Here is a 230,686-nt window from a genome sequence, read left to right as displayed (position 1 = left end):
TGCTGTCTATTGATGTCACGTATGAATGGTATCTGTAACATTCATCACCTAGATCTTTGATCTCGGTTTTAGATTTTATGGTGGGACCTTCTTCTGTTGCACCTAAAAGGGATTCTGTGCATTCGTCGAAGTCTGTTGCACAATTTAATGCATTTATTGTAAATCTCCCTTTATAGCATTGTTTTTTGCAAATGTTTTCAAAATAATCGAAGTTTTCTTGTTTGCAATTTACACATTTTGTAGGATCTATGCCGCCCCAATGGATGTCTTTGTTGTTGGCGTAATAGCTGGAGTCGTTGCATATGTAATCATAGTCAAAAGCGTCTAATCCACTCCAATAAAATTTCTTATCATAATCTTTTTGGCAAATGTAAAAGTTTGGATGATAATCAGAATCGGCGTATCCAAAAAAGTTTACAGTTTTTTCGTTACACAATCCAAGAGATGCTTCAGGGAGTGTTGCAACTCGCCATTTCTTGTTGTCAAAAATATAGATGATGTCCGTTATGTCGCCTTTGCGGGTGGCTCCTTCAGTTGTGTCCTTCCAGTTTAAAGTGTCTAATTCGCATTTGATATTCGTTTTTGAAAAATCTATTGAATCAAGATTGTAATTTTGTTGCCAAAAGTTTTCCACGTATTTTTCAAATGCCGAAAAGTTAACTGTTTGGTTCCATTTTTCAATATAACCCTTGACTTTATCAAATGCGGAGTACTGACTCAAAATACTTGCCCAATTGGCAATTTCTGTTTTGATTTGTTTGTTGTCCCAGGTCCCGTCTTTTTCAATATCCGACACAAAGTCTGTCAAGCGGTCGTTTAGGTTTGCATCGAGGATGTTGCCTTGCATGAGTACGGATATGGCAAGTAATGCCGCACTTTGTTTGTCTTTTCCAAAGAAGTCCAGATCTTCGGCGTCATTGAAATCGTCTTCTTCAATGCCGAATGCTTTTAAAACTTCAGATTCAGCTTGTTTTTTGGCTTTTTTTATGGGTACGTTTTTTTCTGAGACAAGATACTGCGTGCGGTTGTTGGCTAAGTGTGTGAGTAGGTTTATGTTTACTTTGTCCCGTTCGCTCAAGTCTGTAAGTGCGTATAAAGTTAATTTATCCTTTATTTTTTTGTTGGTGAAAATGTTGAAGTAATAACCCTCTACTTTAAACAATATATATTGTGATTCAAAGTCTCTTAACTTAACCGAAAAATCACCCTTGTCGCTTTTGATGCTTGTTTCGATATTGTACCCTGTCTGCTGGAAGTTCGTATCAAGTTCATAAACAGAAACCGTCGCCCCTTTTTCAAAGGGGCCTTGCGCCATTCCTGAAATAGTTGTGTTGATGATTTTTTCGGAATTTTCGGCGGAATTTCCTGAATCGTTGCCGCAGGAAATCAAGAAAAGCAAAAAAAGTAGGTTAAGTAAGACCGTTTTTTTCATAGTTTACTCGCTTCTGTTGCTTTTTATGTTTCTAGATTGCGTTTCTTGCCATTCATGGGGAAAGTCGGAAACGACTGTGCTTCTACAGACATATTGTGTTTCGCTTTTTTCATATACTGTTAGGTCTTGGAAACAAAAAACATCGATTTGGCAACCATAGTATTTCGTTGCACTTAGTCCAGTTTTTTTCATTCCGTCACGACTTTTGGTACATCCTCCCAAGCCTAAAGCGCATTCTGTTAAATCACCTACACGCCATTTCCCATGAGTTGAATTGTTGGAATCATTCTCGAATACATAACATCTGGACGGGCATGTGGTTCCCCAATGGCTGTCGCCATCTTTGCCTGGTTTACCTTCATTTAATTTTATTAGTTCAATAGTGCAGTCATCTACTCTATGCCATTGTTCGTCATTGCAACGATAGTAGCCGTTTTCAAATAATGATGTAGAACAATCTATGTAGGAACAATCATAGTAGCTATTGGGGCTGTTGGTTGGTTTTGGACATTTTAAACCATCCGGATATTTGATGGATTTTTCTTGTTTGCAACTGATGGCAACGGGGTCGATAAATTCTTGCCCTTTTCGTATTTCCACATAACCGAGGGAATCTTCGATTTCCTTGGTACATCCGCCAAGTGTTGCTTCGGGTATCGTTGCGAGTCTCCATGCGTTTTTGTCAAAAATGTAAATGATATCGGTCTTACTGCCTTTGCGGGTTGTTCCTTGTTCTGCTTTCTTCCAGCCTAAAGTGTCTTTTTCGTTTTTGATGGATGTTTTCCATTTGGAGTCTTTGGGGTCTATTTCGAAACTGTTCCAATGCAACCACTGTTCTCCATCGCAAACATACCAGTTCCCATTAGATGTGGTATCAATATCCCTTACTCGCTGTTTTGTGCATGTTTGTAAACCAAGAGTACAATTGCTTATGTCGCTTTTATGCCACGATTTGTCTTCATGGATGTAACAGACTGTTGAGTCTATTTTGCTCCAATAGGCATCTCCTTCTTTCGCCTTGATGTTGTCTAAAGAGTCAGGCCAATAATATGAATCTTTTTCTTTTTTTGTGGCCTCTCTCCATTTTTTGGATTTGCAAATGAAATATAGGTCTGAGAAATTGCTTTCTGAATTTGTGTTTTTTCTGATTTCGTTTTTTTGTTTGTCTGTGCAGCTTCCAAGTCCGTAATTGGCTTGCCAGAAACCGTCCACGTATTTTTCGAATGCAGGAATATCGGTGTATTTTTTTTGTTTTTCAATGTTGCTTCGAATTTTCGTAAGGCCAGAATCTAGATTTTGCTGGTATGCCCAATCGGCAATTTGAGTCGCTGTTTTACTATCATTACAAATGCCGTCTTTCTCGATATCGTTTTTATAGTTCGTTAAGCGGTCGTTTATATTTTCTTCGGGAAAGGTTCCCTGCAGCAATATGGATAAGGCAAGCAGTGCTGTACTTTCGTCATCATTTATTTCCTTGATTCCGAACGGTTTTAAAAGTTCTTTTTCTGCTTGCTTTTTTGCATCTTTCAAAGATTTGTTTTTTGCTGAGATAAGGTATAATGTGCGCTTATGAGCTAGATGTGTAAGCAGATTGATATTTAATTTGTCGCTTTCGCTTAAGTCTGCAAGGGCATATAGTGTTAATTTATCTTTTGCCTGTTCTCCGGTAACGAGGTTGCTGTAATAACCGTACGCTTTAAGTAAAGCGTATTGTGATTGGATTTTTTTTATGTTCTCTGAGTATTCGCCTGAATCGTTTTTAATTTTGGTTTCGTAATTGATGCCTGTCTTTTCGAAATTTTCGTCAAGTTCATAAATAGAAACTATAGTTCCTTCTTCAAAGGGCCACTGCGCCATTCCTGAAATGGTTGTATTGATTTTTTTTTCGGAATCATCTGCGGAACTGCCGGAATCATCCCCGCAGGAAACAAGCAAAAACGAAAGGATAAAAACAAGATGGGCTGTGTTTTTCATGGTTTATTCCTTTCCCAAATTCCACCTTCTTTTAAATTTACTAAAATATTTATGATGAAGAAAGAAAATTTTCCATTTTCAGCATTTGCTGTTGCGATTACCGCGCTTTCTGCGATGGCTTTCGCTTACCTGCCGGGTGAATCGCGTTTTGTTTCGCTCGATGGGGCGCACGGTGTTTTCGGGAATCCGGCTGGGCTCTCGGCTTTGGATTCCAAGGGGGCTCTAGCTTCGTACCAGTTTGACGATGGCATTACGGAATTTCGCGTGGGCGGTAACTTGGACCGCGTTGGAGCGGGTTTCGAGTATCGCTTTAACGATAAGGGAATGGATGAATCCCGTTGGAACTTGACGCATAGCTTTCCGCTTTTTGACCGCAGCGCGTTTTTGGGTGGACGCGTTACGGCGTTTCGCAGTGCTGATTTTAAGGGAACGGAATGGACGTATTCTCCGGGCATTTTGATTCGCCCGTTCAGCATGCTTTCGTTAGGCTATTCTTGCGATAACTTGCTATATCTGGGCCCCACATCAATGGAGCGTGTGCACAACGCTGGTGCAACACTTCGTCTGGGCGATTTCTTTAATGCAAGTTACGATGTCGAAGACTGGAAGGAACATCGTCTGCTTCTGGAACTTTCGCTATACGGGTATCGCTTTGGATTCAAGATGCCGATTTCTGGCGATGATAATGAATACACGTTTACGCTTTCGGTATCGCTTGGCGGGCATGCTGATGCTTCATTGGAAATTTTTGATGACTTTTTGCCTAAAGGCGGTAGCATCGGTTTCCATACATCACGTAATCCTCGTGCATCGCGTTCGGCGCAGATTGTGCGTGTGCCGCTTAACATGGAAGTTTCCGAAGTCGAAAAGAAGTTCTTGTTCTTTGCTCCATCTTCTATCGGCCTCATGAAGGTTCGCAATTTATTCGAACATCTGTTGCGCGATCCGGCGGCAGGGCTTGTGGTTCTTGATTTTTCTGGCTATAGTGGCAACTTGGCTATATCCGAAGAAATCAACCGTTACGTGAAAAAGCTCAAGGCTCGTGGCGGCTTCGTGATCGCTTACATGGATGACGTGCGCCCGGCAGTGCTTATGGCGGCTGCGAATGTGGACCGCATTGTGGTGGAGCCTTCGGCGTATTTTACTTGGCTTGGTCTTGGTGGCGGAATTACGTTTTACAAGGGGCTTTTGGATAAATTAGGCATCAAGGTGGAATTCCTGCGCCATGGTGCGTACAAGTCGGCAGTGGAACCTTACACCGCTGACTCCATGTCGGTGAATGCCCGCGAAAATATCGAAACGCTTTACAAGGATATTTGGGAACTTGTCCGTATGCGTGTTGCTGGTCGCATGAAATTTGGAACTGCGTCGGTAAATACAGAAAAATTGGACGAGCTCGCGCAAAAGCCTGTAATTACTGCCCTTGGCGCCAAGAAGGTGGGGCTTGCTGATACATTGCTTTATATTGATCAGGTGCCTGCGTATGCGCTAAAGACGTTCTTCGATATCGATGCTCCGTATGCGGGCTTTAGGACTTGGGCTCCGTCGAATACCAAGATCTTTGACGAACGTTGGAATCACCGCACAAAAGTGGCTTTGTTGAACATCAATGGTATGATTGATTCCCGCATGGAAGAATCTGTGCTTGATAACTTGCATCGACTTCCTGGCATGGGCGTGAAGGCTTTGCTGGTGCGGATTAGTTCTCCGGGCGGAAGCGCCATTGCGTCCGATAAGATCTGGGGTGCGCTCAAGAACTTGAAGCGTTTTGACATCCCGATTGTGGCAAGTATCGGAAGTTCTGGAACGTCGGGCGCCTATTACATTGCTTGTGGTGCAGATAAGATAATTGCAGAACCCTTCGCCATTGTGGGAAGCATTGGGATTTATGGTGGTAAGATTGACGCTTCGGGCTTGATGCAAAAAGTCGGACTGCGCAATGAACCGGTCAAGACGAATGATTATTCAGATGCACGCTCTTTTGCACGCCCGTGGACGGATACCGAAAAGGCGGCGCTCCAGGAATACATGGATGACTTCTACAATCGCTTTACGGGCGTAGTTTCGCAGGCGACCGGGATAGACCAAGCTGTGGTGGATTCTGTGTACGGCGGCGGTCGTGTGATGGTCGGCTGGAAGGCGAAAGAGGCTGGGCTTGTGCATGGCTTGGGTGGGTTTGACGACGCTCTTGACGAAGTTCGCAAGCTTGCCGATATCCCGAACTCTACGGAAATTGAACTGATGCAATTGAATACCGAGGATTCTTTTGTGGTGCCGTTTATGAACACGAAATCGTTTGGAAACTTTATTCGTGACATGGAGCGCACCCAGTTCTGGGCGATAGAACCGGGGTTGATGAAATAAATTATGTTCGAAATTGTAATTACTGTTCTTGCTTGTCTTGGTGCTTCGGCGTTCTGCTCTGTGACCGAAGCCTCGTTCTACAGTGTCCCGCCTTCGACGGTAGAAGTCTTGGAACGCCAAAAGAAATTTACTGCACGTTACCTGAAGCACGTGAAGGATAATATCGACCGTTACATAGCCTCGGTGCTTGTGGTGAATACGGTTGCAAATACTGTGGGCGCGTCACTAGCGACGGCCTTGGCGGTAAAGCGCTTGTCGCCTTCGGCGGCGATGCTCTTGCCGGTGATACTCACGATTCTCATTTTGCTCTTTGGCGAAATCACTCCCAAGACGCTCGGCGTCAAACAGGCGAAAGTCTGCGCGCCGCTCGTGGCTGTACCGTTTTACTACATCACGAAAATCCTCAGCTGGACGGGAATCATCTGGCTTTGCCTCACGCTTACCAAGCACTGGACGCACGAAGACAAAGAAAAGAAGGACGTGAGCATCGAGGACATCAACAGCCTTGTGAGTCTCGGGTTGCGTGAAGATGTGATTGACCGCCAGCAGGCACTTGTCATCAAGAACATCCTTTCGCTCAAGTCGCTCCCGGTGCGCCGTGTGATGACTCCGCGGCAGGTTGTGTTTACGCTCCCCGCCGACAGTACGATAGGCGAGACTCTTGACGAGCGCGGAAACTGGCCGTTTTCGCGTGTGCCGCTTTACGACAAGAAAAAAGACAATTGGATAGGCATTGTGCTCCGCCGCGATGCGTACAATCTTTTAGCCGAAGGCAAACGCGATGTGAAACTGCGCCAGCTCATGCGCCCGATGCAGCTTGTGCCCGACAGCCTCATGACGGACAAACTTTTACTCCGATTCCTCAAACAGCGCGGCCACATGGTGGGTGTTGTGGATGAATTCGGTGCCATTGCCGGCATCGCGAGCCTCGAAGACGTTCTCGAAGAAATCCTCGGCCGTGAAATCGTCGATGAGTTTGATGTGGCTGTGAACCTCCAGGAAACCGCCCGCCGCAAGTCCAAGGCGCTCGCCTCCATGCGCAAGGAGAAAAGTAAGCAGTAGGATGAGGCTTTGTGATGCCCAATTGTCACCCCGGATTTATCCGGGGTCGCCATTAATACATTCGTTCTAAGGTAGGGACGTGTCATCCTGAGCGGAGTCGAAGGATCTCTAAACTCTACTAACTAATGACCAAAGACCATTGACTAACAACCAAAATACTATACCAATTGATGTAATTATGTCAATTGATAGAATGCTTAACCCACGAAAATACTACTTTTTTCAAAAATTACACCTTTTTACCCTTGAACCCTTGCAGAAAATCATCTAAATTTACTCTGCTTTTCTCGGGGCGCCTTTGCCCCGGAATTTCACTCACTAGAGGATTTACATGAAGACCATTACGGTAAACCCGAAGACTGTCTCCCGCAAGTGGAAGCTTGTGGATGCAGCTGACAAGCCGATGGGACGCGTTGCAAGCGAAGTTGCTCGTCTCCTCATGGGCAAGCACAAGGCCATCTATTCCCCGAACGTCGACACTGGCGACTTCGTGGTTGTTATCAACGCTGAAAAGGTTGCCGTTTCTGGCAACAAGGCTCTCCAGAAGCAGTATTTCCACCACACTGGCCACATCGCCGGTGAACGTTGGATCAACTTTGCTGACCTCTTGGCAAAGAACCCGACTGCTCCGCTCGAAGCTGCCATTTGGGGCATGCTCCCGCACAGCGCTCTTGGCCACAAGATGATCAAGAAGCTCAAGATTTTTGCAGGTGCCGAACATCCGTTCGCTGCCCAGAAACCCGAAGTCGTAGAACTTTAATTTAGAACGGAGAAAACTATGGCTACAGCAAAGAATAAGAAGATCTACCGCGGCACTGGCCGTCGCAAGAACGCCATCGCCGCTGTGATTCTGAAGCCGGGTTCCGGCAAGCGCACAATCAATGGTCGTGATTTCAAGGAATACTTCCATTCTGAAGTGCAGGACATGATTGCAAATCTTCCGTTCGCCATCCTTGGCAACGCTGAAGAATGGGACGTCGAAGTTACCGCTCGTGGCGGTGGCATCGCTGGCCAGATGGGCGCTGTCCGTCTCGGCATCTCCCGCGCACTCGTTGCTAACGACGCTGAAGTGAAGCCGGCTCTCAAGAAGGAAGGCCTCATGACTCGTGACGCACGTGCCGTTGAACGTAAGAAGTTCGGCCGCAAGAAGGCTCGTAAGCACTTCCAGTTCAGCAAGCGCTAATCTGCGATTTTGCTTTTACGGAAAACCCTGGCATCTGCCAGGGTTTTTCTGTATTTTCTGTTTTACGAAAAAGGAAATGCCCTCCCCATACGCGGATCATGACTACTAAGCAGCATAGCTGCAAGTAGTCAAAGACGTCGGAGCGGGGCATGACACATGCGGCAAAGTCGCGTCTTTTAACAAATTTCTAGTAACTAATAACTATTAACTAGTAACTCGCCGAAGGCGCTAGAAATTATCGTCTCTATCGAACATATGCGTCACGAATTCAGTCACGAGCGTCACGTAAGCGTCTTCGCTGAAAATCGGCTTCTGCATCATGTCGATTGCTTCTTGAGAGAGCTTTCCCGTCGTAGCTAGTTCGGCACCGCCCTTGCGGTACTTTTCTCGGAGCATATTCAAACGACGCGGACCGCCACGGTGGTCGAGCGCACGCATCTGCGGACAGGCAATAAGCGTGTAGCCCTCATGCCCAAGTATGATGTCGAACTGCTTGCGGATAGGTTCATAAACTACGTCGATGTCCATCCAGGCGCAGCTCGAAAGCAAAATAATCTTCTGCCCTTCTTTCTGGAACTGCAGCCCGTGCAAGTGCGAATTCATCGCATTGGCGCCTTCCTTGAGCTTTTGGCCCATGTAGGGGTGGACCATGCCCACGATGCGGTCCATCAGGACCTTCATCTGCCCAGGAATGCTGAACAGGAACAGCGGAAAACTCCAGATGACAATATCCGAATTGATGAGCTTTTCGCGGATCATCGGCACGTCGTCGTCCTTCATAAAGCACGAACCGTCCTCGCGCCCCCAGCAACTGAGGCAACCGCGACACGGCTTGATGTTCATTCTGTCAATGAAAATGTACTCGGTCTCGTAGTCGCCGTTCTGCTCCAGCCCTTCGACAAAAGCCTTCGTCGGGATGAGAGTGCCACTGCGTTCATTCTTTGGGCTTGCGACCATTACGAGGATTTTCTTTTTTTCTGCCATGTGTGGAAATTTAGAAAAAAACTGGAATCTTTTCATTAGGCCAAACGGCGTGATTATGCCTTGTATGAATCCTTTAATTTTTTACGAAAAATGCTTTTTTTATAGTTGAATTTAGATTTGCCTTGTTATGTTTCTTTTGAATGCTGTTTTGAAATGGATGTGCTACTTTTTTTTACGATAGATTCAAAATCAGCCAAGTTTTTTACAAAATAAGTTGATTGTTTAAATGTTTTTTTAAATGAATCAATTTCGTTTAGGTAAAATTTGCTTATGTTTGACTGATTTAATAATTCTGAAATGTTAAATGTCGGAATGTTAAAAAGTATTTTGGCAGTAACCAAAATTGTACTAGAAAAACTAATTATTCCTTGAAATCTATATTTTTCACAAATAACTTCCATTGCTGTTGAATCAGCATTTAATAACGAACAATATAAATCATCTTTGTGCTGTATGAAAAATGAGTCTCTCGGATGGGGCTTTAATAATAAGTTGAATCCGTGATTGTGTAGAATTGAACAAACCATTTTTAATTGTTTTAAGTCTTCATTATTTAGAATTTGTTCACGATTCCAAGCTGTGGTGCATATTACAAAAGTTTTTTGGGGAAATATGCTTTGTATTTTTACATTTTTACTTAGTTTTTTTAATGTCTGACGATAGTAGGGAAGGATTTCATCGTTCTTTATCCATTCGTCTTGATATTTTTTTAGAAAACAAAATGAATCAACGTCTAAATGGTTTGTAATAAATACATTCCCCATATAGGCGAAATGAAAATATTTAAGATGATTTATGATACCTTTTGAGGGCTTTTCTGGATGTAATGTACCCATATATTTGGCTGCACCGTCATCAATGAGTAAAAATTTTATGTGCCTATTGGGTAAATACTTGAATGCCAAAATAGCGAGAAGAGGATCTGGCGTTGATCCTATTATAAAAACATCTTTTTTTTTACGCTTCAAGAAGTTGCTTAATAAAAAAATGTAGAATAAAAAAAACAGTTTAATTTTATTCAATCCGTGATTATATGGATTTATTCGAAATTTGTAATTGCTATTATTGGTGAAAATAGTTTCATCACAACAGAACCCGGTCTTACTGTGTGGCGTTATCAGAGATATTCCTTGAATGGAATTATGCTTTTCTTGTAAATTGCTTATGGCTGAATCTACTCCAATCGCATGCCATGGTGTAATTGCTCTTGCTATATAGCCAATATTTGGATTATTTTGTAGAATTTGTATTAAATACTTGAATGATTTTACGCCTAAGTCATCTTTTCTCATTACTTTAAAATCCTTTCAGCCCATTCTCGTACACAACCTTCTCCACCCTTTTTTTGCATTACATGGATGTTTGGGACTTTTTTGACTAAATCCTGAGCGTCTGCAGGGCAAGCCGCAAGACCAACTGATTTCAACAATTCTATGCAGTTTACATCATCGCCGATATAGGCAACTTCATTCAAGGAAATGCCTTCTTTTTGGCATATTTCTTGAGCGATGGCTAACTTGCCTCCGTCTATTTTTCCCTGAAATAAATAATCGGCGTTCAGTTTTTTTGCTCTATTTTCTACAATTTTTGTATTTTCAGATGTGATGATTCCTACTTTTATTCCGGCTTCTCGTAAAAGACGGATGCCCAGACCGTCACGGGTGTTGAATTTTTTTAATTCGTCACCATTTTCGGAATAATACATGCTTCCATCTGTAAGTGTGCCATCAACATCTGTTAGAAACAGTTTTATCTTCTTAATGTCCGATATTTTGGAGGACAGAACATGTTTGTACATGAGCTTTTCAAGGATAATCCAATCGTCGGGTTCATCGATTTCTGTAGCCGTATATTCAGGCATTTCATAGATTCCAATTTTTCCAGAAAGTCGATTGCCGCTAGCAAGGATGTTCTTCACGGTATTTATGTAGAAAGCTCCATTTTCCATCAACATTCCATCAAAGTTCTGACGGCGCGGACGATTTTTGTAATCGTAGTTCATACTGGTTCCATCAGCATTCCAAAAGAACCTGTAATTACGAACGCAGGTTAAAATGGAATCGTATTTCCCAGATTTGTACAATTTCATTGCGTCCGAAAAATGCTGTGTTTGCGTCAAAGGCGATGTTGCCTGAACCAGCATAAAAACTTGGGATTCTGGCAATTTGGCATAAGCGATATATTCCAACATCACACTTTCCGTACTTGCAGTGTCACAGGCATTCTCTGCTGAACGTCGATAGATTTTTGTTTTCTTGTAATTGCGTGAAACAACAGTTTCTTCAATTTTATCGGAATCTGTTGCCACGATAATTTCGTCTATTTCGTTACAATTTTCAAGAGCCTCGATGTTCCAGCAAACAAGCGGCTTTCCACAAAATAATTTAATGTTTTTTAATGGAATGGACTTGCTGCCACCGCGGACGGGAATAAATGCTGTTACCATAAAAGCCTTCTTAGAAACCTTTTACTTGGTTTTTTTTGAGCTTGTTGCGTTGAATCATTTCGATGTCTAAAACATCTTTTTGCTTGTATGTGAGTGCCTTTGCTACGGCTCGGCAATCTCGGGCTAGTTTTCGGACACCATCTGGTTCAAGGGAGGCCGCGTGGTCCGTTCCTTTCCATGTTCTGTCAAGAGTGTAATGACGTTCAATCCATTCAGCTCCAAGTGCTACTGCGGCAGAATCGACTGCAATGCCAAGATGATGGCCTGAAAAACCGATTGCCTTTACTCGATCTGCATATTGCTTGCGCATGCGAGTTAATTCAAGCAAGCAGATGTCTTCAAATGGAACCGGATACCCCGAAGTGCAGTTATAAAGAACGACGTCTTTTGCACGCTTGTTCTGTTCGAAGAAGCTGACGATTTCTTCTTCTTCTTCCTTGGTTGTCATGCCGAAGGAAAGATGAATTTCACCGCCGAAATTATCACAAAGATATTGAAGCATGGGCTTATTTAGATTGCATGCGGACGGAATCTTAATAAGTTTCGGCTGCAAAGTTGTAATTTCCTTAGCGGAAGTTACGTCCCAAACAGAAGTAGAGTACTCCACTCCATATTCGTTACACCAAGCTTGTAATTGTTTGTGTTGATCTAAGGTAAATTCCAAAAATTCACGATGAGCTCCATATGTTGGACCATAGGAATTTTCTGGATGCGGATGAGGGGCGTTGTATTCTTCAGGAGTCAATAATTCTTTGTTGCAACGTTTTTGAAACTTCACGACATCAACTTTGCAGTATGTTGCTGCTGTCATGATGAGCTCCCTGGCTATGTTCATATCGCCTTTATGATTGCAACCGACTTCGGCAATTATTTTAGGTGCTTTCATGTGTAATCCTTTTTTTTATAAAATCTCTTATTGTATTTCGTTCTAATTTACTTAATCCAATAAACCAAATGAACGGTAAAAAGATAACAAAAGTCAAGATGACTGATCCTATTGCACGTCCAATGGATTCTTCAAAAAGGGATGCATATCTGTGGATTATGAACCATACTACTATAAAAAGACCGACTTCTTTTAAAATGATTTTTTTTAAATAGTTTTTTACATCCATTGAAAGTTCTGTTTTCGCTATAATTAGAACAGAAATGGAAAAAATGAAAGATGCGATTGCTGTAAAAAAATAAGGTGTTAAAGGCGATAGGGAATAATATTTTAATATAAAATAACTAAATGGTACGATTAAAAGTAAAATTGTGCTAGAAAATAATTGATATTTTTTGATTTTGTTTTGAGCTTGAAATACGCCTATGATTGGATTGGCTAGAGCTTCTAATAAAAGGGAAAAAATAAGTAATTTTAAAATTATATATGTATATGCAGGAATGTCATGCAACCATAATTTCAGAAAAATTTCCCCATCAACTAAAATTGGGATAGCTATTATGCTTAATAAAAAAAAGGTTATTTTGCTACTAAAATCCATTATTGTCCACATTTCTGTTTTGTTGCCTTTTGCATAGCTTTTAGTTAATTGAGGCCGAGATGCTATATAGATATTATTTATGAATTGATTGAGAAATGTTTGAATTTGGTTTGCAATGGAATGAGCGGCATTTAGTATAGGTCCAAAAAATAAATTCATTACAATGTTTAATCCTTGTTGTTTTAGTATATTGGCTAGAGAACCTATTATATTCCAACTCAAATAACTTATTAATTGTTTTCTTACATCTTGTGCTAGGCAGAAATGGATATTGGCGCATTCTGGAAAATTTCTATTGCAGTAAATACGATAAATTATTCGTATAGAAATACTTATTGCAAAAATCATAATTGCATAAATGATTAATACGTTGTTTTGAATATAGCTTAGAAAAATTGCCGCAATTAATTTCCCCAAACCCTCTAAAATACTTACATAAGCGTATATAGACATTTTTTCATGCGCGATGATTGCTGCATTATAGGGAATAGAAATCAAATTAACAAAAAAGGACAGAAACGACAACTGCAATACGATATTTGCTGCAAATATATATGAGGAAGAAATGACCATTTTGTTATTTAAAAACCATACACAAATAGGGTCTAAAATGATTAAAGCACCTAGCGCTAATAGGTGATAAATTGTTACGGTTGTGTTGAACACATGCTTTTGTAATGCAAAGTCATTTTTCCCTATGGCATAGGCGATAAATCTTTGAGATCCTGAAGCTAGCGAATTGCCTAAAAACGTAAATAATGTAACAATTCCCCCAACAACATTATAGATTCCATAGCATTCAATTCCTAAACCCTTTAAAACGAATGGAACGGTATATAACTGTATTCCCATTAAAAAAATCATTCGGAAATACAAAAATACTGTATTTTGGGCAATACTCTTTTTTGATGAATTCTCGTTTGTCATTGGTTCTTATTTGTTTTTAAGGACATCCTTGTAAATGCGAATGCTTTTCAGAATATTTTCATATAAAAAAGTGGTTTTTTCTATATTCTCCTTGAAAACAGAATCTGTCGCTCCGTCCTCTTTGTGCCAAATTTCAATTTCCGGTGCGTAGACCGTTTTTAGTCCCGATTTTATGACATGGGCGTAAAGAATTTCTTCTTCAAAGTAGAGGAATGTCCTGGAATCAAATCCGCTAAACTTTTCAAAGAATTTTTTTGAAAGGACTAAACAGCAACCATGTAAAACGCAGTTTTCTGTATACTTGAATTTTGCGCGGAACATGGAACGGAGACGACGTTTTAGTCCCATTTGCTTTTGTAGAACTTTAAGCTTGAAAAAATTTCTTTCCTTCAAGAACGATAAACCTTTGCTGTAGAAATTTTCCCAGGAGTCTAGTTCACTGCCTTGCAGAATGTGCTTGCGACCGGGATTGATGGAGGTCTTTCCTAGAGGTGTGTATATCGTTGGGCCAAGAACTGCGAAATTTGATTTTTCAAATTGAGTCTGAAGTCCTTCGCAAAAGTTGTCCTGGATGATTTTTGTATCGTTGTTTAGGACCGTTACAAAATCTGCGTAGCCGTCTTTTAATGCTTGCGAAATCCCTAAGTTGTTGCCTTTTGCAAAACCGACGTTTTCATCGCTTAAAATGATGCGGATTCTTTCTTTCCCTTCGTATTTTTCCAAAAGCAGTTTTCCCGAATGATTGGGAGATGCGTTATCTACGATATAAATCCGGTAATCGATGTTTTGGCAATGGTTTTCGATGGATTCTACACATTGGTAGGTATCGTCAATGGAATTGTAATGGAGTATGACGAAGGAAAACTTTTCGGGACTCATGAAGCTAGTTCCTTTCCAATAGAATTTTGGCTCTGAAAACTCTGATATAGTATATCGCTTTTTCTAAAAAATTAAAGAGTTTTCTTTTCTTGTATAACGAACGGAGAATTCCGCATAGCGATGATCTGTATATTTCAAAATCGGAGCCTGTGATAATGGCGTTGGGCGAAGGAAATGCATTACGAGCATTTTGAATGAGCTCCCAGTCTGAATGGTCTAATGCGATTCCGTCCCTGATTTTTTGCGGTAAATTTATAGAGAATCGGTTGTAACCGCCGGTCACGTCCGTAATGCTTGCCAAGTAGTGGATAATCTTTGCCTTGGGAAGATAGTTGGCGGCAAACCAAACCTGACTATTCCAGATTCCGCTCAATTCTTTGATTATGAACTTGTTCTTGTAATTAGCAAAAGCGAGTGATGGCTGATCTGTTTTTATTTTTTGCTTTCTAGATTCAAGCCATGTGTTGTGCCAGTCCTCAAATAATTTTAAGTTCTCGGCAGTTTCTCGGACCCATAAAACGCCACTGTTGAAGTAGTTTTCATATTGCGCGACTTCTTTAGTCTTTGCAATTCTCGTTACATGCTGTTCTGCAATGGCGAAGTGCGTGTTTTTCGAAAAAGGCATGTGCTGGTCAAGAACCGCACCAAAATCAAACGGCGTATTGACAATGTCGTCCAGGGAATCGCAGATAATTGTGTCGCAGTCTATAAAAAGAAAATCTCCCTTGACGTGGTTTCGCATGGAGGTCTTCAAAAACCGGCTTGTTTCCATGCCTGAAAAACCTTGTGGGCGCGGAACTATAACTAATTCGTCAATGAGGTTGAATATTTGTTTTTTTGTTTCGCTTTGCTCTATGCACGATTTAGTCACATCATCAATCAACAATGAGATCTTTGCATTAGGCGAATTCTTTTTTGCACTCATCATGGATAGAATGCACTGCTCACAATATAAATCTTTATCCGAACACACGAGAACGTATAGTAGTTTACTCATCGATTGAATCCTTGCATGTAAAAATGTATGCAGAAAACAGTGCGAAACCAAATGCCATGCAGTATGTGGCAAATATCGGTAAGGTCCAGCTATATAAAACCATAGCTAAGGTAATAGAAACGATAAGGGATACTAATTCTTTGTTGTGGTAAATTTTGTAAGTGTTAAGAGCGTATTTAATATAACCAAAGAGAAACGATAAATATGATAATAATCCGATTATTCCAAATTTTGCGAGAATGTCAAAGTAGGTGTTTTCTATAGGAATTTTTGCGTAATTTACATTTTTTATCCACTCGTAATAATCTGGGCTAATGCCCCATATAAAAGAATCTTTATCGTATAGAGTAGATAGAATTTTTGCTCTATAAGCGGATCTCATTCCTAGTGATTTATCCTCAAAGTTACCATATCCCAAAATTTTGAGAAAACGAGCTCTTAAAAATTCAATGTCAAGAATATTGGAAAATTCCGAAAAATAGGAAATGAGTACATTTAGACTGCAAAATGCAATCAGTAAAACGATGGCAAAAAAATGAATGTTGTTTTTGAATTGTTTTTTGTCTTTTCGAAATATGAAAAAATTGAAGATGATTACTGCCAAAATAATAATATATGCGGTCATAGCTGTAGAGGCTGCAATGTAGAAAAGTAACAAACAAAGAAAAATGAAGTCGATTTTTCCTTTGTTTGTTTTTGTCCAAAGCCAAATGAACGATAATAAAATGGGAAATGATGCCATAGCGGGTTGTCCAAGAGACAGTCGGCCGATAAACATTGTTGAATCAAAACCACGTCCAATGTATTTGTAGCAAATGGGATTTGGAACCATGGTGCCAATCAAATTTACAATAACAAGTATTAGAGATAATTTGATATAGATGTCTATTAGATGTGTAACTGTGTAGCTGGGAACCAGCTTTTTAAGATTGAAGAATATTAAAAATAGGAGAAAAAATTCAATGTTTTTTATTTGATATATTAAAAGTTCATTAGAAAAATAACTTGAAAAAAAAACTCGATTTATACAAAGTAATGATATGGAAAAGAACAATACAAAAGTTAAACCCCAATAACTACGTAAGTTAAACGATATTCTTTTTAAGCAAAGTTGGAGGAAAAGAAAAAAAATAGAAACTTCTTTTAGATAACCTAAAAATGAAGGGAGCGGGGTAAATAGCCTTGCTGTATCAAAAACACCAAAAAATAAAATTATCCAAAGAGCAATTTTATTTATTGATATTGACGAACCTACGTGGGTTGATGTATTTCTTAATTCAAGCATTCAAGAAGTCCTTTAGCTGATTTTCCCCAGCTGAATCGGTTAAGTACTTCATTTGAATCTGCAAGTTTGCTGCTCAGCAAATCGTCTAAATTAATATACGCGTTTTGCGAATCCACATAATGAGCCGAATTTTCAAAGATTCCTTTCAGAACTTCTATGTTCGATACAATAACAGGGGCTCCAACAGCCATGGCTTCTAGAGGTGGCAAGCCGAAACCTTCATAAATAGAAGGGAAAATAAATGCTTCGCTGTTCTTTGCCAGAGTGACGAATTCGTTGTCACTTATATAGCCGATAAACTTGACGTTACTGAGTTCGTCTAAGTTCAAGTCGAGGCCGAAACGCGTTGGGTTCAAGGAACCTGCAATGGCGAACGTCTTATCGGGATTGTTTTGGGCCGCTTGTAAAACCCATTTCAAATTTTTATTGGGGGCAATGGTCGAAAGACTAAGAAAGTATTTCTGCTTTTCGAGATTGTATTTCGCAAAAACGCTGTCGTTGGCTGGTTCCACTTTTAGCATGTGTTGCCAACCGTTATTTATGACGGTCGTTTTTTGCGAATCTGTTTTATAGACTTTTTCTATTTCTTTTTTGGAGAATTCCGAAACTGTAAAAATGTGTCTTGCAAAATGGGTGATGACCCAATAATTTAGGCAATGCCACGTTCTTGATAGCAAGCCATACCAATGTGAAAAGTATTGAGGATTGACTTTGTAACTTATGTCGTGAATGACCGAATATCCATTTGGTACTAGCAATGGTGTAACGTTACACAAATTAATAGGAATTCTTCTATGCGTTAATGCATAGAAAGCGAAAAATGTTTGTTCCCATGGAATTCCCTTCAAGAAACCATATTCAAGAATGCGTATATTCTTGAGAGAAAATGGAATAGATGTGTGCTTGGGGACTACTAAAACTATATCAAGATTTTCGCCGACTAAAGAATCTAGGGCCTTGATTATTTCTTCTGCAAATCGAAAAATCCCTGTTCTTTTTTCGCTAAGAAATGTGCCGTTAATACAGTAACGTGTCATCCTATTTCATTTCCATTATATTAACGAAATCGCTTTGGAATTCTTTGTATAGAAAATGCTCTACAACGCGGTTAAATGCTTTTTCCCCAAACTGTTTTCTTTTGTCCTTGTCCGCAGAAAGTTCCTTGATTGCGTTTGCATAAGCTTCGACATCCCTATTAGGAACTTCCAAGCCTGTTTCGCCATTCAGGGACACGTAGTTTACGCCACTTCCTGGAATGGTGTATGTAATGGAGGGCAGACCGAAGTACATGGCTTCGGCAAGGGCGATTCCAAACGCTTCGTTTTTGGTAATTGATGGGAAGCAGAAAATGTCTGCTGCCAAATAGTAGGCTTTAAGTTCGTCGTCCGCTAGTTTCCCAAGGAACTTGACTGTAGGGCAGTTCTTGCTCTGACTTACTAGCGACTTTCTCTTTTCTCCATCGCCAATGATATAGAAAACAAAATTTTCGTTTAGCTTTTGAGCTGACTTGATGAGATAGCTGTAGCCTTTATATGGTACAAGGCGTCCGACAGACAAACAGATGGTCTTGCCTTTGTTTTCTTGCTTGATCTTTTCTGCCAGCTCGACTGCTTTGGGGGTCTTTGCAAGACGGTTTTCGTCAATGCAGTTCGGGATGACTTTGCATTTGGATCTGAATCTTGACAAATACTTACTGCCCTCAATGTAATTGGGGCTTGTGGCGATAATCCTGTCTGCTCTTTTCAGTAGGGCCAAGTTTTGCGGATGGAATATCTTGCCTAAGATCTTCTGGCGGGTAATGTCCAGATGCCAGTAGAGAATAAGCTTGGTTTCCTTGGGAATGTTCCTTAAAAGAATGCTTGCGACGAATGGATTCGGATAGTGAAATACGATATAATCCGGTTTAAACGTCTTAAGCAGTTCCTTGAACTTACAAGCCAATTCTAGCGAAATGGACTGCGAAAAAATTTTGCACTGGCATTTACAGCGAATGACTTCGATATCGTCAACGACGTTCTGGTTCTCGCTGTTGTCGTGTTCAAAACAAAGAACTTTTTGCTCGAATTTTCCCTGTAGAGCTCGAACGGCGTCTCTGGCGACCTGTTCTATGCCTCCGGTAAAGGGATAGTAGTACTTCGATATATGCAATACTTTTTTCACGTGCAAAATTCCAATAGGTCAACTCTCAATTGAGATCGTAAAAGTAGAAAATTTCACTGTTTACGTTTTACATTTTTTTTATTTCCTTATAATATACTCTCGCTTTGTCTTATGATTTCTTTGATAAATCTTTTTTTTTTGAGGTTTTTCTAATGTTTAATAGAAAAAAGCCGCCAATTTCAGATTGAAAGTGACGGCTTGATTGTTCTGTAAAAAGAACTTTAATTATTATTCTACTTTTCCGTAATACCCTGCGTACCATTCTGCAAACTTTCTTAAACCTTCGCGGAGAGGTGTTGCGGGTTTGAAACCGAAATCATTCTCCAGGGCGGTCGTGTCGGCATAGGTCACGGGCACGTCGCCGGGCTGCATGGGCACGAGTTCCTTGTGCGCCTCGAAGTCGTAATCGGCGGGGAGAACTTTCGCACGGACGAGTTCTTCTTGGAGTATCGTCACGAAGTCGAGCAGGTTTTCCGGGTGGTTATTGCCGATGTTGTAGACCTTGTACGGCGGGAGTGGGAGACCGTCTTCGCCGCTTCGCTTTTCGGGAGCGTGCTGCATCACGCGCACAACGCCTTCGACAATGTCATCGACGAACGTGAAGTCGCGCTTGCACTTGCCGTAGTTGAAAATCTGGATGGTCTTGCCAGCCTTGAGCTTGTTGGTGAAGCCGAAGTAGGCCATGTCGGGGCGGCCAGCGGGTCCGTAGACGGTGAAGAAGCGGAGTCCCGTGCTGGGGATGTTGTAGAGCTTGCTGTAGGCGTGCGCCATGAGTTCGTTGCTCTTCTTGGTGGCGGCGTACAGCGAGACCGGGTTATCGACCTTGTCGTCGGTGGAATACGGAATCTTCTTGTTGCTGCCGTACACGCTGGAGGAGCTCGCGTACACGAGGTGTTCGACCTCATTGTGGCGACATGCTTCCAGGATGTTGTAGAAACCGATGAGGTTGCTCTGGATGTAGGCATCCGGGTTCGTGATGGAATAGCGGACACCGGCCTGGGCGGCGAGGTTCACGACGACGGCAAAGTGGTATTTCTCGAACAGGCTGTCGATTGCAGCCTTGTCGGCGAGGTTCGCTTTTACGAATGTCCACTTCTTGCCGGTTGATGTCGCGAGATCCTCGATTTCCTTGAGGCGCTCGTGCTTGATGTTCACGTCATAGTAGTCGGTGATGGAATCGAGTCCGACGAGTTCGGAACAGTTGTAGTCGTTAAGCAACTTCTTGCAGAGGTTGCAGCCGATAAATCCTGCCGCACCCGTAACAAGGACGGCCTTTCCATTGAGGATAACGTTTTTATCAAGCATGGCTATTCCTTAGCAACCGATGGCGCTGTATTCGAATCCGGCGTCGGCAAGTTCCTTCGCGTCGTAGATGTTGCGGCCGTCGATGATGAGGGCGTTCTTCATGGACTTCTTCATCACGCCGAAACTCGGCATGCGGAACTGCTTCCATTCGGTCACGAGGAGGAGTGCGTCGGCATCGAGCAATGCTTCGTACATGTCGTTGCAGTAAGTGACGATGTCACCCACGCGGCGCTTGCATTCGTTCATGGCAACCGGGTCATAGACTCGAACTATAGCGCCAGCCTTGGAGAGCTTGTCGATAAGCACGAGTGCGGTCGCTTCGCGCATGTCGTCCGTTTCCGGCTTGAAGGCGAGCCCCCACATGGCAATCGTCTTGCCCTTGAGGTTGGCTTCGCCGCCGAAACGCTTTGCGAGTTTGTTGAAAAGGACTGTCTTCTGGTATTCATTGACTTCTTCGACAGCCTTGAGAACGCCCATCTTGTAGCCGTTCTTTTCGGCGGTCTTGATGAGTGCCTTCACGTCCTTCGGGAAGCAGCTTCCACCGTAGCCGCAGCCCGGGTAGAGGAACTTTGAGCCGATACGGGTGTCACTGCCGATGCCCTTACGGACCATGTTTACGTCGGCGCCTACGAGTTCGCAGAGGTTTGCGATGTCGTTCATGAAGCTGATGCGGGTCGCAAGCATGGAGTTTGCGGCGTACTTGATCATTTCGGCACTCGGGATGTCCGTGAAAATCACGCGGAAGTTGTTGAGCATCATCGGGCGGTAGAGGCGGGTCATGAGTTCCTTGGCCTGTTCGCTTTCGACACCCACGACAACGCGGTCGGGCTTCATGAAGTCCGTGATGGCGGAGCCTTCCTTCAAGAATTCCGGGTTGCTGGCCACGTCGAACGGGACGTTCACGCCACGCTTGTCGAGCTCTTCCTGGATGGCGGCCTTGACCTTCTTGGCGGTGCCGACAGGGACTGTAGACTTGGTCACGAGAACGGTGTACTTCTTGATGTTCTGGCCGAACGTGCGGGCCACTGCGAGCACATACTGTAAGTCGGCGGAACCGTCTTCGTCCGGAGGCGTACCCACGGCGCTAAAGACCATTTCGACATTGTCGAGAACGCTGGCGAGGTCGGTTGTGAAGTTGAGACGGCCTTCGCGCTGGTTCCTGAGCACCATTTCATCGAGACCCGGTTCGTATATAGGAATTTCACCCTTCTGGAGAGATTCAATCTTGGCCTGGTTCACATCAACGCAAGTCACATTGACGCCCATTTCGGCAAAACATGTACCGCTAACAAGTCCAACGTAACCGGTACCGACGATAGCAATATTCATAAGAATTCCTTGATGAAATATCTGTGTTTGTTTAATCGACGGGAAATGTAATAAAATTATAAAGAATTGTTAACTGTTTTGACTTTGTACAAGGCTATGAAAGGGCTATAAAAAACGCTGCCCCGCAGGGCAGCGCTGATGCGTGAGCTCAGTTCTCTCCATTTCGTATTTCTGTTTGCTCACGATCCATAGTGTATGTCAGGTATTCTTTGAAATCGCGGTCAATCTGTGCGATGTCAAAATCTTCAATGTCGTCGATCAAAATACCGGTACCCATTGGATTGTCGTGCCAATCTAATAACGGGATTTCGTCAAAAATAATGACCTTGTCCTGCGCCTTGGCGACATATTCAACTTTTGATTTATCGACCCAGCCCATTCCGCATCGCCCTTTGACGAGGACTTTAGTTTCGGCTTCTTTGACAATTGTCAGTTCGTCATTGAATTCTGCTGTGCAGACAACTTCGCCACCGTCCTTTGCGTTGGTGACTTCGATGTTGCCCAGTTTCGATTTGACTATTCGTGCTGCGAACGATGTTGTGACCATAAACGCAAGCATTACAGCTGTTATGAATTTTAAGGTTTTCATGATTTCCTCCTAGTTTATTCTGAGACGTTTGTCTGCCTCAATTGTAAACTACAAAGTAACGTATATGAGGAGTAGTTGTGGGGTAGTCTAAATTGGAATATGAAAAAAAATCCCCGTTAGTAGCGGGGACTATTGGTGAATAATTTTATTTGTAGTTAGGTTAATGTTTGTTCTTGCGCGGAGAAATTGCAATGAATATGAGTACGCTGACAAGCAGTAAGAACGGATAGAACATGTAGGGAATGAGGTCAAACGCGCTGATGTTTGCGTTTGGGATAGCTGTCGAAATGGCGGCGAGCGCTACGAGTATCTGTGCGCCGTAAGGCAAAATTCCTTGCACCACGCAGCTGAAAATATCTAGGAGCGAAGCTGTCTTTTTCGGCGAGATTCTGTATTCATCGCCCATCTGCTTTGCGATAGGGCCCGCCATCACGATGGCGACTGTGTTGTTTGCTGTAGCAATGTCGAGTGCGCTCACCAAGAGGCCAACGCCCACTTGACCGCTGCGGTGTCCCTTGAAAACTTTATGGATAAAGTCTAACAGAGCTGCGAAACCGCCGTGAATGCGAATGAGCCCGCACAAAGCGCTCACCAAAACCGCCACGAGAATTGTCTCGTACATTCCCGAAATGCCGTTTCCGATGTTCTGCAAAAGGCCAATCATATTAAGCGTGCCGGAACCCACCATAATGATGGATGCCGCAACAATGCCAATGAGCAAAACCGCAAAAACATTGATGCCCGTGAGCGCAAGTACCAATACGAGAACATACGGAATAAGTTGTACGAGATTGTAGGAGTTTTCGGCAACCGTATTTGCCGTGGTCACAAACGAAATTGCCGTGATAATGATAATTGCGAGAAGTGCTGCCGGGGCTGCCACCAGAAAGTTCACGCGGAACTTATCCTTCATCTTGCAGCCCTGCGTAGATGTTGCCGCAATCGTCGTATCCGAAATAAAGCTCAAGTTGTCGCCAAACATCGCGCCGCCAATCACCGTTGCTATGCAGAACGGAACGCCAAAGCCCGCCATCTGTGCGACCTCAACCGCAATCGGGGAGACCACTGCAATTGTGCCAACAGACGTACCCATCGCCGTAGAGACAAACGCCGCGACAACGAACAGCACTACCACCGCGAATTGCGCCGGAATGAAATCCAAGAGTAAGTATGCTGCCGCTGAGGCGCTTGAACGCCCGAGAATCCCTGCGAAAATGCCCGCGCAAAGGAAAATCAGGATCATCAAGAAAATATTGCGGTCGCCAAGTGCGCCTGCCATCACATTCATCTTGTGGTCAAAATTCAGCTTGCGATTCTGCACGCATGCCACGAAAATCGCCACTAAGAATGCCGCGACAATCGGGATGTTGTAAAATCCCATCGGGATCTTGAGAACATATTCAAACGTGATGCCGAGACCCAGATAAAGTACCAGGAACACGGCGATAGGCAAAAGGGCAATCGGGTTGCCCTTGATTTTTTCTTGAGAGTTTTCGTTTTGCATGACGTGAAAGATAGAAAAGTTACTTTCCGCACACCTCCCAATAACCACCACGATCTCCACCGATGCGGGCGATGCGTCCGGTTTTTGTGAGATTTCTCAATTGCCATTTTACACCATCAACAGTTATTCCGCAAATTTCCGACAATTCGGATATAGTCACATTGGGGTTATCCTCCATCGCAGCAAGAATTTTCTGTGTAGTCTTCTGTGTAGTTTTCTGTGTAGTCTTCTGACCACCTATTCCGTTTGCAATCTCTGCATCGAACGAATAGTTTTCGTTCAGCGGTTGGATAATGCGGAATACATCATCTTCGATAAACTCGGGATCAACACCGGAATAAAGACGCCCGTACTTGAACATCTTGCGCGCACCAGACCCGAGCTTTTCCGAATAACCAATATTGCGAAAAAATTTTGCGATTAGTGGATTCTTTGGAAACGGTTCAAGGTTCCTGAGTGTAATCGGCCCGTTGAACCGAGCCCTGTTCGCATTTTCCACATACATCCTGTCCTGTTCTATCACAAATTTTGCTTGGTATGCGCTCGAATATTCACGATGCATCAGCGTATTCACCAACATTTCTCTAGCCACAATGTTTCGCAGCGACTTGCGTTCAGCGCCTTCCACATAGAATTTATCGGGCAAATGCAGCGTTGCGAACTTAAACAGTTGCTCAAAACTTTCAACAAGATTTGTCACCACAGTCAAACGGTCATCATACCTATCGACGTTCACCTTGCGGACAAGCGCATCCGTTTGGTAAGCCGGGCTGACATCGCGAATGACTTCATCACGACCAAGAAGCATCACCGCGGCGAGATTAAATCCATTTTTGCCGGTCGCATGGTCCTCGGCGTAAAGGCCCGCGCTTTTCAGCAAATCCATATTCGAAAGTTTTTCCCACAAGTGGCTACCGCCGCCATTGTTCTTCGCCAGAATCCGCACCATCGGCAGCAAGTCCAAGCGCAAGTCCTTCAACTTCACATACGGATACATCCTGCGTTCCGTGTAGATTTCTTGCTTGCGAATATACATCTGCGCGATTTTTGCCGTCGCACTTACCTTTACGTCCGCCTCGTCCATGCGGTCGTAAATCCGTTTCTTGAACGAATGTACTTCACCGCTCGACGGTACGTGTATATGAATCAAGGTTTTCTTGCGGTACTTGAAAATTTCCGGTTCAAGGTAAAGCGTGGGGCTGAACAAGTCTGGATTGCCAATGGCGCTAATAAAATTCTTCACCATGGATGGCGCGGCATTTTCAGGAATGCCGACAACAGTCCCGTTGTCAAGTACTCCTAGGTAAATATCACCGCCGAATCGGTTTGAAAATGAACAAACCGTCTCGAAGGTATCCATTTCAATAGTACCGCCAGCCCGTTTGAATTCTATGGCCGCAGTTTCCCCTATCTTCAAAGCGTTCTCGAATTTTACAAGATCCATTACGTGACCTCCTTATCTGCAGACTCATCATCATCTTCGGCGATTCTGAGCTCTTCTTCGTACATTTCCTTATGCGGAGCATATTCGTCCGGAATAACATACGACAGGTATTGCAAAAAATTCCTGTAATCCTCTTTCGCGAACTCGCTACCCATGCCAGAAACGCCTTCAAGTACGATATCTGAATAGCGGTCTAGTACATGGAGATTCCGTTCATGGCGGAACATCAATCTGTACATCATTGCTGCTTGATCCTGTTGCTGGCTCATAAGTTCATTAAGCCCCGCTATTGATTCCAAGAGTTCCTTTGGCAACTCAAATTCTTCTTTGTTTTCTGCCATAATAGCCTCCATGTGGTCACGACTTGTGACCGGTTGATGTTAGAGGCGTCCCCTTATTCCAAAATCACGGAATAAAAAAAACGCACTAAGCCGAGAGCAGCGAAAATAAGCTTGCTTATTTTCATTGCCGAGGCGAATGCGTTAGCGTTATAAAACGAAAACGCGATTCTCCAATTGACAGAGAATCACGTGCTGCATTAATGTACCTAATGTTGAAAATGTTGGCTAGGGGTGTAAGAAAATTTTACAAGATAAATCGCGTTTACTGATTTTTGCCCGCCCCTTATTTCACAGACTCGATACTTCCGTCTATATACGGGTGTCAAAAATGGGTAGCTGACAGGTCGAGTTTGTTATAAACGGCAAACGCATTGATCTTTCCAAAGTTGCAGGCAACGAACGCAGGGTGGAATACGGCATAGTGAGCTACACCGATGCCGAGGGCAATTCTTTGTCTGAGATACTTGGCCTGTACAAGGGTGAGGTCTCATTCGACCAGGTTGACTATACCAAGAATGAATTTGCACTGAAAGGTGTCGAGCTCGGAATACGCAAGAACCCCCTCGTAGGGAAAAAGGGTGAAGTGGACAAATACCGCGCTGCACTGAAAAAGAAACTGTCCGCCGCCATGGACTACTGTCCCGGTTCTGTGCTGGACAAGTTGCACGAATACCCCATTACCGATATGCCCCGTTGGCGACGAAAGCGACTTTTGAACCTTCTTGCCAACATGGGTGAAGACGGAATTGCCGTTTTTGTAAGCTTTGACTTGAACGATGCCGCCCACAGCCAGCTGGAACAGTTCAACGAGGAACAGGATCTCGCCATGATGGTAGAGAACAAGTACGACCCCGAACTAGATGACAGCAAGTAAAATTAGCGGGGCCTACTAAGATGCAGATGCGCAGCTTTATTAGACCGTGGAACGCCAAGGCAAATCGTTCCACTTCATTCGTTGATTGACAAGATTAACTTTGTTTTCCCAGATTTCGTTACAATCAAATACACGCTGAACATATGAGTTCTGTTCCAGAACATGCAAACAAACGAATGTGCCACTAGAATCTGCAACGGAAAGCACAATAAACAAATGAATGTCGGCAGCATCATCACCGAGTGCAAGAAGATATTTGGGAACAGATGTTTGTTGATTTGGAAAAACTTGTTGCTTAGGTAATTCAACAATACCCCCACGTTCAATTCTATTAAGCAATTCTGATGTTGATTCTATTGTAAAAATGTCGGGGTTTAGTTCTCGATCAGCTGCGGCGTCAAGCACCGATTGCGCAGACAATGGCAGACAAATAAATTCATCATTGTCTATTACACGTCTCTTTTCATTTGACGTTGTTTCATTCAATAATTCTTCTGATTCTTTTTCTTCTGCATAAATAATAAATGTCTTTTGGTCATCGTGAACGTCCTCTGGACAGTACATTTTTCCAATCCATCGTCTAAAACGATGGGTCACAAATGCGTTTAGATCAAGACCTTGTGGAATGATTTTATAGAAATTGAATTTCTTGTCCAGTAATAATATAAAGTTCTTTCGGAACTTATCGCGAGCATCGCGCTTGAATTCTTCGCGGAGGGTCGAGCGTTTGGATGTGTATGCATTCAGTACATACAAGAAATTAACGTCATAAATCTGTAGTAGCAAAGTATCACGATCAAAAAGCCGATTTTTGAAATGACGATTGCGAATACTCCACAAATGGTTCATCATGGCTTCTTCTGTTTCCTGCCCATTCTTATCTTTGTATTTCGCCAATTTGACTAATTCATTTTTTTCGTTTCGGGGCTGAAAATAATCAGAAACATATTGCGATTCATTGCTAAATTTCGGAACATCCCCACGAATGAAAAAATTAGGAGTAATATTATAGCCTTCGGTTAAGTCATCACGGTACCGCACACTTCGATGAGCATCTGCATCACGGCTCATTTCTTCAATATATTTGGAACTGAAGAAATTCTGCATCACATTTTTTGCATAGGTAAACTGTTTATATATGGATTTCCCTTTAATGTCTTCAGGATGCTTGTAATATTTGCTATCGCCAATGTGCCAAATTTTATTGGATTCACCACTAGCATACATCAGCGACTTTTCTTTATAGAGGTGGTCAATAATCTTGCCATCATCATTATTTTTCAAATCAGCAAACTCAGGATCACCAATCAGTTCGTCAATCATCGCTTCAAATACGTTATTGAACGAATTGGCAATCAGGTATTCTTGAACATTGTTGTTCTTGTTTTTGTAACAAGCTCCCCATCGGAAGAACGCTTCCATAATGTTGTATAGTTTAAGGAGCCTATCCTCAAAATACTTGTACTTGATTTTCTTGAGTTCGCGCAACCCTCGTTCGTTTTCTAGAAGGCGTTCCACCTCGTTCAGCTTGAGCGGTTGGTAGAACTCGCTTTGCGGCATTGTATAGCCGAATTTATCCTGAATAAATCTCATTGCAGAGAAATACAAGACCAAAAGGCGATCGTCTAAATCAAACACCTTGGCCTTTTTTACAAGGTCCATGTATATCGGCACGCCGTCTTGAATAAACGGAGTTTTTTTATTTACCGTGCGTTGCCAATTTATCTTGTGGTTCCCGCTGTGCTTGTTTTTTGCGACAAAAACGAAAAGGGATTGATTCTTTTTATAGAATAGCTCCATGCTGCTCATAATATCGAGCAGCGTGGCGTAACGGTCATTTTTCTTGAAATTTCGGGATTCCGATTGCGGCGGGGTCGCCACCCCATTATCTTTAGTGCCCTCGCTATTTTTATTGTACTTGTCTATAGCAGAGTATAACCAAAGCGAAATGGACGAGAAAAATTTTCGCTGCTCAACGCTGATACTTTGATCTTCTTCTTTTTGGTTACCGAAGCAATCCTTTCCTTCGGCATCAATATCAATGCCAAATGCTTTTTGCCCATTTTCATCCAAAAACACCTTGGGCAGCACAAAGACGGGTTGACCATTGAAAAAGCAATAGCCGACGCCGTTAATCTTTACGCCATCTTTTGTTGTTTCTGTATTGAAGCCACTCTTGCTACGGTATTTTAAATCACCTTCGCCATGTCCAATGACTTTTTTCAGAAATTTGAAATCGTAGGGATGTTCTTCGAAAAGAAAAATCATGCAACAAGCCTATCGTAATGCTTATTGTGCTGGGTTCGGTTCTTCCGCAGGAGCGGGCTCGGCAGCGGCAGCATTAGCACCCTGTTCACCTTGCTGAGGAGGAGGTGGTGCATTCTGGTCTACAACGTCCAAATTAGACATGATTTTTGCTATACGGTCTTTTTGGTCAACTTCACTTCCTTCAAAAAGCGTTTGGAAGGTCAACGTTTTATCTTGATTCCCTTCAAGTTTGAAATGGAACACCTTTTCTGCGTCTTTATTACCTTCTTCATCTTTGTATACGGAATCCCAAAGGTAGAACAGAACCTTGGAGCGGAATTCCTTATAATCCACAGAATGCTTAATGAAGAATTCGCCCATCTGCTTGTCTTCGCTCTTGGTCACCTTGAAAACATTTTTATTCACTTTTTCCAAAAAATCTAGCCACTTGTACTTTTTGTCGCCTACTTCTATATCAAAATCAGCATTCGGATGGTCATAGTCTATCGGCACGTATTCCCAGTCAAAACGGCGTTTGAACGCACTGTCCATGGGGAACAGCGATTGGTCGCTGGTGTTCATCGTGGCGAGAATATTCAGATTCGGCGGGAGAGCAATTTTGCAGAAATCATCATCTGCACGTTCTTCGCCTTGTTCTGAACTATCCCATTCTTGAATTTTATTTTTATAATCATTCCAATAATTAGCTATTGCATCTTCCGATTGCTTTACATTAGATAATTGTTCTTTGATGTAGCTTGCAAAGTCAGAATCAACATCAATAGGATAATCAGAGTGTCCTTCTTTACGATCAAGCAGCTGGAAAATGTCTCCAAAAATTTGAGCACAGTTTCCACGGTTGATTTCTTCAATAACTAAATAAACTTTTTCTGCATTAGGAGCGGCATGTACCTTTAAGTACTCTGTCCAAGCCTTCACATACGCCTTTGCGAAAAGCTGCGGCACAAATTCATAGGTAATTTCAGTTTTATTTTGATTGGCAACATTTTGAACGCCCTCAGCAGTTTCTTCTTCATGCTGGGAACCTACTTGAAAAGCTCTTGGTTTATACGTACCTACAAACTGAGCGTAATCATAATCAGGATGGAATGTTGTGCGGAATTTACGTCTTTTGTCAATAGAGCTTAGCCCATATCGACCACCATCTGCATCTTTAAATAAATCGTTTTCTATTTTATTTGATTTACCTGTACCTGGTGCACCGTAATATATAATTTGAAATAAATCAATATTTTCGACCAACTCAGGCGCTTCTTGATCATGGTTTTCCTCAGAAGCTGCGTTCACTTCTACTTCTATGTCATCCGGCGGGAAAGTATTTTCTAATGAGATTACGGCATGTCTATCCGCGGCTTGTTCATATAAAGTTCCGCAAAAAACATATCCATCATTTCCTTGACGAACAACAGATAATTTATAATCGGTCCGACGTTTGACGATAACAATGAAATCATTCCTATGGATTTCTCCGCACAAACGTCTAAAGTCACCGCCAAAGCGCAAATCTGTCGCATTGTTTACCGTGACAGCGCCTTCATCACCATTGGCATTAACAAAATTCATGGTTTGTTGGCTCTCAAAGAATCTCGCGAAGATATCTGCAGTTAAGCTGACTTCGTGATCTTCATCATGAGGAAAAACTTTTCTTATGTAGGCGTTCATTGCTTTTTTCCTTTCGTTAGTGATGATAGATTAAATTATAGTTGCCTTCAGCCATTTCACTTAATATTGCATGCCTTTCCATTCCATGAAAGCAAGCCGCATATTGAGCGTATCTTTGTGAATTTGGCTTAATTAAACTCATTTGGTAAAGACCATTACCCAATGACTTTATCACTAGTAAATCGTCGACTTGATAATGTAATCGACGGCATATTTCTTTAAATTGGCCGCCAAGTCTTTTGTCTGTTGGGTACCGAACATTTACTTCATATCGACAGACATCATCTCCGTGAACAGTAAATGAGAGAATTTCACGTTCATGAAAGAAATGTTCATAGACATATTGATCAATGCTTACTTGATGAGTCACATCGTGTTCAAAAACTTTTCTCACATAAATCATAAGCCGGCCCTTTATTTAGTCAAAAAATCGCTCCATTGCTTCGCCATGGCCTTCGCAAACCCAGGAAAAGTTTTGCTTCTTAAAGTTCGCCGTTCAGCATCCGTTTTCGCCTTGGTTAGTGCATCGGAATACCATTTTGGCAAAGTTTTACCACTAGACAAAACAACTCTTTCACCAGGATCAACAACTTTCGTTTTTTTCAAGACGGGCAAATTTTTCAACCAAAGACATGTAGCCTTAGACGCGGAATCTCCAAACCAATATGGCTGCACAGTTTGGTCCGGTTTTCTAAACCGTTTACTCATAATGCCAACAGGATTTTCCACAGCAATATGTTCAACATCAGCATTTGCCAACGCCAAGAAGAACGCCGCACCATCTTCACGATCTTTCGCTCTATTCGGAAATCTTGGATGCGGTCGTCTCTGCTCTACAGGCAAATTTTTATCTTCGGGATGATAATACCATCTCGCCCCACTTACCGCAAGAAACGTGCAAGGCGGATGTGCAATCATCAAATCCCATTTTTGTCCTTTAGGCAACTTATACGTTTTGCCGTTCTGCAATGTTCCTTTTCCATCTCGAATCAAAGCAAGAACATCTTGATTAAAATGCCATTCAGGGTGTCCACCACTACAATCCAACAAATCGCAACTAAATGCATTATGGCCAAGCTTACGAAATTCCTTACATACAGCCTGGCTCTCTTCACATGCAATCAAGACATTCAAAATTTTTTTAGCCATCATTCACCTCAGAATTTACGGCTTCGCACATAGCCTCAGCAATCCCTTTCGCAAATAAAACCGGCACAGCATTGCCAATCATCTTGTAGCAATACGGATTCGATCCAAGGAAACAATAATCCTTGGGAAAAGACTGAAGCAAAGCCGCTTCACGAATAGTTATTGTACGCAGTTGATCTATATCGGGATGAATAAACATATACCCATCTTTTTGCAAATGCGCGACAACTGTTGGAGAGGGTTTGTCCCATTCAAGATTTCGATACTTGATATGATTAGACGAATGTCCTGTTATTTTGGTATAAAACGCTTTCTTTTCCTCTTGTGAGAAAAAATTCATGCCTTTTGATAGCCACTCATAAAAAAGCTTCTGATCCCTCTTACCATTATATCTAGGATTATGAAGGTCTACCTTTTTTCCCGAAATCTGACGATGCGAGACCTTTGATCGGCCACAACAATCAACAACATCTAACGGGAGCAACTTGGGTAAATTACCTATGGCATCTCGAACAGTCTTATGTTTGCTAATTCTATGGTCATCAAGAGCCTTATAAAAAGAATCTAATTGAACCTTTGATTTTTTGGGAATCCCGACAATAATAACTCTGTTTCTTTTTTGCGGAACACCAAAATCCTCTGCACAATAAACGGACTTTTTCAGTTCCTCAGGAGACCTTATTTCATAACCAATTTTATCGAATGCCTCGTAAATTCTTTCCTTTACAGGCTTTCCTCCAGGACACGCACTTAGCAGCCCAGGAACATTCTCAAAGACAAAAAATTTCGGTTTATAATGATCGACTATTTTAACAAAGCTTTCAAACAAATAGTTTCTATAGTCATCTTTCATTCCTGTCGGAGATTGGGCTCTACCAGCAATGGAATAGGCTTGGCAGGGCGGCCCGCCAATAATGCAATCAACCTTTTTCTTCCCAATTAATCCGTCAAGTCCAAACTCAATAATAGACGGGTCGTTTTCTTTCTCATAAAGGCGCCTCGTTTCGTCAGACCAACAACCATGAAAAAGCTCTTCCGTCCGTTGGACATCAAATTTCACGACACGTTTTTTCGCATCAGTTTCAGAATGATTCCACTTTTGAACTAGCCTAGATCGCAAGGTATTTACCATCGGGCTTTCCCACTCCACATGGGCAAGACCTTCATATTTCCCTGTTGCAAGAAAACCTTCACTCAATCCACCACATCCTGCAAACAGGTCTATGAACGTGAGTTTCCTTTTCATCAATCGTCCCATCAAGTAATCCTTTTCTTGACTCAAAAATAATAAAAAACCGAACAATTAGACCATATCACAACGATGACCATTCTGACTTTGGTCCTCAGTTCGAATTTTACATCTGTTCACCAACAAATAACGGCTCTTCACCGCACAAATATAAATCGAGCAAGCGTCATTTTATGACATCTTGAAAAAGAACGACTATTTTCATCAATTTTTAAAAGATTCTATTAGCATTTGCTCTCTATCCGCATTTTTGTTTTCGTCATAAAAAACATACAATAACGCTTCCGCACGAGAAATGCCTACATAATTTAACAACCTAGCTTGAGGACTTTTAAAATCATCAACATCCATTAATATAATCACTTTAGCATCAAGCCCTTTGAATGAATGAATTGTCGAAAATCTGATTTCATCCTTTCTAGCCTTCCATAATGGCGACGTTATCTTCAAAGACCAAGGAACTAGATCGAGGTTTTTACCATTTAGGCAATTTTGGGGATTATCCAAAGAATACTTCGACAACAAGACTATATCACATGCAGGGACAGACTTTTCTCGCAATTCATGAAGGACTCCTATAACCTGGTCATATTCACTCTGTAATGACGAATATTTCAAACTCACTGAATCGAGCCCCCCATCAACTAAAGGAGTTCCCTGAGTGGTCACATTCGACACACTTATGTTTGTATCAATAATTTCTCTAGTATTCCGACAATTTTTTGTTAATCTGAACTTTGCTGCATTACAGGATAGTTTCGAAAAACACGATTCAAAAGATTCATTCGCATTAAAGATATTTTGGTTAACATCATAAAAGATCGCCCAATTTCCATTTTGCATTCCAGATTTGATCATCTTATCCATGCACTTCAAATTAGCCGGAATTAACAAATCTTGTCCTTCATCTATAATTAACAGATCGTATGCAAAAGAATTCTTTTGATCCAAAAATTTTTCAGGAAGAATCTGCTTGAAGTATCTATCGGAATTCTCGTTTGCTTCTTTACCGCAGCAGTCTTCCAAATAGGCGTGAAACGTTTTCACGTTAACATCAACATTTTTTTCTGCAAAGCAGTCTTTCACATATTGAGCAATCGATCTATTATAACATAAGTATAGGACATCTTTTCCCTCATAAAAGGATCGTTCCGCCAATTCCATCGCCAAAACAGTCTTTCCAGAACCTGCAGGACCTGAAATCAGCACCCTAGCATTGTCCGACATTTGGTCTAGCACATCAAACTGCTCTTCTGTAAGCGTCGCGATTTTTTTCTCTATTCGGTCTAAATCATTTTTTAAAATTGTAGTGCAACAAAAATCGCCCCTAAGTATACCTGCAGCTTTTTTTATGTCTTCATCGCTCAGATCGTCACGAACGAATCCATACTTATTCCTTGAATTCCAATATTTTATACTCGTGTCTACTATATTTTTTAAACTTATCTCTGACCTTTGATCAAAACAAATGTCCGGAATCACTTCAGGACTTCTATCCTCAAAAATACAACCCGGCATCACAACACAACAAGCATAAGTGCAATTTACAATCGGACTATCTCTGTCAAATACTTTTTTGAGGCTGTTCTGCAAAGAACACATGTTCCCTTGTGCTTGCTGAAACGGGCCTTCATTTTTTTCATTCGTATGTCCGTACCTATTTGTAAAAGACCATCTTCCATTTTTTCGACTAACAATTCCTCCTTTTACTTCAACACAAACAATTCCTTTTCGTGAAATTATAACGAAATCAACCTCACCAAATTTTTTACTTTGATGCTCCGGCAAAGCAAAAGAATGTAATACAACAAAATTCTCATCAGTTTTTTCATCCCGAAATTGGTAAAACAGATCCTTTTCTGCTTCGCTTTTCACTTCATCAGAAATCAAATTATTTGGAATCATTTCAACCATATTGCGCCTCTTTTTCTTATATTCGTTCCATCATGTTTTCAAAGAATCCCACATCCCGCTGATCGATTTTGCCCACAACAGCGGCACGATCTAATAAACAATTTCGCATCTCGCAGCATGTTTCAGGAAGCAACGTGCACGCATGGCACGCAGCATAATTAAGTCCATTTGTCCCCTGACTTAGAGAATCAACACAAATTGGATCTGACGAACACCATGAGGCTCCCTGCAGCATACTTCTAAAAGTCTGTTCAAAAGATTCTTCAGTACCCTTCCTGACAAGTCCTCCCAAACTTCCATCGGAGTCAGAAGACGACGTATATAGCAACACCCCCGCCATATTAAGTCCATCTTTATAGGAACTATATATTCGTTCCCTAATCGAAGATCCTGAATATCCACTTTCTATAGACAATTGTCTTATTAGCAAGTGCGATAGTGTATGAAGTAAGACATATCTTGCTGAAAAATTATCACAACGTATGCCACTATGTTTCAAACGCTTATCCATTTCTTCATAACGAGATGAATTAGCCTTTTCCCATTCCGCCACTTTTTGTTCATCAAGTCGAATAAAAATACCCTCACCCAACATTTCAATTGCTGGGAGCCAATCTAGCTTATTTCGACTTAACGGCATATATTCTCCGTTAGCACTTCCTTCCGGTTTTACTCTATAAAAACCTCGCAAAGCAAGAACTTCACGAAGTCGAGTCACCAACACCATCTGCGAAATGTACGATTGTAAGAATGACGAAACATTCTCTTTACTTGAGCAAAACCACTCACCCTCATTATTTCCATTACATAAAGCGCTATACTCATCTTCATACATTTTTTGCTTCGTGAATGGCTTAGTGGTGTCAGGTCCCTTAATTGTACACATCATTTCGTCATATACTTTTTCAACACCATATTGTCTAACCAAATCTGGTACAGACATGTTTATAGCCATTTTTTTTGCGTCATCCGAATAGGATTCATCCTTAAGAGCGTTTTGCAGCCTCGAATTGCGCATAACTGCCACCCTTATTTTTTCACTCCATGGAGGGATAGTTAATGCGCTAGACGTTACCGTAAAATACACATTTGCCGCACCACGCTGCAAGACCCTTAATTTTTCTTCACAACTATTTGGATCATTGTCTTCTATTTCATTACCTAACCAAGGGCGTTTTCCTCTACATCTGTAATTAGACAAAGAGTCCTTACCCATGCTACCCGCCATGGATCGTTTTTGTCCGCATTTGGTGCATTCTATTACTATACTTTCCAATCCACCAGATTTATTCTGGAAATTAATTTTGAGATTATCATATTTCTTTTCAGGATCACATCTATCAACCGCAACAAAATCTCCTTTATGAACCCACCAACTATAAGGAAAATCTTCCAAATGACCTGAAGGGCACGCACATACAAATCTCGATGGAACTAATAGTTCTTTTTTCCCATTCTTATGATTACATTGCTCCGTCGCAATCATTTTCCAATATGGTGCTAAAGCATGACATTTTTGACAAAAAACCCAATAAGGGAATCTGTATGCGGGAATATCTCGAGAATTTTCCCTTTCGGAATATGGTGGCAAACAAAAATTTGATACTTTTAACAAATGTTCCAAATTTGGCTCACGAATAGGCTTTGCATCAGACCAATATTCTGGAGAAGCAATGATTACGGACATGTCCACCATATCAGCGATGGCTCCAGGACCAAATGTTGTAATGATTTGGGAACGTCGAATAGAGCCCACATTTTTCACCTCATTTGTTCTAGTCGCGCCACGTCCAAATGTCGGCCTGGGGAAACGATTTATTCTCAGTTTCATACCAATCTCCTACTTTATCTTTTTAGATACACTTTAGATTCATGGTCAACACTTCTCATGCTGCCCATTGTCCTAAACCGATCGTCAATATTTATGTCATCTTTCAATAAAGATTGTTCATCATTCTGATAGTTTTTATACTCAAGATCATTACACTCACTAATACGGTAAACCCATTCTTCTATTATATTTGACAATTCTTCTTCTACATAATCGACTTCTTTAGCGTCAACATTCAATACAATATCATGGATTATTCTTTTTACTTTTTCCACAATAGGCATACTCGGACTAAATCTACAGGCTTTTTTATTTTCACTAATAGAAGGCTCTAAATATCTACATAAAGCAACAAATAACGCATGGAGCCCTCTATCCCTAGCACGATCCGAGAACGGCGTCAAACTCGTTGCTTCAACATACCGATAAAATGCAGAATGATATTGCATAAATTGCTCGTAATGAGACCGGTCTCGCGAACGCATCATATTGTACAAAGCAATAACCAAGCCAGGCGTCTCACGGCCGACTCTGCTCGTTGCTTGAATGTATTCCGCATTTGTCTTAGGTTGACTTAAAACCACCATAGTTCCCAAGCGCCCAACATCAACACCAACAGAAATCATGTTAGTAGCCAGAAGAAAATCATAAACATCTTTATTGTCTTTCTTCGCACTAAAGGATTTTTTTAAATTGATTTGAATATCAGTTGTAAGCTCTTTACTACTCTTTCGACTAGTCAGTTCTGTATAATTCGGAGCATCTATTTCCAAATCTGCCGAATATTTTGAGAATTTATTTTTTTGTAAATACCACAAGCGACTATACACGTCATCTATAATTTGCGTAGCTGCAGCACCCAATTCTCTTAGCGAATTGAAGTAATCCGTAATCGTCCAGAACGAATCTATTACCGAATCCTCAAATTTTTCTTTCTGTAAATAACGCGTAGCCAACCATAACACAGCATTGATACGAATCAACGCTGTTGCCACAGTCGTTCCAACGCCCATAACGCCCAAATAAAGTCTAGCCGGAGACTGTTCTTCAGAAGATTCTACAGCAAAGAAAGAATCCCTTGCAGAAACTCCCTGTGGAGGGAACTGCGAATGGTCGCGTCCATATAGAGCTTTTATCTGATTTGCAGCATTTCTAATTGTCGCTGTTGAGGCTATAACCTTAGCAGGAATATCATTCTTCGTACACAATTGCTGAATTGCGGCCTCATACAAACCACACATCGTCCCCAAAGGCCCTGATATTAAATGCAATTCATCTTGAATAATCAATTCGGGTGTCAAACGATTATTGCCCAAGCCAAACAAGGCCTTCGGGGCGTCGTTTAGAGGAATTTGCGCAAATTTATCTACCGTCGCAACAAGAAATGTCGGCGTATAGTTGTAAATAGATTCATCAATCAAATGAATTGGCAATCCATTTTTATATTCACATCGTTCATTAGGGCAGTTAATATTCATGCGTTGTTCATTTATAGAATAATCTGCGCTATCTAATTCGGTGCCACACCAAGGGCAAACATGAATTTGAACCGGATTCGACTTCAACCGATCAGGATCCTCCCCCGACTGCATTTTAATTAAAGCGCTTCTAGCATCATCTATTTTATTAGGCGTCAACCCTTGTCCAGCCCATAAGCCTATTGAAATTTCATTAGGTCCAAGTTCATCTCTATGCCGTTGGCGAATCAATTCCATAGCGCAAATCAAAGTACTCGCTCGCTCAAATTGTTGGATCGTTAGCAAGCGCAATGTATAACGCATAATCACAAGCGTTCCATCACTTTGAGGATTACGCAATTTTTTTAGGAATATCGTAAACGCCGCAACACCTAAATACGCCTCTGTTTTTCCACCACCCGTTGGGAACCACAACAAATCCGCAAGTTTACGGTCATCGGAGTTAGGGTCTATAAAAGAAGTCAACTCCTGTAAAATAAAAGCTAGCTGGAACGGGCGCCAAGTAATCTTTTGTTCATCAACCGTTTTATTTTGGTTTTGTAAAGAACGTTTCCTTTGCGCAAACATGGCTTCATTTGCTAGAACGAAAGCCTTAAATGCTTTTTCATCATCTTCCAAATTCCTTATAGAATTGCAAATTCTATTATATGATTCATAGCATTTTTCTTTGTTTTCGCGTCCTTCCACTTTCAATTTTTCATCAACTTCAAGATGTTCAACATCTAAAGCATCAATCCATTTGTGATACTTTTCGGCAAAAGCATTCATGTATTTAATAATATTTTGCTTGTTACTAGAATCTGCAAGAAATTTCATTGAAAAAACTTCGGCAAAATCTTCGTCATCCAATGACTGCGCCCGCATTTGTTTCAAATTGAAGTCAGGAATGAATTCACAACAAATCCAAGCGGGTTCTGCTGCCGACAAGTCCCACTTCACAGCGCAACCATGCCCCTGTGCATAATATTTCACATCAGAATAGACAAGGTCTAGATTTAAAATTTCATGATCTGTTGAAAGATAAGCTCTTTGTTCAACTGTAGTAAAGATATTCTTTTGTGATTCCGACTCCAAAGCCTCAATTTTAATAGAAGGTTGAAACGCTATTTTTTCAGCATCAACAACAGCATTATCACAAGCTTTATTCATATTGAGCAAAGCTACAGTAACAATCATTTCTTTTTTTTCAGACAATCGCTTTAGGAAAACCCGTAATTCAAGACTCCCGTCTAATTCGATGGATTGACATCTAGTTTTTAAATCCAAACAAACGTTCTTCGAAAAAGAACATGATTCTCGACGCCACAAATCTTTAGGCTTTGATTCTTCGGCAGACCATTTAGACAAATCAAATCCGGATTTTTCAGCTTCTTGATAATCATAATGTTTATAAAAAGCAAAGCTTCCTTTTACACAAAAAGACTTTACACCCGTCTTTAACGTAAATGTCATTCCCACAGATGACGGTTTTATTTGATTACTCAACGAAATCGACGAATCATATTCATCGAACTTATTTTCTACAACAGAATCGACAGACGAAAGTTCTTCGTCCGTTTCAACCGAATTACTGCTATCCAACGGATATAATTTCCCAGTAATATAATACTGCGTCGGCATTTCTGTGAGAATTTCGTTATCCTCTACAGGCCCAAGCAAGTCTTTTCTCAAGAAATCAACTACAATTTCTCTTGCTTTGTAATACTCTTGAAAATTTGACATCTTTTTTCCCTTATTGTAAAGAAGTTCGTGCAAAGCCACTCATAGAAAAACCTTGCCATATCTGCGAGTTGCCAATTTTTTTTGCACTAGGAAGTATAACACTATTTGACGCAACATATGTTACAATATTTTCCACCTGGACATCTCGCAAATAAATTGGCAGCTGTTCTTTTTTTATTGTAACATGATATGGCAATCGCCACATTTGCCTAAGGGCTGCAATAATAATGTCGTTAAATTTTCTACTTGTATAACCTAGCGTTATGCTTTCATTAGTAGTGGGAGATATTCTATAGCAATACTCATAGCCATTTTGATCAGAGCCTAAGACACGTTTCTCATTCAAACTCAATGAGCCGATATCACAACGTTTAAGGACCAAGCCATCTCCCGCTTTTAAAGTATTACAAATATAATCTTGGGATTCACGATTCAATGCTAAAGAGAGTTCATTTATGTCAGCACTTTCTCCAACTTCTATCCGACTTAAAAATTTATGCTTCTGATCTTTAGTATTGGCAACCTTAAAACAGCGCCTACTTTCGTTTTTCACAACATGTATATATTGGCGAGCGATATGCGTACATATCAATTTTGATTTGGGTCTCGTTAAGGCAACGTAATGGACCTTATGCTCACACCCATCATACGCCAATTCCTTTTCTTCATCTGAAAAAATATTGTCAAGAACAACTACAGTATCGTATTCCAATCCTTTTGATTGATGAATACAACTTACCGAAACAGGCTTGTCAGCCGATTCAATGCAATCCATCAAGCACAAATCTTTGGATTTGCCTATAATTCCACTCAATATAGACGAAAGTTTATATTGTTCGTTAGTAGACTCTGTTTCTCCAATTAGGGATTTCCAATATTTTTCAGAGCCAACACCATGTAACTCAGGATATATTTTATTGAACAAATTTTGGAACTGCTCTTGAGATATCATATCATCATTGCAAGAAAGAATAATTCTCCCTACCCAATCACCAAGTGCAAATTTTTTTGTTGTATGGCAATAAAGTCGATGAGGCGTTTTACCTCTTTTAAGCCACTCTGAAATAACGATAGCCTCAGCATTCGTTCTTGTCAATATACCAACGGTTCCCGAACTCGAAATACTAAAATTCGAAAAATCTATTCTTTGTGAGGGAAAAATACTTAAAATTTTTTTCTGTGCTGTTTCACATTTGATATAATCATTCTTCAATAAGCAATCTCTAAACGGTTTCAAACTATTTTGCAATTCCGCTGATTGCCTGTGATTTTCATTTAGTTCATAAAAAAGATATGTTGTACTGAAGTCAAAATTTTGTAAAGCGAACAACCTATTATATAAGTCTACAGATGCTTTATTCTGTTCAGCAGAATAATCGTAGATTGCTTGACATAAATCTCCAAACAAGGTAAATCCACATGCATCGTTTAAAGATATGACATTTTTTAAGAGTGCGATAACGAAATCAACGCGGTCATTAACCAAATCCTGAATTTCATCTATAAAAACATGCTGATAGGGAGCCATAATTTCCCGTTCAACACCATATTTATTAAGCAGCAAAACTGCTTGATGAATTCGCTCATCATAATCCCATCTAGAAATATCTCCAACTACAATATTTTCACTTCTACCCCAAAGAAGCAAATACGTTGCAAAGGAATCTAAAGATCGCAGGTCTATCTCAAGCCATTTTCTTGATATCTCTCCATGTTCAGACGCATACTCTAGTCGTTCTCTAACAACACGAACCGCCGCCCTAGAAAAACATAAAATGGATATACTTGACGCATCTATATTATCATCTTTCAATAAGCGCTTGACCCTTTCAATCAAGGTATAGGTTTTCCCAGTACCCGGCCCCGCATTTACAACTATTCGTGCCGAGCAATCGGCATCTATAATTTCTTTCTGTGTAACGGATTTAAACTGCATAAAACGTCTCTGTACAAGTCTTCATTCGGATGTAAAGATAACTTATCAATCCAAAAAAAAGACAATCTATTTTTTCATATTTCTTGTTTTTTTTGCATCCCCAAGGTTTTAGGGGTGGTACCCCTAGGAGAGGGGGTGTCCGGAAAATCCGGTCCTTCGGCAGGCTCAGGGACCTTAGCCGGGGCTGCAGGCAGGGGGATATTTCCCCCACCAAGTGAAAACGCGGCGTCATTTTTCCATCAGTACCGCGATGTCATCCTTGTCGAAGTCCGTGCCGAAGGCTTGCCGGTAGCTCGATTCCAGCGCCTCTCCGGGGGTGCAGTTTTCCCTGAACAGGACCATGCCGCTGTCCAGGCATTCCATGTCCAACTCGCTGTCGGTGTCGATGCTTTCCGGCCGGAACGTGGACCACAGGCAATAGTCGGTGAACCCTTCCCGGATGTCTTCTTCGAGCAGGTTGTCGCCCGTGCCCGCCTGGACTTTCAGGAACGCCTTTGCGTTCTTGACCCATGCGAGTATCGCGCCGCCGAACGTATCGTTTTCCATAAGGCCTCCGCCCCGAAAGATAGATAATGTTTGTGACTGAAAATGACTTTTTGAGGGCTGCGAATTTTTTGCGATTTTGCCTGGGGAAGGGGTTGACAAATTTCAGTTGACCGAACCAGCAAATAAATGTAGATTATGGGGGTATTATGGCTCTTGAAATAAGAAATATCCTGGTTCTTACAGGCTCTACGGCAGAGTCGTTCGTTCGTGCTGCCGAAGAACACGAAAGGAATCCGCGTTGTCTCGGGCTCAAAGTTTCCTTCGCCCAAATCGACGAGATGGCCGCCTGCGCACGTTCTTACAGAGAGGCCCATAATGGAAAGAATCCGTTTAGCATCTGATTGCGCTCTTTACCCCATCGACAAGAATACCGACCTGTCCTCGTTCTGCTGCGGCGATGAGGATCTAGACGATTTCTTTCGGAACGATGCATGACAGCATCAAATCGACAATGATTCCCAAGTCTTCGCGGAACCGCCTGGAACGCAAGGTGCCCAATGCAAAGCATACGCGTACGTATCCTGCGCTCCTGATTGGACGATTGGGAGTTAACGGCTAGTTCCAACGCAGCGGCTTGCACTTGGGGAGTCAGGTCATTGATTACCTGATTTCCTGGTTTATCCACCCGGATAACAAAACTGGTTGTTGTTTTATGGTTGTCGATGCCTACAACAGGCCCGAAACGATAAATTTTTACCAAAAGAACGGTTTCCGTTTTTTTGTATTCGGACGAAAATCTCGAGAAAGAAGCCTTCCGTGTTGATTCGAGCCAGTCGTTGAACACCAGGATGATGTATCTGGACTTGATCGACTTCGTGTCGTAGAAATTTTGACACCACTGGTGACACTATGTACGAACACGTTCTTCTTCAGTCTCGGTTTTAATGTTACGGAATTCAGTTATATTTAAACATGCGCACTATCTATACTTAAGCGGTCTGCAAACTCGCGCACTCTCTAAAAGAGGTGAAAAATGGTCTTTACGGGGTGGAACTTTTCCGTCGCGAATCTCTCATTTCTATCCGCCAAAATGACAGAAACATAACGATTCCGTCCGAGGAGCGTTCCATCGATATGCACCCAATGGACTTCGAGGAATTTTGCCTTGCGCTCGGAGAGGTGCAGATGGTCAACGAATATTACCGAAAACGAACTTTACAAACAGATTCTAAATGGCAATCTGACCTTGAACGAGGGAATGCTTTACGAAATGACTATTCTTTCCCCAAAAGCCATCGAGAAATATCCAATACCTTTATGCCTTCGTATTGGTATGCTTCGTGATTCGTCCTCGCAAGTAACATCTTGGGATAAGCATCGTTAATACGCAGCAACGGGTCCGTTTCTCGCCTAAAAGTGCTGTCGCCAGAAATATCGTCGGACACCTGGATATACAATTTCTCGTCGTGCTTCATCGCCACAAAATCTATTTCTTTTTTGAATAGCACTCCAACATAGAGCTGATACCCTCGCCGTAGCAATTCCATGGCAACCATATTTTCGTACATGTGCCCATAATCCATGTTTCGCGTACCAAGTCTTGCGTAGCGGAACGAATGGTCACACAAGTAAAACTTGTCTTCCGTCGCCAAATACTTTTTCCCGCGAATGTCGTATCTTCTAATCTTATAGAATGCGAACGCCTTGCATAAGTAGTCTATATAGGAGCCGATGGTCTTATGGTTCGTTGTATCCCCAGTCGCAGTTATGGCTTTGGCTATGTTTCGGGTGGATGTTATATTGCCGACATTGTTCATCAAGAAATCTATCAGTTTTTCAAGAAAAACCTTGTTTCGAATCTTGTATTTTTTTACGATATCGCGAATGACGAGAGTGCTAAAGACGTCTTCGTTCACATAACGGAATTTTTCATTTTCCGTTTTGTACAAGAACGCGCCCGCCATACCGCCTTCTTTTAGATACGCATCAAAAGACGCTTCCGGGTTCTTGGGCTTATAGTATTTCACGTACTCGGCAAAAGAAAACGGGAACACCTGGATTTCAAAAGTTCTTCCGGTAAAAAGCGTGGCTAAATCGCTGCTGAGCAAAAATGCATTCGACCCTGTCACATATATGTCGTATTTTTCCGTAGCGTGCAGGCTATTCAAGGCCTTCTCGAACGAATTGCAAAGTTGTACTTCATCGATGAACAGATAATTGTTCTTCCTAGTGTTGTTTTTCACACATTTTTTCCTCAACTTGGGCGCCTCGACGCATCCCCCGCCCAGGGTGGTCTCAGGTCCTCGCAGTTCATGTCAAGCTTACGACCAACGCCCACATGGACTGCAAGTTTCGTATATCGACTTCAGCGCTTCGCCCAAATTGACGATATGGTCGCCCGCGCCTGTTCTTACAGAGAAACCCATAATGGAAAAATCCGTTGAACATCAGGATGATGTATTTGGATTGGATTGACTTCGCGTCGTAGAGATTTTGTACCCCTCCGGTGATACTGAATACGAACGTAATATTCTTTTATCTGTTGTTTTTTGTTCGTATTTTTTATAGTTTATCCCTACCAATTATTTTAAGGAGTACACATTATGAGAAAACTGATTCTTCCTATTGCTGCCTTTGCTATGGCTTCGTTTGTTGCCTGTAGTGACGACAGTTCCCCCAACGCTCCGGCCGCAAGTCCGAAACAGGATACGCTCCCGGCGAGTGTTGAAAAGTTCTTTGATCTGGACAACAACTATACTTGCTCCCAGACTGTGAACAAGTGCGCAACGGTCGTTGTCACGGGTTATTCTGAATTGGCCCAGTGCAACGGCGCCCAGTGGGATATGCAGACTTTGGGCAATCCTGTGGCGGGTTGCGAAAATGCAGCTCCGGCCACGAATCCTCCTGCAACTGATACGCCTGCTACAGGCACGCCCACTACTGATACTCCGGCAACGGGCGCGATGGTTTCTTGCGATGTCCCGGGTGTCTTTGGCGAATGCCTTGAATATCCGGCAGGCAGTGCAGAAGCGGCGGCGATAGAAGCCCAGTGTGTGAGTGTGATGATGGGGACTCTCGGCACGGGTTGCGCAAAGTAATCTAAATCTTTAGAATGGATGGAAAAGTCGGCCGCAGGGTCGGCTTTTTTGTATCTTGTCATCAAACCTAAGGAAACGAAAATGAACGGTTTTAGAAAAAATTTGGCGATGAAGGTCGCTATCTTTGTTGTGTCTGCGGTTCTTGCGGCGGGGGCGTCCGAAGATATTAAAATCGTTAAAATCAACGATGACAATTTCGAAAAGGAAATTCTGCAATCCAAGAAGCCTGTGATTCTTGAAGTTTCGTCGACGAGCTGCCCGCCGTGCCTTGTCATGATTCCGACGCTTATCGGTATTGCGAAAAATTACAGCGATATCAAGATTGCGTCTATCGGGATTGACGAGCCTAATATCGAGAAAATCAAGAATACGCTCCCGATTCAGGCGTTTCCGACGTTCTTTTTCATCAAGGATGGTCGCATTATCAACCAGCGTGTGGGCGTCATCAAGGAACCGGAGCTTCTGAGCGCTTTGGATTACACGCCGAAGCCGAATGCAACGCAAAAGGCGAAGAGCAAACCGAAAAAGAAAAATGCGCACAAGAATCTTGTCTGCAAGGTGGATGGCCAGTTCAATGGACTCAAGAATCTTGTGACGATTTCGTTTGTGTTCGGCGATTCAGAAATTGAAAATGTTGATATCGTGACGGATGTGTTTGTGCCGCTGGAGCAGTTCGACAAGCGCGACCAGATGATGGAACATATCCGCGCGAGTGGCAAGGGCGAGGTGGCCCCGACGATGACGGGGTTCCAGATGCATATTGACAACGATTGCCGGTTTATGAAGGCGATGGACATGAAGCGCACTTCGACTTATGGCGAAATGCGTGCTGGGCTTGAATTGCAAGGTTTTACTTGCAAGTAGTTTTGTCATTCCGACAATAAAAACGCTCAAATTGCTGTGAAATACCCCCTTTATGGGGGTATTTTTTATTGTGGTAAAAAGGATGTGGTATGAAAAACAAATTTCTCTTTTTATTTTTGGCGGTTTCTGCTTCTCAGGCCGCGGTGAATCTGGGTGTAAGTCTTGGCGATAGCATCAAGCCGGTGACGCATGTGGCGACGGGCTCGCTTTATGGCCTTACTGAGAGTCTTCCGAGCAATATCGAGCGTGATGTCGCCCCGCTCAAGCCGAACGTGTTCCTTTCTCCGGCGCGCAGCGGTAACGGTCGCCAACAGCCGATTGGTGGGGCTTTCCTTGTGGCTCCCCGTGTCGAAAGCATTGGTGCGAAAATTCAGATTCGCCTTGCTGACGTTTTGCCGGGATGGCCGTACAAGTTCCAGAATATGGACCACTGGAAAAATGAAGTAAAATCGGTCATCAACGACAAGCTTAAATCAAACAACAAGAATTTTGACGGTTACGAAATCTGGAACGAGCCGAATGACACTTGGAAATCGAATATCGACTTCAATTCCGGTCTCTGGAAACAGACTTACGATTTGATTCGGCAGATGGACCCTGGTGCAAAGATTATCGGCCCTTCGTACTCTTTCTACCACGCTTCACAAATGGAAGCATTTATCAAGTATTGTGCACAGAATAACTGCTTGCCCGATGTCGTGAGCTGGCACCAGTGGGGGAGTGGTGGCTTTGTTGGAGCTGTCGAAACCTACCGCGCGCTTGAAAAAAAGTATAACGTGACTCCGCGTCCGCTGAGCATCAACGAATATTCTTCGACGGAGCATTCCGAAGAAGGTTGCCCGGGTTTGTCGGTGCCGTTTATTGCAAAGTTTGAACGTCACGGCGTCGAAAGCGCAATGATTTCCTGGTGGTTTGTACCGCTTCCAGGTCGTTTGGGGAGCCTTCTCACCAAGGACAATGAACGTGGTGGCGGCTGGTGGCTTTATAAGTGGTATGGCGACATGAGCGGTTACATGGCTAAAGTGACCCCGCCGAACGACAAGAGCGATGGCGTGGACGGTTTTGCCGCTCTCGACAAGAAGAAGGGCTTTGCAAGTATCGTGCTTGGCGGCAACACCAAGGGCGATGTGAATGTGAATATTTCGGGCATCCCTGCAGAATTTGGCAGTCAGGTAAATGTCTCTGTAGAATATGTTGTATGGGAAAATAAGGACAAGGCTGTGCCTTCGACCACGACTGTATCAAATAAGGATTACGATGTTAGTGGCGGAAAGATTACGGTGCCTGTAAATATCACGAATACAAAGTATGGCTATCGTGTGTATATCACGCCGATTATTCCGCAAGCCCCTTACAAGGATACGGCTATGGAGATTCCTGGTAAACTCGAAGTCGAAAATTACGATGTAGGCGGTTCGGGCAAGGCTTATCTTGATTTGGATGATGACAACAAGGGTGGTGAATATCGCGAAGACGCTGTTGATATCGTGAAGGCCGGCGATGGCTATGCCGTTGGTTACACGCAAGAGGGTGAATGGCTTGAGTACACTGTGAAGGTTGCTGAAAAAGAAGATTACGCGGTTTCAGTCCGCTATGCGACTTCTTCGGAAAATACGGGCGTGAAGCTGTATGTCGATGGCAAGGTCGCCTTGGACAATGTCGCGTTCCCGCAAGGCGCGGACTGGGAAACTTATTCGACGGTCGATGCCGGGAAGGTGAGCCTTTTGGCGGGCGAGCATGTGCTCAAGCTTGAAATTGTCGGAAACTACGTCAATATCGACTGGCTGAACTTTGAAAGCGAAAAGACGATTGCGATTGGAAAGCCTACGCTGCACGCTGTTCCGCATGAGGCTAGTTATGATGTGTTCGATATGCAAGGTCGCCTTGTTGCAAAATTGAATGCGTTCGGCTCCGAAAGTTTGCGCTCAAAAATTTCAGCTACGGTGAAGCGCCCTGGAACCTACATTGCAAAGCCTCAAACGGGCGGAAAAATGTTGCGAATTTCGGTGAAATAGGTTAAAAACTTTATTCGCTAAAGTTTGTTTAAAACTTGCGCCAAAAAGCCGGTTCCTTATGGAGCCGGCTTCTTTGTAGGAGTCTATGAATTTTTCAAAATGTGCTGTAGCAAGGCGGTACAGCCTTCGTTGACGTCTTGCCAGGTGGCTTCGAAATCGCCTGTGTACCAGGGATCTGCAACGTCGCGGTTTTTGCCCGCCCAATCCATGAGGAGTGAAACTTTGTGAGCTCGGGAATCACGCGCATCTTGTTTCTGTGTAGGTTCTCGGGCTTCTTGATACTGTGCGAGTTCTCGTTCGTAAATGTCACGGGGTAAAATCCAACGGAGATTCCGCAGGTTATTTTGATCCATGAGCACGATGTAGTCGTAATGGTTGTAGTCAGCGACGGTCATTTGTCGGGCCGTTTTTCCGCTACAGTCGATTCCGTGACTGGCGAGCATGCGCCTTGCGGGCGGGTACACCGGATTTCCGATTTCTTCGGTGCTTGTCGCTGCAGATGCTATCTCGAAGTCTGCGGCGGTTAACGCTGTGTTCGTCGTGACTTGTTTTGCGGACGAACTAATGTCGCGTACCAACTTTTTCATTACAAATTCTGCCATCGGGCTACGGCAAATGTTCCCGTGACATACGAACAAGATTTTTATCATGCGTCTTTCCTAAGGCTTTCCAAGATTTTGTAAAGCGTGCTGTAAAGCGACTTTGCTTCGTCTTCTGACAAGTTTACACAACTTGCCATGGACTTAGGAACGCTCGCTGCTTTGTGCTGCAACTTTTCACCTTCATCGGTCAGGCTTACCGAAAGGCAACGCTCGTCGCTTGCTTCGCGGGTGCGCGTGATGTAGCCTTTGCTCTCGAGCTTTTTCAGGAGCGGTGTGAGCGTTCCCGAATCGAGGTAGAGCTTTTGTCCGAGTTCAGTGACGTTACATTTTTTCTCTTCCCACAACACGAGCATCACGATGTACTGCGTGTAGGTGAGGTCGAGCGGCTCCAGGAATGGCGCGTAACGACGCGTGATTTCCTTGGATACTGCATACAACGGAAAGCATAGTTGATTTTCAAGTTTTAGTTGAGGACAAATCATTGCACCTCCTAAAGTAGTTTTTCAACGCAAGAACGTACGTCCTCCATTTTGGCAGTGGGTTCAAAACGGGCGACAACGTTGCCTGCGCGGTCGATGACGAACTTTGTGAAGTTCCACTTGATATCAGGATTGTTCTTGTAATCCTTGTCGATCTTCTTCAGAAGCATGGCCATTGCTGCCGCCTTGACGCCGAATCCAAAACCTTCAAAGCCCATTTTGGATTTCAGGTAGGTGTAAAGCGGGAGCTCGTTGGGTCCGTTCACGTCAGACTTTTTCATCTGCGGGAACGTGGTGCCGTACTTGAGCGTGCAGAATTCATGGATTTCTTCGTCAGAGCCTGGGGTCTGGTTCATGAACTGGTTGCACGGAATGTCGATGACTTCGAAGCCCTTGTCGTGGAAGTCTGTGTACATCTTTTCAATCGGCTTGTAATGCGGGGTGAATCCGCAGCCGGTCGCCGTGTTCACGATGAGCATGACTTGGCCCTTGAATTTAGAGAGTGGAACTTCGTTGCCTTTACCATCGGTAAGTGTGAAGTCGTAGATTGTCATAATTTTTCTCCATATACACTGTTTTATTTTACACAATTAAATTTTATAAAATTTAATTTGAAAAGTCAATAGTTTTTGCTATAAAAAATTCTTATAAGCAGAATTATTGTGATTTTAGGCAATTTTTGACGCTAAATCTTGTTATTTCTACATTTTACACCATGAAATCGATAGAAGTTGTCGCAGGTGTTATCGTAGATGGCGGGCGCATTTTTGCCACGCAGCGTGGGTATGGCGACCAAAAAGATGGCTGGGAATTTCCGGGCGGCAAGATGGAACCGGGTGAAACTCCGGAACAGGCGCTCGTTCGCGAACTTCAGGAAGAGCTCGCCATTGAAGTAAATGTTGGCGAAAAAATTTGCACGGTGGAATACGATTACCCGAAATTTCACCTGACGATGCATTGCTTTTATTGCTCGCTCGCTGCAGGCTGCAAGCCGAAACTCCTGGAACATGAAGACGCCAAATGGCTTGACCGCACAAACTTAAACACTGTCAGCTGGCTCCCCGCTGACGTGGAAGTCGTAAAACATCTTTTGTAGAGTCATCCCGGATTTATTCCGGGATCGCCATCTTGTCTAGCTTTCCTTAATGAGACTTCTCGCGAGTTCGGTCCCTTCGAGGAGTTCGCCTAAGAATTCGCAGTAGGGCGTCGGAATCCCGTGAGCCTTCCCGAGCTTAGTGATGGTTCCGCAGAAATACGCGTTCTCCGTTTTGCGTCCGGCCTCGATATCTTGCAGCATGGAACACTTGCCGAGCGGTGTGTAGTTGCATGTGAGTCGCAGGTTTTCTTCAAGATCTTCGTTTGTAAGCGCAAAGCCTTCGGCGTTTGCTACATGAATGACTTCGTTCCCAATTTTACGCACAAGCGATTGCATCACCGGGAAATTGAAACCCGCAAATGTCGAACGGCAAATGGCTCCGATTGAATTGAACACCGTGTTCATCAAGAGTTTTTTCCACATTTCCAAGCGGATGTTTTCTGGAATCTTGTGGACGATGTGCGCTGTTTCAAAAAGCTGGTGGATGGCTTCGATACGTTCGGAACGGTGGTTGTCTTTTTCACCAAAGAGGATGATGCCTCGGCCAGCACAGTCAATGTTCCCGTGCTTGTTGATGGACTGCAAATTGACGATGAATCCGTACAACGTCTTTTCTGCACCGTAAACGCGCTCGATTTCTGTTTCGGAATGCACTCCGTTCAAAAGCGAAAGTAACGCTGTGTTCGGTCCGACTGCATTTTTCGCTTCTGCTAGCGCTTCGTTGAATTGCAAATTCTTGGTCGCAAAAATCACAAGGTCAACGACCGGGACTTCGTCCGGCGTGACAAAGTTGAAGTCCGCCTTTTTCCCGTTGATGACGATTCCGCTTGCCTGATAGCGCGCCTTGCGTTCGGCATCCATCACGCAATAAAGCTTGTTCCCGAGAACGCTCAAGAGTTGTTCTGCCACAACGGCACCGACAGCCCCGAGACCCACAACTGCAACTGTTTCAATCTGCTTCATGGTGAGAAATATATCAAATTCTAGGGTGCTTGGCGGTAAAGGCGGCGCTTGTGCAGTAGGTCGCTCGTTCCCTTTGCATCGGCTACAGCGGTAAACAGGGGGTGCAAAATTTTTTGGCGGTTTTGGGCGCGAGCGATTTATATTTATGGTATGAAAAATTTGAAGTTTGCGATTCTTGGGTGTGGTCATATTGCGACAAAGATGGCCGCTGCTGTAAAAACTTTGGAAAATCAGGGGATGGGCGTAGAATGCTACGCCGTGGCTTCCCGCGATTTGGAAAAGGCGACTGCTTTTGCCAAGGAATATGGCTTTGGAAAAGCGTATGGCAGTTACGAGGAACTTGTTGCGGATTCTGCAATCGATTTGATTTATATTGCGACGCCACACTCGCACCATCATGAATTTGCAAAACTTTGTATTGAACATGGCCGAAATATTCTTGTCGAAAAGGCTTTTACGGCGAATGCAAAACTTGCGGCAGAAGTGATTTCGCTCGCGCATGATAAGGGCGTCTTTTTGTGCGAAGCGATGTGGACGCGATTCTTGCCTGCGCTAGAGACGATTCGTAGCTGGATTCGCGACGGTCGCGTCGGGAATGTTGAATCGGTTGAAGCTGATTTCTCGATGAAACTTAGCGATAGGGACCGTATGCATGACCCTGCGCTTGCGGGCGGTGCGCTTTTGGATATCGGTATTTACAGCCTTACGTTTGCGGACTTGTTCCTTGGCACACGCGAAACTTCTGATGGCAATTTCGTCCGCAACGAAATTACATCGATGGATTGCAGATGCGTCAAGTTCAAGACGGGCGTGGATGCGAGCGACTGGATAAATCTCACGTACGAAAACGGCCAAAAAGCATATCTTAAGACATCGATGGTCTCGCCGACGCATAACGAGGGCGTGATTTACGGAACGGCTGGGCAAATCCGTGTGCAGAACTTGAATGATATGGTGAAACTGGAATTGCTTGATGATGCCGGAAATGTCGTTGAAACCGTTGAGCCTTCGCGTCTCTGCAACTGCTACGAATACGAAGTCCTTGCATGCAAGGAAGCGATTGAAAATCCCGCACAGTTCCGGCACGAAATTTGCGACCTCTCGGCTCCTCGCTCACTCTCAAAACAAATTATTTGGGAGCGCCCGGAAATGACTCATGCCAAAACGATGGAATTCATGACGCTCATGGACAAAATTCGCGAGCAGTTTGGCGTGAGTTACACGTTTGAAGTTTCTCCTAGTGAAACATGGAATCGTAGCGGCGACAAGTCTATTTTGCAAGTGTTCGATATCGAAACTGGCGAAGCAAAAGTTCTCAAGGAATTCGACTGCGTGATTGAAGCGCCGAACTGGAGCGCTGACGGAGCGTTCCTCACGTACAATAGCAACGGTCGCATATTCAAGTACGCGCTTGCGACAGGTGAGGTGACAGAAATCGAAAGTCATTATGTGGATAACTGCAATAATGACCACGTTCTTGATCCGGATGGTAGTGGCGTTTACGTGAGCCACCACACCAAAGAAGACGGCCTTTCCCGCATTTACAAGATTTATTTTGATGGCCGCGAACCGCGATTGGTGACGCCCCTTGCGCCAAGCTATTTGCATGGAATCACGCCTGACGGAAAAACGCTTGCGTACTGTGCCGAACGCAACGGCTCGTATGACATTTACACAATTCCGGCGGCGGGCGGTAACGAAACTCGTCTCACGACTGCATTTGGACTGAATGACGGTCCTGAATATGATTGCAATGGCGAATATATCTGGTTTAATTCTGAGCGCTCTGGACGCATGCAGGCATTCTGCATGAAGGCGGATGGCTCCGAACAAACGCAGATGACGCATGACTTGCATTGGAATACCTGGTTCCCGCATATTTCGCCGGACCGTCAAAAGGTTGTGATGGTGGCGTACACAGAAACGGATGTGCGCCCGGGCGAGCATGTGCCTAACAAAAATGTGGAACTCCGCTTGATGCACCGCGCACTCCCTGTAGAATCGAATTGCGCATCCCCTGCAGATTCTTGGTCTGCACCGCAAACGATTCTTAAACTCTTCGGCGGTCAAGGAACTATCAATGTCAATTCCTGGGCTCCCGACAGCAAACGCTTTGCTTTTGTAAGTTACGTTCACGGCAACGATTCATCCAACTAACACCCCTCCTCGGAACGGAAACGCACTTACAAAAACACAAAAAGCCCTCGCGAATACTCGTGAGGGACTTTTGTATAGGCTTCGCCGTCAATTACACGTTCTTCACACAGCGGATCGAAAGTGCGTCGGATCTGTACACGCCTTCGATATCAACGGAATTGTTGGTAATGCTCAGGCGGAATGCGTTAGCCTTGCCGTATTCATCCTTGCTCCAGAAACGGGCGCGTCTGCTGAAATGGCAGAAGTTGCCGTTGTCAAAGCGGTAACCCGCCGGGAGCGCAAAGAATCCGAACGTATCCTTACCTTTGTTCTTCCACATGAATTTGCCGCGCAACTCACCACCATCGGACTTTGCGTCAATATTGCTGAGGAGTTGTTCCCATTCCTTGTTGCTCGGAATATGCCAACCTTCTGGGGCAATGCCCTTGTAGTTCTTGTCCTTGATTTTGTTGTACATCTCGATGTCTTTTGCCGTAGACTGTTCAGCGTATTCATCGGGAATGTCCAAAGCCTTTGTCCATGTGTACAAACGACCGAACTTTGCAACGTTCGATTCTTCGTTGTTCGGAGCGTAGCTACCGTCGGTCTTGAAACGCAGGTTTTCTGCCATCCAGACCTGGTTTCCGATTTGAATGGTGCGGTACGTTTCGCCATCGCGGGCGTCCGTGAATGTCCCGTACTTGAACTTGGCTTCGTTTTCCTTGATGCAGTCGTCGTAAGGCGTATGGTTCAAGGCTTCGGGCGCATTCTGCTTGGATTCCTTGCTGATTCTACGCCCTAGGGCGTATGCAGCGACGACGATGACAATGAGAACAAAGATATTGAATATGATGAATGAAATATGCATATGAACCTCCGTATGTTTAATGTATAATCTTTTTTGATGAAACTGATAACTTTAACTTATATTATTAAAAGGGAAAAATCAAAGTTGTTATAAATATATTTGCGGCTAGGATGATAAAATTCATCGGAAGGCCGATTTTAACAAAATCTGTAAAATGGTAACCGCCCGGGCCGTAAACGAGCATGTGGGTGGGGGAGCCAATCGGGGTGGCAAAGCTACTGCTTGCGGCAATCATGAGTGCGATACAGAATGTGAGCTGGTTCACGCCAAGGGCGCTCGCGGCGCTCAATGCAATGGGGCAGAACAATGCTGCGGCTGCTGTGTTGCTGATGAATTCGGTAATAAAAGTCGCGACAACGCACATGATGGCAAGTGTAATGTAGGGGTTGCTTCCGCTCACGCTCAAAATGCTGTTTGCGATTTTTGAGGCGACACCGGTGATTTCAAGCGCTTTGCCAAGGCAAATGCTTCCTGCAAAAACGATGATGATTTCCCAGTTGATGGCGTTCATTGCTTGCGTGCTTGAACAGCAACGGAAAAGGATCATGGCTGCGGCAGCGAGTAAGCAAGACGAAAGTAACGGCATTATGTTAAATGCCGAAAGGAGCACCATGGCAATCATGATTGCTGCGGAAATAACGGTTTTCTTTCCAAATTTTTTTCCGACGGCTGCGTTTTCAATGACGCCTTCCAGATGCTCGTTTTTCAAGTTGAGGTTGTTGCAAATCCACTGGAGTTGCTCCGCCTTGCCCGATACGATGATGTGGTCTGCGCCCATGATGATGGAATCGGGGGTGGCAACTTCGACTTCGTTATCGAAACGGCGGATGGCGAGAATGCCGTTCTTGTCTTTCTCGAAACCGCGCGGATTGCTGTCGTAGATTTCTCGCAAAGTCATACCGATAAAGTTATGCTTTGAGGGCACGCAGAGTTCGAGTGTCATTTCGTCATCGCTGAGCCCGCTTAACGGGGACTTGCGTTCGGGGAGGAGCTTCTGCAGTGCGATGACAGACAAAATGCCAACAGCAAGGCAGAATAGCCCGCAAATCGTTGTCGTGAAAATCCCGAGATGGATGCCGGTCGCGTCGGTGTAGAGCCCTGAAATAATGAGGTTTGGCGGAGTTCCGATCAAGGTGCAGATGCCGCCCATTCCAGATGCGTAACTGAGCGGAATCAATAGCTTGGACGGCGAAATGCCGAGCTTTTTGGACCAAATCTTCACGATGTTGATGAACAAGGCGACGATGGTCGTGTTGGTGAGGAGAGAACTTAAAAGGGCAACGGGGAGCATGAGGCGCGTGATGGCTCCCGTGAGAGTTTTTGGGGTGCCCATCAGGTGCTTGACAATCCAGTTTAAAACGCCAGTCTGGTTGAGGCCTGCAATGACTGCGAAAAGGACGCCGATAACGAGGACGGACGGTGCGCAGAAACCGCCAAATGCGCTCTTGACATCAAGGACTCCGCTTATGAATAAAGCGGACATGGCGGCGACAAAGATGAGGTCGGTGCGCAATTTTGAAAACATCATGGACGCAAAAAGCGCGAGGATTACAGCAATTGTGAACCACGCATTCCCCGAGAGTCCCAATAGTTCAAAAGAAAGTAAACCTTGTAACATTCTTCCCTCCATCGGGGAAATCTATAATAATATTACAAGGATTTCAAACGGCTAATTATTTCAAATTGGAATGATTTCGGGGCTTTTAACCCCTGCTGGTGGCGATTCTCTTGATGATGCGGACGACTGTTTCCATGCCTTCGACGGTCACGTGTTCGAAGGGACCGTGATAGCCGTAGCCGCCCGTGCCGAGATTCGGGCAGGGGAGTCCCATAAAGCTGAGCTTGGCGCCGTCGGTGCCACCGCGCACAGGGTCGCTTACCGGCGTGATGTTTTCGGCGGCGATGGCTGTGCGGGCGCGTTCAAGGACTTCGGGCGTTTTTTCGATAATCTGCAGCATGTTGCTGTAGGAATGCTTGATCTCGAGCTCGATAGAGCCTTCGCCGAATTTTTCGTTAAACTTTTTGGCGATTTCGCGCAGGAATTCCTGGCGTTCTTCAAATCGCGTCTGGTCGTGGTCGCGGACGATGTAGCTGAGTGTCGCTTCGGTCACGTCGCCTTGCATGTCGGTCAGGTGGTAGAATCCTTCGCGGCCTTCGGTGGTGGCGGGTGTTTCGTTTTCGGGGAGCGCCATCGCAATTTCGACGGCCATGAGGCTTGCGTTTTTCATGATACCCTTAGCCTCGCCGGGATGCACGCCCTTGCCGTGAATCTTGAAGGTGGCACTTGCGGCGTTGAAGTTTTCGTAAGCGATGTCGCCTTCGTATCCGCCGTCGACGGTGTAGGCGTATTTAGCCGTGAAATAGCTCAAGTCCAAGCGGTCGGCGCCGCGTCCGATTTCTTCGTCTGGCGTGAAGCAGACCCAGATGTCGCCGTGGCCGGATAGGTTCTCGTAGCCGCGGCTTTCGGCGTGGCGGTCGATTTCGATGAGCTCTTCCATGGCGGTCACGATTTCGGCAATGCCTGCCTTGTCGTCGGCGCCGAGGAGCGTTGTGCCGTCGGTCGTGATGAGCGTGCGGCCCTTGAGCCATTTGAGCGTGGGGAAGTCTTCGACCTTGAGCACAGATCCCGAGCCCTTGAGGGGTACATCTTCACCATCGTAATCTTCGATGATTTGCGGTTTCGGGTTCACCCCCGAAAAATCTGGTGACGTGTCCATGTGGCTAATGAATCCAATAGGCGTGTCGCTTTCGCGGCCTTCGGTGGCGGGCAGGAGTCCGTAGACGTAGCCGTTCTCGTCCATCTTCACTTGTGAAAGTCCAATTTGTTCAAGTTCCTCGGTCAAGAACTTGGCGAGTTCAAGTTGTTGCTTGGTGCTCGGGCAACTTTCGCTCTCTTCGTCGGAGGTGGTGGTGAAGCTCACGTATTTTAAAAAGCGGTCTTGGACTTTCATTTTGTGCCTGCTATTAAAAAATCAAAATAACTTGCGATTTCATTCTGCAATTAAATTTATCTTTTTTAATGTAATTGGGAACACGATAGTGGATAAAGTTTCAAAAAAATCGAGTGCCAAGAAAAAGGCGGCAAAAAGGCGCAGGTCTCGCAAGCCGATGACTCGCTCGCAGATGATGCAGGCGGTCCATTCGGAGGATACAAAGCCCGAGATGATTGTGCGCAAGGCGCTCTTTGAGGCTGGTTTCCGCTATCGGCTCCACCGTCGGGATTTGCCGGGGACGCCGGATATTTTCGTACAAAGGTATGGGGTTGCGGTTTTTGTGAACGGGTGTTTCTGGCACCAGCACGGTTGCAAGCTCACGAGCCGCCCGAAGTCGAATTCTGCATTTTGGAACGACAAGTTCGACCGCAACATTGTGCGCGACATTAAAACGCAACACGAACTTTCGCTCTTGGGGTATCGCGTGGCGATTGTCTGGGAGTGTTCCTTGCGTGTAGAAGGTGTTGCCGATGCGGGGAATATGGGGGCAGCCCTCACGTTGGAGCGCTTAATTGATTTTATCAAGAGTGATGACGAGACAATTGAGCTGTAAAATTGTAGTTTAGAATAGTAATTCTTGGGAGCTTTTGAGAAGGAGAATTTATGACTATTGAAGAGGCTGTTTTAGCACGACATTCTGTGCGTAGGTATGCTTTGACGCCTTTGACTAAGGAGCAAGTCGAAGAATTGCAGTCGCGGATTCGTCGGTTGAATGAAAACTTTGCACTCCACATGCAGCTTGTTTTGAATGATGATGTGGCATTTAGCGGTCGCTTGGCGCATTACGGATCGTTTCGGAATGTGAAAAATTACATTGCGATTGCGGGTCAAAAGTCTGTGGCTGGGTGCGAAGCTTCGCTCGATGAACGCGTGGGGTATGCGACTGCCGATATTGTGCTTTTGGCGCAGATGATTGGGCTCAATACTTGCGTGGTCGGGCTTACGTTCAAGAAAACTCCGACGATTGAAATTGACGATGGCGAAAAGCTGGAGCTCGTGATTGCAATTGGGTATGGCGAGACGCAGGGCGTGCAGCACCCGATGAAGCCTGTGACGCGAATCGCGCCGGATTACGATCAATCTCCGGATTGGTTTAAGAAGGGGATTGACTGCGTGATGCTTGCGCCGTCGGCTTTGAACCAGTTCAAGGCTAAATTTACCGTTGACGAAAGTGGCCGCGTTTTTGCGGAGAAGCGTTTGGGCTTTTTTAGCAAGGTCGATCTTGGAATTTTCAAGTATTTCTTTGAAATTGGCTCTGGCAAGGAAATTTTCCGTCGTTCCATGCAAACTTTGCGCAGTTCAGACACGATTTAGCGCTGTCATCCCGGCCGCATTGCATTGTCATCCCGGCCTTGTGCCGGGATCGACTTCTTATTTATAGAGAATAATTCAAAATTTTTAAATTTTATGGTAACACTTTTGAATACCTCCGGTGTTACATAAACGTGAAAAGCCTAGAAACCTTAAAAAAAGCAGGATTTGCAAAGATTTACGAGAAGTACGCGCCTATGGTCTATAGGCGCTGCCTGCAACTCCTTCGCGATGACGCTGAAGCTTGCGACCTCATGCAAGACGTTTTTTTGCGGATTTACTCTGCATCGGAACGCCTGGATATGGAATCGCCGAGCAGCCTTTTGTGGAATACGGCAACGAGACTTTGCCTCAACCGCATTCGTGACAAGCGCCGTCGTGGACTTGACGTAGATTCTTCTAGCCTGCTTTTGAGCATCGCCTGTGCCGAAGACGAGCATGACGATTACGAAACGAAAAATGTGCTGGCAAAGCTCTTTTCGAAGGAACCCGAATCTAGCCGCACAATGGCAGTCCTCCATTTTGTCGATGGAATGACGCTCGAAGAGACTGCCCGTGAAGTGGGGCTCTCGGTAAGCGGTGTGCGCAAGCGTTTGCGCGGGTTACAGGCCAAAGTTAAAACTCTGGAGGTTCAGTGATGATTCCCGATTGGAAATTAGAACGATTCCTGACTGGCGATTTGCCGGAAGAAGAAATGAATAAGCTTCGCGAGCTTGAAGCGAATGATGCGGTATTTGCAAATCGCGTAAAAATGCTCCGTGAAGACAACAAGGCGATTTTGAGCAAGTTGCCGTTTGAAACGCTTGCCGCGAATCTTGGAACGGTAACGGAAACTGCTGGGACTGCTGCGAAAAATGCCGCGAAAAATGTTGCGAAAAATGCGGCGCGCTTTACGCTCGTGAAATTTGCGGCTGCGGCTATGTTCGTTTTTGCGGTTGCATTGGTGGCGTTCTTTGCCCAAAGCGAAACTTCCGTGATGAACGAACGTGTGGGTAGCGATGTCGCTAATGTCAATGGCTCGCAAAATACGCAGGTTGCGCTTGCCGAAAATGAATCCGATACGCGAATCAAGGGACTCGACGCCCGCATGGAAGTCTGGAAGAAGACGCCTGCCGGGATTGTCCAGCTGAACGATCTTGATTCTGTCGGCGAAGGTGATGAAATCCAGTTGCGCTATGCCGTTCCTGAGAAATGCTTTGGACTCCTTTTTAGCATGGACGGCAATGGCGCTCTGACTCTCCACATGGGCAATGGCGTGAAGGCGATTGAACTTGCTCCGGGCAAGATGAATTCGCTCCCGTTTGCGTACAAGCTTGATGATGCTCCGTACTTTGAAAAGTTCTTCTTCGTGACTTCTCCCAAGGAGTTTGCGGTTGAAGAAAATGATGTCGATAAGTTGCTCAAGAGAAGCGACGTGAAGGTGATTGGTTTTACTCTCAAGAAGGCGGGTAAATAATGTTTATGATTTCGAATAAGGCTTTTGGGGTGTTGTCTGGTTTGTCTTTTGCGTTTATGCTCATTTTGTTGGTTTTTGCATCTAATGCGAATGCCGCAAATGCGACGACAGAGGGTCGTATCAATCGCTATGTTGTTGCCGTGAGTGCCAATAACGGTGGTGCTGGCCGTCCGATGCTTCGCTATGCGGAAAGTGATGCCCGTTCGTTTGCCAAAGTGCTTAAGGAAATGGGTGGCGTGCTTCCGCAGAACGTGATTCTCGTGAAGGAACCGTCTGTTGTTGCTTTGCAAAAGGAATTTGCGAATCTCGATGCAAAAATTTTGCAGGATAAAGCGTCTAACGGCCGCGACGAAGTGCTCGTCTATTACAGCGGTCACGCCGACGAAAAGGGTCTCCGTTTGGGCGAAGAAACTTACGCCTGGAAAGACTTGCGCAATCGCATTGACTCGCTCAGTGCCGATGTGAAAATTGCTGTGATTGATGCTTGCGGTTCAGGTGCAATTACCCGTGTGAAGGGCGGTAAGGCGGTGCCTGCTTTTATGGTTGACCAGAGCAGTGACATGAAGGGCTATGCGTTTATCACGAGCAGCACGCAAGATGAATCTAGCCAGGAAAGTGATAAGCTCAAGGGCTCGTTCTTTACGCACTCGCTTGTGAGCGGTCTCCGTGGCGCAGGCGACTTGAGCAGCGATGGCCGCGTGACGCTCTCGGAAGCGTACCAGTTTGCATTTAACGAAACGCTCCAGAAAACGGAAACAACGCTGGGTGGCGCTCAGCATCCGAGCCGCGACATGAATCTTGCGGGTACGGGTGACGTGGTGATGACCGATTTGCGTGCGACTGGTGCTGGACTTGAAGTCGATGAAAATGTTTCTGGTCGCTTGTACATCCGCGATGCCGATGGTGAACTCGTTGCAGAACTCAACAAAAAGCGTGGACGCGCCATGAGTCTAGGTCTTCCGCCGGGCAATTACACGGTGAATCTCCAGCACGATCTTGATTACATGGGCGCTTCTGTGAAACTTGTGAACGGCAAGCGTGAAAAGATTACGGCTGAAAATTTCAAGAGTGTCATGGCCGAACAGACTGTGTTGCGCGGTGAAATCGGTGGCAATAGAATGTGCTCCAGCGGAGATACGATTGCATGCTCGCTTGATTCCTTGGATCATCATGGTCGCTTCCGTACCACTTTTAATTTCGTGAATCGTGATAAGGAACCTCGTAAGGGATTGCAGTTGGGCTTGCTCACAACTCATGCTAACGATTATATGCTCGGTACGCAGGTAAGCTTGATCGCAAATATCGCGAAAAAGGAAATGCATGGCTTGCAAGCGGCGACGGTTATCAACGTGGCGAGAAAGCATTTTGAAGGTGTGCAGATTTCTAGTGCAGTAAACTATGCTGGCTCATTTTCGGGTTCGCAGATTGGTATGGCAGTGAACTTTACTAAAGACAAGTCTTCTGGCGCTCAGATCGGTGTTGTAAACTTGGCGATGGACACGCTTAAAGGATTCCAGGTTTCCGCGGGCGTGAACTATGCAAAGGCGACCAAGATGCAGATCACTGCTGGTGTGAATGCTGCGGAATCTTCGAATTTGCAAGTCGTTGCAGGTGTTAACGTTGCCAAAGAAACGGATGTCCAGGTTTCTGCAGGTGTCAATGCGGCTAAGAAGAGCGATATTCAGGTGGTTGCCGGTGTGAATGCTGCTCACGAGAACAACAAGCTCCAAGTCGGTGTTGTCAACTATGCGACAAAGGAATCTGGCCGTCAGTGGGGTATTGTTAACGTCTGTGCCCATTGCGAAAAGACTCCGGTCGGTATCATCAACATCGTCGGAAACGGCGTGTGGAGCGTGACCCCTTACATCAACGAAATGGGGGCGCTCGGCGGATCAGTCCATTTGGGTACAGCATACTTCTATAGCGCTTTGGAATGGGCTTGGTTCTTCAAGAAGGGCTCTGGCTTTAGCGAATTCGAGAAGAAGTACGAAAATGGCTTTGGTATTGGTACGCAATTCGGACAGTACGGAAGCCACTGGGAACTGGAATACATGTTCTTGACGGTCTACGACAAATTCCGCCTTAAAGATGAAGGCAAGTTTGGGTATCACCATCGTGGACGTGTTGGCTATGTGTATCAGTTGTTCCCGTTCTTTGGCCTCTCGGTGGGTGGAACGCTGAACTTGACGAGCGAAGGCTATTTGAATAAGCTGTTGCTCAAACCGCTTGGCGATTACCACGATGACGTGAGCTACAAAGACCATAAAGGTCGCTGGTGGCCGGGATTCTACGCTGGCTTTACCATCGGACGATTCTAAAAACGTTGTACTATTAACCTGTCATGCCCGCCATTGAGCGGGCATTTCCTGTTTAACAAACGAAAAAAATTATTTTTTGAATTATGTGGTAACACTTTTTGAACCTTGAGGTGTTCCATTGGGGAAAGGAACCGAAATTGTAATGAATTTTATGCTGCGAATTGTTGTTTTTTTGTCGATGATGGTTGCGTTTGCCGCAGCCCACGAAAGTATTATCTTCAATGGAATTGTTCAGGATGACTCGTTTGAAGCTCACGAAAAGCTGAATGTTGAAATTCTTGAAACGGGCGAGGCTTTGCAGACGACCGTGGGGACGCCTTTTAGCGTCGTTCTCCCTGCCGATACGCTTTGGAACATTTGCGTGACGAACTCGGATACTTCTGGTGCCGAGAAGGAAAAATGTTATGAACTCCTGTATTTCGGTAACGATAGCACATTCAGCAAAACGCTTGGCCCCGATGCCGTCACGGTTGAAGAAACGATTTCAAACGGAGGTGCTGAAGCGCAAGCGGAGTCGAAGGATCCGGCGGCAATCTCCGATAGCACTTCCGATGTTGATGTAGAAAAACTTCTCGCTTCGGGTGGTGCAAATTCCAAAGTGACCGAGCTCAAAAAAGTTGTGGTGCAATTGCGCCGTCGCCCCAAACGCAAGCCGGGTGAATCTGTCGTTTCTGCAAAGTCCATCAAGCGCATGCCGGGACTTGCCGAAGCCGATGTCATCAAGAGCATTCAGGCGCTCCCGGGCGTTGTCGCCAGTTCCGATTTCAGTTCCAAGATTTACGTGCGCGGTGGTGCTGCCGACCAGAATCTCTTCTTGTTCGATAACGCTGTCGTCTATTCTCCGGTGCATTTCTTTGGACTTTTCAGCACGTTCCTTGTCGAAGGTATTGATGATGTGCAGTTCTACAAGAGCGGATTCCCGGCGCAGTACGGCAATCGTTTGAGTTCTGTGCTCAAGATGGATGGTCGTGCGGGCGGTCAGGATTCTGTAGATGAATGGTTTAGCAAAACGAGCGTCAAGATAAGCACTTTTGCAGCCCAGCTCCATACAGAAGGCCATCAAGGTCCAGCTCGTTGGGTGCTTGCAGGCCGTACAACTTACATTGGCTACATTCTCGATTTGTGCAATGCGATTGGTCTTTTGGATTTGGATCTGGATTATGAATTCACGGACTTGCAGGGAACGTTTATGTACAATTTCTCTGAAGATACTCGCCTGAAACTCAGTTTCTATATGGGTAAGGACCGCTTGGAATTTGACCCGCTTTATATGGACTGGGGTAACATCGCTATTCCGCTTGGTATTTACCACCGCATCAATGGCAACTGGGATTACAATGCAACGCTTGCCTATAGCAAATTCTACCAGACGATGAAAGTGAGCGATCTCATGTCGATTGAAATGCTGCTTTATACCTTTGCGGGTAAACAGTGGCTGAACTATCGCGGTATCGACAATCATACGTTTACTTTGGGTTATGAACTTGAATACGATTACGAACGCTATCAAGAAAAAATGGCTTCAATTAGCGTTGCTGATATTGAAAACGCGTTCCATCACGTCGCTTATGTGCAGGATGCCTGGAAAATTTCGCCAGATTTGCTGTTGCAATATGGATTGCGTTTCAATTATCAGACGGCTTCAAAACATTTTGGTGTTGAACCGCGTGCCTCGTTGTCCATCAATCTTGATGAATCGAAATCGTTGGAACTTTATGGCGGTTACTACTTGCAGTACATGAATTCAATTGTCTATACCGATCAGGAAACACTCAACGAATTCTATTATCCGGCGACGACAACAACGGATGGAAAACACATCAAACCCGCTTCCTCTTGGCTAATGGCGGCGGAGTACAGCCACCGCGACCTCTTTGAAGGTTATGATTTTACCGCAGGCGTTTATTATAAAACGCAAAATAACTTGAATACGTTTGCGATGAAAAAGGATACTAGCGATAATTCGTCGTCTTCTGAGGAGCTTGTGCTTGCGGATAATTTTGGCACGGCAGATGGTTATTCATTCGGTTATGAGCTTTCGTTGCGTAAAAATAATGGTTGGTGGTTTGGTGGAATCAACTGGAGCCAAAGTATTAGCGTAGCTCGCGCGAATGATGGTTCCAAGCCGTATTTCCCGAGTTGGCATCAGCCGTATGCTTTAAAGTTGGATTTGGGCATTAACTGGAAAGGTGGTGACGATGCCTTGTGGCGTCACAAGAAAAAAGGCCGCTATTTCCGTTCGTCACTTGCGCTCAAGTATTCATCGGGAATGCCGATTAGTGAGTACAAAGGATATTACCTGCAACAGGAAATCGGGACGCAAAAGTATTCTGACGATATCGTAGTACTCCCGGGAAGCCGCAATGCGGGCCGCCAAACAGACTACTTTAGAATTGACTTGAAGGCGGTTGATATGGGTCGCGAAGGCAAATGGAACTTTAGCTGGACGATTATCAACTTAACGAATCACGATAATATGTTTTTTACCTTCTACGATACACGTAAGAATCCTCCGAAGAAAACAGAAATTACTCAGTTCCCCTTTTTACCGATTATGCTGAATTATGAATACTATTTCTAGACAAAAGAAAAATTGTGTCATCCTGAGCGAAGTCCGTAAGGACGTAGTCGAAGGATCTTGTAGGCGATTCCTTTCGTTTCTCGTCTGGATTCTCTCGTCTGTTTTTTTTATCGCTTGCGACTTTCACGGTCCGTGGGAATATTATCCCGAAGAGCGTGAAGTCTATACGGGCATTTATACGTACGGATATATTCTTGAAAGTGGAGAAACCAAAATTTGTTTCTCGAAGGTCTATCAACTTGATGAAGCTTCATCTCAGGACTTCAGTTTCTACGATAGCGCCTATGTTACGGTTAGTGGCTTGTTTTATTACGACCGCAGGGAAAATAGAGACACCACGGTAGAACTTTATCATCATGGACCGAATTGTTTCTCGCAAAGCCGTTATGAAGGAATTGCAGGTGAATCCTATACGATGAACGCTTATTTTGTGTGGGATAGCGCTGGACAAACGGTGGCTTCAACCTATAAGGCCGTGGCTACGGTTCCGAATAGAGTTAAAGTAAATGGTATGAATGCTCCCCAACAGGATGGAAGCTACAAGTGGATTGAAAATCCGTGGAGCGATGCGTCAAAGCGTCTTTATTCCATTGATGATTTTACGCTCGATTTTTTGGAATATCCAATGGATATGCAATTTGTAAAGGTTTCTATGGAATATGATAATTCAGTACGTGGAGTTCTCTCCATTATGAATTATGATATCAATAATGGGGAATCGCAAAACACGACGATGAACCAGATGTTTAAGGGTATGACTGATGCTGATGAAACAGGTTATCGCGGAATTTCAATGCACGACCCGTTGGAAAAACAACAAAACCTCGGTTTTTCGTCAAATCGCACTATTGCTGGAGTCAAGAATCTTGACACTCTTTACCTGATGAATATGATGCTTCCGTTGGGAAGAATCACGGTAGACTTTTATTCGACGGATGATGCGTATGTTGATTATGTGGATAAGGTAAAACAGTCTGTGCAGGATTCGCGCGTTATCCCAGAATCGAATATTGAAAATGGAATGGGCGTGTTTAGCGGAATGGCTAAAACTCAGATAAGTATTATGGTCAATGGTGATGGTGTTGGCTTTTATCATATCGCAAATCGCAACTGTGCCAATGAAAAAGGGGACAATACAGAAAGTTGGGACTCTCGCGGGTGTAGACTTTATCAGGACGTGATTTGTTCTGGTGGAGTAAGCGAATTGATGCTTGATGGTTGGCATGAAACGGATTTGATTGATGCTAACGAGCGTGCTGCTGAAATTTACAGGGATTCGGTCTACAATAGAGGTGAAAAAGGTTGCTATGCGTCTAATGTCAAGGCGGCGATGACGCTGGATACTACAAAATGGTCTCTTTTCTTGCCCGATACGATTAATGCCGAAGATAAGGCTAATGCGTTTGCCGATGGCTTAAAACGTTATTGTGTCGCAAGTAATTTCGAAAGCAATCACATTGCAGATTGTTCCGGCTTGGAAAAAGAATGCATGGAAGACCCTGAAAGAAATAATTGCAAGGAATATCTATGGCTCTGGTGCGCGGATCGTGGCTGGGATTTTTATAGATACGATCAATGCCGTTCCGCTTTTGTGAGCCGCTACTACCTTCAAAATCTTAAATCTAGTGTTCTTCATCGAGAAGTGGAATATGAATGTCGTTATTGGTCGAACTATGGAGAAGACGTTGTTTTCCGTAATCGTATGTGCGGAAATTGGTGCAAAGTCGAGGACAATCAAGTGAAATGTCAATAATTTTTTGAATAAATCATCAAACACGGTGACACTTTTGATGGGGTCAGGTGTTTAAATAATGTAATTTAGAGACAACCTATTTGGAATAGTTATGAAACGATTGAATATATTGCCTTTTGCGGTCCTTGTTTTCTCGCTTTCGGGCCTAGCTTTTGCAGACTACGAGTCCGAAATTCGCGATTTGAAACTGCAAAAGGAAAAGCTGAATTCTGAAATTCAAAATTTGAATACTCGAATCGCGTCGACGGATTCGATGCTGCGTGCAGATGCGTCTCATCGCCAGTTGCTTGAACAGCGCTACAAGGCAGATGTGGAACGCCGCAATCTGGAAATCGATAGCCTGAATGCTAAGATTCGCAAGGTGGCAGCAAACCTACAGCAGGAGCGTAACAAGCAGGCTCGCGCAAAGAACAAGAGCGATAACGTGGCGGCAAAACGCCGCGCCTTGCGCAGTGAACTTGCCAAAATCTGCAAACAGCTCGAAGTCCAAATTGCGCAGACGCTCCCGTGGGAACGCGAAAAGCGCCTTGATCGTGCAAAATCTTTGACGCGTGAAATCGAAAGCGGAAACGTGACCGAAGAAGAAGCATTTTCTCGCATGAAGTCGCTCGTGAATGAAGAAATCAAGTTTGGCGATGAAGTTTCTGTGGTCAACAGCCCGCTCACTCGCAAAAATGGTGAAATTGTAAACGCAACGATTCTTCGCATAGGGAACCAGTGGATGGTTTATGTCGATGAAAACGGAGCCTCTTACGGTCGCCTGGAACGTAAGCTGGAAAACGATAAAGTTGTTTACGAATGGAATGAAAACTTGAATCTGGAAGAACGCGCTGCCGTGAAGCTTGCCATCGACGTGAAGCAGGCGAAAAAGCCTCCTCAGATTGTAAAATTGCCTGTAAGTTTGTCTGTTGTTGGAGGCGTGAGATGATTTTAGACGAAAGAACGGGCGCAGCCCTACAGACGAGAGACGAAAGAAATAACGTCATTGCGAGAAGCGAAGTGACGAAGCAATCTATGCATCGAATTCTTTTTGTGCTTGTTTTATTTTTCACGTCCTCAGCTTTTGCATGGCCGTGGTCGAGCGACAAGAAGAGCGCCGAAGACGAAGCCCGTATCAAGGATTCCTTGTTGCAAGTTGAAGTGCGCAATTTGCAGCGCGAAGTTGAAACGCTTACCCGCATCCGCATGCAAAAAGCCGATTCCCTTGAAAAGCTCGATGCCAAGCATTGGAGCAATCGCTATGCCGAATCGCAGTTGACCGAAGAACACCAGAATAAAACGCGTGAACTGGACGGTCGCTATTCTAAACTCTCAACAGATCTTGGCCGCGTCACCGAAGAAGTGATGGCAAACAAAAATGTCACTGAAGAAGCGGAAGAAAAGTCCAAGAGCGAAGAAATTGCATTTGATGCGCTCAACACGCAAGTGAAGCTTTCCATTGAAAAGACTCTTGGCGATGTAGCGGGCGATTATCCGGTCGGGATGAACAAGCGCCTTTTGAACTTGAAACGCGCCAGTGCTGAAGCCGAAAAGAAAGTGCCGAATACAATTGCTGCGGTGCAGGGCTATATGGCAGATTTGCTTGCCCGTCACGAAGTCACATACACGCAATTCTACGGCAATGAAGTTTCGCAGGTGGGCTCTCGCCCAGATGTGAACGTGAATCGTTTGCGCTTGGGAACGGTGTTCCTCGGCGAAGTGGCGAATGACAATGGCGATGTGCAGGCGCTATTGCGCTCTGGTGCTTTGCAGGGCAAGGTCTTTGAATGGAATGCAAATTTGCCCACGGAAATGGCGGCAAATATCAAGGCTGCCGTGAACCAGACGGGCTCAGTGGCAAGTGCTGCAACGGACGCGCAGGCAACTATCGTGATTCCGTTGGATGTGCTGCAGAATAAGGCCATCAAAAATTCTATCACCGATGCCAAGGAACTCACTTGGACCGAAGAATTCAAATCGTTCTTCAAGAAGGGCGGTATCGTGATGTATCCGCTTTCGCTTGTGGCGATCATTGCGCTCCTCTTGTTCCTAGAACGTTTCGTGATGCTTTCTTATCGCGGTCATCTCGGCCGTCGCTTTACCAAGAAGATGGATGCGCTTGTTGCCGAGAAAAAGTATGAAGAAGCTGCCAATCTCTGCCTCAAGAAAGAGACGAGTCTTGCAATGGTGCTTTTTGCCGTGCTTAACAAGGTAAACGACACGCGTGAAAATGCGGAACGCTCCTTGCAAGAAGCTTTGCTCCGTGAACAGCCGAAATTGGAACGCCGCATGGGTCTTTTGGCGGCGATGGGAACGATCGCTCCGCTCTTGGGCTTGCTCGGTACGGTGACGGGTATCATTACGCTCTTTACCGTGATTACCGAAGTCGGGACGAATGACGCCCGCGTGCTCGCAGGCGGTATTTCCGAAGCTCTTGTGACGACGGAAATGGGTCTTGTCATTGCAATCCCTGTGATGATTTTGCATGGCCTTTTGAGCGAAAAGATCGAAAAAATCACCAGCGAACTCTACGTGCAAAGTACTTCGCTTATGAATAAAGTCTTTGGAAAGGAAAGTAAGTAAAATACGTCATTGCGAGCCGAAGGCGAAGCAATCTAATCATGAATTATGACTGATTTTCATTACATATTCATAGAATCTCTGCGGAATACGTATGAGGCGGGTGGCGTGGTGATGCTACCCATCCTCTTGTCGGGTGTTGTTGGATTCTATTTCCTTTTCTCGAGCTGGTTTCGCATCGGTAGCGATTTTTTCAGAAAGGATATCACTAAAGTCGTGAGGCGTATGCAGCGCGGTTTGACTGGCGAAAGAGCTGTTATTGAAACCGAATCTTCCTCTGATGAACAGCGTGTGCAGATGACTTTGACAAACCTTCGCAAACGCGGTGGATTCCTTTCGAGAGAACTCTCTTATGCGATTGAAATTGCGCAAAAGAATTATGACGAATTTCGCGATTACATGCAGGTGCGCATGATGAAAAGTGTGCGTTACATGGAACAAGGAAACCACATCGTCATGGTGATGGCCGCTGCCGCTCCGCTCTTGGGCCTGCTTGGAACGGTCACGGGAATGGTCTCGACTTTTGAGGTGATCACGTTGTACGGAAACCAGAACCCGGTGCTGATGGCGGATGGAATTTCTGAAGCTTTGATTTCGACACAGAGCGGGCTCTTGATCGCGTTTCCGCTGACGCTCTTAAAGCAACGTTTGGACGAACGCATTGAAATCTTGAAGCAGGAAATGGAACTTGGCGCAACGGTAATCGACAACTATTTTGCAACCCGAGCTGGACAACGTCATTGCGAGCCGTAGGCGAAGTAATCTAAAGGATTTGTTATGGAATTTAATTTACCGAGAAGAAAACAGAAAGACGTGGGCATTGAAATGGGTCCGCTGATGGATATCGTGTTCATCTTGCTCATCTTTTTTGTGGTGACGTCGTCGTTCACTCGCGAAACGGGTGTGGATGTGACTAAGCCGCAGGCGCAATCGGCAAGCCAACTTGAAAAAGAAAACTTGCTCATAGCCATCACGCGCGAAGGGACGATTCACATGAATGAACGCCAGGTGGATTTGGCGAGCCTGCAAGACATCTTGAAACAGTCTCTCGCCAAAGCGCCTGACCGCGAAGCCGTCGTGATTGCCGACAAGGAATCCGAAACCGGCGTTCTCGTCCAGGTCATCGATATGTGCAATTTGGCCGGAGTCAAAAAAGTCTCCATCGCCGCCCAAGCCGAGTGATGTTTAGTAGACAGTAGGAAGGAATGTATCGGGAATACGTCATTGCGAGCGTAGCGAAGCAATCTAGTTAAGTCTTGTATTTGAGAGAATAATGCAAAAGTTTATAAAAAAGTTTTTAAAGCGTTTTACAATCCTTCTCGCGGCGATTCTCGCGAGTATGGTCCTCGTGTTCTCCGTGACGATGGCGAACTTGTTCTTGACGGGTAAAATCTTCCACGAAAAGAAATTCGTCAAGACCGAAGTCTCCGTTAAAAAAGTTGAAGAAGTCGAAAAGAAGATTGAGAAAAAACGCACCGCACGCAAGCCAAATCGCCAAAAGTCGAATTCTCGCTTGCCTAAGGCTGGCCCGCGTTTTGCCATGGCTCTTGGCGCCGTTTCAGGAACTGCGGGTGCTGCCATTAACAGCGAGCTCGTTGCCGATTTTCGAGGCGGCGCGCTCTCCACTGAAAAAGGCGATGTCGATAAAAAGCCCGAAAACCGCTCCATGCCGAATTTCCAGGTGCCGCCGCAAATCCGTGACCGCGAAATAGATGCTATGCTTCGTCTCAGTTTCTGTGTGGATGTTGGCGGTCGCGCGTATGATATCAAAGTCATCGAAGAATCTCCCGCAGGCTCTGGACTTGCGCAAGCGGGGAAGGATGCTATCGCCCGCATGACTTTTGCTCCCGCCGAAAAGGACGGCAAAGCCGTTGCTTTCTGCGGCATGGAACAACCCTTCGAAGTGAAGTTTAGAGACTAGTATGAAAGTGTTTATTCTTGTTTTGCTTTTTGTAATGTCGTCGTTTGCGGCGCAATCGTCTTTTGACCTGATGGAACGCGCAAACGCTCTTTATCGCAGTGGAAAATTCAAACAAGCTATACTCTTGTATCGCAAAGCGGAAGCCCGCGGCGCTGATCCCGTTGCCGTGAGTTTCAACATCGCCAATAGCTATTACCAGATGGACAAATATCCCGAGGCGGCCGCCGCTTACCGCAAGGCCGTGGACTATTCCGAAGGCAATTTTGCACCCGCACTTTTCAATATGGCGAGCGTCTACTTCCGCTTAAAGCAGTTCCCGGAATGCATTGCCGTTTACCACCGTGCGCTCAAACTCGACCCTGATAACATTTCCGGCTGGCTTTACCTCGGCGAAGCCTACACCAAAACCGGCGACAAAGTCGGCGCCCTCCGCGCTATCGAAAATGCTTACCGCCTCGACAAAAATGACATCAGCATCGTTTACCAGCTCTCCGAGGCAAACATTGCATTGAACGATTTTGACCGAGCCGTTGCCGTAATTCGCGAAGGTTACACGCTCCATCCCGAAGAATCTGATTTTCTTGTCTATCTTGGCGACGTATACCGCCTGAACAAGAATTTCGAAGAAAGTGCCAATGCCTACCGCGAAGCCCTCAGCGTAAAAATCGATGACACGCAAATTATGTACAAGCTTGCCGATGTCCTCGCCGAAGACAAAAAGCCTTACATCGCGATGGAAATCTTAAATAACATTTTGCAAATCAAGCCCGTTTTTTCCGATGCCGCCATCTTCATGGGAAACCTCGCATACGATGCCAAGTTCTATGATCGCGCCGAATATGCCTACGAGCTTGCTGCTAAAAACGGGAATGCCGAAGCCGTCTTTGGTTTCAAGAATATGGCCTACGATGCCCACGCGCAAAAACGCACAGAAGAATCCGTGCGCCTCTTGAATGTCGCTTTAAAATATTTCCCTGACGACGCCACTCTCACGGCGGACTTGCTCGAAATTCAGTCCGGAAAGTGAATGGCCGCAGTGGATTATTTTAGCAGTTTATTTTCTCCGATAGATTCTAGCACGGTCATCTGCGAAATCGCAATCTGATTCAGTTTTTGCAACCGCTCTGGTTGTGGCAAGCCTTCCTTGATCAGAACTGAATTTAACGACTCCATGTTCGAAAGGCAAATTAGCTGGTTTACTGTTGCATAATCGCGGACGTTGCCTTGCAAATCGTCATGCGCATTGCGCCATTCTTTAGCAGTAAATCCAAATAAAGCAACATTTAAAACATCTGCTTCATTAGCGTAAACCATATTCACTTGCTGTTTTGTGAGTGTTGCCGGGATCAAATTCTGTTTGATGGTGTCCGTATGAATGTGGTAGTTGATTTTAGAGAGCTCACGGCGTACAGACCAGCCGAACTTGGCTTGTTCAGCTTCTTTGAGGCGTTGGTATTCGCGAACCAATAATAGTTGAAATCTGGGGCTAATCCACATTCCGAAATGATACGCTATATCTCTATGTGCAAAAGTTCCGCCATATCGTCCTGTTTTGGCTACAATTCCTTGAGCATTTGTTGAGAGTATCCATTGCTTAGCCGAAAGAACAAAATTGTTGCTTCCTGCAGCATTTTTAATTGTACCGAATTCGGTATAATTAAAATTCGGGTTGTACAAAGACTCCCATTCTCCTAGATATTCAATGGTGTTTTTATTGCTCAGCCATTTGAATATGATGTGTTCTTGCATTTGACTATGGGCCATGTCGGTCAACGAAATGTAGTCGTCATTGCCGATTCTCTGTACGGAAATTTCTGCATCCATAACCTTTATTTTCATCGTCGCCTCCCTGCGGACAAACATAAAAACCACAGTGTTTGAAAAATTTGAGCACTAGAACATTTGTTCACTAATGAATGTAATCCTTTTAGAGATGGTTGTCAAGATTTTTCTGAAAATGTTCGCAAAAAAAAACGGCGGTTTTGCCGCCGTGAATGTTCGAAATTTTTAACTCTACTCTTTTATGTTCTCTTTGCAGAACGGGCGAGTTTTTTTGGGTGGCGACAAAGTAAAGGCGTAGAGTCCGTCTTCCTTTCTAAACCACTCGGATTCGAGTGGTTTAAAATTGGGATTATACAGCTTTTCCCAAAGCCATAGGAATTACTAAAGTTTTAACTTCGCTCAAAAAGAGCCACTATAAGACAGAAAGCCCTCGCCGAAGTGGAACGGCTCATCGACTGGGAAACGGAACTTGGCCGCGTGGACTCCATCAAGATATTCCTCAAGAACCACCCCAAGTCCGCAGTCCTCAAGAAGCTCACGACCGAAATGGACGCGCTTATCGCCAAGGGCGACAACGCCGCGAAAACGGAAATCAAGGAACTGCTCAAGAAAGCGGAAACGAGAAGGAAGGAAATCGAATACAAGGAAGGACTCGAACGCCTCAAGAAAATCAAGGCTGGCATCAAGTCCGGCTCAAGCGTCCCGTTCTCGACAAACATCAGCATCGACGACCTTCGCGCCCTCAAGGGCGACAAGTTGCCTCCCACGCTCGGACACCTTGATACAGCCATCGAGAAATATAAGAAGGGACATTACTACGGCTCGGCGACAAAGAAACACGCCGCAGAAATCGAGGCGACGATGCGCGAGCTGTTCCAGAAGCACGACTTGGGGATGCACATAGAAGACGACCTGCTTGAAAAGGTTTTCAACAGCCATTTCAAAAACACCTTCGAGACAGGAAGCTCCGGCGGGTATAGCGGCCCGTCGCTAAACGCGGACGGTTCAATCAAGCAGAGCCATTTGAGACTATCCGCAGCACACAAGCTCTTTGACCTGGGTTCAACGGAAAAGGCGAACCAGCTCAATATCTCGCAGTACGAAAAGTACGGCAACCTTCTCGACCATGACAAGCTACGTGAGGCGACGACGCACAACCGCGCCACCCAATACGGAAATGTCGCGGTACGTTTCAAGAAGGACAAAGTGACCTGCACATGGACGGCTGGCGACAGCCTAAGCGAAAGATACCAGCCCAGTCTCGTCACCGACCCGAAAGCGGTTTCCTACGACGACATGTATGAAAGCAAGCTGCCAGTGAAGGGAACGCAGACGAACGACATGACGAAATTCCGCAGCGACAACATCAGCAGCTATCTTGAACTGCAATTTCACGGCGATGTGACGGTCGATTGCGTGGAGTCGCTGACGTTCCCTTACGACCTAACAGAAAAGGCGAAGTCCAAGTATCTAGGCTTCGCCCAAAAGTGGAAATCCATCGGAACAGAGGTTTTTTACATAAAAAACGGCAAGCTGGAGAAGCTCTAGTTGCAGATTATTGTCTTTGCTTAGACAAGTATTCATTCAAGGCTTTATTGCAAGACCCATAGCTGGTATAACGCAATGAGCTAACTTGATTTGCTGGATTTTTAGTTCCTTCGAGCACGACTCTGTAATCCCCATAAAGTTCTATGCACTCGTATGCAACAGGAGTCTTTTTGCCATTTAAGTAATTATCCAAATCGCGATTGCAGGATTTATAGTTTGAGTAGCGTTTCGAGCTAACTTGATTTGCCGGATTTTTAGTTCCCGCAAGCACGACTCTAAAATCTCCATAAAGTTCTATGCACTCGTATTCAACGGGAGTCTTTTTGCCATTTAAGTAATTATCCAAATCGCGATTGCAGGATTTATAGTTTGAATAACGTTTTGAACTAACTTGATTTGCCGGATTTTTAGTTCCCGCAAGCACAACTCTAAAATCCCCGTAAAGTTCTATGCACTCATATTCAACGGGAGTCTTTTTACCATTTAGGTAATTATCCAAATCGCGATTGCAGGATTTATAGCTTGAGTAGCGTTTTGAGCTAACTTGATTTGCTGGATTTTTAGTTCCTTCGAGCACGACTCTGTAATCCCCATAAAGTTCTATGCACTCGTATGCGATAGGAGTCTTTTTACCATTTAGGTAATTTTCCAAATCACGATTGCAGGATTTATAGCTTGAATAACGTTTTGTACTGACTTGATTCGCTGTATTTTTAGTCCCTTCAATTACAACTCTATAATCTCCATAAAGCTCTATGCACTCATAATCCGTTGCATAAAGACAAGCAGATAAAAGGAGATACACTGAAAGAAATTTCTTTAGCATAAAGGGCCTTTATGACATTCAAGATTTAATCTTTGTCCCAATGGGGAAAACCAGCCGGGTCAACATAATCGCAGTCAATGACTTTATCTTGAGGATTCAAGTCTAAAGTTTGCTTTTTGACTTTCTTGACTTTGCATGGAACGTTATATTTTTCCATGAGCTTTTCCAAGTCTTTATCCATATATACCTTGTATGGAACGATGATAATAAATCTGCTCTTTCGGTTGCCCTTCAATCGCTATATCATAGTAACTGTGCGGTGTCATATATTTTTCAGTCAACGTGACAAAACAAGGGTGTTGCGTTGCAAAGACAAAAATTCCGCTTTCCTGCAACAGTTCATAAACAGCCATAAGAAGTGGTTCAATGTCCGTAATATCCATAATTGCCATATTAGAAACTGCTTTCGTAAAGGCTCGATTTCTTTTTAATTCTAATATACTTTTTCTATCGGTCGCATCCGCCACACAAAATTCAATTTGTTTTGCATATTGTGATTGCCGTCTTTTAGCCAATTCTATCATTTTTTTGCTGTAATCAAAAGCGACAACCGAAGGGCGTGTCCGCACAGGGACATCTTGAAATTGAAGGTACTACACCAGCCGATTGAGGGATGAAACGAAAAATCCGAGGCAGAGAGATATTCTCTTCCTCGGATTTTTTTATTTCAATAGACTCTCCGCCTCGAACTTGGTATATTGTGTTGCTGAGAAATGCGGTGCCATACACCACACATGGTTCGGAAAGTATGCTGTGAAAAAATTGCATCTTTTTTAATGCTGTCAGCGGTCTTTCCCTCTTTTCTCTTGTACGCATTGTATCGTCAGAGGCGTGGTTCAGAGCTTCCTTGTAACCCAGAGAGCAACGACCTGTATGTTTGGCTTCAGGAAGCCGCCCGCATCGACGAAGAAGAATATTCCTTCCATGGCATCCATACTGTCGATTTTCCAGTTCCCGGAGGGCCTGTAATTACAATAATTCTTCCTCGCTCCATTTTCGCCCTTCCTTCAACTTCGTGCTCTGTTCACCTTTTCACAACGATTCAATAGGCAAATTATGCTGCTTCAGAAAAGACAGCTTATCCCAATATCCTCTCTGAAACAGAATTTTACCATTCACAACATGGAAGAAGCCGCATCCCCGCAGTCCCAGAGGGTCCTTCCATTCTAAAATCGCCCACTGTCCATCTTCAAAGATATTCTCTACAATGGCAGTCATATCGGCAGTGGCAAATTCTGCTGTAAACATTTCACGGATTGCATCTATCCCAATCACGGGATCATTGGTCACCTGATGATTGGTTGCGTTATCATGGTACAAGCTCATAATTGCCTCTACATCATGGTTGTTAAAGGCATCTACCCATTTACATACTATTTCTTTTGGCCGTAACATAAATATTTCCTCCATATATCGTTAGCTGCTGTTTTCAAGATACACGATTCATGTAACATCACAATTCCCGCCGTTTCCACTGATCCAGGGCAGCTGCGACACAAATACCTGCCACAACGATCGTTAAGACGAGATAGGGAAGGTGGAAACCGTGCAGTGCTACCTCGTACACATCAAAATAACGCAATGGGGTCAGGTAGTCCAGGAAATGATTTCCTGTGTACTCGGCAGTAAAGGCCAACCCATAGGCAGCCAGCATGGAAATTGTTCCTGTCCGCACCGCAGCCTTATAGGATCGAAGCACACTGGAAAACAGCAGACCCAGGGCAAAAAAGAGAGTCTGGGTAAAGAACATTCCCATCGTTGTGGAAAGCACCGCTCCCGGCTGATCCAGACCGCCCAAAGGAAGAACGATCGTGAAATAATTACACACGCCGCTGAACAGGGCGAACACCAGCAGGTTCACTGCCGAAACGATCACCTTCGCCAGAACAATGGTTTTCCGCTTCACAGGCTTTGTGAACAGGTATTCCGATGTTCCGAATTTCTTTTCCCTTGCCACACAGGACAGTCCCAAAGACATGGCATAAGGAAACGCCAGCAGTCCCTCCCAGAAATAGATGCACACATACCAGCCGGTGGATGTCGTCAAGTCGCCTTTGACTCCGAACATGATCATGATCAGTCTCGGAAATTGGCTGACCATCGCTGCCATTTCATCCAGACTGTCCCGTAGGGACAGAAGCTCAAAATAGCAGAAACCGCACAGAAGCAGCATGATTCCCAGCCAGATCAGCAAAAGTCTTCTGGTTTGGCGGAATTCATTTTTAATCAATGTTTTCATGTTCACACCTCCTTAGCTGCGGAACTGAATGTCTTTTTTCAGAAAGACACCGTAAGAAAGCACCAAAAACAAGGCAAACAGCAGCACGCACCACCCAAGATACCGGAGGTCATAGAAGCCGGCTTTGGAGATCTCGGCGGCTCCGAAGAACGAGTAGGGAGACAGAAAACTGATAGCCCGGTTACTGACGATGTTGGAGAAGCTGGTAATGCAATACTCAACGAACACAACCAAACCGGCAGTCAGCAGCGGACTGCGGTTGCGGGAAAACAAAACTCCCACCATCAGCCCCATTGCAGCGAAGAACAGCGTCACAAGGGTCAGGGACAGGGCAATCAGGAAAAACTCTCCCCAAGGAGTTCCGGAACGGAATGTTGCCATGGCGAAAAGGGAAGCCAGCAGATACGCCGCACCCACGATCGCCACGCCGACAAACACCGTCCATGCCTTTGCCCAATAAATTGCTTTCCGGGGAAAGGGCTTTGTAAACAGGTATTCCGAGGTTCCTTCCGTACATTCTCTGGTGTGAATGGAAATGCCGAAGTGCATCCCGAAAACGCCGGAGGCAATCATGAAAAAGCTGGTCAGGAACCCGTAAATACCCAGCGGAGAGGTCAGGTATTCCATCGATACGCCGACGCTCCTGTAAAAGTCCGTGGTGCCCATGGTTTCAAAGAGTTCCACGGAGGCCGCATCCAGAAAGCTGTAATAAGTCGGTGTCATGAAAAAGATGCACGCAGCCAAGGCGATGGCCCAGCCCAGGATATAGGTTCGATGCCTTCTCAGTTCATATTTCAAAATGACCATGCCTGACACCTCCTTACGCATAGTAGTGCAGGAAGATCTCCTCCAAAGAGGGTTCTTCCAAAAGCACATCGTCCAAATGCAGCAGGTGAAGCTTGTCAATGATCGCCGTGATATTGCCGTTATACATAAAGGAAACAGAGGTCTTGTCAGGACTCTCGGTGTAGTTGGCAATGCCGGGCAGGCCCCAGAACTCACGGGGGATGGCCGTTTCAGCGGTAAGGCTGACCTTTTTATAGCCGCTTTCCCGCAGCTCTCGGATGGACTGAATGCCCACGAGCTTGCCCTCTTTTAAGATCGCCACCCGGTCACACAGCTTCTGCACCTCACTGAGGACATGGGAGGAGAAGAAAATGGTGGTTCCCCGGCTGTTCTCCTCCTTCAGAATATCGTAGAAAGCCTGCTGGATCAACGGGTCTAAGCCGCTGGTGGGTTCGTCCATGATCAGCAGCTTGGGCGAGGTCATGACGGCAGACACGATCCCCACCTTCTTCTTGTTGCCCAGAGACAGGTCTGCGATTTTCCGGGTCAGATCCAGATTGAGGCGCTCGGAGAGCTCATACATTTTCGTTTCGCAATTCATGCCGTACAGGTCTGCGCTGTATTGCAGCAGTTCCCGCACCTTCATGTTTTCATAATAGCTGTTTTCGCTGGGAAGATAGCCCACATCTCTGGCAATGACACTGGCCTTGGTCTGGCAGTCCAGGCCGAAAATAGATGCGCTGCCGCCGCTGGGATGGATCAGGCCCATCAGGGTGCGGATGGTGGTGGATTTTCCCGCACCGTTTGGGCCAATGAAGCCGAAAAACTCGCCCTGGTCAACAGAGAAGCTAAGTCCGTCAATTCCCCGATGTTTCCCATAGTGCTTGGTCAGCTTTTCCAAAACAATGATTGGCTCGCTCATTTCAGATACTCCTCCTTATAAAAATTTTTCCGCAGAATTGCGATGTTCTTCTCAAAATCATCCATGACGGTCTCAAAGTCAAAAGCATTTGCCCCACGGTACCGGGCCGCATATCCCTCGCCCATCAGAAGCAGCATCTGAAATACCGGCCGGGCATCCTCCGGGTTTTTGAATTTCAAAGCGTCCTCCTCCCGAAGAACCATATCGTTTCTGAAGCTGCAGGCTTCCTCTGTCAGAATCACCAGCGCATCGGCTACTTCGGGAGAAGTTTCTTCCCAGACGCTGGTAATAAACTGCAGGGTGAAGGGCTGATTTTGGAAGCTCTCCATTTCCATGCGGCTGGATGCCAGGATCCTGTCGAACAAATCCGTTTTGGAATCCAGATGTGCTTTTTCAAATATTTCTTCAATGACCTTTTTACAGTATTCCAGCAGATAAATATAGAGCTGTTTTTTGCTTCCGAAATACTGAAACATGGATGCCTTGGAGATATGAGCAGCCACTGCAATATCATTGACGGATGCTTTTTCATAACCAAATTTTCCGAAGCACTGAAGTGCTGCGTTCAGGATCGTCATTTTCTTTTCTTCCGTCAGCGCCAAAAATTTTTCCACTTTGATCCCTGCCTTTCAACGAAATAACCGAATCGGTTATTTATAATATAACACCAATAACCGATTCGGTCAAGTAATTAAAATTATCATTTTAAAAATAGATAGACACCCATATCCACAATGTTGACTTTACATCTGTGCCACTGGAAGGAAGTGACTGCCGCTTGAATGGTAATCCCACGCTGCCGCTCCAAAAACATGGTGTCCGTCCTCGTTGTCCCTTTTTCGACGCTCCCCGGTTCTGAAATGGCTCCGCTGGCATATAGCAGGCTCTCCGTCAAGGTCGTCTTTCCAGCGTCTACATGGGCAAGAATTCCAATATTGATTATTTTCATGTGATTGTCCTCCCTTTACTGCCCCGAAGGGCATAAAAATCCTCCAAGGGCTTTACCCTAAAGATAAACAAAAAGAGGGAGAGCTGTTCAGCTCATCCTCTTTAAGTGGAGCCTCCCGGACTTGAACCGGGAACCAACGGGTTTACGTTCGTGATGCTTTCGCACCTCCGTGGACTATGTCTTCGCCATGCCCTTGCGGGTTTAGGCGTGGGAGGCTTGCGCGGTCATTAAGCAGGCTCTACTGCTCCGCTAGTCTCTACACCTTCCAGGAGTGTACCCCTGGCTCGGCTCGGCGTTGCCGTGCAGCGTTTCCGCTGGTTAGGTTTCACCGATTTCTTCCCATTCGCATCCAGCTCTTTCAAGCTGGTGCCACAATTTTTATGAGTCCGACGCTCTAACCGATTGAGCTAAGGCTCCGAGCGCAAAGATAGGTTTTAACTCCGCTCCAAAAGAGCCCCTATAAGATCTACTTTTGAATATACCTTATTTTATGCGGCTTCGCAAACGATTTGGCTTTGGAAAAATCAGAAAAATTGAATAGATTCTTGTATTTTGGGCCAATTTTGGGGAGGCTTTGTACTTTTTTGCTAGTGAAGTGTTGAAATCCATAGTTGACAAAATAAACATTTTTGCTAACGGTTGTTTGCAAAATTTGCAAAGTTTCGCTTTTTGAAAATTCTCTATTGTAGATTAGAACCTCCAAACTTAATGGAGGTGTAATTATGAATCAATCTATTCCTGAAAAGCTAAAAGGCAAAACCTACATCGATCCGAGAACCGATACCGGATTCAAGAGCCTGTTCGCCAGCAAGGATGCCATCAAGGACTTCGTTGATGGAATCTTGCACCTGAAAGGCGACGACCAAATCAAGAATCTGAATTATTCGTTTGAACATACGTTACGGTTTATGATTCCTGAAGAAAGGAAGGTCATCTTGGATGCATTTGCGACTACGGGTTCTAAGCGTTTCCTTAATATTGAAATGCAGAAGGCAGACCACAGTTTCTTTATCGACCGAACCATATTGTACAAAGCGTTTTTGATTATAAAAGGCAAGCATGAAATGGATAAATCAGAAGAATTTAAAACGCTCACAAAAGAAGAAAAGGAATACCGGCGTTATGAAATTCCCGAAACAATATCCATTTGGATTTGTGATTTTGAATTGCCGTACTGCATGGAAAAATACATTGATGAATGGGCTATTTATAGCAAGGAAGTGTTAGATGAAGGAATCATCGAGACGTTATTCCCCAAAAATAAGTATATTATTGTAAGTCTGCCGAAGTTTAATAAAACCGCAGACGAGGTAAAAGATCCTGTTGACGCCTGGCTCTATGTGCTCAAACACGCGCATGAGGGCGAACCGCTTCCTGACTTTGGGAATGGAATCGTCAACGACGCCTTGAACCGCATCAAAATTGAAAACTTGGACAAAACCACTCTGAACGAACTGGAGCGAGAAATGATTGCAAAAGAAGAAATAGAATGTCGTTTGGCTGGTGCCAAGATTGAGACTCGATTTGAAATGGTCGATGCGATGCTTGCTAACGATATTCCTATTGAAAAAATCGCTATTATTTCCGGTATTTCTCTGGACGAAATTAAAAAGCGCAGAGCGCAGCGCTGATGTTCAGTCCGGAAAGTGACTAGATTTCACGCTTTTATTTTTCGTTGCAGAGCGGGTGCGCAATTTTGGGGGCTTTGCGGGCCAATTGCTCGATCGTAATACCCGTGAAGTAATCCTTGATGATTTTAGCCAAGTCCTTCCACATTGGGAGTGTCGGGCAGACGTCTGCACGGTCGCAACCGTTTTTCCCGTCAGCAACGCATTCCACCGGGCTAATGGATGTCTCAATGACACTCAGGATTTCCCAAACCGTGAGCTCAGCCGCTGGCTTTGCTAGCTTGTAGCCGCCGCCTTTGCCGCGTGCGCCTTCGAGCACATTGTTCTTTACAAGGACTCCAAGAATCGCTTCGAGATATTTTTCGGAAAGTCCCTGGCGTTCCGCCAGGTTGTGTAGCGGGTGGAATTCGGCTTCGCCGTTTTCTGCCATATCAATAATAACGCGAATAGCGTATCGACCTTTCGTAGATACTCTCATGATTCATGACTCCTTTAGACTACAATATAATTATAATTACAATTATTGTAAATTTTTTCCTACAACTTTAGTTGGCTTTTTTCAGCTCTACAGCCTCCCTTTACATATTTTTTTACTATCAGTGGTCAAAAAAAATTTCTATATTGCCTCGCATTATGGCAAAAATTCTCTTTAAAAAGCAGTTATCTCCCGCGGTATTCCAATTCCGCGTCCACGCCCCGCTGATCGCGCAAGAACGTAAGGCAGGACAATTTATCATCCTCCAGACGAACAAGGACAACGGTGAACGCGTTCCGCTCACCATCGCCGATGCCGATACTGAAGAAGGTTCTATCACCCTCATTTTCCAGACGGTTGGCAAGACGACGACTGAACTCTCCAAGTTCGAAGTCGGTGACGATATCCCGGTCTTGGTTGGCCCGCTCGGTTCTCCGACCCATATCGACAACTTTGGTCACGTGGTCTGCGTTTGCGGTGGTGTCGGTATTGCCCCGATGCACCCGATTGTCCAGGCTCTCAAGGCGGCAGGTAACAAGGTCACCATCATCATGGGTGCCCGTAACGAAAGCCTCTTCCTCATGAAGGAAGAAATGACGGCTCTCGCTGACAACATCATTTTCATGACCGACGACGGTTCTTACGGCCGCAAGGGTCTCGTGACTGAACCGCTTAAGGAACTTTGCGAAGACACCAAGGGCAAGCCGGACATGGTCATCGCTATCGGTCCTCCGATCATGATGAAGTTCTGCGCTCTCACCACCAAGCCGTATGCCGTGAAGACTGTCGTTAGCCTCAACAGCATCATGGTCGATGGTACGGGCATGTGCGGTGGTTGCCGTGTCACTATCGGTGGCAAGACGAAGTTCGTCTGCGTCGATGGTCCGGAATTCGACGGCCACGAAGTCGACTGGAACAACATGCTCCAGCGTATGGGTGCATTCAAGCCCCAGGAACAGGAAGCTTTGCATCGCTTCGGTGCAAATGACGGCCACAAGTGCAATATCGACAAGATGGCAGATGCCAAGGCTAAGGAGAGCAAATAATGTCTGAACATATGACTCGCGAACAGTTGGATGCCGCCGCCAAGGTGGAACTTGAAAAGATTAATGCCCTTCCGAAGCCGCTCAAGCCGAAGGACAAGACTGCTATCCCGGCTCAGCCGATGCCACAGCTCGAACCATCCTATCGCGCACGCGTGATGGAAGAAGTGGCTCAGGGTTATACCGAAGCTCAGGCTATCGTCGAAGCAAACCGCTGCCTTAACTGCAAGAAGCCGTTCTGCGTTGAAAGCTGCCCGGTGCACATCGACATTCCGGCCTTCATCGCAAAGATTGCCGAAGGCGATTTCAAGGCTGCTATTGCAAAGATTAAGGAAACGAGCTTGCTCCCGGCTATCTGCGGTCGTGTTTGCCCGCAGGAACGCCAGTGCCAGATGAACTGCACCATGGGCAAGATGCACAAGGACGTGAACCAGGCTGTCGCAATCGGTCGCTTGGAACGCTTTGCTGCTGACTATGAACGCAACAACGGTGGTGCTACGGTTCCGGCCGTTAAGCCTGCTACTGGCAAGAAGGTGGCTGTGATCGGTTCCGGTCCTGCCGGCTTGGTTGTCGCTGCTGACGTCCGCCGCGAAGGCCACGACGTGACCATCTTCGAAGCTTTCCACAAGCTCGGTGGCGTGGTCCGCTATGGTATTCCTGAATTCCGTCTTCCGAAGAAGATTGTGGACAAGGAAATTGAATCTCTCGCCGCTATGGGCGTGAAGTTCGAAACGAACTTTGTGATTGGCCGTACCCGCAAGCTCAAGGACCTCATCGAAAAGGATGGCTTTGACGCTGTGTTCGTTGGTACCGGTGCTGGTCTTCCGTTGTTCATGAACATCGAAGGTGAAAACCTCGTCGGCGTGTTCGCAGCTAACGAATACCTCACCCGCGCAAACCTCATGCGCGCCTACGACAAGGAAAATGCCGATACGCCGATGTGGCCGGGCAAGAACGTTGTCGTCCTCGGTGGTGGTAACGTCGCTATGGACGCTGCCCGTATGGCTCTCCGCCTCGGTGCAGAAAAGGTCCGTATCATTTACCGTCGTAGCATGAACGAACTTCCGGCCCGTAAGGAAGAAGTTCTCCACGCTCAGGAAGAAGGTGTCGAATTCTGCGTTCTGCAGAACCCGGCCAAGATTCTTGGCGACGAAGCCGGTCACGTCCGTGGCATGCTCGTCGACAAGTACGAACTCGGCGAACCCGACGAAAAGGGCCGTCCGCGTCCGGTCAAGGTCGAAGGCGCAAGCTTCGAAATCGAATGCGACACCGTGCTCGTTGCAATTGGTAACGGTTCCAACCCGCTTATCAGCAACACCACTCCGGAACTCTCCGTCGACAAGAAGGGTCACATCCTTCTCGAAGATGCAACCGCCAACAAGACTTTCATGGAAAAGGTCTACGCCGGTGGTGACATCGTGCTCGGTGCTGCAACCGTGATCCTCGCCATGGGCGAAGGTCGTCGTGCTGCTGCAGGCATCAACGAATTCCTGAAGAAGTAATTCTTGCTTGAACTGTCATTCCGGCCTCCGTGCCGGAATCGCCTTACGCATTTTAAAAGAGGATGGCTTCGGCCATCCTTTTTTGCTTTCGTTCCTTTTTGTCAATTCTTCCTTTTTTGTGACATCGCTTTTTTGCGAATCTTTTGATTATATTCATAGTGGGGGTATTTAAGGAGATGTTATGGTTCAATCAAAATTTTTTGGAATTGCCTGTGGCGTAGCGATGCTTGCAGGTGCAGTTTCTGCAGCGACTCTTCCAACGGCGAAAGAAGTTCAAGCCAACATGGGCATGGGCTTCAACATCGGTAACTCTATGGAGGTGCCGAACAACCCGACTTTATGGGGCAACCCTTTCCCGACTCAGGCTTTGCTTGACTCCGTGAAGGCGGCAGGTTTTAACACTGTGCGTATTCCTTGCGCTTGGGACAGTCACACTAGCGGTGGCAAGGTCACCGAAACTTGGCTTGATTCCGTGAAGACGGTCGTTGATTACGCCATGCGCGCTGGTCTCTACACGATTTTGAATATCCACCATGAAGGTGAAGGCGGCTGGTTCCAGAGCAACATCGGCACGAGCGTCAATAGCAACATCGATAACAAGATGAAGACTTACTGGACGCAGATTGCGAACAAGTTTAAGGACTACAACGAACGTTTGCTCTTCGCCGGCGCAAACGAACCCGGTCCGAATGTGAATACGTGGACATCGCAGCATGTGTCTACGCTCATGCATTACTACCAGACGTTCATTGATGCAGTCCGAGCTACGGGCGGCAACAACGAAACCCGAACCTTGATTATTCAGGGCCTCAATACGGACATTGACAAGTCGGTCAAAAGTGCTCCGGTAAGCACCTTCCCGAAGGACAAGGTCGAAGGTCGCCTGATGTTCGAAGTGCATTACTACGATCCGTACCAGTACACGCTTATGACGAGCCAACAGGATTGGGGCGCAAGCGAACCGATTCAGCCGCAGTACTACTACGGCGATTACACCAAGGCTAGCGAACCCAAACGCAACGCAGGTTACAACGCCTGGGCTGGCTCTGTCGATTCCAAGCTCGGGAGCATCGTGCATCCGCAGGAACAGTTTGCCAAGATGAAGACAAATTACGTCGATAAGGGCTATCCGGTCATTGTCGGCGAGTTCGGCGCAAACGTTCGCTCTCCGGAATTGAGCGGTTCCGATCTGAATCTCCACAAGCAGGGACGTGTGCAGTGGCACAAGGATGTTGTTTCTGCCGCAAAGCAGTATGGCCTCACGCCGATTCTTTGGGACATGGGCAACGAAAGCAATTCCGGCTATGACAACATGGCTTACATCCGCCGTCAATCTTCGCCGGTGGGGAAGGTCCTCGAAACGGACGTTATCAACGCTATGCGCGGTGTGTATGGCCTCGGCAATTACGTGAACAATGGCGTCACCCACGTGGAAGACTTTATCAATGGCGGCAACGACGCACCCGCCTCCAGTTCTAGCGTAGCCGTTTCAAGCTCCAGCGAAATTACGCAGTCTAGCAGCTCGGCTACAATTGCTTTGCCGACCGTTCTCGCGGGCGCTCAGGTGAAACTCCACCGCGATGGCAATACGCTTTATGGCTCAGCTGACATTATGCTCTTTGACATGAACGGAAACCTCGTCCGCTCCACGAATAATGTGTCCGCCGGGCAGGCCCAAATGCAGCTGCATGGTCTCCGCCAGGGCAACTACATCGCCAAGTGCAAAAATAGCGTCTTGCAAGTCAAGATTCGCTAACAAAACCACCCCGCGGATATTTCCTGACATCGTTTTGAATAAAAATCTCCGCCTCATCGGCGGGGATTTATTTATATTATTTTGTAGGATATTCAAATATAAAGAGGGAGCCCCCTATGAAAAACCTTTTTCCTGTTTTGACGGTTGTATTTGCGCTTCTCACTGGATGTGCTAAAACCATGCAATTGGATGATCCCAATCTCTATGACCAGTACCTCACTAAAAGCTATAACCAGCCTGTTGGAACTTGCTTCAATGCGGTGAAAGGAGCGTTTGCCGAGAAAAAGGTTGCGCTGACTAAAGAAGATGCCGAAAACGGGCGAATTGTGACAGAACGTCATGACGCTTTAGTTTATGCCACATATACAGGCTACCGTACAGGGAATGTGACTAACTATAGTGGAGGCATGGGCAAAATAACGCACCGCTATTATATTGATGTGAAGGGCGATGAAAAAACATGCACCATAAAAGTGACCAAGTACAAGGCATGGAATAATGAAAACGAAGCAACCTATGTGAAGGTTGATGATATTTATAATTATTACTGGGGTCCGCTTTTCAAAAGCTTCGAAAATCATTTCAATCCTGACGAAGAATAGGTGTTTAAATTTTGCTTCGGTATAATAAGGGACGGCATAAACCGCCCCTTTATTTTTTTCCCGGGAACTCTTTACAGTCTTTTTTCGCCGGCAAGAGGCCCCCTTTACCACTTTTTTTGAATAGTGTATATTGATTCGTGTATTGTAAGCGAGGCTATGAAAATGAGCGATCACAATTATGAACTTTATGTCGAAAAGAAAAACGCTAGAGCCGAGGGCCTTGCCGAAGGTCGCGCAGAGGGACGAGCAGAAGGTCGCGTTGAAGGTCGTGCAGAAGGTCGCGTTGAAGGTCGCGATGATGAACGAACGGCGGTTGCTCTTGATATGCTCGCCGACAATGAACCGATTGAAAAAATCGTCAAGTACTCGCACTTGCCCGAAAGCAAAATTCTTGAATTACGAGATTCTAGGGCGACTTACAGCAGTAAGTAGGATTTTTCTCGTATTCTTTAAAAGGGATGGTGCTAAACCGTCCTTTTTCGCTATTATACGTTTTGTATAATATAGCCCTCGCAACTTATAAAAACTAAAAAATATTGCTTTAATGATCGCTAAATAGCTTTTCCCGTATAATACGGATATTGACTTCTGTATTGTAAAAATTTATTTTATGTATTATGAAGTCGATTTTTGAGTACCGCGATTACCATCTCTATTTGCAGGATTATTACGACGAACGCAAACGTCTTGGAGCCTTCTCGTGGCGCGAATTTTGCCGCAAGGCAGGCTTTTCGTCCCCGAATTTTTTAAAACTCGTTTCCATGGGGCAAAGTAAGCTCAGTAAAATCAAGGCAAGTCAGGTGGCCAAATCGATGGGACTCGTCGATTACGAAGAAGAATACTTCTACCAGCTTGTCGCTTTTGGCAATGCCGAAAATAACGAAGCACAACGTGCTGCGTATCTTGAAATGCAACGGATTTCCTTGGAACACCAGGTCCGCGTTGTCGATAAGGATGCGTTCCAGTATTATGAATCCTGGAAATACCCGGTCATTCGCGAACTCGCTCCGATGATGCCTGGCGCAACGCCTCGTGACCTTGCCGAAGTGTGCAAGGAATATGTCTCTGCCGAAGAAATCCGTGACGTTCTGGATTTTCTCGTCAAGGCGGGGTTCCTGAAAAAGGATGGCGAAAAAAGCTATGTGCAAACGGAACAGACCGTTATCGGTTCCAAGGAATCGCTCCCTATAGCCATCCGTGCCATGCACAAAGAAATGGCGATTATGGCGGCTCGTGCCGTAGACCGCTATTCCACAAGCGAACGCTTCTTTAATGGCGCTACTCTCAGTGTCAATCAAGACGCCTACAATAAAATCGTTGAAGAAATCAAGGCTTGCTGCAAAAAGGTCGTTGCCATCGCCAATGAAAGCAGTAATTTTGATCAAGTCTGCCGAGTCAACTTTCAATTTTTCCCACTCACCGATAAAATAACGGGGAAGAACCATGCTTAAGAATTTATACTTGATTACCCTTTCATTGCTCGCTTTTGTTGCTTGCTCCGGAGATAACTACGCGACCGGAACGGTGGACCCGAATGCAGGCCCGCAAATTGCAGAAAACGACAGATCTTCAAGCAGCTCCGCTGAGGGTGAGCCGGGCTCAGATGGCGACTCTGGTAGTAGTTCGTCTGCCCGTGAAATTTTCATTGTATATGAGGCTCAGAAAGCCGGGGCCGTTGAAAAAGAAGAAACTTACTGTGTGAGTTTTAAAAACAGTGCTTCGGCAACGTATACAATTGTCCAGGCGGATGGTGGTGCGGTTGTAATAAACAAAGGTCAAATAGATGTGTACACCGAAGAAAAAGGTGCCTCGGCATCCTGTGAAAATGGTGCAAAAAAGTACTCGTCTCAGTTTAAGCTTGGTCGAAATAACCGCATGGAAAGAAGTGTAAAACTAGAAAATTTTGGCAGTGGTTGTGATGAAATTTTTGAGCAATTTAAGAGTCTTTGCTTGCTGCAAAATCCAAATGATGAGGTCAGTGGCGCCTGTGACGATAGCGGAACCCTCGAAGCCTATTGTGCCTACGTAGACGAGTCTGCCGTTTTCGACACTCTTTTGGAAGATTTTTCCGCCGAATCCACAACCAACTGCGGTGACAACAGCGTCCATATCGATTCTTTTGGAATTTAGCCCTTTGTCAAATCAGCAAAACTAATTACCCAAACCCCATTCCTAACGCCCGCTATCCAATCTATTTTCTAAGCAAGGACGGTGCTTTTTCTTTGAGCTTGTCATGCCCGCGTTTTTGTCACCCCGGATTTATTCCGGGGTCGCCATTCTCGTATTAAGATAAAGCAGATCCGTCACTTTGAAAAATTCAGCCTTTAAAAAGGTGGCTCTTATGAAGTTAGGATGGTTTGGTAAACATTTTCGCACGGCACTCGCCTTGACAGGGCTTGCGTGCGGTCTCGGATTTTCACAGGATGTGCTTTACCCCGACATGTTCGCGTTGTCGGATGTACAGCTTTTGGATGGCGTCTTGAAGGAACGCCAGGACTTGAATGTCGAAACGCTTCTCAGCTACGATGTGGACCGCTTGCTCGCGCCTTTTTACGAAGAAGCGGGAATGCGCCCCAAGGCGAGCAAGTTCCCGAACTGGGCGGGTCTTGATGGCCACGTGCTTGGACATTACCTGAGCGCCTTGGCGATGCATTACGCCGATAATGATGACGTTCAGGTCAAGGAACGCCTCGAATACATCTTGAAAGAACTCAAGACGATTCAGGACCAAAATTCCAAGGACAATAACTTCAAGGGTTACATTAGCGGCGTGCCGAACGGCAAGCAAATGTGGCTCAAGATGAAGAACGGCGATGCCGGCGCACAGAATGGCTATTGGGTGCCGTGGTACAATATCCACAAGCTTTATGCGGGCTTGCGCGACGCTTATGTTTATGCGGGCTATGAACAGGCAAAGACGATGTTCCTCGCGCTTTGCGACTGGGGCATCACGATTACGAACGGCCTGAACGATTCTAAAATGCAACAGATGCTCGGCACGGAACACGGCGGCATGCCCGAAGTTTACGCCGACGCCTACAAGCTCACGAAAGACGAAAAGTACCTGAATGCGGCCAAGAAGTGGTCGCACCAGTGGCTTTTGAATCCGATGTCGCAGGGCAACGACAACTTGACGAATGTCCATGCGAATACGCAGGTGCCGAAGGTTGTGGGTTTTGCACGAATTGCAGAACTCTCGGGCGATGAAAAGTACAAGAAGGGCTCCGATTTCTTCTGGCAGACGGTCGTGAACAAACGCAGTATCGCCATTGGCGGCAACAGCATTTCGGAACATTTCCCGGCGCTCAACAATCACAAAAAATTCATCGAAGAACGTGAAGGACCAGAATCCTGTAATACGTACAACATGCTCAAGTTGACGGAACGTCTGTTCAACATCAAGCACGATGCGCATTATACCGACTTCTACGAACGCGCCCTTTTCAACCATATCCTTTCGACAATCCATCCGAAACACGGTGGTTATGTGTATTTTACGCCAGCACGTCCGCGCCATTACCGCGTGTATTCTAAGGTCAATGCGGGCATGTGGTGCTGCGTGGGTTCGGGCATGGAAAATCCGGCCAAGTACAATCAATTTATTTATACGAAAGACAAGGACGCTCTCTACGTGAACCTCTTTGCCGCTTCCATCTTGAATTGGAAAGACAAGAGCGTAAAAATCAAGCAGGAAACCGCTTTCCCGAAGGGTGAATCTTCCAAGTTCACGATTACCGGTAGCGGTGAATTTGATATGCAGATTCGTCACCCATACTGGGTCAAGGAAGGGGAATTCAAGGTCATCGTCAATGGCGATACCGTCGTGAAAAAATCGACGCCGTCAAGCTACGTTTCGGCAGGGAAGTCCTGGAAGTCGGGCGATGTCGTCGAGGTGCTTTACCCGATGTACACGCATGTCGAAGATTTGCCGGGTGTGACGGATTACGTGGCGCTTTTGCATGGTCCGATAGTACTTTCGGCAAAGACGGGTACGGCTAACCTGAACGGCCTTGTCGCCGATGATGGCCGCTGGAGTCATATCGCGTCCGGAGCGCTGGAAGCGCTCGATCAGGCGCCGATGCTTGCGAGCAAGAAAGAGGATATTCCCTCGAAAGTGGAACCCGTGAAGGGCGAACCGCTGCACTTCAAGGCGCCTTATCTTTTTGCGAAGCAAAAGGACGCAAACCTGCTTTTGCAGCCGTTCTACGAAGTTCACGATGCGCGTTACATGATGTATTGGATGGTGCTCACGGACCCCTCGATTCTCGACCGCCTTGAAAAGGAGCAAAAAGAAGCTTTGGCGCTTGACGAAAAGACCGTCGACAAAGTCTCTCCGGGCGAGCAGCAGCCAGAAGTAGACCACAAAATGAAAATTGAAAATTCCACTTCCGGCACGCACCAAGGTGAATTCTACCGCGATGCTGGTAAGTGCTCCGGCGGCGATGGCGGTCTCATCAGCTACGAATTCGAGACGAACAGCGAAGATTCCTTGAGCCTCATGGTGCGCTACTGGGGCAACGAAGGCTGCACCCGCGAATTCGACATTTCCATTGACGGCGAAAAGCTCGTGACCGAAACGATTTCGAACCGCTGGAAAAAAGATGAATTCGTAAACGTCACGTACCCGATTCCGGACAAAATGGTAAAGGGCAAAAAGATTGTGCGCATCTCGTTCTCGGCAAGCTCTGGAATGGTGGGCGGCATCTATAGCGTGCGCCTGCTGCGCAACAAGCCAAAGCCGGAACCAGTCGCTATCAAGCCTGTGGCGGTTGCAAAACAAGGCCTTCGCGTGCGTGCAGACCGTCAGACGCTCCAAATTGAATCTCCGAGCGCTCTTGCCCGCACGATGAACGTAAAAATTTATTCAATGGACGGGCGCCTGAAACTCACGCAAATGCTCCCCGCAGGCGCAAGCGAGTTTAATGTCGATATTGCAGGCCTCAAGAACGGCAATTACATTGTTCGCCTTTTCCAAGATGGCCTCGTTCGCGGCTACACCCTGTTCAATAAAAACGGCTTATAAATAAAGCACTCCTTAACACCCCCAAAAGTCCTCGCTCCGCGAGGACTTTTATCATTCCGCTTCTGTGGAATCCTTCACGCAACGAACGGAAAAAGCAAAAAATTTTTCCATCTCTTCTGGGTATATGACATCGAATTCTTTACTTGAAAAACAGACAGCATAGTAACCTTGAAAATGATTGCAATAATGATGAGAACTCAATGATTGAGTCCATGGCATATGCATTCCAAAACATGTGTATTTACCAGCGGATTCCGCAGGGTTCCATACCTCATCTTCGTTGAACCACCAGTTGTATTTTAAGTGTATTTCTTTAGAGTTGGTAATATCGTAAAGACCGGCTGGTAACACGCTAAATCCCCATGTATCGGATCCATTTACTTCGTGTTCCCAACCGCTTGTTGACTTTAAATCCATTGTCAAATTGTTCGTGTATTCGATTAAAATTTCCCATTCGTCAATTGATGGAATGTGCCAGTTGTCAGGGCAAATTCCGCGGGAATTGAATTTTGTATCGGTCATTCTGGATTTTATGTTTTCGTTTGTGCAACCTACTGCGGCCTCCCAAACATAAAGTCTTCCATATTTTGCGCAGCTATCGGGCTCATTGTTATTGCAAAAACTTGCAGAATCTATAGTCGTGTAGCCAACTTTAATGGGCTCTGTATATGCATAATTCAAATTCTCAGCCATCCAAATCTGTTTTCCGATTTTCACGGTCTTGTACACTTGTCCGTCGCGTTCGTCGACAAGTTCTCCATATGATATGCCGGAACTACTTGAAATAATGATTTCGGAACTACTTGATTCAACAACAGATGATGACGATTTTACGTTTTCAATCGATGAGGAAAATGTTTCAATAGCGGAGCTTGATGAAATTTCTGCAAAAGAAATGGAGGGATTCTCGTCACTACAACCCCAAAATAAAATCCCAATAAGTAGACAAAAGAATACATTGCGCATAACGTCTCCAACTCTTACAAAAAATATATGATTTTTTCTTCCAAAATACCTCAATCACTCCATTCTGTTCGCCATTGCTCCACGGAGACTTCTTTGTAACTTTCTATTAACCAAACGGCGTGAACAGCTGATATTTGCTGCCTACAAACCGCGTTTCTGTTACCGAAAATAAACATACGTTGCGACTGGCTCAATGCGTTGTTACAGTAACCAACATGTAATTAATTTTTTCAGAAACGAAAAATGTACTTTTATTATTTTTAGCGTGGGTTCTACAGCCTGGAATAAAAAAATTGGGTGATATTCGCCCAAATCCGAAATTCACAAGCGGATTGTAATTTTTTTGTTAGTCCATTATTTACAAAATTGCGAGTGTGAAAGCCTTGTTTTTAAGTAGATTTTGGGAAAACGGGCTAAAAAAAGAATTAATTAACGGAGTTATTATGCTTGACCTTCTTGCTGTCCAGTCCAGCTCAACAAACGCAACGATTATTACGCTTGCATACACCTTGATTCTCGCGTTCGTCCTGTCTTCGACGATTGCATGGACTTACGAAAAGACGTTCCTCGGACTTTCGTACTCGCGAAACTTTGTGCAGGGCATTGTGCTTAGTGCCGTGGTCGCTGCCATGGTGATGCAGGCTATCGGCGATAACGTTGGTCGTGGTCTTGGCATGATGGGTGCTCTCTCGGTGGTCCGCTTCCGTACGAGCTTTAAGGACCCGCGCGATATCATGTTCATCTTCGCCGCTCTCGGTGCCGGTATCGGTTGCGGTGTTTACGCTTGGGGTGCCGCAGTCGGCGGTACAATCGCTTTCAGCTGTGTCGCATTCCTGCTTTCTCGCACGGGTCTTGGTACCAAGCACTTCTTTGACGGCATGCTCCGCTTTGCCCTCCCGAACGAACCCAAGGTTCGTGGCCAGGTCGAAGATATCATGAAGGGCAACTTGAAGACGTTTATTTTGATTACTATGCGTGAAGTCGATGGCGGTGCCCGCTTGGATGTCGCTTACCAGATCCGCCTTCGCGCAACAAAACCCGCTGCCGAAATCCTCACGCTCCTTTCGAAGGTTGAAGGCATTTCGGATGTCCAGTTCATGATGCAAGACGCAACGACGGAAATGTAAGGAGGTTTGAAAAATGAATAAGCTCGAAGATCTTCTCGACAATTTCTGGAATACCCACAAGAACAATGCGGGTGTCGCTTACGTCTATACCCACAAGCTTTCTATTGCCTGGGTGGCATGCGTCGTGTTTGCCGTGATGCTTGGCTTTATCTACCAGGGCAAGGCGGCCATGTTCCGTGGCATTGCCGAATCCAGCGAAACGATTATCAGCCTTCCGTCTCCGACCGAAATCGTCAAGATTTACGTGGTTCCGGGCCAGGAAGTCAAGCCGGGCGACACTATCGTGGTTATCAACCGTCCGGACCTCACGCTCCGCGTTGCCGAACTCACCCGTGAACTCGACGCTCTCGAAGGCCGCAGCAACTTGAGCTCTGCCGAAATCGACCAGAAGGTGGCCGAAGTCAAGGCTAACCTCGAATCTCGTCGCCTCACACTTTTGGCTGAAATTCGCAACCTTGAAGCAGAATACGAAAGCAACAAGGCTATTTCTGCCAAGCTCAAGAGCCTCTCGAACTCCAAGTCCAAGGCCGATGGCAACGATGCTATGGCTATGCGCATCAAGAGCCTCAAGAACGAACTTGCTGTTGCAACCAGGAGCGCCAACGAACAGATTGCCCTCCTCCGCGGTAGCAACAAACTCCAGAAGTCTAGCGGCAAGACCGAAGCTGCAAACATCCGCAAGGAACTCGCCGAACTTCGCAAACAGCAGAAGGAACTCACTCAGATTGCCAAGGAAAACTGGGTTGTCGGTGATGTGAACGTGCGCGATGGCGAAAAGGTCTCTAGCTTTGCCCCGATTGTGACGCTTGCCCACAAGTCCCCGACGCTTATCCGCGGCTATATCAACGAACAGATTTACGAAAACACGAACCTCGGCGAAGCCGTGAAGGTGACTTCCCTTACCGGTAAAGGCAAGGCCGTGATTGGCGAAGTGGTCGGTCTTTCGAGCCGCATCGTGCCGTTCCCGACCCGCATGTGGAAGATGCCGGAAATCCCGGTTTATGGCCGCGAAGTGACCATCAAGATCCCTGAAGAAAATAAGTTCTTGCTTGGCGAAATGGTGACCATCACCGAAACGAGCAAGCGCAACTTGGAAAAGCAGCAACAGAAGGCTAAGAAGTAATGAAAACTGTATCCTTTTTAACGCTCGCACTGACTGCGGCGGCAATCGCAAGCCCTCTCACATGGGAACGCCTGATCGAATCCGCTAAGGCAGATCCGAGGTACGAGGCTGCTGCAAAGCGCGCTGAGGCGACATCGAAAGAACGCAACCTCAAGCTTTGGGACAAGGTGGAACTCCGCTATCAGCTGGACGGTTTTAGCTTTGCCAAGCACGACTTTGAACTCCGTGTGACTCCGCAGGCTTTTGGCGAACGTGCTGCCGACAAGGCACACTATGAGGCCGTTAAGAATTACCAGCAGGCTACTTTTGCCGTTGAACGTTCGATCCTCCTTTACGATCGTTACGAACGCGGTGTGCGCTATGTGCTGCGCCAGAAGATTAACGAAATCAACAAGCAGCTTTTGCAGGTTATCCAAGACCGTATCGAGGTTCTCCACCTCAAGTCCGGTTCTGCTTCGTTCAATGCCGAAGACTTGATGACTTCACTCGAAAAAAGCGCCTCGCTTAAGGCAAACCTGCTTTCGGATAGCACGGCGCTCCGCGATGCCGAACTCAAGATGTTGAGCTGGGCTCCGGATTATGACAATGTCAATTTGGATTCCTCGTTCCTCCCGACGATGGAAGAACTTGCCGAATTCTTGAAGAATGGCGTGACTGTTGACGAAAACTTCCCGCTTGTGGCTCTTGCAAAAGGCAAGCGCGATTCCGATATTTCCAAGGCTCAGCAGGATGCAAGCAAGGACCGCAACTACATCTCTCATGTTGGTATTGGCTACTCGCTCCAGATTGAATCCTTGATGGAAAAGTACAAGGACTTGGGCTATAGCGATGTGAGCAAGGCAAAGTACAGCAAGTATGCCGACGAATGGAAACGTGCTTCATGCACCGGTGGCTATATTGGCGAAGATTGCATTAGCTACGATAATACCGCTACAATCCGCAAACTTGTTGCCGAAACGGATGATCGCAAGACTGCGGACAAGTTCTTTGTAAACCTCGCATTCCGCTTGCCGTTCTTCGACAGCAACAAGGATGCTTCTCTTCGTGAACAGGTCGAAAAGCTCGATGCCGAAAGCAAGTACTTGGACGAAGTCCGCGAAGTGAACCAGAAGGTCGCCCGCCTTACCGAAGAAGTGCTCACGCTCATCGACCAGTGGAAGGTCTTGAAGGATTATGCCGAACAGGTGAACGCTAGCGGCTTTATGGAACAGTTTGCCCACAAAGCCGGTTCCGATCCGCTCTTGCTCCTCCGCGCTCGTGAAAGTGCACTCGAAAGCGACTTGAAGGCTGCTAAGCTCGAATACGACATCTTTGTACGTTACTTGGCTTTGCTCGATTACGCAGGTGGTCTTGCCCGTCAGGATGTTGCAAATCACCTTCGTGAAGGAATCAGGTAATTTATGGCAGAAGCCCGTGGATTTAGTCTTCTAGAACGCTTCGAACTGAAGTACCATATCCCCGTCGAATGGGCGGATCGGATTGGTGCGTTCTTGGCGCCGTATTGCGAAGAAGACTACTATTCCAAGATTACTCCGGGTGGATTCTACTGGATTACGAACCTCTACCTGGACACACCGACGTGGACGTTCCTCGGCTGGAAAAAGAAACAGCTCCTCGACCGTTTCAACATGCGTATCCGCACGTACGGCGAGCACCCTGCTCAGGACGGTACATTCCATTTCGAGGTCAAGCGCAAGATTCGTAATATCTGCTACAAGAGCCGTGCAACAATCAAGGGTATCAATCCCGGTGAAGTCTGGCACATGAAGCCCGAGGAATGGCCGTGCAAGAGCGATAAAGACCGCATGTACCTCAAGGATTTCTTGTACAAGACGGAACTCCACGGGGCGCATCCGCGACTCCTTACGCAGTACAAGCGGCGTGCATGGTTCGGGCTTCGCGAAGAGTATTCCCGCGTGACGATTGACACCGGCATGCGCTTCCGCGAAGAAAACGGCTTTGACTACACTGTGGACCCGCACTACATGCACTCCACGGGGCTCCCGCGATTCTTCCAGCCGGGTGCTGATGCCGTTCTCGAACTCAAGTGCCCGGCCGCACAGATGCCGTACTGGATGTTCGACTTGATTCGTGCATTGAATTTAAAGCACGGTGCATTCTCCAAGTTCGGGAACGCCGCTGCAGAATGGAAAAGAGTTTACGAAAATCCGCGTCGTTTCAAGAGCCCGTACTGGACTCCTCTCGCGGGAAATTTCTAACATAGGTTTTAAACTTTTAAAAAAGGAAGGCGCTCATGAATACCAAAAAATGGCTTGCAGTAGGCACTTGCGTTACTGCGCTCGGCCTGTTCTCTGCCTGCTCCGATGACGAATCTAGCCCAGTCATCCCCGTTACACCGGAAAGCTCTTCTGCTATTACTCCGGAAAGCAGTGGTGATGTCGCGACATCTTCTTCTGATATTTCCACCGGGTCGTCTTCTTCTGCGACAAATCCGAATCCGGTGCTTTCTAGCTCCAGTGCCGAAGGCGTTATCGATACTACGATTACGAATATGGGCGTCTCCGAAATCATGTACAATGCACCAAGTGGCTCTGCATTGGAATGGGTCGAAGTCTATATCAAGAAGGGCCCGGATATTACGGACATGCAGCTCAGCAACCTCCGCTTGGATGGTGCAGTTTCTTTCAATTTCCCGACCGGTTCCTTGAAGAAGGGCGAATATGTCATCGTCACGAACGATCCGACTTTGTTCAAGCAGACTTATCCGAGCCTTCCGGCGGGTTGCCGTGTGTTTGGCCCGTGGGATAAGGATTCCAAGACCAACGCTGTTGCAAAGCTTGTGAACGAAGGCGATGTCGTCGAAGTCAAGCTCAAGGGTGAAGGCGACGTGAGTGCCGCTTTCAGTAACTTGCCGCCTTGGCCGAGTCTTGCCAATGGCAATGGCCGTACGCTCGTGTATCGTGGATCCGGTAACGAAGCTGACCCGAACTCTTGGGGCGCTAGCGCTGTCGAAAACGGTAACCCGTGCGTTGGTGACGATAAAGTTCTCGATGCTACCACTGTTCGCTTGAACGAAATCAAGCCGTATTCTCTCGGTGAAACCGATGGATGGATTGAACTTTACAACTATGGTTCCGCTCCAGTCGATATCAAGGGCTGGGAACTTGAATCCAAGTTGAAAGGCAAAAAGTGGACGATTGGTGGCGCCAATACGGTTGTCCCTGCCAATGGCTATTTGCTCCTCGAAGCTACCGCTGATGTCTTTGGCGATGGTCTGTACTTGAGCGACAATGGTGATGAAATTTATCTGTACGAAGTCGCAGCCGGTGTCCGCACGGGTAAGGAAACGAGCTTGCTGATTTTCGCCGGTAAGCAGTCTAGCGGTATTGTCGAAGTCGCTGGCGGTACGGTCGCTCAGGGCGCTATGGCCACAGAGACTCCGGGTAAGGCTAATTCTGCGCTTAAGGCCGGTCCGATTTTCATCAATGAAATCCATTATCACGAAAATGAAAATGACCCGAACGATTTGGAATTCCTTGAACTTATGAACAAGGGAACGACGGATGTGACGCTTGTTGAAAACGTTAACAACACTCCGCAGGGCTGGAAGATTGAAGGCGTGAACATGGAATTTGCGGCTGGCGATGTGATTCCTGCTGGTGGCAAGATGGTCCTGTTTAACGATTCTCTCAAGACGAAGGAAGCTTTGCTCCGCGCCCGTTATACGATTGACGAAACAGTACCTGTCCGTTTCTATGCAGGTAAGCTCTCGAACCGCGGTGAAACAGTTGCTGTCAAGAAGCCGTATTCTTACGTGACCAAGGCCGATAATACAAAGCAGTGGTATTACGAAATTTCTGATGCTACGCTTTATAGCGACCGCTGGTCAGGACTCTCAGAAACCGATGGTAAGGGCAAGAGCTTGAACCGCAAGGAATTTACCACGACGGGTTACGGTTCTGCAGTTTGGAGCGCTCTCGCTCCGACTCCGGGCAAGTAAAAATGTCTGATTTGAATTAAAAACCAAAAGTTCCGACATTTTGTCGGAACTTTTTTTATTACTTGTAGGGATTGCGTCGTTTTGGAATTGCTGTTTTTGGCATCTTTTTGTATTATTATTGTAGCTATGAAACGGTACTTTGCTTTTATTCTCAGTAGTTGCGTGGCTGCTAATGCGACAGCGCTTTCTTTGCAAGATGCGCTGGATATGGCCATGGCGAACAATTCCAAAATCAAGGCTGAAAAGGCGAAAGTGGATATTGCCCAAAGTGGCGAAGATGAAGCTTTTGCCCGTTTCCTCCCGACGGTGAGTCTGTCGGCTGGCATTACCAAAATCAATGACCCCATTAATATTGACCTCGGACGTATCCAGCAGCCGCTTGGCGATATAGCCGGTGCTGCCGCTTATTCCAAGGCTTATATCGAGGCCTACAACAAAGCTTCCGATGGTTATAAGCAGGCTTACGAAGGCGCCTATGCCAAGACGGGGAGCGAAGCCCAGGCAAAGGCTTATGCCGAAAATGCCCTCAAGGAAAAGCTTGGCACGAGTTCTCCAGAAACATTCGCTCAGCAGACTGCGGAACAGTATGGCTCGGCCGCGACTAAGAACATCAACGATGCCGATTTCAACATGAAGGTGCAAGACGATTGGTTCTTTAACGCTCGCCTGACCGTCGTTTGGCCGATTTTTACCGGTCTCAAGATTTATTCCGCTTACGATGCCGCCAAGGAGAATGTGAACGCCCGCAAGGCTGAATTTGAAATGGCGCAGAACACCGTGCTCATGGATGTGGCGACCAAGTACTTTACGCTCCGCTTGTGCGAAGAACTTGTCGGCATGCGTGAAACGACCAAGAAGGACCTCGAAGAACATCTGAACCGCTCCAAGAAACTTGAAGAGGGCGGCCAGATTAGCAAGACTGAACGTCTCCGTGCCGAAGTGGCTCTTGCCGAAGCCGAAAACGCTTACGAAGATGCTCTCCGCGACCAGTCGCTCGCCCGTATGGCTCTTGCAAGCCTCTTGCATACGGATACAAGTCTTACCGCAACAACGCCGGTTGAATCTCCCGAAGGCATCCGCTCGATGGATGAATTCAAGGCGCTCGCTATTGAAAAGCATCCGGGACTCCGCCAGCTCCGCATTGAACGCAAGCGCAATCAGAATGCGATTAGCGCCGCCCGCGCTGATTACTTCCCGACAATTGCATTGTTTGGCTACAAGGAACTTTATACCAGGGACTTGACGATTCTAGAACCGGAATGGGCGATTGGCGCCAAGTTGCAGTGGGATATCTTCAAGGGTGGTGACACCCGCGCTAAGGTGAGCTCCGCAAAGGCGATGGACCGCTCTTTGGGTAGCCTCGAAGAAGAGACGATTGACAATTTGAAGCTCTTGGTCGAAAAGCGCTGGCGTGAACTGGAACATGCAAAGGGGAGGCTCGCAAGCCTTGTCAAGACACGTGAGCTTGCGGTTGAAGCATTGCGTAGCCAGAATAAGGCGTACGAAGCAGGGCTTGCTACGGGGCTAGAAGTGGTGGATGCTGAACTTGCACTTTCCCGCTTGCAAGTCGCTGACATCAAGGCTCATTACGATGCTGTGATTGCTTGGCTTGGACTCCTTGAAGCCGCCGGCGAAGTCTCTACTGCTGGTACGGTCCTCGTGTCCAAGCAGCTTGTGGTTGAAAAGCCTGTTGATGCTTCGGCAAGCTCAGCAACCGGTGAACCTGCCGCAACAGAACCGCAGGCCGCAACTGAAGCGCAGGCCGCAACTGAATCTGCACAGCCTGTTGAACAGAATTTAGAAACGGAGAATAAATAATGAACGCATTAAAGATGATTGGAAAAGTTGTTGTCGTACTTGCCTTGATAGTGCTCGTCATTATGGGCATCTCCCAGCTCCAGCAGTTCGCAACGCAACCGCGTGAGCAGTTCTTGCAAGGCCAGATGGAAGCCCGCCGCGTGCTCGTGGCAGGGAAGGTCCCGGGCCGTATCGAACGTTTGCTCGTTCACGAAGGCGATGTCGTCTACAAGGATTCTCTCGTTGCTGTTATCAGCAGCCCGGAAATCGAAGCCAAGAAGATGCAGGCTCAGGGTGCACTCGGTGCTGCCAAGGCTCAAGCAAGCAAGGCCCGCAATGGTGCCCGCAGCGAAGACATCACGGCGCTCAAGGCAATGGCTGATCGCGCTCAAGAAGCCGCAACGCTTGCCAAGAACACTTACAACCGCGTGCAGAAACTCTACAACGAAGGCGTGCTTCCGCTCCAGAAGCGCGACGAAGCCGAAACGCAGATGAAGGCTACGCAGTCCGCTGCTGATGCCGCCCGCGCTCAGTACAACCAGGCAGTTGCTGGTGCCCGTAGCGAAGACAAGGCCGCCGCAAACGCCCTTGTGATGCAGGCCAAGGGCGCGAACGCCGAAGTCGATGCCTACCTCGAAGAAACCAAAATTCGCACGCCGATTACCGGTGAAGTTTCTCTCAAGCTCGCCGAAGAAGGCGAAGTTGTCGGTTCCGGTATGCCGATTATCGCCGTGACGGACTTGAACGATTCCTGGGCGGTGTTCCACCTTCGTGAAGATTACCTCAAGAACGTCTCCAAGGGCAAAAAGTTCTACCTCCAGGTCCCGGCTCTCGACAAGACTGTCGAAATGGTTGTAAGCTACATCGCTTCTGTCGGTGACTATGCCACATGGCGCAGCTCCAAGGAAAGCTCCGGCTTTGACCTCAAGACGTTCGAAGTTCGCATGCGCCCGACGCACAAGGTCGAGAACCTCCGCCCGGGCATGAGCGTCTTGCTCCCTGCCGACGACATTCAGTAATTGGATAGAAGGTTATCGTGCTGAAAGGTCTTTTAAAGACAATCGGAAAGATTTATTTCGGCCACAAGATTGTTTTGTGGATGATTCTTACGGTGCTCCCCGTCGGCGTTTCCGTGTTTATGCTGGAAATGTTCTCGAGCGAAATCGTGCAGCATATTCCGGTGGGCATTCTCAAACAGGACCATAGCCAACTTGCGGACCGCTTGGAACGTGCAATCCAGTCGAGCCCTGTGCTCGATGTTAAAGTGAATTGCCACGACATGAGCGAATGTGAACATGCGGTGATTCGCGGAGAATTGCAGACGTTTATCGTGCTCCCGACGGATTTGGAACGCCATGCGCTCCGCCTTGAATCGCCTGTGATTCCGGTTTATTCTAGTGGTCAGAACTACCTCACGAATATGTTTGCGACAAAGGAAATCCGTGCGGTCATCACAAGTATCGGCTCGGATCTTTTCACCGCTTCGTATGATGACCCGGTCAAGACGGAAATTCATTCGGTGGGGAACATCGAGGGCAACTACCAAGGCTTTTTGGCGCTTGGGCTTGTGTCTGCAATGTTCCACCTGGCAGCAATGCTTGTGGCTGTGTACATCGCATCGTTCCCGCTTCGCGACAAGCGCGTGCGTGAGTTTTTCAATTACGCTGAACGTTCTTGGGTGACGCTAGGCGTTGCCGCTTTTGTCCCTGCTGTGGTCATCCTTTGGCTCGAATACATGGGCTGCTATGCGTACACGCATCGTATGCTTATGCCGATGAGCTTTGAAGAATTTGTAATGGTCTCCGTGGCACAACTTCTGATGGTGATTTGTTGCTTTGGCGCTGGCATTACTTTTGTGGGCGTGACTGGCGTGATGCGAATTGCGACTGGCGTTTCGGGCGTGATTGGCGGCCCTGCATTTGCGTTTGCTGGCCAGACGTTCCCTGTGATGGCGATGCCGTTTGCCGTGCGTTGCTTTGCGTTCTTGCTCCCGCTTACGCATGTGCTCCGCGTGCAGTCTATGATGCTCCTCGGTGATGTCGGCATGGCTGAATCCTGGGAAGTCATCAAGCTCATGGGCGGCATGGCGTTGTTCTGGGTGCTGCTCGGGTGCTTTACGATTGTGCTTCGCTGGAAGTACCGTCTAAAACATGATTCGCAGTTGCCGGTCGCTACCGAAGACGAAAACGTGGTGACCGTTGATTCGTTGCTTAAGAGCTTGTTCGAAAAAATCAGGAGGCGAAAATGATTAGTCGTCTTTTGAAAGTGACTTTGACGGAATGGAAATTGTTTGTTACGGACCCTGCGGCTGTGCTTTTGCTTGTCGTGGCGGGAATTCTTTATGCGTTCTACTATCCGACTGCATACATGAACCAGACCGTTTCCCGCGTTCCTGTGGCTGTTGTGGATTTGGACCATACGGCAAAGTCCCGTGAACTTACACGAATGGCGTCAGCGACGCAACAGGTCGAAGTCAAAGCTGTCTATAATGACTTGCTTGAAGCTGAGACGGCGATGGCGAGTGAAGAAATTTATGGCTTCATGGTTATTCCGGAGAACATGGAAAAAGATCTCCTGAACAAGAAACAGGTCAAGGTCAACATCTTTACGCATGGCGCCTACGTGATGCTCCATGGTACAATCGGGACTGCGTTTTCGACATGTGCATTGACGGTCGGTGCAGTGAGCAAGGTGAAGGCTATTGCGCTTGGCAAGAAGGTGCCTTCAGCAAAGGCGATGGCGATGCGCGACCCGATGCCGTTATCGATACAAACGATGTTCAACAACACGGGAAGCTATTCTAATTATGTTGTTCCTAGCGTGCTCGTGCTGATTTTGCAACAGTCCCTTGTGATTGGAATTTGCGTGCTTGGTGGCGCTCGCGGGCATCGCCGTTTCCGCCGCAACCAGCGCTATTCCGAAGTCGAAAACGAGAGCATGCCGTACCGCTATTTGGGCCGTTCGCTGGCGTATTTTATGCACTACTGCTGCTTTATCCTGTTCTACCACTGCGTGATTTACAATATTTTTGATTTTCCGCGTCGTGGCGAACTCTTGCCGATGACGATTTTTGCGGTGGTGTTCCTTGCATCGGTCATCAATTTTGGCATGTGCCTCTCGCAAGTTTTCTTGCGCCGCGAATCGAGCATGCAGCTGTTCCTGAACCTCTCCATCCCAATCTTGTTCCTTGCAAGCTTTAGTTGGCCGAGCTATTTGATGCCGAGCTGGATGGTGGGGCTTTCGTACATTCTGCCGAGTACGTTTGCCGTACCCGCATGGCTCTCGATTGAACAGATGGGCGGTGACATTTACGATGTGGCGCCTAAGCTTTATTTGCTAGCGATACAGGCGGTCATCTACTTCGTGCTGGGCATGTTCCTCACGCATTTGCGCGACAAGAGCAAGTTCACCACCGGTGACATGTAAAAACCGCCGATAATAAGCAAAAAAGAGTGACGAAATCACGGTCGCTTTCGCCATTCTTTTTGTAAATTGAATAATGAAAAATGAGGTCAATGGTCATTAGTCCGTAGTCATTAGAACTAATGATTAACAACCAATAACTATTGACCAATAACTAATTACTAATAACCACTGACTAACAACTAATAACAACTATGATGTTCGATCCTTTATACATGATGATTCTCGTGGTGACGCTCGTGCTTTCGGGCGCCGTTTCCCTGTTGGTCAAGAAGCGCTTTGCCGCTGGCCAAAAAGTCACAATTTCTAGCGGCCTCACCGGTGCCGATGTCGCCAAGGCCATTCTCATGGAAGCTGGCATTACTGACGTGAAAATCCTCAAGCACCAGGGCTTCCTTTCGGACCATTACAATCCGCTGAACAAGACACTCAACCTGTCGCCCGAAGTCTATTCCGGCCGCAATGCAAGTGCCGCAGGCGTAGCCGCTCACGAAGTTGGTCACGCCATCCAGCATGCTGAAGGCTACTTCCCGCTGTGGCTCCGTTCTGCCATTGTGCCTGCCGCCAACATCGGTTCTAATCTTGGACCGTGGCTCGTGATTATTGGCATTATGCTTATGGGCATGGGCAAGGCTCTTGGCCAGTCTCTCGCGGTTGTCGGCGTGGTGCTCTTTGCTCTTGCAACGCTCTTTACGCTTGTGACCGTGCCTGTGGAATTTGACGCTTCTGCACGTGCCAAGAAGGCTCTTGCCCGCATGGAAGTCGTTGCCGCAGGTCGCGAATACAATACCGTCTCTGGTGTGCTCTTTGCCGCAGGCCTCACGTACGTCGCCGCAGCAATCTCGTCTATCTTGCAGTTGCTCTACTGGGCGTATCGCGCAGGACTCCTCGGCGGTCGCAACGACGATTAAATTTTGTCATAGCAACACTAGAATGCCTCGCTTCGGCGGGGCTTTTTTGTTGATTTTGCGGCAAAATTCGCCAATATCAAATAATAACTCGCCAATATTGAATAATTTGGAGTATCAGCTAAATTCTTTTTGTCCTTTTCTAAAGAAAAAGCGGTATCTTTATAAAGAGAAATTTTTTCTGGGGAGCGAAAATGGAATACCAGAATATTGATATTAGTACCTGGACGCAGGTAGGTGAGGGCGGTAACGGGAAAACTTATGTGCATCCTGGTCATCCCGATTTGCTTTTGAAAGTGAATAACCCGCCTCGTTGTGATGAGGCAACCGTAAAGCAAGAACGTGATGCAGCCCAGCATGTCTTTGATTTGGGAATCCCGACTCCTCGTATGTTCGATATGGTGCGCGTGGGGGATGGTTACGGTCAGCTCGTAGAAATCATTAAGGGAAAAAAGTCTCTTTCGCGTATTTGCTCCGATGATCCGTCACGCATCAGTGAAATGGCTAAGTTGCTTGCTTCATTGGGCCTGCAACTGCATGCGATGATTTGCGATACGGAGTTTTTCCCAAGCCGTAAGGATCTTGCCCTGAAGGGTATCGATGCGTCTGATTTTGTTGCAGATGATGATAGAGAAAAAATGCGGGCGTTTGTTCAGAGTATAGAAGACGAGAAAACCTGCTTGCATGGTGATTTCCAGATGGGCAACCTGATTATTTCTGCCGATGGTAAACCTTATTGGATTGATCTTGGCTGGTTTAGTCACGGTTCGCCAATGTTCGATATAGGGCATTTTTTCATGACTTGCCAAGTTTATTCTCAGTTCCCGGCAGCGCAGGAAATTTTCCACATGTCGCAGGAACAGTTGAAAAGCTTCTGGAATGCGTTTGCTGAAGCCTACACGGGGAATAAGGACATTTCCGCCTTCACTGCTCTTGCTGGCAAGTTTGCTCCTTTGGATGCTTGTATCCGTTCAATCTTGATGCCGACTCCTGAAGCTTATAAGAAGTTGTTTGCAGGATTGGTTCATTCCCTGGTCGAAAAGTTTTATTAAGAGAGGCTGTTATGTCTGAAGAAGTTAAAAAAATCAATTTAGATGATTATGTAGCGACGGGAGAAGGCGCAACAGCAGTCTCGTACACGCACAAGACTCGCGATACGATTGCGAAACTTTATCACCCCGGATTCGAAGCGGACTGTGCTAAAAAAGATTTTTTGACATCTTGCTCAGCTTTTGATTTGGGAGTTCCGACTCCAAAACCAATTCGCTTGATAACGGATGGCGAACGCTTTGGTGCTGAATATGAACTTATCCGGAACAAACGCTCTTTTTCGAGAATTATTTCAGAAGAGCCGGGCCGACTGCAAGAGCTTTCTTTGATATTTGCAGAAATGGCTAAGAAACTCCATTCGACGAAAGCGGATACGACGAAGCTTGTGTCTACAAAGGAAAAATTCCGTCGCTTTTATCTTGAAAAGGCTGTAGTTCCTGACTTTTACAAGCAAAAGGCCTTGGCTTTTATCGATACGGTTCTCGACACCCCGACTTGCCTTCATGGCGATTTGCAAATCAGCAATGTCATTACCGATGGAAAGCGAACGCTTTGGATTGATATGGGTGATTTCGGCTATGGTGACCCTGGTTGGGATTTGGGAATGTTGTGGAGCATGACGCACAGAATGGATGAGCAAAAGGCGGATCTTGTTTTCCACATGAGTAAAGAAAATCTTTTGGCTCATTGGAACATTTTCTTCCCTGCTTATTTGGGAACGACGGACCCGCAGAAAATCGCGGAAGCCACGAAACGGATTTTGCCGTTTGCAGCAGTCAAGATTCCTTATATGTTCTATATCGCAAAGCATTTCACTTTGCCGGATGAAGCCTACCCGTATATCGCTAAATTATTTGGATAAAGTTTATTCAATATTTTTGCACGTAATTTGTTTTGAAATACACAACTTTAATAATTGTTTCTATTTTATATAAATAGAACGGAGTTTTGTAATGGGAATCGAATTTGGAGTGCTGAAACGTGAAGAGCTAAGCGATGCTGTGGAACTTTCGTTTCGGGCCTATGAATACTATGAGTATTTTTTAAATTTTTTCCCGGATTTGGGCTTGAGGCATAAGGTGATACGGTCCGTTTTGTACGGAACGTGGCGTGCGGTTATGCAAAAGTCCCATTTCTTGACGGTAAAAATTGACGGGAAAATTGTAGGCTTGGCTGTGCTCGAAGATCCGCATTACAAGAGACCGTCGGATTTACAGTTCCTACTTCATGGCTGGTGGAATGTCTATTTTAGCGCTGGCATAAAACGTGTGAATGCTTGGGTTAATATGGATGAAACAGCAGGGACTCCATGTCATGATTACCAGCACAATGGCGAAAATATTTGGTATTGTAGTTCGCTGACGGTGGACCCGCCATTTCAAGGAAAGGGTGTTGGTACACAGCTTGTTGCCTTCATGGAAGAATACATTCGTGAACATGGAGGTAAGCAACTGACGTTGTTTACAAATTCAGAGAAAAATCTTGCGTTTTATAAGAATCGCAAATTTGAGGTTTTTGATAAACGCGATATCGCTATCCGTGATGGCTTGAAAATGAAAAGCTGGAGCGTGAAGAAAACGCTTTAGCCCATCAATAAAAATTAATCTTTACCGGCTCCGTAGACAACGGGGCCTTCTTCGTCATCGTCGTCGTCGCCGTGTTCAGCGAGGTAAGCTTGGTATTCTTCGTCCGTCATTCCGCCTTCGTCATCTTCGGGCATGAAGGACTTGCGCTCGGACTTTTTCGCAGGCTTGTTTTCTGTTTGCTTTTCCAGATTCGTCGGAGATGCCGCGGGCTTCGATTCTTCCTTGCGGCTTGCGCGGGCGCTGCGGTTCAAGTAGGCGATGTATTCCTCGTCTGTCATTTCGTTGCCGAAACTGTAAGAGGAATAACGGTCTTCTTCTGGTTCGGCCGAACCGTAAGAGGACGTGCTGCGAGATGCCGCGGAGGTTGGCTGCGTGGCGCTTGTTTGTGCCGGCGTTGAGCTTGTAGTTGATTGCGCGGATGTTGCGGCGGATTGTGTGTTGTTAGACTGCGCGTTGTTAGACTGTGCGGAACTGGCGTTGTTGTAGAATGCTTGGGCCTTTTGCATAAAGGCGGCAAATTCCTTGTCGCTCATCTGCTGGACGGACTGCTCGTTCAAACCTTGGAACGTGCTTTCTGCACTGGAGTCGTCCGAACTTTCGGCGAACTCTTCCTTTACGGATTCCGCTTTACCGGATTCGATTTCATCTTCATCAAGATTTTCTTCATCAAGTTCTTCGACGATTTCGTCTACCGGTTCGAATGTGTGGGTGCGTTCTTCAGAATCGTCATCGTCGTTAGCACCGAATTCAGGGATCGAACTCTTGCTAAGTACTGGGGCTTCGTCTTCGCTAGAGGATGCTTCTGCGGACTGTGTAGCGTCTTGAGCCGGAACAGCTTCCGTATTTTCGACCGGGGCCGCAGCATTATCATTTGCAGGAACAGTCGAATCTCCGTTGACTGGAGCTTGTTCGGTATTTGCGCTTTCGGTACTTCCTGGAGCTGCGGACTGTTGTGTGTCTCCAGCGGGAGCGCTTGCTGCCTGCAGTGCGCCTTCGGCGGCGTCCGCTTCCGCAATCATGTCGGCAAACGGATTGTCCTGCACTTCGGAAATGTCTTCGCGACCTTCCAACATCGCGTTGAGGTCTTCTTCCGTAACGTTCCTGCCGCGTTCCGTCCAAAGTACGGCTTCGCGCATCGTAGCGGCAAGGTCGCCCACGCTCTTTTCCTTGGAACGTGCAATTGCTTGGCTGCGGATTGTTTCCACAAGCCCAGCCTTGACCTCGGGATCCTTGCTGAAGAACACGGTCTCGTGTGCCATTTCGTCGGCGTACTCGGGGTTGTTCTTCTTGCGGTAAATCCAGATTGGTCCGAAAAGTTCGCTCTGACGGAAAACGATATCGTCCGTCTTGATCATTTCGAGCATAGCCATGAACGTCACCGCTGCGACAATCGGGTGTGAATCGTTGTCGAGTAAGTCTTCAAAAAGCGCACGTCCATGCACGTTCAAGAAATTGTTAATGGCCTGCTGACGGTCCTGAATCGTCACGTAGTCCAATTCAATATGGTGGATCGTCTCGGAAATCTTCGTCTTTAAGCTCTTTTGGTAAGCGCGGAAAAGCTGCCAAATGTTTGCGTCGGCGAGCGTGTCGTCATCGCTCTGCGTCTTTTCGAGGCGCCCACGAGAATACGTTCCGAAGTTCTTCGCTTCCATTTCCTGGAGGCCACTGGCTACCTGCTTGAAACGCTGGTATTCCAGCATTTCCTTCATGAGCTTTTCGCGGTCTTCGTTGTATTCCTCTTCCATCTCCGGATCGCGTTCTTCGGCCGGGAGCAACTCCTGCACCTTGAGCGCCATCAAGCGGCTTGCCATAAACAAGAAGTCGCCTGCCTTGGAAAGGTCTGTTTCGGAATATTCGTTCACCCACTTGAGAAAGTCGTCTGCGATTTCTGCAATGGGAATCTGGTCTAGCGTCATTTCCTTTTTCTGAACGAGATAGACAAGCAAATCCATCGGCCCGTTAAACGAACCGATTTTTACTTCATAATCTTCTTGCTCAAGAGCTTCGGAATCAACCATTGAACTACAATATAGAAATTACATAAACAGTCAATCACAAAGCCCCTCCCATCGGGAGGGGCTTGCGTTCAATGCTTTACGTTTTAAGCTTTGCTAACTGCGGCAAAGCTGTCTTATTCCACCGTCACGCTCTTGGCGAGGTTTCTCGGCTGGTCCACGTCGTTTCCGCGCAACACGGCGATGTGGTAGGCGAGCAACTGGAGCGGGACGCAGGCGAGAATCGGCATGAGCATCGGGCGGGTCTTCGGGACCGTGATGATGTGGTCTGCGATTTCGTCAAGCGGGTGGCAATCTTCCGTCGTGACGGCGATGACCTTACCACCGCGTGCCTTGATTTCGCGGATGTTGCTGATGATCTTGTCGAAGAGCGAATCCTTCGGGGCGATGACCACGACCGGCATGTTTTCGTCGATGAGGGCAATTGGACCGTGCTTCATTTCTGCAGCGGGATAGCCTTCAGCGTGGATGTAGCTGATTTCCTTGAGCTTCAATGCACCTTCCATGGCGACCGGGTAGCAGAAGTGGCGACCGAGGTACAAGAAGTTGTTTGCCTTGCAGAGCGTCTTTGCAATTTCGGCGATGCTGTCGGAGAGCTTGAGCGTTTCTGTTACGAGATCCGGGAGTTCCAAGAGGTCCTTCACGATGTCGGCGCCTGTTTCAAAGCTGAGTCTGCGCTGGCGACCGAGCAAGAGGGCAATCATGGCGAGCACGGTCACCTGGCTTGTGAATGCCTTGGTACTTGCCACACCGATTTCCGGACCGGCATGCAGGTAAACGCCACCGTCACTTGTACGTGCAATTGTCGAACCGACACCGTTACAGATGGCGAGTGCTGTTGCTCCCTTCTGCTGGGCTTCGCGGAGAGCGGCGAGCGTATCTGCAGTTTCGCCGGACTGGCTGATGGCTATGACGAGAGTACCCGGCTTGATAATCGGGTTTCTGTAGCGGAATTCCGAAGCGTATTCGACTTCGACCGGGACGCCGGCCAAGTCTTCGATCATGTATTCACCGACCATGCCTGCATAGTAGCTCGTGCCGCAGGCGGTGATGATGATGCGGTTGATGTTTCGGAGTTCCTTGATGTTCGTGTCGAGGCCAGCGAGCTTTGCGTTGCCTTCGGCGGTGAGCAAACGACCGCGCATAGTATTGCGCAATACGTCGGGCTGTTCGAAAATTTCCTTGAGCATGAAGTGCGGAAATCCGCCCTTGGCGACTGCATCGGCGTCGAATTCCACGTCCTGGACTTCGCGCTGCACTTCGTGGCTGCTCATGTTCACGATGGAATAGCCGCCATCCTTGATTTGGACAACGTCGTTGTCATCGAGGTAAACGACTTTCTGTGTGTGGTTGATGATGGCAGAAACGTCACTCGCGAGGTAGAAATCGCCGTCGTTTCCAATACCCAGGATGAGCGGGCTTCCGCGACGGGCGCCAATCAAGACGTTCGGTTCGTCGCTGCTGATGACGCCGAGACCGAATGTACCTTCAATCTGCTTGAGTGCCTTGAGTACTGCGGACTTGAGGTCGCCATTATAATAGCGTGCAATCAGGTGGGCTACGACTTCGGTATCGGTTTCAGACTTGAATTCAATGCCTTCGGAGATGAGTTTTGCCTTGAGGCTTGCGTAGTTTTCGATAATGCCGTTGTGGACAATCGAAATCTTTCCATCATAGCTTGTGTGTGGATGGGCGTTTGTTTCAGTGGGGGCGCCGTGGGTGGCCCAGCGCGTGTGGGCGATGCCTATGGAACCCTTGATCGGGGTGGTTTTTAATTTGTCCTCGAGAGCCTTGATTTTCCCGGAGGCACGGACAACTTTGATTTGTCCGTTTTCGATGACGGCAACACCTGAGCTATCGTAGCCTCGGTATTCCATTTTCTTAAGCCCTTCGACGAGGACCGGTAAAGCTTCCCCTTTTCCATTATATCCGATAATTCCGCACATAATATTTCCTGATAGTTTAATTGACAGCGGAAAATATACTAAATGTAAAGGTAAAAAGAAAATTATTGTAAGCTTTATGTGGTTTGTTTTACTATTTTAAGGAAGTCTATTTTTCATAGAGGATAAAAATGAAGACTAAATTGATTGTTGCAGCTGGCGCTCTTGCCATGCTTATGACGGGTTGCGAACCGTGCAAAACAGCATCTGCCGAAAAGACCTCGCTTGTGACTGAAAAGGACAAGTACAGCTACGCTCTCGGTGCTCATTTTGGTAACCAGGCTCGTTTCCAGCTCGTGACTCGCGATTCCATCGATCTCGATCTCGATCTCTTCATCCAGGCATTCAAGGAACGCTACAATAGCGATTCTGCCAAGTTCTTGATGAACGACTCCATCGTCATGGAAACGCTCAACAAGCTTTCTGCTGACCGTCAGGCTGAAAAGATGAAGAAAGACAGCCTCGCTGCCGAAAAGAACAAGGCTGAAGGTGAAGCTTTCCTCGCTCAGAACAAGACTGCTGAAGGTGTCGTGACCACGCAGAGCGGTCTCCAGTACAAGATCATTACTGAAGGTCAGGGTGCAACCCCGACGGACGAAGACAGGGTCAAGGTCCACTACACCGGTACGCTCCTCGATGGCACCAAGTTCGACAGCTCTGTCGACCGTGGTCAGCCGCTTGAATTCCCGGTCACTGCCGTTATCGCTGGCTGGACTGAAATGCTCAAGCTCATGAAGGTTGGCGAAAAGGTCGTCGCATGGATCCCGAGCGATCTCGCTTACGGTCCGCGTGGCAACCGTGCTATCCCGGGTAACTCTGTCCTCAAGTTCGAAATGGAACTTCTCGAAGTTATCGCTCCGGAAAAGCCGGCAGAACAGGCTAAGCCGGAACCTAAGAAGGCTGCTAAGAAGGCTGCCAAGTAATCTTAAGCATTTCGCTTGAAATTGAATGCCTCGCGCCCACCCGCGCGGGGTATTTTTTTGCCCTGTCATTTTTGCTTTATTGTCACCCCGGACATGTTCTCTTTGACCACTTAGAGCTTCAGCTCTTATGTGGTCATGATCCGCGAATGGGGACGGGGCGGGATCGCCATCTCGTTGGTGGTGTAAAAAATTTTATCTTTGCTTTTGAAATTTTAAGAGCGGGTGTTTATGTCCAGAATTTTCTTTTTACTGTGTGTTGTTGCGATTGCACTTACCGGATGTAACGAACAAGAAAAAATAGATGCTTTAAAGCAAGAAAATGCAAAGCTCGAAGCTGCCGCAGATTCCTTGAAAGCGCTGATTGCCAAAGCTCAGGGCGAAACTTCGAAGTGGCTTGTGAAAAACGATACCGTCCGTGCGGGCGATGGTCTTTTCCAGGTGCTTTACCGCATGAACATCAATGAAAAGGAACGTGGCAAGATTGTGCTTGCCTTGCAGGACTCTGTTGAACTGGCAGCGCTGCGCGTGGGGCAGGTGTTCTATGCCGCTCTCGATACTGCAGGCGAAGTTCAGCGTTTCCGCTTTGCTCCGAACCCGGCAACAGTCCACATGCTGAGCAAGGTCGATTCTGGTTTTACTTATAGCCGTATCGACAAGCCGGTAACAATCCGTCAGTCCGTTTTTGAAGGCGCTTTGGAAAATGGGAGCACGCTGAGCGGTATTTTGCACAAGGTCGGTATTCCTGGGCGCATGGTTGGTGTCGTGAGCGCCGTTTTGCAGTGCAAGGTCTCTTTCCAGCTAGCTCGCCCGGGCGACAAGTTCCGCATCTTGCTCGAAGAAAAGTTCTATCAGGATTCCATCTGGATTAGTGGCAAGGTGCTTTACGCTGAATTTGATGGACATACCGTTGGTCATCACGAAGCTTTCCGCTATGAAGACCCGGATCCGAAGAGTACCTTCAATGCCCATTACACAGAAAAGGGCGAGGCGCTCATTTTCGAAGGTCTCCGTTACCCGCTCGACCGTTTACATATCACAAGCCCTTATGGTGCCCGCATCCACCCGATTACGGGGCGTCGCACAGTGCATCACGGTATCGACTACGGTAGCCCCAAGGGTTCTCCGGTTTATGCGGTCGCTGCTGGTGTCGTGACGGTTTCTGGCTACGATGACTTGAGCGGTAATAAGATTGCCATCCGCCATAGGGACAATACTGAAAGCTGGTACATGCACCTCTCCGTGCGTGGCGTGAATGTCGGCGCGAAGGTTGCTCCGCGTCAGGTTATCGGTAAGGTGGGGTCTACTGGCCGCAGCACAGGTCCGCATTTGCACTTGGGCTTCAAGGACAATCGTGGCAACTGGATGAACCCGGCAAAGAAGACGATGATTGCAACGCCGAAGCTCGAAGGCAATCGTATGGCCCGCCTCAAAAAGCAGGTGGCTGATATCCGCAAGGAAATTGAGCTTACGCTTGCTTCGCCGGCGGTCAAGGTGAACGATACGGACGTCATGGTCCGTATGCGCGTGCTGAAGTAATTCCTACTGAATATGTTCTCCGGGCAGCAGGTAGAATCCCGGCATAGAGTCGGGTTCGAGAGCTGCTTTGGCAAAATGCCCTGTATTTTCGGTTCCATAGCCCGCGATACGAATGAAGCTTTTCGCTTTCGCGAGTTCAATTGCTTTTTCTAAGGCTTGCTCGTTGTCGCTGATGACGAAGTCTGGGACAATTCCAACTTTGTGGAAACTGACCATGTTCTTGTCATAGGTTTTCATATCTGTGATTGAAACGTATGAGTAAGATGGGGTCACAATGATATGTTGCCCGATGCCTTTTCCGTAAGTGGTTGTTCCGATAACTGGGTATTTCTTGTTCGAGACAATGCCTGCAATCATGGTTTCAGAGCAGCTTGCGCTCATGCCGTTGGCGAGAATTACAAAATAACGGTTGCTGGCAAATCCATCGTCTGTTGCAACGGCTGTTATTGTATTCTTAATTTGCCTTTTGTTAATGGTGTCAGCATCTGAAAGAATAATGTTTATCGCCGTATCGCCTTTGGAAAGTAGGACTTTCGTCATTTCTACGCATTGATTCAGATTGCCGCCTCTGTTATTTCTAAGGTCAAGAACGGTAGACTTGTAGTTTTGCGTTGCCTGGAGGTAATCCATAAATTCTCCGTATGTCCCGCGCTCGTTTGATGTGGTTTGGACAAATTCCAAAATTTTGATAATGGGGATGGAATCCTTGAACGACAGCTCGACTGTTGGAGACAAGAACGTGGCGAGTACAACGGGGATTGTCAATGTCGTTGAATCGCGTTTGATTGTATAGGTAATGGTTTCTCCTTCATAATCCGTGGAAAGCCTGCGGTATATGAGTTCCTTTGTGGGGGCGATACCTTCGATTGCTGTAATCTCGTCACCGACCTTTATCCCCGCCTTGTCTGCAGGCGAACTGGGTATAACTTTTTTGATGACATATTTTTCAGAAATCAAGGTTGAATCAAGTTCAAAGCCAGAACCGAATATTTTGTCGGAATTATAAATGTTTTCAATCCTGCTTACGGCATGGGCTGGATCCAAATAATACGTATAAGGATCGTTCATTTGCGCGTACATGTAATAAAGGTCGAAATAATCCCATGGAATACCCTTTTGGGACAAGGCGGTTTCCTGCTCTTCGCTAAGTTTGCCCACATAGTCTTCTGGCTTGCCTAGGTACTTATCCTTATCGTTATAATGGTAGAAGAGGAGGTAATAGTTGTATAAAAATTCTCGGGAAACGGTGGGCGTGTAATAATTGGTGCCTGACGGAGAACTGTTTTCTGAAGTGCAAGCGGTAAGGTTGATGCCGCAAAAAAAGCTTATTGCTAAACAAATTAATGCTGAGACTTTTTGAACGCGTCTAAGTAATGGCTTGAATTTTCCCATATGATTGAGCCTCCCTCAAATTCCGAAATCGCATTATCTTTGTTGTAATATACAAATTCATAGGATGGCTTGGTAAGCGCGTTTTCTTGCTTGGAACTTTTTGAACCGTAAATCTTATTGGCATACTGGATGGCACAATCTTGGTCTGCTACATTGTCACATTCGTATTTGGGGTAGATTCCTTTTTTGTGGTAGGAATTTCCTTTGGGTGTCAAAAATTCGAAATTGGTTATTGTCGCCAGCCCGCCTGCGTATGTGAAATAGTTGGTCTGTCCGATGCCCTTTCCGTAAGTCTTTTTCCCGACGAATGGAATGTCTGTCGTTTCGGTCACTGCGGCGATAAATATTTCGGCACAGCTGGCGGAGCCGCCATTGGCATAGATGATGTACTTGCCGGATTCTCCGGGGTCGCCTGCTTTAGCTTTAATCGACGATACTGTATATTTGGTTTCACCGTCGGCGTCGAGAGAGCGCTGACGTCTTGTCGATAGTGTTCCTTGTTTTACGAACAGGTCTGCTGCGGCAAGGCACTGGTTCACGTGACCACCGGGATTCCCTCGTAGGTCGAGTACACGGATTCGTTTGTCAGAGCCGGTGGAGTCGAGGTATGCTTTGAGTTCCCCGTATGTGCCGCTATCTTGGTTTGCCGTTGTCGGCTTAAATCCTTCAATTGTAATGAAGATGATTCCGGAGGAATTTTTTGCGGTCTTGCTATCTACCGTGTCGACAAAGACAGTAGGTGCGTAGACGGTTTCTTTTTCGAGCTTGTACAAATTGGTGTCGTTATTCTGTGCGACGACGAGGTCTATGTTTTTGCTATAACTTAAAACCGAATCGTAAACGGCTTTAACTTTTTTAGCTTCTCCAGAGAGGTCGATCCCGTTTGCGCTGATGATGCGACCGTATCTTGGAACGCCAGCTCTGCCGGCGGGGCTCTTGGGGTAGACTCGCGTGATGATAATCGGGTAATCCAGATTTTCGTTGTAGAAATAACGCATCCCGACATCGCCGCCTACTACAAGACTTGTATTGATGGCGGTGGCTCGTTCTTCACTTTTGGTGGGGGGAACGTATGTGGTAAACGGGTCCTTGAGAAGATCGTAAAGTTGAGGTTTAATGGAATCGGAATCCCCGTTTGGGGACAAGTCGGTAAGCTCGTCCTCGTACAGATATACTTTTTGCAGGAGCCAGTAGTTAAAAGAATATTCTGTGGGCTCAGGCGTGCTCTTGACCGGATGGATAAAGTCCGAACATCCGAGTAAGCTCAAGAGCGTAGCAGCTAGAATTATTCGGAGAAACATGACTTTATCCTTCGATCGTTTGTACGGCGAAGCCGCTACTGGTCGATGCTCAGTCCCTTCTTGTCGAGGAGCACGCGAGGAATGCCTTCTTCCATCGGGTTCTCGATGACGGAAATCGTCTTGAGGTTTTCGCATTCGGCAAGGCTTTCTGGGAGCGTGGCGAGCTGGTTTGCGTCGAGCACAAGTTCACGCAGGCTCTTCAGGTTGCTGAATTCCGACGGGATGGCGCCCAGGCGGTTGCCCGAGACCATGAGAATTTCGAGGTTCTCGAGGTGCGAGAGCGTTGCCGGGATCGTCGTGAGCTCGTTGTTGTCGAGGTAGAGCTTCACGAGGCTCGTCATCTTGCCGATGGTCGGCGGGATTTCGGAGAGCATGTTGTCGTGCAGGGAGAACTTGACGACCTTTTTCCAGTTGCCCACTTCGAGCGGCAGGTCGAGGAGCTGGTTTTTGGCAATGTTCACCGTCTGGAGGTTCACGAGCTTGCCCACAGATTCCGGAAGGTCCGAAAGGCTGTTGTAACCGAGGTAGAGGTTTTCAAGTTTTGTAAGTTCACCGATGGATTCCGGCAGTTCCATGAGGTCGTTTTCGCTCACGGAGAGGCTCTTCAGGTTCTTGAGAAGGCCGATGTCGTCCGGAATTTCGACGAGCATGTTGCGGTCGAGGTTGAGTTCCTCGAGCGATTCGATTTCAAAAAGTTCAGGGGGCAACAGACGAAGGCCTTTCTGGGAAAGGTCGAGAGTCTTTGCTTTTTCAGCTTTCGCTTTGGCTATAACATCTAGTAAATTCATAAAAAGCTCCTAATGTTTAAATCATAGCTTTTTTGTTAGAAAAAACGTAAAGTCGACAAAAAAAAATGTAAAAAATGAGATTTTTACACATTTGAGCACTGAGTTTTTGCTAAATTATAAAAAAAAATTGAATGTTTTATCTTTTTTGCACGCAAATACTATGATTTGAAACTATTTTTAGGGTGCGAATTACGGAATACTCCAATATATAATAATATTGTATATTGGTATTGCAGTGTAATTATTGAGGAAAAAATGGAACTAACAAAATCGCAGGAACGCCGCTTAGCATTTGTCGCTAGCCTCTTAAGCTTGAACCCTAACGACCCGAACGATAGAATCAAGGCACTCCGGCATCTGAACCTAGATGAAAATGGATGCTTCCACGGCTTCCAATATTCACAGGGTTTTATGGAATTCTTCATCTTTTTGGACGAAGATACTCCGCTTGAAAAGGTTGTCGCTCACCTGAACGCCGACTTGAAGCAACTCCAGATAGCCGTGTTCCGCACTAGCGATCCGACCAATCCGTTCTTCCTCTCGCTTCGTGAAGAAGCTGATCCGTGGGCTGTCAATAAGATCACTGACGAAGAAACCGAAGAAGACGAAAACGCCCCTGCAAGCCGTCCGTACATGGAAACCCTTGAAATTACGGTGCTCCGCACTCGCGCAAGCCGCGATATCACGGACTCCGAACTTGAACGCACGCTCAAGGACATGCGCAGAAAGCTCATGCTCTGGAAGACGGACGTCAAGGCAAAGCTTGAAATCATTGCAGAACATGACGATTTGACTCGTGACTTCCGTAGCGCAGATGACAAGCTTGAAATCGAGATGGACTCCGAACCGCTCCACCTCACTTCTGATCACGGCGAGCTTTTCCTCGGCTTCTGCCCAATCCGCACAATTTTTGACTACCACGTTGCTCTTGGTAAGCGCCTCAAGACCAAGCACAACATGGCTATTGTTAGCTCTAACATCCGTACTTACCTCGGTAACCTCACTCATACGAACGCCGCTCTTATCGATGCCTTCCAGACCATGGAAAGGAATGACGACAAGAACGTGAACGTCGATGACTTCCCGTTCCTCCACAACGGTATGACCCTCACGGGTGACGACCTGCGCCTCAAGGAACGCGATGGCAAGAAGGTGCTTTTCATTGAACGCCCGAAGATCATTAACGGTGCCCAGTCCCTCTTCACGTACGAACAGTATGCCAAGAAGAGCAAGCATCCGGTGAATCCGCAGGTGCTCGTGAAGGTCGTTGTGCCGTACCAGGGCGCCGACAACTTCTTGAACCAGGTGACCATGGCTAACAACCGCCAGAACCCGGTGTTCAGCTACCATCTGCGTGCTGCAGACGACTTGCAGTTCTTCATTTGGCAGCGTTACCAGGAAGAAGGCTTTACCTACGTTTATAAGGACGGTGTCCGTCTCAAGGCCCGTACCCGTAAGCTCGAAGTCCGCATGCGCCCGGAACTTGCAAAGACCCTCTTCATGATGGATGGCAAGCTCAGCGAATGCCGCTCCAGCGACTGCATTTTCGATAAGGAAACGCTCTACCAGCGCTGCTTCGGTGCGTTTGTGCGCGTTGCCCCTGAAAAGGAAAAGGATTTTGTCCGTAAGACCATCGCCTTCACGAAGGCATGGCAGCTCCTTAGCCGTCTCCCGATCAAGATCCGCAAGGTCACTCCGGGTAAGGGCGTGTCTATCGAAGCTAACGACGATAACCCGCTGACCCGCATCACGTGGAATGGCCGCCTCGAAGACAAGTTCATCTTCCGCAGTGCCGTGAAGGACCTCGTGGTCGCTCTCGCACTCCGTCACTGGCTCATCTACGGCAATCCGATCCAGGACTTCGAATGGCTTGTTGAAAACGAACTCAACTTCAACGATTCCATCCTCAAGTACGCCTCCCGCATCTATACGGACGACTTGAAGAACATCTTGATTTCTGAATTCAAGGACAACACCGCCTACTACGATACCATTACGACGATCGACAAGGATTCCGGTGAATCTGTGGAACGTCGCTTGTGGAAGGGCTTCTCCAATACGGCTACTTACGACAAGATGATTGAACTCTTGTGCAAGAAGAATCCGGCTTGGGAAAAGTGCCGCGGTGGCATTGAAGTATTCCTCTAGTTTATCCTTTAAATAGGGTCTATAATCCGGTTTTGAAGCGCACCTCTAAAATGGGTGCGTTTCTTTTTTTCTATGTTATCGGTGGTAATTTTGAACGTCCCGTTTTTGTATTTTGTACACCGTTGCGTTTTAGAAAGTCTTTAAAATCTGCCCTCTGGGGTTTTGCTGCAAGCAGCATTGTGGCTGTGGGTTCCGTCTGGTCTCAAGATGGAACGCTTAGCTCGTATGAATCTCTTTTTGACGATGAACTTTTCCAGGATGTGCCTGCCCCGAAGTCGACCGCTTCTGTAGCTTCGTCTTCGAGTGCGCCTGCGTCTGTATCAAGCGCTACGCCATCCAAGCCTCAGTCTCAACCGTCTGTGGCGGTTTCGTCTGCATCTGCTCCTGCATCAAGTGCTGAGGCGCCTAAATCATCGGCTATTGCTTCTAGCGCGTCTAAGCCTGCATCGAGTGCGGTTGCTCCGAAATCCAGCTCGAGTGTTGCGAAGTCCTCGTCTTCATCAAGTGTTAATGTCCCGTCCTCTTCTTCTGTCGTCAAGGAGTCTTTGTCTTCTGCTTCAGTGAAGTCTTCGACGTCTGTGGCTACAGCTCCGAAGTCTGAAACGGTAACACCGCCGCGTACGGTCTCAAGTGCAGAAACTCCTGCAGAATCGGTTTCCGAAGAATCAATGGATGCATGGACCCCGGCGATTAAGTATATCCCGGTTCCGAAGTCAACATCTCCGCTAGACGGACTCCTCCCGATGGGCGGCATTGGCATGCGTTCGGGATTGATGAATACGTCGAAAGGGCAAATCTTTGCTCATGACATCGATGTGGCTACTCGCGAAATCGATGTGACCGAAAAACGCGTGAATACGGTTTCCCGTACGGATACGACGGTTCTCTGGACATCGCATTATCCGGAACTGGCAGACTACGTTTCGGACATGTACGATGTGGGTCGCAAGCGCTTGTGGCTCAATGGTCTTGTCGGTCAGAACGATGGCGGTTATGAAGCTCCTGAAACGGGTTCCGTTTTTGACATCACGATTCCGGTGAACATGCCTGCGTGGATGAAGGACTTTGGCTTCAACAAGCCGAAGCTCATGCTCAAGGGTTCTATGGATGTTCGCTTCAAGGGCTATGGCGAAAAGGACGATGCCGAGGGCAGCACCAAGACGAGCTTGTGGCCGTCTCCGTCCTTGGACTACAACCCGAGCTTCATGGTCGAAGGTAAGATCGGTCCTTACATCACGGTCGAAATCAAGAACGTCGATGAAGGTCTTGGCTCGCAAAACGAAGTCCGCGTCGTTTACGAAGAATCGTTCAAGGGCGAATTTGAAGATTACATTTTGCAGCGTGTCGAAGCGGGTACGACGAACTTGTCTTTGACTGGTACGGAATTTACGGGTTACTCAGAAAACCACCAGGGGCTTTTCGGTATCAAGGCGGACTGGAAACTGGGTGACTGGAAACTCACGACGATTGCCTCTCAGGATGGTGGCGAACAGGAAGAGTATTCCATCAAGGCAAATGAATCGACGACTGAATTCCAGGTGACGGATAAACAGTTCCTTGCATACCGCTACTACTTCTTGAACCAAGAGGCGAGGAGCAAGTATGTCGATGCCGCTATTTTGGGCCGTTCCGTTTCGAATTATAAAGTCACGGACTTGAAGCTTTATAAGAGAAGCGCTTTAAATACTTCTGACAATGTCATTAAGAATGTCAATGTTGTTTATACGACCCCGCAAGGCAAGACAATCACAAAAACCGTAGACCGCATGGTGGAAATCCCGTCTACTGAATTTACCTACGATTCAAGAACGGGTATTGTGAAGATTAATGGAGTCAACCGCAATACGCTTGTGGCGGCAAACTACAGTAACGAAAGCCGCAAGGGCAAGATGTTGCGCGATGGTGGCGAAGCCGTGCTTATCCAGTGGGATGCCGTGCTGAGCGAACTTACGGATATTGACAAGTTGATGCTTCGTAATGTCTATTCCATCGGCATTTCGGATGCGAGTGCGAACAACTTTGTGCTCCGCATGAAGAACAAGTCTGGCATCTCGGGTTCATATTTGAAAACACTTGGGCTTGCCGATACGACTTCGGGAACCCCGCTGATCAACGATGCTACAATCTTTACGAAGGATGCTTCGGGTGGCTATACTGGTGAAATGTGGTTGCCCTGTAAACCGCTATCGGAATATTCGGGAGCAAACGCCGCTGTCCGTGCCCGTGCAAACTGCTTGGAACCGTTGCGCAACTTGGATTCTAGCGCCACGATGGCGCAGCTCTATACGCTTCCGGTCTATAACTTGAACCGATACACGAGCCAGTTCTATTTTGAGTCTGTCGGTAAACGCCGTAATTCCATGATTAGCGTGCGTGATCCGAATTCGAGCTACTCTGTCAATAGCGGTAGCTGCATGGATATTTCTCCGGGTTCTGAAAAGGTGACTGCCGGTTCTACAACGCTTATCCGTGGTACGGACTACGAAGTCAACTACGAGCTTGGACAGATTGAACTTTTGAGTGAACGCGCCCTTGACCCGAACAAGGAAATCAAGGTCAAGTTCGAATGCGAACCGATGTTCGAAGTGGACAACAAGTTGCTCTTGGGCGCCCGTGCGGAATTGCCTTTGGATCTGTATGGCTTTGGTGCGGGTTCTGTGTTTGGCATTACAGCCCTTTACAGAAGCCAGAGCACGACTGCTGAAGTCCCGACTCTTGGCAATGAACCGTATTCTAGCTTCTTGTGGGGCTTTAACATCCGCTTGCAGGATTCTGTACAGGCGCTTACGGACTTGGTTAATGCCATTCCGGGTATTCAGACAACTGCAGCATCGAACTGGCGTGTTGAAGCGGAATTTGCCGGTAGCCGTCACAATGCAAATACCAGCAAGACGCAGACCGCCCTTGTCGAAGATTTTGAATCGACATCGACAGGTCTTGTGTATCCGTTGTCTAGACTTTCTTGGTATCAGGCTTCTCCTCCGGGCGGTGTTGCTTCGGATAACAGAACGTATATCGAAAGCCAGGACTACAAGCACCAGGGTGAATTTATCTGGCATAGCAACAATACGGAGCTGTACAAGTACATTTATCCGAGCGTCGGTAATTCTGATGTCGATAACCAGCATTTGACCGTGCTCAAGCTGACTTTGCGTCCGAACGACAACTTGATGGGTAATTCCTGGGGCGGTATCATGCGTCCGAATAGTTCTTACTATCAGGACATGAGCGAACTGAAGTACATTGAAGTGGTCGCCCGTGGTAATTCCGGTTCCATCTTTATCGACTTGGGTCTTATCAGCGAAGACCTTTCGATTTGCGGAGATGCTCCGAATGGTGAGTATAACGGTGAAAACCAGCTCGGTATGACAACGGCACAGCATGACCGCGGTCTTGATGAAAAAACGGGTGCTGATGAAACCAGAGTGGTTTGGGATTGCCGCGTTTCTCCGTGTAGAGGTACCGAATACAATTCTACGAATATCGATGCCGCGACAAGGGATATCGCCCGTGACGATTTCAAGGATTTGGACGAAGAAAGTGACCCGCCTGTAAATATCAACGGTACAGAAAACAACCTGGGTGAACGTTCTTACGATACCGAAGATATCAATAGGAACGGTTCTCTCGATAAGGACATTAGCTTTGTCCGTTACCGCATCGACTTGTCGAATACGGAAGGCGATTTCGAAGAACTCAGAAATGGCTGGCGTAAGTGGCGCATTCCTCTTAACCAGTACGATACGATTGTCTCGCCGACCGGAAACAGCTATAAGGAAATTCTTGCAGAATCCCAGTTTACGCGTCTGTGGTTGGGCAGGCTGAATCCTGGTGTTGCCGAAGCGAAGGTGCAGATTGTAAGCCTTGGTGTGCTGGGCAATGCTTGGGAAGAAAATTCTGTCGCAGACCTTTATCGCACGACTTCTTCTGAAAATTCCCAGGTTGTCGAAGTCAATGGTGTCGAAAACCGCATCTCTGAATCTGTTGTGACTCGCGATACGACCTACATCAAGGTTTCGACGATTAACAACCGCGAAAATGCAAAAACGTATTACAAGTCCCCGAATACGGTGACGGAACGCGATGCCGATTCGAACGCTCCTCTCAAGGAAACGGCTCTTGTGCTCGATTACCATAACTTGACTCCTGGTCAGGAAGTGGGGGTGACACGCCTGTTCGAAACGGACACGAAGAACTTCTCGACGTATAAGTCTCTGAAGATGGAAATCCACTACGAAAACAAGGCTGAATCGAAGACTGAAAAAGTGCCGGTTCGCTTCGCCTTGCAATTCGGTGAGGGCTCTATCGACGGTTCCAAGGACTTTTATGAATGGAGTTTCCGCCCGGTCAATTTGGACTTGTCGTCTTGCGATCCGAGCCGCCAGCAGGATTGCCATGAACAGAACTGGCTTGACAACGCCTTTGCGATGAACTTGACGGACTTCTCAGATCTGAAGCGTGGTCGCCACCCGCCGTATCTGGAACCTGTGGTGAAAAAGCTGGATGGAAATAGAGAAGAAGTGCTCCGCTTGGTCGGTAATCCGTCTATTACGAAGGTGGACTGGATTCGCTTTGTTATTATCGCTGATTCGTCTGCTTCTCCGAATGACTTGAAGGGACAATTCTGGATCAATGATTTGCGTCTTTCTGAAATGGATACGGAATGGGGGTATGCCGCCCGTGTGAACGGTCAGGTCAATTTTGCAGACTTCATTTCGCTTTCGGGTGCCGTTCGCTATCAGGATGGCGATTTTGCAACGCTTTCCAATTCTGGACGCTCTCCGAAACCGGATCCTGCTCAAGCAGCCTCCCAGCTCGATGTTTCGGCTGACATTTCTATTGCCCTTAACAAGTTCTTGAATGATTCTCTCGGATACCATATTCCGATGTCGTTTGGCTACCATAGCTCTACCAAGCGTCCGTACATGAAGCCGACAGACGACATGATGCTTAGGAAGAGCAGCTTTGTCGATTTGACTGGGGATATGTTCCAGGGAGACCTTGCTGTAGATTCTGATGATGAAGAAAATCGCTTAAGGGATAATGCGGAATCCAAGGGTTATGAATCCTATGAGCAGGACTTGAGCTTTAGCGTCAGCTACCATAAGGATTACAAGGCTCGTGAATCCAAGCTTGCTGAATTCTTCTCTCAGGCATTCTTGGAACGTCCGGCATTGAGCTATTCTTACCACCAGTCTGAAGGCCGCTCCACGACATCGGCGGACTCCACATACTCCTACCACACTTTGATCGAGTATAAGCTGGGTACGTTTAGCATGTTCAAGTTCAAACCGTTCGAAGGTCTTGCCAAGTATTCCTGGCTCAAGGATCTTTCGAGAACGGAATTTGAACCGTGGCCGCAAACGTTTGATGTGACGCTCTTTGACTTTAACTACGTGCGCTATGTGAACCAGACCCGCGATCCGGACTTTGTGGAACCGCAGGTCGATAAGGTGGTCACCTATACCGCAGAACTCAACCACAAGTTGAATATGCGCTGGAACATCCTTTCGTTCCTTTCTGTGAACTATGCGGTAAACATCAGGCGTGACATGTTTGGTGGCGGCGACCGTGAAGGTTTTACCAAGGAAAACTTCTTTAGTTTTGATGAAGGTGGTCTCTTTGCTAGTGGCTATATCTTTGACCATGACCATTCCGACAGAAAGGTTTATGTGTCTCGAGACAGCCTTGTGATTATTCCGACAGATACGATTGCAAAGACGGATGCGAATGGCAAGCAACTTGCGATTGACATGCAGAATCCGGATTCCTATGAAATCCGCTATGACACGACTTCGTTCTACAAGGTCGATAGCGTGGGGCATCGCGAATATGGACGTGCCTATGGTATTCTCCGTAACGAACGTTCTAGAAATCAGCAGTTCAGGATCAACTTTAACCCGAAGCTGATTCCGTTCCTTCCGTTCAATATGCAGTTCTCTTCTGACTTTAACCAGCAGAAGACGATTCCGGATGATTTCGATTTCTTCGATCCGTCGAATGTCGAAAAAAACTACTGGACGATTTCGCAGACGAACCGTTTCGAGTTTACTCCGACGCTCAAGATTATTGAAATTGCAAACCTGTTCGGAAAAGACAACGCCGTGTCGGGCGCTTTGAATAAGCTCAAGTGGCGTGAAATCAAGTTCAACTGGAATGCTAGTACAAACACTATCGGTGAAAACTTTACTCTTGCCCAATTGTACGAAGAACAAGGCGTGACCCCGTTCCAGTATTACCTTTACGGTTTGGGTCTGGGTAATGGATACCGCAGCCGTGGTCTTTGGAATATCATGACGGGCGATATGGGACTGACCGATCGCGATGATTTTACCGGTTTTGCCCAGTACAGAAACAAGAATGTGGATACGCTTGTTTATCAGGGAAGTTTCCGTAATGCGGTATCGCGTTCGTTGCAGATTTCTACAGGCTTTACCTTGCCGTTCTGGGATATTTCTGTTTCGACAGACTTCCAGTGGAAAGAGGACTTTGCGCAGTCTCGTGAATACCCGCTGTATATCGATACGACGACTCTTCTCCCGAAGTTTGGCATTGGAATTGCCATTCCGAATATCGCCCAGAAGGTCTCTTTGCTCAACAGCTTCCGTAGCGTGAGCTTGAATAGCCGTTTCGACTATAGCCGTTCTGTGACAAAACGCCCGTTCCAGAGTGCCGAAGATTCTTGGGCGAAGGTCTTGAACTTCAACCCGCTTATTCGAGTGTCTTTCTTGACGCAGAACAACTTGCGCATCGAAAACAGCGTGCGCTTGAAGATTGAATCGACGGATCGTCGCCCGAAGCAGGAAGTCATTTCTAATCCATGCTTCCCGCGTGATGACGACGATGAATGTCGAGATACGACAAGCTACTTCTTGAAAACCCCGTGGATGCACACATCGCTCTATAACGATTTTGCCATTAACGTTGGTGATGACATCTCTATTTCGTATCCGTTGAAGCTTGATAAGGGCTTCCAGCTTTGGAAGTGGTACTTTAAGCTCAAGAACGATATCGACTTGAAGCTCACTGCCGGTTACGATTACAAGAAGACTATCCGCAAGGAATATGAACCTGTGCAGGGCTACGACATGATGAACAAGGAATCCGGTACGGACGGAGTCTTTGTGCAGTGGCACTATGATTCTGGTGTGGAGCCTTTCGTGGCTTACAAGCCGAAGCTTGAACTGAATTACCGCACGGTTCCGTCAAGAACGCATGAATGGTTTATCCGTCCGAGTGCATCTTACACGTTCAACAAGATGGCTTCGCTGAGTTCGTACATCGAATACAGGCAGATTTACGAAAAGCTGGATGACGAAACGGCTCACATGCGTCAGATTCTCCAGTTTGAACTTGCGTTGATGCTGAGATTTGACTAGGAGCGCTTGCGCCATGTCTAAAACTAGAGTCGCAGTCGGCATGAGCGGTGGCGTGGATTCGTCCGTGGCCGCTCTTCTTTTGCAACAGCAGGGTTATGAAGTCGTGGGCGTGACGCTCCGCGTTTTGCCCGATGTCGATGGCGCCTTTGATGCCGAAAATGATCCGAGTGTGGTCCGTGCAAAGATGATTGCCGAAAAGCTCGGTATCGAACATCACGTGGCGAACTGCTCCGACGCATTTACGGGTGAAGTCTTGAAACGCTGTCATGCGGACTTTTCGCATGCGCGTACGCCGAACCCTTGTTGCTACTGCAATCGCTTTATCAAGTTCGGCTGGATGATGGATTACGCCAAATCGCTCGGCGCCGAATTCTTGGCGACAGGGCATTACGTGCGCATCGAAGAAGTGAATGGCGTCCGCAGGCTTTTGCGTGGGCGAGACCCCGGCAAGGACCAGAGCTACTTTTTGTTCTGGGTTCCCGATGAACGCCGCAATCATGTGCTTACGCCGCTTGGAACGTATGTGAAAAGTGAAGTGCGCGAAATCGCCGAACAGAACGGTTTTGTGAACGCCAAGACGGGCGACAGCCAAGATATTTGCTTTGATATTTACGGTTCGCAGTACACGGAGTTTTTGAAGGACCGTTTTGGCGAGATGACGCGCCCGGGCCGCTTCGTGGATGAAAAGGGCAAGGTTTGGAATACGCACGATGGGTTCCATAAGTACACGGTCGGTCAGCGCAAAGGTCTGGGCGTGGCGATTGGCGTGCCTGCGTTCGTGAAGCATGTGGACCCAGATACGGGCGATATTCTGGTGACGGGCGACAAGTCGTCGGTCTGTTTTGATCGCGTGGAAATGGTGAACTGTGAATGGCACGGTGGTGCGCGGGAGGTCGGGACGACGTTCCGCGCCGAAGGCATGGTGCGTTACCGACAGCGGGCGGTTGGCTGTGAAATTACTATCGTCGATACAAATAAGGCGGTCGCCGTTTTTGACGAACCGCTCTTTGCCGTGACTCCGGGGCAATGTGCCGTCTTTTACGATGGCGACATGGTTCTCGGCGGCGGCCAAATTGTGTAGTTCTTAGAAATTAGATACGAAAATTTTTGTACCAGGCGGGGAGTTTGCCTGCTTTTTCCATAGCGGAATTTTCGAACATGCCTTCTACATTTGTAGCTTTCGAAACATTCCATTTGCCAACATCGCCATTGAACTCTGATTGTTCGAACATCAAAATCATATTGGTTACGTTATGCACATCCCAGTTGCTAACATCCCCATTGAATGGGGTTTCGGAGAACATGGCATTCATATTCGTCACGTTCGAAACATTCCAACGGCTGACATCGCCATTGAACGGAGAAAGGCAAAACATATAAGCCATATCCGTCACATTTGAAACGTTCCAATCGCTAACGTCTCCGTTGAACAGAGAGCCTCTAAACATGTCTCTCATATTCCGAACATTAGACACGTCCCAGCGACTGATGTCGCCAGTAAATTGGGACTCCCTAAACATTGCCATCATGTCTTGGACTTTGGACACATTCCAGTTGCTGATATCCCCGTTGTACAGTGACTCATCAAACATGCAAGCCATTTTTTCCACATTCGAAACATTCCACCGACTAATGTCGCCGTTGAAATTCGAACCGTTAAACATGTGGCTCATGTCTGTCACGTTCGATACATCCCAATTGCCGATGCCAAGATCGAACGGGATCCGTTCTTCCTCTTCACCTGTGTCAAGATTAAGAATCGGACCTTCCCCGGCAAATAAATCATGCATATCAGTCACTTGCGACACGTCGATAAAACTCAAGTCGCAGTTCTTGCCTTCATTTTCGAAGGTTTCTTCGATGAGTTCTAACAAATGATCGCGGTCGCGAGCGATGACCTTTTCGTTCGGGTTCATATATTTGCTTATTACTTCACAATCCCGACTTCGCTGAGTTTCACGAATCCGCGGATTTTTTCGCCGAGGCGGATTTCTGCAAAGTTCCCTTGTTCGCCAACGACTTCGAAACTTGTGCCTTCGGAGAGTGTGTTGAGCGTTTGTGATTTGTCGCTGGGGGCGCTTGTCACGTCGGCGCTAGAGGCGGTCACAACGCCCGTGATGTCCGTTTCGAGCGTGTACATTTTGTAAAGAGCGCTTGCGCCAATCGTGCAGAGGATGACGCTTAAGCCAAACACGACGCCTGTGCAGATGTTCTTGCCTCGGCTGCCGTTCACGAAACGGCGGGCGAGAATCACGAGTGCAATTGCCCAGAAGAGTACGAGGGAAATGTTCATTTGGCTTTTGAGCGAAAGTGCATGATGCAAATCCATGAGTCCTTCGAGAATCGGGTTCTCTTCTTCGTCGCCTTCTTTGTCGCGAGTCTTAGTCTGTGCGAAATTCAGGTTGTGCTGGATATCGTCATCGCTTGGGTGCAAACGGAGTGCTGACTTGTAGTAAAAAATGGCGAAGCCGAGTTTTCCGCTGCGGTAGTAGGCGTTGCCCAAGTTATAATAGAGGTCTGCATTGATGATGCCTTCGTCAACGCATGTGCGCCATTCGTCAATTGCGCGTTCAAAATCGTTTTCGTTATATGCCTTTGTGCCGGCTTCGAGGCCGTTGCATTTGTCGGCGGCGCTTGCTGCGGAGGTGAGGAAGAGCGCTGCGGCGATTGTCAAAATAATCTGCTTAAAGTTCTTCATGTTTTTACCGACGCTACTTGAGTTTTTCGAGGCTTTCGCAGAGCTTTTCGACATCTGCGAGCATTTGGGACTGTTCTTCGGTCGAGGCTGTGACCGGAGCAAAACGCACAAACGAGCATTTTTCAAGCCAGCTGTTGATGGCTTCAATCGTTTCTTCTTTGACGCCGCGCTTTGAAAGTTCCTGCTTCATTTGTGGGCGGGTCATACCCTTGAATTCAACGTTTGTCAAATTGCTGAGGTAATCGATGAGGCCATTTTCTAGTGCTGCAAAGAAAGCCTTGCCGTCGCCGTTCTTGAGGGCGGCGCGTGCGTTAGCGAACTTTTCTTTGAGGAGCTTGTTTGCCTTGCCCTTGCGGACGAGTGCTGTGTTGCTGTTGCGCTTGCGGTTTCTCGTGATGGCGAAGTTTGCTATCAGGTAGAATGGAATCGCTGCTGCAAACAGAATCCAGAAGAGCACGCTTCTGTGCGGGGCGCTAGATTCGGACTTGTCCGTAATCGGGTGGATAAAGCGGATGTCGCTGCCGAGGAATTCAATTTCTTGCTTTTGAACGACAGGAGCCGAGGTGCCAGTGCCTGCGGAAACCGGAGCTTGGTAAACGGGTTCTGTGGGGGCGTCGCTCTTTTCAACTTCGATGGTCCACGGGCCTGCCGAAGCGGTTTCGTACTTCTTTTTAGCCGGGTTGAACCAGGAATATGTAATGGCCGGGATTTCAAAAGTTCCCTTTTTCTTCGGGTAGAGGAAAACCTTGATGTCCTTCGAGGTAATGACCTTGTTGCCCTTGACCTTCTTGTTGATGCTGTTTTCGGGCGGGACTGAGCGGAATTCGCTAAAGTCGGGGAGTTTCGGGTCCGTGATGGTGCCCGGAGTGCCGTCGCCCTTGATGCTAATTGCAAGTGTCAACGCTTCGCCGACCTTGAGGTTTGTACGGTCAAAGTTGGCGCTAAAGCTATAGTTACCGACCATTCCCGAGAAATCGGCGGGCTTGCCCTCGGTCGGGAGCGGGAGTACGGTAATGGAAAGCGGAGCGGTGGAGGTTTCCGTTTCGATGGATTCCTGCTTTACGCTGCGGCTCGAGAACGACATGCCGCCCATTTGCTTCTTTTCTTCGACAACTTTGGGTTCACCCAGCTTTGTGTACTTGAACTTGAAAGAAGGAATTTGGAGCGTGCCGTTCTTGGTCGGGCTGAGCCATGCGTATTTGGCGGATGCCTTCATTTCGCGACGGGCGCCTTCGACCGGCTTGAAATCCAGATTCGAGAGGTCGTTGCGGTGGACGATGAAATCGTTGCCGGTGCTCATGTCGGTGGCTTGGAGCCCGCCCTGGAAATGTTCAAAAGTGTGGAGGCTGAGGGTGACGCTAAACTGTTCACCTTCGTAAATGGACTTTTTGCTCGGGGTAAGGCTTACGGCGAGTGCGTCGTCGTTATAGGAACGCTGCACGCTGACCGGAATTTTGCTACTGATGGTGTTGGCTTCGCCGTTAATCATCCATGTGAGCGTTCCGAGGTCCTGCGTACCGGTCTTTTTCGGGGCTTTAATCTTGAAGGAATAGACGCGTGCCTTGTAGGCTCTTCCGCCACCGCCGAAAAACGAGTTGAAAATATCGTCCATGTCCGGGCGCATCACCTGATCGGCACTGTCGAGCCCGAGGAGCTTAAAGTTATTGCGTGTTTCGAGGCGGAGCGCGCCTCTGTTCTGCGGCAGTTCCTGTGTCGGGACGATGAACTGCAAATTGAATGTCTGACCCGCTTCGATGCGGTCGCTATCGACTTGAAGAGATGGCTTTGCGCTTACAAATGCTGTTAAACCGAGACATAAAAGCAAAAATCGTTTCATAGCCCATAATTTACCAAATTTCCACCCCGGAGATTGCGATATAATGGGTGAAAATGTGCTTTTGCCCCCTCCGATTCGTTTCGAAAAATTTTCGCGAAATATATACTTTTTACCCTTGAAACGTTAGTAAAAAATTGTTATCATTGGCGCCGTCAAAAACAAGGAGTCAAAACAATGTACTGCATTCTCGCCGCCCTCTTGATTAAGAGCTTTAAGAAATACGCTAAGCGCGCTTAATCGAAAAAAGATTTTTCTCTCTCCAACTAACGAACGCGATGCCACGGTTTTCCGTGGCTTTGCTTTTTTTTGAAGATGTGTATGGCGACCCCGGCACGGAGGCCGGGGTGACAAGTGCGGGGCGACATTTTGTTATGGACGAAATGTCCAAAAAAGTTACCGAAATATATACTAAAATACCTTGACGTGTTAGTAAAACTTTGTTAATATTGGCGCCGTCAAAAACAAGGAGTCAAAATAATGTACTGCATTCTCGCCGCCCTCTTGATCAAGAGCTTTAAGAAGTACGCTAAGCGTGCCTAATTCTATAAAGAACGATTAAGAATAAGAATTGGTCTCGGGTTTCCGAGCCTTTTTTTATTTGCTAGCAATTTAAAAGAATCTTTTACAAAATTAGAGTTATATTTGAAGCATGCGATATGGTGATTTAACTTCCTTTCAAACCGGCGTAGCCGTTCCCCTTTTCAGTCTTCACAGCAAGCACAGCATTGGCATTGGCGAATTCTTGGATTTGATTCCGTTCGCCCAGTGGGCAAAGTTCTGCGGATTCAATATCATTCAGCTTTTGCCTGTAAATGATACTGGCTCCGAGTCGAGTCCTTACAGTGCTCGCAGCGCATTTGCCTTGAACCCGGTGTTCATCAATGTGCAGTCCGTTGAAGGCGCTACCGTCCTCGAACATGAAATCGAAAAGGCGCGTGAACAGTTCGCTGAAATTGAACGTGTGGACTACTACCGCATTACCACATGGAAGCGTGCCATCCTCCGCAAGATTTTTGATAACCAGTATGACGTCCTGAAGGCTTCGAAGAAGCTCCTGGCATGGATTGACAAGAATTCCTGGGTCAAGTCCTATTGCGTTTATTGCACGCTCAAGGCGCAGAATAACGAAGCTAGCTGGAAAGACTGGAAAAAGTTCCAGAACCCCTCCGCTGCCGATGTCGACAAGCTTTGGATGAAGAACTACAGGGACGTGCTGTTCCAGGCTTGGATGCAGTACACTGCCGAAGGCCAGTTTACCGCCGCCGTGAACGAAGTTTCTAAGCTCGGGCTTCGCTTGAAGGGCGACGTGCCTATCCTCATCAACGAAGACAGCGCCGACGTGTGGTTTGACCGCAAGTATTTTTCGCTTGCCGACCGCGCGGGTGCACCTCCTGACATGTTCAGCTACGGTGGCCAGAACTGGGGCTTCCCGACTTACCGCTGGGATGTTCTCGAAGCCGATGACTTCGGCTGGTGGCGCCGCCGTTTGGCTCAGGCTAGCAAGTTCTATCACGCTTACCGCATTGACCACGTGCTTGGATTCTTCCGCATCTGGGCGATTCCTGAATCTGAATCGACAGGTATCTTGGGACGCTTCCAGCCGTCCATCCCGCTCACTTGGGAAGTGCTCCGCAATGCGGGATTCTACCGTGAAACACTTGAATATTTGCGACGCCCGAATTATTCCGTGGACCAGTTGCGCGAATTCCTCGGCAACGAAACGGACAGGCTTATCTCTCTGTATTTTGAAAATTTGCCGGGAAAGTTCGACCGCTTTGTCGTTAAGCCGGAATACTTGTCGGAACGCGCAATTCTTTCGCTTGACGAACCGCAAGAAGTCAAGGATTCCATGCTCCGCGTTTACTGGAACCGCGTGTTTATCCCGACGGGTGATGAAAATACGTTCTACCCGTACTGGTACTGGTACAACCAGCCTGTACTCTTTACGCTCCCGCAGAACGAACAAGATAAACTTCACGATTTGATTGGCCAGAACGAACAGGCTCAGAACGCTCTCTGGGAACAGAATGCCATGAAGCTTTTGTCTGTACTCGCCAACGAAACGGATATGCTCGTTTGTGCCGAAGATCTTGGCGCTGTGCCGCCTTGCGTGCCGACCGTGCTCAAGAAGCTCGATATCATGTCGTTGCGTATTGAACGCTGGGCCCGCAACTGGAATGTTCCGTATTCTCCGTACTACAGCATGGACGAATACCCGCGTCTCTCCGTTTGCACAACGAGCTGCCATGACACTTCGACCTTGCGCGGTCTCTGGGAAGAACCTGATTTTGACAAGGGTTTCTACTGGTCTCATGCGGGCTTGCCGGGCGTTGCCCCTGAAAAGCTTACTCCGCCGGTGGTGCACGACATCTTGTCGCATGTGTTTACTGCAAATAGTTTGTTCTGCATTCCGCCGATCCAGGACTACTTTGCGCTTTCGGCTTCGCTTTCTGAATGCGATCCGAAAGAAGAACGCGTCAATATTCCGGGAACGGTCGGTGGCAAGAACTGGACTTATCGCACGCCGTGCAGTGTTGAGGACTTGCTCGCCAATTCGGGCTTGATTTCGGAGATAAACAAACTTGTCGAAGAACGTAAGTCCCGTGCCCTCTGGAAGATTTAGCGCTCCCGCTTGGGTCAAGGACGCTGTTTTCTATCAAATTTTTCCGGACCGCTTTTGCCGTAGTGCAAAGTACAAGGCGGTCGGGAAGTTTGTGGATTGGGATACGCTCCCAACTCGTGAAAACATGTTTGGTGGAAACCTCGCGGGCATTTGCGAAAAGCTTGAATACATTGCATCGCTTGGCGTGAATGCCGTTTACCTTTGCCCGATTTTCAAGAGCAATTCGAATCACCGTTACCATACGGTTGATTATTTTGAAATTGACCCTGTTTTGGGGACTTTCAAGGATTTTGATAAGCTTGTCAAGAAAGCGCACAAGCTTGGGCTTCGCGTGATTCTGGATGGCGTGTTCAACCATTGCTCACGCGGATTTTTCCAGTTCAACAGCTTGATGGAGCTGGGCAAAAACTCTCCGTATGTAGATTGGTTCCATGTGCACGGCTGGCCGCTCCACGCGTATTCGGGCAAGCCCAATTACGATTGCTGGTGGGGTTACCCCGCACTCCCGAAGTTCAATACTGATAATCCTGACGTTCGCGATTACCTTTTCTCGGTGGGCGAATATTGGATGAAGCGCGGCATTGACGGTTGGCGCCTCGATGTCCCGAACGAGATTGATGACGATAGCTTCTGGCAGGAATTCCGCCGCCGCATCAAGGCGATTAACCCGGAAGCGTACATTGTCGGTGAAATTTGGGATGAGCCTTCGCGCTGGTTGCAGGGCGACCAGTTTGACGGCGTGATGAATTACCCCTTGCGTAAGGCGGTGCTTGCGTACCTCTTTGATGAAAAGCCGATTGCACTTGCCGAGTTTGCAAAGCGTTTGCGTGAAGCGTTCCCTGCGGGGCGTTTCGGCGTGCCGATGAACTTGCTTGGGAGTCATGATACGATTCGGTTATCTTCGCTCCCGTGCTCAAATTTGCAGCGCGTGAAACTTGCGCTTGCGCTGTTGTTCTTTTTGCCGGGTGCTCCCTGTATATATTATGGCGACGAAATCGGCATGTTGGGGGGCAAGGACCCCGATAACCGTAGATCGTTCCCGTGGGATAAATTTGCGGAAATGCAGAAGGCGCCTGTCTATGATTATTTAAAAGGGTTGATTGCACTCCGTAATAAGGAGCGTGTGCTTCGCGAGGGCTCGCTTGAGATTGCCTATCGTGCAGGTCGCCTAGAAATTATCCGTACCCTAGGCAAGAAGAAGATGACTCTTGTTGTTTCGACCGCAAAAACCGATCCTTTGTTTGAGATAAAATAAGCCAGGCGTTACGGGCTGGCGTCTGAAGCCCGTTTGAAGGGGTGATGGAAGACCCGTAGGGGCTGCAATCAGGGGGAACATCCCCCTTTTTGAGCCTAAAATTACTTCTTACTTCTTACTTCCTACTTCCTACTTTTCTATCTTTGTCCCGCAACTAGTATGTATAATGCCTTTTAAGGGATTACAAATGAAAAAAAATAAATTCGGCTTCCGAGAATTCATCATTCTCGCAGTCATCATTCTTTCGGCCTACACTGTATGGCCTTCTATTCAGGTTCACTCCAAGAAGGGTGAAGCAAAGCAGACCTTCCTCAAGGAAAATCCGAAACTGGGCTCGAAGTCCATCAACTTCGGTTTGGACCTTGCTGGTGGTACTAGCATCACGCTCCAGATTGACCAGTCTAGCCTGAAGGATGGTGAAGATATCAAGGATATCCAGGCTCAGTCTCTTGAAATTATTCGTAACCGTGTTGACCAGTACGGTCTTTCTGAACCGCAGATTTCCCCGACCGGCGACGACCGCATTGTCGTTGAACTGGCTGGTGTGGATGACTCCACGGCAAAGGCTCTCGTGGGTTCTACGGCAAAGCTCGAATTCAAGATTCTCGCTGAATCTGAAAAGTTTACGCAGGTTGTTAGCCTCATCGACCAGTACCTGACTCGTCAGACGACTGACATCATTGCTGATTCCGCTGCAACAGACTCTGCTAAGACGGACTCTGTGAAGAAGGAAGCTTTGTCGGACGATGAACTCCTTGCTGGTGGCGTTGCAAAGACTGAAGCTGCAGAAAAGAAGGATTCCGCTGTTGCAGAAGCCGCTCCGGCAGACGTGGTCGGACAGTCCCTTTCCTCTTTCTTCATCTCTTTCGGCAATGGCGGTTTCATTGCTGAAGAAAGCATCGAAAAGGTTAAGAAGCTCCTCGCCACTGAAGGTGTCCAGAAGCTCATCCCGCGCGATGTCGCATTTGCTTTCGGTAGCGGTCTCGAAAAGCTCCGCCGCGATGCAAACATCAAGGCTAAGCGTCTTTACCTCCTCAAGCGCCGTGCAGAAATGGGCGGTGACGATATCACGGATGCTCGTCCGTACCGCGTCAGCGATGGTATGAGTGCCGGTGAAGTTGCTGTGAACCTCAAGTTCGGCGGCATCGGTCCTAAGAAGTTCTCTGCTGTTACGGCTGCTAACGTCGGTAAGCAGATGGCTATCGTTCTCGATAACCAGGTCATCAGCGCTCCGGTCATCCGTGACCGTATCCCGAACGGTGAAGCTCAGATTACGGGTCTTGACGACATGGCTGAAGCTAACCGCCTCGCTGTCGTGCTCAAGGCTGGCGCTCTCAAGGCTCCGATGCAGATCATCGAAAGCCGTAGCGTCGGTGCAACTCTCGGTGAAGAAAACATTGTGCAGGGCTTCGGTTCCGGTGCTATCGGCCTCTTGCTCTGCTTGGTATTCATGGTTGCTTACTACCGCCTCGGTGGCTTCATCGCAAGTATCGGTGTGATGGTCAACGCTCTCGTGACTGCCGCTGTGATGTCTGTGTTTAACGCCACGCTTACTCTCCCGGGTATTGCTGGTTTCATCCTCGTCGTCGGTATGTCTCTCGACGCGAACGTGATTATTTTCGAACGTATCCGTGAAGAACTCAAGAACGGCCTCACGGCTCGCGCCGCTGTCGCCAAGGGTTACGAACGTGCATTCAGCGCCATCTTGGACTCCAACTTGACGACTGTTTTGACGGGTCTTATTTTGTACAAGATTGGTACGGGTTCCGTCAAGGGTTTCGGTCTTACGCTTACGATCGGTATCCTCACTTCTCTCTTCTGCGCTATCACGATTTCCCGCGCCGTGTTCGACTGGAGACTTGCTAAGCGCGACAGAACGACGCTCTCTATCGGTTCTGGCTTCAAGACTTTGAACAATGCTAACCTCCAGATTATGAAGAACCGCGGCAAGTTCAGGGTTCTCTCCTGGATTCTCATTATTGCAAGTATCGCTTGCATTGCTGTGAAGGGCTTTGATTTCAGCATCGACTTCACGGGTGGTCAGGTCTATACGATTCAGTATCAGGATGACGCCAAGCACGAAACCGACTTGAACAAGGCTTTGAGCAAGGCTGGCATCCAGGGTGCTCGCGTCCGCTCTCTCGGCGGTACATCTGCTAACTCTTACCAGATCAGCGTTCGCGGTGATGACACGAGCTTCGAACTTGCAATGGCTAAGGCTTTCGAAGCTGCAAATCAGAAGTGCCAGATCGTGGCTAAGGACGCTGTGGGTCCGACCATCGGTAAGGAACTCCGCTTCAATGCTATTTTGTCTGTGATTCTCGCATGGCTCGGCATCGCTCTCTATGTGTGGTTCCGATTCGGCAAGCTCGGCCTTGGCTTCGGTGTTGCTGCTGTGCTCGGCCTTATTCACGATACCATCATCACGCTCGGCTTCATCTCTGCCTTCAGCCTTTCTTTCGATGGCGCCTTGATCGCTTCGCTCCTCACGATGATTGGTTACTCTGTCAACGACACCATCGTGAACTTCGACCGTATCCGTGAAAATACCGCTATCTTCGGTTCTGCTAAGTACGAACAGACCATCAATAGCTCTTTGAACCAGTGCTTCAGCCGTACGGTGATTACCTCTCTCACGACGCTCTTCGTTTGCGTGGTTCTCGCTGTTAAGGGTGGCTCTTCCATCCGCGACTTCGGTCTCGTTCAGTGCTTCGGTATCCTCATCGGTACTTACTCTTCTGTGTGCGTCTGCTCTCCGATCGTTCTCTGGTGGAGCAAGAAGTTCAAGAAGGGTGTGTAATTAGACTATAGGACACTCGCGTCGCTCGCTACAGACGAGAGACGAAAGATATTGCCCCGGCTTAGTGCCGGGGCTTTTCTATTGCTATTATCTGCTGTTTTTAATAGCTTTTCTTTCTTCTTCGGGTTTTCGCACAGGGTCTTTTTTACTATATTGCCCATGTTCGATAAAGGGGGCGGTATGCTCAAGTATTACAAAATCGAATCCGGTCGTCTCTCAGTAGCTCCGAACGAAGAAGCTGCTGACATCGTTATGATGGGTTCTTTAAGCCAGGAACAGCGCAGCATCCTTGTTAAGGAATATGAGATAACGGAACATACGATTGCCTCCGCATTTGACTCGGACGAACTTTCCCGTATCGAATACGACGATGATTTTACGACCATCGTGTTTAAGAAGCCCAAGAATTATTCTGCCGAGGATAATTTCCAGTTCCGCGTGGAATCTTTTGGCATTTTCATTTTCAAGGATTGGGTCTTGCTCCTTACGGACAGCGACATTCCGGTGATGGATGAACGCAAGTTCTCGAAAATCGATAGTCTGAATACGTTTGTGCTCCGCGTGCTGAGCTTTGCGATTGCACACTTCAATGAACATTTGAAGATCATCAACCGCATCAATGACGACTTGGAACTCCGTCTCAATACGTCGATGGAAAACAAGTATTTGCTCTCGATGTTCAGCTTGAACAAGGGCTTGATTTACTACGTGAGCGCCTTGAACAGTAACGATACGCTATTGCGCAAGTTGCAGCTTGGTCGTAGCCTCAACTGGACCGAAGCTGAACGTGAACTTTTGGAAGATATCCAAATTGAAAACGGGCAGAGCTTGCAACAGGCTAATATTTACGCCAACATTTTGACATCTATGATGGATGCTCGTGCAAGCGTAATCAACAATAACGTGAACCAGTTGATGAAGAACCTCACTATCGTGACGATTTCTATTTCGCTCCCGACGTTTTTCGCAAGCTTGTTTGGCATGAACGTGAAGCTCCCGTTTGGCATGAACGGCGATGCGACTGTTGGCTCTCCGGTGGCATTCTGGATTATTATCGCGATCTGCTTCTTATCAGTGTTTGTCTTCTTGGCCGTCTGGATGCGCAAAAAGTAAACTGGATTTCGGCATTTGAATTGAAAACGCGACCGTTATGGCCGCGTTTTTTGATGGCTTAATTCAGAATTGGGGTCTCTTAGAGACTCTTTTTCACAAATTCCGCGACGCATTTTTCCCAATGCTTACGGTGCATGGCGTATGGGAACTTGTTGTGGAATGCTTCGTGCCCAAAGGCGACTCGTTCGCCGGACTGGTTGTAGATGGCGTAATCGGCGAAGAACCAAAGGCCTCTATCGACAATGACGTTCCCTGAATTTTTTACGTAGCTAGAATCAAGTGCGCTACCGAATAAATAATTTGAATTATTATAGGCTTGGTAAGCGTAAGAATCTTCTTTGCGGCTGAATCCTGCATTTGAAATGGCGATGTAGTAGCCTTCATTCATGTTGATTGTTGAGGGCTTTGGAATGTTGAATTCTTTTGCTCCTACAGAATCGTGCTCAATGCTCATGCCAGCAATGTTGACTTGCTTGAAATCCAAATTGATGGAATTGTGGGTGAGGCTGTCGTAATTCTTTTGAAGCTCAGCTTTGTACCAGTCTGCAAATTTTTCGGTGTATTCTTCTAAATCATCTTCGAGGTCGTCAACGTTGTCGACAAAAGGTTCTGTGAAGATTACGGTAATTTTTGTTGGTTTTTCAGTCCAGGTTGGGTTTATAGATACGGTTGGATTATTTTGTGCACAGCCTGTAAAGAATGATGCTGAGAATAACGACAAAATGGCAAGCCCCCAAAGCTTGTTTTTCATAAGATCTCCTTCTTGTGCCCCATAACACTTGTAAAGAAAATAATATAAAAGACAACGTTTGGCACGTTGTCTTTTAGAAAGTGTTGTAAAAACGGCTGTTGTCTGCTTTTTACTGCGGCGTAGTCGCTTTAGTTCCCGCGTTCCGACATGCTGGCAAACATGGCGGTGATTTCTTCGGTGAAGTTGCTTTTCGGGAATTTGTCGGCAATGGCAAGCGCTTGTTCCAAGTGTTCCTGGGCTTCGGCTTTTGCCTTCGCAAAGCTCTTCTTTGCAAACAGGCGGTCTTGAATCTTTTCGGGAATGCCTTCTGCAGATGCCTTTGCGATAAAGCCTTCCATTTCGCGACGTTCTTCGGCTGTGCAGTCCTCGAAGTAATAGAGGAGCGGAAGCGTGATAAGACCGTTTGAAAGGTCGGTGAACTTTGCCTTGTCCATGTTCACGGAACCATAGCCATAGTCCAGCAGGTCGTCGATAATCTGGAAGGCAATTCCAAAGTGCGTTCCCATCTTAGCGCATTCATCAACCATCGGCTGATCGAAACCTGCCAAAATGCCACCGATGCGTGCTGCGGCGTCAATGAGCGCTGCTGTCTTTCCATCGATGATTTCGTTGTAAGCCTTGCGAGAAAGTCCCATGTCGCCGCAATGGTCGAGTTCCATGATTTCACCGATGATGAGCTTGTCAGCGGCATCAGAGATGATGACTGGAATGTTGCGAGCTTCTTCGTCAATGACGCAGCGCATGGACTGCGAAAGCACATAGTCGCCAATCAACACGGCCACTTGCGTACCCCATTCGCGATGGGCTGTCTTTTGCCCGCGGCGGACGTCTGTGCCATCGATGATGTCATCGTGCACGAGGCTTGCGAGGTGCAAAAGTTCTACGGCAGCGCAGGCATGTGCAACACGATCGATGTTCGGCTTTTGCGTGCCGCAGTTTGCGAGCAGGCAAAGGAGTGTCGAACGGATGCGCTTGCCTTTGCGGCTAAAGAGCGTTACAAGGCGGTCACTAATCCCTGCAGGGGCGTTCTTTGCCACCTGCATAATGACCTGTTCCGTCTTGTCGAGCTCGACTTTTACCAAGTCACGAGCTTGGGATAAAACGGCTTTGAAGTCTGCTTTCGTCGGACTCATTTAAATATCCAAATCGTTCAAGACTTTATATGCGTTCGTTTCAATGAACTTGCGGCGCGGTTCCACGTCTTCGCCCATGAGCATGCTGAAAATCTGGTCGGCAAGCACGCTGTCTTCCACATGGCACTGCTTGAGGAATCGTGTCTTCGGGTTCATTGTCGTGTCGTTCAGCTGTTCCGGCGACATTTCGCCCAGACCTTTGAATCGGGTAATCGCGACATTCTTCTTGTCTTCGATTTCGGCCATGACCTTGTCCTTTTCGTTTTCGTCGAACAGGTAGCGTTCTTTCTGGCCAATCTTTAACTTGTACAGAGGCGGCATGGCAAGGAAGATGTGCCCAGCGTCAATGAGCGGGCGCATGTAGCGGAAGAAGAACGTGAGGAGAAGCGTCTGGATGTGAGAGCCGTCCACATCAGCATCGGTCATGATGATGATTTTGTCGTAGCGGAGCTTTTCAATTTTGAATTCCGTGCCGATGCCGGTACCGATGGCGTTCACCAGGTTCTGGATTTCTTCGGTGTCGAGCACGCGGTGGAGGCTTGCCTTTTCGACGTTCAAAATCTTACCGCGGATAGGGAGAATGGCCTGGAATTCACGGCTACGACCCATCTTTGCTGAACCACCTGCAGAGTCACCTTCCACGATGAACATTTCGCATTCCTTCGGGTCGCGGCTGGAACAGTCGGCGAGCTTGCCCGGAAGACCACCGCTTTCGAGAACGTTCTTGCGGCGGGCGAGTGTACGTGCGCGGTGGGCTGCTTCACGAGCCACAGCGGCATTATAAACTTTGTCCAAGATAATCTTGACTGCAGCTGGATTTTCTTGGAAGTATTCTTCGAGCTTGGCACCGAATGCAGAAGCTACATAGCCTGCGATTTCGGAGTTGCCGAGCTTGCGCTTGGTCTGGCCTTCGAACTGCGGCTGTGAGACCTTGATAGCGATGACTGCGGTAAGACCTTCACGGATATCGTCCGAGGTAATCTGCGCTTCTTTCTTGCCCTTCGGCATGTCCTGTGCGAACTTGCTGATAACACGGGTGAGGGCCGTCTTGAAGCCCGTCACGTGCGTACCGCCATCGTAAGTATTGACGTTGTTGACGAAACTGAAGAAGTTTTCCTGATAACCGTCATTGTACCACATGGCAACTTCCAAGGGGTACTGGCCATCGGGGAGAACCAAGTGGATCGGTTCTGCAAAAAGCGGTGTGCGGTGTTCGTCCACATAGCGCACAAATTCAGAAACGCCACCGGGGAAGCAGAACGTATCGGTCTGCTTGTGCTCCGGATCGCGTTCGTCGGTAAGCGTCAAGCGAAGTCCGCTCATGAGGAATGCGAGTTCGCGGAAACGCGTGGCGAGCGTGTCGTACACGTAAACGGTTTCCGAGAAGATAGTATCGTCCGGATAGAATTCAACAGACGTACCGGTCGTTCCGTCGGATTCTCCAATGTCGACCTGCGGACCGCAAGGAATACCGCGTGCAAATTCCTGACGGACAACGCGACCATTGCGGCGTACGGTCACGATAAGCTTGTTAGAAAGTGCGTTCACGCAGCTCACGCCCACGCCATGCAAACCGGCGGAAACTTTATAAGAGCTATTGTTGAACTTACCACCGGCGTGGAGCTTGGTCATCACGACCTGGATGGTACCAACCTTTTCCTTCGGGTGGATGTCGGTCGGAATGCCTCGGCCGTTGTCGGTGACGCGGATGCCGTTACCCGGCAAAATCGAAATTTCGATATGGTTGCAGAAGCCAGCCAAAGCTTCGTCCACGGAGTTGTCGACCACTTCCCAAACGAGGTGGTGTAGCCCGCGGATGTCGGTGGAACCAATGTACATTGCAGGGCGGACACGAACTGCTTCTAGACCTTCGAGAACGGTAATGCTTGAACCGCTATAATCTGCTTCCGCCTTCTTTACTTCTTCTGTTTCTTCTGCCATAATTCCTCTATTAAACCCCTCTTAGACGAATCGTATTCCTTGAATAAAAGGCTTCCCTAAGAGGGTATTACACTTACCAATAATAGCTTTTTTTTGGAGGTTCATTTCGAACTTTAACGCCGAATTAGCGACCTTGAGTACCAATATATTTTTGTCGATTTTCTCAGGCTTTACATGGTCTACCAGGAGGGGGCCAACCACCTCCGAAAACCGCTCCGAAATGGTCTTAAAGTTGATATCCTCGGTGATATGGTTCTTCTGGAGAACACGCTCTAAAAGGACTTGAATGTCCTGAACTTTGTTCCCCGTATAGCTCTTGTTGCTCGTGCGTTTTGTTTCGAACATTTGTACAAATTTATCGCGTTAAACAAGCAGCAATTTGGAAAGCGTAAACCCGCCAATCAAGATGCTTGTCATGCCGGCAACCACGGTCGCCTTGGTGCTCTTGCCCACGCCTTCTGCACCGCTATGGGTAAAGAATCCGAAGAAGCAAGCGTAACTCGAAATGAAGAATCCGTAAAGTGTTGCTTTGATAAGACCCACGACCAAGTCCCAGTTCTGGTAGAACATGCGTACGCCATAAAAGAACACCGACCAAGAAACTTCCTTGTAGAGGTGGGCGACTTCGTAACCGCCGACAATGCCGATAAAGATGCTCAAAATGGTCAAAACCGGAAGCATGATGACGGTTGCAATCAGTCTTGGTGCAAGCAAGTATTTGTAAGGGTTAAGTCCTAATACTTTATATGCATCAAGCTGTTCTGTGACCGCCATTGTACCAAGTTCCGAACACATCGAAGCGCCGATACGGCCTGCAAGCACCATCGCCGTAAGAATTGGGCAGAGTTCCACCATCACGGATTTGCCGACAGCCATGCCGACAAACATCATGGGAATCATGTCGCCAAATTGGTAGGCTAGCTGCCAAGACATGATGGCGCCTGTAGCAAGCGATGCGGCGAATACCACGGGAATACTCGTGATACCCACGTGGTGCATCTGTTCGACAGTCGTGTGAAGATTGGTGAAGGCTCCGGGAATGTTTTTGAACAACTCCCAGATAAACAGCACGTAACCCACAACCTTGTTCAGGAAGCGTCTTACGGCTCGTCCGAGGCCTTCTGCCATTTTGTTCATTAAAGAAATCAAATTGAACCGTTACTTCTTAGGCTTTGCGGCGTTCTTCTTCTGTTTCGGCGGAGCGCTGATGGCTTTCTTGTAAAGCTGCGTGTCGCTCAGGTACTTGATGGCTTCGTTCAGCTGCTTGTCGCGCTTGAGCGAGAATGCGGTGCTGACGGAGTCGTTCACGAATGCAGTGAGAAGTTCACGCTTGATGCCATCCTTGATGTAGTCCTTGTTGGCTTCGAACTGGGCATCTCGGTTGTCTTCAAGAGCCTTGCGCATTTCGCTGATGCGCTTCACGAGCGTAGAATCAGAAATGGTCTTGGCGCTATCGCCCATGTAGTTCTGTTCGCGGATGATGCTCTTTTCGAGCTGGTCCACGCCGACGAGAGCGTTGCTCTTGACCTTCATGAAGTTCGTGTCTTTCTTGCAGAATGCCTTGAACTGCGTGAAGAGAGAATCAGGCACGGTCCATTCGGAATTCACCTTGACGCCTGCCTTTTCGAGGCTCGGACGGATCTTGACGGCGAACTTGAAGTACATGGCCATGCGTTCCTGGACTTGGACAACCCACGGCATCGGATCGAGTTCCACATCGACGTCCGGCTTGATGCCGCCACCACCGAACATCATGCGGCCGTTGTTCGTGTAGAACGTGTCACGCTTGGCTGTGTCTGCCTTAACGGAATCGGTTTTGGCAACGTCTTTTTCTTCATCTTCGTATTCTTCGTCTTGCAGGGCGAGACCCTTGATGCCGTTTTCAGGCTTGTTGATGCAACGACCGAAGGGGAGGTAGTAGAATGCCGTTGTGAGCTTAAGGGCATTACCTGCATTGTCCAGCGGGAAAATCGTTTGCACGGAACCCTTACCGAACGAGGTCTTACCGACGATCAAAGCGCGGTCCCAGTCTTGCAGTGCGCCGGAAACAATTTCAGCGGCACTGGCTGAACCCTGGTTCACGAGGACGACCATCGGAACTTCCGGCTTCACGAGCGGTGTTCTGCGGGCTGCACTTTCGGTCTTCTGTGTGCGGCCACGGGTGCTGACGATGACGTTACCCGGCTTGAGGAACAGTTCGCTGATTTCAATAGCCTGGTTCAGAAGTCCACCCGGATTGTAACGCATGTCGAGGATGAGCTTCTTCATGCCTTGCTTCTGGAGGCTGCGGAGGGCGTTTTCGACATCGCTTGTCGTCTTGTCACTGAAGGTAGCGAGCTTGATATAGCCGATTTCCGGAGTGACCATGCCGTAATACGGAACGGCGTGAACAATGATTTCAGCTCTGGTGATGGTGTAGTCCATGAGGTCGGGAACGCCTTCACGTTCGATAGCGACCGTCACGTCTGTGCCAATCTTGCCGCGGAGCTTGTTGACTGCGTCATCGAGCGACATGCCTTTCGTTTCTTTGCCGTCGATTTTGCGGATGCGGTCACCAGCGCGAATGCCGAGCTTGAATGCCGGTGTGCCGGAGAGCGGCGAAATAACGGTGAGGATGTTGTCGCGGAGGCTGATGGTAATACCCACGCCACCGAACTTACCTTCCATCGAGACGCGGAGGCTTTCGTAATCCTTGGGGGCGAAAACCGTTGTGTGCGGGTCGAGAATGTTTCTGATGCCATTGATGGCGGCGTCCGTGAGTTCCGTAGGGTTGACGTTTTCAACGTACTTGCGGTTGACTTCGGAAAGGACCTTGTTCAATCGTGAAACTTCGTCGTAAAAATCTCCAGGAGGAGTTTTCTTGTCGGTAGCTGCGTTCGCGATGCAAAGCGCGGACAGCGTTGCCATAAATACAGAGCGGAAACTAAAAGGTTTAAACATCATGCTCTAAAAATACAATTTCCTATAAAAAATCGCCACCTTATAAGGAAAAACCGGCTATGAATAGCCGGTTTTTTTATGAAAGGAGAGAGTATGAAACTTGTTAGGAGCAATAAAGGTGTTATGCAGCTTCGCAGAGGAGGCGTTCGACGTTCGCTTCGCGGAGCTTGTTCAAGGCGTTTTCCTTGAGCTGGCGGACGCGTTCCTTGGAGAGACCCACCATCGGAGCAATTTCCTTGAGGTTCAGGTCGGAATCCATCTTGAAACCGTAATAGAGCTTGATGATTTCCTTTTCCTGACTGGAGAGGTTCTTGTCCAATACCTTGTCGAAAACTTCAGCGCGGTTGTTGTTATCGGCGAGTTCGTCGGTGCGGTTCTGGGTGTCCGAAATGGTATCGCCAAGCGTTGCATCGCCATCTTCATTGACCGGAGTGTCGAGCGAAGATGTGGTGTTGCCCATCATCAGGATCTTTTCGATGTCGCTAGCCTTGTACTTGGAAAGGCCTTCGAGCGACTGGGCGTTGACGGTGTAAGTTCCGCCAATGACCTGCTGAACGTCCTTTGCGTGACGGTTGAAACGGCGAAGCATCAGTTCCTTTTCGGCGCTAATGCGGATCATGCGGCCTTTTTCGGAGAGAGCGCGGGTGATGTTCTGACGAATCCACCACACGGCGTAGCTGATAAACTTGATTTTGAGGGAGCGGTCAAAACGGCGAGCCGCTTCAATGAGTCCCATGTTCCCTTCGTTAATCAGTTCCATGATGTCGAGACCGCGACCCTTGTAGAGGTTAGCGATGTTCACGACAAAGCGAAGATTGGAGTTGACCAGCATGTCCAAGGCTGCCTTGTTGCCTTCGGCGGATTTCTGGAGCAATACCGTTTCCTGTTCTCTTGTGAGCAACGGGTAACGAGAAATGTCGTTCAGGTATTGCATGTAAATGTCTTTCTGATCTCGATTGTTAAGGGTTTTCATGGTGACCTCCTCATTTTTACATTATCAAATTTACCTCCAGATTGAATTCCTTGTGTCATTACTTAGAATGGTGCGTGCAAAAGTTAAATTGAGTTTTTGTTAAAAAAGTTCGTGATTTTTGTCACGAAATTGTCATGACGGGCCAAAATAGTGGTCAAATGACTAAATTTTTTAGTATGAATGACAAAGTTTCTACAAATAACACTGAAAAGTGTGAAGGTCTTTTCCAAAGAACTCGTAACAAATTCGCCGTTTTGCAAGAAATCGGCTTTGAACGCAATGAAAACAGGCTTCGTGAGCTCTTGAAAGACGAACGAGACCTGGTGCAGTTCCCTATTCCGCTCTTTTTGCCCGCGTTTTTAGTTTGGCTGTTCATGCTTTTGTTCCCGTTGGTACTTATTCTGGATCCGACAAATGCGCTGAATATGAGCGTAAACATTAAAGGGCTTGTGGGTTTTTATTGGCCCATGCTGAGTACGGTTTTCGTTTTTATCTTGAACCAAAAGTTTTTGGTGCCGCAGCTTGTGTTTAAAAAACGCTATGCGACGTATTTTGTCTGTAATTTCGTTTTAGTGGTGGCAACGTTGTTCTTTAGAGAAGTGGCGTTCTTTGTGATGGAACGTTCTCCGAACGAAGGGGTTGGTGACTTCTTTAGTTCCTATTGCTTTTCGTTTGTTAAAGGACACTTTGGCGTTTGGCCCGTTATATCGTTTACTATCCTTGTTGTGTTTGTTTGCGTTCTTTGCGTGTTATATCATGTGATGTTCCGCCAGATTGTGCGTGCGTTTATTTTGCGCGAACAGAAACGCTCGGAATTGCAGTACGAGCTGGATTTTTTGAAAAACCAGCTGAGTCCGCATTTTCTCTTTAATACTTTGAATAACATTTCTGCTTTAATCCAGATTGATCCGAAACGAGCCGAAAGCTCCATGAACAAGCTTTCGCAACTTTTGAGAATGATGCTTTACCAGGTCAAGGACAAGTATATCACGTTGCAAGAAGATGTGGATATTTTGCAAAAGTATGCGGACTTGGAAAAACTCCGTCTCGATGAAAGCTTTGACTTTGTCTTTAACGTGAATCTTGAAAATCCGAAAATGATGATAGAACCGTTGTTGGTAATGCCCTTGATGGAAAATGCGATGAAACATTGCGTGAATCCGAACGGCAAGAGCTTTGCGCATATCACCATTACGCAGGCGGGGGATGTTTTCCACTTCCATTCTGAAAATTCTAATTTCCCGAGAAAGTCGAGCCGCAAGGGAAGCGGGCTTGGACTTTCTACATTTGAAAAGCGATTGGACTTGATTTATCTGGATGCTTATACGTATTCCGTGAATATAGTCGATGGAGTTTATATAAGTGATTTGGTGATTCAGCTGAAAAAAGAAAAATCATAAAAATTTATTGAACCCCTTTACACAGTAAAAAAATTATTGTAGTTTATTTACCGCTTCGATGTTGTCGAGGCGGTTTATTATATTCTTACTTATATCCTTTCCTTACATCGATTAATATATCCGTTACGGCTGAGTAAGCCTGTTTATTCTCAAAATCAATAGAAAGGAAAAATCCTATGATGCGTAGGATGTTTAAAGGCGTTGCCTTCGCGGGAGCGTTGTTGGCTCTTGATGGCTTTGCCGAGGAATGTAAGGGCGTCGCACTGTATTCGGATGGTAGCGACAATGGTCAAATGATTGAATCGGGGAGGACTTTCCCGGAGTCGCCGGAATGGAAAGCGAACTGGGGAAATTTCGATGGAATGAATGCTCCGTACATCCGGTTGTCGGGCTCGAAAAATGAGCAAGGCGACTGGACGGGATTGCTTTCATTCCAAGCGCTTCCGTTGCGTGTGGATGGTGGCGTGCTCCGTTTGAAGGTGCGCGCTACGCAAAACGCAAAGTTTGGAGTTTGGCTGAAGGGAGCGCTTTCTGAGAGTCGAGTCCATTATGTGAACTTGACGGCGAATAAAACGCATGCGCTAGAAATTCCGCTCTCAAGTTTGGGCGTGACGGGAGCAATCGATGTTGTGAATTTGGGTGTAGGACTTTTCCAAGTTCCGCAAAACCAGTACACGACGCTCTTTATTGACGATATCGGATTCAGTTGCGCAAAGAGTGGTGCTAATTTGGGTGGAACTTCTGCAACGGTTGTTGTAGATGGAGCTAAACATTGGGAATATGAATTTTCCAATGTGGAAGCTTGGTCCGAAAAACGCGAGGCGCGATTGCTGCCTGCATTGGAGCCTGAATTCAGTGCTGCATATACGCCTCAAGAACGGAATTCTCTCATTTCGACAGTGAATGCAGATTTTCTGGTAAATGAACTGGAACACTTGAAAATTGTGAATAGTATTAGAGCATCGGAAATGTCTGCGAAAAAGTCGCGGTTGACCTGGTACGATAATATGTATTCGGTCGTTCGTAATCGATTACGAGAAAATGCAGTTGCCAATCCGAAACAGCTTTATTTTGAAGCGGAGGCGATTGCTGCAAATTCGGATTACACGGTAATTCCGTTGCTTGTAACTGATTTAGATTACGTGTATAAGGCGTGTGCCGATGAAACGTGCGGTTCAACTCAGAATGTGAATGCGCATTTGCTGATGGCGGGGCTTCCGACCTCTTTTGTGCGCGGCTCTAAAATAAGCCTTGTGCTTGATCCGTACTTTGTTGTGACGAAACAGCGTGAATTGCCCTCTGTTTCTGTTTGCGTTTCGGGAACGTGCAAATCGATTTCTCCCAAAGAACGGCTTGAACTGGAGTTCCCGTCGTCGGGTTTGCAGAAAATAATAGTCAAGCTGAAAAGTGCCTTGCGTAATGTTGAACAAAATCTCTTTGTGGAGGTAAAATAATGATGCGTTATTTATGGTTTGCTCTTGCTTCGCTTTTGACGACTAATGCGATGGCTGTGTCTAAAGATTATGCGTTCTTTGTGGATGAAAAAGACCGTCTTTGTGTTGAAAATGGCAATAATTTGGTAACCTTGAATGGCTTGGATCGTGTAGGTAGTTCGTGTACCGGTAATAACCAGTCGGTCCGTATCCGCATTATGGACGCCCCTCAAGATGCAAGTTCTCCATCGGGCATTTACTTGGAACGTCCATTCATGATTATTGATGGCATCAATTTGGATCCTGAAGAAAAGAGAACCTTGACGGATTTGGAATGCGATGTGACTCAGGTCGGTATTCCGAATATTCTTAAATCTTTAGGGTACACTCCTGTGCTTGTGCAGTTTGATGAAACGGTACGTGTTTCGCTTCAACAAAATTCTAAGGCGCTGAGCCAGTTGTTTGCCTTCTTGAATGATAATGTGCATATCCCGTTCCCGGGAGCAAAAGAAGATGGTTTTGTCATCATGGGCATAAGTCAGGGTGGCGTTATTGGACGTTACGCCTCTTACCTTTATGACACGCATCGAAATGAATTCGATGCTCCGATTCGCTTGTTCTCGTCGCTGGATTCTCCGCATCAGGGGGCGGTAATGCCGATGGGATTATTCAATACAGTGGCATTCTGGGGCGATAAGGGTGGCTCTGCGTCTGCTGAAATGTTCAAGAATATCTTGCTTTCGAAAGGAGCGGCAGATCTGCTTGTTTATGAAAATAAGTGCACGGATGGTTTATGCACTTCAGAAGTGAATACAAGGGACAGGTTCCTTTTTGATGATTATCGCCTTGCTGCAGAATACAAGAAGTTCCCTGTTGTGCTTATTGCGCAAGGACAGTTGAAAGGCAAAAATCCTGAACATAAAAATGATTATTACCGACTCGAACGTCATGTGAAAAAGGGTCCGGCATCGCTTGGTTCTGCGATAAGCCATATGCATTATTCCGATAACAATGAAACGATTTCTTATAACCGTAAAAAGGAAACGACGGATGATCCTATAAAAGTTGATTACCGTTCGACTTCCAAATATGATTTTATTCAGGGTTCTACGTATCCGTTTGCAGGGACGATTTACAATTCCTTGCGGCAGGGATTTTTGGATGCGATGCCAGAGGATATGAAACAGGAGGTTCTCTTTTTCAGTATTAACTTGAATACTTCCTGGGGCTATGACGAATTGATTCAGGACCGCAGCACGTTTATCCCGACGGTAAGCGCTATGGATATGAAGTGCAATGGTGATTTGGCAATTCGCTCAGAATGCGGTTTTAAACAGTCGTATAAGGATTTCCCATTTGAAAATCCGGGGAGCAGAAGTACGGCAAATGCGGCTTATGCCGTGGATCCGACGCACCCGCGTTATGCTGAAGCCATTAGCGGTCGCCATGTCGAAATGCCTGTTGAAAACGGACGTATAAACGAGACCGTGATGGAGGGGATGCAGGTTGATTTGTGGCGAATTTTATGCGAGGTGGCAAAGTACGATTACGATGCTGATGCAGGGCGGTTTAGAAATCCGAAATTGGTGGGATATTTCTCGCCGAATGCGAATTGCATGGATGCTAGTAAGATGCCTGATGTTATTCGTTATGCCGGCTTTGTCCAGCAGATTCCTTTTGCGTATGCGCGTTATGACTACAACGCTTTAGCAACGGAGAAGAATGAGTCTGTGAAGTTTAATCTTCCGGCGGGATGGAAAAAAGTGGCGACTTGGAATTATGGAACCGATATTCAGGCGAATACTTCTTTTGAGGTGGATATTCAGGTCGATAATCCTAAGGGAAACTGGATGAAAGCGGAACTTCTCGTTTGCCGAGTTAAGGGTTGCTCTGGTCATTTGCAGTTAAATGAATTGCCGGTGACGCTTGATGGCAAAACTCATACATTGCGTTGGCAGATGCCCGCAAATGATGGGGCTCTTAATGGTTTGCACTGGTTTCGTCTTGTGCTTAATTCTGATGGTGGGAACGTTACGTTGTCGAATCCTCATCTTGTGTTGAATACGCAGGGGGATGCTGCGGTTCCGCCAAAGATTGCATCGTCGGAAATTTATCCGGGTCCGTATGAATATACGCTTTGGGATGCATCGGTCCATGCAAACCCATATCATGATGAACTCGGTTTAGGGCTTGAGATAACGTTTGACAGGGCTCGACAGGGGTTGCATTTTGATTTTGGAAAGATGGTTTCGATGGATGATTACAAAAATCTTGTTGTAGACTATTGGCCGGGAACTTGCCAAAATTCGATCGCTTATTTTGACTCTAAAAAGCTGTTGAAGATGAATCTTGATAACGGTAGTTTGCAAAATGGATTTGTTCAAAAAGTTTTACCTTTAGACGAAATCATCGATACGGATGTTACCCCGCAAGGCTCTAAATCCGCACGCCGCTTGAATCTACAGCCTGTTGTTGCTAATGAGCGTTGTCTTATAAAGTCAATTTCGTTGAAATGAAGGTCTCTTGATGCGTTTGATGAATTATGATATATTATTTGGCGCAAAAACAAATAAGTTGGAGAATAAGATGAAAAAATCAATTCTTTTCTGTATGCTTTCTGCGGCGGCGTTGTCGTTGTGCGGTTGTTTGAATCCGCATTTGAGTTCAATTGGATCCTCGCAGATGATTGTGGCTCATCAGCCTCGCTTGGCGATCAATGGAGAATCTTCTCCGATGACTCTTTCTGTTGATGCGTATGGCGGTGCAAAGATGACTGGGCGTAATGTTAAGGACGGCTTTACTGCTGGCGGAACGGCATCATTGAACTATAGACTGCTTGGTGCTATGACACCGTTGTACGTAGAGGCTGCTTTGGGAGGCAAGGGTGGTAAAGCGTCGTTCGATTGCTCGGAAGCGGGTAAGTGCAATGAAGGCTATATGGCATGGCTTGCGACTCCAGAAGGAAAGAAAAAGTATTCGTTCTGGAGCTTCCAGGAACGTATCGCTGTTGGTGCTGACTTTGACGTAGGTCCTGTGATTTTGGGACTTGGTGCTGGTGTCCAGCTGTTTGAAGGCGGTGGCGACTTTGATGACGTTCGCGACTATCTTGGGAAGAGTCTTGCTGAAAATGACGACGAAGGGTTTGGCGTAAAGCTTTATTCTTCGGCTCGCATTGGCGCTAGGCTTGGACCGTATGGCGTGATCGCTTTTGATACTGATGTCATGTGGCTCAAAACGATGAACATCGGATTCATGCTGAATTACTTCCATCCGTCTGGATTCCATGGCGGTATCTTTGCAGCGGAAAAGGTCGGCTATGGTGTGAATGTCGGCAAGACGTTTAGCTTCTGATATTTAGTTTCTGACAGATTGTGAAGTGAAGCTTCATTTGGCTTGCTTTGCAACCTTGTTTGATTAGCGTACAAAAAAGGCTTCGAGCGGATGCTCGAAGTCTTTTTTGTAAAGTCTTGAGCGAAGCCCAGAGGACTTCGCGAAAGCTCTTACTTGCTGAGGGTCTGAACCTGGACGTCCCAGCTCTGGTTGCCAAGGGCAATGCGGTAGGTGCTTGCTGCGCCAGCCTTCATGTTCTTGGTGTCGACAGCCGGAGCGGCGTTCGGGTCCTTCTTCGGCACGCCAATGTGGCGGTTGCCCTTGAGGAATTCGATACCCTTGTTGCCAGCCTTCGTCTGGAGGCAGCCCGTGATAAAGATGGTTTCGTCGTTGACCGGGAGACCATTTTCTTCGAGGAGCTTCTTAGCAGCAGGAATGCCCGGCGGAAGAATTTCTTCTGCGCACTGGACGCCCGGATAGGCTTCCTTGAACGGCTTCATGTTGAACTGGTCGGCTGCGATCTTCACGAGTTCCGGATCCGGTTCGCACGGAGTCTTACCCTGGTAACCGAGGAGCATCTTGCCGTAGCCTTCGGTCATCTTGAACCACGTACCGCGACCGGCAGCCTGGTTCAATGTGTTCATGTAAGCCTGCTGGAAGTAGAACTGAGAAACCGGCGTCACAGAGGAAGCGAAGCCACCGCGGCGTACGCATTCACTCATGTTTTCGATAACCTTCGGGAAGAGGTGGAAGGTCTTGGTTTCGCGCATCATGAGCGTGTTAGCCGTGAGAGCGCCACCCGGCATCGGGCTGAAGATAACGTCGGTAGTGATCTGACGTGCTTCAGGCGGGAAGTTGTAGTCCTTGAGGCATTCAACAGCGACGTTGTTAGCTTCCATGAGTTCCGGAATGTGATCGTCGACGATGCTGTCTTCACCGAGGGCGAGCTTGTAATCCGTACCCTTGAGGGCGTGGAACATGGAGAAGAGGTCCGGCTGAGCTGTACCACCAGAAAGCGGCTTACGGCCGAGGTCGACGCCATCTGCGCCACCTTCGATAGCGGCCTTGTACTGAGCCACACCAGTACCGCAAGTGTCATGGCTGTGGATGCGGAGTTCGACCTTGTCGCCGAGGAGCTTACGAGCGCGCTTGAACGTTTCGTAGACCTTGGTCGGGTTCGTCGTACCGGAAGCGTCCTTGAAGCAGACGGAAGCGAACGGAACACCGGCGTCCAAGATGTTGCGGAGGATGCGTTCGTAGAATTCCGGGTTGTGAGCGGCGTTGAGGTCGCATCCCGGAGGAAGTTCCATCATGGTGACGACGACTTCGTGTTCAAGTCCTGCGTCCGTGATGCACTTACCGGAGTAAATGAGGTTGTTGACGTCGTTGAGAGCGTCGAAGTTACGAATACGGGTCATGCCGTGCTTCTTGAACATGTCGGCATGGAGCTTGATCATATCGCGCGGCTGCGGAGCGAGAGCGACCACGTTGATACCGCGAGCGAGAGTCTGGAGGCGGATCTTCGGACCGACAACGCGACGGAATTCGTCCATCATGTCGAATGCGTCTTCACCGCAGTTCTGATAGAGAGCCTGGAAACGGGCGCCACCACCTGCTTCGAAGTGGGTGATGCCAGCCTTCACAGCTGCTTCAACAGCAGGCATGAAGTCCTTCATGAACACGCGAGCGCCGAAGATGGACTGGAAGCCATCACGGAACGAGGTGTCTTGGAACAGAATCTTTTTCATAATGTTTTCCTGTGGGATTTAATCCCTTGTTTTTACTGTACAATAAAATACGGGGTCAAAAATAGAAAAGACGAGAGAAGAGAAACGAGAGACGAGGGAAAATGAGGGATAATTTACAGCTTAATTTTGAATTTTTCCGAAAAGATCTTCGCACATGGTGCGGATGGGGCGGGGGAGGAGGGATTTCGGCTGCTTGCTAACCCAAACGACATAGGCGCTTCTGCCCTTGATTCGGTAGGCGTCAATGAGTTCACGCTTGTTGTTGTATATCTCGAATAGGATCTCGATACGGTCCGGTCTGAACGACCATCCTGTGGCGCGGTCTTCCCAGTGCAGAATCTTTGGCAATATGATATAGTCCGTTTGTTCTAAAACCTGTTCTTCGAGGTTTTCGATAGGGATGGGGTTGGGAATGACGCCGATGACTGGTGTATAGCGGTTCAGTTCTTTTTTCAGGGCAAAGATGACATCGTCTCCGGATGTGGGGTATTCGATGTCTTCGTACGTTCCGTTTTCTGGAGTAATCAGGAGGATTCGGCTCGATGTGTTGGCGAGTTTTGACGGCTGGTTCATGAACTCATTTTGGTATGAAGCCGTGCAGCCCGTAAAGAGTGTGATTGAGGCGATGAGTAAAAGTACGGATATGATATTTTTCATAGAAAACCTTTTGCTTGGATGGTTAATATAATAAAATGTTGTTCTAAATCCTCTCTTTTAGACTAAAAAAGCTCGAACGGCGGTGCTATTTTATAAAACCATAGATTGAAATTTGTATTTTTGGTCTAATCATATATTATACACATTGAATTGTGTTGGAATACGGAGTATTGTAATGAATAAAAAGTACGCTCTAGCTGTAGCTACCACTTTCCTTGCTGCTGGATCGGCGTTTGCCGCTCAGTCTGGTGACAGAACTGTGATTACTTGTAGCTTTGACGACATGTTCGGTAATTCGTGCTATTGGCGCTGCCCGGATATGGAGGATACGTATAGAACGGAAAAGAAAGACGATCGTTGTGCCAATGTGCTTTACAGATGCGTCAATTATCCGCGTTCTTTTATGCGTTCGTCTGTTGGCAGTAGTGAAATCTGGATTACGCCGGACAAGTATAATTACTATTTCGGCAAGCTTCCGCAGGAATTTGATTGCAGTATTTCTGAAGAGGAACGCGCGGCACAGATGTTGCGCCCGACTCAGCCTGTTCAGCAGAATACGTATGCTTCGAACAAGTACCAGAATACTTCGACGTATGACGAATCGAGAAATTTGTTGATCGATAACCGCGATGGCGAACGCTATACGACGGTGAAGATTGGTGGTCGCGTCTGGATGGCGGAAAACTTGAAGTTCCGTTTGCCGGATAGCTACTGCTATGAGAACAATACCCAGAATTGCGAAACTTACGGTAGACTTTACACATGGAATGCTGCAAGGAAGGCTTGCCCCGATGGTTGGAGCCTGCCGATGGGCGATGACCTCAACTACCAGGACTTTAATCTGAATGGTTTTAGAGTTTTGGATGGTGGCTACTATGTCGATGGCGAACGTTACATTGACATTGGCAACCGCGCCTTCTTCTGGCTTGGCGATGACAAGGGCAGTGACCGCGCCGATGCGATGAGCTTTAGAGGCCAGAATCTCGAAACGTTCTCGTTCCAGGGCCGAAAGGCAAATGGTTACTCTGTGCGTTGCATCCAGAACTGGGAAGCGGCTTGCAAGGACCGTCTGGGTAGCGTGATGGACAATTCTGGAAAGACCTACAGAACGCTCAAGGTGGGCGACCAGACTTGGATGGCTGAAGACGTGATTCTGGACCGTCTGGACGAAATGGAAGCGAGAAACCTTAACCGTGGATGCCCGCGTGGCTGGCACGTGCCGGAACAGGCTGAATACGAACAGCTTTTCTCGAAGGCTTCTGAATTTGACATCCATGCCAACGACAAGCGTGCAAGAAAAAATCGTGATGCTAAGGAAAATCCGTGCAGCTTGAATTTCGACTTCAAGCGCGGCTACTGGACGTCTTCGAAGAACGGCAATGAAATGACTTATGTGGACTGGAAGTACAATGCTATCCGCGAAAAGGGTACTCCGTACTTCAAACATGGCGATGCTTATACGAACAAGCTCCGCTGTGTGAAGGATGGCTCGTCTTACGGTGCTCCGAAGCCGCAGGTAACGACTTCTCAGGCTGGTGCAAAGCCTGCAGCTCAGGCAAATCCGGCGAAGAACGCTGCCAACAAGACTGTCCTTGAAAAGTTCATTTTGCAGGGCGTGACGTTTGGTGTTGGACAGTCCAGATTCACTCGTGAATCTACGGATGGCTTGAATAGACTTGCAAGTCACTTAGGAAACTATCACGGCAAGACGATTGAAATTGTCTCCCATACGGACAACTTGGATCGCCCGGAAAGAAGCCGTGTGCTTGCTCTCAAGCGTGCCGAAGAAGTGAAGAGCTATTTGGTGACGGCAGGTCTTTCGAAACAGGATATCATTGCGACGGGCAAGGGCGGCGATGAACCTCTTGTTCCGAATACGACTCCGGATAACCGCATGAAGAACAACCGCATTGAAATCTTTGTGTACTCCTATGATGCTCCGGCACAGGCTGCTCAGCCGCAACAGAAGAAGGCTCAGCCGACTCCTGAAGCTGCTCCGAAGAAGTGCAAGGAACGTGACATGGCGAACAATAAGCTTGGCGAATGCTATTCTTACCAGGAAGGTTCTAAGGACCACAGAAGGTGCATGGCGGCATACAAGAACTTGCTGAACCTTGCCAATTCCAAGTGCAAATAAAAGAACCGCTAAATGCGAGGAATAATGGTTCCCGTCGCTACGCTCCAGGATGACTGTTCGAGGATGACGGGATAAACAAATTAAGAAGCGCAGCTCATTGAGCTGCGCTTCTTGTTTAAGTTCTGCAAACTAGATCATGAGAGGGGCGTAGCCCCTTCTATCTTTAGATAAACATCATCGTGTTGAGCTTTGCGCGGTACTTCCAGGTGAGTTCGTGTTTGGGACCGAGAACGCCGAAGAGCGTGAGCATTGCCTTCTTGGCGGCGCCGTCGTTCCATTCCGGAGCTTCGACGTACAAGTTCAGGAATGCCTGGAGTGCACTTTCGAAATCTTCTTCGCAGGCGAGCTTGCAAGCTTCGTGATAGACGATGGCTTCTTTACCTTGGACATCTTTCTTGGCGACTTCGGCGTGGAAGTCGAGAAGTTCCAAGAGCGATTTGGCTTCGCGGTACTGGTCGTCGCTTTCGACAAACTTGGAGAGAATGTCTTTTGCCTTTGCGGTATCGCCGAGACCAAGGCTTGCCTTTGCCCACAGGAGCTGGAGCTTCTTGTCATTGGGGGTCTTGGCGAGAGCTTCATCGAGCATCGGGAGCGCTTGGTCGAAGTTCTTTTGTGCAATGGCGTCTTCAAGAGCCGTCTGGAAACGGGCTTCTTCGGAGACGTAGAACTTTTCGAGACGCTTCTTGAGATCGGCTTCGGGGAGCACGCCCTGGATGACGTCTGCAATTTGGCCTTTATCGACCACGTGAATTTCGGGGACGGACTGCACGCGGAACATCTGGATGAGGCGCATGTTTTCACGGTCGTCGCAGCTTACGACGCCGAGCGTAAAGTCCATGCTTGTGGAAAGCTGACCTGCCAACTGGGAGTACGGGGCGCAATCCGGGTATTCTGCGGAGGAGAAAAGAATCGCGACAGCGCGCGTTTCAGAGGCCTTGATGACCTCTTCTTCAAAATTTTCTGCTGTAATTTGAACTACTTTAGCCATGCGGCTAAATATAGAATTAACTATATTCAAAGTATGTGTAAATGTTCTTTTTGCGGTTCAGAAGTCGAGTCCCTCAGAATTGTCAATCTTGATCTGAGGATTTGCCCGAAGTGTTATTCCATTTATTTTCCGTGCAACCAGACGTTCGCCTTTTACGGTGGACTCTCGGACAAGACGCGTGAATTATGGCTCAACGACTTGAATAAGAAAAACGTGCAGGACCCGCCCTGCGAAAATCCGGTATGCATCGATCATGGTCAACCGCTTGTGAAGGGCAAACTCCCGCATTACGGTTTTGATGGCTATGTGACGACTTGCTGCGAAACGTTCCATATGCCGCCTTCGACGGTGAAACAGCTTTTGCAGTGGTCTTTGGACATCAAGGCGGCTCCGCAGGCAAAGGAAGGCAAACATCACTTCTTCTTTATCCATTGGATTGATTCATTTGTGAATAAGCTTTTTGGTGAAAAGCCTGTGGAAGAAGATCCGCTAGATTACATTCAGTACAATAGAACTTTAAGGAAATTTTTTGAGTAAATGAAAAAATCATATACGATTTTAGCAATTATTGCGATTATTGTTGTTGCCATCTATGTAATGCTTCCGAAAGAGCGATTTGCTGAAACGGTGTTTCCACTAGGGGATGGTGCAAAAGTATCTGCATTTGACGATAATGCGGCCGGGGGAACGTCTGCTGTCCAGTTTAAAGCTTCGGATTCCCTGACCTCGTTCCAGTGTGCTCTTGGCACTGACGAAAAGAAACCGACTTGGTGCGGACTTGTATTTGACTTTGACCCGGCGGGCGAAAAGAAATTCCACAACTGGAAAAATGTTGATACGCTTTATATGGACCTTGATATCGCCGGGACAGATGAAATCCTTGTGAAAGTCTGGACGTATGACCCAGATGTGACGGATTTGCAGAAGTCCAATACGTTCAAGATGTTGCTGAAGGAAGTTCCTGTGAAAACGGGGCGCAACAAAATTGCTATTCCGTTTGAACATTTCTACATCCCGAACTTTTGGTATGACGATCTTGGTGTCAAGCGCTCGAAAAATCGTTTGCATCACGAAAGCGTTGCGCGTGTGGAAATTTCTGCAGGGTGGAAACAGCCTCGTGGAAAGAACTTTGTCGTGAATGTCCGAGAAATTTTTGCAAGTGGTATAAGCAATACGGCTTACGGAATCTTCTTGTTCATGATTCTTGGGCTTATGATCGTGGCGATTGGACGTAGCCACCCTGTGAAGGAGTATGATGAAAAAAATTAGGTGGATTGGAATTTCGATTTTCCTGGTCCTGCTGATTGCTTGGGGCTTTTTCTATTCACGCTGTGGGGGAGTGGCGGTGGAGCTTTTCCCTGAGCGGACTTTTGAAATTTTTCCGTTGAATGATAGCGCAATCGGTGGATTCTCGACTAGCGAAGTTCAAGTGACGGATACGCTTTTGACCTCTTCGGTGGTCATACATTCGGGCAAGGCTTTTACGTACGCAGGTGTCGGCTTCAACTTGAAATCTGTGGACAAACGACCTGCCGGAGTTTTTGACCTGGCAAAGTTTGATTCCATGGAAGTGCATGTGGCTTCGAAGCGCATGAATTCCATGAAACTCCGCATTCTGACGGATGACCCGGTCTATACGCGTAATGGAGATTATGTGACGCTTCGTGTTCTGGAAAAGGATATTCCGTCGGCGCCTTACTTACTGATGGGTGGCTCGAAGGAACGCTTTGCGGTAAGCAAAATTTCGCTCAGTGAATTCCGAGTTCCGGAATGGTGGCTGTCGCAGCAGGGACTTGAAGAAGACGATGGCAAAACGTACTTGAGCCGTGCCGCATTCTTTGAAATTGTAAGTGGCGCCTCGACGCTTCGCGGCATTCCGGATGAAATGGAAGTCCGCTATGCTCGCCTTTGGGGCCATAATGCCGAACAAAAGAAAACGATGCATGTTGTTTTAGCATGCATCTTGTTTGGCTTTATCCTTTTTATAGTTTATGTCTTGAGAAGTAGGGGAAGAAAAGATGCAAAGAAATTGGACGCTTGATAGGGTAATGCGCTATGTGCTGATTGCAGCTGCAGTCGCCGTTACTCTTGTTGTATTGAATTATCTGAGTGGAGTGTTGTTCCCGTTTTTTGCGGCGTTCTTGATTGCCTATATCATGGACCCGCTTGTTTGCCGGTTGCAAATAAAATTCCGTTATCGCGTGATAGCCGTGGTGGTCGTGCTTTTGGGTGCCGCTATTATTATTGGCGGTTGTATGTATTTCTTTATCCCGAAAGTCATGCACGAAGTCCAGTATCTGGGAACGCTTATTTCAAAAATCTTTACGGACTCCACTTGGAGTGATCGAATCATGACGTTCTTGCCTGCGGATATGTGGGCATCCGTGAAGACGATGATTTCTTGGAATAGCATTGCCGAGGCGATGGAATCGCTTGACGTGTGGAGCGTGGTGCAGACGGTTTCGGACCGCATTCTTCCGGGCGCTTGGGACATTCTTTCGAAGACTTCGACGATTGTCATGGGTATTTCCAGTGCGGCTGTCGTGTTTATGTACCTTGTCTTCATTATGCTTGACATGCATAAAATCAGGAAGGGCATTCGCCGCTTGATCCCGAGACGTTACCGCCGCGAAGCGGGTGAATTCGCTAGCTCTACGGACAAATTTATGGGCACGTACTTCCGTGCTCAATCCATGGTCGCCTTTACGGTTGGCGTTTTGTATGCAATTGGCTTTAGCGTGATGGGACTCCCGATGGGGATGGCGTTTGGACTTTTCTCCGGGGCATTGAACATGATCCCTTACATGCAGCTCACGACTATCCCGCTCGCCTTACTACTGGCGGTGGTTTACGCTTTGGACAAGGGCATGCCGTTTTGGGAAGTGGCAATTATCATCCTTGCGATTTACCTTGTTGTACAGATTATCCAGGACTTCTTCTTGGTGCCGCACATTGTCGGTAAGTCCATGAATTTGCCGCCTGTAGGGATCCTTCTGTCGCTCTCGATTTGGGGCAAGTTGCTTGGCTTTTTGGGACTTTTGGTGGCGATTCCCTTTACGTGCATATGCCTTGTCTATGTAGAGAAATTAAGGACTAGAGCCGACCAGTACGTAGAAGATGCGGGCAGACTGGCTCCCAAGGCTTGATTTTATGCGGTTTTAAAAACTTTTTTCATTTAAAAGCTTTCCTCCCCGTGAAAAAAAAGGTATAATATTACCAACAATTCACAAATCTGACTCAAGGAGTTATAAAATGAACAAACAAGATCTTATTGAAGCTGTGCTCGCTAACAAGGAAGCTGGCATTGAATCTAAGGCTGCTGCTGCTCGTGCTATCGACGCCGTTCTCGACGGTATCGCTGCTGGCATCAAGAAGGACGGCAACGTTCAGCTCATCGGTTTCGGTACTTTCACTGTGAAGGCTCGTGCTGCTCGTACTGGCCGTAACCCGCAGACTGGTGCAACCATCAAGATCAAGGCTTCCAAGACTGTTGGCTTCAAGGCTGGTGCAGCTCTCAAGGAAACCGCTGCTAAGAACAAGCCGGCTAAGAAGTAATTCTCTGAGCTAGATTTGCTTTTTGCAAAGGATGGGTCGCTTTTTGCGACCCTATTTTGTTTTGAACGCGTGTCTCTGTTTAATTGTTTATTATATTGGTGGATAACGATTTAGAGGTATTTTATGAAACGTTGGATTTTGAGCTTGGTCTCTCTTGTTTCGATTCTGGGTCTTATGGCTTGTTCCGCTCCGGCAGACTCTGATTACGAAACGCTTCATGAAAAGTGCAAGAATAAGCCGTCGCTTCCGGAATGTCAGGATGACGTGCAGGAAGACGATTCTTCGATGGATGAGGACTAATTTTTATAGCCCGCTATTGAAAGGATTTATCACTTATTCTATATTTGCGCAAGTTTAAGTCTTTGCGAAATAGGAAAGTGATGAACGTGATTACAAAAAATGTAATGTACTCCTGTGACATGCACGATGTTGCGCCGTTCGCTGGTTTTTCTATTTCCATTTTTGATTTTAAAGATGCTGAGCCTTTTGGTTCAGCTTTTTTGTTTTTTTAATAAATAATTAGTCAACGGAGATAAACAAAATGAAGATTGAAGGCATCGACAAAGTCCTTATCATCGGTTCTGGCCCGATCGTGATCGGTCAGGCTTGCGAATTCGACTATTCCGGCACCCAGGCTTGCAAGGCCCTGCGCGAACAGGGTTACAAGATTGTGCTTGTGAACTCTAACCCGGCTACCATCATGACCGACCCGGTCATGGCCGATGCTACCTACATCGAACCGCTGAACGTCGCCCGCCTCACCCAGATTATCGAAAAGGAACGCCCGCAGGCCCTCCTCCCGAACTTGGGCGGTCAGACTGGCCTGAACCTCGCCTCAGCACTCAGCAAGGCCGGCGTGTTGGACAAGTACGGTGTGAAGGTCATCGGTGTGAACCTCGACGCTATCGAACGCGGCGAAGACCGTGAAATCTTCAAGGAAACCATGCAGAAGCTCGGTATCGACACCCCGCGCTCCGGCATTTGCCACTCTGTGGAAGAAGCCGAAAAGATTGTTTCCGAAATCGGTTACCCGGTTGTCGTTCGCCCGGCATACACCATGGGCGGTGCAGGCGGCGGTTTCTGCTACAACGTGGAAGAACTCCGCACCATTTGCTCTAACGGTCTTGAACTCTCGATGACCCACCAGTGCCTCATCGAAGAATCCATCCTCGGTTGGGAAGAACTCGAAGTCGAAGTCGTGCGCGACTCCAAGAACCAGATGATCGCCATCTGCTTCATCGAAAACATCGACCCGGTGGGCGTGCATACCGGCGACTCCTTCTGCGCAGCCCCGTTCCTCACCATCGACAAGAAGCTCGAAGAAGAACTGAAGGAAAAGGCCTTCAAGATTGTGGAATCCATCGGCGTGATTGGCGGTACCAACGTGCAGTTCGCTCACGATCCGAAGACCGGCCGCGTGGTGATTATCGAAATCAACCCGCGTACCTCTCGCTCCTCTGCCCTTGCTTCCAAGGCTACCGGCTTCCCGATCGCCCTCATTTCTGCAAAGCTCGCTGCAGGCCTCACCCTCGACCAGATTCCGTATTGGCGCGACGGAAGCCTCGAAAAGTACACCCCGAGCGGTGACTACGTGGTGCTCAAGTTCGCTCGCTGGGCATTCGAAAAGTTCCGCGGCGTCGATGACTGCCTCGGCACCCAGATGAAGGCCGTGGGCGAAGTCATGGCTATCGGCAAGACCTACAAGGAAACCCTCCAGAAGGCTATCCGCGGCCTCGAAAACGGTCGCTCCGGCCTCGGCTTTGCGAAGGACTTCAACAAGAAGAGCAAGGAAGAACTCCTCGAAATGATGAAGACCGCTTCTTCTGAACGTCACTTCCAGATGTACGAAGCCCTCCGCAAGGGCGCTACCGACGAAGAAATCTTCGCCGCCACCTACGAAAAGGCCTACTTCGTGCAGCAGATGCGCGAACTCGTGGAACTCGAAGAAGAAATGCTCAAGACTCCGGGCCGCCTGCCTGCTGACGAACTCCTCATCAAGGCCAAGAAGGACGGCTTCAGCGACAAGTACATCGCGAAGATTCTCGGCATCCGCGAGAAGGACGTTCGCAAGAAGCGCACCGAACTCGGCGTGGTCGAAGGCTGGTGCGCTGTGCCGGTGAGCGGTGTGGAAAACCAGTTCTACTACTACAGCACCTACAATTGCAAGGACGAATCTACCGCTTCCACCAACCCGAAGAAGATCATGATCCTCGGCGGTGGCCCGAACAGAATCGGCCAGGGTATCGAATTCGACTACTGCTGCTGCCACGCTGCAATGGCCCTCCGCGAAATGGGTTACGAAACCATCATGGTGAACTGCAACCCCGAAACGGTTTCTACCGACTACGATACCAGCGACAAGCTGTACTTCGAACCGGTCAGCCTTGAAGACGTGCTCCAGATTTACCACAAGGAAAAGCCGGCTGGCGTGATCGTGCAGTTCGGTGGCCAGACTCCGCTGAACATTGCCCGCGCATTGAGCGACGAAGGCGTGAAGATTCTCGGTACGAGCATCGACTCCATCGACATCGCCGAAGACCGCGACCTGTTCCGCAAGATGATGGACCAGCTCGGCATCCCGATGCCGGAAAGCGGCATGGCAACCAACATTGACGAAGCCCTCGCTTGCGTCAAGCAGATCGGCGGCTACCCGGTGATGATCCGCCCGAGCTTCGTGCTTGGCGGCCGCGGCATGGAAGTCATCTATGACGAAAACATGCTCCGCGAATACGTGGCGAAGGCCGTGGGCGTGACCCCGGATCGTCCGCTCCTCATCGACCGCTTCCTCCACAACGCTTTGGAATGCGAAGCCGACGCCCTCTCCGACGGTGAACACGTTTACATCCCGTCCGTGATGGAACACGTCGAACTTGCCGGTGTCCACTCCGGTGACTCCGCCTGCATCATCCCGCCGGTAACCATCACGAAGGAAAACTTGGCAACCATCAAGGATTACACCCGCAAGATTGCCGAAGCCCTCCACGTTTGCGGCCTCATGAACATGCAGTACGCTATCGAAGACGGCAAGGTGTTCGTACTCGAAGCGAACCCGCGCGCCTCCCGCACGGTGCCTCTGGTCTCCAAGGTTTGTAACACCCAGATGGCCCGCCTCGCTACCCGCCTGATGCTCGGTGCCAAGCTCGAAGACCTCAAGCTCAAGGACAAGAAGTTCAACCACCACGGCGCCAAGGAAGCCGTGTTCCCCTTCGACAAGTTCCCGAAGGTGGACCCGGTTCTCGGCCCCGAAATGCGCTCTACCGGCGAAGTCCTCGGCCTCTCCGACGACTACGCTCTCGCTTACTACAAGAGTCAGGAAGCCGCCGGTTCCTTCCTCCCGAACGAAGGTGCCGTGCTGATTAGCCTTTCTGACAAGGTGAACCTCTCCGAACAGGCTATTGAAATTGGTAAGGAATTCCAGAAGCTCGGCTTCAAGATTTACGCTACCGAAGGCACTGCCAAGTTCTACGAAGCGGCCGGTGTCAAGTGCGAAGTGGTGAACAAGATTGCTGAGGGCCGCCCGAACGTTCTCGATATCATCCTGAACAAGCAGGTGAACCTCATCATCAATACGCCGTGGGCAAAGCGCGACGCCATCAAGGACGAAAGCGCTATCCGCAAGGCCGCCATCAAGTACAAGGTTCCGTACATCACGACCCTCGCCGGTGCCTACAACACCGTGAAGGGCATCGCCGCCGCCCGCAACGGCCATGGTGCAGTGAAGTCTCTTCAGGAATATCATTCCAGTATTGAAGAGATTTAACTGAAGAGCCTGCAGGAATAGCGTGCAAGGCGAATGCCGCGACAGAGTGCTTGCACTCTGGCATGGCTGAGCCGAAGCCGCGGACGCCGTAGGCGTCAATACCACGCAAGCATTGAAGAGGTGTAATCTCATGCGTGTCATCCTGGAGCATCCGTAAGGACGCGATAGGATCCAAAAACTTTAAAGACCGTAGCAATAAAATGCTGCGGTCTTTTTTGTATATGGGTGGAAAAATTAGCTTTATACTGGGCTTGGGCTTATTTTTTTAAGTGTTCGTGTTGACTATGATATATGCCATAGCTATGTGCTGATTTTGCATTTTCATAGCCAGCTGATTGTGCTCCATAACGGCTTGGTGTGTTGTCGTTCATATTTTTAACGCATCGGATTGAAGCTAAGTTGTTTTTTTCAAAAGCCCATAGGTTGCTGCGACTAGCTTCATAAACATTGGCTGCGTCAATATCCATGAATTCTGCGGAAGTCTCGTCATATTCAGATGTAGATGATGTCCAAAAATTAGCTCCTGTTCCAAGGGAACGGAATTTTTTACCACCCCCAAAAAATTGATGATCTCCGTAATAACCTGCAGGAAGAGCCGAAAAGCCTAATTTGTCTTCGTCATTGTTATCGCTATGAAGCCAACCTGTTTTTGAATTCAGCTCTTTATTGCAGATATACTTGCCACATGCAATAAACAGCAATTGTTCATATTCTTCACGAGATGGTAAATGCCATCCTTCAGGGCAAGCTTTCATGGCTGTATTCCAATCATAAAGCCTGCCATATTTTTCACAATCTTTTTTGTTATTGTTGTAGCAAGAGCTTTTGCCGGTTTTGTAGTTCAAATTTTGTGCCATCCATGTTTGGTTCCCTATTTGTACGGTTTTGTAGGTTTGCCCATCTCGGGTATCGGTAAATGTTCCTTTTTGCGTGTGTTCTTGAATTAAAAGCCGTAAGTAGGTTATGGTGTTCTTAATCGCCGTCATTATGGAATCATTCCTATTTTTGTTATTTTTAGAATAATTGTAGAGCCATTCATATTCATTCCATAGATCGCTAAATTGATTTGAATCACAAAGGGTAAGCGCCAACAAATTTCTTACATAAGGAATCTGTTCGTGCTCTGGGAATTTTTTTATCAAATTTTGTAGTATGGTTGTTGCTAGCTCAAATTGTTTTGCATCGTAATGAACTACCGCAGAATTGAATGCCACTACCAATGCTTTATCGCAATCGCCAAATTTAGCCAAGTATTTTTCAACTTGCTCAAAATAAGCTTTTGTTTCGGGAAGCTCGTAAGCTTTGACGGGATCATTGTTTGCGAATTGTTTTTGCGCTTGTTCTCGAACGAAATCCATCATAAGAACAGCATTGTATGCAGCTTTTTCTGGGGATAAAACATATGTTAAATTTATCGGCCGTTCACCATATTCCGTCGTGTCTATATTTGCTATCCAATCGAACATCTTGGCGGATTTTTCATATTTTCCTGCTTTATGGTAAGCAAAAGCAAGATTTGTATGAGCTAAATAAACATCCCAATTAGGTTCATTTGAGTAATTGGCTAAGAATGTTTCGTAACCTTCTATAGCTTGTTTATACAGTTCAACTCCGTTTTCGTTACCGTCGTCAATTAGTTTTGTTGCTGCAACATGGTAATATTGAGGGATGGCAAATAAGGAATCGCGCGCATCATGGATTTCGGAATTCATGTTTTTCTTGAATAATTCTATTATATACTTGTCTAAGACTATTGGATCTTGTGAATCTACACCTTCAAAAAGTTTGTTGAATGCGATGAAGGAATTTAGGGATAGATTTACGCGAATGATGGATTCTTCGGAGAATGGATCTATATTAGCTATGATAAAAGCTGGCTTTACTTTTCTTTTTCGCAGGGCCTTTGCTGTTGTAGTATCTACTATGTTGGAGAATCTTAGCTGATATTCTTTTTGAGAATCTTTTGTAATTGTGTCTAATGAATGTTCCGCAAATGTTTCTTTTTGAACAAGTGTATCTTCAGGTGCGTTTTGCATGTCACTTGCGGATGGTTTATCCTGAATTTGGAATTCATTTGAGGCTTGTTCGTTCTGGTTCTTGTCTTCTTCTCGTGATCCTGCACAGGATGCTATTAAAATGCTTAGCAGCAGTAATGTGGAGGAACCACGAAGATTTGCAATGAATTTATGAAATATGGATGGACCTTTGATTTTACGAGTGATGAAATCAATTCCTTGAAGCTTGTGTTCCTTGACAATGTTAACGAAAGTCTCGTTTACGTAAATTTTAGTGGGCATGCGAGGAATCATGAATAGTAATTTTTCGGAGTTGTGAAGAAATACAGGTTCAGAGATCCAGGATATTTTGCCTTCTGGATTGTATGTAATTTTTGATTTTTGCTCGTTTAAAATATGAGAGTCGCAAAAACAAGGGTTGACGATGTAATATTTTGATCCAGATTCATCAAAAACAGGAAGTAGCTCAACATCCGAATCATTAAAGTTAAATAAAGAACGAGTCTTTTCTGAGATTAAAGGAATGTATCCTAACAAGAAATGAAGATCAGCTTTCTTTTTTCCATAGGCTTTTGAAAAATTTACTTTAAACAAGGACCATTGATTAAGTAAAGGAGAACCCCAACAGTCTTCTAATAGATTTTCTCCATCATTTTCTATTTCAGGAAAAAGAAACTCGTCTATTACAGGATTTATTTCCCATACACAGTCACAATTCATATTTAACTCCTAAAAATCTGAAAAAATTGTATTCGGTTTCTTTGATTTAAGCAATGAAATTTTACAATTTAGCAAGTCTTCCTTGATGTCGTCTAAAGCCATTTCCATTGCTTGTTCGTTACAACCGTTGTTTTTACGCGCTGTTTCTAATCGATTATATATTTTTGCATTATAGTCGCCTTTATGATTGCCATGAATACATCCTATAAAAATACTTTTTGAATGCATGGGCAGAAGAATTCCGTTTCTTGCATCATTAATATCGATGTTTCCACATTTTGTAAGGAGATTTCTGGCTTTAACAGCAAGGGGATCGGTGTCGTTTCCTGGAACAACATGATGAGCTTGCGCCTTTTTCCCCTTTGGGCTAAGAATGGACTCTTGATTAATTCTGTCTTTGTTGCTTTTTGTCATGCACAGACTCATGTTGAATCTCAATATCGCTCCGCTTCCTGGGTTGCCAAATCTAAAGTTACTTTTGTTTGTCTCGGCGCATTTTTTGTATGCCTTAGCTGTAACGATTTGATCAGATTTTCTCCCTGTAATTCTGAAATATCTTCGACCAATTTTTGAAGACTGCAGTTTTTTTACTAAGACGATTGATTTGTCCTTTATATTGTCACTCATAACTACAACAATTTTTCCGAAAAGGTGATTTTCATTTTTGACAAGACCTATGATGGATGCTGTAACGGTGGTTGCAGAGGAGCTGAGCTGAGTTATTATTTTTTTAGCAGCTGGTGATTTTATCGCCTTTTGTGCAACTTCAGGAACTTGTGCCGCAAGATAGTTTGCGCCGAGTTGAACTCCTATTGTTATTAGCGGCTTTGCAATGCTTCCTCCGGTTTGTACCGAATCGTAAAGATCAACTAGAGATGATGCGGCTGTTGCTAAAAAATCAACGGTATTCAAAACCGTATTCGCTGTTACTGCGGCTCCTGCAACAGGTGGAAACGGAATAAACTGAGCAACTGTAAATACGGCTGTTGCTCCCAAAACAAACTTTCTCCACGATGCTTCGTGCTTTATGAAGAAATCATTTGCTTGATGAACGAAATTCTTGGGCTTCCCGACCTTGGCTAATTCTCTTTCTGCAAGTGTACTCCATTTCCCATTTTTAGAAAGCATCCCATCTTTTAGTTCTCCTTCGTATAAATCGCCATTGGCGAATAGAATACTTGCTTCAGATGGTAGCGATCCATTGCCAGGCCAATAGGCTGTAATTACCAAAGAATCGTCGTCGCTAAAAAGATGAAGCGAACCGTCCCCCTGAAATTTATTATTTGAAAATTCCCCTTCGTAATAGTAACCGTCTGCAATACTGCTATAATAGCCTAAGCCTTGAATTTTATCATCAACAAACTCTCCTTCGTATATATCTCCATTTGCAAATTCATAGTGACCATACCCATAGCGGAGATTGTCAATAAATTGACCCTCGTAGTAATCACCATTGCTGTATTCTACAGAACCTTTTCCATTACGTCGTCCATCAAACCACTCTCCGTCGTAGGTATAGTCCGTTGTTTCGTATCGGCCATGGCCGTTCATTAAACCGTTTTTCCAATTACCTAGGTATGAGTTTCCATTTGTACCACGAAATTCTCCATAACCAGAAGGTTCCCCGTCAACAAAGGTGCCTGAAAAAGTGAAATTCTGGCTCGTGATTTTTCCCTTTCCGGAATATTTGTTATCAACAAACTCACCTTCGTATTGATAATCTTTTGTTTTGTGTATTACCTGGCCAATTAACGAATTGTCTTTCCAAAAGCCATTTAAAGTGTCCTGTTCTGAGACGAGCTTTCCTTGACCGTTGGCGAAAAGTTGCCCATTCTTACAGATTGATTCTCCAATATATGTTCCCCAAATGGTTTTTACAGAATCAGACTTACAAACTTTTTGGTCTTTAACCCAGAATGATCTTAGACAGTTCCCGCTACGATCACATGTTTCTCCCTCTCCATCGCGCTTGCCATTGATCCAGGTTCCCCGGTAGTTTATTTGCCCATTCTTCTTTATATAGGTAAGATGACCGTTTGGTAGATTATTGTGAAATTCTCCAATTTCCTTGTCTCCCGAAGACGTTATGACAACGGCAAATCCGTTGAGATTGCCTTCATCATCATGATTGCCGATAGTTACTTCGTTATTTTCTTTGGTGTATGAATCACTGGATAAGCTGCCATAGTAAGCTTCTTGTTTTTTGCAGGATTGTTCGTCTCTACCTTTTGAAATGCAGAGAATCCCTAAACCATGGGCAACCCCTTCAACATTCTCCCCTTCCCAGGAATAGTCGTAATCAAGAGAGTCTTGGTTAATCCATATGCGAATATCTTCAGAGATCTTTTTCCATGAATAAACTGCATCTGCAGAGTGGCTAGGGCTGAATGCGCTTAGACAAATGAGGAGGATTAGAAAATAGGTATATCTCGGTTTGCTAAAGTTCATTTCTGCAATAATCTATGCTTTTCGAGGTTTGATTACTTTTTCAACAAAGCGAATAATTCTAGCCCTTTTTCTGTTAAATAGTAGGCTTGGTCGCGGCGCTTTGCTGATTCGGGATAGAGCAGGCTTACGTAGCCTTGTTTTATTGCCGGATACAGATAGGCGGCACGGAAATTACCACTTCCCTTCAGCCCCAATATTTGCATGATTTCATTACGAGTTAGGGTCCCTCCACCAATGCCAAGAAGTAGTCGTTTTACATTGCCTGTTACATTGCCCGTTTCATTGCCTGCAACATTGCCTGTCGAGCTGTTTTCCCCCGTTTTATCACGCCAAATTACGGAAACGAAGTTCTCGTCTTGACGGAATTCTGGGCGTTTTAGACCAAGGTCTAGGCAATGATTGATAAGGTCGGTTGTGCCTGTACCAAGCTGTTCGATGTAGCCAGCCAAATAGACGGGGCGGGCTAGTGTAGGATTGACGGGTATGGATTCGTGTTCTTCGTTTAGCTTGACGATGGTGACCCCTTTGGGGAGGTGTCCTGGGTTCCAAACTTCCAAACGATCTTTGAATAGCATAATTTGCACGGAACCTGTGCTTGCGTAGTCGCGATGCACAACGGCATTGACTATTGCTTCGGTGACTGCAGGAATAGGCAGCTCGTAGTCAACGTCAACTTGCGCTGATTGGGTGCGTTCGCCAACTCGGGCATTAATGCGGCTCAGTACGAAATCGACCGCCTTATCAACCACCTCGAAAACATTGCCGTCGTAAATCTGCTGAGAAAGTATAGGCTTCTCGACTCGAGTACCATAAAACTGGGCGCATTTGACAGTGGCTGAAGGGAACCATTTTTGCACATCGTGCGCGAAGAGCAGGAGTGCTGCGTTGGTAATGCCATCATTGTCGCCGATGAGATGTAAACTGCTCAGGATAGTGTGGATGTTTTCTTCGCTATATTGCAATGGAAAACGGCGTTTTTCGCGCGCCACGCCAACAAACCAGCGGATTTTCTCCCTGTCGAGGTCTTTTATGCTTGCAAGCGGGTTGATTACACTGTCGTAAGGTCCATCTGCCAGTACGCCTTTTACACTTAGGTAATGGATCAATGCCGCATAAACATGAGTGCGGAGTTCTTCAAAAGACTTGAACTGAACGGGGTTACGGGTAATGCTCTGCTCTATTTTACGCTTAAAAGCAGATTCCTTTGTTTCTCGATGAGCGACTTTTTTGAGAAATGCCAAACGATAAATGCCGTTTGTTGTCGCTGTATCGTATTCTCGTTCAGTTGGAGACATGCCATGGGCATCTTCGTTGCCGTATCGTTCTCCCATTAGCAGTAAATAAATGTCTGCCCTTGCTGCCGCATCGAGGTAGGCTTTTTGAGCCGATTTATTCTGAGCAGGCTGTTCTTCAAAAAGGAACGGTTCGAAATAACGCGAGAAAAGTGCGTCCTGTCGAATGTACTCTGCGAGCATTCGCCTTTCTTCGGCAAATTCCGATTGCACGCTGCTGATAAATATCTCTTTTTTCATAAAATACGTTGTTTTTTTTCAAAAATATAAAAATTCCGCAGGCATTGCTAGCGTTAAGAATTACGTCCTAGAAATCTCCCTGCTCGATTAATTTATCCTCCCAAATCGTTTTATTATTCCTATCTTTATAACAAATGTTGAATGAGAGATTTTGTTGGATATGAAACTTAGTGCGTTTATTGTTGCTGTTTTGTGCGCTGCCCTTTGGGCAAAACCTAGCGTGTTTATTCCCGCTGTGGAATTGGATGGTGTGCATCAGGATTATGCCGATAAGCTTGTCCGTTGGACTAAAGGGTACATCGAAAACAAAAAAGATGTGCGCGTGGTCGAATACGAAATCGAAAGCGATTTTATTTTGCAAATCAAGATGTTGCGAAAAGACGATGGCATTGTCGTTGTCTATACGCTGATGAATTCCAAGAACAAAAAAGAAGTTTGGACGTACAGGCACATGGCTTATACGCCCAATGACTTGATTCCCATTGTCGATGTGACTACAATGAAGTTTGGACAATGGAATGGGTTTAGGGTTGGTCTGGGCTTGGGCTCTCTTGTCTTGACTGTTCCTGAATTTGCGGCGGCGCCATTGCTCGATTTTTCGTTTCAGTTCTTATATAGCAACTTCCTTGCTTCTATAGATTTTAATTGGGGAATTGACGAAGGATTAGGTGACGATGATTTCTGGTATTTTGGAATATTCTTTTCTCCTGCTTACGTGTTTAATGGTCGCTATGCATTTCCTTTTGTGGGAGCGGGGGCTGGCTGGTCCTTTATGGGGTACAAGTCGGATGAGTATTCGTTTAGCGAAAACTTGAGCGGGGAAGGCTTAAGTTTATTTTTGAAAACGGGTATTCTTTTTAAGCCGATTGATTATAAAACCATTTTTGCTATAGATTTCCGCTATCTATATAACTTCTATGAAATTCAGAAAATTTCCACTAAAGGTTGGATGCCTGTTCAAGGGTGGAGTGTCAGTGCACAGGTATGGTGGTAATGATGAAAAAGATAATTGCGTTGTTGTTGACTGTATTGCTGGTGGGTTGCAGCAGTTCCTGGATTTCTGTCCCGGGAAATGAACGTTACGATATTTATCGCAATGGCGAGCTTGTTTGCAAATCGACGAACAGTTGTAAAGTCAGGGCGTCTGGTGGCAAGGAAATGCTTTTAGAAGCTCGCAAGGATAGCATTGTGTATGGACATTTGCTTGTTGCACGTCAGGATAGCAAACATGGTTCCGGTGCGCTTAGTACTACGTATCATACTGTTGTCAATACGGAAAAATTTCTTTTTGGGTTCATGAGCCCGAGTGGTCGTGGCGATACGATGCTTTATTTGTTTCTAGGTGGAGCTGTTTTGGTCGGTGGCATTTTTGCCCTTCCTATTATTCTTATGCTTCCGGATAATCTTGGATCGCTTCCGAAAAATATGACCATTCCTATAGGGGCAAGCGATGGTTCTGTAACCCCGTTCCCATGGGATCAACCAGCGAAGGATTAATATAGACAAACTTAAATTATTTGTCTAAATTTTTACATCATTGTTAATAATAATTGAATTTATGAAAAATAAAATCATAGCCGCTCTTATTTTATGTGTTGCAGGTTTTGCGTTTGCAGAATCGGCCTCGTCTGCTCCGTCCATCGGCAAGTCTGCCCCGCGTGAACATCGCGGTTTTTATAGCAGCATGTCGTTTGGTTATGCCTACAACTGGTTTAAAAATAGCCGTAACGATGTCGATTGGCGTAGTGGCTATGTAGATCCTTATAAGACCTTAAAGGAAGAAGAAACCGATTACTTTGAGTTCGGCGGTGGCTCCTTTACGTTGACAGAATTCAAGTTTGGCGTTGCTCTCGGAAACTTAATTGCGCTCCATTCCGTTTTCAATTTTGGATTCTATGCGGGGTCCATCGATTACCGCTATGAAACGCATAATTATGGGTGCTATGAAGGTAACATTTGTGAAGAGACCTCTCTTAGAGCACGTGAACCGAAATCTGTTCCGGGAATTGCAGCTTATGGCTTCAGGACTTATTTTGGCTTTGGTACGACGCTTTACCCGTTCCAGGATAAAAACTCGCCGATGAATGGATTCTTTGTGGGTGGCTCCTTCGGGTATACGCTATTTTTGACTTTGTTGGATGGAGAAGCCGATGTTGAAGATGCTACCGGAAATGGCGGTATTGGTTTTGAACTGGAAATTGGTAAGGATTGGTGGGTCAATGACCACATGTCTATTGGTGTTGGGCTTGGCTTTGCACACAATAGCTTGATTTGGGAAACGGTGGCTTCGCATAATTCTGATAATGTCATTTCGATTTCGTTCCGTATTACGCGTGGATAATTGACGATGAAGATGGTTAAAGCGCTAATCGTTATTTTGACCTTCGCCGTTATGGCTTGGGCTCAAGGAAATTCCCGTCCGCCTTGTCAACATCGTGGCTTCTTTTACAGCATGGGCGTGGGCTTTGCGTACACGAGTTTTGAATCGGAAAAAACTCATGGTTATGATTGGACTTCCGCGCAATTGGATTACTATCGTCAGGTTACTCGCGACGATGAAGAGCGCAGCTGGAAATTTAGTGGCGTAGACATTCCCAAATTCGAATTGAGAATGGGTGTGTCTATCGCAAATTATGTTGCTCTGTATACTCTTTGGGACATGGGCTTGTTTACTGGTGAGGCTGAGTATTCTGAGACAGATTATCGTAGAGTATTCAGTGAACAAAATGGAACGCTAGTTAAGATAAGCGACGAAATTCGTGATTATAGACATCGTAAAGATGATGGTGTCGGTTTATATTTCTCTTTTGGGCTCGGAATTTCCGTTTATCCGATCAGTAACTTGGCATCACCTTTGAATGGGCTTTATGTGAGCTTTGCTGGCGGCTTTGATGCTTTTGCCGCGGGCTTTGTCGAAGATCATGAAGATGGCGACGCTATCGGAATTTTTAACCGCTATGAAATCGGTAAAGATTGGTGGGTTAGTGACACATGGTCAGTAGGCGTTGCTTTTGCCTACAAAAATTTATTTGTAATTGACGACGATGATGGCTATTATGAACACAATAAATCGAGCCGTCACACGATCAGTCTTTTGTTCCGCCTAACTCGCGGATAAATCCCGTATCCACACCGTTTACAAGCAAGCTGGTGATAGCCTCGTCGCTACCCATCTTGCTTTTTTCTTTTATGTGGCGACCAAATGTTTTGTGCCAGTCGAAGCTGTCGGGCACGAGCCAGTCGAAAGCGGGCCAAGGCTTAATGAATCCTGGCGGCAGCAATTTGTAGAGCTTTTCTGAATTGATGCTGATATCTCCCACGCGTGGGGGCATGGGACCACCTTCGATGCGCGGCACTCCATGGAGGAGCTCGGCAGGGTAGCCTCCGATGGCATTCACGATTTGACCGACATTGTAAAGCGATACGCTGCGCGGGCCTCCGCAGTTGTAAATGCCTGCGGGGAATTTGTGCTCCAAAATGTATTGCACGGTGCGGCAAAGGTCCGGACCCGAAAGCGGGTTGCGGAATTCATCGGTGAACAAGGTCGCCGGGCGACCGGGGCGGAACCGGTACGTGATCCAGTCAATGGCGCCGGCGCATCCGCCAGGTGCGTAGTCCATTGGAAGTGGCACTCGGAGAATCACGACGTCAGGCTTGATGGCGGTAATCGCATCTTCGGCTTCTGCCTGGTGTTTGCCGTAATTGTGGATGGGGTCTTTCGGGTCGGTTTCGACGTATGGGCGGTTTGGTTTTGTCTTCTCGTCTCCGCTAAAGACCATGTCAGCAGAGATGCGAATCAGCGTTGCGTTGTAGCGTGCTGCGAATGTAGCTGCATCAACGCCTTGGCTGTAGTTCAGGAGCCTGCTACGGGCGGGGTCGCATTCGCAGGCTTTAAGCGCGCAATTTCCGCTGGCGTCTATGACTGTACCAAAGCGGAACTTCTCGAAAAGTTCACCCAATCGTTCCGTTTCTTCGGCGTCTACGCCAAAAACGTTCTCTCCAAAAACGCACGGGTGCTTGATGGATCGAATCCCGATAACGCCGGGTACATCCCCGCGAACGGTCACGTTGCCGTACAGTTTATTGAAATGCCTAAAAAGCGCAAAGCCGGGAACGCCGTTCAGCCCGAGAATTAAGATCGGGAGGCGGATTGCGATAATTTCCACTTGAAATAGCCTGCGATTTGAAGCGGGTGATTGAACGTGCCGTCGGCAACTTTTGCCTGGAATTCTTCGTCCGTGTACAGGAACGTTTCGATATCTTCCGTATCGTCAAAGCTCGTTTTGCCCAAGCGTTCCACGCCGTCGATGAACACCACATGGAACTTTCCGCGATGCCTATCCGGATTCACCGGAAAACTCCCGACATAGCGAATCGCGTCTCCTGTCATCCTGAGCGAAGCGCAGGATCCAGTTAAGTCCTTGTTGGCGTTCTCTCGTCTTTCGTCTAAAACGTACCCGCATTCTTCTTGCAGTTCTCTGACGGCAGCCTCTTCAGGCGTTTCGCCTTTGTCGATGATCCCTGCCGGGAATTCAAGCGCAATCTTACCTGTCCCGTGGCGGTATTGTTCCGTCATGACCCACTTGCCTTCCTTTGTGCGGGCAAGAATCAAAACCCAGTCGGGTTGCCACAACGTGTAAAAATCATCGATGACCTTGCCACTTGGCAGTTCGCACGTTTCCTTTGCGACCTTCAGCCACGGCGCATCCACCAAAAATTCCGAACTCAACAATTTCCACGGTTTCATACCCCAAATTTAGAAAATAGAATGCCGTGTATTGTCATTCCCCCCTTGCGTCCTGTCATCCTGAGCGAAGTGTAACGGAGTCGAAGACTATTCAGAAAGCGAGTATGCTCCAAGGCGAATGCCGCGACCGTGCTTGCACGGGCATGGCTGAGCCGTTTGGCAAGACGCAAAGCGTCAGTGTTGCGACCATGCTTGCATGGGCATAACCGAGCCAAAGAATTGGGGCTTTAGCCCCATCTAGTAAAGTCTCGCCTCTGATTCATCTACGATTCTTACTGATTCATTAAATTTTAAAAATTTTTGAAATTTTAAAAATTTGCGTAATTCTGTTAAAAATTAAAAATTTTGTATCATTTAACATATTGCGAAACTTTGATAAATGAGGTATATTTGTGTCTGTAAGGAGGTTAAGCATGAAACCGATAACAGAATATCAAGATTACCGAAAGTACATGCTTGATTATTTTGACTGGCGAAAGAGAAGTTCTGCGTTCTCGTGGCGTGAATTTTCCAAGATCGCTGGATTCTCGTCGCCATCGTACCTAAAACTTGTATGTGATGGCAAGAGCTCGTTGAGCCGCGTGGGGGTCCCGCTTGTGGCTGCCGCGATGGACCTGAACGACTTTGAACGGGAATATTTCAAGCTCATGGTCGAATTCACGAATGCCAAAGAAGATGACTATAAAAAAGAAGCTTTTCTCGAAATGGAGAGGCTTGCAAACGAACAGCGTGTTAGAGTGTTGAATGCTGATGCGTTTGACTATTACGAATCGGCCGTAAATTCTGTTGTTCGAGAACTTGCTCCGTTGATGCCTGGCGCACTTCCGGGTGAAATAGCCAAGAAAATCAAGCATACTTTTACGGCACAGCAAGTCCGTGATTCATTAAAGCTTTTGGTGAAACTTGATTTGCTCAAGGCGATTGGCGAAAACGTCTATGAACAGACAGATAAAGTCATAACAGGTTCGGGCGATGCGCTTAAGCTTGCGCTCCGCTCCATGAACGGCCAGATGATTGACCTTGCTCGCGAGGCTATCGAAAAAATCGCCCCAGGTGAGCGTAACATTTCGGGCGTGACGATTGGCGTTGACGAAGCCACGGTAATACGCCTTTCCGAAGAGGTGGACCACTTCCGCAAACAAGTTATCGCCATTGCGAGCGAATCTAAAAAAATCAATCAAGTTTATCGTTTAAATTTACAGCTTTTCCCGCTGACGGATAAAGTGTAGGGAGGAAACATTATGAATATGAAAAAATTTCAAAGGAGGATTCCTATGAACATGAAAAAAATCATACCGCATACGCTTGCTGCGTTGAGTGTCGCAGGGGCGCTGAGCGCTTGCTCTGATAACAAGGTTGTCGGTGCGGACGAACAGGCGAATACCGTTGCTTTGAGCTCTAGCTCTGGTGTCAATCCGGGGTCTTCGAATTCTTTCGACGTAAATCGAGAATCTAGTGACCTTGTTGCGTTACTTAATCGCGTGGGTAATAATCATGCAGTGACAATTTATCATGTGGCTGGAGATACCTCGCAATCAAACGATCCTCAGGGAAACTATAGAAGCATCTTCCATTACGATTCTGTAGATGCCTATAAAACTTATAACGATGTTGTTGAAAAAATTCTTGAAGCAGGCTCCATTCGCTATGTTGTCAATGATATTATCAACGATTTTGATTTCGATTCTTCTGTTTGTTCCGGTGTAACTTCCTGTAATCAAGTATATTACCAAACAGAAGTGGCGATGATTGACAAAGAACATAATCATATGCGTTGGCCACTTTTTATGAGCTATGGGGGGCATGGAAATTATGGACAACAGAGGTTGCAATGCTCGCAACTTGAATTAAAATCAAAAGGTTATTCAATCGGTTTTAGAGAGCAAGACTCTGGTCTTGTTGTTCTGAAAAGTCTCGTTACTCGTCAAGATCATGAAATGTATGAGGAATTCAAAGCTGATTGTGCTCTCGAAAATGGAGAATATATGGATTATCTGGAATATTTCCCAGAATATGTGGGATATCCAGGAATAGAACCTCCTCATGGTGGTATGTGTTTTGTCAAACCTGAGATGATTGATGGTGTTCCGACATACAAAGATCCTCACTGGGCTAAAAACGCTAAGTATGTTATTGACAGCTGTGCTGATATGAATGATTAAATCCCATATCTCCTGAAATAAGCACGCTCCCGCTCGTGAGAGCGGGAGCTATTCATGTTTACCCTATCAATAAACAAGAAGCCCGCTCCAATCGGAGCGGGCTTTCCCTAAACCACAAACTATTTTGAACTACTTGATATTCAATGTCCAAGCTCTGTTGCCGATTTTTACGACATACATGCCCTTGGCACCGGTATAGACTTTCTGCAACATGCCGATACCCTTGGTGGTGCGGACAACATTACCGAGGCTGTTGAACACCGTGATGTTCAAGCCCTGGGCGTTCTGAACGGTGATATAGCCGCTTGCGTCTACGTATGCAGCGAGGTGGCGACCGTCAAGTGATTGCATCGGGAGAGCGATTGTGCCGTTCGAGCTAGAAGAGGCGACTTCGCTGGAGCTGGACTGTGGCGGTTCAGCGCTGCTAGAAGATTCTGCGGCGGTGTTTGCGTTCTTCACGATAATTGTGCCTGCGTTCGGGACTGCGTCAAAGTAAACGTAACCGCCATCTACTTTGGATTCAAGCTTTGCTTCGCCCTGCGTGACTTCCACCTTGGTCCAGTTGGTCTTCACCTTGATGGAAAGCGGGTAGTCATACTTGGAAATGTTGTCGGCAATATTGTGCTTGAGTTCGAACGACATGGTGTTTGCTGCACCGCCATCCTTCGATTCAATCTTGGAGGCATTGCGTTCCTTGATGTACATGGCGACATGGCCCATCGGGGCAACCCAAATGTCCTTATCGTTCTGCTGGGCCCACTTGAGGGCGCCATCGATGGCGTTGATATCCGTCGGGGAGTAGTTGGCGTTGCCGTTGTTCTTGCCTTGGAAACCGTGAGTGAGGAATGCCGCCCAGCCGTTGCTCTGAATAACTTTCTGCATTCTGCCGGTAAAGTCGTTCGTGCTCTTGAGCTGGCCTTCGGCACCGGTCATGGTAGCAGGAGTCTGAGCCCAGTTGGATGGACCGTCCTTGCCCATTTCATCATTCATGCCCTTCCAGCTACCGTTGCAGATACGGCCCACGATGTAGTTCTGCTTGACTGCGCTTTCGTTAGGCACGTTGCAGTTCGGGTAGGCGACCGTGATGATGCCGTATTTCTGCGTGATATGGTTTTCGATGCTCTTTTTCGAAGATGCTTCTTCGCCACTCATGTTATTGCCGTGGCTATTGCTGTGGCTTGCGATTTCGTGCCCTTCGTCGGCCAGGCCCTGGAATCCGCTCCAGTTGGGGTTCCAGTTCACCACCACGTTGAAGGTAGCCTTGTAGCCATACTTCTTGAACATCGGACCAGCATCGGTCACGTGGCTCGGAGCGCCATCGTCAAATGTAAAGGAAGCAGCGCCCTTGCGGAAGCCCGACCAGGTTGCAATTTCTGCATTCTGAGCGAAAGCTGCGCCTGCTGCGAACATTCCAACTGCGACAGAGGCAATAGAAATTTTTTTGTAGTTCATTATCCACACCTTGTTAATAGTATTATGCGAAAATAATTTACCCCCATATATAAAGAACCGTCCCACGTTAAATTTCTTTTTGTTGTATAGTAATGCAACAGGGGAGGGGTAAATTCTATATTTCCTTACATGGATTTACAGTCGATTCTCTCCTCCGTTCTAGACGAAGTTTACGAAAAAAACGAATACCCCGCACTTGCGGCGCTTGAAAGCGAATGGACACATACCCGTCCGTTCGATGGCCTCCGCGTGCTGGTGGCAACCCCGATTTACCGCAACACCATGACCGAATACCGGGCTCTCGTGGCGGGCGGTGCCGACCTTCTCGTTGGTTTTTCGGAATTTAACGACCCCGATGTCGTGGATTTTATGAGGGAATGGGGCGTGCCCGTTGTAACGCCTGCCGAAATGCTCGAAGCTGAATCCCACGGCGAGTTTGTAGACTTGGTACTCGACTGTGCGGGACCTTTTGCGGTGCTCCACCCGAAAATTGGCTTTGTGGAACTCACACGCTCGGGTGTACACTATTATAAAAATGCCGAAAAACCGGTTTACGTTGCCGATAGCGGTATCGTCAAGCGAATCGAGACCTCCTTGGGCACGGGCGATGGCTATTTCCGCGCTCTCGAAAAGCTCGGCTTTGGTGGAGATTTCGAAGGCAAAAAGTTATTGGTTTTTGGTAGTGGCAAAGTCGGTTCGGGAATTGCGCTCCAAGGTGTGCGCCGAGGCTGCAATGTGACCGTTGTGACGGACCTAAAACGCGGGCTGTCTCAAACTGCGAATTCCGAAAATGCTGAACATTCCGCGGCTCCTGAAACTATGCCTGCAGGCGATTTTTCTGCCGTCCTTGAGCAAAATGACGTGGCTGTCGTGGATTGCCATGACTATGCAACTGTCGCCTCCTTGATTGAAAATTCCGATTTTGTTGTGACGGCGACGGGTGTCAAAAATGCCCTTGCAGCCCCGGAATTGACGGAAGCGCTTCTCTCGACCCAGGCAAATCTCGCCAATATGGGCGTTGAAGATGAATACGGCGAGGCTGTTCCTGCTGAAAAAGTGCTCAATGATAAAGGTCCGCTGAACTTCATTCTCGAAGAACCGACGCACTTGAAGTATATCGATACGTCGCTTGCACTCCATGCAGCCTTGGCCGAACGCTTGGTTCAAGAAGCCGCGACTCTCGAAGATTCTCTCGATGGGGCTCCCGACGCTGCTTCTGCTGAAAATTCCGTCGGTCTTCGCTTCCCGCCGCAAGAAATTGAACAGCGCTTGCTCGCTATTGCCATCCAAAATGGTGTCATTGGCCCTGAAATTTGCAGCATGCTCGGTGGCATTCCCGCTGAAATAGATTAATTCTGTCACCCCGGCCTCAGTGCCGGGGGCGCCTTACACAGTACATTTGAAGGAATCTCGATGACCCCCGAGAACATGAAAAAGGTCGTCGATCTCTGCAACCAGATTTCGAACATCACCTACGAAAACTTGACGAAAATCATCCGTCTGGAACAGACGGGGAGCGCCACCGGCGCCCGCAAGCTTGACGATAGCGACCAGAATGATATCGATTCCTGGATGGGCGGGGGCACCTGCTTCAGCATGACATGGCACCTGTACCAAACGCTTACGGATATGGGTTTCAAGCCGCGTCTTGTGATGGGCCACAAACGCAAAGAGCGCAACATCCACTGCGCGCTTATCTTGCCCGATCCCGATTCTAATGTCACTCTGGAGGCACATAGTGCCGATAGAGCCCATAATGGATCCTATCGGTCGTTACACTCCCTCCAGGATGACAAAAGCAACCTTTTTTCCCGGTCTGTCTCCCCGGCCACCGTGCCGGGGTCGGTTCTCTCGTCTAACTCATACCTCCTCGACCCCGGTTACTTGATTTTCGACCCGCTCCAGATGCCGCTCCCGCAGCCGTTCGGCATAGGCGAAGCATTTTTCCCGCTTTCCCCGAACTGCGTGCGCCTCGTGCGCCCGACGCTCGAATCGATGGAACTCTGGACAGGTGGCGCTGGCGCCCCGATGAAGCTCCGTTTCGAGTACCCCGTCGAAGGAGTCTCCGTCGAAGAATTTAAGCACCACTGGAACGAGAGTTTCTACCGCGAAATGATGACCTACCCGGTCTTGAACCGCCTTGACCGCGAAAAGGGCATCCAGTATTACTACCAGAAGGGAAACCTCGTCGTTCGCAGCAGCACAGGCTCGCAAATGAAGCGCATTGAGCCAGCCGACCGCGTGCAAACCCTCAGCGACATTTTCAAATTGTCGCCCTCCGTCATCGAGCAGGCCCTCCAGATTCTTGAGAAAAAGCACTAATAAATAAGCTTGGCATTTGCCCCCAAATTTTCTATCTTTGCGCGCGAAAATCGAGGTTTTTGCGACGTTTTCCGCATTTTGCGGTTATCTTGAGCGGCTCCGCGCATCTAGTCCAACCATTTGCGTCTTGCGGGCCTCACGGGTGTGTTTATGGAAGATGTAATAAACAATAAAAAACTTAACGCGATGGGGACGGCGAGTATCCCGAAGATTGTCATGCAGTTTTCGGTCCCTGCCATCATCAGTATGCTCGTCGAAGCGCTCTACAACATTGTGGACCGCTATTTCGTAGGCCAGGGCGTCGGTAGCCTCGGCATCGGCGGCATCACCATCTGCTTCCCGATTGCCCTTTTCATTATGGCGATGTCCATGATGGTTGGCGTGGGCGGCAACACGCTTTTTGCCATCCGTCTCGGCGAACGCAAGTACCAGCAGGCAGCCATTATCCTCAACAACTCCTTTGTATTGCTCATCATTATGGCGGTGAGCTCCTTTACGCTCGGCCAGATTTTCATGGTGCCGCTCCTCAAGCTCTTTGGCGCAAGTGACCAGCTTTTGCCTGTGGCTTCGAGCTACATGCGCATCATCTTGTGCGGTGCGATTTTCCAGACGATTGTCCCCGGCATGAACCACTTTATCCGCAGTATGGGCCACCCGAAAACAGCCATGACCCGCGTGATGATTGGCGCTGGCAGTAACGTGATTCTAGACTGGCTTTTCATCATGAAGTTCAACTGGGGCATTGAGGGCGCTGCTTGGGCGACTGTCTTGAGCCAGTTCATCGGCGGCCTTGCCGTGATGCAGTTCTTCGTGAAAAAGACGACGCCTATCAAGGTCAACCGCCGTTACATGAAGCTCCGCCTCCCGTATGTGCGCAAAATCTTCATTCTTGGCCTTCCGCCGAGCATTATGCAGATTAGCAACAGCCTTTTGAACGCTATTTTGGCGCGCAGCCTCACATCGTATGGCACACGCGACTTGCCGATAGTGAACGGTATGACGGGTGGCGACCAGGCAATTGCCGCATTCGGAATCCTGATGAGTATCGTCTCCATGATTGTTTTGCCACTCATGGGCTTTGTGACGGGCTCTCAACCGATTATCGGGTACAATTACGGTGCCAAGTACAACAACCGTGTCCGCGACACGCTCAAGTTCACCATGCTCTATGCTACCGCTTTCATCGTGATTGCGTGGATTCTCGTGATGACGAATACGCTTGCGTTTGTGGCACCTTTTGTGCCGAACGACCAAAACATGCAGCAGCTCACGTGCAAGGCTCTCCGCACGTTCATTTGCATGATGCCGTTTGTACCGCTTGGTATGGTGTCGGGTAACTTTTTCCAGGGAACGGGCAAAGCTTGGCGTTCGATGTTCCTAAACGCTTGCCGTCAGCTCATTTTGCTGATTCCGTTCTTGTTGATTATGCCGCGCTTCTTCGGGCTTCGTGGCGTGTTCATGGCACAGCCCATTGCAGACTTTGTGACGGCCTTCATCGCCATCATCATGCTCCGCGCCGAACTCAAAAACATCCCGCGCATTTAAGGCGCGGCGCTTCTCGCCGCATTTACCCTGCTGTGTTGAGCAGTCCATCGCTTTCGGCGATGAGCTCGTTCATCTGCGTGACTTCGGTGCCCTGGCGTGACACAAGCCCAATGGAAATCGTTACTGGGATTCTCGAATCCATCCATGAGAATATGTGGCGTTCAATGACCAAACGCATTTTCTCGGCGCGCTTCGTGGCGTCTTCGGGCGAAATCCCATTCATGAGGAGCAGGAACTTTTCTCCCTCGTAGCGTGCGAGCAAATCCGAATCGCGCTTCTCATCGTTCAAGATCCTGGCGACTTCCTTTAAAATTAGGTCGCCGCACATTTCACCGCAGGATTCCGTCAGACGCTTGAATTCATCCACGCGAATCATCGCCACATGGATAAATGCGTTTCCGCGGCGGGCGCATACAAGTTCTCCTGCCGAGCGGTCCATAAACGCCTGGCGGTTCAGAACTCCCGTCAGTTCGTCCATCGTCGCTGCTTCGTACAGTTCGCGGCTAAAAGCTTCTTCGCTTTGATCCTTGTAGGCGACCTTCAAGACCATCTTGCCAATCTGGAGCCTGTTGTCCGAATCGAGAATTTGCTTATTTATATAGTTACCGTCGACGAACGTTCCGTTCGTGCTGCCGAGGTCTTCGACCGTCACACTCTGACCGTCAAACGTGAGTGCGCAATGCCTGCGGCTTACCAGTTCGTCTTCAAAACGGATGTCGGCATCTTGCCCACGACCGAGCACCACGGTCCCTAATTCGAGCGGAAGCTCTGCGAACTCGCTTTGCGGGTACAGCACTATCAAGTGCGGGTGAACGACCATCGGTTTTAAAATTTCCATAAAATCCCTTGTTAATCCCGCCCCAAATATAGGACCTTTTGCAAAAGTCGTCCTTGCTCTCGACACTGTCCTCCTCTACTCCGAGCGGGAATCCCCACCCTCTAACCACTAATTCTATAATACGGCTATGATACAGCTTACATCACATCTTTTGTAAAATCTTTTGTTACAAAGTCTTGTTTGTAAAAATACACTTACAAACGATGTTGAAAATTTGTGAATAGAGCTGTGGATTTCCTTATATAAATTTTTTTTCACATGGATTTAAAAGAAAAAATTCCGTTTTTTTATTTAAAAAAGTAGATTTCGTTTCGGTGTAGTATATCGAGGAGGCTGTTCTTCTTGATGTGCAACGCGGTCAGAGAGAACCGAAAATGGAAAGAAAAACAATGAATAACAGAATCAACTCCTTAAAATGGTGGGTATTGGGCTGTATAATGCTCTTTGCCGGTGCGCAGAGTGCTTTTGCTGCATTGGCTTGTGAGGGCACTGTTTATTTCAAGCTGCCCGAAGGTTGGACATCTGCTTATGCTGTTGCCGGTGGACAAAAGGCTGAATTTGAAAAGAGCACCTTTGCTAACTGGCTCCAAGTTAGCGCCTCTAAAATCGGCGGTCCGAACTCAGCTAAGGGCTTTGTCATTGAAGAAACCGGTGCTAATGACTGTAATAGCGGTCATTGCGCAAGAAAAGACTCGATGAACGTCAAGTATTTGCAGATAAGCGATAACAGCGCTACTGCTTTTACTTGCTCCGATTTCGGTTCTGCAGGTGAATTGTGGATCTCCGCTCATCCGGATCCGAACAAGGCTAACATCACCTACATGAGCAAGACTCCTCCTGACGTCAAGTATTTCTACGTATTCTTGCCGAATAATGAAACGTGGAAGAGTGCTATTCCGCTGCTTGTTGAAGATGGCAAGGACCATGAATTGGAACTTGACGAACAGTGCGGTTGGTATTTTAGACGCTATATTGATGAAGCTCTCCCGTCCAAGGTCCTTATCCGTCGCGATGATGATACGGAAGTGAAGGAAGCTATCGGTAAGGATGGTGGCTGGCAGGTTGAAGGCACCGCTGCTGAACCGATCGGTTTGGAAGGCATGTTCGCTCTCTTTGATTCTGATGAACTTTTCTTTGTGGCTGACCCTGATGAAGCTACTAAGCTCCCGAGTGATGAAATGGGTTGGTACGACACCCGCCCGAATGTTGTTGGCAAGTGCAGCTACGATTTGGCCGCTTTGATTTACGATACCGACGCTTCTTTGCATGGTGCATTTACCTGCAACCCGGACTGGGCTCCTGGACAGACTCCTGCTCAGGCTCATGCTAACGCTTGCTATACTGCGTCTGCTAAGTATCAGGTTGCTTCTGCTGGTGGCGAAGTTCCGTGTATCGGTGTGACTAAGGGCATGGTGGAAAGCACTTTGCAAAGGGATGCTACCACAGGCAGAAAGAAAATGGTGCTTACTACTAAGGGTAAGAGCTGCTTTGGTGCTCAGGCAGAAGAAGCTTTCACGGCTATGTTTAACTACACCCCGGGCGTGAACGAAAAGTACTGCTTTAACATGACCTTTAATCAGGTTTCTGACGGTAAGTTTGAATTTGAATCCGATACCTACCAGAGCCCGGGTGCTCCGGTGGTGGGTGGCTTCTATCCTGCCGAAGAACCTCCTCTGGATTCTGGCATGACTCCGGGTGAAAGACCGGTGATGCTCTCTGCCCGTTTGGCTGCTGCTGAAAACAAGCGCAAGGCTGAAGGTCCGATTTTCTTCTGCGCTGACTATAATAACCAGCTTTCTAAGTCTCCGGATGGTCTCCGTACTATTCATGCGACTGAAGGTGTTGCTATGAGTGACCTCATTTGCAATGGCCCGGGTTGGGATGGCGGTATTGACTGCGAAGGTCTCTTTGCTGCTGGTGAAGAATTCAAGGATACTCCTGACGCTGCTCAAATTACGAAGAAGCTCGGCGTGACCTGGGAAGGTGACGGCTGGGGTTGGGGTTGCCCGAATATGGGACCTCTCGGCTGGACCTATTTTAAGGAAGGAACTGAAACTGTTGCTGGCAAGCTTGTCGAAAAGAATCAGGTTCCTACAGGTGGTGTTCCTCGTTGGACTTCTGGTGCTAGCGATTCCGAAGTTCTTACGAAGGGTGGCCGTAACCAGCACTTCTGCTTTGAATCTCATGCAAGCTTCCGCTTCAAGAAGGGCTTGAAGTTCAGTTTCCGTGGTGACGATGACATTTGGGTCTTTATTGATAACAAGCTCGCTGTGGACCTTGGTGGTACTCACCTTGCCGCTCCGGGTTACGTTGACTTGGATAAGTTCATGCCGGATGCCGATGTTGGTTCCAACTATGAGATCGATATCTACTTCTGCGACCGTCGTACGACGATGAGTAACGTCCATATCAAGACAAACATGTACATCCAGCAGACCACAGGCATTACTGATAAGAAGAACAATAAGGGTGAAGCCCATGCGGATTACATTGATAATGGTAACCAGCACTACTCTATTTGCTACAAGAAATCTAGTGCAAGCAACTGCGCTGCTGAAGTAGATCCGGCTGGTGGTGACAAGACGATGTGCGGTGCGGAACTCGCTGGTATGGAAATTAACTATGAACTTACCAAAGACCCGACCGGACAGGATCCGACCAAGGTTGTTCTTACTGTTGATGATTTAAAAGCTAATCCGAAACAGTATTTTGACGGCAAGAATTATGGCATAAATGTGTCCACTTCGTATGATCCGATTGTCAATAAGGATGTGTTGAAGAACTTCCTTCCTGCTGACACGTACTATTTGATCATCCGCATTGGTAATGATTTCAAGGCTATTACGATTGATGTTGTCGGTCAGCTTGGTGTTGCGAATCGTACCGCTGTCGTTGTGGACGATATTGGCAACCATAGCCTCCCGTATGAATTTATCGAACGCAAGATGGCTGCTGTTCCGAAGGATGGCGCTGTGGATGTCGAACAGCTCGTTCCGCTCTACATTGCCGCTCTCCGCGATCCTTGCTCTTCTCCTGATTGCACGGATCCTCTCGAAATGCAAGCCTCTACAGGTAGCTACTCTTTGAGCTCTTCTAATGCTAATGCAGTCTTCTACGAAATGAAGAATGGCAAGCTTTCCCAGATTGCTAATCCGGGTGCATCTCGTGAAGTGAATGATGGTATCGATACGGTCTATGTGACGATTCTCGCTCGCTCCATGGGTACAAAGTTGGAAGACTCTGTCTCTGTGAACGTGGTGGGCAGCACTCGCACTGCTAAGGTCAAGTTCTTCGTGCCGCAGCTCGTCTTTGTGGATGGGCCGACTTCGACGAACATTGTTTCCTCTGACCCGTCGGACACGACGCGTATGAAGGGAGCTATGGAAAAGTTCTATGTCTTAGCTCTAAATCCTGATGATACTCCCTGTGGCGAAGCTTGCAACTTTATGCTCGCTCAGGGTGGTGAAACTTCTGCCGGTCTTGATATGGTCAGCGGTGAAATTATCAATGGTCGTGGTCAAGTTGTGGTTACATCTTCTCAGGTTTATGTGAGCCCGAAGACCGCTACGCTTGATGTAAGCCTTGCTGGTGCAGGTAACGTGCATGCACTTTACACGAACTTGCAGTTCCAGGAACCGGCTGTTCCGTTACCGCAGTTTGCTGACATTTACGACGTTCATGGTAAGGTCTCTGACATGGCGATGAATGTTGATGCTCCGTACTTTGACGCTGCTAAGGAATACCTTGATGGTATCGGCGACTCCCTCGTTGTCTACTACCATCGTCCGTTCCATAAGGACTCCCTCCCGAATAAGATTGAAGTCTTTTGGGAAAATGAAACGGATTCCGTGGTCTTTGAAAAGGCTGAAATCGAAGCTGGAGCAGCTTGCAATACCGCAAATGTCGAACCGGATTATTGCGAACCTCTCATCAAGCTTGGTAGCAAGAACCTCTCCAAGGACATAAAGACTAGCGGTATTGGTGAAATCAGATCCTGGGCTACCTACAAGCCGACTCCGACAAGCGATGCAATTACGTCTGCTTTCAAATGCAATATCTATGATCGTATTGCTCCGGTGATCGTCTCTGCACTTGCTATGGCTGGCGAAACGGGTAAGAGTGTTGAACTGAAGGTTCGTTTCTCTGAACCGGTTAGGAAGACCACTGCTGGTGTTGCAGAAGGTGACAAGGTGTTCTCGTTCTTCATCAACAACGGCAAGACTCGTCATTACGAAGAATTTATCGATGTCGATCCAAGTATCAGCTATGGCGAACAGTATCTTGAAACCCAGAACATCCGTTATAGCCAGAGCTCTGCAGTATTCCCGCAGGCAGGTGACTACATCCACTTCAGAAGCTTGAATGGCGAAGGCTTGATTGCTGACCAGTCTGAATACGCTTCTGCTCCTGGTGCTGATTCTCTCCGCCCGGCTGAAGATGCAACCCATAACTGGAACGTTGCTCCTGGCTACGATGCTACGGACCGTCTCCCGTCTCCGTGGGTCCTCATTACTGGTGACGTTAGCTCTTATATCGTAAGACTCATTCCGAGTGCTAAGGGCGGTATTCCGACGAACCATACTCCGGCTGAAATCGAAAAGCTCCCGGTGTTCACGGTGATGACCTACGATGCTAACAAGAACGAAAATGACTTCAGAAAGGATATCCGCGCTGGTGGTGCTGGCTATGATGCATATGGTTATATTCCGCATGGCTGGTTTGTCAAGAGCGATATGGGTGCCTTGAAGGAATCTAAGGAAGAATTCGCCGATGCAGATCTCGCCAATATCTACTTCGACTACGAATTCCAGCTCTTCACGAACTTGGGTGGCGTTGTCGCAAATCAGAAGGGTCGTGTGTACTGCAACGACAAGGACCTCTTCGGTGGCAACTGCGTCAAGAATCGTAGAAACATCGTCCTTGTTTGGAACATGAAGTCCAACGATAACCGCATGGTGGGTTCCGGTGCTTACATCTCCAAGGTCAAGACTTTCGTTCAGCTTGATAAGTATGGCAAGAAGAACAAGCTTGAAAAGTCTGAAATGTGGGGTGTCCGTCACAACGCCAATGAAATTGGCAGCCTCCCTCCACTTGCGAATGAATAAAACGCACCTGTAAAGGTTTTAAAGCCTCCCCTTAGGGGGAGGCTTTTTCTATATTTCGAACATGCGAAAGATTTTAATTGCCCTTTCTTTATGCGCGATGGCTTGGGCCGGATCGCCAACTGATTTGGATTCCCTTTTCCGCGGTAACGAGTACAAGCCGACGCTTAATGCATCGCTCCGCGATACGACAAGCAATTCTGCTGTGCCTGCCAAGGTGACTGGCAAGAACGACAAGGCTGATGGTTACTACATGCTCCAGTTCGAAGCTGTCGGTGATTTTGATGCCGCTCAGAGACGCAAAGCCCAGCTTTCTGCAAGCACGGGTTACACCATTCAGGTGGTGTTCGATCCTCCGTTCTACAAGCTCCGTGGCGGTGGATGGACAAAGCGCAAGGTTGCCGAAGATAAGGCTCGCGAACTTTCCGCTTATAACATCAACGCATTTGTCGTCAAGCTTCGTTAAAGCTTGTCCAAACGCTTAAAGCACAAAGAGCAGGCTCCGCCTGCTCTTGTTTTGTATTTATACATTCTTGCCTTGTCACCCCGGCCTTGTGCCGGGGTCGCCATTGTCACACTGGAGGCGCCTACAGCACGCCTAGCATTTGCTTGATGCTGTGGTCGTCGAGCTTCAGGAGGGCGCGTTCCTCAGGGGGCACGTAAGCCATCTTGCGTTCGCTGTCGGGTCTACCGGAACGGTCGCGCAACACCACATTCTTGTTCGTGAGCGAGTAGAAGAACGGCCCCGTCTTGATAAACTGCTTCTGGTGCAGTGCGAGCTTGATCGCTTCACTTAGGATGGCGTTTATCTTGGTACTAGTACGTTCGACGTGGTGCCTCTCTAAAAGCCTCTGCAACAAAAGCTCGCCATGGATGGGCGTTTCGTTATCGACATAGAACTTGAGCTCTTCGATAATCGTGTCCATCGAAAGCTCCGTAATGGGCTTGCTGCTTGCTTCTGTCATCGCCGGATGCTTGACGCAGTACGGTTCGATTTTGGCTTCGGTGTGCGGTTCTGCTTCGTCGAGAGGAATGTCTTCTTGCGGTGGCGGTGCGACACTTTGCTCAATCGCAATAGTGGCAATCAAGTTTTCCTTTTCGTCTGCATTCGAGATGTTCCATAGCGGGAGCCACATGTTGAGGACCTTCCAGCCGAGTCTCGAAAGAGTGTTCGGGCGCGTGTATTCGCGGTCTTCGACGGATTCCTTGAACGGTGCGCAATTGCAATCGGTCTCGATAACGGCGAGAAAACGCTTGGAGTTGTTTGCATCGATGACGACCGGACCTATAGGAATATCGCCTTGAGCGATATAGTCCTTGTAGGCTATGGATTCGTTTTTGAAAACTTCTTTAATTTGTTCGTCGAGAACAGAACTTTGGACGTATGCAATAGTGTTTTCTGCTGTCGTTTTGCTCTTTAACGAGCTGACCCATTCTTGGAAAAGATTCAGCTTGGCATTGGCGAACTTGTCGGCATCTTCGTTCGTCATGAACAGGCTCAGGCTCTGTTTTGCAAGTGTTGTGCAAATCGAAAGCTTGCATGCTCCGGCGATGCTTGTCATGTTATCAATGTCGACACAGACGAAGATGACGTCGCGGTACAAGTCTATAGCGCGTTCAATCGTCTTTATATAGAACTTGTTTGTAAGATTCCCTTGCGTAAAGAATCTCGATGCGTTCGGGAACTTCTTCAGAAGGTTCTGGATGGCTTCTTCAATTTCGTTGCAAAGAGATTGGTTTGAGGCGAGAATCCCAAGTGTCTGGCTTGGGTTCTTTGTCGCATGTTGCACCGCCTTTTCGGCGATGGATGAAATCTTATCGCGAACGATTTTGAGCGACTGCAATTTGGCTGTTGGCAAATTGCTGTTCGGGAACTGCGCCATTTCGTTATTGTAGATTCTGCTATTGGCGAAACTGAATAACGACGGGTCTGCATATTGCATTGTGTAGCCGATGACGCGAGTGGGGATTCCCTTGCGCAGCGCAGCCGAAAGAACGTTGTCCTTGAAGAATATGGATTGCGAAGAGGTTTCCATATTGCAGGCATCCATTGGGAGCATTTCGAGCGTGGGCGCACAAGGATTGCCAAAGAGGATAATCTTCTTTGAGTTTAAAATTCCAGGCATCGCTTCGGCGATGGTCATGCAGTCGGCATCTAGGAATAACGTAACGTCGAATGAATCGAAATCTTGTTCGTAAGTTTGCGATAGCTTGAAACTACGGAGCAAGTCGGGATTCTTTTCAACGGAATCGTGAGATTCTCTAAAGTTAGCATTGCAGAACTGGTCCAAAAGTGTTCTGTATTGCTTGCCCTGCTGCTTCCTGTTCTTTGCGGAAGGGCTGAACAATTCCGGGCATTCTGCAGAGGCGGCTTGCATTTGGCGGTTCGTCCATGCGCGTGCAAATGCCATGGCGAGGTCTTTGCTTGCGTTCTTGGAACTCTTTACAAATTGTGCCAAGTTTTCACAGGGCGAATCGCAGATGTTTTCGATGTGCTCGCAAAGTTGCAAATAAATGTCTTGCGAATCCCAATATGTAGACCAGCATTCAATCTTGTCAATCCAGGAGTCGACCGTTTGAGTATCCATCGATTCGCTCAAGTTGAAAGACTTGCTGATGCTCTGGAGCTTCTTTTGCAGTTCTTGAGCGCTGATTTGTATCTTGTCCAGACTTTCGGCGAATTGTTTGAACAAGTGCCATTTGGAAAGCAACTGCAACAAGTAGTCGTGTTGTTCGCTATTCTTGATGCGTGCGCGGAACACGTAGTAATGGCGAATCTTGTCTGCCAAATCTTTCCAGTCGGTCTTTTCGTATTTCCAGTCTTTGCCGAACAGTCGGGCGGCGAGTACAGAAGAATCCGTGTACTTGCGCTTGTATTCCTGCATTTCGATAAGCTTATCGATTTGCTCCATGAGCATGTTATCGGAGGTGATGCTCTTGGGATCCTTGAATACGCTGAGCAGTTGACGCTTGGGTCTGCGGTAATGGTCCGAGAGCGCCTTGAGGGCGGAACTCAAACTTTGTTCAAATTCTTTGCGTGCGGCAAGGACGTTTGCTTCGATGGCGTCGTCGGTAAAGATGTCGGAACCCTTGCGACGGTAGCTGGACCAGCGGGCGCCTGCATTGGGCAAATCGTTGAGGTCGTCTTGATAGGCAATCCATCCGTTTGAATGGAGGTCCCAATCTTCGAAGCCGGGCATTTCCTTGTCAAAGTTTTTCTTGAAAATATTGACAAGTTCTAAAATGTCAGAAAGCTTGAATCCATCCAGATAGAGCTTGGACTTGTTGATGCTTGCGACAAAGGGCTTGATTGTTTCGACAAGAGCTTTAGCCTGAATCAAGTCTTCGCCAATCAGGTTCTTGCGCTCTTGCGATGCGGCTGGTCGTGTAACCCCTTCAAAGGCGTTGTAAATTTCGATGCCGTTTTCGTTGAAGAACAGCTGTTCCATTTGTTCCAGGCTAGAAAGCATGGACTTGAACTTTTTATAGCGAACGTCTTCGATATTCTCGAAAAGGTCGCTAGCAAACTTTGTCTTGACAGGTCTTAACTTTGCAATTTCGTCGAGCAGTTCTGTGAGTTTAGCGTCACTGGGCTTGAGCGGAAAATTGACGGCGTCGTAATAGGAGACGAGCTTTGCCCTTGTTTCGCTCAACTGCGTTTGAAGCGTGTCGCGGTCAGGACCTTGGAACGAACGGAATGGCGGTTTCCAGGCGTTTTCAAAATTGAGCTTGGAAATGGCACGGCGGCTTACCACACAAACTTTTTTCTTTTGCTGGATAAGGTCTGCGGTGATGTTGACAGCTGCCTTTGCTTTTTCTGATCCGGGGAGTGCTTGTATGGCAAAGGCAGAACATTTTGGATTGAGTGCGTCGATAACCGCTTTGTTTGTCTGCGAATCAGTCGTGTACGGGAAGTAATGATCCGCAGGGCTGTAAACGTGGTCGTAGGGGATTTCTTCAAAGAGCGATGGCTGCGGCATGAAGCCTTCATTGCCTATCGTTGCGATGAAGAAATCGTGGTTGGCGGCTTTGGCGGTTGTCCAGCATTCATTCGCCAGTTTCTTTTTGAGGAGAAGTCTGTTGGTGCTGTAGAACGTGACGCAGTAGCCGTTACGTGTAAATTTCCAGTCGGCTTTGGACGCAATCTTTTTTTCGAGTGCATCAAAAAATTTCTGGATGGCAAAATTCCCGTTCTTGAAAAAGTCGAGTGCCACCGGGAACTTGATTTCTTTATCGAGTGTCGGGAGCGCAATATTTTCTATGGGGACGCGTGCAGAAATCGAAACGGTATCGTGTTCGGCATCGTAGTCGAGCGGGATGAGGATCGCTGGAGCGAGGCTTTTTTCGCCCCACTTGATGAATCCCGTTGCGATGTACAAGTCCTGGTTGCAAAAGTCTTCGGTCTTTGCTTTGAGAACCTTGCGGAACTTGTCGAGGTCGGCGGCTTGCTTTTCCTCATCGTATTTTGCAGAGATGGGGAAGAATTGTGAAAGTGCGCGTGGGGAGGACTCGTTTTGCCATGTTTCAAAAAACTGGTCGCCATTGCCTAAAAGCAGTGGCGACTGGAATTTGTTTTTTTGCGAAAAACAGAGCAAGCGGTCTTTGCTTTCAAAGACTGATGCCTCTTCACGAATTTTTTCAATGGTTGCGGACACGGACGTTGATGCCATGTCATGAATATAAATTTTTTTTAACTAAGAAAACGCTAGAGAGTTTCCATAATTATGGATATCGCGTCAACGAGGGCTATGGGTGTGTCGTTTTCAGTCAGGTGAGCCTTGTAACAGACGCGTCCGAAAAGCATCTCGGGCGTGATTCCCGCTTCTTTATCTTGGCGTAGGCTGTGGGCGAGTTCGCGCTTGGAAAGCTTCTTGTTGTTCGCGTCTACGATGAGCGGGTGGTGCAGGTAGATGGGGCGCTCTGTGCGTCCTAGAGCTTCCATGAGCGCAATCTGGCGGGCGGTGGAATTGCGGATGTCTTCGCCACGGACGATGTGCGTGATTTGCTCGTCGATGTCGTCTACGCAGACGGCGAACTGGTATGTCCATTGGTTGTCGCGGTCGCGGATGGGGAAGTCTCCGCATTGGAGTTTCGGGTTTTCGTGAAAGTCCCCTAGACGCAGGTCGTGCCAGTCGATAAATTTATTCGGGACGATAAAGCGGAGGTTGTGAGGGAGCGGGATGACGCGCGTTTCGTGCAAACACTTCCCTTGGTAAATGATTTCACCGGTTTCGCTTTGCGGGTTTTCGGCGAGGAGCTGCTTGCGGCTGCAATAGCACGGGTAAACTAACGATTTTTCTTTTAACTTTTGGAGGGCCGCTTCGTAGACTTGGCCGCGTGCACTTTGTATGCTCTCGGAATCGTATTTAAACCCAAGCCAAGCCAAATCTTCTCGGATGCCAGCAATATAGGCGGGTCGTGCGCGGCTTTGGTCATGGTCTTCGATTCGCAAGTGGATCTTTAAGTTCCATTTTTTTGCGGCAGCCCACACATAAAGTGCCGAAAGCAAATGGCCTTCGTGAAGGTATCCTGTGGGGCTTGGTGCAAATCGAATTTTTCCGGACATGGTGCAAATTTAGGTTTCGGTACAAAAATAAGTTTTAAAATTGTTACATAACTCACATTTTTTTTATGAATTTTCACAAATATTTTGTTTTTTTCGATAAAATTGATTTTGTGATATATATTACTCATAGGTAAAGGGATGTTTTATAAAAACGGAGTACTTATGGGTGGAATGAAAAATCTTTCGAGAGCCTGCATGGCTCTTGTCTTTGCGATTGCAGCAAATGTCTTCGCTGAAGATGTTGTCGCAATGGCTTCTAACGGCTCGACCGTTATTTTACACGACAATGGTCGTTGGGAATATCACCAGAATAACAGTAGAATCCGTGATGTGCGTGAAAGCGCCATCCCTGAAGACGCCAAGTTCAATGTGATGGTGGAATACGAATCTCCGGATCGCGTGCGCAAGAACGTTCGCCTTGCCATGGAAGCAGAATACGCCACCGAACAAGAAATTAGAGATAGCTTAAGAGCAGTTCCGCAGGGCGGATACATCTATTTCCAGGTCAAGACTTCGCAAATCAAGAAAGGATTCCCGCGTAAGCTGACTTACTCCCTTTACGATGGCGGTAAGAAACCTATATTTACGAAAACAGCTTACGATACCGAAGCGGTTCCGAGTGAACAGAGAGGCGTGTCTAATTTGATGGTTGTCCCTGTTTACGGGCACCCGAAGTCTAATGTGATGCTTGCGCGTGTGCAGGCTCGCGACGGGATGGAGACGCTCGATATCGATATCCCCGTTAGGTAATTTGCATTGCTAAAATTTGCGGTAGTCGATCTCGAAACGACCGGCGGACATGGTGAAGATAATCGAATAATGGAAATCGGAATCGCCCTGATGGACGGTTCCGAAATTGTTGAAACGTACCACGCGCTTGTAGACCCAGGAAAGCCGATAACGCCGTTTGTGCGAGAGCTTACGGGCATCACCGACGAGATGGTTAGTGGACAACCGCAATTTGGTGCAATCGCCGAGCATGTGGCAGAGCTTTTGCAAGACCGCATTTTTGTTGCACACAACGTTCAGTTCGACTGCAAGTACATGACTGCGGAACTGAAACGCTGTTGCATTAAGTTTAACCCTGCGAGACTTTGTACGGTAAAGCTTTCGCGGCGTGTGTTCCCGGGGCAACCGAGCTACAGTTTGCACAAACTCACGGAATCGCTAGGGCTCCCTGATTTTAACCATCACCGTGCTTTGGACGATACGCTTGCGGCGGCTGCCATTTTGAGGTCTGCGCTGGAGAAGGTCGGCGAGGCAGGCGTGATGAAGTACGTCGTGAATATTTCCGTCGCCAAGAAGCAGGCTTTTAGTAAGTAGTCATTTGTCAATAGTCATTGGTCATTAGTCATTAGTCAATGGCTAATGCGAGATGCGCGCGGGAATGTTATCGAAATGCGCAAAAAATGCGCAAAAATTTATAACTTCAAAATGCCTGCTTTGTATTTCAGCTTCAAGATGCGTGCGGCGGATTCTTCGATGCGCTTCTTGTATTTTGAGCTTTTGTCTGAAAGTTCCATCATGATGTTGAGCATGTCCTTGGCTTTGGACGTGTAAGAAATCATGAGGATGTCGTTACCCGCGTCAATGATGGCGGTGACGAGGCGCCTGAAATCTTTGTCCGGGTAGGTCTTGCGAGGTGCAATTTGTGTTTTGCCGCTTGCCCAGGTGCGTAATGAGGTGCCCCAGAGGTCGTCGGTAAGCATGACCATGTCCGGGGAAAATTTGCGTGCCATTTTTACGATGTTGGCGTCAAAGACGGCGGGGCGGCTAGAAATGCGCAAGAAGTGAACGCTCGACATCATCGTAACGGGGATGTCCTTGGAAAGCGTCTTGAAAAAGCTTATGTTCTGCTCGATTTTTTCCTTGGGCGAGGCGCTGATGGCTATTTGCAAATCGCTATTGGTCCAGGAATCGTAACCGGGGAAGTGCTTTGAAACGCAAATGATGCCGTTGTCGCGCATGCCGTTGACGAAAGCTCTTACTTTGTAAGCGTTTGTAGTGTCGTGACCCCAGGAGCGGCGGCTCTCTTCCATGAACGAATTAGACTGCCGATGGTCTTTGGACGGATCCAAAACGGGAGCCAGGTTCATGTTGATTCTGATATCCTTGAGTGCGCGCCCGATTTTCTTGGCGAGCTTGTGAATTTGCGTGGAATCCATGCGGCGCATTTCGCGGGCGCTCGGGAGGGATTCCCATTGCTTGGAATACGATACTAAGCGGTTGACGAGGCCGCCTTCTTGGTCAAGTGCTGTGAAAAGAGGAATCTTCAGGTTGCTGTCGATTTCGTCCATTCGTTCTTTGTAACTGTCGAAACTGCGGAGGTGCTTGCCTGTAATGAGCACGCCACCAAGTTCGTTTTCGATGACGAATTGTGGAGTGGTGAGGAACACCATGATCATTTGGCCTGCCTTTTGGCGCATGGACATGGAATTCCACAACGGCATGAGCTCGTCGGGCAAGTTGTACGGATTTTTGCCGGACTTAGCAACGCTTGATGAAGACTGCGAGGTTGCGGACGAACTTGATACTGCAAGATTCGTCGAGTCTTTTACGAGAGTCGCGGAAGAACTGCTCACGGCAGGAGTCATCTGCTGTGCGCTTGACGATGATATCATCACGCATATTGAAACTTCGGAAGAACTCGATTCCGGTATATACCGGTCGATCTGGTAATCTTGCGCAAAGACGAAGTTTGCAGAAAAAGCTGCGAAAAAAGCTAGTGTAAGTAAGTGTCTTAAAGGCATGGGGCTGAAACTAAGAAAATGTCAATAGTCATTGGTCAATGGTCATTAGTGATGTATAACCACGCCGAAGGCGTCAAAATTAAACTATTGACTAACTACTAATGACTAAGTTCCTGCAATCACTCTTCACTTTTCTTTTTCACGAATCGGCGGGGCTTGAATTCTCGTGGCGGGAATTCGAACTTGAGCTTGCCTTTCACGAGCGTGAGGTAGGCGTCGAACAGGCGGCGAGTCTTGTTGCTGCGGAAGCCCTTGATAAGCGAAGTCTTTTCGCCGGCGAGCAATTTCTTGATGTCGTCGAGTGGAATTTCTTTGCCGAGAAGAATCTTCGGAAGCGAAAGCCCGCTCGGTTCCTTCTTCACATAGCTTTCGGAAACGTAGCCCGTGAGCGTTTCGTAAACGTCGGAGCCGTCTATCGAAGACTTGCCGATAACTTCACCGAGCTCGATTTCTTCGGGCTTTTCGTCAAAGACAAATTCAACTTTGTTCTGGTCGTTGATGATGAGGCCTGCTGAAAATTCGGCGCCCTTCTTGCTGCGGAAACCTGTGAGCGGTCCAATTTTGCGCTTGGTCAAGAGCTCTACAATTTCGCTTTCGGACAAATGTTTGCCACCCGTAATCTTGCGGATGACGATGCCATCTTCGGTGGTGTAGCGGCTGACTGTTTCAAAAACCTTCTTGCCATTTACGGGGCTGAAACTTGCTTCGCCGGTTGTGCTTTCTTCCTTGAATCCCTTGATGTTTTTCACCATCGTCTTTGTCATTTCGACGATGCCGTTCATGAATGCTTCGCGAGATTCCTTGCCCTTCGAGATGAGGTCCATCTTGTATTCCCATTCGCCGGTGAGTTCCGGGCTAGTGAGGGCTTCGCAGTTCATGGCGGAGAGGACCTTGATGAGGTCGAAAGCCTTTGCTGTTGGGATCATTTCCTTGCCGTCGCGGACAACGTACTTGTCGCTCACGAGCTTTTCAATGATGGCGGCGCGTGTGGCAGGCGTTCCGAGACCGCGTTCCTTCATGGCGTCACGCAGTTCGTCGTCTTCCACGAGCTTACCTGCACTTTCCATCATCGAAAGGAGCGTACTTTCGGTGTAGTGTGCAGGCGGCTTGGTAAAGTCTTCCTTCGATTCAATTGCAAGCGTCCTGGCGGTGTTGCCGTTCAGCTTTGGAATGTTCGATTCTTCGTCAGATTCCTTGCCGTAAATGGCCTTGAAGCCCGGGTCCACGAGAATCTTGCCTTCGGTGATGAAGGTCTCGTTTTCGACCGTCGTGATGCGGGTCGTGTTTAAATACTGCGCTGGCGGGAAGAACACCGCGATAAAACGCTGGCAAATCATCGTGTAGATTTTTTCTTCGGCTTCGGAGAGTCCCTTCGGCACGACGCCTGTCGGGATGATGGCGAAGTGGTCCGAAATCTTCGAGTTGTCAAAGACCTTCGGCGTACGCTTCACGTAGTTCTTGTCCAAAGCTTCTTGAGCGAACTTGGCGAGCGGACCTTCAATCTTGCCGAGGGTGGCTTTCACCGGAGCGACGTAATCTTCGGGCAAGCAACGGCTGTCGGTACGCGGGTATGTGGTTGCCTTGTAATGTTCGTAAAGCGATTGGGCTATGGAAAGCGTCGTCTTGGCGCTGAAACCAAAGCGGTTGTTCGCTTCTCGCTGGAGCGTGGTGAGGTCATAGAGCTGGCCGCACTTTTGCTGGCTCGGGGCGGTGGTCTCTTCGATGGAGCCTGTTTTGCCCTTGCACTTGGCGAGAATTTCCTGAGCGCGAGCTTCGTCAAAAATCTGCTTGACGCGGTCCTTGTTATTTTCTTTATCGACGGTGAACCACTTGCCTTGGTAACCGGCTCCGGAGTTGTCGAACGAGGCTTCAATGGTCCAGAATTTTTGTGGAACAAAGCGGTTGCGTTCTTCTTCGCGCTTCACGATAATGGCAAGCGTCGGGGTCTGCACGCGTCCGCACGGCGTAATCTGGAACCCGCCCATAGAGCTGTTGTAGGCGGTAAGTCCGCGGCTGCCGTTCATGCCTACGAGCCAGTCGGCTTCGCTACGGCAGAGGGCGGCGTTCCTCAAGTTCACCATGTCTTCTTCGGTACGGAGGTGTTCAAAGGCGTCCTTGATGGCGGCAGGCGTCATACTCTGCATCCAAAGTCTCTTGAACGTCTTGCCTTTGAAGTTCCCCTTGAGGATGTAGTCCACGATGTAATAGAAAATCAGTTCACCTTCGCGGCCCGCATCGCACGCGTTTATAATCGTCGTCACGTCCTTGCGCTTGATGAGCTTGCCGAGGGCGGAAAGATGGGCTTTAGTGGTCGGGAGGGCAACGAGCGGGAACTTTTCGGGGAGCATGGGGAGCGTTTTCATGTCCCATGCCTTGTAGCGTTCGTCAATATCCTTCGGGTCGGCGATACCAACGAGGTGACCAATCGCATGGCTTACGATGGTCGTGTCGCTTTCGTAATAGGCGGTTTCTTTCTTGAAGGACTTTGCTCCGAGCACTTTGACGAGGTCGGCTGCCACGCTAGGTTTTTCCGCGATGATGAGCGTTTTACCTTCGACGGCCGCTTTTGCCGTTTTGGTGGCGGTCTTCTTTGTAGTGGTTTTAGTTGTCGCCTTAGTTGTAGTTTTAGTCGTTGCCATTTTTATTTCCACTTAAAACGTCCGAACAGTCCGAACAGAACGGCCAGTACGGTAAAGGGGGCGTGGATGAACTCAACCGGGATGCACCACTTGAGGAGGTGTTCCTGCTTGAATATTTTGAGCCCGCGAATAATGAGAACCATGTCGCCTACGCTCTTGCACAAGAACGCTATCAATGTGGCGACGAAAATTTTGAAACTGAAAATCGAGAATGCTGCGGTGATGCAGAGCATGGTGAGGAACAGGAAGACCATCGAGAGCACAAAGACGATTTTCGGGGTGTAGTAGATGGTCTTTGATGCCCAGCGCTTGCGCTGTTCCCAGAGTGCCTTGAGCGTTTCCTTGCCGCTTGTGGTGACGAACGTGGCGGGCGTGATGCAGTAGCGCATGGCCCATGGACGGTCGGCTGCCAGTTTTTGCATCAGGAGGTCATCGTCTCCGCTTTGGATCTTGATGACGCCCGTAAAGCCATTCACGCTCTGGAAGAAGCTCTTGCGGTAGGCGAGGTTGTTGCCCGTGCTTGTGAGCGGGAGGTGCATGGCGAGGCCAGCTGTGCCTGCGATGCGGTAAATCAGCGTTTCGACAGCCTGCATGCAGATGATGAACGGCGAACTCTTGTCGGTCGGGATGTACGAATGCCCGGCGACAAGTTCAATCCCCGGTTCAAATTCCTTGACGAGAAACTTGATCCAGGACGGCTGCACGATGCAGTCGGCGTCTGTGAGGCAGAGAATTTCGCCGTTGCAGGCGTCAATGAGTTTCGAAAGAGCCTGTTTCTTGGGGCTCACGCCTTCGGGGATGGAATCAATCGTGAGCACATGGAGGCGTTCAAACTTTGCTTCGTATTCCGCGAGAATCTTCGGGGTGTCGTCCGTGGAGCGGTCGTCGGCTACCCAGACCTCCCATTCGCCCTCGTAATCTTGCGAGAGGACGGAATCGAGTGTTTCGCGGATGCCTTCGGATTCGTTACGCGCTGCAATCAGGATGCTTACCTTCGGGAGCGGTTCCGGATCGGCAAAGCCTTCGCGCACTCGCCCGAGCGCACGGTAGAACCGCACTTCTAACCCGAGATAGAAGATGGCGAGTATTGCCAAAAGCCCGATGGCTATGTATGTCAAAACCGTAAGGAACATTGTTCTTCGGCAAAATGTAATAAGGTTTTTTTGAAAGTTTAAAACGCACTCTTAAAATCGCGGGGCATTTTTGCGTATATAATATAATAGTAAGTAACTGAGTGCTGAACGCGTGGGCAGTAACTAGTGCAAGCTCTTGATAAACTCTGGCGCAAAATCTACACCATTTGACCACGTAATTGTGTGGGCTTGCAAGCAGAAATCCTTGAACACGTTTAGGTCTGCGAGTTGCTTCACTATTGCTCGATGGTCTGATTTGATGACTTTCTCAAAATCTGCAACAAAATGATATCCGTCATTGAATGTGACGGATATCTTGTAATTGTCAATATATTTTGCGTCTATCACATGCAGCATTGTTTAAACCAACGGAGCTATTTTTTTATACATCCCCGTTTTTGTTAACGAATTCCAGTTGTCAATCAATTCCTGCTTATGGAGTGTCGCCCACTCAATAACGAGACCTTTGACCCTTGCTGGAAGATTGCCTTCTAGCATTTGAAATGTAGATAATTCGAAGATTCCTTCCAAGTCGTTGTATATTGCATGGAAGTGCGGAGGCATGTGGTCGTTGAAGTACATTTGTATGATGATACCTAAAAAACGGCATAATTCTGGCATTTTGACTCCTTTTCGCAGACAAGCGTGAAACTGCGAAAAATTTTGATTTTGGCTCTGTCGGGCTAAACTGTACACTTGTGCCCGGCTAGCAAACTTTTGGGGGTTCATAAGCCCCTTCCAGGCTGTTTATTCACTGCGTAACCGTAGTTTTTAGGCTATTTCGGCAGGTTCCGACTTCGCAGCGTTTCCGTAGCCGTACAGAATGACTGGACAGAGCCAGAGGGTCATTTTCGCAGCAAAACCGCAGTTTTGACCCCAAAGTACGGCCTGGCCCGACAGAGCCGTGTTTAAAACTACACTTTTGTACACTACTTGTTATCATTTCTTACAGACCGGGCGATGACCAGTTCTGGATCGGCTGCACGATGGCCGAGGCCGAGAGGTTTTTCTTCCCGCTGCTGAGCAACGAGCCAAAGGGAGACCTGCCGAGGTTCCTGGAACGGATGAAACGTTATACCCCCAAGTACAGGAAGATGGTCTGCGAGACGATGGGGATAGACAAGTTGTCGGACATCTACTCCAACGTGTCGCGCGACCTGAAGGTGTGCTACTACGACGTGCCGCACCATCCGTTTCACCACCTGTGGAACGCCTACAGCCCGTTCGCAAAGTGCGACATCATCGAGATCTCGGACATCTCCGAACTGAAAACCGTCAAGCCCGTCGTGAGGGACTAGGCGCATGGCCGGATTCTTCAAGTACATCAAGGGCGAAAGGGAAAAACCCTTCGAGGGCGTGGACCAGGACAAGGCGATGCTCTGGTTCTACGAGCAGTGTTACTCCGACGTGGGCGACGAAAGGGGCCTGATTGCCGAATACAGGTGCTACGTGAAGGAATTCCGGGAAGACGACGCGTGCCCGAAGGGTACAAGGCGCTACTGTTCAACCGGTACATGAGAACGGCCTATTCCGTAAGCGACGAAATCTCCGCATTCAAGGCCTTTTACGAGAAGTGGTACGGGTAATTTTGTTCAATGTGGAAGTTTAGCAGTTTTTTTGACAATTGTTTTTATTATATAGTTTAGTTTTGTGAATTTTTATTGCGTGCATCCTGTTTGAGTTTTTCTTCTTCTGCAGCTTTTTCGATTTTTGCGTATTCGGAAGCGTCTACTTTGGACATGTGCGTTCTAACTACAACTCCGGCATCGCGCAATAGTTTCATGACAACATCAACTTTGACTCCGTGTTCACTGGCCCAGTCTTTGGGTTTGATTTGATCATTCTTGATGGGTTGTTTTTTCTCGACTACATTGTGAGCCAATTTATTGCGTAAATCTCTTAATTCATTTATTGCTTTGTCATCCAATTGGAAATTTGCTTTGTTTTGCTCATTCCTAGAAGCAGTTATATGATTAAATTCATCTATGCGTTTAGTAAGAATCTGAATAGCCGATTCGTATTTACGATCAAGTTCTTCCTCGTGCTTAATCAAGGCGTCGATTGCTGATTTGTAGTGGGAATCGAGTTGTTTTTCGTATTTAGCCAACGTGTCGAAGGATGCATCGTATTTATTGTCGAGGTCCTTTTTGTGTAAAGCAATTGATTCAAGAACTGTTCTGCAGCTATGTTCAAATTTAGCAGCCCCTTGCTCCATTATTTGCAAAATGTCTTGAGTTTTTTTCTCAAACATCTCAAAGCGGGAGCGAGATTCATCGGACATTTTTTTTATCTCAGGCGAAATTTCGTTTTGAATTTTATCGAGCTGTTTTTTTGAATTCTGAATCAGGGTCAATGATTCAGAAAAGGACTTTGCCAACTCTTCTATTAACTTTTCTGTTGATGTCATATGCCGACCTCTTTTTCAAGAATGGATTTCATATGAAGATTGATTCTTTTTACAAATTCGTTTAATGCGGAGCGATATTCCGAAGTTTCTGAATTGCCGTAGAACTCTTCTAGAGAGCTGTCTAGATGAATGTGTTTCTGGGAAAATTGTTCAGGATGCAAATAAACATCGGCCAGATTTTTTAAGGGGCTATCAGGTGTCAGTTCAGGTACATACTTGGTCAGGTAATCAAGCTTGTTGATTTTCAGATCACTGGATTCAACGACTAGCAAATATTTGACGCATGTATCGTAATCACGATTTTTTTCTGCCGCTTTTGCCTTGCACCGCCAAACATTCTCTATATCAACTTTGGCTTTTTGATAGCTTGCTGCTGCCCTGTCATAGTTGCCGGCATCTTCATTTGCCTTGGCGTCCAAGAGCCAATCTGTTTCCCCGTTATTTAGATTATTCAGGAATAGATTTTCGGTGTCAAATTGCGTGATGGAGTTTAATAATTTCCCCTCTTTTTCTAATGCAGAGAATAGACTGTTCTCTTTATTTGCTTCTAGGATGCACAGGTATTCTTGAGCCCTAGTGATTGAAACATAAAACAGGTTGAAATAATAACGGTATCGTGTCTTTTTGGATGCTTGACCGCTAGTGATAATTTTCCACATCTCGTTGTAATCCGTCAGCATATTGTAGCAGACTACATACTTGTATTCCATGCCCTTGATTTCAGAAACTGTATATATGAAGGCGTTTCTTGCCTGCTCGTATTTTTCACGTCCGAATCGTTCTATCAAATCCTGTCTGTTTTTTTCATTGGGTACTAGTATCGCAACATTTGGGAATCTAATTAGCCCTTCTATCAGTAGGTTGACGTTGTTAGGCGTGCATAATAGCGCTACCGGTTTTTCCCCGTTGTGGATGCTGGTTTCTTTATTGTCGAGTTTTTGTGCGGCAATGTATTTCTTTCGGTACTCGGAAATCCTGTTCGCAAGATCGACTACCTCCTGTTTGCAACGGAAATTGACATCTAGGTGCTCAACGTTCAGTTCTATTCCTGCATCATCATTGAAGAATAAGCGATTGAGTTTTCGTTCATTGAATACGGTAGGGTTTATAATTTGCTTGCTGTCGCCAACAAAAACGATTCCTGTTTTTGCTTTGCAGTTTTCATTGTTCTGTTTTTTCTTTGGAGTGACAGAAAACTCTTTGGCAATGGAATACAATAAGTAAATTTGGATTTCTGTATAGTCTTGTATTTCGTCAACTACGATAAAGTCATAAGGATCAATTGGAAATTTCTGCAAATGTGCGATAGCTTTTAATGCCAAATCGTTGTCGTCATAGAGATTGTTGGTTTCAAGCCATTCTTTGTATTTAAGATAGCATTTGTAAATGCAATCCCTTTTTGCGGTTTCAACCATGGAAACTTCTTCGTCAAGGGATTTGTATTCTTCGGCATCAAGCTCCTTGATGGATGGGTCAAAAGAATGCGTATAATCGATGAATTCTTTTAGCAGTTTTTTTGCATTTTCATCCAGATTGGATGCATCTATCTTTTTATATCCGGTGACAAGCGTGAATAGTTGCTTGTTCCTTTCGTTTCTTTGAATGAAACCGTTCTTTTCGAGTATCTTGAAGTTCCGTATCTCAGCATTATTAAGTTCTTGCTGGTTGAATCGCTTAGTCCTTGTCCAGCGTTCACTTGTGAAGCCCTTGATAACCCCGCGAATTTCGGTCCATAGGTCTATTGGCGTAAGGTTGTTTTTGTCCAGGATATCCGTGACATACTGATTCCTTTTTACAAAATCTTTTACAAAGCGGTTTGTTTCAACGAAATCTTTGTATTTAAGGTCTTCGGCATCTATAAGTTTTCGACAGAAATCATTGATGTTCAAAAAATCAGGTCGAATAGTGTTTTCATCTTTTGATATGGCGTCATACCTTTTTTCTGCGTAATTCAACAGTTCGTTTGACTGGGTAAAATACGCTCGTCTTAAAGATGCGTAATCGTTCAGAAAATGAACTGCCAAAACGGTTTTGCCTGTTCCCGCTCCACCGAGAATTAATGTAGGTTGCGGGAAGTCTTTATAATGATCAATGATGTCGCCTTGCTTGGGCGTTAGTTCAACATCAAGATATTCGATATCGGTTTTGGCTAGGGTTTCGCTATCCGCAATGTATATGGCGTGATTTGCTTGAAAGGAATTTTCAAAAATCAATTCGCAGAAGGCTTCCCAGTCTTCGGGAGATTTGATATCCTCTACTGTGAATTCAGTACGCGTTCTTAAAAGTTCTTTTGCCTCCACATACTTTTGCTTTGGGGGCATATTTTTGCCTGCCAAACCTTGTTTGTCATGGGTTGCATAGGCAAGCAAAACTAGGGCGTCTTTATCCTCGGTTCGGAGATAAGGCAGATATTTTCCCCATGTATACAGGATCCTGTCGCCGTCATTAAGTTGGTATTTCCAGATATGGTCTGCACCGCCCTTGAGCTCTTTACCATTATTCATCTTTAGGTAGCTGCTAAGGCTTTGGATATCCCCTTCTTCCGATATTTTGACAAGATTCTCCAGTTCGTTGAAAATGCGGTCTAGGACCTCCTTGGAAACAGGAGTCTTGCCATAATCACCCAAAAGATTCGTTTTCCGGACAACGCTTTCTAGGACAAGTATTTTCATTACAAGATTAATATACATAAAGATGAAGTTGCCCGAGTAAATATTTGCCGAAAACAGACGGAATCGGGCGGGATTGAGTTTTAATACAGTTGAAACTTGATACGCTAAGCCCACAAGCAATCCCTAAGGCCATGAATGTGTAGGAATGGTCGTCACGTTGGTCACGGTATGACAGCCCTGAAAGAGTGTTCTTGAGCGAATCTCTTGCTATTTTTTTTGAAATCCTTTGCCTCGGTAAAAACGTTGGCTAAAGCAGGGGCATACGCTAACCAACGAGACGATGAAAAACGAAACGGAAATTCGTTTTTCGTTAAAAATTTTGAAGAAAAGAACCGCAAACAGTCTGTATCATAGATTTGCGGTTTTTATTGCGAAGAGTCTAGTATCATGGTTTGCAACCCAAAAGCGCCTTTTGTGTGGGTTACAAAAGGATGTTCGGAATATAGTTACCCCCCCCAAAAAAAACAAGGGGGGGCATAATTGTTTACCACTTTACGGCATCTCTATAAGCAACCATTCGTTGTGCAATATCAATGAACTTTAAGATAGTGGTATCAAACGGGGTTCCCGTTTTGAAGGAAGCCAATAAGATTTTCCCATTTTCACTGTTGTCGCAGATATTTTGAGGGAGGTCCCAACATGCATGACTTAAGATTTCTTTTGCAGAGTCGGTTTTATAGTCTTTTGTATAGAACCTGATTTTTGCATTCATTTGCTTGTCAAAAGTTGCCTCTAGATACATGACTTTGGGTGATTTCCCGTTAGCGATGCCATTCTCTATGGGAAACAGCCGAACAACTGTAGAGCAGTCGCTAAAGAAGTATTGGAACAAGCCGCCAAATGTGTTTTTTAGCTGCCCATAAATCTTCTTTACTTCTTCACTTGCGGGGTGCGGCTTTGCCAAGGTCGCTATTTCTGGATACATTTCTTTTACTAGTTCCCAACTTTTCAATACGTGTTTTCCCCAACCACCCTTTCCAAAAGAAGACGGGTGGGGAATCTGCAGGAACAAGGTGTCTGGGATGCCTTCGTATTTGAAGAATTCGTCGTGATCTTTTATCGGGCTGCTGATAATTCCTTCTTTCTTCATGCAATCCCGTAAACGCTTTCCCCATACAATTACCAAATGAGGCTTTAGTTTGGGCAATGTAACGTTAAACAGATTGTGGTTGGCTTCGTCAATATCCACTTGCGTAACCCAGTCACCTTTTTTTATGTCCCGCCAAGCGTCACTCACTGCGCATTGAAAGAAATTTGCAAAGGCAATGTTGTCGTAAACGAAATCAGAGTCAGCCTGATCCATGCCGGTTACCATGGAAGCGACTTTCCTATAGCATCGGCAATAGTTGGGGACGGCGATGTACTTAATGCTTTCGGAAAATGTGTCGTTGCGAAAATCCCAACTGTTCCACTGGTAACTTCCGAGAAAAACGTCAATGGTAGTGTCGTTTGCCAAGTCGGGTCTAGAGCCGTCGGTTTTGGCTTTTTTGTAATGCGATTCGCCAAGCGACAGGATTCGAATGGGCGCATTTAGGTAATTGTTTCCTATGTAGGGTAACAGGTAGTGTTCGGGGTGTCCTTTGCACAGATTGAGCGCCCTTTCAATATACCTGTTCCAATATTCGTTTTCTGAGCGTGCCTTTTGACGGTTCTCGTTTCGTTGTTCGCGGGCTTTGTCGGTTATTTGTTTGCGGATGGCTTTCTGTTCTTCGGATGATTCTGAGAAATTGTCTTCAAGCTCGTTTCCGGGGTTTTTAAAAAGTACTTCTTTTTGGAACTCGCGGATTAAAGCGATGATGCGCGCTTTGTCGTCGTTATCTATGGCGACGTCAAAAGCTTGAGAGAGTAGTTTGTATTTCGCCTTCCCATGAACATTGGAAGTATTTGCGATGAAATTGGTCAAGTTCCAATCGCTTTGATTGGAAACGTTTCTTAATTCAATCCCATTCTTGCTGGCGAAATTTTTGAATGATTGGTTGTATTGGCGTGTATAGGTTGACTCTACGAGATCGTCTAGGTGGTCGCCACAGAAAACAATTTTTTGCGGTTGGGCGCGAATAACGATTTCACGGAATGTCTCGGCACTTTTGTGATAATCTAGCTGAGGCAACTCGAAAGGATTGTTTTGTGTCGTGATGGGGCGTAAGAGAAACCTGTGCACCATGACGTCGTCGTAGGTCAGTCCGTTATCTTGCAGCATCTTTAAAATGGTTTCGTAAACGGCTCCTTGTTTTCTTTCGATTCGCGAGGCCATGTCTATTGAATCCCGTTCTTTCTCTGTCATGGGGCACTCGCCAGCATAGAACTTTGTGGCGTCTTCAAATGTGGAAATGCGGGGAAGAATTCGGCATGATTCCGTTAAGACGAGTATTTGGTGAGAGGCGTAATTGTCGCCGATGTACGGAGCGAGATATAGGGGGAGTTTTTGCGACCTGAAGTAGGTCTCGATTTCGGGGAAGTTTTTGAACATCGTGGGCTCCAGAGTTTTTTTTTTTTTTTTTTTTTTTTTTTTTTTTTTTTTTTTTTTTTTTTTTTTTTTTTTTTTTTTTTTTTTTTTTTTTTTTTTTTTTTTTTTTTTTTTTTTTTGAGTAAAACTATAATTTTTATGGAGAAAAATCAATAATTTTTGCTGGAAACCGTGGTTGTCGATAATTTTTACGCAGAAATTTCGTTTTCTTGCATAAAAATCTTGACGGCAGACGAAAAAGTGATTAGATTTGTGTTTGCTGGGGTTCAATTCAGGGCCCGGACAAACAAAGGGGATCAAAAATGTGGAACTTTTTGAAGTCAGCTGCATTTTTTTGCTCTGTCGCCGTTTCCATCTTGGATGTCATCCTTAAGGCTTCCGAGAAGAAGGGCTTGTAGTAGAAGGTCTAATTCCTAGGATTGGACGATGAATAGAAGGATGGTTACGATGCTTGATAGGAATTCACAAGTCGCCCTTGGGATGGTCCAGGGATTGCCCTTTGTGCTTCTGCTGAGCTTGTGGCCATCAATTGTTAGTGGCGTTGCTGGCAATAGCGATACTGTATTGGTGGCTTCGCAATGTATAGTAGGTGCGTTGATGGTGACGACCGTCTTCGCCGCAATATATAAGCTGGTTGCTAGCGACCGGCATTATCCAGATAAAGAACGATTAAAGAACCAGGGCCAGTTGGGAATAGGCCATCCTATTCCCTTGGCTTCTGGAGTTTTTCAGAGGCCAATGCCTCAAAGGGTTTTTATGAAATTCAATAACTTGTTTTTTAAAAAAGTGTATGTAAAGGATTCGCCTAGGAAATTTGGCATGCTCGTGCATCGATCCAGTGAGCGCCATGTGAGCAATATCGAGGCAGTAGAACGTGTTTCCAATTGTTTTGAAGGCCGTAATGGTTGGAGAATGTTTGAGAACGGGAATTTCTGCTTCGATACGGGTTTCCAGACCTCTTCGGGCGAGAATCTTGTTTGCTATTGCGTGCCTAATCGTTTTAGGCAAGATCAGGCGTTCTGCGTTGGTTTCGGCACTCTTGCCGATTATGGCGTCGCGGAACGGAGCTTCGCTGCGAAGATCTGGTCCTTGCTGAAAATGAAAATCTTTTAACTTTCGCTAAATAACTGAACTAAGCCATGAAGGGGTTCCTTTCATGGCTTTTTCTTTGTTACGTCCAGGAAATAGTACTTGTACGTTTTTTCGCTGTTTTTTATGTTCAGTGATTTCCATTCAATTTGATGCGAACCCTTAATTGTCAAGTACTGTTTTGGTTCATCTTTTTTATTGCCTGTTGGCTTGAATACTTTTTCCGCAACGTAGGGTATGTCCTTTTTTGTGTCTGTTCGGAAATAGCTATAGATATCTTTTGTTGTGAGGTCGCCTTCTGCGGAGTAGAACAGTTTGTCATCAACTAGAGTCAGACAAAAGGTCTTTTCAAACCCATTCGCGGGCCCGAACATTTTCGAAACGTCTTCCATAAACCGGATATCCTTACAGAAACTGTACATTTGTTCGGGATGTTGTCCGTTTCTGGGGAACTTCAGCTCGATAGCGGCCAGCCTCTCTTGTTTGGGAGATGATGCGATGATGTCGATTTCGGATTTCGACTTGCATTCGTATTCGCAGTTATCGTTCTTTTTGGTGTTGATTTCTATTTGCAGGTCCTTGATGTTTCTTTCGAACTGGACCTTATAACCCTCTCCAAGTTCATTTCTTAGGTGAATGCCCAATTCATGCTGCAGCGAGAACTCGTTGTATATATAACAGTCATTATCGCTTAGCTTTTCGGGTAGTTTTTTGTTGAGGAATCCTTTGATAATGCTTGCCACGTTTTTTTTTCGGCCATATTACCTCGCCATGGAAATGTTCTTATTACACGAACTCGACCACGAGCTGCTTGCCGAGGGCGTGTGCCAGCTTGTAGAGCGTTTCGACGGAAGGCGAGCCCTTCGGAGTCTCGAAACGCTGGTAAGCCTGCGGGGTGATGTTTGCACGACGCGCCACCTCGCTTTTCTTTTGGCCCCTGCGGGCTTCGAATAGTTTATACGCAATTTCAATCCGCGGGGAAAGCTCGACCGGGTAGAGCCCCTTGTCGGAATCGGGCATTGTCTTGGGGAGAATCATCGTGTTGCCGAGATCCAGGTCGCATTCCATCGCACCGTCCAGCGCGTCCTTCGCCTGCTTGATCGCTTCCTCCTGCGTGTCGCCGAACGCGTTCACGTTGGGCAGATCGGGGAACGAAACTACGAAGCCCATGTCCTTGTCTTTCTCAATTTTCGCTGCGTAATTCATGGGTTGTGGGGCCCAGCCTCTCTTTTTTTGCGTAATCGCAGATTTCTTTAAATTTCATTGTTTAAAATACAATATATTTATTTATTTGTCAATATATTTATTTATAAAAATAGAGAATGCCGCTCTATTTTCACCCCTTTTTCACCAATATTTGGATGTCGAGCAGCTTTTCCCAATCTGCTTTGGTGCGTTTTTCGCGGGGGATGCTCCAGAAGTTTTTCCAGATTTCGTTGTTGAGGGAATCGATTTCGGCGGCTTGGGCGTCGGTGACGGTGCCATTGGCGGTGCTGTACATTTTGTGCTCCTTTCTGCGTACAAGCTTTATAAACGCAGATGTTTTAAACGACTATCTAAGGCTCTGTCGGGCTAAACTGTACACTTGTGCCCGGCTAGCAAAAAATCATCAATCCGTAAGCCCTTCCAAAACTGTTTTTCGGCTGCATGACCGATGTTTTTACGCTGAAATGACCGTTCGGCGGTTCGCAGCATGTTCGCAGCTATACGGCCTGGCCTAACAGAGCCAGAGGGTCATTTTCGCAGCGTTTTCGCAGTTTTGACCCAAAAGTACGGCCTGGCCCGACAGAACCTTGATTTTTTTGCTCATTTGAGCATTTGAAATGTAAACTTGCAAAAGTCGATTGGCAAGAGGTCTTTGCTCAAAAAAATGAATCCGCTAAGTGCGGTGAAATGCTAGCTTACTTTCTCGCGGAAAGTTTTGGCCAGGAATTTTCGGGCTTTTGATTGAGGTAGGTGAGGCGAGTCCAGGAATCGTCGCGGAATGCGCTACCGAGCATGAGCTCGTCTATTTTCCCGTTGAATCCGCCGATTTTAAAGTCTGCAAATTCTCGGTTGCCATCCCAATCGCTGCGGGTTTCTTCGGCTTCGATTTTTGTACCGTTGATAAAGTAATTTGTTTGCGGTATGGAATGCTTGCTGAATGCAATGAATGTCCATTTGCCTGCTTCAATTCCTTTTGTGCCGGACGCCCACGTTTGTTTATAACTTACGGTGTCCGTGGCGTAGAATTCTACGACAAAGCCTTGATCAGGATTGTAGCGGAGTGCGTATTCATCATTTTTTTCAAAGATGGTCTGTTGCTTTAGCGTTTCGAGATTGACCCACAGTGAAAAACAGAACTGCTTGCCGTCAAAGGACAAATTAACTTTGCGAGTGGAGTCTGCCTTCGCGGAGTTTGTCGCGATGATTGAAGTTGTTGCGTCTAGCGTAATGGATGTGCCGAGTACACCGTCTGCGTTGCGGTTTTCGACCGTTTCGGTTCCCGTTTCTGTGGCACTTAGCGATCCGTGGAAATAGCCCTTTTCGGCATCGTCCTTGATGTCGGTTTCGCTATCGAAGTGGTACACGAGCGAATAGCTGCGGTTAGTCGGGAATACATCGTGAGCGTAACCTGATTCAAGCGCGTTGTTGAACGAAAGCTCTAGCGAGTCAGAGACGTTTAATGAATCCACGCTTACCCAGAAAATGGCTTCTTTTGCGTCAAAGACTGAATTCACAATCGGGAGCTTTTTGCTGCGTTTGCCTTCTTTTGAAATGCGTACAACTTCCCAGCGGCCTTGCAAGCGAGCGAGTGTATCGATGTCGCTGTTTCCTGCGGTCAGGCGGAGCGCAAGCGGAATGTCGCTCACAAAAGACGAGAGCGTGTCTTTGCCTTCGGGGAGTGCAAGCGGGGCGACGAACGTGTATTCGATGTGGGGATAGTTGATGAGCGTCTGGACGGTCGTGTCTGATTTGACGAAGACATCCCCGTAATCCAACGTGTCGTTTTCTATATAAATTCTGAGACCGAGCGTGTCGGTGGGCAAACTGTCGATAATGGCCTTTTGTCCGTGAACGATCACTTTGCGTAAAATGGTCGTTCCGGGGATTGTGACCACGGCGGACGTGCCGTCTTCAATGAGGCTGTTGAAAGCGATTTCGACAGAGCCTGGTGCGCGGAGTGTGTCGCTAACGGCGATGGAATCGTCTTCGGTGATGCTTACGTTTTGTACGAGGAACCGCTTGCCGGATTCTTCATGGAAAGTTTCGACGGCGTAAGTGCCTGCAGGAATGGAATCGAGGCTGTAGTAGCCTGTGGAATCCGTTTCCGTGGTGTAGGCGGCGGGGAGCTCGCCTGAGGCCGCGTCAAAGTCGCTAGGGACGCAATGCACGCGCGCAAATGCGGCGGGCTTGCCGTTATCTAAAAGGAAAATGCCGGCGAGTTCAGGAGAACCCGTCTCGGCGCTGTTGCCTGCAATATGGCTGTCGGAGGAGCAACCTCCAAAAATTGCGGCGGACGCAATTGAAACAGCCAATATGTTTTTGCAGAACTTCATTGATACCAATATATATAAGATTTGCTAAAAGCGGGAGGGCTATTAATCGCTATAGTAATCGTTATTGGATATAGTGGCGTAATGTTTTGCCTGTTTTGGAGTATTCAATCACGATGACGTGCGCAGCGGGCATCTTGGCGGGCTTGCTGTTGCCGGAGTACAGTGGGCGTCCTTGAATGTCAAAGATGCGGTAGAAGCCTGCTTCGGCTTCGGTCGCGCGCTGCATGGGGGAGGCGATGCCGATGGTCCCTTCGCTGGAGCTGCTTGCGGGGGTCGCACTGGAGCTAGATTCCGCGACGCTCGATGAAGAAACTTCGCTAGAGCTGGATTCAGCGACTGTTGAACTGCTAGATTCTACCGCGCCTTCGACTGTGAACGTTACGTATTCAGACATCCATGTGAGTCCGGAATTGTCCGTCACGACGGCGATTGCGGAATGTGTGCCTGCGGCGAGATTCTTGGCGGAGACTTGGTACGGCGCAGTGGTCGATGTTCCGACGAGCGTGTTGCCGACGTAGAATGCTACGCTTTTCACGGAGCCGTCGTTGTCCTTGGCGTCGGCTTTTAAGGTCACGTCTGCGCTTGCAGTGATTTTTGCGCCAGCGGCAGGTGCGGTGAGCGTTACGCTTGCAGCCTTGTTGCTCTGACCGAAGCCCTGGTTGTATTCGGGCATTTTGCCGTAGCGTCCGCCGACGCCCGAGAGGTTCGGAATTTCTTTCGGGAGGTCTGCAACATTGCGCTTTTCAAAACTGTAGCTCGGGTTGAATGTTTCTGCTTGTGGGACTCCGCTTTTCACGGTGCCGTTGTAGCGGTGCTGTTGCTTGGTCCCGTTCCCGAACGTAATTCCGCTAAAGTAAACGTAGCCGTTGTCGCCCCATTCGGCGAGGTAGCCTTGACCATCGCTGATGTAGCTGTTTTCGTAGCGCACGTAAGCCTTGGCGTTTGCGCTGTGACCGTTTGCGCCTGCGACAAAGAATCGGTTGTAATCGACGTACTGGTTGTACAAATGAACTTGCGAGCCGTTGTTTTCACCGGTGACCTTCGGCACGCGGCCGTAGGTATTGTGCCAGTAGTTGTTTGCATAAGTCAGGTGAGCATCTTCGACGAGGGCCATGTAAGGGTCGGTACCCCAGCAGTTGTATTCGTTGGCTCCGTCAAAATCGAGATAACTGATGGTGGCGTTGTCAACAAATTCCATGTCCATGCCATCGGAAATCCATTTGTAGCTGATATGGTCGGCCCAGAATTTGTCTACGTGCTTGCTGGCGGTGCCTACGGTTTCAAGGCCGTCGCCGCCTTCGATCAAGTGCGGGTTCACATCGTAAATTGCGAGGTTGCGGTAGATGTGGTTCCCTGAACCTTCGTTACTGCGCACGGCGATGGATGCTCCGCGCAGATTCGCACCACGGCCCATGCCCACAAGACTCTTGTTAGGCTTGGTGGTAATCCAGTTGCTCCACGCCTGCAGATTGTCCGATTCCTTCACAATTTCAAGTCCGGATTCACCGAGGCTCGCGCAGCTATTTTTCTCGAAGGCGATGCGGTAGAACGTGTTGGTCTTGCCGGTCACGCGATTCTTTTCGGTGCAGGTGGTCTTGCACCAGGTGCGGCCTTTGCTTTTGGCTTCGGTAACGGCGTTGCGGAATTGCCTAAAGTCGTAAGTGCCTTCGGGCACGAGAATCGTGACCGCATCGTTGCTCTGCAAGTACTTGCGGATGCTTGCGGAATCGCTTGCAATGACGACTTTGCCTGCGTCGCCACCCGTTGTAGAAACGCCGAAGCCCTCGGCTTTCACGTTGAACGTGAAAAGGAGTACTGCTGTTGGGTCGGATTCATCGCTTGTCCAAATCCATTTCGCTTGTGTGTTTGCGGCGAAATTTTCGAGCGCACCGCCACTCGGGAGCTTGTTGTTTGCGTAAGAAAGCGTTGTGGCGCCTCCCCATTGCGAGAGGTCGCGGCCCTTGTTTTTCCAGGAGTTGTTGCCAACGACGGGCTTTGACTTCCAACCACTGCCGGAATAGTAAGATTTGTCGAGGTCGTCGATTTGCACGAGAACGCCCGGGGCGCCTTTGCCGTTCACGCTCACGACAGAAATGGCGTTTTCGCCAGGCAAGAACGTCATCGGAATAAAGCGCACGCGACCTGCCTGGTTGTCTTCGGCGAGGAGTGAACCGTTGTGGTAGAGCCTGTAACCGCCATCGGCGACAATCCAAATGCCGGGACCATTCCCTGCGTTGTACGTGGCGGCAATCAGCTGTGAACCGACTTTGTCGCCACCGCCGTAAGCGGCGTCGGACGGAAGCGTAACGACTTCAGAGGCTTGAATTTTTGCAGCCGCATCTGCCGCGTGTACTGCGGAAATTCCGAAAATTGAGACAACGCTTGCAAGCGCGATGTGACCAAAACCTTTCATACCCATTGTTCCTCACTTTTTTGCGATTACCCAACTTTTGGCTTGTTCCATCCCTTTATAGCAATTAAGCCAGGCGTTGCGGGCTGGCGTCTGAAGCCCGCATTGGGGGTAATGGAAGACCGCGAAGCGGGCTGCAATTAGGGGGATTATTCCCCCATACCCATAATCTAAATCTTGCGGCGCGCACTTCAAAGCGCTTTTCTCGTGAAAGCTGATTTCTCGTTGTTTCTGGACAACGCTAAAGTCGCTTTTTTATACTCCGCAAAACATAATTTTCTTACATTTATGGCATGGGCGAAAAGAAACTAGGGAAAAAAATCTTCGAATACCTGGACTACCGGGAGTTTTTGAAGGATTATTATAGCGCAAAGAAGGAGGCGAACCCTGCCTTTTCGCTCCGCGTTTTCTCGGATAAAATCGGGTTCAAGGCCAAAGATTTCATCAGTCGCGTGATGAATGGCGACAAGAATCTTTCGAGCGCGAGCATCCCGAAAGTGGCTTCTGGGTTGCGCCTGGGCAAGCACGAGACCGAGTTTTTTATTGGGCTTGTGAAGTTCAATCAGGCGGATACGATGGAGGAGCGCAATGCTGCGTTTGAAGAAATGCAGGCGGCGCTCAAGGTCGTGCGTTTTTCTGAAAAACAGCATATTCTCGGGCATGCGCAGTACATGGTGTATTCGCATTGGCGGCACCTGATTATTCGCAGTCTTATCGGCATGTTCGGTTTTGACGGCGATTACGAAGCGCTTGCGAAAATGGTCCACCCGCATGTGACGGCGGACGAGGCAAAAAAATCGGTCAAGTTGCTCGAAGACTGTGAACTTATCAAGAAAGGGGATGACGGCAAATACGTGCTCACCGAGAGCGCGATTAGCACGGGGGACCGCACGTCAAAACTTGCGCTGCGCGGTTTCCACCAGCATTGTCTAAAGCTTGCTGCGGATTCTATTGATCGCGACCCGCCGGGCTCGCGTCATGTTTCTGGGCTTACTCTAGGCATAAGCCAGGAAGGTTACGAACGCATCGTGGAGCGCATCAACGCCTTCCGCAAAGAAATTGCGCTCATCGCCGAAGAAGATAAGAATTCAGATAAAGTTTTTCAGTTGCAATTTGCGCTGTTCCCTGTTGGCGGAAAGTAATTTTTCTCTCTATCAAATCCTACAACGAAACACCTCGGCGTTCGCCGAGGTGTTTTGGTTAGGTTGATGAGAATATTTAAAACATTACTCTGTATGGAATTTGCTTTTCGAAGCGGCGGCCTTTCAAGTCGTGGAAACCTTGCTTGCGAGGGAACAGACGTAAATCATTGCGGTTTGCCGCTTGGCGATTCATAATTGCGGTAGTTGTTGAATCACCGACTTCTGTGGAATCTCCTGCAACAATAGTTGATATTGCGAGCTGTTGCGTCACGCCGATGTTGCGGCTAAAGGTGTCGCCTGCATTGTCCTTGAGCGTAAATTTGATGTAGCCCACGCCACCGAAGTTGTTGGCGAGTTTTATAGTGAGTTTGGATCCGCTCACGGTTGCGGTAACGCCTGTCGGGGCGTTCACGGTATAGGAGCCGTTGTCGTAGCCCTTGGTAAATTGAGCAAGGTCAATGACTTGGGTTTCACCTTTTGCAAAAGTATAGTGGGCGCGAGCCATCCATTCAAGATAACGTTCGAGTTCAGTCCAGCCGTCACCCAATCGGTCTTTGTTTGCGTCGCTAAAGTCACCGCTCTTGGATTTCGGATTGTAGCCGTACATGTTTTCCCACCAGTCCGGGAGACCATCGAGATCGGAGTCGTAATCGTTTGCCCAGCTTGTGCTCGGATACGGTTCCCAGCCCTTGATATTCGCTGTGTCAACTGCGTCCGTTTCGCGGTCGGGAATTCCTTTGGTTTTGCCGACAGAACCCACGACGCTGTAAGTTCCGTTTTTTGTTTCCCGAATCATGCGCTGGTCATGATTGTCGAGAATGGGCATGGTTTGGCCTACATCGCTCAGCACGTCCTTGTATGCTGCCGATGCGCTTTGTACAGTGGCGTAAGAGGCGAAGAAAGGTTTGCTGTTCCATGGTTCCCAATCGAGAACTTGCCCGCCGCTCAGTGTGTATTCGCGTCCGCAGTTGTCGTTGTTCCCATTGCAAGTGAATGAACCGTTTGCAGCTTGCAAAATGTTGTTGTGGTAATAGTAAGCTTGCGAACCTTTGCCAGTTCCTTCAAATTGGGCGCGCAACGTATAGCCGTGAAGAGCTGTGCCTGCGCCTTCCTTGTAGTAATTGCCGACGAAGTTTACTTCGTGCGCTCCGCCATCGGTCACGCGACTTTTCCAATTGTAGACCACGTTGTTAAAAATGTCCAGGCGACCTGCATAATAGCCGTTACCGTCTAGCCCACCGCCAAGACTCCAGTTGCGCCCTGCGTTGTGCGCCAGCAAGTTGTGGTGGAAACTCCCGATGTCGCCGCCGATTGTTGCTGCGTATCCATGCCCTGTTCCTGCTGCATAATTTTGGTGGTCAGCAACATCCAAGGCTTCCGAAATCAAAGTGCGCTGTAGCGTCAGGTTTTTGCCGCCGCGACTAGAAAAAGCTTCGTCAATTGTCCAGCTGATACTTGCGTGATCAAGAATGCTGTGGTCGCCACCTGTAAGGCCCATGCCATCGTAAGTTGTGCCGTAACCTAAGCGCACGCGCATAAAGCGGATAACCATATCCTTGCCCGTAAAGCCGATGGGAGCGCTTTTGATTGTAATTCCTTTACCCGGAGCTGTCTGCCCAGCAATCGTCACATAGTCCTGATTGCAGACCAAACGACTTTTGAGTTGTATTACGCCTGCGACTTTGAACATGATGGTTCGTGGACCGATATCTGCTGTACACGCTTCGCGCAAACTGCCGGCGCCATCGTCGTTCAGATTTGTTACGTACACGACTTTTCCGCCACGGCCACCGACCGCGTTACGACCATAGCCCTCGGCTCCTTCAAACGCTAAACGCCCTGGTTTGAATGACCAGATATTTCCTGCTGTAACCGTTCCGTTCGCATCAACTTCATCCACGCGCCAATAGTAGGTCTGCAATGGGTTTGTGTCCGAAACTTTGTATGTCGCTGCCGTCTGCTCGCCTTTGTAAACGTCGGCTGTCGAGGCTGTCGCCTTTAAAACCGTTGCAGAATCCGTACCAAAATAAACTTGATGTTTTTTTGCGGATTTCGCTGCAGTCCATGAAAGTGTCAAAGCGCCATTGTCGTGTGGAACGTGGTAATCCAAATCCGTCGGAGAAGGACTTGTTGCCTGTGCCGCCGCATTGGGCACATTCAGTTCAAAACCATTCAGGGTAATCGTACTCGTGTTTAGCTTTATGGCAGTCGATGCGCTTGCGCCGCTCACGGAAAAAGTTACATACGCGATTGCTGATTCGGAAGTCGAAAGCGCTCGATTTGTTGGTTTGACCGAGGCTTGCTTCGAATTGTTCACATAGACATCAATGCTGTTACTTGCCGCAACGCCATCGACGTTGTTCAGGTACAGAAGGAGGCTGTGCGTCCCTGCTGCAAGATTCGAAAATGTGAGAGTGATGTTTCCGCCGCCTTCGACCATCACGCCGTCGCACACAAGACGCGCGTAGCTCGGAGACTGCACTCCGGCTTTGTACCAGTTCGCCTTGAGATTTCCGCTACCGGCAATTCCAATTTTTACACCAGAAATCGTCGTATCCTTGGAAGTGACTCCCGAAACTACCCACGGCACATAATTCGGCTCTGTCACCTCGCTCGAATTGCGTCCGCTCATGTCGAAATCAACTTTGACGATTGGCGAACCCGCGAAGGCATGCGCAGCGAGTCCCAAAACCAACATTGATTTAAAATATCCCATAACATACTCCCTGTTGCATATAAAAATACCTTTGATTCAACATCGAGGGTAGAGCTCTTGAAAATTAAGGTTGTCCGTGGACTACGCTACCTTACTTTTACGGAGGTTCTCGATTCTGTTAAGGGTGCGGAGCAGATTGTGACGGCTTGCAATTCCAAGAACTCCACCAAGGATGTTGCGTCGTTTATTGCGGCGAAAGATTTGGTTCTTTATGTTGGCTTGGATAGTCGTTTAGTTCGCATCCACGGCAAAAACGTGCAAAAGACATTCCGCATCAACAGGGAATAAGCGAAGGTATATTAGAAGCTGGAAAGCCCATTTAAACACCTTTTACACGGAAAATTTCAAGATTCCTTGTTTTAATCAACAAAAAATCTATTTTCCTTTAGAGGTGTTGTTTATGGGATATGTTTGTAACTTTGCGAAGGGCGTTGCCCTTCTTTTCCCGCTATTTCTTTTTGCTTGTGGAAACTCTGAATCGGTGAATTTCATTTCGCCGAACGAATCGCTCGTTTCGTTTGGCGGCGAAGCCCAGAGTTCGTCCAGTGAACTTTTGCAAAGTTCATCTTCTTTGACGATTATACAGTCCTCGTCAATAATCACGCAGTCGTCCTCCTCATCGGTAATCGCGCAATCGTCATCTTCGCGGGTTCCCGTACAATCCTCATCTTCGGTTCTCCCTTCGCCTCCCAATAACGGAGTCCCTTACATTCGTATTATAACTTATGATTCTGCAAATGTCGATAGCGCCTACGCTCTTTGTTCTGTTGAAATTGCTGGGAACGGAATTTATGAGGATTTAGCCCCTGCAAGTGGTAAAATCCGAACTCGTGGAAATTCTACGCGCCTCTGGTACCCTAAAAAGCCTTACCGCGTCAAACTTGATGCAAAGACTTCTGTTCTCGGACTCCCTGCCAATAAAGATTGGGTGTTGCTTGCGAATTATCGCGATCAAAGCAAATTCATGAATGCGGTTGCTTTTGATATGGCGCGTTACATGGGGAGCTTCACTTTTGTGAACGCCAACCGATTTGTCGAAGTTGAAATCAATGGCGAGTATATGGGCATCTATCAACTTACCGAGCAAATTGAACGTGGGGTATCACGAGTCAATACGGGTAATGGAGGGGTGTTGTTGAGTCTTGACAAGGATGATGGACCGGAACTTTCGCCGAGTGCCACGAATAATTTCTATAGCAAAATTTACAAGTTGCCTGTTGCCGTCAAGTACCCTAAAAATGTGACCGCAACGCAAATCGATACCATATCTGCGAACCTTGCAGTTTTGGAACAGGCCATTGCAAATTCCGACTATGACAGCGTTCAAAAACTCATGGATATCAGCAGCTTTATGGATTTTCTAATCTTGCAGGAATTGACGCACAATGTTGAATTAGAAGCCCCGCGCAGTATGTATTTGTATAAGGATTCTTCGGGTTTGTATCACATGGGGCCTGTATGGGATTTTGATGGTGGGTTTGCTTATAGCTGGGATGAAGATACCAAGAAATACTTTGTTGATCAGGACTGGATTTTACATAGAAATCGGGCGGTTTCCGGATTCTTTATAAACTTGTTTGCAAATGAAAATTTCCTGGCTGATTACAAGGCTCGCTGGGGTCAGCTTAAAACAAGTATTCTGGCTGATGTATTTTCAAAGCTAGGCGATTATATGTTGCAAACACAAAAGGCTCTTGAAAATGATGCGATAAAATGGACACCTGTCCGCAGTTACATTGACGAAGTTCAAAGCCTCAAAAGCTGGCTTACTGAACGCGTGAACCGTTACGAGTCGGCTTTGCAAAAATACTAGTTAACAAAAGTTCTCCCCTCGACATTCGCCGGGGGGAGGATGGGTTGGGTGTTGGATTAGCTTTCGTTATCTTGTTAGATAAAAACCACGATGTTTACGTTGTTTCACAAGACGTCCTCGCAAATCATAAACGTGTTCAGAACCGTTCAGCAAAGCTCTTTTCGCACGAGGCTTTAGCGAAGTTGTTTTAGCATTCGGATCGTCAATGGTAAATTTCCCGCTGCGGGTTGCTTCGCCAAATTCCGCAGCGCCACCCTTAGTCGTAATCGTGTAAGTGTACTCTCCGCTGACGGTTGGCGTTCCGCTGAAGTATAGGGAATTTGTCTGTGCATTCCATTTGGCTGTTACGCCTGCAGGGAGATTTTCAACAGTTGCGCCATCGGCGTTTTGAATTGCGAAAGTGAACGGAACAATTGAATCCCCGAGTGCGATAGTTTGACTGCTGGATCCTGCGCCTTGCTTGATAATCGTGGCGGGCTTCGGTGTATAATCGCCGACAAGTGTAATGTCAGGCGTCGGGAACTTGTCCTTATTGCCGTATAGCCAGAATCCTAAATGCGGTGGCTGGTTGTAGGCGGTGTTTTGCCAGCTCATGCCGAGACGGTAAATCGGGTCGTGCGCAAGCGTGTACATTCGATGTTCTGTTGGAATCGTAGTTGTGTAGATGTAGAGCTTGGATGCGCCATCGTGCAAAATGACTTCTTCGCGCCAGTCGCCTAAAATATCACCGCTAAAGTTCGGCGTTGCCTTGGTGGTGTTGCAACTGTTGCCCTGCATCTGAAAAAGCGTATTGCTCTGTTGCTTGGCATGGTCCCACTTGCTGATGGTCGTATTGTCCAACAGTTCATCAAGCAAGTCGCCATCCCAATAAATACGGAAGTTATAAGCGGGGCGCTTGTCTGCTTTCCAAATTTTTCCTTTTACGGTATAGGTGTTCCAGTTGGCGGCAGACCAAAGTTCGTGTCCACGGTTTAGCGAATCCACATCGCTTGCGACACCGCGCCCGTTATCGCCCGAACTCGTTTCGTTAAAAAGTAGCTTGCCGGTACGGGCATCGTGCAAATCGTAGCCGTAGGGCTTTTCTTCGTGAACTTGCCACACTTCAAGACCGGGATTATCGGGGTCGAGATCGCTCAAGTGCATGGCATCGCCGTGGCCCTTGCCTGTGCGGTACATGAATTTTCCATCGTGGTCAACGGCGCAACTTCCTTCAATAATTTCATCAAAGCCGTCGCCATCCACGTCGCCTGCGGAAATGTTGTGATTGCCTTGCCCGTAACATTCCTGTCCGCTCGTGGCTGCGTTGTAATACCAGCGTTGTGAAAGTGTCTTGCCGTCCCAATCGTAGGCGGTAATTGCCATTCGGGTGTAGTAACCGCGCTGAAATACCATACTCGGCTTTTTACCATCAAGGTACGCATTTGTTGCGAGGAATCTGTCAACGCGGTTACCGTAGCTATCGCCCCAGCTCTTGACGGTGCCACGACCTGGATTGTAATCAACCGTCGCCATTTCCTTACCTGTTTCGCCGTTGAAAATGGTGAGCCATTCAGGACCTGAAAGAATGTAGCCGTTTGAGTTTCTGTAATCCTTGCTGTGGTCGGCGCCCTTCGCCGAACCAAGCGACAAGTATTTGCCGCTGCCGTCTTTTGTACCGGGGGCTGTTTTTACGGCAAATTCTGCTTTGCCGTCGCTATCATAGTCGCCTACGAGCATCTGCGTGTAGTGAGCTCCTGCGCGAATGTTTACGCCGAAATCGATTCGCCAAAGTTTTTTGCCGTTTATTTTGTAACAATCAATGATGACATTGCCTGTTTTTCCCTTCTGCGAATTGTCTTTAGAATTGCTCGGATCCCACTTGAGAATCAGCTCAAATTCTCCATCGCCGTCTACATCGCCTACCGCGATATCGTTCGGGCTGTAGGTGTAATCGCTCCCACCATTCGGACGGTCAAGATTTACGGTCAGATATTGATTACTCCAAACAGAAACTGCAGCGTCAGCCGCTATTTCTTTGCCGCCAACCACAGCCTTCACCGAGTATTTGCTCGATGCTGTTCCTTTCGTATCTGTGTAGTTGCTTGCTTGTGAGCCCGTAAAACTGGCGATTTTCTCGCCATCGCGATATAGGTTAAAACCGGTCGTATTACCGTCTGTTCCGAGAACTCGCCAACTGAGGAAAACTCCGTTAGTCGTCTTTACGGCGACCAAGCCGCGATTCAGCCATTCCATCTGGCGAGCCGCCTGCGACATGCCCACTCCAAGTGCGAGCGAAAGTCCAAACATCCACAACTTTTTCATCATCCAATCCTTTTTTTTGAATTACAGACCCCCACACCACCGGGAACCTGCACCTATAATATATCTCCGGCACTCCAAATAGTACCTTCACCACCACACTTCCGGTTGTCCATAGACAACAGAGACAAAGGAAACAAGTTTCTTCGTGGGCACCTGCGGTGCTTTTGTTACTTCGCAAAAACGGGCTGTCGGGCCTTGTGCAAACGCATTTCCTTTACCCGCGGGCTGTCCGCAGTTCCCAACAGGCGACCGCGCACATCGTAAACCTTCGCGCCACGCATATCCTGCAGGCTGCGTCCCGTTTCAACGCCATTGCGAACCGCAAACGACGTGGTCGAAGAATCAGGATCTTCCACCTGGATTTGTGTGCTGTCGCCCGCCACGCTATTCACGGAAACCGAAAGCAGGTCGACCACACTCTTCTCACAAGTAAACCCGAGCAACATCTCGGCAGTCGATGCGCCCCTGTTTACCGCCTTGTAGTGATACGCCTTGCCATCTTGCGCCGTGATGCGGGCCGAGTAGGTAACGACATCCTTTTCGCGCGAAACATCCATCACCACTTCGGCGTTGCGCATGATGCCAGCGAAATCGTCCCAGTTCCAGTCGAAATCGTAATCGAACGTCCCCGCGTTATCCATCGCAAAGGCATCGGCACGCAACAGCGTCGTCGCCCCGCCGGCAGTCGCACGCACAATGTAATTGTCCCAGTTGTTCACCTTGTTCGCATCGGCAAGCCCGTAAACCGGCTTGTTTCCGTAATTCATAAAGCGGAATGTTGCGCTAAAGTCGCCCGAAACCTTGTATTCAGCCGTCTTCTGCGCATTGAACGCTACATTGTATTCGCCACCGTCGTTTATCGTACCCGCCACGATGCGATTTTCAAGCGTCCCGTACGCAACACGGCTCAACTCGAGCGACGCCGCGTCGGCACCGAGCAATATTTCGTAATCGCCAACCGGTGTCCCCGTAGCCGTAACCGCATACACTAGCGAGTCGGATCCATCCTTCGCCGCACCGCGCAAGAACGCATACACATTTATCAGGTAGCCGTCCTTTTCTGCACGCAGGCGGACTTTTGCTCCGTCGTACATCTTCTTGAAGGCATTCCAGTTTTCACCCCAGGCATTCCAGTAGTGCACCGTATTTTCGCCACCGAGCGTTTCCACGGAATAGCCGTCGGCACGCAGGTACCACATGTCGCCACCGTTCCTAAAGACGAGCACCCAGTTGTTCCAGTTTTCGGCTCCGTTCTTTACCTTGTTCCTGAATTCAAATTCCGCGACAAAGTTCCCGCTTACCTTCACGGACTCAAATTCGTCATAGGCATCCCATGCCGTGCTAAAGTCCTTTTCCCCAACGACCTTCACGCTGTCGCCGTAATAGCGGGCATCCTGCAGCACTTCGGTTTTCGGCACACGGTAACCCCAGAAGGCACGGTTCCCCGCCTTGTTCATCGCCGAGAACGTAAGCGTCCGCTTGCTCATATCGTTCTGCAACTGGTCAAGCACCACGCCCTCGTAGACAGTTCCACCCAGAGTAAGCGTCACGTAGCTCCGGCCCTTCGCATAGTCGTAATCCCAGGTTCCCGTGTAGGCGCCTGTCACCGTACCGTCGGCATTGAGCTGCATGTTCTGTTCCTGGTTCACCGCCACGGAATCTTCCCAGGTCTGCGGGTTGTTCCTGGGCGGGTTATGCATAATCACCTTGTACGGGCCCGCGATATCGCTGCGGTCGAGCGCACGCGCCGGTAGCCCGTAACCCTCGTGATACTCAAAAGGTGCCGCCACAATCCAGCCCATCCTGTTAAAGAACAGCTGGTGAGTCTCGACATTGTGCCAACCCGTATGGTTGTTGAACTTGCGGTGATAAACCAGATACATGCCGCCATCGTCGTCGCGCAACAGCGAATTGTGCCCATCCGCAATTTCGGCACGGTCCTCGGCCCAGAAACTCCAGCGGTAATTCGCGACAATCGGGAATCCGCGGTCGGTATTGCCCCAATAGTTCAGGATAAACTTTTCAAAAATCGCAGGAGTCCCATCCACATCGACATAGGGCCCCTTCACGTCCTTGCTGCGGAACACGCGCATGGTGTAGCCGCCCTCGGGTGAATAGAACCCGTAACTCACAAACAGGTAGTAGTAGCCATTGCCGTCCGCATCCTTGAAATACTGGATGTACGAACCCTCGCCACTCACATAATAACCGCCACCCACGTGGATACCCATGTAAGGGTCCTCGAGCATCGAAGTCCCGCTCCACTTGGCCGCGCCGTTGTTCCCGTACTTGTACGAATAGTCCCTGAGACCGGTAGACTCATCGAGCTTGACCAGGAAAAGCCCGCCGCTCCACGAACCGTACAGGAGCCACAGGTTTCCTTCCTCGTCGTAGAACACGTTCGGGTCGATGCAGCTGGAACCATAGCCGCCATCCCACTTGCCCAAATTAGTGACACCGTTGTTTGCGATATAGTAACGCTCGCCGATTGTCGAAGAACCCGTCACCTTCGCGTAGTCGGCATTGGCGGCAGAACCCGCCGTCTGCTTGTCCATCCCGCCGTAGACGACCGCACCCTTGTACTCGTACGGCCCCTCGATTTTGTCGGATGTCAGGAGCACAATGGAACTTTTCCAGTCCTCGCCCGCCATCGAAAAGTACAGGCACCACTTTTTCAGCTTCTTGTTCCACATGATATCGGGCGCCCACAGGTTCCCCTTGGCGGTCGCGGAATTCGTATGTTCCGCATAGTCGGCTTCCGCCTTGAACACGCTGTAGTAATCGTCCCTGGCCTCGTTGCCAGTGACATACACCGTGCCGCCCCTCGAAAGCTGCGGCGTAAACGGGGTCCAGTCCAGCATATCGCGGGAATATGCCGCCCCGTTCATGGTCCCGAATATGTAATAATACTTCGTCCGCGACTTGGCCGCATCGTTTTCAGGATACGAATTCCCGCCCGCGTCCTTATAGACCACAATGACGGAAGGATCGTGAACGGCGACCGAGGCCGCAAATGCGGCAACAGCCGCGAGAGATAAGGCGACACACGCCGCCCTGAATGTTTCCAATACACCCATACCACACTCCTTTCCAGAGAATATATAAAAATCTACACTTTTTGCAATTAAAAGTCAATAGTTTTTACACTATTTAAGACAAAAAGATGTTGTTTCTACAATATTTCACTAAAAAAAGTCCACACTTCATAAAACATACCCCGAAAGGCGCCTTAAACGCCCATTTATTCCTTTATAACCGCATATTGCAGGGCGTAGAAGAGCCGCATCCAGTTGTTGGACTGCGTACCATCGAAGAAGAATACCTCGTCAATACCGCCGCGAAGCCCGCCATAACCGATCGAGGGGTTGAATGCAGCTGCAAAGCCTTCGCCCGAATCGAACTGCCTAGATTCCAGCAGCGTTCCGTCGATGAACGTGGTCACGCTATCGCCGTGAATCTTGAACGAGTAGTTATGCCACGTGCCGTCGAGCACCCCGTTTGCGCGGCCGAACAGGGCGTTATACGCCCCCGTCCTGGTATCGAGCCTGAGGTTCACCGCACCCGTAGCACCGCGCTTCTGCAGCGCAAAACCCGTACTGTCATTCTTGGCAGAAATAATTTGCGCGTACTCGCTCACCTGCATAGAATCGATATTGAACCAGATAGAAAGCCCCATGTAGTAGCCGTCTTCGGAGAAGGGTTTGAAATCGGGAATGTAGAACCAGTTGTCGGTAGAATCCACCCAGCGTGAACGGCCCAGAAGATCCTTCTTATCTTTGAACCTAGCGTAAGCGGAATCGGAAATTTCCGCATCGGAGAAATGGTTTCTGTAGGTACCCAACTGTAATTGCAGATTGTTATCTTCAACACACTTATCTATAATTCTGAATTTGAGTTTTCCCGTTCCAGATAATTTCATCGCAGGAGCCTTGCCCCAATACAACACGCTATCGGCATAATAATCACGTTCGCTCGCTTCCAGCTTGATAAGGTTATCTTCCGCATCAAGCAAGCAAGGATTGTCAAGCGATGCCGGCAAGAATATCGGGAACGGGATATCAACAAAAATTTCGTCCGTCTTGGCCAAGTCTTCAAATCCTTCGGGCAAGGCTACGTCCACACTGTCAAGGCTGCCTACATAAGAACTCGATATGAATATCGGCGTTTCAGATAAATTCCACTGTCTAGAATCTTCCGCAAAACCGTTGGATAACCCGCGTTCATTCGACACCCTTCTAATACTCAACTGGTTGTAGAACCCTCCCGGCACGTTTTTTACTTTCACTACGCCCTTTAAAACATCCTCAGCCGATACGACCTTCGTTGCAAAATAATTGGTTTCGTGAAGCGTATCGCCATTCAGTTC

At 47.2% G+C, this 230,686-nt stretch carries 177 protein-coding genes and 5 pseudogenes (2 of these 182 running past the window's edge); 89 read left to right on the top strand and 93 right to left on the bottom strand.

Annotation, left to right across the window (positions count from 1 at the left end; all coding sequences use genetic code 11):
* Positions 1 to 1,432, bottom strand: the 5' portion of a protein-coding gene (locus BUC30_RS04290; protein ID WP_073423678.1) for a hypothetical protein. The gene continues 488 nt to the left of window position 1, outside the view; only the first 1,432 of its 1,920 coding nucleotides appear in the window; its start codon is at positions 1,430 to 1,432; its stop codon lies beyond the left edge, outside the window.
* A gap of 3 nt (positions 1,433 to 1,435) precedes the next feature.
* On the bottom strand, positions 1,436 to 3,406 hold the full coding sequence (locus tag BUC30_RS04285; protein WP_073423677.1) for a hypothetical protein: 1,971 nt from the start codon (positions 3,404 to 3,406) through the stop codon (positions 1,436 to 1,438).
* Positions 3,407 to 3,457: 51 nt separating this feature from the next.
* On the opposite strand from BUC30_RS04285, the gene sppA reads away from it, so the two are divergent.
* From sppA to rpsI, 4 genes are all read left to right on the top strand, one after another.
* Positions 3,458 to 5,770: a signal peptide peptidase SppA gene (sppA, locus tag BUC30_RS04280; RefSeq protein ID WP_244536474.1), complete on the top strand. Its 2,313-nt coding sequence runs from the start codon at positions 3,458 to 3,460 to the stop codon at positions 5,768 to 5,770.
* Positions 5,771 to 5,773: 3 nt separating this feature from the next.
* Complete coding sequence (locus BUC30_RS04275; RefSeq protein ID WP_073423676.1) at positions 5,774 to 6,832, top strand: hemolysin family protein; 1,059 nt, start codon at positions 5,774 to 5,776, stop codon at positions 6,830 to 6,832.
* A gap of 331 nt (positions 6,833 to 7,163) precedes the next feature.
* Positions 7,164 to 7,592, top strand: a complete 429-nt coding sequence (gene rplM, locus BUC30_RS04270) for a 50S ribosomal protein L13 (RefSeq protein ID WP_014545714.1) — start codon at positions 7,164 to 7,166, stop codon at positions 7,590 to 7,592.
* Between the two features lie 18 nt (positions 7,593 to 7,610).
* The gene (gene rpsI, locus BUC30_RS04265) at positions 7,611 to 8,015 is read left to right on the top strand and encodes a 30S ribosomal protein S9 (RefSeq protein ID WP_014545713.1); all 405 of its coding nucleotides are present in this window, start codon (positions 7,611 to 7,613) and stop codon (positions 8,013 to 8,015) included.
* A 228-nt stretch (positions 8,016 to 8,243) separates the two neighbouring features.
* Here the strand turns inward: rpsI and BUC30_RS04260 are convergent, their stop codons facing one another.
* From BUC30_RS04260 to BUC30_RS04185, 16 genes are all read right to left on the bottom strand, one after another.
* On the bottom strand, positions 8,244 to 8,999 hold the full coding sequence (locus BUC30_RS04260) for a flavodoxin family protein (RefSeq protein WP_073423675.1): 756 nt from the start codon (positions 8,997 to 8,999) through the stop codon (positions 8,244 to 8,246).
* A gap of 125 nt (positions 9,000 to 9,124) precedes the next feature.
* Complete coding sequence (locus BUC30_RS04255; RefSeq protein WP_073423674.1) at positions 9,125 to 10,291, bottom strand: polysialyltransferase family glycosyltransferase; 1,167 nt, start codon at positions 10,289 to 10,291, stop codon at positions 9,125 to 9,127.
* On the bottom strand, positions 10,291 to 11,445 hold the full coding sequence (locus BUC30_RS04250) for an acylneuraminate cytidylyltransferase (protein WP_073423673.1): 1,155 nt from the start codon (positions 11,443 to 11,445) through the stop codon (positions 10,291 to 10,293). Before BUC30_RS04250 ends, BUC30_RS04255 begins: the two co-directional genes overlap by 1 nt.
* A gap of 10 nt (positions 11,446 to 11,455) precedes the next feature.
* Positions 11,456 to 12,331: an N-acetylneuraminate synthase family protein gene (locus tag BUC30_RS04245; RefSeq protein ID WP_073423672.1), complete on the bottom strand. Its 876-nt coding sequence runs from the start codon at positions 12,329 to 12,331 to the stop codon at positions 11,456 to 11,458.
* Positions 12,318 to 13,859, bottom strand: a complete 1,542-nt coding sequence (locus tag BUC30_RS04240) for a lipopolysaccharide biosynthesis protein (protein ID WP_073423671.1) — start codon at positions 13,857 to 13,859, stop codon at positions 12,318 to 12,320. The genes BUC30_RS04245 and BUC30_RS04240 overlap by 14 nt, the downstream gene beginning before the upstream one ends.
* Before the next feature lie 6 nt (positions 13,860 to 13,865).
* Positions 13,866 to 14,738, bottom strand: coding sequence for a glycosyltransferase (locus tag BUC30_RS04235; protein ID WP_073423670.1), 873 nt, complete (start codon positions 14,736 to 14,738; stop codon positions 13,866 to 13,868).
* A gap of 4 nt (positions 14,739 to 14,742) precedes the next feature.
* Complete coding sequence (locus BUC30_RS04230; RefSeq protein WP_073423669.1) at positions 14,743 to 15,735, bottom strand: glycosyltransferase; 993 nt, start codon at positions 15,733 to 15,735, stop codon at positions 14,743 to 14,745.
* Positions 15,728 to 17,020 (bottom strand): O-antigen ligase family protein, encoded by a 1,293-nt coding sequence (locus tag BUC30_RS04225; RefSeq protein WP_073423668.1) that lies wholly within the window; start codon positions 17,018 to 17,020, stop codon positions 15,728 to 15,730. The genes BUC30_RS04230 and BUC30_RS04225 overlap by 8 nt, the downstream gene beginning before the upstream one ends.
* Positions 17,008 to 18,057: a glycosyltransferase family 4 protein gene (locus BUC30_RS04220; protein ID WP_073423667.1), complete on the bottom strand. Its 1,050-nt coding sequence runs from the start codon at positions 18,055 to 18,057 to the stop codon at positions 17,008 to 17,010. Before BUC30_RS04220 ends, BUC30_RS04225 begins: the two co-directional genes overlap by 13 nt.
* A gap of 1 nt (position 18,058) precedes the next feature.
* The gene (locus BUC30_RS04215) at positions 18,059 to 19,180 is read right to left on the bottom strand and encodes a glycosyltransferase (protein ID WP_073423666.1); all 1,122 of its coding nucleotides are present in this window, start codon (positions 19,178 to 19,180) and stop codon (positions 18,059 to 18,061) included.
* Between the two features lie 228 nt (positions 19,181 to 19,408).
* Positions 19,409 to 20,485, bottom strand: coding sequence for an NAD-dependent epimerase/dehydratase family protein (locus BUC30_RS04210; RefSeq protein WP_073423665.1), 1,077 nt, complete (start codon positions 20,483 to 20,485; stop codon positions 19,409 to 19,411).
* A 9-nt stretch (positions 20,486 to 20,494) separates the two neighbouring features.
* Positions 20,495 to 21,814, bottom strand: coding sequence for a UDP-glucose dehydrogenase family protein (locus tag BUC30_RS04205; RefSeq protein WP_073423664.1), 1,320 nt, complete (start codon positions 21,812 to 21,814; stop codon positions 20,495 to 20,497).
* 148 nt (positions 21,815 to 21,962) lie between these two features.
* Positions 21,963 to 22,403: a hypothetical protein gene (locus tag BUC30_RS04200; RefSeq protein WP_073423663.1), complete on the bottom strand. Its 441-nt coding sequence runs from the start codon at positions 22,401 to 22,403 to the stop codon at positions 21,963 to 21,965.
* 160 nt (positions 22,404 to 22,563) lie between these two features.
* Positions 22,564 to 23,907 carry a Na+/H+ antiporter NhaC family protein gene (locus BUC30_RS04195; RefSeq protein WP_083555491.1) on the bottom strand — a complete coding sequence of 448 codons (1,344 nt, stop codon included), beginning with the start codon at positions 23,905 to 23,907 and terminating at the stop codon, positions 22,564 to 22,566.
* A gap of 19 nt (positions 23,908 to 23,926) precedes the next feature.
* The gene (locus tag BUC30_RS04190; RefSeq protein WP_073423662.1) at positions 23,927 to 25,351 is read right to left on the bottom strand and encodes an RNA-binding domain-containing protein; all 1,425 of its coding nucleotides are present in this window, start codon (positions 25,349 to 25,351) and stop codon (positions 23,927 to 23,929) included.
* On the bottom strand, positions 25,351 to 25,692 hold the full coding sequence (locus tag BUC30_RS04185) for a hypothetical protein (RefSeq protein WP_073423661.1): 342 nt from the start codon (positions 25,690 to 25,692) through the stop codon (positions 25,351 to 25,353). Before BUC30_RS04185 ends, BUC30_RS04190 begins: the two co-directional genes overlap by 1 nt.
* Positions 25,693 to 26,098: 406 nt before the next feature.
* Between BUC30_RS04185 and BUC30_RS04180 the strand changes: the two genes are divergently transcribed.
* On the top strand, positions 26,099 to 26,566 hold the full coding sequence (locus BUC30_RS04180) for a hypothetical protein (RefSeq protein ID WP_073423660.1): 468 nt from the start codon (positions 26,099 to 26,101) through the stop codon (positions 26,564 to 26,566).
* Between the two features lie 39 nt (positions 26,567 to 26,605).
* On the opposite strand, the gene BUC30_RS04175 is transcribed toward BUC30_RS04180, so the two are convergent.
* The 10 genes from BUC30_RS04175 to BUC30_RS04130 all read right to left on the bottom strand — a co-directional run bounded on the left by BUC30_RS04175 (position 26,606) and on the right by BUC30_RS04130 (position 42,321).
* A complete protein-coding gene (locus BUC30_RS04175) occupies positions 26,606 to 28,834 on the bottom strand; it encodes an LlaJI family restriction endonuclease (RefSeq protein ID WP_073423659.1) in 2,229 nt (742 codons plus the stop codon).
* Positions 28,835 to 28,855: 21 nt separating this feature from the next.
* Positions 28,856 to 30,496: an AAA family ATPase gene (locus BUC30_RS04170; RefSeq protein ID WP_073423658.1), complete on the bottom strand. Its 1,641-nt coding sequence runs from the start codon at positions 30,494 to 30,496 to the stop codon at positions 28,856 to 28,858.
* Positions 30,497 to 30,512: 16 nt separating this feature from the next.
* Positions 30,513 to 30,899, bottom strand: coding sequence for a hypothetical protein (locus BUC30_RS04165; protein WP_073423657.1), 387 nt, complete (start codon positions 30,897 to 30,899; stop codon positions 30,513 to 30,515).
* 11 nt (positions 30,900 to 30,910) lie between these two features.
* The gene (locus BUC30_RS04160; RefSeq protein WP_073423656.1) at positions 30,911 to 31,645 is read right to left on the bottom strand and encodes a hypothetical protein; all 735 of its coding nucleotides are present in this window, start codon (positions 31,643 to 31,645) and stop codon (positions 30,911 to 30,913) included.
* The gene (locus BUC30_RS04155) at positions 31,638 to 32,903 is read right to left on the bottom strand and encodes a DNA cytosine methyltransferase (RefSeq protein WP_083555489.1); all 1,266 of its coding nucleotides are present in this window, start codon (positions 32,901 to 32,903) and stop codon (positions 31,638 to 31,640) included. The genes BUC30_RS04160 and BUC30_RS04155 overlap by 8 nt, the downstream gene beginning before the upstream one ends.
* Positions 32,904 to 33,098: 195 nt before the next feature.
* Positions 33,099 to 34,808: a nuclease-related domain-containing DEAD/DEAH box helicase gene (locus BUC30_RS04150; protein ID WP_073423654.1), complete on the bottom strand. Its 1,710-nt coding sequence runs from the start codon at positions 34,806 to 34,808 to the stop codon at positions 33,099 to 33,101.
* A 16-nt stretch (positions 34,809 to 34,824) separates the two neighbouring features.
* On the bottom strand, positions 34,825 to 36,639 hold the full coding sequence (locus tag BUC30_RS04145) for a DUF1998 domain-containing protein (protein ID WP_073423653.1): 1,815 nt from the start codon (positions 36,637 to 36,639) through the stop codon (positions 34,825 to 34,827).
* Between the two features lie 14 nt (positions 36,640 to 36,653).
* Entirely contained in the window at positions 36,654 to 39,872 is a 3,219-nt protein-coding gene (locus BUC30_RS04140; RefSeq protein WP_083555487.1) for a helicase-related protein, read from the bottom strand.
* On the bottom strand, positions 39,850 to 41,775 hold the full coding sequence (locus BUC30_RS04135) for a UvrD-helicase domain-containing protein (protein ID WP_073423652.1): 1,926 nt from the start codon (positions 41,773 to 41,775) through the stop codon (positions 39,850 to 39,852). Before BUC30_RS04135 ends, BUC30_RS04140 begins: the two co-directional genes overlap by 23 nt.
* Positions 41,776 to 42,003: 228 nt before the next feature.
* Positions 42,004 to 42,321, bottom strand: coding sequence for a hypothetical protein (locus BUC30_RS04130; RefSeq protein WP_073423651.1), 318 nt, complete (start codon positions 42,319 to 42,321; stop codon positions 42,004 to 42,006).
* Positions 42,322 to 42,467: 146 nt separating this feature from the next.
* Between BUC30_RS04130 and BUC30_RS04125 the strand changes: the two genes are divergently transcribed.
* Positions 42,468 to 42,662 carry a hypothetical protein gene (locus BUC30_RS04125; RefSeq protein ID WP_073423650.1) on the top strand — a complete coding sequence of 65 codons (195 nt, stop codon included), beginning with the start codon at positions 42,468 to 42,470 and terminating at the stop codon, positions 42,660 to 42,662.
* 667 nt (positions 42,663 to 43,329) lie between these two features.
* Positions 43,330 to 43,470, top strand: a pseudogene (locus BUC30_RS16490) (ATPase); the annotation flags it as partial.
* A gap of 65 nt (positions 43,471 to 43,535) precedes the next feature.
* Here the strand turns inward: BUC30_RS16490 and BUC30_RS04110 are convergent.
* On the bottom strand, positions 43,536 to 44,504 hold the full coding sequence (locus BUC30_RS04110) for an ATP-binding protein (RefSeq protein ID WP_211518001.1): 969 nt from the start codon (positions 44,502 to 44,504) through the stop codon (positions 43,536 to 43,538).
* Positions 44,505 to 44,864: 360 nt separating this feature from the next.
* Here BUC30_RS04110 and BUC30_RS04105 point away from each other — a divergent pair, with 360 nt between their 5' ends.
* The 3 genes from BUC30_RS04105 (at position 44,865) to BUC30_RS04095 (ending at position 48,238) form a co-directional block, all read left to right on the top strand.
* A complete protein-coding gene (locus BUC30_RS04105; RefSeq protein ID WP_073423647.1) occupies positions 44,865 to 45,359 on the top strand; it encodes a hypothetical protein in 495 nt (164 codons plus the stop codon).
* Between the two features lie 81 nt (positions 45,360 to 45,440).
* Complete coding sequence (locus tag BUC30_RS04100) at positions 45,441 to 46,223, top strand: thioredoxin family protein (RefSeq protein ID WP_170861497.1); 783 nt, start codon at positions 45,441 to 45,443, stop codon at positions 46,221 to 46,223.
* A gap of 89 nt (positions 46,224 to 46,312) precedes the next feature.
* Positions 46,313 to 48,238 carry a carbohydrate-binding protein gene (locus BUC30_RS04095; RefSeq protein ID WP_073423645.1) on the top strand — a complete coding sequence of 642 codons (1,926 nt, stop codon included), beginning with the start codon at positions 46,313 to 46,315 and terminating at the stop codon, positions 48,236 to 48,238.
* Between the two features lie 83 nt (positions 48,239 to 48,321).
* On the opposite strand, the gene BUC30_RS04090 is transcribed toward BUC30_RS04095, so the two are convergent.
* The 3 genes from BUC30_RS04090 to BUC30_RS04080 are packed head-to-tail and all read right to left on the bottom strand — an operon-like array spanning position 48,322 to position 49,873.
* A complete protein-coding gene (locus tag BUC30_RS04090) occupies positions 48,322 to 48,888 on the bottom strand; it encodes a low molecular weight protein-tyrosine-phosphatase (protein ID WP_073423644.1) in 567 nt (188 codons plus the stop codon).
* Positions 48,885 to 49,322 carry a MarR family winged helix-turn-helix transcriptional regulator gene (locus BUC30_RS04085; protein ID WP_073423643.1) on the bottom strand — a complete coding sequence of 146 codons (438 nt, stop codon included), beginning with the start codon at positions 49,320 to 49,322 and terminating at the stop codon, positions 48,885 to 48,887. Before BUC30_RS04085 ends, BUC30_RS04090 begins: the two co-directional genes overlap by 4 nt.
* Positions 49,323 to 49,330: 8 nt before the next feature.
* Positions 49,331 to 49,873: a glutathione peroxidase gene (locus BUC30_RS04080; protein ID WP_073423642.1), complete on the bottom strand. Its 543-nt coding sequence runs from the start codon at positions 49,871 to 49,873 to the stop codon at positions 49,331 to 49,333.
* Between the two features lie 161 nt (positions 49,874 to 50,034).
* Between BUC30_RS04080 and BUC30_RS04075 the strand changes: the two genes are divergently transcribed.
* Complete coding sequence (locus BUC30_RS04075; RefSeq protein WP_073423923.1) at positions 50,035 to 50,415, top strand: (deoxy)nucleoside triphosphate pyrophosphohydrolase; 381 nt, start codon at positions 50,035 to 50,037, stop codon at positions 50,413 to 50,415.
* Positions 50,416 to 50,451: 36 nt separating this feature from the next.
* On the opposite strand, the gene BUC30_RS04070 is transcribed toward BUC30_RS04075, so the two are convergent.
* Positions 50,452 to 51,378: a ketopantoate reductase family protein gene (locus BUC30_RS04070; RefSeq protein ID WP_073423641.1), complete on the bottom strand. Its 927-nt coding sequence runs from the start codon at positions 51,376 to 51,378 to the stop codon at positions 50,452 to 50,454.
* A 150-nt stretch (positions 51,379 to 51,528) separates the two neighbouring features.
* On the opposite strand from BUC30_RS04070, the pseudogene BUC30_RS16485 reads away from it, so the two are divergent.
* Positions 51,529 to 51,885: pseudogene (locus BUC30_RS16485) on the top strand (Gfo/Idh/MocA family oxidoreductase); the annotation flags it as partial.
* Positions 51,886 to 52,590: 705 nt separating this feature from the next.
* Positions 52,591 to 53,535 carry a TolB family protein gene (locus BUC30_RS16480; protein WP_348536612.1) on the top strand — a complete coding sequence of 315 codons (945 nt, stop codon included), beginning with the start codon at positions 52,591 to 52,593 and terminating at the stop codon, positions 53,533 to 53,535.
* A 91-nt stretch (positions 53,536 to 53,626) separates the two neighbouring features.
* Here BUC30_RS16480 and BUC30_RS04060 read toward each other — a convergent pair whose 3' ends face one another.
* The 3 genes from BUC30_RS04060 to pepT all read right to left on the bottom strand — a co-directional run bounded on the left by BUC30_RS04060 (position 53,627) and on the right by pepT (position 57,333).
* Complete coding sequence (locus BUC30_RS04060; RefSeq protein ID WP_073423639.1) at positions 53,627 to 54,382, bottom strand: fibrobacter succinogenes major paralogous domain-containing protein; 756 nt, start codon at positions 54,380 to 54,382, stop codon at positions 53,627 to 53,629.
* 64 nt (positions 54,383 to 54,446) lie between these two features.
* Positions 54,447 to 56,000 (bottom strand): SLC13 family permease, encoded by a 1,554-nt coding sequence (locus BUC30_RS04055; protein ID WP_073423638.1) that lies wholly within the window; start codon positions 55,998 to 56,000, stop codon positions 54,447 to 54,449.
* Between the two features lie 85 nt (positions 56,001 to 56,085).
* The gene (pepT, locus tag BUC30_RS04050) at positions 56,086 to 57,333 is read right to left on the bottom strand and encodes a peptidase T (protein ID WP_073423637.1); all 1,248 of its coding nucleotides are present in this window, start codon (positions 57,331 to 57,333) and stop codon (positions 56,086 to 56,088) included.
* Positions 57,334 to 57,421: 88 nt separating this feature from the next.
* On the opposite strand from pepT, the gene BUC30_RS04045 reads away from it, so the two are divergent.
* The 13 genes from BUC30_RS04045 (at position 57,422) to BUC30_RS03985 (ending at position 72,301) form a co-directional block, all read left to right on the top strand.
* On the top strand, positions 57,422 to 57,928 hold the full coding sequence (locus BUC30_RS04045; RefSeq protein WP_073423636.1) for a very short patch repair endonuclease: 507 nt from the start codon (positions 57,422 to 57,424) through the stop codon (positions 57,926 to 57,928).
* A gap of 50 nt (positions 57,929 to 57,978) precedes the next feature.
* A complete protein-coding gene (locus BUC30_RS04040) occupies positions 57,979 to 58,689 on the top strand; it encodes a nitroreductase family protein (protein ID WP_073423635.1) in 711 nt (236 codons plus the stop codon).
* A gap of 131 nt (positions 58,690 to 58,820) precedes the next feature.
* Positions 58,821 to 59,324, top strand: a complete 504-nt coding sequence (locus BUC30_RS04035) for an RNA polymerase sigma factor (RefSeq protein WP_073423634.1) — start codon at positions 58,821 to 58,823, stop codon at positions 59,322 to 59,324.
* A complete protein-coding gene (locus tag BUC30_RS04030; RefSeq protein ID WP_139260781.1) occupies positions 59,321 to 60,142 on the top strand; it encodes a hypothetical protein in 822 nt (273 codons plus the stop codon). Before BUC30_RS04035 ends, BUC30_RS04030 begins: the two co-directional genes overlap by 4 nt.
* Complete coding sequence (locus BUC30_RS04025) at positions 60,142 to 62,460, top strand: caspase family protein (RefSeq protein WP_073423632.1); 2,319 nt, start codon at positions 60,142 to 60,144, stop codon at positions 62,458 to 62,460. Before BUC30_RS04030 ends, BUC30_RS04025 begins: the two co-directional genes overlap by 1 nt.
* A 142-nt stretch (positions 62,461 to 62,602) precedes the next feature.
* Positions 62,603 to 65,041 carry a TonB-dependent receptor plug domain-containing protein gene (locus BUC30_RS04020; protein WP_073423631.1) on the top strand — a complete coding sequence of 813 codons (2,439 nt, stop codon included), beginning with the start codon at positions 62,603 to 62,605 and terminating at the stop codon, positions 65,039 to 65,041.
* Positions 65,025 to 66,794 carry a hypothetical protein gene (locus tag BUC30_RS04015; RefSeq protein WP_073423630.1) on the top strand — a complete coding sequence of 590 codons (1,770 nt, stop codon included), beginning with the start codon at positions 65,025 to 65,027 and terminating at the stop codon, positions 66,792 to 66,794. The genes BUC30_RS04020 and BUC30_RS04015 overlap by 17 nt, the downstream gene beginning before the upstream one ends.
* 91 nt (positions 66,795 to 66,885) lie before the next feature.
* Positions 66,886 to 67,722 carry a DUF3450 family protein gene (locus tag BUC30_RS04010; RefSeq protein ID WP_073423629.1) on the top strand — a complete coding sequence of 279 codons (837 nt, stop codon included), beginning with the start codon at positions 66,886 to 66,888 and terminating at the stop codon, positions 67,720 to 67,722.
* Positions 67,719 to 69,356 (top strand): MotA/TolQ/ExbB proton channel family protein, encoded by a 1,638-nt coding sequence (locus tag BUC30_RS04005; RefSeq protein WP_073423628.1) that lies wholly within the window; start codon positions 67,719 to 67,721, stop codon positions 69,354 to 69,356. The genes BUC30_RS04010 and BUC30_RS04005 overlap by 4 nt, the downstream gene beginning before the upstream one ends.
* A 45-nt stretch (positions 69,357 to 69,401) precedes the next feature.
* Positions 69,402 to 70,106: a MotA/TolQ/ExbB proton channel family protein gene (locus BUC30_RS04000; protein ID WP_073423627.1), complete on the top strand. Its 705-nt coding sequence runs from the start codon at positions 69,402 to 69,404 to the stop codon at positions 70,104 to 70,106.
* A 24-nt stretch (positions 70,107 to 70,130) separates the two neighbouring features.
* Positions 70,131 to 70,535 (top strand): ExbD/TolR family protein, encoded by a 405-nt coding sequence (locus BUC30_RS03995; RefSeq protein WP_014545652.1) that lies wholly within the window; start codon positions 70,131 to 70,133, stop codon positions 70,533 to 70,535.
* A gap of 91 nt (positions 70,536 to 70,626) precedes the next feature.
* Entirely contained in the window at positions 70,627 to 71,274 is a 648-nt protein-coding gene (locus BUC30_RS03990) for an energy transducer TonB (protein ID WP_073423626.1), read from the top strand.
* Between the two features lies 1 nt (position 71,275).
* A complete protein-coding gene (locus tag BUC30_RS03985; protein ID WP_073423625.1) occupies positions 71,276 to 72,301 on the top strand; it encodes a tetratricopeptide repeat protein in 1,026 nt (341 codons plus the stop codon).
* 14 nt (positions 72,302 to 72,315) lie between these two features.
* Here the strand turns inward: BUC30_RS03985 and BUC30_RS03980 are convergent, their stop codons facing one another.
* Positions 72,316 to 73,113: a KilA-N domain-containing protein gene (locus tag BUC30_RS03980; RefSeq protein WP_073423624.1), complete on the bottom strand. Its 798-nt coding sequence runs from the start codon at positions 73,111 to 73,113 to the stop codon at positions 72,316 to 72,318.
* Between the two features lie 213 nt (positions 73,114 to 73,326).
* Positions 73,327 to 73,434 (bottom strand): annotated as a pseudogene (locus BUC30_RS16475) (KilA-N domain-containing protein); the annotation flags it as partial.
* A gap of 60 nt (positions 73,435 to 73,494) precedes the next feature.
* Between BUC30_RS16475 and BUC30_RS03970 the strand changes: the two are divergent.
* Positions 73,495 to 74,604, top strand: coding sequence for a hypothetical protein (locus BUC30_RS03970; protein WP_073423623.1), 1,110 nt, complete (start codon positions 73,495 to 73,497; stop codon positions 74,602 to 74,604).
* 7 nt (positions 74,605 to 74,611) lie between these two features.
* Here BUC30_RS03970 and BUC30_RS03965 read toward each other — a convergent pair whose 3' ends face one another.
* The 9 genes and pseudogenes from BUC30_RS03965 to BUC30_RS03930 form a co-directional block, all read right to left on the bottom strand.
* Positions 74,612 to 75,430 (bottom strand): hypothetical protein, encoded by an 819-nt coding sequence (locus BUC30_RS03965; protein WP_073053485.1) that lies wholly within the window; start codon positions 75,428 to 75,430, stop codon positions 74,612 to 74,614.
* A 25-nt stretch (positions 75,431 to 75,455) separates the two neighbouring features.
* Positions 75,456 to 75,611, bottom strand: a complete 156-nt coding sequence (locus BUC30_RS16045; protein WP_170861496.1) for a hypothetical protein — start codon at positions 75,609 to 75,611, stop codon at positions 75,456 to 75,458.
* Positions 75,610 to 75,984 (bottom strand): annotated as a pseudogene (locus BUC30_RS03960) (methyltransferase domain-containing protein); the annotation flags it as partial. The gene BUC30_RS16045 and the pseudogene BUC30_RS03960, both read right to left, overlap by 2 nt.
* A 478-nt stretch (positions 75,985 to 76,462) precedes the next feature.
* Positions 76,463 to 76,825 (bottom strand): nuclear transport factor 2 family protein, encoded by a 363-nt coding sequence (locus tag BUC30_RS03955; RefSeq protein WP_072831146.1) that lies wholly within the window; start codon positions 76,823 to 76,825, stop codon positions 76,463 to 76,465.
* 58 nt (positions 76,826 to 76,883) lie between these two features.
* The gene (locus BUC30_RS03950; protein ID WP_026667057.1) at positions 76,884 to 77,669 is read right to left on the bottom strand and encodes an ABC transporter permease subunit; all 786 of its coding nucleotides are present in this window, start codon (positions 77,667 to 77,669) and stop codon (positions 76,884 to 76,886) included.
* A gap of 12 nt (positions 77,670 to 77,681) precedes the next feature.
* Positions 77,682 to 78,476, bottom strand: a complete 795-nt coding sequence (locus BUC30_RS03945) for an ABC transporter permease subunit (protein WP_035769273.1) — start codon at positions 78,474 to 78,476, stop codon at positions 77,682 to 77,684.
* Positions 78,477 to 78,489: 13 nt separating this feature from the next.
* Positions 78,490 to 79,377: an ABC transporter ATP-binding protein gene (locus tag BUC30_RS03940; protein WP_073423622.1), complete on the bottom strand. Its 888-nt coding sequence runs from the start codon at positions 79,375 to 79,377 to the stop codon at positions 78,490 to 78,492.
* Positions 79,374 to 79,991, bottom strand: coding sequence for a TetR/AcrR family transcriptional regulator (locus tag BUC30_RS03935; RefSeq protein ID WP_073053488.1), 618 nt, complete (start codon positions 79,989 to 79,991; stop codon positions 79,374 to 79,376). Before BUC30_RS03935 ends, BUC30_RS03940 begins: the two co-directional genes overlap by 4 nt.
* 113 nt (positions 79,992 to 80,104) lie before the next feature.
* Positions 80,105 to 80,326, bottom strand: a pseudogene (locus tag BUC30_RS03930) (GTP-binding protein); the annotation flags it as partial.
* Positions 80,327 to 81,048: 722 nt separating this feature from the next.
* Here BUC30_RS03930 and BUC30_RS03920 point away from each other — a divergent pair.
* Positions 81,049 to 81,957 carry a PD-(D/E)XK nuclease family transposase gene (locus tag BUC30_RS03920; RefSeq protein ID WP_073423620.1) on the top strand — a complete coding sequence of 303 codons (909 nt, stop codon included), beginning with the start codon at positions 81,049 to 81,051 and terminating at the stop codon, positions 81,955 to 81,957.
* 34 nt (positions 81,958 to 81,991) lie between these two features.
* Here BUC30_RS03920 and BUC30_RS03915 read toward each other — a convergent pair whose 3' ends face one another.
* Entirely contained in the window at positions 81,992 to 82,432 is a 441-nt protein-coding gene (locus BUC30_RS03915) for an RrF2 family transcriptional regulator (protein ID WP_073423619.1), read from the bottom strand.
* A gap of 155 nt (positions 82,433 to 82,587) precedes the next feature.
* Between BUC30_RS03915 and BUC30_RS03910 the strand changes: the two genes are divergently transcribed.
* From BUC30_RS03910 to BUC30_RS03875, 8 genes are all read left to right on the top strand, one after another.
* Positions 82,588 to 83,475 (top strand): sulfide/dihydroorotate dehydrogenase-like FAD/NAD-binding protein, encoded by an 888-nt coding sequence (locus tag BUC30_RS03910; protein ID WP_073423618.1) that lies wholly within the window; start codon positions 82,588 to 82,590, stop codon positions 83,473 to 83,475.
* Complete coding sequence (gene gltA / locus BUC30_RS03905) at positions 83,475 to 84,974, top strand: NADPH-dependent glutamate synthase (RefSeq protein WP_073423617.1); 1,500 nt, start codon at positions 83,475 to 83,477, stop codon at positions 84,972 to 84,974. Before BUC30_RS03910 ends, gltA begins: the two co-directional genes overlap by 1 nt.
* A gap of 181 nt (positions 84,975 to 85,155) precedes the next feature.
* Positions 85,156 to 86,730 (top strand): glycoside hydrolase family 5 protein, encoded by a 1,575-nt coding sequence (locus BUC30_RS03900; RefSeq protein ID WP_073423616.1) that lies wholly within the window; start codon positions 85,156 to 85,158, stop codon positions 86,728 to 86,730.
* A 116-nt stretch (positions 86,731 to 86,846) separates the two neighbouring features.
* Complete coding sequence (locus BUC30_RS03895) at positions 86,847 to 87,332, top strand: hypothetical protein (RefSeq protein ID WP_073423615.1); 486 nt, start codon at positions 86,847 to 86,849, stop codon at positions 87,330 to 87,332.
* 156 nt (positions 87,333 to 87,488) lie between these two features.
* On the top strand, positions 87,489 to 87,764 hold the full coding sequence (locus BUC30_RS16040; RefSeq protein ID WP_170861471.1) for a hypothetical protein: 276 nt from the start codon (positions 87,489 to 87,491) through the stop codon (positions 87,762 to 87,764).
* A 185-nt stretch (positions 87,765 to 87,949) separates the two neighbouring features.
* Positions 87,950 to 88,783: a TIGR02147 family protein gene (locus BUC30_RS03885; RefSeq protein WP_073423613.1), complete on the top strand. Its 834-nt coding sequence runs from the start codon at positions 87,950 to 87,952 to the stop codon at positions 88,781 to 88,783.
* Positions 88,776 to 89,462: a hypothetical protein gene (locus BUC30_RS03880; protein WP_073423612.1), complete on the top strand. Its 687-nt coding sequence runs from the start codon at positions 88,776 to 88,778 to the stop codon at positions 89,460 to 89,462. The genes BUC30_RS03885 and BUC30_RS03880 overlap by 8 nt, the downstream gene beginning before the upstream one ends.
* Positions 89,463 to 89,673: 211 nt before the next feature.
* Positions 89,674 to 92,355 (top strand): beta-L-arabinofuranosidase domain-containing protein, encoded by a 2,682-nt coding sequence (locus BUC30_RS03875; protein ID WP_073423611.1) that lies wholly within the window; start codon positions 89,674 to 89,676, stop codon positions 92,353 to 92,355.
* Positions 92,356 to 92,406: 51 nt separating this feature from the next.
* Here the strand turns inward: BUC30_RS03875 and BUC30_RS03870 are convergent, their stop codons facing one another.
* A complete protein-coding gene (locus BUC30_RS03870; RefSeq protein ID WP_073423610.1) occupies positions 92,407 to 93,321 on the bottom strand; it encodes an FISUMP domain-containing protein in 915 nt (304 codons plus the stop codon).
* 443 nt (positions 93,322 to 93,764) lie between these two features.
* On the opposite strand from BUC30_RS03870, the gene BUC30_RS03865 reads away from it, so the two are divergent.
* The 13 genes from BUC30_RS03865 to BUC30_RS03805 all read left to right on the top strand — a co-directional run bounded on the left by BUC30_RS03865 (position 93,765) and on the right by BUC30_RS03805 (position 108,296).
* Positions 93,765 to 94,448: a DUF4956 domain-containing protein gene (locus BUC30_RS03865; RefSeq protein ID WP_014545640.1), complete on the top strand. Its 684-nt coding sequence runs from the start codon at positions 93,765 to 93,767 to the stop codon at positions 94,446 to 94,448.
* Positions 94,449 to 94,461: 13 nt separating this feature from the next.
* Positions 94,462 to 95,571 (top strand): HlyD family secretion protein, encoded by a 1,110-nt coding sequence (locus BUC30_RS03860; RefSeq protein WP_073423609.1) that lies wholly within the window; start codon positions 94,462 to 94,464, stop codon positions 95,569 to 95,571.
* On the top strand, positions 95,571 to 96,968 hold the full coding sequence (locus BUC30_RS03855; RefSeq protein ID WP_073423608.1) for a TolC family protein: 1,398 nt from the start codon (positions 95,571 to 95,573) through the stop codon (positions 96,966 to 96,968). The genes BUC30_RS03860 and BUC30_RS03855 overlap by 1 nt, the downstream gene beginning before the upstream one ends.
* Positions 96,969 to 96,971: 3 nt before the next feature.
* On the top strand, positions 96,972 to 97,790 hold the full coding sequence (locus BUC30_RS03850) for a polyphosphate polymerase domain-containing protein (RefSeq protein ID WP_073423607.1): 819 nt from the start codon (positions 96,972 to 96,974) through the stop codon (positions 97,788 to 97,790).
* A 35-nt stretch (positions 97,791 to 97,825) separates the two neighbouring features.
* On the top strand, positions 97,826 to 99,532 hold the full coding sequence (locus BUC30_RS03845; protein WP_073423606.1) for a lamin tail domain-containing protein: 1,707 nt from the start codon (positions 97,826 to 97,828) through the stop codon (positions 99,530 to 99,532).
* 126 nt (positions 99,533 to 99,658) lie between these two features.
* Positions 99,659 to 101,350, top strand: a complete 1,692-nt coding sequence (locus tag BUC30_RS03840) for a TolC family protein (protein ID WP_073423605.1) — start codon at positions 99,659 to 99,661, stop codon at positions 101,348 to 101,350.
* Positions 101,350 to 102,348 (top strand): HlyD family secretion protein, encoded by a 999-nt coding sequence (locus BUC30_RS03835; protein WP_073423604.1) that lies wholly within the window; start codon positions 101,350 to 101,352, stop codon positions 102,346 to 102,348. Before BUC30_RS03840 ends, BUC30_RS03835 begins: the two co-directional genes overlap by 1 nt.
* A 17-nt stretch (positions 102,349 to 102,365) precedes the next feature.
* Positions 102,366 to 103,577, top strand: coding sequence for an ABC transporter permease (locus tag BUC30_RS03830; protein ID WP_073423603.1), 1,212 nt, complete (start codon positions 102,366 to 102,368; stop codon positions 103,575 to 103,577).
* Positions 103,574 to 104,755 (top strand): ABC transporter permease, encoded by a 1,182-nt coding sequence (locus tag BUC30_RS03825; protein ID WP_073423602.1) that lies wholly within the window; start codon positions 103,574 to 103,576, stop codon positions 104,753 to 104,755. The genes BUC30_RS03830 and BUC30_RS03825 overlap by 4 nt, the downstream gene beginning before the upstream one ends.
* Positions 104,756 to 104,946: 191 nt before the next feature.
* A complete protein-coding gene (locus BUC30_RS03820) occupies positions 104,947 to 105,663 on the top strand; it encodes a zinc metallopeptidase (protein WP_073423601.1) in 717 nt (238 codons plus the stop codon).
* A 191-nt stretch (positions 105,664 to 105,854) separates the two neighbouring features.
* Positions 105,855 to 106,712 (top strand): TIGR02172 family protein, encoded by an 858-nt coding sequence (locus BUC30_RS03815; protein WP_073423600.1) that lies wholly within the window; start codon positions 105,855 to 105,857, stop codon positions 106,710 to 106,712.
* Between the two features lie 11 nt (positions 106,713 to 106,723).
* Positions 106,724 to 107,572 (top strand): TIGR02172 family protein, encoded by an 849-nt coding sequence (locus BUC30_RS03810; protein ID WP_073423599.1) that lies wholly within the window; start codon positions 106,724 to 106,726, stop codon positions 107,570 to 107,572.
* 91 nt (positions 107,573 to 107,663) lie between these two features.
* Positions 107,664 to 108,296, top strand: a complete 633-nt coding sequence (locus tag BUC30_RS03805; protein ID WP_073423598.1) for a GNAT family N-acetyltransferase — start codon at positions 107,664 to 107,666, stop codon at positions 108,294 to 108,296.
* 14 nt (positions 108,297 to 108,310) lie between these two features.
* Here the strand turns inward: BUC30_RS03805 and BUC30_RS03800 are convergent, their stop codons facing one another.
* Together BUC30_RS03800 and glmS are read right to left on the bottom strand one after the other, a co-directional pair.
* Complete coding sequence (locus tag BUC30_RS03800; protein WP_073423597.1) at positions 108,311 to 110,314, bottom strand: segregation and condensation protein A; 2,004 nt, start codon at positions 110,312 to 110,314, stop codon at positions 108,311 to 108,313.
* A 113-nt stretch (positions 110,315 to 110,427) separates the two neighbouring features.
* Positions 110,428 to 112,257 carry a glutamine--fructose-6-phosphate transaminase (isomerizing) gene (gene glmS / locus BUC30_RS03795; protein ID WP_073423596.1) on the bottom strand — a complete coding sequence of 610 codons (1,830 nt, stop codon included), beginning with the start codon at positions 112,255 to 112,257 and terminating at the stop codon, positions 110,428 to 110,430.
* A 128-nt stretch (positions 112,258 to 112,385) separates the two neighbouring features.
* Here glmS and BUC30_RS03790 point away from each other — a divergent pair, with 128 nt between their 5' ends.
* Both BUC30_RS03790 and BUC30_RS03785 read left to right on the top strand, forming a co-directional pair.
* Positions 112,386 to 113,177: an FKBP-type peptidyl-prolyl cis-trans isomerase gene (locus tag BUC30_RS03790; RefSeq protein WP_073423595.1), complete on the top strand. Its 792-nt coding sequence runs from the start codon at positions 112,386 to 112,388 to the stop codon at positions 113,175 to 113,177.
* 228 nt (positions 113,178 to 113,405) lie between these two features.
* Positions 113,406 to 114,713, top strand: coding sequence for a M23 family metallopeptidase (locus BUC30_RS03785; RefSeq protein ID WP_073423594.1), 1,308 nt, complete (start codon positions 113,406 to 113,408; stop codon positions 114,711 to 114,713).
* Between the two features lie 3 nt (positions 114,714 to 114,716).
* Here BUC30_RS03785 and BUC30_RS03780 read toward each other — a convergent pair whose 3' ends face one another.
* From BUC30_RS03780 to BUC30_RS03770, 3 genes are read right to left on the bottom strand one after another with little or no spacing between them, the layout of a single operon-like run.
* Positions 114,717 to 116,105 carry a S41 family peptidase gene (locus BUC30_RS03780; protein WP_073423593.1) on the bottom strand — a complete coding sequence of 463 codons (1,389 nt, stop codon included), beginning with the start codon at positions 116,103 to 116,105 and terminating at the stop codon, positions 114,717 to 114,719.
* Positions 116,054 to 117,406 (bottom strand): S41 family peptidase, encoded by a 1,353-nt coding sequence (locus tag BUC30_RS15745; protein WP_083555530.1) that lies wholly within the window; start codon positions 117,404 to 117,406, stop codon positions 116,054 to 116,056. Before BUC30_RS15745 ends, BUC30_RS03780 begins: the two co-directional genes overlap by 52 nt.
* A 35-nt stretch (positions 117,407 to 117,441) precedes the next feature.
* Positions 117,442 to 118,194, bottom strand: a complete 753-nt coding sequence (locus tag BUC30_RS03770; protein WP_073423592.1) for a leucine-rich repeat domain-containing protein — start codon at positions 118,192 to 118,194, stop codon at positions 117,442 to 117,444.
* Positions 118,195 to 118,449: 255 nt separating this feature from the next.
* Between BUC30_RS03770 and BUC30_RS03765 the strand changes: the two genes are divergently transcribed.
* From BUC30_RS03765 to mnmA, 3 genes are read left to right on the top strand one after another with little or no spacing between them, the layout of a single operon-like run.
* On the top strand, positions 118,450 to 120,342 hold the full coding sequence (locus BUC30_RS03765) for an AIPR family protein (RefSeq protein ID WP_073423591.1): 1,893 nt from the start codon (positions 118,450 to 118,452) through the stop codon (positions 120,340 to 120,342).
* 50 nt (positions 120,343 to 120,392) lie between these two features.
* Positions 120,393 to 127,721, top strand: coding sequence for a T9SS outer membrane translocon Sov/SprA (gene sprA, locus BUC30_RS03760; RefSeq protein ID WP_244536472.1), 7,329 nt, complete (start codon positions 120,393 to 120,395; stop codon positions 127,719 to 127,721).
* Between the two features lie 13 nt (positions 127,722 to 127,734).
* Positions 127,735 to 128,802: a tRNA 2-thiouridine(34) synthase MnmA gene (gene mnmA, locus BUC30_RS03755; RefSeq protein ID WP_073423590.1), complete on the top strand. Its 1,068-nt coding sequence runs from the start codon at positions 127,735 to 127,737 to the stop codon at positions 128,800 to 128,802.
* 10 nt (positions 128,803 to 128,812) lie between these two features.
* On the opposite strand, the gene BUC30_RS03750 is transcribed toward mnmA, so the two are convergent.
* From BUC30_RS03750 to BUC30_RS03740, 3 genes are read right to left on the bottom strand one after another with little or no spacing between them, the layout of a single operon-like run.
* Positions 128,813 to 129,637, bottom strand: a complete 825-nt coding sequence (locus BUC30_RS03750) for a BspA family leucine-rich repeat surface protein (protein ID WP_073423589.1) — start codon at positions 129,635 to 129,637, stop codon at positions 128,813 to 128,815.
* Positions 129,638 to 129,648: 11 nt separating this feature from the next.
* Positions 129,649 to 130,419: a tetratricopeptide repeat protein gene (locus tag BUC30_RS03745; protein WP_073423588.1), complete on the bottom strand. Its 771-nt coding sequence runs from the start codon at positions 130,417 to 130,419 to the stop codon at positions 129,649 to 129,651.
* A 13-nt stretch (positions 130,420 to 130,432) separates the two neighbouring features.
* Complete coding sequence (locus BUC30_RS03740) at positions 130,433 to 132,256, bottom strand: BatD family protein (RefSeq protein ID WP_073423587.1); 1,824 nt, start codon at positions 132,254 to 132,256, stop codon at positions 130,433 to 130,435.
* A gap of 649 nt (positions 132,257 to 132,905) precedes the next feature.
* Here BUC30_RS03740 and BUC30_RS03735 point away from each other — a divergent pair.
* The 4 genes from BUC30_RS03735 (at position 132,906) to BUC30_RS03720 (ending at position 140,047) form a co-directional block, all read left to right on the top strand.
* A complete protein-coding gene (locus BUC30_RS03735; RefSeq protein ID WP_073423586.1) occupies positions 132,906 to 134,879 on the top strand; it encodes a 4-alpha-glucanotransferase in 1,974 nt (657 codons plus the stop codon).
* Positions 134,860 to 136,134 (top strand): glycoside hydrolase family 13 protein, encoded by a 1,275-nt coding sequence (locus tag BUC30_RS03730; RefSeq protein ID WP_073423585.1) that lies wholly within the window; start codon positions 134,860 to 134,862, stop codon positions 136,132 to 136,134. The genes BUC30_RS03735 and BUC30_RS03730 overlap by 20 nt, the downstream gene beginning before the upstream one ends.
* A gap of 187 nt (positions 136,135 to 136,321) precedes the next feature.
* A complete protein-coding gene (locus BUC30_RS03725; protein WP_073423584.1) occupies positions 136,322 to 138,934 on the top strand; it encodes a protein translocase subunit SecDF in 2,613 nt (870 codons plus the stop codon).
* Between the two features lie 180 nt (positions 138,935 to 139,114).
* Positions 139,115 to 140,047, top strand: a complete 933-nt coding sequence (locus BUC30_RS03720) for a magnesium transporter CorA family protein (RefSeq protein ID WP_014545607.1) — start codon at positions 139,115 to 139,117, stop codon at positions 140,045 to 140,047.
* 79 nt (positions 140,048 to 140,126) lie between these two features.
* Here the strand turns inward: BUC30_RS03720 and BUC30_RS03715 are convergent, their stop codons facing one another.
* From BUC30_RS03715 to BUC30_RS03685, 7 genes are all read right to left on the bottom strand, one after another.
* Positions 140,127 to 140,798: a hypothetical protein gene (locus tag BUC30_RS03715; RefSeq protein ID WP_073423583.1), complete on the bottom strand. Its 672-nt coding sequence runs from the start codon at positions 140,796 to 140,798 to the stop codon at positions 140,127 to 140,129.
* A gap of 128 nt (positions 140,799 to 140,926) precedes the next feature.
* Entirely contained in the window at positions 140,927 to 141,931 is a 1,005-nt protein-coding gene (locus BUC30_RS03710) for a polyprenyl synthetase family protein (protein ID WP_073423582.1), read from the bottom strand.
* Positions 141,932 to 143,872, bottom strand: coding sequence for a DNA topoisomerase (ATP-hydrolyzing) subunit B (gene gyrB / locus BUC30_RS03705; protein WP_073423581.1), 1,941 nt, complete (start codon positions 143,870 to 143,872; stop codon positions 141,932 to 141,934).
* Positions 143,873 to 143,893: 21 nt separating this feature from the next.
* Complete coding sequence (locus BUC30_RS03700; RefSeq protein ID WP_073423580.1) at positions 143,894 to 144,217, bottom strand: DciA family protein; 324 nt, start codon at positions 144,215 to 144,217, stop codon at positions 143,894 to 143,896.
* 18 nt (positions 144,218 to 144,235) lie between these two features.
* A complete protein-coding gene (locus BUC30_RS03695) occupies positions 144,236 to 145,009 on the bottom strand; it encodes an MlaE family ABC transporter permease (protein WP_235002871.1) in 774 nt (257 codons plus the stop codon).
* A 21-nt stretch (positions 145,010 to 145,030) separates the two neighbouring features.
* On the bottom strand, positions 145,031 to 146,815 hold the full coding sequence (locus tag BUC30_RS03690; protein WP_073423578.1) for a S41 family peptidase: 1,785 nt from the start codon (positions 146,813 to 146,815) through the stop codon (positions 145,031 to 145,033).
* Positions 146,816 to 146,933: 118 nt separating this feature from the next.
* Positions 146,934 to 147,785 carry a sigma-70 family RNA polymerase sigma factor gene (locus BUC30_RS03685; RefSeq protein WP_073423577.1) on the bottom strand — a complete coding sequence of 284 codons (852 nt, stop codon included), beginning with the start codon at positions 147,783 to 147,785 and terminating at the stop codon, positions 146,934 to 146,936.
* Positions 147,786 to 147,961: 176 nt separating this feature from the next.
* Between BUC30_RS03685 and BUC30_RS03680 the strand changes: the two genes are divergently transcribed.
* From BUC30_RS03680 to BUC30_RS03665, 4 genes are all read left to right on the top strand, one after another.
* Positions 147,962 to 149,185 carry a sensor histidine kinase gene (locus BUC30_RS03680; protein WP_244536471.1) on the top strand — a complete coding sequence of 408 codons (1,224 nt, stop codon included), beginning with the start codon at positions 147,962 to 147,964 and terminating at the stop codon, positions 149,183 to 149,185.
* A gap of 176 nt (positions 149,186 to 149,361) precedes the next feature.
* Positions 149,362 to 150,639: a hypothetical protein gene (locus tag BUC30_RS03675; RefSeq protein ID WP_139260780.1), complete on the top strand. Its 1,278-nt coding sequence runs from the start codon at positions 149,362 to 149,364 to the stop codon at positions 150,637 to 150,639.
* Positions 150,639 to 153,134, top strand: coding sequence for a hypothetical protein (locus tag BUC30_RS03670; protein ID WP_073423574.1), 2,496 nt, complete (start codon positions 150,639 to 150,641; stop codon positions 153,132 to 153,134). Before BUC30_RS03675 ends, BUC30_RS03670 begins: the two co-directional genes overlap by 1 nt.
* A gap of 70 nt (positions 153,135 to 153,204) precedes the next feature.
* Positions 153,205 to 153,969, top strand: a complete 765-nt coding sequence (locus tag BUC30_RS03665; RefSeq protein ID WP_073423573.1) for a hypothetical protein — start codon at positions 153,205 to 153,207, stop codon at positions 153,967 to 153,969.
* Between the two features lie 149 nt (positions 153,970 to 154,118).
* Here BUC30_RS03665 and BUC30_RS03660 read toward each other — a convergent pair whose 3' ends face one another.
* On the bottom strand, positions 154,119 to 155,696 hold the full coding sequence (locus BUC30_RS03660) for a biotin attachment protein (RefSeq protein ID WP_073423572.1): 1,578 nt from the start codon (positions 155,694 to 155,696) through the stop codon (positions 154,119 to 154,121).
* A 120-nt stretch (positions 155,697 to 155,816) separates the two neighbouring features.
* A complete protein-coding gene (locus tag BUC30_RS03655; RefSeq protein WP_083555482.1) occupies positions 155,817 to 156,353 on the bottom strand; it encodes a DUF4823 domain-containing protein in 537 nt (178 codons plus the stop codon).
* A gap of 175 nt (positions 156,354 to 156,528) precedes the next feature.
* On the opposite strand from BUC30_RS03655, the gene BUC30_RS03650 reads away from it, so the two are divergent.
* Complete coding sequence (locus BUC30_RS03650) at positions 156,529 to 158,490, top strand: FISUMP domain-containing protein (protein WP_073423570.1); 1,962 nt, start codon at positions 156,529 to 156,531, stop codon at positions 158,488 to 158,490.
* Positions 158,491 to 158,653: 163 nt separating this feature from the next.
* Here BUC30_RS03650 and BUC30_RS03645 read toward each other — a convergent pair whose 3' ends face one another.
* The gene (locus BUC30_RS03645; RefSeq protein ID WP_073423569.1) at positions 158,654 to 159,478 is read right to left on the bottom strand and encodes a tetratricopeptide repeat protein; all 825 of its coding nucleotides are present in this window, start codon (positions 159,476 to 159,478) and stop codon (positions 158,654 to 158,656) included.
* 198 nt (positions 159,479 to 159,676) lie between these two features.
* On the opposite strand from BUC30_RS03645, the gene BUC30_RS03640 reads away from it, so the two are divergent.
* The 7 genes from BUC30_RS03640 to carB all read left to right on the top strand — a co-directional run bounded on the left by BUC30_RS03640 (position 159,677) and on the right by carB (position 166,793).
* On the top strand, positions 159,677 to 160,015 hold the full coding sequence (locus BUC30_RS03640; protein ID WP_170861495.1) for a hypothetical protein: 339 nt from the start codon (positions 159,677 to 159,679) through the stop codon (positions 160,013 to 160,015).
* Entirely contained in the window at positions 160,016 to 160,747 is a 732-nt protein-coding gene (locus tag BUC30_RS03635) for a CIA30 family protein (RefSeq protein WP_073423567.1), read from the top strand. It begins immediately after the preceding gene.
* A complete protein-coding gene (locus tag BUC30_RS03630) occupies positions 160,731 to 161,519 on the top strand; it encodes a hypothetical protein (protein WP_244536470.1) in 789 nt (262 codons plus the stop codon). Before BUC30_RS03635 ends, BUC30_RS03630 begins: the two co-directional genes overlap by 17 nt.
* Complete coding sequence (locus BUC30_RS03625; protein ID WP_073423565.1) at positions 161,497 to 162,624, top strand: AI-2E family transporter; 1,128 nt, start codon at positions 161,497 to 161,499, stop codon at positions 162,622 to 162,624. The genes BUC30_RS03630 and BUC30_RS03625 overlap by 23 nt, the downstream gene beginning before the upstream one ends.
* Before the next feature lie 106 nt (positions 162,625 to 162,730).
* Positions 162,731 to 163,033, top strand: coding sequence for an HU family DNA-binding protein (locus tag BUC30_RS03620; protein ID WP_073423564.1), 303 nt, complete (start codon positions 162,731 to 162,733; stop codon positions 163,031 to 163,033).
* A gap of 123 nt (positions 163,034 to 163,156) precedes the next feature.
* Positions 163,157 to 163,333, top strand: a complete 177-nt coding sequence (locus tag BUC30_RS16035) for a hypothetical protein (RefSeq protein ID WP_170861494.1) — start codon at positions 163,157 to 163,159, stop codon at positions 163,331 to 163,333.
* A gap of 241 nt (positions 163,334 to 163,574) precedes the next feature.
* On the top strand, positions 163,575 to 166,793 hold the full coding sequence (carB, locus tag BUC30_RS03615; RefSeq protein WP_073423563.1) for a carbamoyl-phosphate synthase large subunit: 3,219 nt from the start codon (positions 163,575 to 163,577) through the stop codon (positions 166,791 to 166,793).
* A 257-nt stretch (positions 166,794 to 167,050) separates the two neighbouring features.
* Here the strand turns inward: carB and BUC30_RS03610 are convergent, their stop codons facing one another.
* From BUC30_RS03610 to BUC30_RS03600, 3 genes are read right to left on the bottom strand one after another with little or no spacing between them, the layout of a single operon-like run.
* Entirely contained in the window at positions 167,051 to 169,528 is a 2,478-nt protein-coding gene (locus BUC30_RS03610; protein WP_073423562.1) for a fibrobacter succinogenes major paralogous domain-containing protein, read from the bottom strand.
* Between the two features lie 9 nt (positions 169,529 to 169,537).
* Complete coding sequence (locus BUC30_RS03605) at positions 169,538 to 171,976, bottom strand: AHH domain-containing protein (RefSeq protein ID WP_073423561.1); 2,439 nt, start codon at positions 171,974 to 171,976, stop codon at positions 169,538 to 169,540.
* Between the two features lie 32 nt (positions 171,977 to 172,008).
* Positions 172,009 to 173,508 carry an ATP-binding protein gene (locus tag BUC30_RS03600; RefSeq protein WP_073423560.1) on the bottom strand — a complete coding sequence of 500 codons (1,500 nt, stop codon included), beginning with the start codon at positions 173,506 to 173,508 and terminating at the stop codon, positions 172,009 to 172,011.
* Between the two features lie 154 nt (positions 173,509 to 173,662).
* Here BUC30_RS03600 and BUC30_RS03595 point away from each other — a divergent pair, with 154 nt between their 5' ends.
* The 4 genes from BUC30_RS03595 to BUC30_RS03580 all read left to right on the top strand — a co-directional run bounded on the left by BUC30_RS03595 (position 173,663) and on the right by BUC30_RS03580 (position 176,626).
* The gene (locus tag BUC30_RS03595; RefSeq protein WP_139260779.1) at positions 173,663 to 174,502 is read left to right on the top strand and encodes a hypothetical protein; all 840 of its coding nucleotides are present in this window, start codon (positions 173,663 to 173,665) and stop codon (positions 174,500 to 174,502) included.
* The gene (locus BUC30_RS03590) at positions 174,502 to 175,005 is read left to right on the top strand and encodes a hypothetical protein (RefSeq protein ID WP_073423558.1); all 504 of its coding nucleotides are present in this window, start codon (positions 174,502 to 174,504) and stop codon (positions 175,003 to 175,005) included. Before BUC30_RS03595 ends, BUC30_RS03590 begins: the two co-directional genes overlap by 1 nt.
* A 61-nt stretch (positions 175,006 to 175,066) precedes the next feature.
* Positions 175,067 to 175,849, top strand: a complete 783-nt coding sequence (locus tag BUC30_RS03585) for a hypothetical protein (RefSeq protein WP_073423557.1) — start codon at positions 175,067 to 175,069, stop codon at positions 175,847 to 175,849.
* 6 nt (positions 175,850 to 175,855) lie between these two features.
* The gene (locus BUC30_RS03580; RefSeq protein ID WP_139260778.1) at positions 175,856 to 176,626 is read left to right on the top strand and encodes a hypothetical protein; all 771 of its coding nucleotides are present in this window, start codon (positions 175,856 to 175,858) and stop codon (positions 176,624 to 176,626) included.
* On the opposite strand, the gene BUC30_RS03575 is transcribed toward BUC30_RS03580, so the two are convergent.
* Positions 176,595 to 177,674 carry an SDR family oxidoreductase gene (locus BUC30_RS03575; RefSeq protein WP_073423555.1) on the bottom strand — a complete coding sequence of 360 codons (1,080 nt, stop codon included), beginning with the start codon at positions 177,672 to 177,674 and terminating at the stop codon, positions 176,595 to 176,597. The two genes, BUC30_RS03580 and BUC30_RS03575, sit on opposite strands and share 32 nt — an antisense overlap.
* On the bottom strand, positions 177,641 to 178,255 hold the full coding sequence (locus BUC30_RS03570; RefSeq protein ID WP_073423554.1) for an NUDIX hydrolase: 615 nt from the start codon (positions 178,253 to 178,255) through the stop codon (positions 177,641 to 177,643). The genes BUC30_RS03575 and BUC30_RS03570 overlap by 34 nt, the downstream gene beginning before the upstream one ends.
* A 413-nt stretch (positions 178,256 to 178,668) precedes the next feature.
* On the opposite strand from BUC30_RS03570, the gene BUC30_RS03565 reads away from it, so the two are divergent.
* Positions 178,669 to 179,484: a TIGR02147 family protein gene (locus BUC30_RS03565; protein WP_073423553.1), complete on the top strand. Its 816-nt coding sequence runs from the start codon at positions 178,669 to 178,671 to the stop codon at positions 179,482 to 179,484.
* A gap of 45 nt (positions 179,485 to 179,529) precedes the next feature.
* Positions 179,530 to 180,417, top strand: a complete 888-nt coding sequence (locus tag BUC30_RS03560; RefSeq protein ID WP_073423552.1) for a hypothetical protein — start codon at positions 179,530 to 179,532, stop codon at positions 180,415 to 180,417.
* Between the two features lie 129 nt (positions 180,418 to 180,546).
* On the opposite strand, the gene BUC30_RS03555 is transcribed toward BUC30_RS03560, so the two are convergent.
* Complete coding sequence (locus tag BUC30_RS03555) at positions 180,547 to 181,869, bottom strand: polysaccharide deacetylase family protein (RefSeq protein ID WP_073423551.1); 1,323 nt, start codon at positions 181,867 to 181,869, stop codon at positions 180,547 to 180,549.
* 129 nt (positions 181,870 to 181,998) lie between these two features.
* Here BUC30_RS03555 and BUC30_RS03550 point away from each other — a divergent pair, with 129 nt between their 5' ends.
* The 3 genes from BUC30_RS03550 to BUC30_RS03540 all read left to right on the top strand — a co-directional run bounded on the left by BUC30_RS03550 (position 181,999) and on the right by BUC30_RS03540 (position 185,736).
* A complete protein-coding gene (locus BUC30_RS03550; RefSeq protein ID WP_073423550.1) occupies positions 181,999 to 183,222 on the top strand; it encodes a Rossmann-fold NAD(P)-binding domain-containing protein in 1,224 nt (407 codons plus the stop codon).
* Between the two features lie 75 nt (positions 183,223 to 183,297).
* Positions 183,298 to 184,191, top strand: a complete 894-nt coding sequence (locus tag BUC30_RS03545; RefSeq protein WP_244536469.1) for a hypothetical protein — start codon at positions 183,298 to 183,300, stop codon at positions 184,189 to 184,191.
* Positions 184,192 to 184,341: 150 nt separating this feature from the next.
* The gene (locus tag BUC30_RS03540; protein ID WP_073423548.1) at positions 184,342 to 185,736 is read left to right on the top strand and encodes an MATE family efflux transporter; all 1,395 of its coding nucleotides are present in this window, start codon (positions 184,342 to 184,344) and stop codon (positions 185,734 to 185,736) included.
* Positions 185,737 to 185,758: 22 nt separating this feature from the next.
* Here BUC30_RS03540 and BUC30_RS03535 read toward each other — a convergent pair whose 3' ends face one another.
* Entirely contained in the window at positions 185,759 to 186,574 is an 816-nt protein-coding gene (locus BUC30_RS03535) for a GGDEF domain-containing protein (protein WP_073423547.1), read from the bottom strand.
* A gap of 389 nt (positions 186,575 to 186,963) precedes the next feature.
* On the opposite strand from BUC30_RS03535, the gene BUC30_RS03530 reads away from it, so the two are divergent.
* Together BUC30_RS03530 and BUC30_RS03525 are read left to right on the top strand one after the other, a co-directional pair.
* Entirely contained in the window at positions 186,964 to 191,679 is a 4,716-nt protein-coding gene (locus BUC30_RS03530) for a fibro-slime domain-containing protein (protein ID WP_244536468.1), read from the top strand.
* Between the two features lie 61 nt (positions 191,680 to 191,740).
* Positions 191,741 to 192,142 (top strand): SPOR domain-containing protein, encoded by a 402-nt coding sequence (locus BUC30_RS03525; protein ID WP_073423545.1) that lies wholly within the window; start codon positions 191,741 to 191,743, stop codon positions 192,140 to 192,142.
* Positions 192,143 to 192,263: 121 nt separating this feature from the next.
* Here BUC30_RS03525 and BUC30_RS03520 read toward each other — a convergent pair whose 3' ends face one another.
* Together BUC30_RS03520 and BUC30_RS03515 are read right to left on the bottom strand one after the other, a co-directional pair.
* On the bottom strand, positions 192,264 to 196,346 hold the full coding sequence (locus BUC30_RS03520) for a hypothetical protein (RefSeq protein WP_073423544.1): 4,083 nt from the start codon (positions 196,344 to 196,346) through the stop codon (positions 192,264 to 192,266).
* A gap of 35 nt (positions 196,347 to 196,381) precedes the next feature.
* Complete coding sequence (locus BUC30_RS03515; RefSeq protein ID WP_073423543.1) at positions 196,382 to 197,242, bottom strand: glutamate--tRNA ligase family protein; 861 nt, start codon at positions 197,240 to 197,242, stop codon at positions 196,382 to 196,384.
* Positions 197,243 to 197,404: 162 nt separating this feature from the next.
* Here BUC30_RS03515 and BUC30_RS03510 point away from each other — a divergent pair, with 162 nt between their 5' ends.
* Entirely contained in the window at positions 197,405 to 197,992 is a 588-nt protein-coding gene (locus BUC30_RS03510) for a hypothetical protein (protein ID WP_073423542.1), read from the top strand.
* A 6-nt stretch (positions 197,993 to 197,998) separates the two neighbouring features.
* Entirely contained in the window at positions 197,999 to 198,565 is a 567-nt protein-coding gene (locus BUC30_RS03505; RefSeq protein ID WP_073423541.1) for a 3'-5' exonuclease, read from the top strand.
* Positions 198,566 to 198,663: 98 nt separating this feature from the next.
* Here BUC30_RS03505 and BUC30_RS03500 read toward each other — a convergent pair whose 3' ends face one another.
* The 5 genes from BUC30_RS03500 to BUC30_RS03475 form a co-directional block, all read right to left on the bottom strand.
* On the bottom strand, positions 198,664 to 199,992 hold the full coding sequence (locus BUC30_RS03500) for a glycoside hydrolase family 3 N-terminal domain-containing protein (RefSeq protein ID WP_083555480.1): 1,329 nt from the start codon (positions 199,990 to 199,992) through the stop codon (positions 198,664 to 198,666).
* Between the two features lie 119 nt (positions 199,993 to 200,111).
* Positions 200,112 to 202,631, bottom strand: coding sequence for a DNA topoisomerase III (locus tag BUC30_RS03490; protein ID WP_073423538.1), 2,520 nt, complete (start codon positions 202,629 to 202,631; stop codon positions 200,112 to 200,114).
* Positions 202,632 to 202,633: 2 nt separating this feature from the next.
* Positions 202,634 to 203,764 (bottom strand): glycosyltransferase, encoded by a 1,131-nt coding sequence (locus tag BUC30_RS03485; protein ID WP_073423537.1) that lies wholly within the window; start codon positions 203,762 to 203,764, stop codon positions 202,634 to 202,636.
* Between the two features lie 123 nt (positions 203,765 to 203,887).
* Positions 203,888 to 204,121 carry a DUF2442 domain-containing protein gene (locus BUC30_RS03480; protein ID WP_014546645.1) on the bottom strand — a complete coding sequence of 78 codons (234 nt, stop codon included), beginning with the start codon at positions 204,119 to 204,121 and terminating at the stop codon, positions 203,888 to 203,890.
* A gap of 3 nt (positions 204,122 to 204,124) precedes the next feature.
* On the bottom strand, positions 204,125 to 204,385 hold the full coding sequence (locus tag BUC30_RS03475) for a DUF4160 domain-containing protein (RefSeq protein ID WP_073423921.1): 261 nt from the start codon (positions 204,383 to 204,385) through the stop codon (positions 204,125 to 204,127).
* 365 nt (positions 204,386 to 204,750) lie between these two features.
* On the opposite strand from BUC30_RS03475, the gene BUC30_RS15855 reads away from it, so the two are divergent.
* On the top strand, positions 204,751 to 205,062 hold the full coding sequence (locus tag BUC30_RS15855) for a hypothetical protein (protein WP_139260777.1): 312 nt from the start codon (positions 204,751 to 204,753) through the stop codon (positions 205,060 to 205,062).
* A 4-nt stretch (positions 205,063 to 205,066) separates the two neighbouring features.
* Complete coding sequence (locus BUC30_RS03465) at positions 205,067 to 205,282, top strand: hypothetical protein (RefSeq protein ID WP_073423535.1); 216 nt, start codon at positions 205,067 to 205,069, stop codon at positions 205,280 to 205,282.
* Between the two features lie 124 nt (positions 205,283 to 205,406).
* Here the strand turns inward: BUC30_RS03465 and BUC30_RS16275 are convergent, their stop codons facing one another.
* The 3 genes from BUC30_RS16275 to BUC30_RS03450 all read right to left on the bottom strand — a co-directional run bounded on the left by BUC30_RS16275 (position 205,407) and on the right by BUC30_RS03450 (position 211,640).
* Positions 205,407 to 206,171, bottom strand: a complete 765-nt coding sequence (locus BUC30_RS16275) for a hypothetical protein (RefSeq protein WP_244536466.1) — start codon at positions 206,169 to 206,171, stop codon at positions 205,407 to 205,409.
* Entirely contained in the window at positions 206,168 to 208,957 is a 2,790-nt protein-coding gene (locus BUC30_RS03455; protein ID WP_073423534.1) for a UvrD-helicase domain-containing protein, read from the bottom strand. Before BUC30_RS03455 ends, BUC30_RS16275 begins: the two co-directional genes overlap by 4 nt.
* Positions 208,958 to 209,327: 370 nt before the next feature.
* Positions 209,328 to 211,640 carry a hypothetical protein gene (locus tag BUC30_RS03450; protein WP_170861493.1) on the bottom strand — a complete coding sequence of 771 codons (2,313 nt, stop codon included), beginning with the start codon at positions 211,638 to 211,640 and terminating at the stop codon, positions 209,328 to 209,330.
* Positions 211,641 to 211,757: 117 nt separating this feature from the next.
* Here BUC30_RS03450 and BUC30_RS03445 point away from each other — a divergent pair, with 117 nt between their 5' ends.
* Positions 211,758 to 212,423 (top strand): hypothetical protein, encoded by a 666-nt coding sequence (locus BUC30_RS03445; RefSeq protein WP_139260774.1) that lies wholly within the window; start codon positions 211,758 to 211,760, stop codon positions 212,421 to 212,423.
* Between the two features lie 41 nt (positions 212,424 to 212,464).
* Here BUC30_RS03445 and BUC30_RS03440 read toward each other — a convergent pair whose 3' ends face one another.
* The 5 genes from BUC30_RS03440 to BUC30_RS03425 form a co-directional block, all read right to left on the bottom strand.
* Positions 212,465 to 213,142 carry a hypothetical protein gene (locus tag BUC30_RS03440; RefSeq protein WP_073423531.1) on the bottom strand — a complete coding sequence of 226 codons (678 nt, stop codon included), beginning with the start codon at positions 213,140 to 213,142 and terminating at the stop codon, positions 212,465 to 212,467.
* Between the two features lie 43 nt (positions 213,143 to 213,185).
* Entirely contained in the window at positions 213,186 to 213,605 is a 420-nt protein-coding gene (locus BUC30_RS03435) for a type II toxin-antitoxin system HicB family antitoxin (protein ID WP_073423530.1), read from the bottom strand.
* A 130-nt stretch (positions 213,606 to 213,735) separates the two neighbouring features.
* The gene (locus tag BUC30_RS16030; RefSeq protein ID WP_170861492.1) at positions 213,736 to 213,900 is read right to left on the bottom strand and encodes a hypothetical protein; all 165 of its coding nucleotides are present in this window, start codon (positions 213,898 to 213,900) and stop codon (positions 213,736 to 213,738) included.
* 400 nt (positions 213,901 to 214,300) lie between these two features.
* A complete protein-coding gene (locus tag BUC30_RS03430) occupies positions 214,301 to 215,938 on the bottom strand; it encodes a LamG-like jellyroll fold domain-containing protein (protein WP_073423529.1) in 1,638 nt (545 codons plus the stop codon).
* A gap of 61 nt (positions 215,939 to 215,999) precedes the next feature.
* Entirely contained in the window at positions 216,000 to 218,351 is a 2,352-nt protein-coding gene (locus BUC30_RS03425) for an Ig-like domain-containing protein (protein WP_244536465.1), read from the bottom strand.
* Between the two features lie 290 nt (positions 218,352 to 218,641).
* Here BUC30_RS03425 and BUC30_RS03420 point away from each other — a divergent pair, with 290 nt between their 5' ends.
* Positions 218,642 to 219,490, top strand: a complete 849-nt coding sequence (locus BUC30_RS03420; protein ID WP_073423527.1) for a TIGR02147 family protein — start codon at positions 218,642 to 218,644, stop codon at positions 219,488 to 219,490.
* Positions 219,491 to 219,566: 76 nt separating this feature from the next.
* Here the strand turns inward: BUC30_RS03420 and BUC30_RS03415 are convergent, their stop codons facing one another.
* Positions 219,567 to 222,206 (bottom strand): hypothetical protein, encoded by a 2,640-nt coding sequence (locus tag BUC30_RS03415; RefSeq protein ID WP_073423526.1) that lies wholly within the window; start codon positions 222,204 to 222,206, stop codon positions 219,567 to 219,569.
* Positions 222,207 to 222,263: 57 nt separating this feature from the next.
* On the opposite strand from BUC30_RS03415, the gene BUC30_RS03410 reads away from it, so the two are divergent.
* Together BUC30_RS03410 and BUC30_RS03405 are read left to right on the top strand one after the other, a co-directional pair.
* Entirely contained in the window at positions 222,264 to 222,494 is a 231-nt protein-coding gene (locus BUC30_RS03410) for a hypothetical protein (RefSeq protein WP_073423525.1), read from the top strand.
* Positions 222,495 to 222,606: 112 nt separating this feature from the next.
* Positions 222,607 to 224,019, top strand: coding sequence for a CotH kinase family protein (locus tag BUC30_RS03405; protein WP_073423524.1), 1,413 nt, complete (start codon positions 222,607 to 222,609; stop codon positions 224,017 to 224,019).
* A gap of 66 nt (positions 224,020 to 224,085) precedes the next feature.
* Here the strand turns inward: BUC30_RS03405 and BUC30_RS03400 are convergent, their stop codons facing one another.
* The 3 genes from BUC30_RS03400 to BUC30_RS03390 form a co-directional block, all read right to left on the bottom strand.
* Complete coding sequence (locus tag BUC30_RS03400; RefSeq protein ID WP_244536464.1) at positions 224,086 to 226,323, bottom strand: rhamnogalacturonan lyase family protein; 2,238 nt, start codon at positions 226,321 to 226,323, stop codon at positions 224,086 to 224,088.
* A gap of 164 nt (positions 226,324 to 226,487) precedes the next feature.
* A complete protein-coding gene (locus BUC30_RS03395) occupies positions 226,488 to 229,397 on the bottom strand; it encodes a glycoside hydrolase family 43 protein (RefSeq protein WP_073423523.1) in 2,910 nt (969 codons plus the stop codon).
* Positions 229,398 to 229,561: 164 nt separating this feature from the next.
* Positions 229,562 to 230,686 carry the 3' portion of a LamG-like jellyroll fold domain-containing protein gene (locus tag BUC30_RS03390; protein WP_073423522.1) on the bottom strand. The gene runs 909 nt beyond the window's last position, so the window shows 1,125 of its 2,034 coding nt (coding positions 910-2,034); the start codon falls outside the window, past its right edge; its stop codon occupies positions 229,562 to 229,564.

It is taken from the genome of Fibrobacter sp. UWB7 (genome assembly GCF_900142945.1).
GTDB lineage: Bacteria > Fibrobacterota > Fibrobacteria > Fibrobacterales > Fibrobacteraceae > Fibrobacter.
This window is presented reverse-complemented; position numbering and strand designations above follow the sequence as displayed.

Coding starts and splice junctions, on each gene's coding strand:
- BUC30_RS04285 (WP_073423677.1), bottom strand. CDS start 3,406: ATGAAAAACACAGCCCATCTTGTTTTTATCCTTTCGTTTTTGCTTGTT.
- sppA (WP_244536474.1), top strand. CDS start 3,458: ATGATGAAGAAAGAAAATTTTCCATTTTCAGCATTTGCTGTTGCGATT.
- BUC30_RS04275 (WP_073423676.1), top strand. CDS start 5,774: ATGTTCGAAATTGTAATTACTGTTCTTGCTTGTCTTGGTGCTTCGGCG.
- rplM (WP_014545714.1), top strand. CDS start 7,164: ATGAAGACCATTACGGTAAACCCGAAGACTGTCTCCCGCAAGTGGAAG.
- rpsI (WP_014545713.1), top strand. CDS start 7,611: ATGGCTACAGCAAAGAATAAGAAGATCTACCGCGGCACTGGCCGTCGC.
- BUC30_RS04260 (WP_073423675.1), bottom strand. CDS start 8,999: ATGGCAGAAAAAAAGAAAATCCTCGTAATGGTCGCAAGCCCAAAGAAT.
- BUC30_RS04255 (WP_073423674.1), bottom strand. CDS start 10,291: ATGAGAAAAGATGACTTAGGCGTAAAATCATTCAAGTATTTAATACAA.
- BUC30_RS04250 (WP_073423673.1), bottom strand. CDS start 11,445: ATGGTAACAGCATTTATTCCCGTCCGCGGTGGCAGCAAGTCCATTCCA.
- BUC30_RS04245 (WP_073423672.1), bottom strand. CDS start 12,331: ATGAAAGCACCTAAAATAATTGCCGAAGTCGGTTGCAATCATAAAGGC.
- BUC30_RS04240 (WP_073423671.1), bottom strand. CDS start 13,859: ATGACAAACGAGAATTCATCAAAAAAGAGTATTGCCCAAAATACAGTA.
- BUC30_RS04235 (WP_073423670.1), bottom strand. CDS start 14,738: ATGAGTCCCGAAAAGTTTTCCTTCGTCATACTCCATTACAATTCCATT.
- BUC30_RS04230 (WP_073423669.1), bottom strand. CDS start 15,735: ATGAGTAAACTACTATACGTTCTCGTGTGTTCGGATAAAGATTTATAT.
- BUC30_RS04225 (WP_073423668.1), bottom strand. CDS start 17,020: ATGCTTGAATTAAGAAATACATCAACCCACGTAGGTTCGTCAATATCA.
- BUC30_RS04220 (WP_073423667.1), bottom strand. CDS start 18,057: ATGACACGTTACTGTATTAACGGCACATTTCTTAGCGAAAAAAGAACA.
- BUC30_RS04210 (WP_073423665.1), bottom strand. CDS start 20,485: ATGCTTGATAAAAACGTTATCCTCAATGGAAAGGCCGTCCTTGTTACG.
- BUC30_RS04205 (WP_073423664.1), bottom strand. CDS start 21,814: ATGAATATTGCTATCGTCGGTACCGGTTACGTTGGACTTGTTAGCGGT.
- BUC30_RS04200 (WP_073423663.1), bottom strand. CDS start 22,403: ATGAAAACCTTAAAATTCATAACAGCTGTAATGCTTGCGTTTATGGTC.
- BUC30_RS04195 (WP_083555491.1), bottom strand. CDS start 23,907: ATGCAAAACGAAAACTCTCAAGAAAAAATCAAGGGCAACCCGATTGCC.
- BUC30_RS04190 (WP_073423662.1), bottom strand. CDS start 25,351: ATGGATCTTGTAAAATTCGAGAACGCTTTGAAGATAGGGGAAACTGCG.
- BUC30_RS04185 (WP_073423661.1), bottom strand. CDS start 25,692: ATGGCAGAAAACAAAGAAGAATTTGAGTTGCCAAAGGAACTCTTGGAA.
- BUC30_RS04175 (WP_073423659.1), bottom strand. CDS start 28,834: ATGATTTTTCTTTTCGAAGAACATCCCTACGATTTCAAATTTCTGAAA.
- BUC30_RS04170 (WP_073423658.1), bottom strand. CDS start 30,496: ATGAACGCCTACATAAGAAAAGTTTTTCCTCATGATGAAGATCACGAA.
- BUC30_RS04165 (WP_073423657.1), bottom strand. CDS start 30,899: ATGATTTATGTGAGAAAAGTTTTTGAACACGATGTGACTCATCAAGTA.
- BUC30_RS04160 (WP_073423656.1), bottom strand. CDS start 31,645: ATGGCTAAAAAAATTTTGAATGTCTTGATTGCATGTGAAGAGAGCCAG.
- BUC30_RS04155 (WP_083555489.1), bottom strand. CDS start 32,903: ATGGGACGATTGATGAAAAGGAAACTCACGTTCATAGACCTGTTTGCA.
- BUC30_RS04150 (WP_073423654.1), bottom strand. CDS start 34,808: ATGGTTGAAATGATTCCAAATAATTTGATTTCTGATGAAGTGAAAAGC.
- BUC30_RS04145 (WP_073423653.1), bottom strand. CDS start 36,639: ATGAAACTGAGAATAAATCGTTTCCCCAGGCCGACATTTGGACGTGGC.
- BUC30_RS04135 (WP_073423652.1), bottom strand. CDS start 41,775: ATGCAGTTTAAATCCGTTACACAGAAAGAAATTATAGATGCCGATTGC.
- BUC30_RS04130 (WP_073423651.1), bottom strand. CDS start 42,321: ATGGAAAACGATACGTTCGGCGGCGCGATACTCGCATGGGTCAAGAAC.
- BUC30_RS04125 (WP_073423650.1), top strand. CDS start 42,468: ATGGCTCTTGAAATAAGAAATATCCTGGTTCTTACAGGCTCTACGGCA.
- BUC30_RS04105 (WP_073423647.1), top strand. CDS start 44,865: ATGAGAAAACTGATTCTTCCTATTGCTGCCTTTGCTATGGCTTCGTTT.
- BUC30_RS04100 (WP_170861497.1), top strand. CDS start 45,441: ATGAACGGTTTTAGAAAAAATTTGGCGATGAAGGTCGCTATCTTTGTT.
- BUC30_RS04095 (WP_073423645.1), top strand. CDS start 46,313: ATGAAAAACAAATTTCTCTTTTTATTTTTGGCGGTTTCTGCTTCTCAG.
- BUC30_RS04090 (WP_073423644.1), bottom strand. CDS start 48,888: ATGATAAAAATCTTGTTCGTATGTCACGGGAACATTTGCCGTAGCCCG.
- BUC30_RS04085 (WP_073423643.1), bottom strand. CDS start 49,322: ATGATTTGTCCTCAACTAAAACTTGAAAATCAACTATGCTTTCCGTTG.
- BUC30_RS04080 (WP_073423642.1), bottom strand. CDS start 49,873: ATGACAATCTACGACTTCACACTTACCGATGGTAAAGGCAACGAAGTT.
- BUC30_RS04075 (WP_073423923.1), top strand. CDS start 50,035: ATGAAATCGATAGAAGTTGTCGCAGGTGTTATCGTAGATGGCGGGCGC.
- BUC30_RS04070 (WP_073423641.1), bottom strand. CDS start 51,378: ATGAAGCAGATTGAAACAGTTGCAGTTGTGGGTCTCGGGGCTGTCGGT.
- BUC30_RS04060 (WP_073423639.1), bottom strand. CDS start 54,382: ATGCATATTTCATTCATCATATTCAATATCTTTGTTCTCATTGTCATC.
- BUC30_RS04055 (WP_073423638.1), bottom strand. CDS start 56,000: ATGTTACAAGGTTTACTTTCTTTTGAACTATTGGGACTCTCGGGGAAT.
- pepT (WP_073423637.1), bottom strand. CDS start 57,333: ATGAAAGTCCAAGACCGCTTTTTAAAATACGTGAGCTTCACCACCACC.
- BUC30_RS04040 (WP_073423635.1), top strand. CDS start 57,979: ATGACTATTGAAGAGGCTGTTTTAGCACGACATTCTGTGCGTAGGTAT.
- BUC30_RS04025 (WP_073423632.1), top strand. CDS start 60,142: ATGTTTATGATTTCGAATAAGGCTTTTGGGGTGTTGTCTGGTTTGTCT.
- BUC30_RS04020 (WP_073423631.1), top strand. CDS start 62,603: ATGAATTTTATGCTGCGAATTGTTGTTTTTTTGTCGATGATGGTTGCG.
- BUC30_RS04015 (WP_073423630.1), top strand. CDS start 65,025: ATGAATACTATTTCTAGACAAAAGAAAAATTGTGTCATCCTGAGCGAA.
- BUC30_RS04010 (WP_073423629.1), top strand. CDS start 66,886: ATGAAACGATTGAATATATTGCCTTTTGCGGTCCTTGTTTTCTCGCTT.
- BUC30_RS04005 (WP_073423628.1), top strand. CDS start 67,719: ATGATTTTAGACGAAAGAACGGGCGCAGCCCTACAGACGAGAGACGAA.
- BUC30_RS04000 (WP_073423627.1), top strand. CDS start 69,402: ATGACTGATTTTCATTACATATTCATAGAATCTCTGCGGAATACGTAT.
- BUC30_RS03995 (WP_014545652.1), top strand. CDS start 70,131: ATGGAATTTAATTTACCGAGAAGAAAACAGAAAGACGTGGGCATTGAA.
- BUC30_RS03990 (WP_073423626.1), top strand. CDS start 70,627: ATGCAAAAGTTTATAAAAAAGTTTTTAAAGCGTTTTACAATCCTTCTC.
- BUC30_RS03985 (WP_073423625.1), top strand. CDS start 71,276: ATGAAAGTGTTTATTCTTGTTTTGCTTTTTGTAATGTCGTCGTTTGCG.
- BUC30_RS03980 (WP_073423624.1), bottom strand. CDS start 73,113: ATGAAAATAAAGGTTATGGATGCAGAAATTTCCGTACAGAGAATCGGC.
- BUC30_RS03965 (WP_073053485.1), bottom strand. CDS start 75,430: ATGCTAAAGAAATTTCTTTCAGTGTATCTCCTTTTATCTGCTTGTCTT.
- BUC30_RS16045 (WP_170861496.1), bottom strand. CDS start 75,611: ATGGATAAAGACTTGGAAAAGCTCATGGAAAAATATAACGTTCCATGC.
- BUC30_RS03955 (WP_072831146.1), bottom strand. CDS start 76,825: ATGTTACGGCCAAAAGAAATAGTATGTAAATGGGTAGATGCCTTTAAC.
- BUC30_RS03950 (WP_026667057.1), bottom strand. CDS start 77,669: ATGAAAACATTGATTAAAAATGAATTCCGCCAAACCAGAAGACTTTTG.
- BUC30_RS03945 (WP_035769273.1), bottom strand. CDS start 78,476: ATGGTCATTTTGAAATATGAACTGAGAAGGCATCGAACCTATATCCTG.
- BUC30_RS03940 (WP_073423622.1), bottom strand. CDS start 79,377: ATGAGCGAGCCAATCATTGTTTTGGAAAAGCTGACCAAGCACTATGGG.
- BUC30_RS03920 (WP_073423620.1), top strand. CDS start 81,049: ATGAATCAATCTATTCCTGAAAAGCTAAAAGGCAAAACCTACATCGAT.
- BUC30_RS03915 (WP_073423619.1), bottom strand. CDS start 82,432: ATGAGAGTATCTACGAAAGGTCGATACGCTATTCGCGTTATTATTGAT.
- BUC30_RS03910 (WP_073423618.1), top strand. CDS start 82,588: ATGGCAAAAATTCTCTTTAAAAAGCAGTTATCTCCCGCGGTATTCCAA.
- gltA (WP_073423617.1), top strand. CDS start 83,475: ATGTCTGAACATATGACTCGCGAACAGTTGGATGCCGCCGCCAAGGTG.
- BUC30_RS03900 (WP_073423616.1), top strand. CDS start 85,156: ATGGTTCAATCAAAATTTTTTGGAATTGCCTGTGGCGTAGCGATGCTT.
- BUC30_RS03895 (WP_073423615.1), top strand. CDS start 86,847: ATGAAAAACCTTTTTCCTGTTTTGACGGTTGTATTTGCGCTTCTCACT.
- BUC30_RS16040 (WP_170861471.1), top strand. CDS start 87,489: ATGAAAATGAGCGATCACAATTATGAACTTTATGTCGAAAAGAAAAAC.
- BUC30_RS03885 (WP_073423613.1), top strand. CDS start 87,950: ATGAAGTCGATTTTTGAGTACCGCGATTACCATCTCTATTTGCAGGAT.
- BUC30_RS03880 (WP_073423612.1), top strand. CDS start 88,776: ATGCTTAAGAATTTATACTTGATTACCCTTTCATTGCTCGCTTTTGTT.
- BUC30_RS03875 (WP_073423611.1), top strand. CDS start 89,674: ATGAAGTTAGGATGGTTTGGTAAACATTTTCGCACGGCACTCGCCTTG.
- BUC30_RS03870 (WP_073423610.1), bottom strand. CDS start 93,321: ATGCGCAATGTATTCTTTTGTCTACTTATTGGGATTTTATTTTGGGGT.
- BUC30_RS03865 (WP_014545640.1), top strand. CDS start 93,765: ATGCTTGACCTTCTTGCTGTCCAGTCCAGCTCAACAAACGCAACGATT.
- BUC30_RS03860 (WP_073423609.1), top strand. CDS start 94,462: ATGAATAAGCTCGAAGATCTTCTCGACAATTTCTGGAATACCCACAAG.
- BUC30_RS03855 (WP_073423608.1), top strand. CDS start 95,571: ATGAAAACTGTATCCTTTTTAACGCTCGCACTGACTGCGGCGGCAATC.
- BUC30_RS03850 (WP_073423607.1), top strand. CDS start 96,972: ATGGCAGAAGCCCGTGGATTTAGTCTTCTAGAACGCTTCGAACTGAAG.
- BUC30_RS03845 (WP_073423606.1), top strand. CDS start 97,826: ATGAATACCAAAAAATGGCTTGCAGTAGGCACTTGCGTTACTGCGCTC.
- BUC30_RS03840 (WP_073423605.1), top strand. CDS start 99,659: ATGAAACGGTACTTTGCTTTTATTCTCAGTAGTTGCGTGGCTGCTAAT.
- BUC30_RS03835 (WP_073423604.1), top strand. CDS start 101,350: ATGAACGCATTAAAGATGATTGGAAAAGTTGTTGTCGTACTTGCCTTG.
- BUC30_RS03825 (WP_073423602.1), top strand. CDS start 103,574: ATGATTAGTCGTCTTTTGAAAGTGACTTTGACGGAATGGAAATTGTTT.
- BUC30_RS03820 (WP_073423601.1), top strand. CDS start 104,947: ATGATGTTCGATCCTTTATACATGATGATTCTCGTGGTGACGCTCGTG.
- BUC30_RS03815 (WP_073423600.1), top strand. CDS start 105,855: ATGGAATACCAGAATATTGATATTAGTACCTGGACGCAGGTAGGTGAG.
- BUC30_RS03810 (WP_073423599.1), top strand. CDS start 106,724: ATGTCTGAAGAAGTTAAAAAAATCAATTTAGATGATTATGTAGCGACG.
- BUC30_RS03805 (WP_073423598.1), top strand. CDS start 107,664: ATGGGAATCGAATTTGGAGTGCTGAAACGTGAAGAGCTAAGCGATGCT.
- BUC30_RS03800 (WP_073423597.1), bottom strand. CDS start 110,314: ATGGTTGATTCCGAAGCTCTTGAGCAAGAAGATTATGAAGTAAAAATC.
- glmS (WP_073423596.1), bottom strand. CDS start 112,257: ATGTGCGGAATTATCGGATATAATGGAAAAGGGGAAGCTTTACCGGTC.
- BUC30_RS03790 (WP_073423595.1), top strand. CDS start 112,386: ATGAAGACTAAATTGATTGTTGCAGCTGGCGCTCTTGCCATGCTTATG.
- BUC30_RS03785 (WP_073423594.1), top strand. CDS start 113,406: ATGTCCAGAATTTTCTTTTTACTGTGTGTTGTTGCGATTGCACTTACC.
- BUC30_RS03780 (WP_073423593.1), bottom strand. CDS start 116,105: ATGGGAAAATTCAAGCCATTACTTAGACGCGTTCAAAAAGTCTCAGCA.
- BUC30_RS15745 (WP_083555530.1), bottom strand. CDS start 117,406: ATGTTTCTCCGAATAATTCTAGCTGCTACGCTCTTGAGCTTACTCGGA.
- BUC30_RS03770 (WP_073423592.1), bottom strand. CDS start 118,194: ATGAATTTACTAGATGTTATAGCCAAAGCGAAAGCTGAAAAAGCAAAG.
- BUC30_RS03765 (WP_073423591.1), top strand. CDS start 118,450: ATGGAACTAACAAAATCGCAGGAACGCCGCTTAGCATTTGTCGCTAGC.
- sprA (WP_244536472.1), top strand. CDS start 120,393: ATGGGTGCGTTTCTTTTTTTCTATGTTATCGGTGGTAATTTTGAACGT.
- mnmA (WP_073423590.1), top strand. CDS start 127,735: ATGTCTAAAACTAGAGTCGCAGTCGGCATGAGCGGTGGCGTGGATTCG.
- BUC30_RS03750 (WP_073423589.1), bottom strand. CDS start 129,637: ATGAACCCGAACGAAAAGGTCATCGCTCGCGACCGCGATCATTTGTTA.
- BUC30_RS03745 (WP_073423588.1), bottom strand. CDS start 130,419: ATGAAGAACTTTAAGCAGATTATTTTGACAATCGCCGCAGCGCTCTTC.
- BUC30_RS03740 (WP_073423587.1), bottom strand. CDS start 132,256: ATGAAACGATTTTTGCTTTTATGTCTCGGTTTAACAGCATTTGTAAGC.
- BUC30_RS03735 (WP_073423586.1), top strand. CDS start 132,906: ATGCGATATGGTGATTTAACTTCCTTTCAAACCGGCGTAGCCGTTCCC.
- BUC30_RS03725 (WP_073423584.1), top strand. CDS start 136,322: ATGAAAAAAAATAAATTCGGCTTCCGAGAATTCATCATTCTCGCAGTC.
- BUC30_RS03720 (WP_014545607.1), top strand. CDS start 139,115: ATGCTCAAGTATTACAAAATCGAATCCGGTCGTCTCTCAGTAGCTCCG.
- BUC30_RS03715 (WP_073423583.1), bottom strand. CDS start 140,798: ATGAAAAACAAGCTTTGGGGGCTTGCCATTTTGTCGTTATTCTCAGCA.
- BUC30_RS03710 (WP_073423582.1), bottom strand. CDS start 141,931: ATGAGTCCGACGAAAGCAGACTTCAAAGCCGTTTTATCCCAAGCTCGT.
- gyrB (WP_073423581.1), bottom strand. CDS start 143,872: ATGGCAGAAGAAACAGAAGAAGTAAAGAAGGCGGAAGCAGATTATAGC.
- BUC30_RS03700 (WP_073423580.1), bottom strand. CDS start 144,217: ATGTTCGAAACAAAACGCACGAGCAACAAGAGCTATACGGGGAACAAA.
- BUC30_RS03695 (WP_235002871.1), bottom strand. CDS start 145,009: ATGAACAAAATGGCAGAAGGCCTCGGACGAGCCGTAAGACGCTTCCTG.
- BUC30_RS03690 (WP_073423578.1), bottom strand. CDS start 146,815: ATGATGTTTAAACCTTTTAGTTTCCGCTCTGTATTTATGGCAACGCTG.
- BUC30_RS03685 (WP_073423577.1), bottom strand. CDS start 147,785: ATGAAAACCCTTAACAATCGAGATCAGAAAGACATTTACATGCAATAC.
- BUC30_RS03680 (WP_244536471.1), top strand. CDS start 147,962: ATGAATGACAAAGTTTCTACAAATAACACTGAAAAGTGTGAAGGTCTT.
- BUC30_RS03675 (WP_139260780.1), top strand. CDS start 149,362: ATGATGCGTAGGATGTTTAAAGGCGTTGCCTTCGCGGGAGCGTTGTTG.
- BUC30_RS03670 (WP_073423574.1), top strand. CDS start 150,639: ATGATGCGTTATTTATGGTTTGCTCTTGCTTCGCTTTTGACGACTAAT.
- BUC30_RS03665 (WP_073423573.1), top strand. CDS start 153,205: ATGAAAAAATCAATTCTTTTCTGTATGCTTTCTGCGGCGGCGTTGTCG.
- BUC30_RS03660 (WP_073423572.1), bottom strand. CDS start 155,696: ATGAAAAAGATTCTGTTCCAAGACACCTCGTTCCGTGATGGCTTCCAG.
- BUC30_RS03655 (WP_083555482.1), bottom strand. CDS start 156,353: ATGAAAAATATCATATCCGTACTTTTACTCATCGCCTCAATCACACTC.
- BUC30_RS03650 (WP_073423570.1), top strand. CDS start 156,529: ATGAATAAAAAGTACGCTCTAGCTGTAGCTACCACTTTCCTTGCTGCT.
- BUC30_RS03645 (WP_073423569.1), bottom strand. CDS start 159,478: ATGGCTAAAGTAGTTCAAATTACAGCAGAAAATTTTGAAGAAGAGGTC.
- BUC30_RS03635 (WP_073423567.1), top strand. CDS start 160,016: ATGAAAAAATCATATACGATTTTAGCAATTATTGCGATTATTGTTGTT.
- BUC30_RS03630 (WP_244536470.1), top strand. CDS start 160,731: ATGATGAAAAAAATTAGGTGGATTGGAATTTCGATTTTCCTGGTCCTG.
- BUC30_RS03625 (WP_073423565.1), top strand. CDS start 161,497: ATGCAAAGAAATTGGACGCTTGATAGGGTAATGCGCTATGTGCTGATT.
- BUC30_RS03620 (WP_073423564.1), top strand. CDS start 162,731: ATGAACAAACAAGATCTTATTGAAGCTGTGCTCGCTAACAAGGAAGCT.
- BUC30_RS16035 (WP_170861494.1), top strand. CDS start 163,157: ATGAAACGTTGGATTTTGAGCTTGGTCTCTCTTGTTTCGATTCTGGGT.
- carB (WP_073423563.1), top strand. CDS start 163,575: ATGAAGATTGAAGGCATCGACAAAGTCCTTATCATCGGTTCTGGCCCG.
- BUC30_RS03610 (WP_073423562.1), bottom strand. CDS start 169,528: ATGAATTGTGACTGTGTATGGGAAATAAATCCTGTAATAGACGAGTTT.
- BUC30_RS03605 (WP_073423561.1), bottom strand. CDS start 171,976: ATGAACTTTAGCAAACCGAGATATACCTATTTTCTAATCCTCCTCATT.
- BUC30_RS03600 (WP_073423560.1), bottom strand. CDS start 173,508: ATGAAAAAAGAGATATTTATCAGCAGCGTGCAATCGGAATTTGCCGAA.
- BUC30_RS03590 (WP_073423558.1), top strand. CDS start 174,502: ATGATGAAAAAGATAATTGCGTTGTTGTTGACTGTATTGCTGGTGGGT.
- BUC30_RS03585 (WP_073423557.1), top strand. CDS start 175,067: ATGAAAAATAAAATCATAGCCGCTCTTATTTTATGTGTTGCAGGTTTT.
- BUC30_RS03580 (WP_139260778.1), top strand. CDS start 175,856: ATGAAGATGGTTAAAGCGCTAATCGTTATTTTGACCTTCGCCGTTATG.
- BUC30_RS03570 (WP_073423554.1), bottom strand. CDS start 178,255: ATGAAACCGTGGAAATTGTTGAGTTCGGAATTTTTGGTGGATGCGCCG.
- BUC30_RS03565 (WP_073423553.1), top strand. CDS start 178,669: ATGAAACCGATAACAGAATATCAAGATTACCGAAAGTACATGCTTGAT.
- BUC30_RS03560 (WP_073423552.1), top strand. CDS start 179,530: ATGAACATGAAAAAAATCATACCGCATACGCTTGCTGCGTTGAGTGTC.
- BUC30_RS03555 (WP_073423551.1), bottom strand. CDS start 181,869: ATGAACTACAAAAAAATTTCTATTGCCTCTGTCGCAGTTGGAATGTTC.
- BUC30_RS03550 (WP_073423550.1), top strand. CDS start 181,999: ATGGATTTACAGTCGATTCTCTCCTCCGTTCTAGACGAAGTTTACGAA.
- BUC30_RS03545 (WP_244536469.1), top strand. CDS start 183,298: ATGAAAAAGGTCGTCGATCTCTGCAACCAGATTTCGAACATCACCTAC.
- BUC30_RS03540 (WP_073423548.1), top strand. CDS start 184,342: ATGGAAGATGTAATAAACAATAAAAAACTTAACGCGATGGGGACGGCG.
- BUC30_RS03535 (WP_073423547.1), bottom strand. CDS start 186,574: ATGGAAATTTTAAAACCGATGGTCGTTCACCCGCACTTGATAGTGCTG.
- BUC30_RS03530 (WP_244536468.1), top strand. CDS start 186,964: ATGAATAACAGAATCAACTCCTTAAAATGGTGGGTATTGGGCTGTATA.
- BUC30_RS03525 (WP_073423545.1), top strand. CDS start 191,741: ATGCGAAAGATTTTAATTGCCCTTTCTTTATGCGCGATGGCTTGGGCC.
- BUC30_RS03520 (WP_073423544.1), bottom strand. CDS start 196,346: ATGGCATCAACGTCCGTGTCCGCAACCATTGAAAAAATTCGTGAAGAG.
- BUC30_RS03515 (WP_073423543.1), bottom strand. CDS start 197,242: ATGTCCGGAAAAATTCGATTTGCACCAAGCCCCACAGGATACCTTCAC.
- BUC30_RS03510 (WP_073423542.1), top strand. CDS start 197,405: ATGGGTGGAATGAAAAATCTTTCGAGAGCCTGCATGGCTCTTGTCTTT.
- BUC30_RS03500 (WP_083555480.1), bottom strand. CDS start 199,992: ATGCCTTTAAGACACTTACTTACACTAGCTTTTTTCGCAGCTTTTTCT.
- BUC30_RS03490 (WP_073423538.1), bottom strand. CDS start 202,631: ATGGCAACGACTAAAACTACAACTAAGGCGACAACTAAAACCACTACA.
- BUC30_RS03485 (WP_073423537.1), bottom strand. CDS start 203,764: ATGTTCCTTACGGTTTTGACATACATAGCCATCGGGCTTTTGGCAATA.
- BUC30_RS03480 (WP_014546645.1), bottom strand. CDS start 204,121: ATGCTGCATGTGATAGACGCAAAATATATTGACAATTACAAGATATCC.
- BUC30_RS03475 (WP_073423921.1), bottom strand. CDS start 204,385: ATGCCAGAATTATGCCGTTTTTTAGGTATCATCATACAAATGTACTTC.
- BUC30_RS15855 (WP_139260777.1), top strand. CDS start 204,751: ATGGCCGAGGCCGAGAGGTTTTTCTTCCCGCTGCTGAGCAACGAGCCA.
- BUC30_RS03465 (WP_073423535.1), top strand. CDS start 205,067: ATGGCCGGATTCTTCAAGTACATCAAGGGCGAAAGGGAAAAACCCTTC.
- BUC30_RS16275 (WP_244536466.1), bottom strand. CDS start 206,171: ATGACATCAACAGAAAAGTTAATAGAAGAGTTGGCAAAGTCCTTTTCT.
- BUC30_RS03450 (WP_170861493.1), bottom strand. CDS start 211,640: ATGCAGCTGACTTCAAAAAGTTCCACATTTTTGATCCCCTTTGTTTGT.
- BUC30_RS03445 (WP_139260774.1), top strand. CDS start 211,758: ATGCTTGATAGGAATTCACAAGTCGCCCTTGGGATGGTCCAGGGATTG.
- BUC30_RS03435 (WP_073423530.1), bottom strand. CDS start 213,605: ATGAATTACGCAGCGAAAATTGAGAAAGACAAGGACATGGGCTTCGTA.
- BUC30_RS16030 (WP_170861492.1), bottom strand. CDS start 213,900: ATGTACAGCACCGCCAATGGCACCGTCACCGACGCCCAAGCCGCCGAA.
- BUC30_RS03430 (WP_073423529.1), bottom strand. CDS start 215,938: ATGAAGTTCTGCAAAAACATATTGGCTGTTTCAATTGCGTCCGCCGCA.
- BUC30_RS03425 (WP_244536465.1), bottom strand. CDS start 218,351: ATGAAAGGTTTTGGTCACATCGCGCTTGCAAGCGTTGTCTCAATTTTC.
- BUC30_RS03420 (WP_073423527.1), top strand. CDS start 218,642: ATGGGCGAAAAGAAACTAGGGAAAAAAATCTTCGAATACCTGGACTAC.
- BUC30_RS03415 (WP_073423526.1), bottom strand. CDS start 222,206: ATGGGATATTTTAAATCAATGTTGGTTTTGGGACTCGCTGCGCATGCC.
- BUC30_RS03405 (WP_073423524.1), top strand. CDS start 222,607: ATGGGATATGTTTGTAACTTTGCGAAGGGCGTTGCCCTTCTTTTCCCG.
- BUC30_RS03400 (WP_244536464.1), bottom strand. CDS start 226,323: ATGATGAAAAAGTTGTGGATGTTTGGACTTTCGCTCGCACTTGGAGTG.
- BUC30_RS03395 (WP_073423523.1), bottom strand. CDS start 229,397: ATGGGTGTATTGGAAACATTCAGGGCGGCGTGTGTCGCCTTATCTCTC.